General features: G+C 56.2%; 208 protein-coding genes, 12 tRNA genes, 1 pseudogene and 1 riboswitch (2 of these 222 cut by a window edge). Of the genes and pseudogenes, 108 read left to right on the top strand and 113 right to left on the bottom strand.

The window, feature by feature from the left end; translation table 11 throughout:
• On the top strand, positions 1–596 hold the 3' portion of the coding sequence (locus DBR02_RS16340) for an alpha/beta hydrolase-fold protein (RefSeq protein WP_107534855.1). It extends 973 nt beyond the left edge of the window; only the last 596 of its 1,569 coding nucleotides appear in the window; its start codon lies off the left edge, out of view; it ends in the stop codon at positions 594–596.
• On the opposite strand, the gene DBR02_RS16345 is transcribed toward DBR02_RS16340, so the two are convergent.
• The gene (locus DBR02_RS16345; RefSeq protein ID WP_063451549.1) at positions 582–830 is read right to left on the bottom strand and encodes a DUF1158 domain-containing protein; all 249 of its coding nucleotides are present in this window, start codon (positions 828–830) and stop codon (positions 582–584) included. The genes DBR02_RS16340 and DBR02_RS16345 overlap by 15 nt on opposite strands.
• A gap of 488 nt (positions 831–1,318) precedes the next feature.
• Between DBR02_RS16345 and DBR02_RS16350 the strand changes: the two genes are divergently transcribed.
• The 3 genes from DBR02_RS16350 (at position 1,319) to DBR02_RS16360 (ending at position 8,346) form a co-directional block, all read left to right on the top strand.
• On the top strand, positions 1,319–4,027 hold the full coding sequence (locus DBR02_RS16350) for a cation-transporting P-type ATPase (protein WP_107534856.1): 2,709 nt from the start codon (positions 1,319–1,321) through the stop codon (positions 4,025–4,027).
• 110 nt (positions 4,028–4,137) lie between these two features.
• Complete coding sequence (locus DBR02_RS16355; protein ID WP_107534857.1) at positions 4,138–5,202, top strand: efflux RND transporter periplasmic adaptor subunit; 1,065 nt, start codon at positions 4,138–4,140, stop codon at positions 5,200–5,202.
• Between the two features lie 9 nt (positions 5,203–5,211).
• Entirely contained in the window at positions 5,212–8,346 is a 3,135-nt protein-coding gene (locus DBR02_RS16360; RefSeq protein WP_107534858.1) for an efflux RND transporter permease subunit, read from the top strand.
• Here DBR02_RS16360 and DBR02_RS16365 read toward each other — a convergent pair.
• The 10 genes from DBR02_RS16365 to DBR02_RS16410 all read right to left on the bottom strand — a co-directional run bounded on the left by DBR02_RS16365 (position 8,297) and on the right by DBR02_RS16410 (position 21,559).
• The gene (locus tag DBR02_RS16365) at positions 8,297–9,418 is read right to left on the bottom strand and encodes a YbdK family carboxylate-amine ligase (RefSeq protein WP_063868913.1); all 1,122 of its coding nucleotides are present in this window, start codon (positions 9,416–9,418) and stop codon (positions 8,297–8,299) included. The two genes, DBR02_RS16360 and DBR02_RS16365, sit on opposite strands and share 50 nt — an antisense overlap.
• A gap of 280 nt (positions 9,419–9,698) precedes the next feature.
• On the bottom strand, positions 9,699–10,208 hold the full coding sequence (locus DBR02_RS16370; RefSeq protein ID WP_107534859.1) for a phenolic acid decarboxylase: 510 nt from the start codon (positions 10,206–10,208) through the stop codon (positions 9,699–9,701).
• Positions 10,209–10,393: 185 nt separating this feature from the next.
• Complete coding sequence (locus DBR02_RS16375; protein ID WP_107534860.1) at positions 10,394–10,756, bottom strand: hypothetical protein; 363 nt, start codon at positions 10,754–10,756, stop codon at positions 10,394–10,396.
• A gap of 186 nt (positions 10,757–10,942) precedes the next feature.
• A complete protein-coding gene (locus DBR02_RS16380) occupies positions 10,943–15,268 on the bottom strand; it encodes an inverse autotransporter beta domain-containing protein (RefSeq protein ID WP_157959558.1) in 4,326 nt (1,441 codons plus the stop codon).
• A gap of 201 nt (positions 15,269–15,469) precedes the next feature.
• Positions 15,470–16,444, bottom strand: a complete 975-nt coding sequence (locus DBR02_RS16385) for a fimbrial protein (protein WP_254058669.1) — start codon at positions 16,442–16,444, stop codon at positions 15,470–15,472.
• Between the two features lie 135 nt (positions 16,445–16,579).
• Positions 16,580–18,943 carry a fimbria/pilus outer membrane usher protein gene (locus DBR02_RS16390; protein WP_107535657.1) on the bottom strand — a complete coding sequence of 788 codons (2,364 nt, stop codon included), beginning with the start codon at positions 18,941–18,943 and terminating at the stop codon, positions 16,580–16,582.
• Between the two features lie 172 nt (positions 18,944–19,115).
• Positions 19,116–19,793: a fimbrial biogenesis chaperone gene (locus tag DBR02_RS16395; protein WP_107534862.1), complete on the bottom strand. Its 678-nt coding sequence runs from the start codon at positions 19,791–19,793 to the stop codon at positions 19,116–19,118.
• Between the two features lie 61 nt (positions 19,794–19,854).
• A complete protein-coding gene (locus DBR02_RS16400) occupies positions 19,855–20,397 on the bottom strand; it encodes a fimbrial protein (RefSeq protein ID WP_107534863.1) in 543 nt (180 codons plus the stop codon).
• Positions 20,398–20,552: 155 nt separating this feature from the next.
• On the bottom strand, positions 20,553–21,143 hold the full coding sequence (locus tag DBR02_RS16405) for a hypothetical protein (protein WP_254058670.1): 591 nt from the start codon (positions 21,141–21,143) through the stop codon (positions 20,553–20,555).
• Positions 21,140–21,559 (bottom strand): hypothetical protein, encoded by a 420-nt coding sequence (locus tag DBR02_RS16410; RefSeq protein WP_107534865.1) that lies wholly within the window; start codon positions 21,557–21,559, stop codon positions 21,140–21,142. Before DBR02_RS16410 ends, DBR02_RS16405 begins: the two co-directional genes overlap by 4 nt.
• A 1,310-nt stretch (positions 21,560–22,869) precedes the next feature.
• Between DBR02_RS16410 and DBR02_RS16415 the strand changes: the two genes are divergently transcribed.
• Positions 22,870–23,337, top strand: coding sequence for a DUF3237 domain-containing protein (locus DBR02_RS16415; RefSeq protein WP_107534866.1), 468 nt, complete (start codon positions 22,870–22,872; stop codon positions 23,335–23,337).
• Positions 23,338–23,485: 148 nt separating this feature from the next.
• On the opposite strand, the gene DBR02_RS16420 is transcribed toward DBR02_RS16415, so the two are convergent.
• The gene (locus tag DBR02_RS16420) at positions 23,486–23,941 is read right to left on the bottom strand and encodes a hypothetical protein (RefSeq protein WP_107534867.1); all 456 of its coding nucleotides are present in this window, start codon (positions 23,939–23,941) and stop codon (positions 23,486–23,488) included.
• Between the two features lie 104 nt (positions 23,942–24,045).
• On the opposite strand from DBR02_RS16420, the gene DBR02_RS16425 reads away from it, so the two are divergent.
• Positions 24,046–25,196 (top strand): IS3 family transposase gene (locus DBR02_RS16425; protein ID WP_087855188.1). Its coding sequence is split into 2 segments (ribosomal slippage): positions 24,046–24,304 and positions 24,304–25,196, totalling 1,152 coding nucleotides; the frame shifts between segments, so codons are not numbered across the junction.
• A gap of 282 nt (positions 25,197–25,478) precedes the next feature.
• On the opposite strand, the gene DBR02_RS16430 is transcribed toward DBR02_RS16425, so the two are convergent.
• On the bottom strand, positions 25,479–26,360 hold the full coding sequence (locus DBR02_RS16430; protein WP_107534868.1) for a LysR family transcriptional regulator: 882 nt from the start codon (positions 26,358–26,360) through the stop codon (positions 25,479–25,481).
• Between the two features lie 105 nt (positions 26,361–26,465).
• Here DBR02_RS16430 and budA point away from each other — a divergent pair, with 105 nt between their 5' ends.
• The 5 genes from budA (at position 26,466) to DBR02_RS16455 (ending at position 31,139) form a co-directional block, all read left to right on the top strand.
• Positions 26,466–27,245, top strand: coding sequence for an acetolactate decarboxylase (gene budA / locus DBR02_RS16435; protein ID WP_107534869.1), 780 nt, complete (start codon positions 26,466–26,468; stop codon positions 27,243–27,245).
• Entirely contained in the window at positions 27,217–28,938 is a 1,722-nt protein-coding gene (alsS, locus tag DBR02_RS16440) for an acetolactate synthase AlsS (protein ID WP_265177292.1), read from the top strand. The genes budA and alsS overlap by 29 nt, the downstream gene beginning before the upstream one ends.
• A gap of 20 nt (positions 28,939–28,958) precedes the next feature.
• On the top strand, positions 28,959–29,729 hold the full coding sequence (locus tag DBR02_RS16445) for a (S)-acetoin forming diacetyl reductase (RefSeq protein ID WP_107534871.1): 771 nt from the start codon (positions 28,959–28,961) through the stop codon (positions 29,727–29,729).
• A 133-nt stretch (positions 29,730–29,862) separates the two neighbouring features.
• Positions 29,863–30,336: a cold-shock protein gene (locus DBR02_RS16450; protein WP_045260739.1), complete on the top strand. Its 474-nt coding sequence runs from the start codon at positions 29,863–29,865 to the stop codon at positions 30,334–30,336.
• A 107-nt stretch (positions 30,337–30,443) separates the two neighbouring features.
• Positions 30,444–31,139 carry a GNAT family N-acetyltransferase gene (locus DBR02_RS16455; RefSeq protein ID WP_107534872.1) on the top strand — a complete coding sequence of 232 codons (696 nt, stop codon included), beginning with the start codon at positions 30,444–30,446 and terminating at the stop codon, positions 31,137–31,139.
• Positions 31,140–31,186: 47 nt separating this feature from the next.
• On the opposite strand, the gene DBR02_RS16460 is transcribed toward DBR02_RS16455, so the two are convergent.
• The 5 genes from DBR02_RS16460 to DBR02_RS16475 form a co-directional block, all read right to left on the bottom strand.
• Positions 31,187–31,405: a YgdI/YgdR family lipoprotein gene (locus DBR02_RS16460; protein WP_107534873.1), complete on the bottom strand. Its 219-nt coding sequence runs from the start codon at positions 31,403–31,405 to the stop codon at positions 31,187–31,189.
• A 454-nt stretch (positions 31,406–31,859) separates the two neighbouring features.
• Positions 31,860–32,663, bottom strand: a complete 804-nt coding sequence (locus DBR02_RS16465; protein WP_107534874.1) for a PhzF family phenazine biosynthesis protein — start codon at positions 32,661–32,663, stop codon at positions 31,860–31,862.
• Entirely contained in the window at positions 32,653–33,321 is a 669-nt protein-coding gene (locus DBR02_RS16470; RefSeq protein ID WP_107534875.1) for a helix-turn-helix transcriptional regulator, read from the bottom strand. The genes DBR02_RS16465 and DBR02_RS16470 overlap by 11 nt, the downstream gene beginning before the upstream one ends.
• A gap of 215 nt (positions 33,322–33,536) precedes the next feature.
• Positions 33,537–33,902 (bottom strand): hypothetical protein, encoded by a 366-nt coding sequence (locus DBR02_RS26610; protein ID WP_129741670.1) that lies wholly within the window; start codon positions 33,900–33,902, stop codon positions 33,537–33,539.
• A gap of 423 nt (positions 33,903–34,325) precedes the next feature.
• Positions 34,326–34,658 (bottom strand): SMR family transporter, encoded by a 333-nt coding sequence (locus tag DBR02_RS16475; RefSeq protein WP_107534876.1) that lies wholly within the window; start codon positions 34,656–34,658, stop codon positions 34,326–34,328.
• A 301-nt stretch (positions 34,659–34,959) separates the two neighbouring features.
• Here DBR02_RS16475 and DBR02_RS16480 point away from each other — a divergent pair, with 301 nt between their 5' ends.
• Entirely contained in the window at positions 34,960–35,412 is a 453-nt protein-coding gene (locus DBR02_RS16480) for an SgcJ/EcaC family oxidoreductase (RefSeq protein ID WP_063866013.1), read from the top strand.
• A 40-nt stretch (positions 35,413–35,452) separates the two neighbouring features.
• On the opposite strand, the gene betA is transcribed toward DBR02_RS16480, so the two are convergent.
• Genes betA through betI form a run of 3 tightly spaced genes read right to left on the bottom strand, consistent with a single transcriptional unit; the run spans position 35,453 to position 39,204 of the window.
• Entirely contained in the window at positions 35,453–37,117 is a 1,665-nt protein-coding gene (betA, locus tag DBR02_RS16485) for a choline dehydrogenase (RefSeq protein ID WP_107534877.1), read from the bottom strand.
• A gap of 13 nt (positions 37,118–37,130) precedes the next feature.
• Positions 37,131–38,603, bottom strand: coding sequence for a betaine-aldehyde dehydrogenase (gene betB, locus DBR02_RS16490; RefSeq protein ID WP_107534878.1), 1,473 nt, complete (start codon positions 38,601–38,603; stop codon positions 37,131–37,133).
• Between the two features lie 13 nt (positions 38,604–38,616).
• Positions 38,617–39,204, bottom strand: coding sequence for a transcriptional regulator BetI (gene betI / locus DBR02_RS16495; RefSeq protein WP_023334836.1), 588 nt, complete (start codon positions 39,202–39,204; stop codon positions 38,617–38,619).
• A 128-nt stretch (positions 39,205–39,332) separates the two neighbouring features.
• Here betI and betT point away from each other — a divergent pair.
• From betT to DBR02_RS16535, 7 genes and pseudogenes are all read left to right on the top strand, one after another.
• Positions 39,333–41,365, top strand: a pseudogene (betT, locus tag DBR02_RS16505) (choline BCCT transporter BetT).
• A gap of 138 nt (positions 41,366–41,503) precedes the next feature.
• The gene (locus tag DBR02_RS16510; protein WP_107535658.1) at positions 41,504–41,890 is read left to right on the top strand and encodes a type II toxin-antitoxin system RelE/ParE family toxin; all 387 of its coding nucleotides are present in this window, start codon (positions 41,504–41,506) and stop codon (positions 41,888–41,890) included.
• 2 nt (positions 41,891–41,892) lie between these two features.
• The gene (gene nadS, locus DBR02_RS16515; RefSeq protein WP_107534879.1) at positions 41,893–42,177 is read left to right on the top strand and encodes a NadS family protein; all 285 of its coding nucleotides are present in this window, start codon (positions 41,893–41,895) and stop codon (positions 42,175–42,177) included.
• Positions 42,178–42,388: 211 nt separating this feature from the next.
• Complete coding sequence (locus DBR02_RS16520; protein WP_063866021.1) at positions 42,389–43,300, top strand: metal ABC transporter substrate-binding protein; 912 nt, start codon at positions 42,389–42,391, stop codon at positions 43,298–43,300.
• A gap of 2 nt (positions 43,301–43,302) precedes the next feature.
• The gene (sitB, locus tag DBR02_RS16525; RefSeq protein ID WP_107534880.1) at positions 43,303–44,109 is read left to right on the top strand and encodes an iron/manganese ABC transporter ATP-binding protein SitB; all 807 of its coding nucleotides are present in this window, start codon (positions 43,303–43,305) and stop codon (positions 44,107–44,109) included.
• Positions 44,106–44,954 carry an iron/manganese ABC transporter permease subunit SitC gene (sitC, locus tag DBR02_RS16530; RefSeq protein WP_107534881.1) on the top strand — a complete coding sequence of 283 codons (849 nt, stop codon included), beginning with the start codon at positions 44,106–44,108 and terminating at the stop codon, positions 44,952–44,954. Before sitB ends, sitC begins: the two co-directional genes overlap by 4 nt.
• Entirely contained in the window at positions 44,951–45,790 is an 840-nt protein-coding gene (locus DBR02_RS16535) for a metal ABC transporter permease (RefSeq protein ID WP_107534882.1), read from the top strand. The genes sitC and DBR02_RS16535 overlap by 4 nt, the downstream gene beginning before the upstream one ends.
• On the opposite strand, the gene entD is transcribed toward DBR02_RS16535, so the two are convergent.
• Together entD and DBR02_RS16545 are read right to left on the bottom strand one after the other, a co-directional pair.
• A complete protein-coding gene (gene entD, locus DBR02_RS16540) occupies positions 45,726–46,418 on the bottom strand; it encodes an enterobactin synthase subunit EntD (protein WP_107534883.1) in 693 nt (230 codons plus the stop codon). The genes DBR02_RS16535 and entD overlap by 65 nt on opposite strands.
• Before the next feature lie 62 nt (positions 46,419–46,480).
• A complete protein-coding gene (locus DBR02_RS16545) occupies positions 46,481–48,721 on the bottom strand; it encodes a TonB-dependent siderophore receptor (protein ID WP_107534884.1) in 2,241 nt (746 codons plus the stop codon).
• Positions 48,722–48,866: 145 nt separating this feature from the next.
• On the opposite strand from DBR02_RS16545, the gene fes reads away from it, so the two are divergent.
• From fes to entF, 3 genes are read left to right on the top strand one after another with little or no spacing between them, the layout of a single operon-like run.
• Positions 48,867–50,066: an enterochelin esterase gene (fes, locus tag DBR02_RS16550; protein ID WP_107534885.1), complete on the top strand. Its 1,200-nt coding sequence runs from the start codon at positions 48,867–48,869 to the stop codon at positions 50,064–50,066.
• Positions 50,067–50,076: 10 nt separating this feature from the next.
• Positions 50,077–50,289 (top strand): MbtH family protein, encoded by a 213-nt coding sequence (locus tag DBR02_RS16555; protein ID WP_107534886.1) that lies wholly within the window; start codon positions 50,077–50,079, stop codon positions 50,287–50,289.
• Complete coding sequence (entF, locus tag DBR02_RS16560; RefSeq protein WP_107534887.1) at positions 50,286–54,143, top strand: enterobactin non-ribosomal peptide synthetase EntF; 3,858 nt, start codon at positions 50,286–50,288, stop codon at positions 54,141–54,143. Before DBR02_RS16555 ends, entF begins: the two co-directional genes overlap by 4 nt.
• Positions 54,144–54,214: 71 nt before the next feature.
• On the opposite strand, the gene fepC is transcribed toward entF, so the two are convergent.
• From fepC to fepD, 3 genes are read right to left on the bottom strand one after another with little or no spacing between them, the layout of a single operon-like run.
• Positions 54,215–55,009: an iron-enterobactin ABC transporter ATP-binding protein gene (gene fepC / locus DBR02_RS16565; protein WP_059357479.1), complete on the bottom strand. Its 795-nt coding sequence runs from the start codon at positions 55,007–55,009 to the stop codon at positions 54,215–54,217.
• Positions 55,006–55,995 carry an iron-enterobactin ABC transporter permease gene (gene fepG / locus DBR02_RS16570; RefSeq protein ID WP_107535659.1) on the bottom strand — a complete coding sequence of 330 codons (990 nt, stop codon included), beginning with the start codon at positions 55,993–55,995 and terminating at the stop codon, positions 55,006–55,008. Before fepG ends, fepC begins: the two co-directional genes overlap by 4 nt.
• Positions 55,995–56,999: a Fe(3+)-siderophore ABC transporter permease gene (gene fepD, locus DBR02_RS16575; protein ID WP_107534888.1), complete on the bottom strand. Its 1,005-nt coding sequence runs from the start codon at positions 56,997–56,999 to the stop codon at positions 55,995–55,997. The genes fepG and fepD overlap by 1 nt, the downstream gene beginning before the upstream one ends.
• A gap of 108 nt (positions 57,000–57,107) precedes the next feature.
• Here fepD and entS point away from each other — a divergent pair, with 108 nt between their 5' ends.
• The gene (gene entS, locus DBR02_RS16580) at positions 57,108–58,346 is read left to right on the top strand and encodes an enterobactin transporter EntS (RefSeq protein WP_107534889.1); all 1,239 of its coding nucleotides are present in this window, start codon (positions 57,108–57,110) and stop codon (positions 58,344–58,346) included.
• 61 nt (positions 58,347–58,407) lie between these two features.
• On the opposite strand, the gene fepB is transcribed toward entS, so the two are convergent.
• The gene (gene fepB, locus DBR02_RS16585; RefSeq protein ID WP_107534890.1) at positions 58,408–59,367 is read right to left on the bottom strand and encodes a Fe2+-enterobactin ABC transporter substrate-binding protein; all 960 of its coding nucleotides are present in this window, start codon (positions 59,365–59,367) and stop codon (positions 58,408–58,410) included.
• A 188-nt stretch (positions 59,368–59,555) separates the two neighbouring features.
• Between fepB and entC the strand changes: the two genes are divergently transcribed.
• The 7 genes from entC to DBR02_RS16620 all read left to right on the top strand — a co-directional run bounded on the left by entC (position 59,556) and on the right by DBR02_RS16620 (position 66,896).
• Positions 59,556–60,731 carry an isochorismate synthase EntC gene (gene entC, locus DBR02_RS16590; protein ID WP_107534891.1) on the top strand — a complete coding sequence of 392 codons (1,176 nt, stop codon included), beginning with the start codon at positions 59,556–59,558 and terminating at the stop codon, positions 60,729–60,731.
• Between the two features lie 9 nt (positions 60,732–60,740).
• Positions 60,741–62,351: a (2,3-dihydroxybenzoyl)adenylate synthase EntE gene (entE, locus tag DBR02_RS16595; RefSeq protein ID WP_107534892.1), complete on the top strand. Its 1,611-nt coding sequence runs from the start codon at positions 60,741–60,743 to the stop codon at positions 62,349–62,351.
• A gap of 10 nt (positions 62,352–62,361) precedes the next feature.
• Entirely contained in the window at positions 62,362–63,216 is an 855-nt protein-coding gene (locus DBR02_RS16600; protein ID WP_063154729.1) for an isochorismatase, read from the top strand.
• Positions 63,216–63,971 (top strand): 2,3-dihydro-2,3-dihydroxybenzoate dehydrogenase EntA, encoded by a 756-nt coding sequence (gene entA / locus DBR02_RS16605; protein WP_107534893.1) that lies wholly within the window; start codon positions 63,216–63,218, stop codon positions 63,969–63,971. The genes DBR02_RS16600 and entA overlap by 1 nt, the downstream gene beginning before the upstream one ends.
• A complete protein-coding gene (gene entH / locus DBR02_RS16610; RefSeq protein ID WP_063866045.1) occupies positions 63,971–64,384 on the top strand; it encodes a proofreading thioesterase EntH in 414 nt (137 codons plus the stop codon). The genes entA and entH overlap by 1 nt, the downstream gene beginning before the upstream one ends.
• Before the next feature lie 149 nt (positions 64,385–64,533).
• A complete protein-coding gene (gene cstA / locus DBR02_RS16615; protein ID WP_017694336.1) occupies positions 64,534–66,639 on the top strand; it encodes a pyruvate/proton symporter CstA in 2,106 nt (701 codons plus the stop codon).
• 59 nt (positions 66,640–66,698) lie between these two features.
• Positions 66,699–66,896 (top strand): YbdD/YjiX family protein, encoded by a 198-nt coding sequence (locus DBR02_RS16620; RefSeq protein WP_006809671.1) that lies wholly within the window; start codon positions 66,699–66,701, stop codon positions 66,894–66,896.
• Here the strand turns inward: DBR02_RS16620 and DBR02_RS16625 are convergent.
• The 4 genes from DBR02_RS16625 to DBR02_RS16640 form a co-directional block, all read right to left on the bottom strand.
• Positions 66,893–67,297: a helix-turn-helix domain-containing protein gene (locus DBR02_RS16625; RefSeq protein ID WP_107534894.1), complete on the bottom strand. Its 405-nt coding sequence runs from the start codon at positions 67,295–67,297 to the stop codon at positions 66,893–66,895. The two genes, DBR02_RS16620 and DBR02_RS16625, sit on opposite strands and share 4 nt — an antisense overlap.
• On the bottom strand, positions 67,278–67,574 hold the full coding sequence (locus tag DBR02_RS16630) for a type II toxin-antitoxin system RelE family toxin (protein ID WP_063866047.1): 297 nt from the start codon (positions 67,572–67,574) through the stop codon (positions 67,278–67,280). Before DBR02_RS16630 ends, DBR02_RS16625 begins: the two co-directional genes overlap by 20 nt.
• A 183-nt stretch (positions 67,575–67,757) precedes the next feature.
• On the bottom strand, positions 67,758–68,501 hold the full coding sequence (locus DBR02_RS16635; protein WP_107534895.1) for an SDR family NAD(P)-dependent oxidoreductase: 744 nt from the start codon (positions 68,499–68,501) through the stop codon (positions 67,758–67,760).
• Positions 68,502–68,558: 57 nt separating this feature from the next.
• Complete coding sequence (locus tag DBR02_RS16640) at positions 68,559–69,647, bottom strand: oxidoreductase (protein WP_107534896.1); 1,089 nt, start codon at positions 69,645–69,647, stop codon at positions 68,559–68,561.
• Between the two features lie 160 nt (positions 69,648–69,807).
• Between DBR02_RS16640 and DBR02_RS16645 the strand changes: the two genes are divergently transcribed.
• The 4 genes from DBR02_RS16645 to DBR02_RS16660 all read left to right on the top strand — a co-directional run bounded on the left by DBR02_RS16645 (position 69,808) and on the right by DBR02_RS16660 (position 74,719).
• Positions 69,808–71,310: a sugar ABC transporter ATP-binding protein gene (locus tag DBR02_RS16645; protein ID WP_107534897.1), complete on the top strand. Its 1,503-nt coding sequence runs from the start codon at positions 69,808–69,810 to the stop codon at positions 71,308–71,310.
• Positions 71,307–72,302, top strand: a complete 996-nt coding sequence (locus DBR02_RS16650; RefSeq protein ID WP_063866052.1) for an ABC transporter permease — start codon at positions 71,307–71,309, stop codon at positions 72,300–72,302. The genes DBR02_RS16645 and DBR02_RS16650 overlap by 4 nt, the downstream gene beginning before the upstream one ends.
• A gap of 19 nt (positions 72,303–72,321) precedes the next feature.
• A complete protein-coding gene (locus tag DBR02_RS16655) occupies positions 72,322–73,386 on the top strand; it encodes a sugar ABC transporter substrate-binding protein (protein ID WP_107534898.1) in 1,065 nt (354 codons plus the stop codon).
• A 91-nt stretch (positions 73,387–73,477) separates the two neighbouring features.
• Complete coding sequence (locus tag DBR02_RS16660) at positions 73,478–74,719, top strand: LVIVD repeat-containing protein (protein WP_173937198.1); 1,242 nt, start codon at positions 73,478–73,480, stop codon at positions 74,717–74,719.
• A gap of 65 nt (positions 74,720–74,784) precedes the next feature.
• Here the strand turns inward: DBR02_RS16660 and mtnK are convergent, their stop codons facing one another.
• Positions 74,785–75,984, bottom strand: a complete 1,200-nt coding sequence (gene mtnK / locus DBR02_RS16665; protein ID WP_107534900.1) for an S-methyl-5-thioribose kinase — start codon at positions 75,982–75,984, stop codon at positions 74,785–74,787.
• Between the two features lie 104 nt (positions 75,985–76,088).
• On the opposite strand from mtnK, the gene mtnA reads away from it, so the two are divergent.
• Positions 76,089–77,105 (top strand): S-methyl-5-thioribose-1-phosphate isomerase, encoded by a 1,017-nt coding sequence (gene mtnA, locus DBR02_RS16670; protein ID WP_107534901.1) that lies wholly within the window; start codon positions 76,089–76,091, stop codon positions 77,103–77,105.
• A gap of 42 nt (positions 77,106–77,147) precedes the next feature.
• A complete protein-coding gene (locus DBR02_RS16675; protein ID WP_107534902.1) occupies positions 77,148–77,618 on the top strand; it encodes an SRPBCC family protein in 471 nt (156 codons plus the stop codon).
• Positions 77,619–77,678: 60 nt separating this feature from the next.
• Here the strand turns inward: DBR02_RS16675 and DBR02_RS16680 are convergent, their stop codons facing one another.
• Positions 77,679–77,951: a helix-turn-helix domain-containing protein gene (locus DBR02_RS16680; RefSeq protein WP_107534903.1), complete on the bottom strand. Its 273-nt coding sequence runs from the start codon at positions 77,949–77,951 to the stop codon at positions 77,679–77,681.
• Positions 77,952–78,057: 106 nt separating this feature from the next.
• Here DBR02_RS16680 and DBR02_RS16685 point away from each other — a divergent pair, with 106 nt between their 5' ends.
• The 3 genes from DBR02_RS16685 to DBR02_RS16690 are packed head-to-tail and all read left to right on the top strand — an operon-like array spanning position 78,058 to position 81,393.
• Entirely contained in the window at positions 78,058–78,306 is a 249-nt protein-coding gene (locus tag DBR02_RS16685; RefSeq protein WP_107534904.1) for a helix-turn-helix domain-containing protein, read from the top strand.
• 50 nt (positions 78,307–78,356) lie between these two features.
• Positions 78,357–80,000, top strand: a complete 1,644-nt coding sequence (locus DBR02_RS26615; RefSeq protein WP_157959559.1) for a VPA1262 family N-terminal domain-containing protein — start codon at positions 78,357–78,359, stop codon at positions 79,998–80,000.
• On the top strand, positions 79,990–81,393 hold the full coding sequence (locus tag DBR02_RS16690) for a hypothetical protein (RefSeq protein WP_157959560.1): 1,404 nt from the start codon (positions 79,990–79,992) through the stop codon (positions 81,391–81,393). Before DBR02_RS26615 ends, DBR02_RS16690 begins: the two co-directional genes overlap by 11 nt.
• 66 nt (positions 81,394–81,459) lie before the next feature.
• Here DBR02_RS16690 and DBR02_RS16695 read toward each other — a convergent pair whose 3' ends face one another.
• The 3 genes from DBR02_RS16695 to DBR02_RS16705 are packed head-to-tail and all read right to left on the bottom strand — an operon-like array spanning position 81,460 to position 83,299.
• Positions 81,460–82,002 carry a 1,2-dihydroxy-3-keto-5-methylthiopentene dioxygenase gene (locus DBR02_RS16695; protein ID WP_107534906.1) on the bottom strand — a complete coding sequence of 181 codons (543 nt, stop codon included), beginning with the start codon at positions 82,000–82,002 and terminating at the stop codon, positions 81,460–81,462.
• The gene (mtnC, locus tag DBR02_RS16700) at positions 81,999–82,688 is read right to left on the bottom strand and encodes an acireductone synthase (protein ID WP_107534907.1); all 690 of its coding nucleotides are present in this window, start codon (positions 82,686–82,688) and stop codon (positions 81,999–82,001) included. The genes DBR02_RS16695 and mtnC overlap by 4 nt, the downstream gene beginning before the upstream one ends.
• Positions 82,685–83,299 (bottom strand): methylthioribulose 1-phosphate dehydratase, encoded by a 615-nt coding sequence (locus tag DBR02_RS16705; RefSeq protein ID WP_107534908.1) that lies wholly within the window; start codon positions 83,297–83,299, stop codon positions 82,685–82,687. Before DBR02_RS16705 ends, mtnC begins: the two co-directional genes overlap by 4 nt.
• A gap of 121 nt (positions 83,300–83,420) precedes the next feature.
• Between DBR02_RS16705 and DBR02_RS16710 the strand changes: the two genes are divergently transcribed.
• Positions 83,421–84,581: a pyridoxal phosphate-dependent aminotransferase gene (locus tag DBR02_RS16710; RefSeq protein ID WP_107534909.1), complete on the top strand. Its 1,161-nt coding sequence runs from the start codon at positions 83,421–83,423 to the stop codon at positions 84,579–84,581.
• On the opposite strand, the gene DBR02_RS16715 is transcribed toward DBR02_RS16710, so the two are convergent.
• The 3 genes from DBR02_RS16715 to citR all read right to left on the bottom strand — a co-directional run bounded on the left by DBR02_RS16715 (position 84,582) and on the right by citR (position 87,461).
• Positions 84,582–85,208: an IbrB-like domain-containing protein gene (locus DBR02_RS16715; RefSeq protein WP_107534910.1), complete on the bottom strand. Its 627-nt coding sequence runs from the start codon at positions 85,206–85,208 to the stop codon at positions 84,582–84,584.
• The gene (locus tag DBR02_RS16720; RefSeq protein ID WP_107534911.1) at positions 85,193–86,416 is read right to left on the bottom strand and encodes a phosphoadenosine phosphosulfate reductase; all 1,224 of its coding nucleotides are present in this window, start codon (positions 86,414–86,416) and stop codon (positions 85,193–85,195) included. The genes DBR02_RS16715 and DBR02_RS16720 overlap by 16 nt, the downstream gene beginning before the upstream one ends.
• A 139-nt stretch (positions 86,417–86,555) precedes the next feature.
• Positions 86,556–87,461, bottom strand: a complete 906-nt coding sequence (citR, locus tag DBR02_RS16725; RefSeq protein ID WP_107534912.1) for a DNA-binding transcriptional repressor CitR — start codon at positions 87,459–87,461, stop codon at positions 86,556–86,558.
• Between the two features lie 619 nt (positions 87,462–88,080).
• Between citR and ahpC the strand changes: the two genes are divergently transcribed.
• Both ahpC and ahpF read left to right on the top strand, forming a co-directional pair.
• The gene (gene ahpC / locus DBR02_RS16730) at positions 88,081–88,644 is read left to right on the top strand and encodes an alkyl hydroperoxide reductase subunit C (protein WP_008501015.1); all 564 of its coding nucleotides are present in this window, start codon (positions 88,081–88,083) and stop codon (positions 88,642–88,644) included.
• Positions 88,645–88,829: 185 nt separating this feature from the next.
• Positions 88,830–90,395: an alkyl hydroperoxide reductase subunit F gene (ahpF, locus tag DBR02_RS16735; RefSeq protein WP_107534913.1), complete on the top strand. Its 1,566-nt coding sequence runs from the start codon at positions 88,830–88,832 to the stop codon at positions 90,393–90,395.
• A 59-nt stretch (positions 90,396–90,454) separates the two neighbouring features.
• Here the strand turns inward: ahpF and uspG are convergent, their stop codons facing one another.
• Complete coding sequence (gene uspG, locus DBR02_RS16740) at positions 90,455–90,883, bottom strand: universal stress protein UspG (RefSeq protein WP_107534914.1); 429 nt, start codon at positions 90,881–90,883, stop codon at positions 90,455–90,457.
• A gap of 181 nt (positions 90,884–91,064) precedes the next feature.
• Here uspG and DBR02_RS16745 point away from each other — a divergent pair, with 181 nt between their 5' ends.
• Positions 91,065–92,303, top strand: coding sequence for a zinc-dependent alcohol dehydrogenase (locus DBR02_RS16745; RefSeq protein WP_015571156.1), 1,239 nt, complete (start codon positions 91,065–91,067; stop codon positions 92,301–92,303).
• An 89-nt stretch (positions 92,304–92,392) separates the two neighbouring features.
• Here DBR02_RS16745 and rnk read toward each other — a convergent pair whose 3' ends face one another.
• Entirely contained in the window at positions 92,393–92,803 is a 411-nt protein-coding gene (gene rnk, locus DBR02_RS16750) for a nucleoside diphosphate kinase regulator (protein ID WP_006809650.1), read from the bottom strand.
• Between the two features lie 260 nt (positions 92,804–93,063).
• Here rnk and DBR02_RS16755 point away from each other — a divergent pair, with 260 nt between their 5' ends.
• Positions 93,064–93,690, top strand: coding sequence for a flavin reductase family protein (locus DBR02_RS16755; protein ID WP_107534915.1), 627 nt, complete (start codon positions 93,064–93,066; stop codon positions 93,688–93,690).
• Here the strand turns inward: DBR02_RS16755 and rna are convergent.
• Positions 93,684–94,493, bottom strand: coding sequence for a ribonuclease I (gene rna / locus DBR02_RS16760; RefSeq protein ID WP_107534916.1), 810 nt, complete (start codon positions 94,491–94,493; stop codon positions 93,684–93,686). The two genes, DBR02_RS16755 and rna, sit on opposite strands and share 7 nt — an antisense overlap.
• Before the next feature lie 94 nt (positions 94,494–94,587).
• Positions 94,588–95,955, bottom strand: coding sequence for an anaerobic C4-dicarboxylate transporter DcuC (dcuC, locus tag DBR02_RS16765; RefSeq protein ID WP_064910849.1), 1,368 nt, complete (start codon positions 95,953–95,955; stop codon positions 94,588–94,590).
• A gap of 600 nt (positions 95,956–96,555) precedes the next feature.
• On the opposite strand from dcuC, the gene pagP reads away from it, so the two are divergent.
• Both pagP and cspE read left to right on the top strand, forming a co-directional pair.
• A complete protein-coding gene (pagP, locus tag DBR02_RS16770) occupies positions 96,556–97,098 on the top strand; it encodes a lipid IV(A) palmitoyltransferase PagP (RefSeq protein WP_226848011.1) in 543 nt (180 codons plus the stop codon).
• 190 nt (positions 97,099–97,288) lie between these two features.
• Positions 97,289–97,498, top strand: a complete 210-nt coding sequence (gene cspE / locus DBR02_RS16775) for a transcription antiterminator/RNA stability regulator CspE (protein WP_002439184.1) — start codon at positions 97,289–97,291, stop codon at positions 97,496–97,498.
• Between the two features lie 219 nt (positions 97,499–97,717).
• Here the strand turns inward: cspE and crcB are convergent, their stop codons facing one another.
• Positions 97,718–98,101, bottom strand: a complete 384-nt coding sequence (gene crcB / locus DBR02_RS16780) for a fluoride efflux transporter CrcB (protein WP_063449384.1) — start codon at positions 98,099–98,101, stop codon at positions 97,718–97,720.
• 67 nt (positions 98,102–98,168) lie between these two features.
• On the opposite strand from crcB, the gene DBR02_RS16785 reads away from it, so the two are divergent.
• Both DBR02_RS16785 and tatE read left to right on the top strand, forming a co-directional pair.
• Positions 98,169–98,957 carry a deaminated glutathione amidase gene (locus tag DBR02_RS16785; protein ID WP_107534917.1) on the top strand — a complete coding sequence of 263 codons (789 nt, stop codon included), beginning with the start codon at positions 98,169–98,171 and terminating at the stop codon, positions 98,955–98,957.
• A 128-nt stretch (positions 98,958–99,085) separates the two neighbouring features.
• The gene (gene tatE, locus DBR02_RS16790; protein WP_003858723.1) at positions 99,086–99,289 is read left to right on the top strand and encodes a twin-arginine translocase subunit TatE; all 204 of its coding nucleotides are present in this window, start codon (positions 99,086–99,088) and stop codon (positions 99,287–99,289) included.
• An 80-nt stretch (positions 99,290–99,369) separates the two neighbouring features.
• Here tatE and lipA read toward each other — a convergent pair whose 3' ends face one another.
• From lipA to leuS, 14 genes are all read right to left on the bottom strand, one after another.
• Entirely contained in the window at positions 99,370–100,335 is a 966-nt protein-coding gene (lipA, locus tag DBR02_RS16795) for a lipoyl synthase (RefSeq protein WP_006809637.1), read from the bottom strand.
• Between the two features lie 207 nt (positions 100,336–100,542).
• Positions 100,543–101,496 (bottom strand): YbeF family transcriptional regulator, encoded by a 954-nt coding sequence (locus DBR02_RS16800; protein ID WP_107534918.1) that lies wholly within the window; start codon positions 101,494–101,496, stop codon positions 100,543–100,545.
• A 291-nt stretch (positions 101,497–101,787) separates the two neighbouring features.
• Positions 101,788–102,429: a lipoyl(octanoyl) transferase LipB gene (lipB, locus tag DBR02_RS16805; protein WP_063866077.1), complete on the bottom strand. Its 642-nt coding sequence runs from the start codon at positions 102,427–102,429 to the stop codon at positions 101,788–101,790.
• A 94-nt stretch (positions 102,430–102,523) separates the two neighbouring features.
• Entirely contained in the window at positions 102,524–102,787 is a 264-nt protein-coding gene (gene ybeD / locus DBR02_RS16810; protein WP_003858718.1) for a DUF493 family protein YbeD, read from the bottom strand.
• 107 nt (positions 102,788–102,894) lie between these two features.
• A complete protein-coding gene (dacA, locus tag DBR02_RS16815) occupies positions 102,895–104,106 on the bottom strand; it encodes a D-alanyl-D-alanine carboxypeptidase DacA (RefSeq protein ID WP_063866078.1) in 1,212 nt (403 codons plus the stop codon).
• Between the two features lie 139 nt (positions 104,107–104,245).
• The gene (gene rlpA, locus DBR02_RS16820) at positions 104,246–105,352 is read right to left on the bottom strand and encodes an endolytic peptidoglycan transglycosylase RlpA (protein ID WP_107534919.1); all 1,107 of its coding nucleotides are present in this window, start codon (positions 105,350–105,352) and stop codon (positions 104,246–104,248) included.
• Between the two features lie 16 nt (positions 105,353–105,368).
• The gene (gene mrdB, locus DBR02_RS16825; protein WP_048966702.1) at positions 105,369–106,481 is read right to left on the bottom strand and encodes a peptidoglycan glycosyltransferase MrdB; all 1,113 of its coding nucleotides are present in this window, start codon (positions 106,479–106,481) and stop codon (positions 105,369–105,371) included.
• A 2-nt stretch (positions 106,482–106,483) separates the two neighbouring features.
• The gene (gene mrdA, locus DBR02_RS16830; RefSeq protein WP_063449377.1) at positions 106,484–108,385 is read right to left on the bottom strand and encodes a peptidoglycan DD-transpeptidase MrdA; all 1,902 of its coding nucleotides are present in this window, start codon (positions 108,383–108,385) and stop codon (positions 106,484–106,486) included.
• Positions 108,386–108,413: 28 nt separating this feature from the next.
• Complete coding sequence (gene rlmH, locus DBR02_RS16835) at positions 108,414–108,881, bottom strand: 23S rRNA (pseudouridine(1915)-N(3))-methyltransferase RlmH (RefSeq protein ID WP_003858701.1); 468 nt, start codon at positions 108,879–108,881, stop codon at positions 108,414–108,416.
• Positions 108,882–108,884: 3 nt separating this feature from the next.
• The gene (rsfS, locus tag DBR02_RS16840) at positions 108,885–109,202 is read right to left on the bottom strand and encodes a ribosome silencing factor (RefSeq protein WP_003858696.1); all 318 of its coding nucleotides are present in this window, start codon (positions 109,200–109,202) and stop codon (positions 108,885–108,887) included.
• A gap of 268 nt (positions 109,203–109,470) precedes the next feature.
• Complete coding sequence (gene nadD, locus DBR02_RS16845; RefSeq protein WP_139158013.1) at positions 109,471–110,136, bottom strand: nicotinate-nucleotide adenylyltransferase; 666 nt, start codon at positions 110,134–110,136, stop codon at positions 109,471–109,473.
• Positions 110,129–111,160, bottom strand: coding sequence for a DNA polymerase III subunit delta (holA, locus tag DBR02_RS16850; protein ID WP_107534920.1), 1,032 nt, complete (start codon positions 111,158–111,160; stop codon positions 110,129–110,131). The genes nadD and holA overlap by 8 nt, the downstream gene beginning before the upstream one ends.
• Positions 111,160–111,729, bottom strand: a complete 570-nt coding sequence (gene lptE, locus DBR02_RS16855; protein WP_107534921.1) for an LPS assembly lipoprotein LptE — start codon at positions 111,727–111,729, stop codon at positions 111,160–111,162. The genes holA and lptE overlap by 1 nt, the downstream gene beginning before the upstream one ends.
• Before the next feature lie 14 nt (positions 111,730–111,743).
• Positions 111,744–114,326 (bottom strand): leucine--tRNA ligase, encoded by a 2,583-nt coding sequence (gene leuS / locus DBR02_RS16860; protein ID WP_063449373.1) that lies wholly within the window; start codon positions 114,324–114,326, stop codon positions 111,744–111,746.
• Positions 114,327–114,540: 214 nt separating this feature from the next.
• On the opposite strand from leuS, the gene DBR02_RS16865 reads away from it, so the two are divergent.
• Positions 114,541–115,023: a zinc ribbon-containing protein gene (locus DBR02_RS16865; RefSeq protein WP_107535661.1), complete on the top strand. Its 483-nt coding sequence runs from the start codon at positions 114,541–114,543 to the stop codon at positions 115,021–115,023.
• A gap of 54 nt (positions 115,024–115,077) precedes the next feature.
• Here the strand turns inward: DBR02_RS16865 and rihA are convergent, their stop codons facing one another.
• The 10 genes from rihA to miaB all read right to left on the bottom strand — a co-directional run bounded on the left by rihA (position 115,078) and on the right by miaB (position 125,348).
• Entirely contained in the window at positions 115,078–116,019 is a 942-nt protein-coding gene (gene rihA / locus DBR02_RS16870) for a pyrimidine-specific ribonucleoside hydrolase RihA (protein WP_107534922.1), read from the bottom strand.
• A gap of 120 nt (positions 116,020–116,139) precedes the next feature.
• Positions 116,140–116,865, bottom strand: a complete 726-nt coding sequence (locus tag DBR02_RS16875) for an amino acid ABC transporter ATP-binding protein (RefSeq protein WP_006809622.1) — start codon at positions 116,863–116,865, stop codon at positions 116,140–116,142.
• A complete protein-coding gene (gene gltK, locus DBR02_RS16880) occupies positions 116,865–117,539 on the bottom strand; it encodes a glutamate/aspartate ABC transporter permease GltK (protein WP_022647437.1) in 675 nt (224 codons plus the stop codon). The genes DBR02_RS16875 and gltK overlap by 1 nt, the downstream gene beginning before the upstream one ends.
• Positions 117,539–118,279, bottom strand: a complete 741-nt coding sequence (gltJ, locus tag DBR02_RS16885; protein ID WP_015571133.1) for a glutamate/aspartate ABC transporter permease GltJ — start codon at positions 118,277–118,279, stop codon at positions 117,539–117,541. Before gltJ ends, gltK begins: the two co-directional genes overlap by 1 nt.
• A gap of 155 nt (positions 118,280–118,434) precedes the next feature.
• A complete protein-coding gene (locus DBR02_RS16890) occupies positions 118,435–119,340 on the bottom strand; it encodes an amino acid ABC transporter substrate-binding protein (protein ID WP_003858681.1) in 906 nt (301 codons plus the stop codon).
• Positions 119,341–119,742: 402 nt separating this feature from the next.
• Positions 119,743–121,281 carry an apolipoprotein N-acyltransferase gene (gene lnt, locus DBR02_RS16895; protein WP_107534923.1) on the bottom strand — a complete coding sequence of 513 codons (1,539 nt, stop codon included), beginning with the start codon at positions 121,279–121,281 and terminating at the stop codon, positions 119,743–119,745.
• Between the two features lie 5 nt (positions 121,282–121,286).
• Positions 121,287–122,165 (bottom strand): CNNM family magnesium/cobalt transport protein CorC, encoded by an 879-nt coding sequence (gene corC, locus DBR02_RS16900; RefSeq protein ID WP_003858679.1) that lies wholly within the window; start codon positions 122,163–122,165, stop codon positions 121,287–121,289.
• Between the two features lie 84 nt (positions 122,166–122,249).
• The gene (gene ybeY, locus DBR02_RS16905) at positions 122,250–122,717 is read right to left on the bottom strand and encodes an rRNA maturation RNase YbeY (RefSeq protein WP_107534924.1); all 468 of its coding nucleotides are present in this window, start codon (positions 122,715–122,717) and stop codon (positions 122,250–122,252) included.
• On the bottom strand, positions 122,714–123,760 hold the full coding sequence (locus tag DBR02_RS16910; RefSeq protein ID WP_022647440.1) for a PhoH family protein: 1,047 nt from the start codon (positions 123,758–123,760) through the stop codon (positions 122,714–122,716). Before DBR02_RS16910 ends, ybeY begins: the two co-directional genes overlap by 4 nt.
• 163 nt (positions 123,761–123,923) lie before the next feature.
• Positions 123,924–125,348: a tRNA (N6-isopentenyl adenosine(37)-C2)-methylthiotransferase MiaB gene (miaB, locus tag DBR02_RS16915; RefSeq protein ID WP_063449370.1), complete on the bottom strand. Its 1,425-nt coding sequence runs from the start codon at positions 125,346–125,348 to the stop codon at positions 123,924–123,926.
• A gap of 135 nt (positions 125,349–125,483) precedes the next feature.
• Here miaB and ubiF point away from each other — a divergent pair, with 135 nt between their 5' ends.
• A complete protein-coding gene (gene ubiF / locus DBR02_RS16920) occupies positions 125,484–126,659 on the top strand; it encodes a 3-demethoxyubiquinol 3-hydroxylase (RefSeq protein WP_107534925.1) in 1,176 nt (391 codons plus the stop codon).
• 108 nt (positions 126,660–126,767) lie between these two features.
• Here the strand turns inward: ubiF and DBR02_RS16925 are convergent.
• The 12 genes from DBR02_RS16925 to nagB all read right to left on the bottom strand — a co-directional run bounded on the left by DBR02_RS16925 (position 126,768) and on the right by nagB (position 133,633).
• Positions 126,768–126,842: transfer RNA gene (locus tag DBR02_RS16925), tRNA-Gln, on the bottom strand.
• A 34-nt stretch (positions 126,843–126,876) separates the two neighbouring features.
• Positions 126,877–126,951 (bottom strand) — tRNA-Gln (locus tag DBR02_RS16930).
• A gap of 41 nt (positions 126,952–126,992) precedes the next feature.
• Positions 126,993–127,069: transfer RNA gene (locus DBR02_RS16935), tRNA-Met, on the bottom strand.
• 17 nt (positions 127,070–127,086) lie between these two features.
• Positions 127,087–127,161 (bottom strand) — tRNA-Gln (locus tag DBR02_RS16940).
• Positions 127,162–127,193: 32 nt separating this feature from the next.
• Positions 127,194–127,268 (bottom strand) — tRNA-Gln (locus DBR02_RS16945).
• 23 nt (positions 127,269–127,291) lie between these two features.
• Positions 127,292–127,376, bottom strand: a tRNA-Leu gene (locus DBR02_RS16950).
• Positions 127,377–127,384: 8 nt separating this feature from the next.
• Positions 127,385–127,461, bottom strand: a tRNA-Met gene (locus DBR02_RS16955).
• Positions 127,462–127,686: 225 nt separating this feature from the next.
• Positions 127,687–129,351 carry an asparagine synthase B gene (asnB, locus tag DBR02_RS16960; protein ID WP_064910829.1) on the bottom strand — a complete coding sequence of 555 codons (1,665 nt, stop codon included), beginning with the start codon at positions 129,349–129,351 and terminating at the stop codon, positions 127,687–127,689.
• A 250-nt stretch (positions 129,352–129,601) separates the two neighbouring features.
• Positions 129,602–130,354: a ribonucleotide monophosphatase NagD gene (nagD, locus tag DBR02_RS16965; protein ID WP_063449367.1), complete on the bottom strand. Its 753-nt coding sequence runs from the start codon at positions 130,352–130,354 to the stop codon at positions 129,602–129,604.
• 45 nt (positions 130,355–130,399) lie between these two features.
• On the bottom strand, positions 130,400–131,620 hold the full coding sequence (gene nagC / locus DBR02_RS16970) for a DNA-binding transcriptional regulator NagC (protein ID WP_102750595.1): 1,221 nt from the start codon (positions 131,618–131,620) through the stop codon (positions 130,400–130,402).
• An 8-nt stretch (positions 131,621–131,628) separates the two neighbouring features.
• A complete protein-coding gene (gene nagA, locus DBR02_RS16975; protein WP_063449365.1) occupies positions 131,629–132,777 on the bottom strand; it encodes an N-acetylglucosamine-6-phosphate deacetylase in 1,149 nt (382 codons plus the stop codon).
• A 55-nt stretch (positions 132,778–132,832) separates the two neighbouring features.
• Positions 132,833–133,633 (bottom strand): glucosamine-6-phosphate deaminase, encoded by an 801-nt coding sequence (gene nagB, locus DBR02_RS16980; RefSeq protein ID WP_003858663.1) that lies wholly within the window; start codon positions 133,631–133,633, stop codon positions 132,833–132,835.
• Between the two features lie 325 nt (positions 133,634–133,958).
• On the opposite strand from nagB, the gene nagE reads away from it, so the two are divergent.
• The 4 genes from nagE (at position 133,959) to chiQ (ending at position 139,963) form a co-directional block, all read left to right on the top strand.
• A complete protein-coding gene (nagE, locus tag DBR02_RS16985; RefSeq protein WP_107534926.1) occupies positions 133,959–135,908 on the top strand; it encodes a PTS N-acetyl glucosamine transporter subunit IIABC in 1,950 nt (649 codons plus the stop codon).
• A 169-nt stretch (positions 135,909–136,077) separates the two neighbouring features.
• Positions 136,078–137,745 carry a glutamine--tRNA ligase gene (glnS, locus tag DBR02_RS16990; RefSeq protein WP_063866092.1) on the top strand — a complete coding sequence of 556 codons (1,668 nt, stop codon included), beginning with the start codon at positions 136,078–136,080 and terminating at the stop codon, positions 137,743–137,745.
• Between the two features lie 446 nt (positions 137,746–138,191).
• Positions 138,192–139,589: a chitoporin ChiP gene (chiP, locus tag DBR02_RS16995; RefSeq protein ID WP_107534927.1), complete on the top strand. Its 1,398-nt coding sequence runs from the start codon at positions 138,192–138,194 to the stop codon at positions 139,587–139,589.
• Between the two features lie 47 nt (positions 139,590–139,636).
• Entirely contained in the window at positions 139,637–139,963 is a 327-nt protein-coding gene (chiQ, locus tag DBR02_RS17000; RefSeq protein ID WP_107535662.1) for a ChiQ/YbfN family lipoprotein, read from the top strand.
• Positions 139,964–140,055: 92 nt separating this feature from the next.
• Here chiQ and fur read toward each other — a convergent pair whose 3' ends face one another.
• From fur to ybfF, 4 genes are all read right to left on the bottom strand, one after another.
• A complete protein-coding gene (fur, locus tag DBR02_RS17005; RefSeq protein WP_003858655.1) occupies positions 140,056–140,502 on the bottom strand; it encodes a ferric iron uptake transcriptional regulator in 447 nt (148 codons plus the stop codon).
• A gap of 291 nt (positions 140,503–140,793) precedes the next feature.
• Positions 140,794–141,324 carry a flavodoxin FldA gene (gene fldA / locus DBR02_RS17015; protein ID WP_107534928.1) on the bottom strand — a complete coding sequence of 177 codons (531 nt, stop codon included), beginning with the start codon at positions 141,322–141,324 and terminating at the stop codon, positions 140,794–140,796.
• A 155-nt stretch (positions 141,325–141,479) separates the two neighbouring features.
• On the bottom strand, positions 141,480–141,767 hold the full coding sequence (gene ybfE / locus DBR02_RS17020; protein ID WP_063866095.1) for a LexA regulated protein: 288 nt from the start codon (positions 141,765–141,767) through the stop codon (positions 141,480–141,482).
• Between the two features lie 128 nt (positions 141,768–141,895).
• The gene (gene ybfF / locus DBR02_RS17025; RefSeq protein WP_063866096.1) at positions 141,896–142,669 is read right to left on the bottom strand and encodes an esterase; all 774 of its coding nucleotides are present in this window, start codon (positions 142,667–142,669) and stop codon (positions 141,896–141,898) included.
• A 183-nt stretch (positions 142,670–142,852) separates the two neighbouring features.
• On the opposite strand from ybfF, the gene seqA reads away from it, so the two are divergent.
• On the top strand, positions 142,853–143,398 hold the full coding sequence (seqA, locus tag DBR02_RS17030; protein ID WP_063449359.1) for a replication initiation negative regulator SeqA: 546 nt from the start codon (positions 142,853–142,855) through the stop codon (positions 143,396–143,398).
• Between the two features lie 24 nt (positions 143,399–143,422).
• Positions 143,423–145,063 (top strand): phosphoglucomutase (alpha-D-glucose-1,6-bisphosphate-dependent), encoded by a 1,641-nt coding sequence (gene pgm / locus DBR02_RS17035; protein WP_063449358.1) that lies wholly within the window; start codon positions 143,423–143,425, stop codon positions 145,061–145,063.
• Positions 145,064–145,153: 90 nt separating this feature from the next.
• Here pgm and potE read toward each other — a convergent pair whose 3' ends face one another.
• The 9 genes from potE to kdpF form a co-directional block, all read right to left on the bottom strand.
• Positions 145,154–146,467: a putrescine-ornithine antiporter gene (gene potE / locus DBR02_RS17040; RefSeq protein WP_006809601.1), complete on the bottom strand. Its 1,314-nt coding sequence runs from the start codon at positions 146,465–146,467 to the stop codon at positions 145,154–145,156.
• Positions 146,464–148,662, bottom strand: coding sequence for an ornithine decarboxylase SpeF (gene speF / locus DBR02_RS17045; RefSeq protein ID WP_107534929.1), 2,199 nt, complete (start codon positions 148,660–148,662; stop codon positions 146,464–146,466). Before speF ends, potE begins: the two co-directional genes overlap by 4 nt.
• 254 nt (positions 148,663–148,916) lie before the next feature.
• On the bottom strand, positions 148,917–149,021 hold the full coding sequence (gene speFL / locus DBR02_RS17050) for a leader peptide SpeFL (protein WP_003858645.1): 105 nt from the start codon (positions 149,019–149,021) through the stop codon (positions 148,917–148,919).
• A gap of 278 nt (positions 149,022–149,299) precedes the next feature.
• Positions 149,300–149,977: a two-component system response regulator KdpE gene (gene kdpE, locus DBR02_RS17055; RefSeq protein WP_063866098.1), complete on the bottom strand. Its 678-nt coding sequence runs from the start codon at positions 149,975–149,977 to the stop codon at positions 149,300–149,302.
• Positions 149,974–152,661, bottom strand: a complete 2,688-nt coding sequence (gene kdpD, locus DBR02_RS17060) for a two-component system sensor histidine kinase KdpD (protein ID WP_107534930.1) — start codon at positions 152,659–152,661, stop codon at positions 149,974–149,976. Before kdpD ends, kdpE begins: the two co-directional genes overlap by 4 nt.
• Positions 152,662–153,237, bottom strand: a complete 576-nt coding sequence (gene kdpC / locus DBR02_RS17065; protein ID WP_064910823.1) for a potassium-transporting ATPase subunit KdpC — start codon at positions 153,235–153,237, stop codon at positions 152,662–152,664. It abuts the gene before it with no gap.
• Between the two features lie 11 nt (positions 153,238–153,248).
• On the bottom strand, positions 153,249–155,297 hold the full coding sequence (gene kdpB / locus DBR02_RS17070; RefSeq protein ID WP_107534931.1) for a potassium-transporting ATPase subunit KdpB: 2,049 nt from the start codon (positions 155,295–155,297) through the stop codon (positions 153,249–153,251).
• 18 nt (positions 155,298–155,315) lie between these two features.
• Positions 155,316–156,995: a potassium-transporting ATPase subunit KdpA gene (gene kdpA, locus DBR02_RS17075; RefSeq protein WP_107534932.1), complete on the bottom strand. Its 1,680-nt coding sequence runs from the start codon at positions 156,993–156,995 to the stop codon at positions 155,316–155,318.
• Complete coding sequence (gene kdpF / locus DBR02_RS17080; RefSeq protein ID WP_080473261.1) at positions 156,995–157,084, bottom strand: K(+)-transporting ATPase subunit F; 90 nt, start codon at positions 157,082–157,084, stop codon at positions 156,995–156,997. The genes kdpA and kdpF overlap by 1 nt, the downstream gene beginning before the upstream one ends.
• Positions 157,085–157,391: 307 nt before the next feature.
• Between kdpF and DBR02_RS17085 the strand changes: the two genes are divergently transcribed.
• The 7 genes from DBR02_RS17085 (at position 157,392) to nei (ending at position 163,291) form a co-directional block, all read left to right on the top strand.
• Entirely contained in the window at positions 157,392–157,598 is a 207-nt protein-coding gene (locus DBR02_RS17085) for a YbfA family protein (RefSeq protein ID WP_014069366.1), read from the top strand.
• 392 nt (positions 157,599–157,990) lie between these two features.
• Complete coding sequence (gene phrB, locus DBR02_RS17090; protein WP_107534933.1) at positions 157,991–159,403, top strand: deoxyribodipyrimidine photo-lyase; 1,413 nt, start codon at positions 157,991–157,993, stop codon at positions 159,401–159,403.
• A gap of 10 nt (positions 159,404–159,413) precedes the next feature.
• Positions 159,414–160,157: a type 2 GTP cyclohydrolase I gene (locus DBR02_RS17095; protein ID WP_107535663.1), complete on the top strand. Its 744-nt coding sequence runs from the start codon at positions 159,414–159,416 to the stop codon at positions 160,155–160,157.
• A gap of 14 nt (positions 160,158–160,171) precedes the next feature.
• Positions 160,172–160,828 carry a 5-oxoprolinase subunit PxpB gene (pxpB, locus tag DBR02_RS17100; RefSeq protein WP_064910817.1) on the top strand — a complete coding sequence of 219 codons (657 nt, stop codon included), beginning with the start codon at positions 160,172–160,174 and terminating at the stop codon, positions 160,826–160,828.
• Positions 160,822–161,754 carry a 5-oxoprolinase subunit PxpC gene (pxpC, locus tag DBR02_RS17105; protein WP_107534934.1) on the top strand — a complete coding sequence of 311 codons (933 nt, stop codon included), beginning with the start codon at positions 160,822–160,824 and terminating at the stop codon, positions 161,752–161,754. The genes pxpB and pxpC overlap by 7 nt, the downstream gene beginning before the upstream one ends.
• The gene (gene pxpA, locus DBR02_RS17110; protein ID WP_063866108.1) at positions 161,741–162,481 is read left to right on the top strand and encodes a 5-oxoprolinase subunit PxpA; all 741 of its coding nucleotides are present in this window, start codon (positions 161,741–161,743) and stop codon (positions 162,479–162,481) included. The genes pxpC and pxpA overlap by 14 nt, the downstream gene beginning before the upstream one ends.
• Before the next feature lie 18 nt (positions 162,482–162,499).
• Positions 162,500–163,291 (top strand): endonuclease VIII, encoded by a 792-nt coding sequence (gene nei, locus DBR02_RS17115; RefSeq protein WP_107534935.1) that lies wholly within the window; start codon positions 162,500–162,502, stop codon positions 163,289–163,291.
• 84 nt (positions 163,292–163,375) lie between these two features.
• Here nei and DBR02_RS17120 read toward each other — a convergent pair whose 3' ends face one another.
• On the bottom strand, positions 163,376–164,659 hold the full coding sequence (locus tag DBR02_RS17120; RefSeq protein ID WP_006809584.1) for a citrate synthase: 1,284 nt from the start codon (positions 164,657–164,659) through the stop codon (positions 163,376–163,378).
• A 639-nt stretch (positions 164,660–165,298) separates the two neighbouring features.
• Here DBR02_RS17120 and sdhC point away from each other — a divergent pair.
• The 8 genes from sdhC to sucD all read left to right on the top strand — a co-directional run bounded on the left by sdhC (position 165,299) and on the right by sucD (position 174,982).
• Complete coding sequence (gene sdhC / locus DBR02_RS17135; RefSeq protein WP_026080740.1) at positions 165,299–165,703, top strand: succinate dehydrogenase cytochrome b556 subunit; 405 nt, start codon at positions 165,299–165,301, stop codon at positions 165,701–165,703.
• Complete coding sequence (gene sdhD, locus DBR02_RS17140) at positions 165,697–166,044, top strand: succinate dehydrogenase membrane anchor subunit (RefSeq protein WP_003858621.1); 348 nt, start codon at positions 165,697–165,699, stop codon at positions 166,042–166,044. The genes sdhC and sdhD overlap by 7 nt, the downstream gene beginning before the upstream one ends.
• Positions 166,044–167,810: a succinate dehydrogenase flavoprotein subunit gene (gene sdhA, locus DBR02_RS17145; protein WP_003858619.1), complete on the top strand. Its 1,767-nt coding sequence runs from the start codon at positions 166,044–166,046 to the stop codon at positions 167,808–167,810. The genes sdhD and sdhA overlap by 1 nt, the downstream gene beginning before the upstream one ends.
• A 15-nt stretch (positions 167,811–167,825) precedes the next feature.
• A complete protein-coding gene (gene sdhB, locus DBR02_RS17150; protein ID WP_063866112.1) occupies positions 167,826–168,542 on the top strand; it encodes a succinate dehydrogenase iron-sulfur subunit SdhB in 717 nt (238 codons plus the stop codon).
• A gap of 238 nt (positions 168,543–168,780) precedes the next feature.
• A complete protein-coding gene (gene sucA / locus DBR02_RS17155; RefSeq protein WP_063449342.1) occupies positions 168,781–171,588 on the top strand; it encodes a 2-oxoglutarate dehydrogenase E1 component in 2,808 nt (935 codons plus the stop codon).
• Between the two features lie 14 nt (positions 171,589–171,602).
• Entirely contained in the window at positions 171,603–172,829 is a 1,227-nt protein-coding gene (gene odhB / locus DBR02_RS17160) for a 2-oxoglutarate dehydrogenase complex dihydrolipoyllysine-residue succinyltransferase (RefSeq protein ID WP_107534936.1), read from the top strand.
• 117 nt (positions 172,830–172,946) lie between these two features.
• Entirely contained in the window at positions 172,947–174,113 is a 1,167-nt protein-coding gene (gene sucC, locus DBR02_RS17165) for an ADP-forming succinate--CoA ligase subunit beta (RefSeq protein WP_017384968.1), read from the top strand.
• On the top strand, positions 174,113–174,982 hold the full coding sequence (gene sucD / locus DBR02_RS17170) for a succinate--CoA ligase subunit alpha (RefSeq protein ID WP_006809578.1): 870 nt from the start codon (positions 174,113–174,115) through the stop codon (positions 174,980–174,982). Before sucC ends, sucD begins: the two co-directional genes overlap by 1 nt.
• A gap of 85 nt (positions 174,983–175,067) precedes the next feature.
• On the opposite strand, the gene DBR02_RS17175 is transcribed toward sucD, so the two are convergent.
• The 4 genes from DBR02_RS17175 to DBR02_RS17190 all read right to left on the bottom strand — a co-directional run bounded on the left by DBR02_RS17175 (position 175,068) and on the right by DBR02_RS17190 (position 179,841).
• Positions 175,068–175,838: a hypothetical protein gene (locus DBR02_RS17175; protein WP_107534937.1), complete on the bottom strand. Its 771-nt coding sequence runs from the start codon at positions 175,836–175,838 to the stop codon at positions 175,068–175,070.
• 10 nt (positions 175,839–175,848) lie between these two features.
• Positions 175,849–176,772 (bottom strand): transporter, encoded by a 924-nt coding sequence (locus DBR02_RS17180; RefSeq protein WP_107534938.1) that lies wholly within the window; start codon positions 176,770–176,772, stop codon positions 175,849–175,851.
• Positions 176,773–176,835: 63 nt separating this feature from the next.
• Positions 176,836–178,788: an alkyl/aryl-sulfatase gene (locus tag DBR02_RS17185; RefSeq protein WP_107534939.1), complete on the bottom strand. Its 1,953-nt coding sequence runs from the start codon at positions 178,786–178,788 to the stop codon at positions 176,836–176,838.
• 336 nt (positions 178,789–179,124) lie between these two features.
• Positions 179,125–179,841 (bottom strand): GntR family transcriptional regulator, encoded by a 717-nt coding sequence (locus DBR02_RS17190; protein WP_063866117.1) that lies wholly within the window; start codon positions 179,839–179,841, stop codon positions 179,125–179,127.
• Between the two features lie 175 nt (positions 179,842–180,016).
• Between DBR02_RS17190 and mngA the strand changes: the two genes are divergently transcribed.
• From mngA to pnuC, 20 genes are all read left to right on the top strand, one after another.
• Positions 180,017–181,933 (top strand): PTS 2-O-a-mannosyl-D-glycerate transporter subunit IIABC, encoded by a 1,917-nt coding sequence (gene mngA, locus DBR02_RS17195; protein ID WP_107535664.1) that lies wholly within the window; start codon positions 180,017–180,019, stop codon positions 181,931–181,933.
• 23 nt (positions 181,934–181,956) lie between these two features.
• On the top strand, positions 181,957–184,593 hold the full coding sequence (gene mngB, locus DBR02_RS17200; protein WP_107534940.1) for a mannosylglycerate hydrolase: 2,637 nt from the start codon (positions 181,957–181,959) through the stop codon (positions 184,591–184,593).
• 680 nt (positions 184,594–185,273) lie between these two features.
• Entirely contained in the window at positions 185,274–186,842 is a 1,569-nt protein-coding gene (gene cydA, locus DBR02_RS17205) for a cytochrome ubiquinol oxidase subunit I (RefSeq protein ID WP_063449338.1), read from the top strand.
• A 15-nt stretch (positions 186,843–186,857) separates the two neighbouring features.
• Positions 186,858–187,997, top strand: coding sequence for a cytochrome d ubiquinol oxidase subunit II (gene cydB / locus DBR02_RS17210; protein ID WP_063449337.1), 1,140 nt, complete (start codon positions 186,858–186,860; stop codon positions 187,995–187,997).
• Between the two features lie 14 nt (positions 187,998–188,011).
• The gene (gene cydX, locus DBR02_RS17215; protein ID WP_006177208.1) at positions 188,012–188,125 is read left to right on the top strand and encodes a cytochrome bd-I oxidase subunit CydX; all 114 of its coding nucleotides are present in this window, start codon (positions 188,012–188,014) and stop codon (positions 188,123–188,125) included.
• Positions 188,125–188,415, top strand: coding sequence for a cyd operon protein YbgE (ybgE, locus tag DBR02_RS17220; protein WP_003858596.1), 291 nt, complete (start codon positions 188,125–188,127; stop codon positions 188,413–188,415). Before cydX ends, ybgE begins: the two co-directional genes overlap by 1 nt.
• 148 nt (positions 188,416–188,563) lie before the next feature.
• A complete protein-coding gene (gene ybgC, locus DBR02_RS17225) occupies positions 188,564–188,968 on the top strand; it encodes a tol-pal system-associated acyl-CoA thioesterase (RefSeq protein ID WP_003858593.1) in 405 nt (134 codons plus the stop codon).
• Positions 188,965–189,657 (top strand): Tol-Pal system protein TolQ, encoded by a 693-nt coding sequence (gene tolQ / locus DBR02_RS17230; protein ID WP_072201887.1) that lies wholly within the window; start codon positions 188,965–188,967, stop codon positions 189,655–189,657. The genes ybgC and tolQ overlap by 4 nt, the downstream gene beginning before the upstream one ends.
• Positions 189,658–189,660: 3 nt before the next feature.
• Entirely contained in the window at positions 189,661–190,089 is a 429-nt protein-coding gene (tolR, locus tag DBR02_RS17235; RefSeq protein ID WP_003858589.1) for a colicin uptake protein TolR, read from the top strand.
• Between the two features lie 28 nt (positions 190,090–190,117).
• A complete protein-coding gene (tolA, locus tag DBR02_RS17240) occupies positions 190,118–191,371 on the top strand; it encodes a cell envelope integrity protein TolA (RefSeq protein WP_107534941.1) in 1,254 nt (417 codons plus the stop codon).
• A gap of 129 nt (positions 191,372–191,500) precedes the next feature.
• Positions 191,501–192,793 carry a Tol-Pal system beta propeller repeat protein TolB gene (tolB, locus tag DBR02_RS17245; protein ID WP_063866121.1) on the top strand — a complete coding sequence of 431 codons (1,293 nt, stop codon included), beginning with the start codon at positions 191,501–191,503 and terminating at the stop codon, positions 192,791–192,793.
• Positions 192,794–192,827: 34 nt separating this feature from the next.
• Complete coding sequence (gene pal, locus DBR02_RS17250; RefSeq protein WP_003858578.1) at positions 192,828–193,349, top strand: peptidoglycan-associated lipoprotein Pal; 522 nt, start codon at positions 192,828–192,830, stop codon at positions 193,347–193,349.
• A 9-nt stretch (positions 193,350–193,358) separates the two neighbouring features.
• Entirely contained in the window at positions 193,359–194,147 is a 789-nt protein-coding gene (gene cpoB / locus DBR02_RS17255) for a cell division protein CpoB (RefSeq protein WP_107534942.1), read from the top strand.
• 161 nt (positions 194,148–194,308) lie between these two features.
• Positions 194,309–194,384: transfer RNA gene (locus DBR02_RS17260), tRNA-Lys, on the top strand.
• A 27-nt stretch (positions 194,385–194,411) separates the two neighbouring features.
• Positions 194,412–194,487 (top strand) — tRNA-Val (locus DBR02_RS17265).
• 3 nt (positions 194,488–194,490) lie between these two features.
• Positions 194,491–194,566, top strand: a tRNA-Lys gene (locus DBR02_RS17270).
• Positions 194,567–194,612: 46 nt separating this feature from the next.
• Positions 194,613–194,688, top strand: a tRNA-Lys gene (locus DBR02_RS17275).
• Positions 194,689–194,711: 23 nt separating this feature from the next.
• A tRNA-Lys gene (locus DBR02_RS17280) sits at positions 194,712–194,787 on the top strand.
• A 231-nt stretch (positions 194,788–195,018) separates the two neighbouring features.
• Positions 195,019–196,062 (top strand): quinolinate synthase NadA, encoded by a 1,044-nt coding sequence (gene nadA, locus DBR02_RS17285; RefSeq protein ID WP_107534943.1) that lies wholly within the window; start codon positions 195,019–195,021, stop codon positions 196,060–196,062.
• A gap of 22 nt (positions 196,063–196,084) precedes the next feature.
• Positions 196,085–196,804 (top strand): nicotinamide riboside transporter PnuC, encoded by a 720-nt coding sequence (gene pnuC, locus DBR02_RS17290; RefSeq protein WP_063449332.1) that lies wholly within the window; start codon positions 196,085–196,087, stop codon positions 196,802–196,804.
• Here pnuC and zitB read toward each other — a convergent pair.
• Positions 196,801–197,739, bottom strand: a complete 939-nt coding sequence (gene zitB / locus DBR02_RS17295) for a CDF family zinc transporter ZitB (RefSeq protein ID WP_102751474.1) — start codon at positions 197,737–197,739, stop codon at positions 196,801–196,803. The genes pnuC and zitB overlap by 4 nt on opposite strands.
• A gap of 99 nt (positions 197,740–197,838) precedes the next feature.
• Positions 197,839–198,198 (bottom strand): protein YbgS, encoded by a 360-nt coding sequence (locus DBR02_RS17300; protein WP_063449330.1) that lies wholly within the window; start codon positions 198,196–198,198, stop codon positions 197,839–197,841.
• Between the two features lie 304 nt (positions 198,199–198,502).
• On the opposite strand from DBR02_RS17300, the gene aroG reads away from it, so the two are divergent.
• A complete protein-coding gene (gene aroG / locus DBR02_RS17305) occupies positions 198,503–199,555 on the top strand; it encodes a 3-deoxy-7-phosphoheptulonate synthase AroG (protein ID WP_107534944.1) in 1,053 nt (350 codons plus the stop codon).
• A gap of 61 nt (positions 199,556–199,616) precedes the next feature.
• On the opposite strand, the gene gpmA is transcribed toward aroG, so the two are convergent.
• The 7 genes from gpmA to modE form a co-directional block, all read right to left on the bottom strand.
• Complete coding sequence (gene gpmA / locus DBR02_RS17310; protein WP_006809557.1) at positions 199,617–200,369, bottom strand: 2,3-diphosphoglycerate-dependent phosphoglycerate mutase; 753 nt, start codon at positions 200,367–200,369, stop codon at positions 199,617–199,619.
• Positions 200,370–200,642: 273 nt separating this feature from the next.
• On the bottom strand, positions 200,643–201,686 hold the full coding sequence (galM, locus tag DBR02_RS17315) for a galactose-1-epimerase (RefSeq protein WP_107534945.1): 1,044 nt from the start codon (positions 201,684–201,686) through the stop codon (positions 200,643–200,645).
• A complete protein-coding gene (galK, locus tag DBR02_RS17320; protein WP_107534946.1) occupies positions 201,680–202,828 on the bottom strand; it encodes a galactokinase in 1,149 nt (382 codons plus the stop codon). Before galK ends, galM begins: the two co-directional genes overlap by 7 nt.
• A 2-nt stretch (positions 202,829–202,830) precedes the next feature.
• Positions 202,831–203,877 (bottom strand): galactose-1-phosphate uridylyltransferase, encoded by a 1,047-nt coding sequence (gene galT / locus DBR02_RS17325; protein ID WP_107534947.1) that lies wholly within the window; start codon positions 203,875–203,877, stop codon positions 202,831–202,833.
• 9 nt (positions 203,878–203,886) lie between these two features.
• Positions 203,887–204,903, bottom strand: coding sequence for a UDP-glucose 4-epimerase GalE (gene galE, locus DBR02_RS17330; protein ID WP_063449325.1), 1,017 nt, complete (start codon positions 204,901–204,903; stop codon positions 203,887–203,889).
• A 201-nt stretch (positions 204,904–205,104) separates the two neighbouring features.
• Positions 205,105–206,577, bottom strand: coding sequence for a molybdate ABC transporter ATP-binding protein ModF (modF, locus tag DBR02_RS17335; RefSeq protein WP_107534948.1), 1,473 nt, complete (start codon positions 206,575–206,577; stop codon positions 205,105–205,107).
• A gap of 67 nt (positions 206,578–206,644) precedes the next feature.
• Positions 206,645–207,433, bottom strand: a complete 789-nt coding sequence (gene modE / locus DBR02_RS17340; RefSeq protein ID WP_107534949.1) for a molybdenum-dependent transcriptional regulator — start codon at positions 207,431–207,433, stop codon at positions 206,645–206,647.
• 127 nt (positions 207,434–207,560) lie between these two features.
• On the opposite strand from modE, the gene DBR02_RS17345 reads away from it, so the two are divergent.
• The 4 genes from DBR02_RS17345 (at position 207,561) to modC (ending at position 210,415) form a co-directional block, all read left to right on the top strand.
• Positions 207,561–207,713 carry an AcrZ family multidrug efflux pump-associated protein gene (locus DBR02_RS17345; RefSeq protein ID WP_003858549.1) on the top strand — a complete coding sequence of 51 codons (153 nt, stop codon included), beginning with the start codon at positions 207,561–207,563 and terminating at the stop codon, positions 207,711–207,713.
• A gap of 178 nt (positions 207,714–207,891) precedes the next feature.
• Positions 207,892–208,668 carry a molybdate ABC transporter substrate-binding protein gene (gene modA, locus DBR02_RS17350; protein WP_063866134.1) on the top strand — a complete coding sequence of 259 codons (777 nt, stop codon included), beginning with the start codon at positions 207,892–207,894 and terminating at the stop codon, positions 208,666–208,668.
• Positions 208,665–209,357, top strand: coding sequence for a molybdate ABC transporter permease subunit (modB, locus tag DBR02_RS17355; RefSeq protein ID WP_063866136.1), 693 nt, complete (start codon positions 208,665–208,667; stop codon positions 209,355–209,357). Before modA ends, modB begins: the two co-directional genes overlap by 4 nt.
• Positions 209,357–210,415 carry a molybdenum ABC transporter ATP-binding protein ModC gene (gene modC / locus DBR02_RS17360; RefSeq protein WP_107534950.1) on the top strand — a complete coding sequence of 353 codons (1,059 nt, stop codon included), beginning with the start codon at positions 209,357–209,359 and terminating at the stop codon, positions 210,413–210,415. The genes modB and modC overlap by 1 nt, the downstream gene beginning before the upstream one ends.
• Here modC and DBR02_RS17365 read toward each other — a convergent pair whose 3' ends face one another.
• A complete protein-coding gene (locus DBR02_RS17365; protein WP_107534951.1) occupies positions 210,416–211,234 on the bottom strand; it encodes a pyridoxal phosphatase in 819 nt (272 codons plus the stop codon). It abuts the gene before it with no gap.
• A 120-nt stretch (positions 211,235–211,354) separates the two neighbouring features.
• Between DBR02_RS17365 and pgl the strand changes: the two genes are divergently transcribed.
• On the top strand, positions 211,355–212,350 hold the full coding sequence (gene pgl / locus DBR02_RS17370) for a 6-phosphogluconolactonase (RefSeq protein WP_063449318.1): 996 nt from the start codon (positions 211,355–211,357) through the stop codon (positions 212,348–212,350).
• 90 nt (positions 212,351–212,440) lie between these two features.
• Here the strand turns inward: pgl and DBR02_RS17375 are convergent, their stop codons facing one another.
• Positions 212,441–213,724, bottom strand: a complete 1,284-nt coding sequence (locus tag DBR02_RS17375; protein ID WP_063449317.1) for a putative acyl-CoA thioester hydrolase — start codon at positions 213,722–213,724, stop codon at positions 212,441–212,443.
• A 223-nt stretch (positions 213,725–213,947) separates the two neighbouring features.
• Between DBR02_RS17375 and hutI the strand changes: the two genes are divergently transcribed.
• From hutI to hutH, 5 genes are all read left to right on the top strand, one after another.
• Positions 213,948–215,171 carry an imidazolonepropionase gene (gene hutI / locus DBR02_RS17380; protein ID WP_107534952.1) on the top strand — a complete coding sequence of 408 codons (1,224 nt, stop codon included), beginning with the start codon at positions 213,948–213,950 and terminating at the stop codon, positions 215,169–215,171.
• Positions 215,168–216,106 (top strand): formimidoylglutamase, encoded by a 939-nt coding sequence (gene hutG, locus DBR02_RS17385; RefSeq protein WP_107534953.1) that lies wholly within the window; start codon positions 215,168–215,170, stop codon positions 216,104–216,106. The genes hutI and hutG overlap by 4 nt, the downstream gene beginning before the upstream one ends.
• Positions 216,107–216,125: 19 nt before the next feature.
• Positions 216,126–216,860 (top strand): histidine utilization repressor, encoded by a 735-nt coding sequence (locus tag DBR02_RS17390; RefSeq protein ID WP_064910803.1) that lies wholly within the window; start codon positions 216,126–216,128, stop codon positions 216,858–216,860.
• 127 nt (positions 216,861–216,987) lie between these two features.
• Positions 216,988–218,676: a urocanate hydratase gene (gene hutU / locus DBR02_RS17395; protein ID WP_107534954.1), complete on the top strand. Its 1,689-nt coding sequence runs from the start codon at positions 216,988–216,990 to the stop codon at positions 218,674–218,676.
• A complete protein-coding gene (hutH, locus tag DBR02_RS17400; protein ID WP_107534955.1) occupies positions 218,673–220,193 on the top strand; it encodes a histidine ammonia-lyase in 1,521 nt (506 codons plus the stop codon). The genes hutU and hutH overlap by 4 nt, the downstream gene beginning before the upstream one ends.
• An 85-nt stretch (positions 220,194–220,278) precedes the next feature.
• On the opposite strand, the gene DBR02_RS17405 is transcribed toward hutH, so the two are convergent.
• Together DBR02_RS17405 and bioA are read right to left on the bottom strand one after the other, a co-directional pair.
• Positions 220,279–220,755: a kinase inhibitor gene (locus tag DBR02_RS17405; protein ID WP_063449311.1), complete on the bottom strand. Its 477-nt coding sequence runs from the start codon at positions 220,753–220,755 to the stop codon at positions 220,279–220,281.
• A 47-nt stretch (positions 220,756–220,802) separates the two neighbouring features.
• The gene (gene bioA / locus DBR02_RS17410) at positions 220,803–222,092 is read right to left on the bottom strand and encodes an adenosylmethionine--8-amino-7-oxononanoate transaminase (protein ID WP_410173387.1); all 1,290 of its coding nucleotides are present in this window, start codon (positions 222,090–222,092) and stop codon (positions 220,803–220,805) included.
• An 86-nt stretch (positions 222,093–222,178) separates the two neighbouring features.
• On the opposite strand from bioA, the gene bioB reads away from it, so the two are divergent.
• The 4 genes from bioB to bioD are packed head-to-tail and all read left to right on the top strand — an operon-like array spanning position 222,179 to position 225,806.
• Positions 222,179–223,219, top strand: a complete 1,041-nt coding sequence (gene bioB, locus DBR02_RS17415; protein ID WP_107534957.1) for a biotin synthase BioB — start codon at positions 222,179–222,181, stop codon at positions 223,217–223,219.
• Positions 223,216–224,373 (top strand): 8-amino-7-oxononanoate synthase, encoded by a 1,158-nt coding sequence (bioF, locus tag DBR02_RS17420; protein ID WP_107534958.1) that lies wholly within the window; start codon positions 223,216–223,218, stop codon positions 224,371–224,373. The genes bioB and bioF overlap by 4 nt, the downstream gene beginning before the upstream one ends.
• Complete coding sequence (gene bioC, locus DBR02_RS17425) at positions 224,357–225,112, top strand: malonyl-ACP O-methyltransferase BioC (RefSeq protein ID WP_107534959.1); 756 nt, start codon at positions 224,357–224,359, stop codon at positions 225,110–225,112. The genes bioF and bioC overlap by 17 nt, the downstream gene beginning before the upstream one ends.
• Complete coding sequence (bioD, locus tag DBR02_RS17430; protein ID WP_173937199.1) at positions 225,105–225,806, top strand: dethiobiotin synthase; 702 nt, start codon at positions 225,105–225,107, stop codon at positions 225,804–225,806. Before bioC ends, bioD begins: the two co-directional genes overlap by 8 nt.
• Here bioD and DBR02_RS17435 read toward each other — a convergent pair.
• On the bottom strand, positions 225,769–226,491 hold the full coding sequence (locus DBR02_RS17435) for an ABC transporter ATP-binding protein (protein ID WP_107534961.1): 723 nt from the start codon (positions 226,489–226,491) through the stop codon (positions 225,769–225,771). The genes bioD and DBR02_RS17435 overlap by 38 nt on opposite strands.
• A 748-nt stretch (positions 226,492–227,239) precedes the next feature.
• Between DBR02_RS17435 and uvrB the strand changes: the two genes are divergently transcribed.
• Positions 227,240–229,255, top strand: a complete 2,016-nt coding sequence (gene uvrB, locus DBR02_RS17445; protein WP_063449304.1) for an excinuclease ABC subunit UvrB — start codon at positions 227,240–227,242, stop codon at positions 229,253–229,255.
• A gap of 89 nt (positions 229,256–229,344) precedes the next feature.
• Here the strand turns inward: uvrB and yvcK are convergent, their stop codons facing one another.
• A complete protein-coding gene (gene yvcK / locus DBR02_RS17450) occupies positions 229,345–230,253 on the bottom strand; it encodes a uridine diphosphate-N-acetylglucosamine-binding protein YvcK (protein ID WP_063866505.1) in 909 nt (302 codons plus the stop codon).
• A 226-nt stretch (positions 230,254–230,479) separates the two neighbouring features.
• Positions 230,480–230,613, top strand: a riboswitch (molybdenum cofactor riboswitch).
• Here yvcK and moaA point away from each other — a divergent pair.
• Positions 230,601–230,686, top strand: the beginning of a protein-coding gene (moaA, locus tag DBR02_RS17455) for a GTP 3',8-cyclase MoaA (RefSeq protein WP_063866152.1). The gene runs 904 nt beyond the window's last position; 86 of the gene's 990 nt are visible here — the first part of the coding sequence; the start codon lies at positions 230,601–230,603; the stop codon falls past the right edge of the window. Its footprint overlaps the riboswitch before it by 13 nt.

A 230,686-nucleotide genomic window follows, 5' to 3' on the forward strand; every position in this document is an offset into this window, starting at 1 on the left:
ACGGACAGATTTATCAGGACGAGTACCGTTTTGCCAACGTGCTGGATGGCCTGATTGCCCGGCACCATCTGCCCCCCATTAACGTGGTGTTTATCGACAGCCTCGATCATGCCCGACGCGGCAACGAACTGCCGCCGAACCCGGATTTCGCCGATTTCATGGCGCACGAGCTGCTGCCGTGGCTTCGCGGACAGGGCATCGCGATGCAGCGGCAAAAAACGGTGCTGGCGGGGTCAAGCTACGGGGGAATCGCCTCTTCCTGGGTGGCGCTACGCTACCCGCGGCTGTTTGGCAACGTGCTGAGTCTTTCCGGTTCCTACTGGTGGGCGCCAAAAGGTGAAGCCCCCGGCTGGCTGACGCGCCAGTACCAGCAGTCTCCGCCGTATCCGGTGCGTTTCTGGTTACAGGCCGGGAAGTTTGAAACCGCGGGGCCGGGCGGTGGCATCTATCGCACCACGAAGGATTTTGAACAGGTGCTGAGGGAAAAAGGCTATAGCGTCAGTTTCCATCCGTGGTCCAGCGGCCACGACTACGCGGCCTGGTGCGAAGCGCTGATCCACGGGATGCGCGATTTCACCGGCCTACGACGCCAGTGAAAACCAGCGGCGCCAGACGAAACGCAGAATGAAGAATTCGATGGCGCCGAGCAGTAAAAACCACAGGCAGAACAGAATGGTGTAAAGCTGATTCAGATCGACCATATGAAAGGTCTGAACCAGCTTTTGCGCCAGCGCCAGCCCAAGCGACGGCGCAGGTAACAGCAGGCAGGAGAGCAGGGCCATCAGTAAAATGCCCCCCGCGGTAATCAGCGATTCTAACGGGTGTTTCATCGTAATGTTAATCGTCAGTTAAAAATGTCATTGTCCGGCATCCTGAAACGTAAAGCAATATCATCCCGGCTGGCAAAATTAAGACACAGCCCACCGTTATTCATCGAATAAATAGCCAAAAAAGAATATAAACGCCGATACGATTAAATTAATATCGCGTAATGTAAATAAACGTCTTCTTTACGAAAATAATTTTACAAAGCTATAGGTGCTATATCCAATTAACGTCGCAATAACAATGGCTGCGACAATGTATAACGCCAGGCGCCGTCCGCGATAAATACCAAACATGGTTCCTCCTCGTTTAGTGTTGGTTTAGAAATATTTTGTAAAAATCAGCGCATCGAAATAATTTAAATCAGTTTTGAATAACCTTGTCGTCATTATATTGCGGTAGATCAATTTAACCCGCAAGTCTTAAAAATGAATTAATTAAAGCCAGAAAGGAATTCCGGCTTCCGACCACCGGATATTGAAGGAAAAATACCATGACCAAAAAAAATTTCTCACAGAATATGCCACCCGCAGGCGGACAGGCGTACCAGCAGAACATAGAGCAGGTGCTTGCCCAGACCCAAAGCCAGGCCAGCGGCCTTGACCGCGCCGAGGCGCAGGCGCGTCTGCAAAAGCATGGCCCAAACGCGCTGCCGGAGAAAAAAGGCAAGCCGGGCTGGCTGCGTTTTCTCGCGCACTTTAACGACGTGCTGATTTACGTCCTGCTGGCGGCTGCCGTATTAACGGCGGTAATGGGCCACTGGGTTGATACGCTGGTTATTCTGGGCGTGGCGGTCATCAATGCGCTAATTGGCCACATTCAGGAAAGCAACGCGGAAAAATCGCTGAAAAGTATTCGCAATATGCTTTCCAGCGAGGCGCGCGTTATTCGTAACGGCAACCATGAAACTATCCCGACGACGGAAATCGTCCCGGGCGATATTATTGTATTGCGCGCAGGGGATCGTATTCCGGCGGATATGCGTTTAATCGAAGCGCATAATTTACGCGTGGAAGAGGCGATCCTGACCGGCGAATCCACGGTGGTGGATAAACACACGAACCCGCTTAACGGCGAATTACCGCTGGGCGACCGCACCAATATGGTCTTTTCCGGTACGACGGTAAGCGCGGGCGGCGGCGTGGGCGTGGTCATTGCCACCGGCCAGGAGACCGAGCTCGGCCACATCAACCAGATGATGGCGGGCATTGAAAAACACCGCACCCCGCTGCTGGTGCAGATGGACAAGCTGGGCAAAGCCATCTTCGCCATTATTCTGGCAATGATGGCTGCGCTGTTCGTCTTCAGCCTGGTGTTCCGCGAGATCCCGATGGGCGAGCTGCTGCTCTCCCTCATTAGCCTGGCGGTCGCCTCCGTACCTGAAGGCCTGCCGGCGATTATCTCCATCATCCTCTCCCTGGGCGTGCAGGCGATGGCGCGCAAGCGGGCGATTATCCGCAAGCTGCCGACGGTTGAAACCCTGGGCGCGATGACCGTGGTCTGCTCGGACAAAACCGGCACCCTGACCATGAACGAGATGACGGTCAAAGCCATCATCACTGCCGATACCTGCTACCGCGTGGACGGCAACAGCTACGAGCCGGTGGGCAATATCTACCTGGAAGGCAGCGATGAGCCGGTACAGATCCAGCCGGGCACCGTGCTCGAGCAGTACCTGCGCACCGTTGACCTGTGCAACGACAGCCAGCTGATTCAGGACGAGCGCGGCCTGTGGGGCATTACCGGTGGGCCGACCGAGGGCGCGCTGAAGGTGCTGGCGGCGAAAGCCCACCTCGCACCGGTGATGACCACCCTTATCAACAAGATCCCGTTCGACTCGCAGTACAAGTATATGAGCACCCACTACCAGATTGGCGGTGAGGAGCAGATTTTGATTACCGGCGCGCCGGACGTCATTTTCGCCCTGTGCGACCAGCAGCAGACGCGTAACGGCGCGGAAGCCTTCAACCGCGCGTACTGGGAAACGGAGATGGAGCGCTATGCGCGTCAGGGGCTGCGCATGGTTGCCGCGGCGTTCAAGCCGGCGAACGGCGAGCAGGCGTTAACGCACGACGACCTGAGCCACGGCCTGATTTTCCTCGGCATTGCCGGAATGATGGATCCGCCGCGCCCGGAAGCGATTGATGCAATTAACGCCTGTCAGCAGGCGGGGATCCGCGTCAAGATGATCACCGGCGATCACCCGCAGACGGCGATGAGCATCGGCCAGATGCTGGGGATCACCAACAGTGAGCAGGCGGTCACCGGCTATCAGCTGGAGAAAATGGACGATGCCGAGCTGGCGGAAGCGGCGGTGAAATACGACATCTTTGCCCGTACCAGCCCGGAGCATAAGCTGCGCCTGGTGAAAGCGTTGCAGGATAAAGGCGAAATCGTCGGCATGACCGGCGACGGCGTAAACGATGCCCCGGCGCTGCGCCAGGCGGACGTCGGCATCGCGATGGGCATCAAAGGCACGGAAGTCACCAAAGAGGCGGCAGACATGGTCCTGACGGACGATAACTTCGCCACCATCGCCAGCGCGGTGAAAGAGGGGCGTCGCGTTTACGACAACCTGAAGAAAACCATCCTGTTCATTATGCCGACCAACCTGGCGCAGGGGCTGCTGATTGTGATTGCGCTGCTGGCGGGGAATATCATTCCGCTGACGCCGGTGCTGATTCTGTGGATGAACATGGCGACCTCCGCCACGCTCTCCTTCGGCCTGGCCTTTGAGGCCGCCGAGCGCAACATTATGCGCCGCCCGCCGCGCCAGACCGGGCAGCACGTGATGGACGCCTACGCCGTGTGGCGCGTGGCTTTTGTCGGCACCATGATTGCCATCGCCGCCTTTGCGCTTGAAGCCTGGCTGGCCCCGCGCGGCCATAGCGCGGAGTTCATCCGCACCGTGCTGCTTCAGATGCTGGTCTGCGCCCAGTGGGTCTACATGATTAACTGCCGCAACACTGACGGGTTCTCCCTGAACCGCGGCCTGCTGGCGAACAAAGGGATCTGGCTGGTGACGGGCGTACTGTTCCTGCTCCAGGCGGCGATTATCTACCTGCCGTTTATGCAGATGCTGTTCGGCACCGAAGCGCTGCCGCTGCGCTACTGGTTCGTGACGCTGGCGGTGGCTGGGGTGATGTTCTTCGTCGTCGAAATCGAGAAGCGACTGACCCGCAGGTTCCGTAAGGCTGCATAACAAAGATCCCCCTCACCCTAACCCTCTCCCCACAGGGGAGAGGGAACTTGAACACCCTCGCCCCTTTGGGGAGAGGGCCGGGGTGAGGGGTACAAATTAGAGGTACTCCCATGAAATTCCCGCTCCTGTTCGCACTCCTCGCCTGCACGCTGCCACCCGCATTCGCCGCGGCTATTCCCGTTCGCGTCGCCACCGTGGAGCAGACCGCCCATGCCGCCGAGCGCCAGATCCCGGGCCGCATCGAAGCCATTCACACCGTTGAGCTGCGCGCGCGTACGGAAGGCGTGATAACGAAAATCCACTTCCGCGACGGGCAGTACGTGAAAAAAGGCGACGTGCTGTTTGAGCTGGACGACGCCGAGCCGCGTGCCGTCCTGCGTCTGGCGCAGGCCGAAGTGAGAAGCGCCGAAGCCACGCTGCGTCAGGCGCAGCAGCAGCTTTCCCGCTTCGAAAGTCTGGGCAGCAGCAACGCTATCAGTCGTCACGACGTGGACAACGCCCGCATGCAGCGCGACGTGGCGAGCGCCGCGCTGGAGCAGGCGAAAGCCCGGCTCGATACCCGCAGCGTCACCCTGGACTACACCCGCATCACCTCGCCGATTGACGGTCGCGTGGGGCACAGCCAGTTCCACGTGGGCAGCCTGGTGAATCCTGCCAGCGGCGTGCTGGTGGAGGTGGTGCAGCTCGATCCCATCCGCATCGCCTTTGCGCTGGAAGAGGGCGCATTTGCCACCAAAGCCGGACAGCACGCGGATATCAGCGCCATGAAGCAGGCCTGGCAGGCGCTGATCGACAGCAACGGCCAGCGCGTCGGCGGGCAACTGACGTCCGTGGACAACCGCATCGATCCGCGCACCGCCAGCGTAATGCTGCGCGCCGAGTTTGCGAACCCGCGCCACCAGCTGCTGCCCGGCGGCAACGTGAATGTCTATCTGCGTCCGGCGAGCGAGCAGCCGGTGCTGACGCTGCCTGCCGCCGCGGTCCAGCAGAACGGCGACGGGTTCTTCGCCTGGGTGGTTAACGCCGACGGCAAAGCCGAAAGGCGCCCGCTGAAAATTGCCGGGCAAATCGGCCAGCAGTTTCAGATTGCCTCCGGCGTGAATCCCGGTGAGCGAGCGATTACCGACGGCGCGCAGCGCGTGCACCCCGGCGCTGCCGTCCAGATACTCAATTAAGGAGCCATCATGCTGACGTTTTTCATCAAACGCCCGCGCTTCGCGATGGTGATTGCGCTGGTCATCACCTTGCTGGGGGCCATCGCGCTGAGGATCATTCCGGTAGAGCAGTACCCGCAGATCACCCCGCCGGTGGTGAATGTCTCTGCCAGCTGGCCGGGCGCCAGCTCGGCTGACGTGGCGGAGGCCATCGCCACGCCGCTGGAGACGCAGCTTAACGGGGTGGATCACATGCTCTATATGGAGTCCACCAGTTCGGATGAAGGCACCTACAGCCTGAACATCACCTTTGCGGCGGGTACCGATCCGGACCTCGCCGCCATTGACGTGCAGAACCGTGTGGCGCAGGCCGTGGCGCAGCTGCCGACCGAGGCACAGCAAAACGGCGTGCAGGTGCGCAAGCGCGCCACCAACCTGATGATGGGGGTAAGCCTTTACTCACCGAACAACACCCACACGCCGCTGTTTGTCAGCAACTACGCCAGCACGCAGGTGCGCGAGGCGCTGTCGCGTCTGCCGGGCGTGGGACAGGTGCAGATGTTTGGCGCGCGGGACTACAGCATGCGCATCTGGCTGCGTCCGGACCGCATGAACGCCCTGAACGTCACGACCGACGACGTGGCGCAGGCGCTGCGCGAGCAGAACGTGCAGGGGGCGGCGGGCCAGATCGGTACGCCACCGGTATTCAACGGCCAGCAGCAGACGCTGACCATCAACGGGCTGGGGCGCTTAAGCCAGGCCGAAGACTTTGCCGACATCATTATTCGCGCCGGGGAGATGGGCCAGCTGGTGCGCCTGAAGGACGTGGCCACCATTGAGCTCGGCTCGCGCAGCTACAGCTCGGGCGCCCAGCTGAACGGGCATGACTCTGCTTACCTTGGCATCTACCCGACGCCGTCCGCTAACGCCCTGCGCGTGGCCGACGCGGTGCGCGCGGAGCTGGAGCGTCTCTCGACGCGCTTCCCGGACGACCTGGTCTATGAAGTGAAATTCGACACCACCACCTTCGTTGCCGCCACCATTAAAGAGATTGGCGTCTCGCTGGCGCTGACCATGCTGGCGGTTGTAGTAGTCGTTTCCCTGTTCCTGCAAAGCTGGCGCGCGACGCTGATTGTCGCCCTCGCCATTCCGGTGTCGCTGGTGGGCACCTTTGCGGTGCTCTACGCGCTCGGCTACTCCGCCAACACGCTGAGCCTGTTCGCCATTATTCTGGCGCTGACCATGGTGGTGGATGATGCCATCGTGGTGGTTGAGAGCGTCGAAACCCTGATGGCGGAAGGGCAGAGCCGCACGGCGGCGACCGCGCTGGCGCTGCGCCAGATTGCCGGGCCGGTGATTGCCACCACGCTGGTGCTGCTGGCGGTGTTTGTGCCGGTGGCGCTCTTGCCGGGGATCGTCGGCGAGCTGTACCGCCAGTTCGCGGTGACGCTCTCCACCGCCGTCACGCTCTCAAGCCTGGTGGCGCTGACCCTGACGCCCGCGCTTTGTGCCATGCTGCTGCGCCCGCGTCCGGCGAAGCCTGCCGCCATTTTCCGTGGGTTCAACCGTGGGCTGGACGCCACGCGCACGCTTTACACCCGGATCGTGAGCGTATTCAACCGGCGTCCGTGGCTGGCGCTGCTGGCCACCGCAGGCGCGGCAGCGGTGGTGGCGTTCAGCTTTATGTCGATGCCAAAGGGCTTCCTGCCGCAGGAAGATCAGGGTTACTTCTTCGCCAGCGTCCAGCTGCCGGAGGCGGCCTCGCTGGAGCGCACCGAAGCGGTGATGACCTCCGCGCGCGAGCTGATCGCTAAAAATCCGGCGGTGGAAGACGTGATTCAGGTCTCCGGGTTTAACATCCTCAACGGCACCAGCGCGTCGAACGGCGGGTTTATCTCCATCATGCTGAAGGACTGGAGCGAGCGCCCGCCGCTGGATGAGGTGATGGGCACCCTTCAGCGCCAGCTGCTGGCCCTGCCGGAAGCGACCATCATGACCTTCGCGCCGCCGACGCTGCCGGGGCTGGGCAATGCCTCTGGCTTCGACCTGCGCATTCAGGCGCAGGCGGGGCAGAGCCCGGCGGAGCTGGAGCGCGTTACGCGTGAGGTACTGGCAAAAGCCAACCAGCATCCGCAGCTGAGCCGCGTGTTCACCACCTGGAGCAGCAACGTGCCGCAGCTGACGCTGACCGTTGACCGCGAGCGCGCGGCCCGGCTCGACGTGCCGGTGTCGCGCATCTTCAGCAGCCTGCAAACCGCCTTCGGCGGCACTCGTGCCGGGGATTTCAGCGTCAACAACCGCGTTTACCACGTGGTGATGCAGAACGAGATGCAGTGGCGCGAGCGCGCGGAGCAAATCAGCGAGCTGTTCGTGCGCAGCAACAGCGGCGAACGGGTGCGACTGAGCATCCTCGTCACCATTACGCCGACCGTCGGCGCGCCATTTGTTCAGCAGTACAACCAGTTCCCGTCGGTATCGGTAAGCGGTTCGGCAGCGGAAGGGGTAAGCAGCAGCACCGCGATGGCGGCGATGGGCGAAATTCTGGCGCAGAGCCTGCCTGCGGGGTACGACTACGCCTGGAGCGGCATGTCGTATCAGGAGCAGCAGACCGGCAACCAGGCGGTATGGATTGTGCTGGCGGCGGTGGTGATGGCGTGGCTGTTCCTCGTCGCCCAGTACGAGAGCTGGACGCTCCCGGCGAGCGTGATGCTCTCGGTGCTGTTCGCCATCGGCGGGGCGCTGGTCTGGCTATGGCTGGCGGGCTACGCCAACGACGTCTACGTGCAGATCGGTCTGGTCTTGCTGATCGCGTTAGCGGCGAAAAACGCGATTCTTATCGTGGAGTTCGCCCGCGCGCGGCGGATGGACGGGATGGCGATTGTCGATGCCGCGCGGGAAGGGGCATCGCGCCGCTTCCGCGCAGTGATGATGACCGCCGTGTCGTTCATCATCGGCGTCCTGCCGATGATGCTGGCGACCGGGGCGGGTGCCCAGAGCCGCCGCATCATTGGCACCACGGTGTTCAGCGGCATGCTGGTGGCAACCGTGGTAGGGATTGTGTTTATCCCCGCGCTGTTCGTGCTGTTCCAGCGCCTGCGCGAGTGGGGCCACGGCCTTACGGACTCGTCGCCCACAGCTCGCAGTGTTTCTGAACCAGAGAAATAAGCGAGCCGCCGTCGGCGATGAAGTCCCGCATGCGCTGCGCCTCGCTCTTGCCCTGCTTTAACAGCAGGGCAATTTCCTTGATGGCGCTCGTTGCGCCGAGCTTCTCGGCCGACGGCGCAACCTGCTCCAGCAGCCAGGCGATATCGTCCGCCACGGTTTTGTGCTCGCCGGTATGCACGTCCGTCAGAACCCCCTCCAGCCCGTAGCGACACGCCTGAAAACGGTTAAAGCGGTACAGCAGAAAATCCCGCTCCTGATGCTTATAGGGCCGCGTGGTCAGCAGCCAGTGAGACGTCGCCTGGATCAGCCCGGCGATATTAATCGCGTGGCCGAGCGTCAGCGGGGTATCCATCACCCGTACCTCCACGGTGCCGAAGTGCGGGCTGGGGCGGATGTCCCAGTGCAGATCCTTAATGCTGTCGATCATGCTGGTAGCGCTCAGGCGTCGGAACAGCCCCTCGAACTCCTGCCAGCTGTTGACCCACGGCATCTGGCCGTTATCCGGAAAGCCGGAGAAGATGTTGAGACGCGACGAGGAAAACCTAGTGTCCGTGCCCTGCATATAGGGAGAGGACGCGGCGAGGGCGATAAAGTGCGGCACGAAGCGCGACAGGCCGTGCAGCAGGTAAATGGCGTCGTCCCCGTTTCGGCATCCCACGTGCACGTGCTGGCCAAACACCGTCGCCTGTAAAATCAGATAGCCAAAGCGCTCCAGCGTGACGTTATAGCGTTCATCGGCGCACACTTCCTGCCGCTGCCACTTCTGGAACGGATGGGTCCCGCCGCCGCAGATCTGAATATGCTGCTCCGCCGCCGCGCGCAGGATGCTCTGCTGCATTACCGAGAACTGCGCTGCCGCCTGGTCGATGGTCTGGCACACGCCAGTGGCGATTTCGAGCATGCTTTCGGTGATGTCGTGTTTGACTTCACCGCCTTTGATGTCGTCTTTGACGGCAGCGATAAGCGCGGAAGAGTCCTGACTCAGGTCGTAGCCCGGCGGGTTCACCACCTGGAGTTCAAGCTCGATGCCGAGGGTGTAGGGTTCAGAGGATTTGAAATCAGGTAAAGGCATGGCGCACTCCGTTGTCTGTTGTGTGTTGAGTATAGACAATGGGTGTGGCGCGCTCGTCTCGTGGTGGTATAACGGATAGCAGGCTTTGCAACAGGGGAGTGACTTATGTCTGACTATCCATCGATTACAGAAGGATTTCCTGAATGACCAGGTAAGTTATTTCGGCGTACCGTATTGCGGGAGGGGGGTTGCAAGATTGATTTAATGCACAAAAAAACAGTGTGATGGAGGCTGCAATGAAGCAGCCTTTTTAATAAATCAGATTAACAATACGCGAGAGTTATTTTTTTAGATTCTCTGGAAAATTATCGGGTAACTGGTCAGGCGGGCAATTAATAACAGATTCATTATTTACACCGCTGTCATTGACATATGTAATGGTTGCAAACTCGTCAATGACTTCAGTCGGATAGGCAGGACCCGCGCTGCGATACTCTTCCATTTTGTCGAGATGATCGTTCTGGAAACAAACCGTTTTCTCTGGATTGTTCATAACCCAGCGAGGGAAGAATATGGTTCCATGGAAAAGCTTGTCTCCGAGATTGGCAATCAGACTGACATCAGTACCCGTTGGCTCGGTCCAGGATACCTTATAGATCTCCTTACCGACACGAACGATGTAGACATGCTGGTCTTTGACCCAGCGGCCACCGACCATACCGCTGTGAATTCGGTAATCGATCGTGTTTTCATTTTTAATGTAAAGCTCGTAGTTCCAGCCGTTGTCATAAGTATAGACAAGGTGTTTACCAGTGAAACCTGAGAGATCATCTTTATTAAAGTCTGTCATGTCACATCTCCTGAGTACTTAGATATTGCCCCGCAACGTGAAATAAAAGTATAGATGCTTTCATTGGACACAGCGTTTAGGTATGTAAGAGCATGTAAACCGTAGAGTGAAAATATGATCTCAAACTTACGCAGCTTAGGTTGGGCTCCGCGAAATTTGACTGGCATTTTTTAGGACAGGGGGCATCAATTGCGGAAATAAGGTATATCGACAGGGTAAGTATTTGTGAGCGTTATCAGGCGGCAGCGTACCAGTTTTTCACTGTCTGCATACCAGAAAGAAAATTGCCCGGTGGTCTGGTTAAAAATCATCTGGTCAAGATTAGCAAAGGGGAAGATAAGAAGCGAACCCTTGCGAAAGTGTCCCGCTCCTGTTTCAAACTGATTTCCCCCCCATGATTCCTGTGAGTGTTCGTAGCGGTGAAGGATGACCTCGATCTGACCGCGCATTGGGCAAAACAACCTGATAGCTGAATTTTCGAGGGATAAAGCATACGACGAAATTGAATAAAAAAAAGTTAATACAAATATTTTGACGTGTTTGATCATTGAAAATCCTTTGACAATCTCTCCGCTCTTTAGGGCGGGAATTTCTACGGCCGGACGGCAATGAGCCGCCGCAATAATAATACAGGGAATCTCCCTGTATTATTATTTTACTCAGCGCGTTATCGGCATTACCCATACTCACTACGAATCTGCATCCGTGTGGATGGGTATGTCACGTGTTCACGGTTAATTTACCGCTGCACAGTTAATGCTCTGGCTGTAACTTAACCAGTCAATAACGCACTGGTTGCTCCCTTTATTTAGATAGTTGAACTTAACACTGAATTTATTGGTTGCCAGTATTGATTCAACGGTAGGGACCCAGGTGCCATATTCTCCCGCGACGGCATACTGGGTTCCATTCTTCCAGGGCTGACTGAACCAGTTATCGGTCACGGTAATAGGCCCTCTTGAAGGCTGACCACGCACGCCAATTGAGGAGCGATTGCTGGTACCGTAGCGCCCATAATCAAACCAGTTTTGCGTGACTTCCATAAACGCACCGGCGCCTGCTGACTGATATCTGTGCATATCAAACTGATGATAAGCGCCGAGCTCGCCACCGTTAAGCACCAGGTTATGGTGCGCCGCGTAGCCTTCTCCAGCCATACCGCTTCCGGCAATTGAATGCCGGTTACTGTTGAACAGGTTACAGGCAACCTCTGCCGTGGCGTTACCGTTTTGCACAACCACGCCATACCCGAGCTCTTTTTTAATATTCTGATGGATATAGCTGTGATGAACCCGCACATTCGTTGATTTTTTCACGCTCACCGCAGCCCAGGGCCATCCCCATAGCTCCATATTGTCGACCTCAACATTATGGCTGCCTTCAACGGTCTGGATACCAATAGTGGTATTTTTCGTCAGGGTTCCTTTATAGGGGCCTTCATATCGGATACCCGAAATACGCGTATTGCTGTCCATCATGATAATCGGGAATTTATTTTCTTCTTCGCTCATGTAAGGAATACTCAGGCGCGCTCCTTCGCTGCCGTTTGCCCCACGATCGCTAAAAATAGTGGTTCCGCTTTTGATGAAGAGCGCGTTTTGCCGGACCGGTAATTCAATTTCAACATCGCCGGGAATATAGATATAGGGGGTGCCGGCATCGACCAGCGCCTTTAGTGTGGCATAGTCAGTAGCCTCCTGATAATTCACGCTGTCTTTATCTATCCGGCTCGCATAGCCTTCTCCGCCACCGACGACAGAGCACTGACCGTTTGCATCAAGTAGCTGGGTGGTGACGACGACGTTCAGCTCCAGCGGCGAGGATACCGTGCCTTTTCTGTCAACGGCGCGGATCGTAACGGGATAACGGTTTTCGCCGCCCACGATAAAGCCCGGCAAGGTCAGCATGAAGGTCCCTTCTTTCTCCGTAATGGTGCCGCCAGCGGATTTGAAGGCGGAAGCCTCAATCTGGTAATTTGCGACGCCGTACAGGCTCTGAACCTCGGGCGTCACCTCGGTTGTGCTGCCCTCAAAGCCCGTGACAGCCGTCTCCGCGGTGATGGTGAAGGGCGCCTGGCTGACGACAACCTCTATTTTCGTCGGCTCGCTGATATTGCCGTGCGGATCCTTTCCGGTAACCGTGATGCTGTAGTGGTTGCTTCCCGTTGCCTGCCATGCGGGCATGACAAAATGATAGTCAGGCAGTGTGCCGGTAATCTTACCGCCTGCGGCAAGGAAATCCTCCGCGCTGAACTGGACATCACTTACGGTGGTTCCTTCTGACACCACGTTTATGGTGGTATCCACCGTTTCCTGCTCGGTTCCGGTCAGCGTGTCGGGCGCCGAAACGGCAATGCTGACAGGCTGCACCTCTAACGTCAGGGTGACCGGTGTCGACGAGCGGCCAGACTTATCCCACGCGACAGCGCGCACGGAATAGCGGTTGGTTCCCTCTTTTTTCCATAAAGGCAGCGTGAACCGCCAGGCATTTGTGCCGTCCTGCGTAATTTTTCCGCCGGCGCTGAAAAATGCCTCACCCTGCCACTCGATGCGATCAATATTGGACTGGGCGCTGGCCTGCGGCTTAACGATGAGCTCCTCACCAGAATTACCCGTCAGATTTTCATCGAGAACAAGGTTAATGGCCGCTGAAGCCACAGAAACCGTGGCGGTAACCGGCGCGGAACGGTGGTTTTGGTCGTCACCTGCGGTAAGGGTAATTGCATACTGGTTGGAGCCCGAGTCCGACCATGCAGGCAGATCCAGCCAGACTTTATCTTTTTCGACGGTGACTTTACCCCCATGGGCAACAAACTCGGGCGCCTCCCAGTCGAGCCGGGTGACGGCGGTTTTTGCATCAATCGTCAGCGGCAGCGCAATACGCTCTCCCTCATTACCCTTCACCTCTGGCGGAACGGTGAGCACAATCGCGCCAGGCTCAACCACAATTGTCAGGGTGACCGGTGTCGATGAGTGGCCAGACTTATCCCACGCGACAGCGCGCACGGAATAGCGGTTGGCCCCCTCTTTTTTCCATAAGGGCAGGGTGAACCGCCAGGCATTTGTGCCGTCCTGCGTAATTTTTCCGCCAGCGCTGAAAAATGCCTCACCCTGCCACTCGATGCGATCGATGCCGGACTGGGCGCTGGCCTGTGGCGTAACGATGAGCTCCTCACCAGAATTACCCGTCAGATTTTCATCGAGAACAAGGTTAATGGCCGCTGAAGCCACAGAAACCGTGGCGGTAACCGGCGCGGAACGGTGGTTTTGGTCGTCACCTGCGGTAAGGGTAATTGCATACTGGTTGGAGCCCGAGTCCGACCATGCAGGCAGATCCAGCCAGACTTTATCTTTTTCGACGGTGACTTTACCCCCATGGGCAACAAACTCGGGCGCCTCCCAGTCGAGCCGGGTGACGGCGGTTTTTGCATCAATCGTCAGCGGCAGTGCAATACGCTCCCCCTCGTTACCTTCCACCTCTGGCGGAACGGTGAGCACAATAGAGCGCGGTTCAACCACGATCCGGGCTGAAGCGGTGTTAGAAACGTTCCCCTCGCTGTCACTCACCGTTACTTCTATGGGATAACTGTTTTCACCGCTAGCCTTATAGGGTGGCAGAACGACGCTATAGTTCAGGCTCAGATTGTCCGCTTCTGGAGCACGGGTCTGGATAAACTTGCCTCCGGCGGCAAGAAATTCCGGTGCCTTCCAGTCAACTTTACCGATGGTGCCGGTACTGCGAACATTAAGGCCGAGGGCCAGCGTTTGTCCCTCTTCACCCTTGAGGTCGCCAGCCAGCGAGATTTTGACATCCAATGGCAAAACATCCACCTCAACGCGGAACGGTGCTGATAAGTTGCCTTTTTCATCAATGGCACGCCCCTCCAGCAGATAGTGATTACTGCCGGTTGTTTGCCATTCGGGCAGAACGATGACATAGGCGCCGTTTACATTGGTGATATCGCCACCTGCGGCGAAGAAATCCTGACCCTGCCAGCCAATTCCGGCCACGGCATAGCGCGAAGAGATGTCCAGGTTTAACGCGAGTTGGCTGCTTTCAACGCCTGAAACCTTGTGATGCGGAGCCACGGAAAACAGGCGATCCTTTTTGTATTCCAGAACAATAACGTTGTTTCTGTCCACCAGATCATAGCGAGAGCCCGCCAGCGTGCGGTTAAAGCGAACACGCTCCGGATCAAGCTGCGTTTTGAGCGGCAAACCAAACTGCCAGGAGAGGTTCAACCCTATGGAAAATTCGTCACCGCCGCCACGCGTGTTAACCGTTTTTTGCAGTGAAATTCCCGCCAGGGGGACAGGGGTGTAATTCAGACCTAAGGTCAGTACCTGAGGATTTTTCTGAAGATCATCCGGGCCAAAAATACCGACTTGATCGCCATAATACCGAGCCCAGGTAATTTTTCCGCCAAGCTGAGGCAAACCCGGTAGCCAGGCTTCTGTCCGGATATCAAAGCCATTAGCGACGCGTTCGTGGTAGTCTGTGAGATCCCGCGAGCGCTTCCAGTCGCTGAGCCGGTAATAGCCATTGGCAGAAACGCGAAAGAAATCGCGTGCATACTCAAGACCTGTGCCCAGGCGCTTATGCTGGCGACTGACGTCGTAATCATAAAACATATTGGCACCGAACATGGCGGAGTCAGAAGGCCAGAATCGATACCCCATGCCGAGATTCGCCATGGTTCTGTCGTCGATCCGCCTAATCCCCGTCTGGGAAAAAAACAGATGGCTGCGGTTTTCGTATAGGGGCAGTAAAAAATCAAATTCACTGCCGTCAAGGTGCGCGCTGCTTAAATTCAGCTTCACTCTTGCCGTGCCAAATGAAGAAAGACTTTGCTGAACGGCCGAGCTGAATAATCCTGAGGCCATGCTGCCGCCGACGGCGCTGATGCGATCGGCGGAAGCGTCCTGCCCCAGCACCTGAGCCAGCTTAGCGCCTGCGCCAGCTCTTGCCCGGAAGAGGGTTTCTTCACGGCTGATTTCTTCCTCATGCAGCGCGCGATAGACACTCTCCCTGACCGTCATGGCGCGATCGTTCGTATTCATCTCACTTCCCGCAGCCAGTCCTGGCTGCATGAAAAGCACAATATATATCCCGTGCTTTCGCTTAAAATGGGATAGGCAGCTGACCACCATATTGATAATTACTCCCTTGCTTATACAGGCGCACTTTTGACATTGATAATTTATATAAGCGTGCGCGCTAAATTATATTAAAAGTCTTACCCACGTATTTAGACTCAAATATCATCGATAGGTCATCGTGAAGGATGCCGTAGCGTTTATTGTTCCGGGTTGAATGTTTTTGTCCGTCTGATAGTAGGCAGCCTTAAATGGAATATTCACGATTTCCCCATTGGAAGTCGTGATAGCGTGATTGATCATGCTGCCAAATTTCACAGGTGAATCTTGATGCAAAATCTGAATGCCAACCCCGCTGGCAGTGGATGCGCTGCTAAGGCCTAATACTCCGTTGGTGGCGTCTGCAAGTACCGAGACATTATCCAGCGTTACGTTCACAGATGTTTGTGCATCACAATTAAGCGATACATTGAAATTTACTGGGTTTTGGGTACTGCCAATGCCATTAAATTTAGAGGCAACGGCAAATCCCATATCAATATTTAAATTGCTATCCTGTACCAGACACGAAACGGTATTGGTATTGACGCCTGATATAAGGTATTTAAACAGAGGCTGTCGCTGTACGTTTTTACTTACTGGCGTGCTGTACTGAATCGCAATGACGAGTGGGGAAATTATGCCCGTCCTGGGCGTTGACGCCGTTTTGACCAGCTCAAAGGTATCATTGAAGGTTGCCCCTTTTTGCGATATGCCTCGCTGCCAGGTACTCAGGTTCAGCGAACCGTTAGTAACGGTGCCCGTAGCCCCGGTGGTACTGGAATAGTTTTTCCAGCGTAATCCAATTCCTTCAACGTTTGTGGCCCGTACGCCCGCTATCACCGAAGCACCATTGTCAATATTTGTTGGCGCCAGCTGAATTGCCCAGGACCCTTCCGCTGTGGTTTGACCTTTCGCATCGCAGTTGATGGGATGGTTAACCGTTACCGAACCCAGCACACTTCCGACGGGTACATCCCGCTGAATAAGAATATTTTGATCGAAGTTAACGTTGACATCCGATGCTGTACATAAAGCGTAAGTATTGACCGACATAAAACTGCCTGCAATGAGGCTAATAATTTTAAAAAATGTGCGCACAGCGAATTCCTTAATTATGTCTGGCAATGTTGCGGAAAATGCTTTTCCACAACATCACTGAAGCGATATTCATCTATAAAACCGCGTATTAAAGTTGTTAGCTATCCTCGCAATAATTCATTCTCTGACTTTTTATCACTGACATAGCGCGGTTATACGTTGAATAGCCCCGGGGCGGTTTTCATGTTTTATCGTTGTCTGGCAATTTATCTGACCCCAGGTCGCTGAAATACGATCGCCGTTATTCAGACCGCTCAGGTAAACCTCACCATCATTACCAACGATGCTCATCACGTCACGGCCCTCCAGCTTGACCATTGATCCAAAGGGTACGGGCCCATTTTTGTAGCGCAGTTTAATTAACGCGCGGTAGCCCGTTCTGGCATTGAACGTTGCGCGCACAACCGCGCCGCGGGTCGGTACCACGTTAACCACAGATTCTGCGATATCGGTATCAGGTCCGAGCGAACGGGTATCAATAGCGATACGGTTCTCCTGATAAGCGCTGGTATAGGGAACAATCGCGTAGCCGCGCCAGTCGGTTTTCACCCCCGGATTATTGCGCACCTTCAGGCCTGATGCCCCCTCGGCCTTCACCAGCGCAACGGTGTCGCCGAGCGGTTGCGAGAACGTTACGCCGTCTTCATGAGCGACAATACCGCCCTGCACACCAACGTTAAGCTGGCTGTTATCCCGGCTGTAGTTATAACCTGCGCTGACGGTGCCGTAGCCGCCTTTATAGGTGCCGCTGACCGAACTTCTGGACTGGCTCCCCGATGAGGTATACCCCTGTTGAAGCGAATAACTGAAATTGTTATCAGCAAGCGCTGTACCGCTCAGCCCCACCTGATGCGTTTCGCCGCCCTTTTTTTGGGCATTCACGCTGTAGCTGGCCCAGCTTTTCGGCAACCATTTACTGAGCGGCACCTGCAAGCTGAAGGCGAGGATCTGTTCCTTTTGCGACACGCCAGGGGTTTCGCTGTAGGTGTAGCTCAGCGAATAGCCGATCTCGTTGATGCTGGTGTTAATGCCCGTACTGATGCTGCGTTCATACCCTTCCCGTCGCCAGTAGTCCTGCTGGTAGGCGCTAATATAAAAGCTTCCCCAGTTCATCAAGGACTGATTAAGATTAAGCTGTAGTCGGCTTCGTTTGTTGTAGCGCTGGCTGGCGTAGTCGTTTACCTCCTGAAAAGTATAAAACCCCTCGGTGGAATATCGGTAGCTGGCCAGCGTTACCGTGGTATCAGTGGTCGTCACCGTTTTCGAATACTGCACCCGATAGGATTGTCCACGGCTTCGCCTGACTTCGTCCTGCTTAAGCTTGCTATCGGCCAGGGTAACATCCGCAGAAAGCGACCCGATCTCACCAAAACTTAAGCCCGCACCCAGTACGCCGGCAAGATAGTTATCTGCGCCCAGCATGCCGCCATAAAGAGTAAGCGTGTTTGACACGCCCCAGGCCAGGGTACCCTGACCAAATGAGGGCTTCTGCGCATTATCTTTGGTGGTACGGTATTCACCGCCGCTCAGCGAGTATTTTAACCGCCCCTCACGCAGCATGACGGGTACTGCCGAAAAAGGCTGGATAAATCGCTGCTGGCTGCCGTCGGCTTCGGCAACCGTAACCTCAAGATCGCCGCTGGTTGAAGTAGGATAAAGATCGCGTATCTCGAAGCTGCCCGGCGCGACATAGGTTTGATAAATCGTGTAGCCGTTTTGCTTAACGGTGACCATCGCATTGCTGCGGGCAATGCCACGGATCGTTGGCGCAAAACCGCGCATGCTCTCGGGCAGCATGGTGTCGTCTGAATAAATCTGTATGCCCCGAAACATAATGCTGTCGAAAATATCTCCCGGCGTGCTTGTTTCGCCAAGCTGTAGCTGTCCTTTCAAAAATTGTATATCGCGGCTCAGCGTCGTACTGACGGACGAAAAATCATGCTCTTTATTACTTTTAGTGGCGGTACTGTAATTACGTAGCCGCCAGGGCCCCAGATTCAGACCGCTCTGTAGGTTCAGATAAAGCTGATCCTGCGTCTTTCCCTGATTTACCCAATTGCGCGAGCCATTGGCACTGTAGTTGAGTAGCAGCGCCGGGATCCCCTGATCCCAACGGGAAGGGTCAATCGTGCCGCGTGCACGAATGTTAAGCGCTGACTGAGGAATGGATATATCCAGCCTTTGCTTATCAAAATTCAGGCGAGCGCTGGCATCAGGTATAAATGCGCCAGGGTTGGTTATAATCGTTCCTTCCGGCAGTGCCGCCAGCTTCGGAAAAAGCTGGGTCCGTACACCAAGCATCTCAAGCATGCCGCGGTTTAGCTCAGGCGCCAGCCCCACACCATTCAGGGCTACAAAAGAAATATTCTCCGTCCGAACATATTCATTGTTAAGCCAGATTTCTACCCTGTAGGTACCGGGCAACTGCTCTCCATGTTCAAAACGGCTTAGATCAATGTTTTTTGCCGATGTGTGCGTCTTTTCCAGCGCGTCAGACATAAAATATAATTCACCTGCCTTTGCAGGAAACAGACCGGAAATTAACAGGGCAATAGCAGACAGCCGGATAACTTTAAAAGCTTTCATTTCCGGTTTAATTAATTTTCGGCAATTAAAGTCAGTCTTCACTTTGCTTTCCTGCTCGGATGACATGGCTGAATCTATTTCTTAATTACGGCAATCTCTGACGCGCTTCTTCAGTAACGCCGCCGAAATCATTTATCGCTTTCCAGGTAACATCCCGTCCCGCAGCGGTGATATGTGCCGTACCGAACGGTGCTACCATCGGCGGGTGTTCAATAGCCTGACTGCCCACTTTTAAAGAAAACAACGACACGTAATAGGGGGTTGGATTAGAGATAACAATCCGATCTCCGCTACGCTCATAGTGCAGGTTTTTCCAGGCGTCATTTACCTTGTCGGTTGCTAATTTTGCCGGCCGATAGAAAAGCTTCATGCGCGTCTTAACGGCAATAAGCAGTTGGTTGTGATCCGATTTTTCCATAGATGGAATCGACTTTACGTTAAGCCAAAAGAGGGATTCACGATCTTGCGGCAGCATCTGTTCCCCGGTGTAAATAATACGAAGGGTATTTTCATGCTCTCCGTCCAGACGAAACAGCGGTGGTGTGACAATAAAAGGTACTTTAGCAGGTGAATTTTCTTCCAGTTCAATCCATGACTGAATGAGATAAGGAATTGAGTTCTTACTATTAATCACCGATATTGACGCTTCGTTTTCTTCACCATTGTAAATCAGCCGTGTGCCGCCAACAGTAATGCCAGCATTGACTGAAAGGGTGAATAAGCAAGCAGTGAGTAAAAGAATAGCGTGAAGGAGACGGCTCATATTACAACTCCATGATCCCATCGGGAAACAGGCGGGCGTGCAGCGGGCACGCCCGAACGTCTTACTGGTAGGTGATAGTAAAATCTGATGAGGCATTAGCCGTACCGGCTGTAACCGTAGCTTCGGTTGCCTTGTATTTGGCAACAAATGCCATCTGATTACTGTTTGAAGCCGTGGTATCAAGCGTCAGGCTTTTAGACAGCGTGGCGAGAGGGATGGGCGTAACGCCATCTTTTTCATACAGCGCGACGCCTACTCCTTTGGCCGTCTGACCTGAGCTAAGCGCAAGTATGCTGGTATCATTAGCATCAGCTGTGCCATCAAATTTAACTGATGCGGTTTTAACCGCCGTCGGGCAATTATCAAGCACGATAGTAAAGCGAGTTGCTGCCGCTACATCGCCTTTTGCGCTGAATGAGCTCTTGGGAATTTGTCCGAGGTCAACAGTCTGGGTAGCAGTACCTGTGTTAACCGTGCACGCCGAATCCAGAATAGTTCCGGTAAAATTAATCTTCCCATCGGCAGCATGAGCCGCAAAGGAAATACCGGTGACGACAGCAGCTGCCAGCACATTACGAACAAGACGGGGCATTTTATTTTGCATAGCTATATATCCTTATGATTGAACAAATATCTGCTGCGGACGTTATCCATAGCAGGATTGGCGGTTTAATACCGCCTTATAAAAATATTCAAGAAGATCAAAAGGAATACTTCTGACCAAAAAACACATTAATAGATAAGGTTGCTACTTATAATTTACATAAAAGCCCTTCTGGAAACCCCTTCAGAAGACAGCATTAAAATAAGTTGCTTTAACTCCAGGCTGCTACCTAAAAAAAGACGGCTCTTTACATACTGTAATCTATTGGTGTCAGATCTGTTTTTACGCAAATAAATTTTATTTGTTGGGTCGTAAATGTTTACCAGAAAATCAAAATAATCTTCTGATAAAGTATCTTTCAATCTTTGATGCAATACATTAACTAAACTACAGGATGACTCTACCAGGGTGAATTTTGCTGCACGGCTGCAAATCTTCTTTAGTTCTTTGATTGTCGTTATTAGCCCAAATGCTTTAAGGAAGCTATTTGCGGCAATGTTTTCTGGTACAATAAAATGGGTCTGCCTGGATAATCCCCTCGCAGCCAGGCGCGAGTGGAGCCAGCGAATATTCTCTCCCGTTTCATGAACCGTATCGATGATAATATAGGGTTTATCAAAAACCGTCGCGCAAACTAAAAATGCCAGACGATTATTAAAGAAGAAAATCTGTCTATTTTCAGGAGATAGTGCTATTATCGCCTGACGCATTGCAAAATTTCTGGTAAAAACAAGTACAGCTGTCACTGCTTCTGTCCTTTCGAGCTAATCTCATTTTTAATAAATGATTGTTTTTTGACAACATATACACGTTCCAGAGCATCCTGTTCTATTTTATATGCTTTACCGTCCAGCCTTGAGAATGGATACCTTTCAAAGCCAACGCTGTTAAATGCAAGCTGAATCTTCTTTACCATCGACAGTAAATATGATTTTGAACAGCGTAATCCATTATCATAAAATACATGAATGATAATATCTTCATCATACACAACACCCGTGTCCATTTCAGACAGCAAATATTCGAAAAGTCTGGCTTTAGTGGCTCCAAATCTTTTGATACGCCCATTTTTGATGTTGATTAACGTTCTGGTAGAAAGCCTGTACTCCAGATTTTGAAAAATATTATATCCATATAGAATAACGTCTGAGAAAAAGGGCACGGCCACTCCTTAGAGGTCTATCCATCTCATATCCATGACACTTTTTTTCATATCTTTACAATGAATTGTTGTTCACCAGGTACGAGAAAAATAGTATTTCATTAAAAAAAAGGTGGCAATGAGACAGGTTTATCAAAATAAAATACCAAAATAATAATATTCAACACATTTATAACTTTTAATGTTAAATTCTGGGCGATAAAAATCTATATGATAATAAAATGTTGCTTTCATTCTCTGTTTTTTAACAATATTTAAACGTCAGAACATTTATCTAATTAAAGTTTCTTTATGGATTTATATAAAAAACAACCAAAAATTATCTTAATTTTCAATGACTTGTTATTATCAATTAAAGGCGTTAAGCCATATCCTAACCAGGTGGATTTAGGAATAGTCAAAACAGCGCGTTAAATCCGCTTAAAACTCTGGCAACATAAATGAATCTAAATTAACAAATGGTAACCCCGAACAATATATTGCAACATGGTTAGGAAAATAATCTATTCAAATCAGCAGGTTACCTGCATGTGAGCGAGGTCATTATTTCCCCATATCGGTAACCCTCTAAAAATCTCCTGGATCAACATCCAGGACTGAACATATATAAAGGAAAAATGTCCATACCTGTGCCACAGCTGTCTGGCGTAGGCAACTATATAGTCAACAGTGTAAACATTTCACGGACTGATATCATTACGCCAGGGTATTAATAATATTTTAATAATCATCTTTAATTGAATGATGATTGAATGCGCGCGCGTAGGGTGAATAAGTGATTAGTTAATCGCTTTGGATTACGTATGGGCTCCCGTTGTATACCCGCCCTTTGTAAAAGGTTATCCGTGCGCTGCTTTACACAAAACAGTTCATTGCATTCAACAAAGTTTCTTTTACTAACATCAAAATAATTGGGGGAGCTTAGTTCTGTATAGGTGAGAACAGGGTGGTTGCCCAATTTAACAAGGGTAACAGTGCATTTTTCGCCATTTCACCCGTCATTATGCGCTGCACGCTGCTGCTTCAGCTAAGCGGAATTCTCGCATGCTTTTCGCCATGTTGCTGACCTGAACCCAGACGGTCTTATGATTTTCTGAGCATAACCGCGCTTTAAAGCATAGGCCGGATCGTAATAACCTTGTCCGCCCTGGATTTTTGAAAAAGGTTTAACACGGTTTCCCTGTGGGGTGTTGTGACTGTAGTTGTTTTTTCAACAACCTTAATGATTTAAATATGTGATGAAATCAATTCACATTTTGCGCTATTTTGTGTGTGGCTATTGCTATAGAGTGAAGTCTTAGGAGGATCTCATGGAGCCAAAACTCGAATTTTCTTTCAGTGTTGATATTGTTGTCGATCGGCCGATCGTTGTTTCTAACTCTCCTGTGACAGGAAAGCGTCAGTTAATACCTATTTTGAGTGGAAAAGTTTCCGGGGGACTAACGGGTGAGGTTCTGCCTGGTGGTGTTGATAGTCAGATCATAGAGCCTAATGGAGTCTGCCGACTTTCTGCAAGGTATGCTTTAAAGGTCTCAGAAGGGACAATTTATATTGAAAATAACGGTATACGCAAAGTGCCAGCAGAGTTTACACATTTGCTTTTTACCGAAGACATGAGTTTTTTCAATCACATTTTACCCTCTGACATTTATTTTAAAACGGTGCCTGTTTTTGAGGTCGATTCGCCTGAACTTGAATGGCTGAGGACATCAATTTTTATCTGTTCTGCAAGCCGTACATCTGATGGTGTAAAGCTAGATTTTTATCGTGTGAGCTGATTTCCGTCTCGTATATTTTTGACTGCTCCCCACCGTAACCTTCATAGCAGTGATGGGACTAAGAATTGACAGGCTCTCCGTGGGATAAACCTGCCCGCCCGGGAGTTTACATATTACCCAGTAGTATTACGTTCTCCCATCACCCGCCTCAGTGCGCCGTTATATAAGGCTCTTTCACAAACTCCGCCAGCAGCCAGACCATATCATGCAACAGCCCGGTGAGTTCTTTCGCCACGCTCGCAGGCAACGTCCCGCCCATCACCGCCAGCGTTAACGCCACGGCATAATCCACCTGTAGCGCCGTTTCTTGCCAACATTCCGGCACGCAGGAGGCGATCTTTTCCCCCGCAATGAGCCGTTCAACCAGATACGGCGGAAGTGCCGAGTCACAGCATTCGCGCAGCCGCTTCAGCGTAGCCAGTAGGAGCTCGCATAGCGTGGCAAATGTCACTGCGTCGTAAGTTTCCACCAGTACGCTTACGTAAGCGGCGCAGGCATCGGCCAGTTCGAAGAGATCCGCAGAATCGGAAATTGGGTGGTTGATGAGCTGATGAACAGCACTTTCATCAGAAAGCGCGTAGGAAAATTCAGGGGTAGTTGCCATTTAGCATCCTCTTTGTCTAAAAAATGTCATGTTATGCTAACTGATCTTACCCACGAATAGTGGACACACGACTAAGTGAGTAAACTCTTAACCAGAGGTGACTCATGACAAAACCAGCATCAACCAGTAAGAAGCCCCGCAAACAGTACACGCCTGAATTCCGCAACGAAGCCCTGAAGCTTGCGGAACGTATCGGTGTTGCTGCCGCTGCCCGGGAACTCAGCCTGTACGAATCCCAGCTCTACGCATGGCGCAGTAAGATTAACAATGCCCGCAGCTCTTCCGAACGTGAGCAGGAAATGTCCGTTGAAATTGCCCGTCTTAAGCGCCAACTGGCGGAACAGGCAGAGGAGCTGGCCATTCTCCAAAAGGCCGCGACATACTTCGCGAAGCGCCTGAAATGAAGTATGTCTTTATTGAAAAACATCGGGCTGAGTTCAGCGTCAAAGCCATATGCCGGGTACTGCGGGTCGCCCGTAGCGGCTGGTATGCGTGGCGTCTGCGTCGTCAGCAGATAACACCACGTCAGCAGTTCCGGCTCGTCTGTGATACTGCTGTCCGTCAGGCATTCACTGAGGCAAAACAGCGTTATGGTGCGCCTCGTCTCGCTGACGAACTGCCTGAGTACAACGTCAAAACCATTGCCGCCAGCCTGCGGCGTCAGGGGCTTCGCGCAAAAGCGGCCCGGAAGTTCAGCCCGGTCCGATACCGCGAACATGGCCTGCCGGTGTCTGAAAATCTGCTGAAACAGGATTTTTACGCGAGTGGCCCGAATCAGAAGTGGGCGGGTGACATCACGTACTTGCGCACGGACGAAGGCTGGTTGTACCTGGCGGTGGTCATTGACCTGTGGTCCCGTGCTGTCATCGGCTGGTCGATGTCGTCGCGGATGACAGCGCAGCTGGCCTGCGATGCGCTACAGATGGCACTCTGGCGACGTAAGCGCCCGGAAAATGTCATCGTGCATACGGACAGAGGCGGGCAGTACTGTTCGGCAGACTATCTGGCGTTACTGAAGCGGCATAATCTGCACGGTAGCATGAGTGCCAAAGGATGTTGTTACGACAATGCCTGCGCGGAAAGCTTCTTCCACTCGCTGAAGGTGGAATGTATCCACGGGGAACGCCTTATCAGCCGGGAAATCATGCGGATGACGGTGTTTAATTATATCGAGTGTGATTACAATCGGTGGCGCCGACACAGTGCCTGTGGCGGACTCAGTCCCGAACAATTTGAAAACCAGAACCTCGCTTAGGGCCGTGTCCACATTACGTGGGTAGGATCAAACGGGTTCCTACGCCCGGTTACGGATGTGTCGCAACGCAGGCACTTTACGGCGGTGAAAAAAGGAAGGAAAGGGGATAACCCTGAATTACACAAGGTTGCTTAAAAGTTTGCGAGGCGGCTTCCAGAAAGTCATTGCCGGGTGGCGGCTACGCCTTACCCGGCCTACAAAACCGCGAACAAGCCAACCAACCCGCGACACGAACCGTAGGCCCGCGCAAGCGCAGCGCCGCCGGGCACAGCCGCACCGTAGCTACCCCTCGCTCATCATCGCCAGAAACCGCTTCACCGTCCGCGAGCGTTCAAACCGCCGCCAGCAGAGCGCGATATCGGTATAAAGCTCTGGTGAGCGCAGTGCATGGTAGGTGACATTCGGCGGCGAAATGGCCGCCATGGATTTCGGTACCAGCGCGAACCCGCCGCCGGCGGAGACCATGCTCAGGGAAGAGGAAAGTTGTGAAGATTGCAGCATGTGCTGCATATCGATTCCGGCCCGCTCGCAGCTGCCGTAAACGCGGTCGTACAGCCCCGGTGCGACCTCCTGCGGGAACAGCACCACCGGCGTATCCCGAAGTTCCTCCAGCGCCAGATCGCCACACGTCGCCAGGGGATGATCGCGATGCAGCGCCACCACCATGGGCTCCCGGTCGAGGATTTTTAATTCGAACACCTTGCTGCTTTCGCACGGCAGGCGCACAAAGGCGATATCCAGCTCACCCTCCGCCAGCATCGTGGTCAGCGACGACATGTTGGCTTCCACCTGATGAACCTGCACCGCCATGTTCTGCACCTGAAACTGGCGGATCAGGGCGAAGATTTTGGGATGGAAAGCGTCGGAGCTGGTGATGCCAATCGACAGGCTGCCGTTCAGCCCGCGCGCGATGCCCCGGGCTTTCTCCAGCGCGGCGTCGCTCAGCGCCAGGATCTTACAGGCGTCCTCATAGAAGGCTTCTCCCGCTTCGGTCAGCTCCACGCCCCGCGTCAGGCGCCTGAACAGCGGCGTGCCCACTTCCTCCTCAAGCCGTTTGATCTGCTGGCTCAGAGGAGGCTGTGAAATACCCAGCGCGTTGGCCGCCCTGGTGAAGTGTCGCTCGCGTGCTACCGCGACAAAATAGCGCAGATAACGAAGTTCCATATCAAAAACGTCTCAAACCAGCATGGATTCTATATTGGAACTCTCTGCTGAATCGGGTCAACATTTATTTAACCTTTATAAATAAAGTTGAAGAGGACGAGCATGATGATGCATTCATCTGCATGCGACTGTGAGGCGAGTTTATGCGAGACCCTGCGCGGGTTCTCGGCTCAACATCCTGACAGCGTGATCTATCAGACATCGCTAATGAGCGCCCTGCTAAGCGGCGTGTACGAAGGAGAGACCACCATCGCCGACCTGCTGGCACACGGTGATTTTGGCCTCGGCACCTTTAACGAGCTGGACGGCGAAATGATTGCCTTCAGCAGCCAGGTGTACCAGCTGCGCGCCGACGGCAGCGCCCGCGCCGCGAAGCCGGAGCAGAAAACGCCGTTCGCGGTAATGACCTGGTTCCAGCCCCAGTACCGCAAAACCTTCGACGAGCCGGTCAGCCGTCAGCAGATCCACGACGTGATCGACCAGCAGATCCCCTCCGATAACCTGTTCTGCGCGCTGCGCATCGACGGCAACTTCCGCCATGCCCACACCCGCACCGTTCCGCGCCAGACGCCGCCGTACCGGGCGATGACCGACGTGCTGGACGACCAGCCGGTGTTCCGCTTTAACCAGCGCGAGGGCGTGCTGGTGGGGTTCCGTACCCCGCAGCATATGCAGGGGATAAACGTGGCGGGCTATCACGAACACTTCATCACCGACGACCGACAGGGCGGCGGCCATCTGCTCGATTACCAGCTGGAAAGCGGCGTACTCACCTTCGGTGAAATCCACAAGCTGATGATTGACCTGCCTGCCGACAGCGCGTTTTTACAGGCCAACCTGCACCCCAGCAACCTTGATGCGGCTATCCGCGCCGTCGAAAACTAACAGGAGAACTACCGTGAACAGTGAGAAACAGTCACGTCAGTGGGCGCACGGCGCCGATATGGTTGTCGGCCAGCTGGAAGCGCAGGGCGTGAAGCAGGTGTTCGGGATACCGGGGGCGAAAATCGATAAGGTTTTTGACTCCCTTCTGGACTCCTCCATCGAGATCATTCCCGTACGCCACGAGGCCAACGCGGCGTTTATGGCGGCGGCAGTGGGGCGGTTGACCGGTAAAGCCGGGGTGGCGCTGGTCACCTCCGGGCCGGGCTGTTCGAACCTGATCACCGGCATCGCCACCGCCAACAGCGAAGGCGACCCGGTGGTCGCGCTGGGCGGGGCGGTGAAGCGGGCGGATAAAGCCAAGCTGGTGCATCAGAGCATGGACACCGTCGCGATGTTCAGCCCGGTGACGAAATACGCCGTAGAAGTGAACTCCCCGGACGCGATTGCCGAGGTGGTGTCCAACGCGTTTCGCGCCGCCGAGCACGGCAGGCCGGGCGGGGCGTTTGTCAGCCTGCCGCAGGATATTGTCGACCAGCCCACTACGGGGGCGATCCTGCCCGCGAGCGGTCCCGCGCTGATGGGGCCGGCACCGGAATCCGCCATTAACGACGTGGCGAAGCTTATCGAAAACGCCAAAAACCCGGTCATCTTACTCGGTCTGATGGCCAGCCAGCCCGCGAACAGCGCCGCGCTGCGCAAGCTGCTGGAGAAAAGCCGTATCCCGGTCACCAGCACCTACCAGGCCGCCGGGGCGGTCAATCAGGAACACTTCACCCGTTTTGCCGGACGCGTCGGCCTGTTTAACAACCAGGCGGGCGACCGGCTGCTGCATCTGGCGGATCTGATTATCTGCATCGGCTACAGCCCGGTGGAGTACGAGCCTTCTATGTGGAACAGCGGCGACGCCACGCTGGTGCACATTGACGTGCTGCCCGCCTATGAGGAGCGCAAGTATGTTCCCGATCTGGAGCTGGTGGGGGATATCGCCGCCACGCTGAACCTGCTCGCCAGCCGGATCGATCGCAAGCTGGAGCTGAGCCAGCGCGCCTCGGAAATTCTGGTCGATCGCCAGCACCAGCGGGACCTCCTCGACCGCCGCGGCGCATCGCTTAACCAGTTTGCCCTGCACCCGCTGCGCATCGTGCGCGCCATGCAGGACATCGTGAACAGCGACGTGACGCTCACCGTCGATATGGGCAGCTTCCACATCTGGATCGCCCGCTACCTCTACAGCTTCCGCGCGCGTCAGGTGATGATCTCCAACGGTCAGCAGACCATGGGCGTGGCGCTGCCGTGGGCGATTGGCGCGTGGCTGGTCAACCCGGGGCGCAAGGTCGTGTCAGTCTCCGGGGACGGCGGCTTTTTGCAGTCAAGCATGGAGCTGGAAACCGCCGTACGCCTCAACGCCAACGTGCTGCACATCATCTGGGTGGATAACGCCTACAACATGGTGGCGATCCAGGAAGAGAAAAAATACCAGCGGCTTTCCGGCGTGGAGTTCGGCCCGGTCGACTTCAAAGCCTATGCCGACGCGTTCGGCGCAAAAGGTTTTGCCGTCGAGAGTGCCGACGCGCTTGAACCGACGCTGCGTGCGGCAATGGATGTCGATGGCCCGGCCGTGGTGGCCATTCCCGTCGACTACAGCGATAACCCGCTGCTGATGGGCCAGCTCCATCTCAGCCAGATTTTGTGAATCAACATAAGGACAGAGAAATGCAAAAAGTGGCTCTCGTAACCGGCTCCGGCCAGGGGATTGGCAAAGCGATCGCGCTTCGTCTGGTGAAGGATGGTTTTGCCGTCGCTATCGCCGATTACAACGAAGCGACGGCGAAAGCGGTTGCCGATGAAATCACCCGCAGCGGCGGGAAGGCCGTCGCCGTGAAGGTGGACGTCTCTGACCGCGACCAGGTGTTTGCGGCCGTGGAGAAAGCCCGCACCGAGCTGGGCGGCTTCAACGTCATCGTCAATAACGCCGGGGTTGCGCCGTCTACCCCCATCGAATCCATCACCCCGGAGATTGTCGACAAGGTCTACAACATCAACGTGAAAGGGGTGATCTGGGGCATTCAGGCCGCAATTGACGCGTTTCGCAAAGAGGGGCACGGCGGCAAAATCATCAACGCCTGCTCCCAGGCGGGGCATACCGGTAACCCGGAACTGGCGGTATACAGTTCAAGCAAGTTCGCGGTACGCGGCCTGACCCAGACGGCCGCGCGGGATCTCGCCCCGCTGGGGATCACCGTTAACGCCTACTGCCCGGGCATCGTTAAAACGCCGATGTGGGCGGAAATTGACCGTCAGGTCTCCGAGGCGGCGGGTAAACCGCTTGGCTATGGCACGGAAACCTTTGCCAAACGCATCACGCTTGGCCGTTTGTCCGAGCCGGAAGACGTGGCCGCGTGCGTCTCTTACCTTGCGGGGCCAGACTCCGACTACATGACCGGCCAGTCCCTGCTGATAGACGGCGGGATGGTGTTTAACTAAAAAATAACGATAAGCTCTGACATGAACTTTCCCCTGCTCCCGTGCAGGGGCTTTTTTTTGTCTCCTCAGCCATTGTGGATTACACTGCGCGCTGCAAAACTTTAGTCTTGAGATCTGACAGGCGGTAACAGCGATGAACGGTACAATCACAACGTGGTTTAAAGATAAAGGCTTTGGATTTATCAAAGATGAAAACGGCGACAACCGCTATTTTCATGTGATTAAGGTCGCCAACCCTGATCTGATTAAAAAAGATGCGGCGGTGACCTTCGAGCCAACCACCAATACCAAAGGCCTTTCCGCGTATGCGGTGAAGGTGATCCCAGAGAGCAAGCATCTTTATATCGCGGGCGAGCGCGTGAAGCTCACCTCGATCAAGTCCTTCGTGGTATTCAGCGAGGAAGAGCCCGTTGAGACCAAAATCGACAAAGAGAACGCGGTGCTCTCGGTGGGGCTGCTGATGAACAGCATCAAACCAAAATCCGACAAGAAGCCGGGCGAAATGCGTACGGTGAAGAAGCTGGCGATCACCACCTTCCAGAACACGACGATGATCTTTACCGAAGATGAAATCGACATCGACGCCACGGTAAAACTGCTGAAGTAATCTTATGCCGGGTGGCGGTTCCACGTTACCCGGCCTGCATTTCCTCTCTTTTCGTCCGCTTTTTAACCTGCTATAACACACTCCTTACCTTTCAGGGAGTCATCGCCGTGCCCGAAATCAATCAACATGGTCAAACCGTTAACGATATCGTCCCGGACTGGAAATGCGCCCGCGCGCTGGCCCGCACCGCGCTCGTTGGTCAGTATTGTCGTCTGGAGCCGCTCGATGCCGATCGCCATTCCGCGGATCTGTATGAAGCGTATGCCCTGGGCGACGACAGCGACTGGACGTGGCTTGCCAGCAGCCAGCCCATGAGCGTGGAAGCCACCGCGCACTGGGTGCTCGGCAAAGTGCTGGATGACGATCTGGTGCCCTATGCCGTGATTGATTTGCGCACCGAGCGCGCCGTGGGGCTGGTCTGCTACATGGCGATAGAGCGGTTCCAGGGCTCGGTGGAGATCGGTCATGTGACCTGGTCGCGCAGAATGAAAGGCACCCGCATTGGCACCGAAGCGGTGTGGCTGCTGCTGAAAAATGCCTTCGAGCATAAATACCGTCGGCTGGAGTGGAAGTGCGATTCGATGAACACCGCCTCACGCAACGCGGCGGAGCGGCTGGGGTTTGTCTGGGAAGGACGTCTGCGCCAGAAGCTGGTGCGTAAGGGGCGTAACCGCGACAGCGACATGCTCTCTATTATTGACGGCGAATGGCCGCAGAGGGACGCGGCGCTGCGCGCGTGGCTGGCAGCAGAGAATTTTGACGCGCAAGGGCATCAGATTAAGCGGCTTGAGGCATTTCGCTAGAACGGTATCGCGGGCAGACCGCAATGCGGCTGCTCTGCCCACGAACGTTATTTCTCGATCATCTGGATAATTTGGTCGCGGTTGATAGCATGTTCATTGCCCGCAACGTCCTCATAGGTAATTAAACCGTTGTCATCATCGACTTCCGGCTTTCCGTGGGTAATAATCATTTCGCCATTTTTCTTTTGTAATACGTAGTCGCTGGAGCACCCTGTAACCGTCAGGGTCATCAGTGCCAGACTCATTACTGCTGCTAAATTTTTCATTTTAATGCCTGTAATTAAAAAGACCACCGGGGCCGAATAAGGTTACTGACATTCACCTCATAAAAAAGGGAGATATCAGTAACACTGTATATATCAAAACCATAAACAGGAGCGTCACAATAACAACGCGACGTTCAAGGGGTGTAACGGCCGCTTTAGATCTTTCATCTGGTTTCGTTGACATGATTTTCTCTCATTTAGCCTGCGAGCGTTCTCTTAAGCCGTGGCCACGGCAGTAATAGCGTGCCAGTGACAAATAAACAGCAAAAAAGCAGTTCAGGAAAATATACCTGCGTAATGACAACGTTATTTATTTTTCCCGAGCGCCAGGTTAAGCGTAAGGCGACATGAACAGACCTCACGCTATTTAATAAAATATAAAGCGTTTATGATAATTCGCAGCAATAACCCGACTGAACCCTTTCACCCGGGTTTACGCAGCACGTCCGTGTGCTTACAGAATAAAGGTTCCTTCAATCATCAGGCACGCTTTGCCTGAGAGCTCTACGCGTCCGTTGTCCTTAACATGGCAAATCAGTTCGCCTTTACGGCTTCCGCCCTGTTGCGCGCGCAACGTCTTCTTCGACAGTTTTTCGCTCCACAACGGTGCCAGAAAGGTGTGGGCAGAACCCGTCACCGGATCTTCATTTACTCCCACCTGCGGGCCGAACCAGCGGGAGCGAAAATCGAAGGTGCGTGAGGCGGCAGTAACCACCACGCCGCGCGTGTTAAACCTTTCCAGCGCGGAAAAATCAGGCTTCAGCGCATCCAGCCTGTCTTCATCATCAATGACGACGATAAGATCGGACGCCTGCCAGGTTTCTCCGGCGTTTTCCTCCAGCCCTAGCGCCTTAAACAACCCTTCCGGAGCGGTAATGCGGGACGGGATCGCCTGCGGGAAATTCAGCGTGTATTGCTCACCCTCCGAGGTGACGGTCAGCTCGCCGCTACGGGTGAAAAAACGCACGCTTGCAGAGGCGTGGTCACGGCTTAAGAGAACGCTCGCAGCGGCAAGCGTCGCATGGCCGCAAAGATCCACTTCTACCGCAGGGGTGAACCAGCGAAGCGCGAAGCCGTCGTCCTGCTTAACCACAAACGCGGTCTCGGAAAGATTGTTTTCCGTCGCGATACGCTGGAGAACATGCGCGTCCGGCCAGGCATCCAGCAGGCAGACGGCCGCGGGATTGCCCGTAAAGGGACCGTCAGAGAAGGCGTCAACCTGGTAAAACGGAATGCGCCGGGGACTGTTATTTTTCACCCATCACCTCAAGATCGTTATAAACCGTATAGCGCGTCACGCCCAGGGCCTGCGCCGCGTGCTGGACGCCACCCCGCATTTTGAAAATGCCTTTCGCATGCATTTCAGCGACTATTTTAAGCCGCTGCGCTTTCTGAACCTTTTTGCCCGGGACCGAATGTTTATCGATGATTTCCTGGATTGACTGCTCGATGATGCCGCCCAGGTTCATATCCTGCGGGTCTGAATCGGCAAGCGGGCTGCCCGTTATCGCGTCCAGGCACTTGCGCATTTGCTCGTAAGGAGAGGTATCGATATTGATGCAAAAGGCCATCAACGGTACGCCTTCCTCGCTGTAGTAAATTGTCGAGGCGCTGCTCAGGATCCGTCCGGACGCCGTGACGGTTTTATAATTTTTTACCGTGACCGGGGTGCTGTCTTTGCTGTTTTTAAGCAGCAGGGCAAAGCCTTTGTCTTTTTCAGGGCCGGACAAAAGATTGTCACCCGCTTGTCTGCCGCTGACGTGCCCGTTGATGATTTTTACCACGGACTGATCTGGCATGGTGAGGTTGTGCAGGACTATCTCATGGTTCGCCGACAACGTACCTGCAAGCGCTTCCATCGCCGCTTCCAGCGGCCCGGAAATCAGTTCAATCTGTTTGGCGTAATCTGATTTCATCGTTGTTCCTTTATGTTTGGCATGGTCAGATGTCGTGCTTAAAACCTCACTGACCTTAAAGTATATTGATAGTGTTTAATTATCAACAAAAAGTTGATAAATGTATTGAGAGCACACAGATTTTATGCCGTGTCAGGCGGTCGCTGATCAATTAAGGTATTAATATTTAAGGTAAAAAAAAGCCTCTGATGAAAGAGGCTCAGGGAAACGTATTCTCAGCGGTTTTGAAGGGCATGACGCGTTTTGCCGTGAGGGCAGGATTTGAAAATGCAGCGGGTTGTGGTCGTACAATACGGATTTTCAGGTTCTCTGTCTCCCGGACAGCTGGACATATTGTGCATAACCCGCCAGAGCGTTGGGCTGTATTTATCAATCTGAATAATGTTCACCGAACGTAGTTGCCCGGAAATAACAAAGCCTTTGTTACTAACCTTAATGTTATCTCCCGGCTTGATAAGATAGTCGCCATTATACCAGAGCAGATATTTATGATTATGTTGTGTAACTATTTTAGTGAAAAACGTTCCAGTAATAGGGCTGACAATCGTCCCTAACGAAATCCATAATTTTGTTGTTTCCACTCATTTACCTTTTTAACAAATATTATATTCTTTGAAAGCAGTTTAGCTACCTCCGTAAAGAGTACATAATAGATATTGCCTATCCATCGGATTAATGCCGATATGCATCGACTAATTCTTCTGTCAAATATATCGGCAATAATTTACATTAATAAAACGTTACGTTGAAATTTTCACAAAAACGTCTTCACGGTGTTGATGCAGGCGAAGGATATAGGGAGAGTCTGATTAATGCTCATCCCAGAGAGACAGCACCTCCTCGACGCTTCTTACCCCATCGCGAAAAAAATTAACATGACGCTTTTCGATATAAAGAATTTCAAGCGTTAACGCCAGAAAGAGAAACACAACGAAGCAGATTAAAAGATTTTTGATCATAAAGTGTACCGGGCGACGTGATACCTGACGGGATAAAGCTGCCGCTCAGTGCCCTGTTGAATTCGAAAACAGATTTATCACCATCACGCCGGCAATAATAAGGCCTATTCCTGTCAGGGCCGCCATATCCAGCTTTTGACCATAAATAATCCATCCTGCCAGGCTAATCAGTACGATCCCGGCCCCTGACCACACCGCATAAATAATTCCCGTTGGGATTGTTCTCATGGGGATGGTTAATGACCAGAACGCAATGATATAAAAAATCACCGTGATGAGGGAGGGCCACAATCGGGTGAAGCTGTCGGATAGTTTTAATGCCGTCGTCGCAATGACTTCAGATACAATTGATAATAAAAGAAAAAGATAGGTATTCATTCAGCTGCCTGTTTTTTGATACTCCGGTTTCCCAGGTGGGGGGAAAAATATTATCAACAATAAGTTGCAAATTAAACTCATTGTTTAATTTGTGTGAGCCAGCGCACCTTCTCTGGCCTGAAGGAGGGCAGCCGGAGAATGGCTGAGGGGAGCAATCAGAGGACGGTCACTCGATTGGATATAATTTGACCTAATTTGTCGTTCTGTAAAAAACGTAATAATAAGTAATGGATATTGTCACGCATCGGGATAATCGGGATAGTGCGCTTCACAGGAAAAAACCACATAAGGAAAATGGTTTATGAAAACGTTCGTTTCTCTTACCGTACTTCTCGGTGTTGCCTCAACTTCTGCTTTTGCCGCGAGTGCGCCTGACTGCGTAAAAGCGGATAATCAGCAAATTGAAGCGCTTTTTGATAAATGGAATGCCTCACTCCAGACTGGGGATGCCCATAAGGTCGCGGAGAATTACCTGAGCGATGCGGTTTTGCTACCTACCATATCCAATCAGGTCCGGCTGACCGATCAGGAGCGCGTGGATTACTTCCAGGATTTTCTGAAGAAGAAGCCGTTTGGGAAAATTGATAGCCGCACCATTCGTCTCGGCTGCAATAAAGCGATTGATACAGGGACCTACACGTTTACCTTTGCCGATAAAACGTCCGTGACCGCACGTTATACCTTCACCTACGCGTGGGATGGAAAAGCGTGGAAAATTTCATCGCACCACTCTTCAGCGATGCCAGAAGGGTAAATCCTTTCCCCCTCGCCCTGGCGGGGAGAGGGGGAATGTCTTATCGGCGAACCGGCGCGCCATTCGCCACGTAATACGCCGCCGTGCTCTTCGCCAGCGGCTCGCGCCCGCGAATGGCATCAGCAATTTTCTCACCGATCATAATCGTGGTGGCGTTCAGGTTGCCGGTAATAATCTGCGGCATGATCGACGCATCCACCACGCGTAACCCTTCCAGCCCGTGAACGCGGCCTTCACCGTCAACCACCGCCATCTCGTCGTAGCCCATTTTGCAGGTGCCGCACGGATGGAAGGCGGTTTCAGCATGGTTACGCACGAACTCGTCCAGCTGTTCGTCGGTCTGGCACTCGACGCCCGGGCTGATTTCCCGACCGCGGTATTTGTCCAGCGCGGGCTGGTGCATGATCTCGCGGGTGATGCGGATCGCGTCACGGAACTCCTGCCAGTCCTGCTCGTGGGACATATAGTTGAACAGGATTGCCGGATGCTGGTGCGGATCGCGCGACTTGATGCGCACGTGCCCGCGGCTTGGCGATCGCATGGAGCCAACGTGGCACTGGAAGCCGTGTTCCTTCACCGCGTTGGAGCCGTTGTAGTTAATCGCCACCGGCAGGAAGTGATACTGAATGTTCGGCCACGCGAACTCCTCGCGGCTGCGGATAAACCCGCCCGCTTCGAAGTGGTTGCTCGCACCTACGCCGGTGCCGCCAAACAGCCACTCCGCGCCAATCTTCGGCTGGTTCCACCATTGCAGGGCAGGGTAGAGGGAAACCGGCTCTTTACATTCATACTGGAGATACATCTCCAGGTGATCCTGCAGGTTTTCCCCCACGCCGGGTAAATCATGCACCAGCGGGATATCGAACTGCTTCAGCAGCTCAGCGTTGCCCACGCCGGAACGCTGGAGGATCTGCGGAGACGCAATGGCGCCTGCGCACAGGAGGACTTCTTTATTCGCCGTCGCTTTTGACGGAATGGTGCTTTCGCCTTCCAGCCACTCAACGCCCGCCGCGCGCTTGCCGTCAAAAATAATGCGATCGGTCATGGCGTGGGTGCGGATGGTCAGGTTAGGACGCGGTTTTGCCTGGTCCAGATAGCCGCGCGCTGTGCTGGCGCGTCGGCCCTGCGGCGTAACCGTGCGGTCCATCGGGCCGAAGCCTTCCTGCTGGTAGCCGTTGAGATCGTCGGTGCGCGGATAGCCCGCCTGCACGCCTGCTTCCACCATTGCTTCAAACAGCGGGTTTACGCCCGGCTTAGAGGTGGTGACGCTCACCGGACCGTCGCCGCCGTGGTAATCGTTCGGCCCCACGTTGCGCGTCTCCGCCTTGCGGTAGTAGGGCAGGCAGTTGAGGTAGCTCCAGTGCTCCAGACCCGGTTCTTTCGCCCAGTTGTCCAGATCCATCGCGTTGCCGCGCACGTAGCACATGCCGTTGATCAGCGACGAGCCGCCCAGCCCTTTTCCGCGTCCGCACTCCATGCGGCGGTTGTTCATGAAAGGCTCTGGCTCGGTTTCATACGCCCAGTTGTAGCGCTTGCCCTGGAGCGGGAAGGCCAGCGCGGCGGGCATCTGGGTGCGGAAGTCAAAGCGGTAGTCCGGCCCGCCCGCCTCAAGCAGCAGGACGGTGGTGTTCGGATCTTCAGTCAGTCGTGTAGCCAGTACGTTGCCGGCAGAGCCGGCCCCGATAATGATGTAGTCAAATTGCAAATAAACCTCCCGGTTAAAATATGGACTGGAATTTACCCATCTCAACCTGGATGGACTTCACCTGGGTGTAGCTCTGAAGCGTCATCACGCCATTCTCACGGCCAATGCCGGAGTGCTTGTAGCCGCCAACTGGCATCTCCGCGGCGGATTCACCCCAGGTGTTGATCCAGCAGATGCCCGCTTCAAGCTGATGAATCGCGCCGTGCGCACGGTTCAGATCGGCAGTGACGATGCCCGCCGCCAGACCGTAGTCGGTGTCGTTGGCGCGGCGAATGGCTTCTTCATCGCTTTCATAGGTGAGGATGGACATCACCGGGCCGAAGATCTCTTCGCGCACGATGGTCATCTCGTCGGTGCAGTCGGTGAACACGGTCGGGGCTACCCACGCGCCGTTATCAAACCCGTCGCCCTTCAGCACGTCGCCGCCGCACAGCACGCGCGCGCCTTCTTCTTTACCTTTGGCGATGTAGCGCATCACGCTGTCGCGGTGCGGGAAGCTGACCATCGGGCCAAAGTTGGTGCTTTCATCGAACAGATCGCCCGCGCGGATGCGGCCCACGCGCTCGACGATTTTCTGCTCAAACGCGGCCTTATATTTTGCAGGCACGAACACGCGGGTGCCGTTGGTGCACACCTGTCCGGAACTGAAGAAGTTGGCCATCATGGCGATGTCTGCGGCGAGATCCAGATCCGCATCGTCAAACACTATCAGCGGAGATTTGCCGCCCAGCTCCATCGTCACCTCTTTAAGGGACGAGGCCGCGGAGTTAGCCATCACCTTTTTGCCGCTGGCGACGCCGCCGGTGAAGGAGACTTTGGCAATGCCCGGATGCTCGGTCAGGTACTGGCCGGTTTCCGCGCCCACGCCCGGCAGGACGTTAAACACGCCGTCCGGCAGGCCCGCCTCGGTGTAGATTTCCGCCAGTTTCAGGGCGGTGAGCGGGGTCACTTCGCTCGGCTTGAAGATCATCGCGTTGCCCGCCGCCAGCGCAGGGGCAGATTTCCACAGGGCGATCTGGATCGGGTAGTTCCACGCGCCGATGCCCGCCACCACGCCCAGCGGCTCGCGGCGCGTGTAGACGAATGAGGTGTCGCGCAGCGGGATCTGACTGCCTTCCAGCGACGGGATCAGCCCCGCGTAATACTCCAGCACGTCCGCGCCGGTGACGATGTCCACGGTTGAGGTCTCGGAATACGCCTTACCGGTGTCGAGGGTCTCCAGCTTCGCCAGCGCGTCGTTGCGCTCGCGCAGGATATCGACGGCGCGGCGCAGGATGCGCGAGCGCTCCATGGCGGTCATCGCCGCCCAGATTTTTTGCCCGCGCGTTGCGCTCGCTACGGCGCGGTCCACGTCTTCACGCCCGGCGGCCTGCACGCTCGCCAGAACTTCACCGTTGGCCGGGTTGATGGTCTCGAAGGTGCGACCGCTGGTGGCGGATGTATAACCACCATTTATATAAAGCTGCTGTTCTGCCATTCGGGACATGCTTCCTCCTCGGTTATTCGGTCGGTAAATGCTGGCTGATAAAGTGGCTGGTGAGCGATTGCGCGAGGGTTTTGTCCAGCGGTTTGCCGCTCAGCGCGGCGCGCAGCCACAGCCCGTCAATCAGCGCGGCGAGCCCGTAGCCCGCCTCTTCAGCCTGTTCACGCGGCAGCTCGCGGCGGAACTCGTACACCAGGTTTGAGAGCAACCGGCGGCTGCTGACCTGCTGCAAACGGTAGAGCATCGGCTGATGCATGCTGCTCGCCCAGAAGGCCAGCCAGGCCTTCATCGCCGCGCCGCTGACCTGGGTTTCATCAAAATTGCCGCCGACAATCGCCTGCAAACGCTGCTCCGCGCTGCCGTTCGGCAGGGCGCGTAAGCGGCTTAATACCGCGTCGCGCAACTGGCCGGTGATGTCGCGCATGGTCGCTTCCAGCAGGCCGTTTTTATCTTTGAAATAGTGGCTGATGATCCCCGTGGACACGCCCGCCCGACGGGCGATCTGCGCGATGGTTGCGTCATGCATTCCCACTTCATTAATTGCTTCCAGCGTGGCGTCGATAAGCTGCCTGCGCCGGATCGGCTGCATCCCCACTTTGGGCATTTTTGCCACTCCATTCATCAGCGTTGGTAATCTATTAAAGCGGTTTTTGATTGGACGTTCAATATAAAATGTGTCTTAATTGTTGCGATTTTGGATTTCAATAGTTACAAAAATAGTGGGGATACTGGATGACAGACCTTTCACAAGACAGAGAAAAAGACAAAATCAACCCGGTCGTTTTTTATACGTCCGCCGGGCTGATTTTGTTGTTTTCCCTGACGACCATTTTCTTTAGCGATTTTTCTGCCGAGTGGATTGGCCGCACCCTGAACTGGGTGTCGAAGACCTTCGGCTGGTACTACCTGCTGGCGGCGACGCTCTATATCGTCTTCGTGGTCTGCATTGCCTGCTCGCGCTTCGGCTCGGTGAAGCTTGGGCCAGAGCAGTCCAAGCCCGAGTTCAGCCTGCTGAGCTGGGCGGCAATGCTGTTTGCCGCGGGCATCGGCATCGACCTGATGTTCTTCTCGGTAGCCGAACCGGTCACGCAGTATATGCAGCCGCCGGAAGGGGCGGGGCAGACGATGGAGGCCGCGCGACAGGCGATGGTCTGGACGCTGTTCCACTACGGCCTGACAGGATGGTCGATGTATGCCCTGATGGGAATGGCGCTCGGATACTTTAGCTATCGTTATAATTTGCCCCTCACCATCCGCTCCGCGTTGTACCCGATTTTCGGGAAAAGAATTAACGGCCCGATTGGCCACAGCGTCGATATCGCGGCGGTCATTGGCACCATCTTCGGCATCGCGACGACGCTCGGCATTGGCGTGGTCCAGCTCAACTATGGGCTGAGCGTGCTGTTTGATATCCCGGATTCAATGGCGGCGAAAGCGGCACTGATTGCGCTCTCGGTGATTATCGCCACCATTTCGGTGACCTCCGGCGTGGATAAGGGCATCCGCGTGCTCTCTGAGCTAAACGTGGCGCTGGCGCTGGGCCTGATCCTGTTCGTGCTGTTTATGGGCGACACGTCATTCCTGCTCAACGCTCTGGTACTGAACGTGGGGGACTACGTGAACCGCTTCATGGGCATGACGCTGAACAGCTTCGCCTTTGACCGCCCGGTGGAGTGGATGAACAACTGGACCCTGTTCTTCTGGGCGTGGTGGGTCGCATGGTCGCCGTTTGTTGGCCTGTTCCTGGCGCGTATTTCGCGCGGGCGCACCATTCGTCAGTTTGTGATGGGCACCCTGATCATCCCGTTCACCTTTACACTGCTGTGGCTGTCGATTTTCGGCAACAGCGCGCTGCACGAGATCATCCACGGCAACGCAACCTTTGCCCAGGAAGCGATGGCGCACCCGGAGCGCGGCTTCTACAGCCTGCTGGCGCAGTATCCGGCGTTTACCTTTAGCGCCTCGGTAGCGACCATTACCGGCCTCCTGTTTTACGTCACCTCGGCGGATTCCGGCGCGCTGGTGCTGGGGAACTTCACCTCGAAGCTGAAGGACATCAACAGCGACGCGCCGAACTGGCTGCGCATCTTCTGGTCCGTCGCCATCGGCCTGCTGACGCTCGGCATGCTGATGACCAACGGCATTTCGGCGTTGCAGAACACCACGGTGATCATGGGCCTGCCGTTCAGCTTTGTGATCTTCTTCGTGATGGCCGGGCTGTATAAATCGCTCAAGGTAGAAGACTACCGCCGCGAAAGCGCCAGCCGCGACACCGCGCCGCGGCCGATGGGCGCCCAGGACCGGCTGAGCTGGAAGAAGCGCCTGTCGCGCCTGATGAACTACCCGGGCACGCGCTACACCAGCCAGATGATGGAAACCGTCTGCTTCCCGGCGATGGAAGAGGTAGCGCAGGAGCTGAAGCTGCGCGGTGCGTACGTGGAGCTGAAAAACCTGCCGCCGGAGGAGGGCGAAACCCTGGGGCACCTGGATCTGCTGGTGCACAGGGCGACGAGCAGAACTTTGTCTATCAGATCTGGCCGCAGCAGTACTCGGTGCCTGGGTTTACCTACCGGGCGCGCAGCGGGAAATCAACCTACTACCGGCTGGAGACGTTCCTGCTGGAAGGGAGCCAGGGGAATGATTTGATGGATTACAGCAAGGAGCAGGTGATTACGGACATTCTGGACCAGTATGAACGGCACCTGAACTTTATCCATCTGCACAGGGAAGCGCCGGGGAATAGCGTGATGTTCCCGGATGTTTAAATGGATTCTTAAAATACCTTTAAGCTGTATATAAATACAGTTATTTGGCGCAGCATTACTCAAGGAAGAGTAACCATGCAGCAAGAGCCTGATGCTGAAGCATTCGGGCTTTTGCTGCGTTTAGGGAAGGAACTATGGATGAGTCATGCGATAGAGTTTATCGAAACATCACTCTTTACCCGACAGATTAAAAGCATTGCTACGGATGATGAATTAAAGGATCTGCAAAAGGAACTTATTGCCTGGCCTGATAAAGGTGACCTGATCCAGCAGACGGGGGGTTTACGTAAAATAAGGATGGCGGCAGGCTCAAAGGGAAAGAGAGGGGGGATCAGAGTGATTTACTTTCTTGCCACGGAGGAGGTGATCTATTTCATTATGGCCTATCCAAAATGCATAAAGGACAGCCTGACAGAGGCAGAGAAAGCAGAACTTAAAAAGCTGACTTCCATTCTGAAAAATACTGCTTCCAGTGCCGTAAATGAGAGGTGTACTATGTACCCCAATCAGGCAGGTGGAGGCTGATAATGAGTATTTTTAATGAATTAAAATCTTCGCTTGAAGAGGCCGTTGAGATCCATAACGGAAGAAAAGCCGCTTCCCGAGTAACCCGCTATGAAGTTGCTGATGTGCGCGCCATCAGAGAGCAGCTCAATATCACGCAAAGCGAAATGGCGAAGGCGCTTGGCACGAGCGTCGATACGATAAAAAGTTGGGAGTCTAAACGCCGCAACCCAACCGGGCTGGCGGCGAAGATACTTAATGTGATTCGGGAGAATCCTGCATTTTATAAGGCACTTGCCGGGCAGTGAGTCGCCCTTATGCCGGGTGGCGCTGCGCTTACCCGGCCTACAAAACTCCAAAACTGCTTTTCCGTAGGCCTGATAAGCGAAGGGCCATCAGGCACGCTCTTCATTGACATAACTTTAATGATAACCATTTTCATTTAAATATAGCCTGTGCTATACCTTATAGCACGGGCTAATTTTGCTTTGAATTTAACCACCTCAGGAGACTTCTGCGATGCACCCACTGCAAGGATTAAAGCGTCTGTTGCTCGGCGCGCTGCTCACGGCTACGACCAGCACGGGCGCGCTGGCGGCTGAAAAGTTCCAGGTCATCACCACCTTTACCGTCATCGCGGATATGGCGAAAAACGTGGCGGGGGATGCCGCAGACGTCACCTCCATCACCAAACCGGGCGCTGAAATCCATGAGTACCAGCCGACGCCGGGCGATATCAAGCGCGCGCAAAAGGCGCAGCTGATTCTGGCGAACGGCATGAACCTGGAGCTGTGGTTCCAGCGTTTTTATCAGCATCTGAACGGCGTGCCGGAGGTGATTGTCACCCAGGGCATCACCCCGATGGGCATCAGCGAGGGGCCGTACGACGGCAAGCCCAACCCGCATGCGTGGATGTCGCCGGACAACGCGCTGATTTACGTCGATAACATCCGCGACGCGCTGGTGAAGTACGACCCGGCGAATGCGCAGACGTATCAGCGCAACGCTGACGCCTACAAGCAGAAGATCGTCGCGACCCTCGAACCGCTGCGCAAGCAGGTGGCGGCTATCCCGGAAGACAAGCGCTGGATGGTGACCAGCGAGGGCGCCTTCTCCTATCTGGCGCGGGATCTGGGCATGAAGGAACTTTACCTGTGGCCGATCAACGCCGATCGGCAGGGCACGCCGCAGCAGGTGCGCAAGGTGATCGATCTGGTGAAGAAACATCGCATCCCGGCGGTATTCAGCGAAAGCACGGTTTCCGATAAGCCGGCGCGTCAGGTGGCGCGGGAAACCGGCGCCCACTACGGCGGCGTGCTGTACGTCGACTCCCTGAGCGCGGAAAACGGCCCGGTGCCGACCTATATCGACCTGCTGAACGTGACCACCCGCACGCTGGTGCAGGGCATTCGCGACGGCATGAAGGAGTGACCATGCAAAAGGGGATTGTCGTTACGGACGTGACCGTGACCTACCGCAACGGCCACACGGCGCTGCGCAATGCGTCGTTCAGCGTGCCCGGCGGATCGATTGCCGCGCTGGTGGGGGTCAACGGCTCCGGCAAGTCCACGCTCTTTAAGGCGGTGATGGGTTTTGTGCGGGCGGCGAGCGGCAGCATCAGCCTCCATGGGCTGCCGCCTCACCGGGCGCTGCGCCAGAACCTGGTCGCCTACGTGCCGCAGTCGGAAGAGGTCGACTGGTCGTTTCCGGTGCTGGTCGAGGACGTGGTGATGATGGGCCGCTACGGGCATATGGGGTTTCTGCGGCGTCCTAAAGCGCAGGATCGGCAGATCGTAACCGACGCCCTGAAGCGCGTGGATATGCTCGAGCTGCGCCATCGGCAGATTGGCGAGCTCTCCGGCGGGCAAAAGAAGCGCGTCTTCCTGGCGCGGGCGATTGCCCAGCAGGGCGAGGTGATCCTGCTCGACGAACCGTTTACCGGCGTGGACGTCAAAACCGAAGCCAGAATCATCAGCCTGCTGCGCGAGTTGCGCGACGAGGGCAAAACCATGCTGGTCTCGACCCACAATTTAGGCTCGGTCACGGAGTTTTGCGATTACACGGTGATGGTCAAAGGCACCGTGCTGGCGAGCGGTCCGACGGAAACCACCTTCACCGCCGAAAACCTTGAGCGCGCCTTCAGCGGCGTGCTGCGCCACGTGTTGCTCAGCGGCTCGGAAGATCGCATCATTACCGACGATGAGCGGCCCTTCGTCACGCACCGGCAGGAGGCCAAATGAACGCGCTTCTCGAACCCTTCAGCTATGAGTACATGCTCAACGCGATGTGGGTCTCGGCGATGGTGGGCGGGCTGTGCGCGTTTCTCTCCTGCTACCTGATGCTCAAAGGCTGGTCGCTGATCGGCGATGCGCTCTCGCACTCCATCGTGCCGGGCGTGGCGGGGGCTTACATGCTCGGGCTGCCTTTCTCGCTGGGGGCGTTTTTATCGGGCGGGCTGGCGGCGGGCAGCATGCTGTTTCTCAACCAGCGCAGCCGCCTGAAGGAGGACGCCATCATCGGGCTGATCTTCTCCTCCTTTTTCGGGCTGGGGCTGTTTATGGTCTCGCTCAACCCGACCTCGGTGAATATTCAGACCATCGTGCTCGGCAATATTCTGGCTATCGCCCCGGAGGATATCGTCCAGCTGGCGATTATCGGCGTGGTGTCGATGGTTATCCTGCTGTTCAAATGGAAAGATCTGATGGTGACCTTTTTTGATGAGAACCACGCCCGCGCCATCGGCCTGCGCCCGGCGCGCCTGAAGGTTCTGTTCTTCACGCTGCTGGCGGTCTCTACCGTGGCGGCGCTGCAAACCGTCGGCGCGTTTCTGGTAATTTGCCTGGTGGTTACGCCCGGCGCAACCGCGTGGCTGCTCACCGACCGCTTCCCGCGCCTGCTGATGATTGCCGTCGCCATTGGCAGCCTCACCAGCTTCCTCGGCGCGTGGGCCAGCTATTACCTGGACGGCGCCACCGGCGGCATTATCGTTGTCGCCCAGACGCTGCTGTTCCTGCTGGCGTTCGTCTTTGCGCCGAAGCACGGGCTGCTCGCCAGCCGCCGTCGCGCGAATGAGGCACACCCATGATGGCGCTGCTCCTTGAACCCTTCCAGTTTGCGTTCATGAATAACGCGCTGCTGATTTCACTTCTGGTGGCCGTACCCTGCGCGCTGCTGTCGGTTTTTCTGGTGCTGAAAGGCTGGGCGCTGATGGGCGATGCCATGAGCCACGCGGTGTTTCCCGGCGTGGTGCTGGCGTGGGTGATGGGCCTGCCGCTGGCGGTGGGTGCATTCGTTGCCGGTCTGTTCTGCGCGATCGCCACCGGCTACCTGAAGGACAACAGCCGGATCAAGCAGGATACGGTGATGGGGATTGTCTTTTCCGGGATGTTCGGCGCCGGGCTGATCCTCTATATCGCCGTCAAGCCTGAGGTGCATCTCGACCACATTCTGTTCGGCGATATGCTGGGCATTAACGGGATGGACATTCTGCAAAGCGGCGTCGTGGCGGGGCTGATTGCGCTGGTGATTGGCCTGAAGTGGCGCGATTTCCTGCTGTTCTGCTTTGACTATCAGCAGGCGCAGGCGAGCGGACTGCGCGCCCGCTGGCTGCACTACGGCTTACTGTGCATGGTCTCGCTGACCATCGTGGCGACGCTGAAGGCGGTGGGGATCATTCTGTCGATTTCGCTGCTGATTGCCCCCGGCGCGGTGGCGGTGCTGATCGCCCGACGCTTTCACATGGCGCTGCTGGTGGCAGTGGCGGTATCAGTACTGGTGTCGGTCAGCGGCGTGTATGCCTCGTTTTATCTCGACAGCGCGCCCGCGCCGACCATCGTGGTGCTGTTCGCGGTGGTGTTTATCGTGACGTTTGTGGTGACCAGCGTGAAGGCGCGTCGGCAGGAACGTGTGACAGCAGGGTAATCGCCTGCTCGCCGTGCTGCTGCCAGTGCAGGGTGAAGGCGGTGCCTTCGTTAAAGCCTGCCAGTTGACGGGTCAATGCCAGCGTAAGCGTCTTATCGTCGAGCAGGGTAACGCGGGCGCTGTCAAAACCCATATATGTCTGCGCCTGGGGAAAGAGGGCCTTGAACAGGCTCTCTTTGGCGCTGAAAACCAGCGTCAGGGCGAGGGCGAACGGGTAACCCGAGCGGGAAAGCACGTGCTCTTCCTGGGCATCTATAATGCCGTCCTTAATATCTCTGGCTTCATTTTCGGGCAGAATGGTTTCGCAGTCGATGCCGATGAGCGCGTGTCGATCGCGAACCACTACCGCCATGGCCTGGGTGCCGCTGTGGGTGATGCTGCCGGAAACGCCGTCAGGCCAGAGCGGTTCCCCGCTGGGGCCGATGGCGGGAACGGTGTGGTCAGGCAAGGCGTGCGCGGCGGCGATGCGTCCTGCCAGATGGTCAGCCTTGCGTTTACGTCCGGCATCAGCGAGCTGCGCGTGATGGGGGAGCCAGAGGAGATCGGCGTCGGTGAAGGTGGCGGGGGCGAAGGTGATGCGGTGGAGGGTGAGGCCGGCGAGGGAAAATGTGCTGTGGGTGGTGTGCATGGTTTTTCCCCTCACCCTGACCCTCTCCCCGGAGGGGAGAGGGAAGGATTGACTTCAGTGCCTTAAAAACGCGTATTCACGCTCATATACCAGGTGCGACCCGGTTCATTATACGTGTAGGCACCCGCACCGTACATATACGCACCGGTGGTGGCATTTCCGGTCGTCTGGGCATTACCCGCGCGCCACTGGCGCTTGTCGAAGACGTTGTCCACGCCGCCGGTCAGGCTAACGTTTTTCGTCACGTCCCAAGTGGCGCTCAGGCCAACGATGCTGTACGGGCTGACTTCGTCTTTCTCAGACCCGGTCACCGGCTGACCTTTGTAGTTGTACTTCTTCGGCTGCTGCTTGCCGTACCAGGTGAAGGTCGACTGCAATGACACATCCTGATGCACCTGCCAGCTCAGGGTCGAGTTCAGCGTGTACTCCGGAATGATCGACAGGCGATCGCCGGTCTCCTTGTTCTTGCTTTGCAGCATATAGGTGATGTTGTTGGTCCAGTTGATGGTGTCGCTGACCGGCACGTTCAGGGAGCCTTCCAGACCTTCCACCACCGCCTTCGGCACGTTTTCCCACTGGTAGATATCGGTGGTGACTTTACCGGTGGAGGTCTGGCCAATCGGCGCGTAGCCCGCTTCAATCTTGTTGCGGTAGTCGTTGCGGAACCAGGTCACGCCAGCCAGCCAGCCGTCGCGTTTCCACTCCAGGCCAATCTCTTTGTTGATGCTGGTTTCCGCTTTCAGATCGTCGTTACCCATCATGTAGCAGCCCACGCCGTCAGAACTGGCGTAGCAACCCTGGCCTTTACTGTACAACAGGTAGTTCGGGTTGGTCTGGTACAGGCTTGGTGCTTTGTAGGCGCGCGCAATCCCCATCTTCAGGGTGAAGTCATCCCCCAGACCCTGCGACAGGTTCAGGGACGGGCTCCAGTTATTGCCCACGATGGTGTGGTGATCGAAGCGCAGGGCAGGGGTCAGCATGGTGCTGTCGGTCAGCTCCATGTTGTTCTCAGCGAACAGGGAGAAGATCTCCGCTGACGTGTACGGGCTACGGTCTTCGCTCATGCCCGGGATGGTGCCACCCTGCTGGGTTTGCGTGAAGGAGGTTGAATCCTTCATCCGTTGCTGGTTCCACTCGGTGCCGAGCGTCAGGTTCTGGTTCACAATGAAATCAATCGGCAGGTTGATTTCGCTGTGCAGCATCACGTCGGCCAGATCGGTATCGGTGAATTTATTGCTGTTGAACAGGCCTTCCAGACCGCCCGCCAGCCCTTCGCCCAGGCGTGAGTTGCGGGTGTGTTCGTACTGCGCCCAGTTGCTGGTGGTAATGCCGTTATCCCAGCCGCCGTTCCAGGTCACGGCGAAGTTCTGGCGATAAATACGGTTCGTCTCTTTACCGTAGTTTTTCTTCACCAGCGCGTTGTCGTTGTTGGTGTTCTGCGTGTCACCCGCATACAGGTTGTTCTGGCGGCTGTAGCCCGCTTCAAACTCCAGCGACTGCATCGGCGCGAAGTCCCAGCGCACCACGCCATTGATGTCTTTGTTCTCTACACCCTCGCGGCCCGCGGGCAGGGTGTTGGCGTAAGCGCCCGTGCGGTCAGACTGATGACCCTGGTTAATGTCCCACGCGTCGGCCTGGGTTTTGTCCAGATTACCGAACATGCGGAAGCTGAAGTCGCCGCCCAGCGGGCCGCTCAGGCTGAAGTTGGTGCGCTTGGTAGAACCTTCGTCTTTATGTTCTGGCGCGTTCAGGTAGGTGTTCCAGGAGCCGTGCCACTGGTCGTCGAATTTTTTGGTGATGATGTTCACCACGCCGCCCGCCGCGCCGTTACCGTAGCGCGCGGCGGCCGGACCGCGAATCACTTCGATACGCTCGATCATCTCCGGCGGCACCCAGCCGGTATCGCCGCGGGTATCACGCTCGCCGCGCCAGCCCAGGCGGATGGAGTTGCGGCTGGTGACGGGCTTGCCGTCGATCAGGATCAGGGTGTTTTCCGGGCCCATGCCGCGAATGTCGATCTGACGGTTGTTCCCGCGCTGGCCGCTGGTGGAGTTCCCGGTCAGGTTAACGCCCGGCATGGTGCGGATGATTTCCGCCACGTCCCGCGCGGGCGGGTTTTTGCGGATCTCATCGGCGGTGATGGTCGACACGCCAGGCGCCTGCAAATTCTGCTCGGCGGCGGTGATCACCATGGTGTCTTCGTGCTGCGCGGAGGCGGCGTTGTCGTCTGCCATGGCGGGCAGCGCGACGCCATAAATCCCTAAATTGACCAGCAAGGCCAGAGAGTGAATCTTCTTATTCATTGTACGTCCCGCTTTTATGGTTATTTATGAACGCGCTTCCCACAGCGCGGGCAATACGCTATTGCAAATGCAAATAGTTATCAATAATATTATCAATAAAATTTGCTCTGAAACAAAAAATATTGTTAAACATGGGGTTATAAGGGTGACGGCGTTAACAACCGGAAGTGAGGCGTGGTGGCAGTCGAAAAACGGGCCGGAATGGGAACGTCATGAGGAAAACTATCGCGTCACATTCTGGTGGCGGGACCCGGCAGGAACCCAGCAGAGCTCAACGGTCAAGCGCGTCTGGCTCTACGTTACCGGCGTGACCGACCACCATCAGAATGCTCGCCCGCAATCGCTTGAACGTATCCCGGATACCGACGTCTGGCACTGGCAGGGGGAGTTCAGCCCCGAATGGCGCGGCAGCTACTGTTTTATCCCCTCCGATAACGAAAACGATTTTGCCGATGCAGTGTTTGAAGGCGATCAGCCGGACCGCATGGCGCTGCGCGAAGGCTGGCGAAAACTGCTGCCGCACGCAATTTCTGACCCGCTGAATGTGCAGAGCTGGCGCGGCGGGCGCGGGCACGCCGTCTCGGCGCTGGAAATGCCTGCGGCCCCCGTTCAGCCAGGCTGGAACCATCCCGATACGCCTTATAAAAAGCCCGTTTGCATTACGTGGGACAGCGCGCGCCTGAAGAACCGTCGCCGCGTGTGGATTTTTACCACCGGCGATGATAACCCCGGTCGCCCGCTGGCGGTCTTCCTCGACGGGCAGTTCTGGGCCGAAAGCATGCCCGTCTGGCCCGCGCTGGCGTCGCTCACCCGTGAAGGCAAACTGCCGCCAGCGGTTTACGTGCTGATCGACGTGATAGACACCGCGCACCGCAGCCGCGAGCTGCCCTGCAACCCTGATTTCTGGCTGGCGGTGCAGGAAGAGCTTCTCCCGCAGGTGAAAAGCATTGCGCCCTTCAGCGATCGCGCCGATCGCACCGTGGTGGCGGGCCAGAGCTTCGGCGGGCTCTCTTCGCTCTATGCCGGCCTTAACTGGCCGCAGCGGTTTGGCTGCATCCTCAGCCAGTCCGGATCTTACTGGTGGCCGCACCGCGGTGCACAGCAGGACGGGCTGCTCATCGAACAACTTAAAGCGGGTGAAAAAACCGCTCGCGGGCTGCGCATCGTCCTTGAGGCCGGGCGCAATGAGCCGCTTATCTTGCGCGCAAACCAGGCGATTTACGCCGAACTACACGCACAGCAACCGGTATTCTGGCGTCAGGTTGACGGCGGACACGATGCGCTTTGCTGGCGCGGTGGGCTGACGCAGGGGCTGATGACCCTCTGGCAGCCGCTCATTCAATAACGGAGTCTGTATGGAATTCAGCAATCCTTTCGATAATCCGCAGGGACAGTTCGCCATTTTGCAAAATGACCAGGGGCAGTACAGCCTGTGGCCGCAGCAGTGCGAGTTGCCCGCGGGCTGGCGCGTGGTCTGCGAACCGCACTCTCAGGAGGCGTGCCAGCAGTGGCTGGCGCAACGCTGGCAGACGCTTGAGCCGTCCTGTTTTGCGGGGGAGTGCGCATGAACCGTCTTCCTCTCGTCGCCGCCCAGCCGGGTATCTGGATGGCAGAGCAGCTTTCCTCGCTGCCAAACGCCTGGAGCGTGGCGCACTACACCGAGCTGAAAGGCAATATCGACGCGCCATTGCTGGCAAAAGCCATAGCTGAAGGCATGATGCAGGCCGATACCCTGCGCACGCGTTTCGCTGAAGATAACGGCGAGGTCTGGCAGTGGGTCGATGAGACCCTGATCCTGCCGGAGCCGTCCATCGTTCGCGTTGATTCTCACGACGCTGCCGTGGCGCTGATGGAGGCCGATCTCAGTCAGGATCTGCGCGTGGACAGCGGTCAGCCGCTCGCTTTCCATCAGCTGATTCAGGTCGGAGACAACCGCTGGTACTGGTATCAGCGCTATCACCACCTGGTGGTGGATGGCTTCAGTTTCCCGGCGATTACCCGCCAGATCGCCGCAATTTACGCTGCATGGAAGAAAGGGGAACCCACCCCAGCCTCACCGTTTACCCCGTTCGCCGAGGTTGTTGACGAGTATCAGCGCTATCGCGACAGCGAGGCATGGCAGCGCGACGGTGCTTTCTGGGCCGGGCAGCGCAAACAGCTTCCTCCTCCGGTCTCGCTCTCCTCCGCGCCGCTGCCGGGACGCGCCGCCACTACCGACATCCTGCGCCTGAAAATTGCCATGGACGCTCGCGCCTTTAGCCAGCTGGCGCAGGCAGCCGGGCAGGCACAGCGCACCGATCTGGCGCTTGCGCTGGCGGCGCTGTGGCTCGGCCGCCTCACCGGACGGCTGGACTACGCCGCCGGGTTTATCTTTATGCGCCGCATGGGGTCCGCCGCGCTGACCGCAACCGGCCCGGTGCTTAACGTCCTGCCGCTGGCGGTGAATATTAATCCGCTTGAGAGCCTGCCGGAGCTGGCGCTGCGCCTGGCGAACCAGCTGAAAAAAATGCGCCGCCATCAGCGCTACGACGCCGAGCAGATCGTGCGCGACAGCGGGCGGGCCGCAGGGGACGAACCCTTGTTTGGGCCGGTGCTGAACGTGAAGGTGTTCGATTATCAGCTGGATATCGACGGCGTGGAGGCCATCACCCACACGCTGGCGACCGGCCCGGTGAACGATCTGGAGCTGGCGCTGTTCCCGGACGAGCAGGGCGGATTAAGCATTGAGATCCTCGCCAACAGGCAGCGTTACGACGACGCGACGCTGAGGCGCCACGTTTCGCGCCTGAACGCGATGCTGACGCAGTTTGCCGCGAACCCGGACCTGCGCTGTGGCGACGTGGAAACCGTATCCGAGCAGGAATACGCCCGGCTGGCGCGCATCAACGATACCGGCCTGGCGCTGCCTTCCACCACGCTGGCGGATCTGGTGGCGGAGCAGGCAAACAAAACGCCGGACGCCCCCGCGCTGGCGGATGCCCATATTGAGCTGAACTACCGCCAGATGCGCGAGCAGGTGGTCGCGCTGGCAACCCTGCTGCGCGCGCGCGGCGTGAAGCCCGGCGACAGCGTGGCGGTGGCGCTTCCGCGTTCGGTGTTCCTGACCCTGGCGCTGCACGGCATTGTTGAAGCAGGAGCCGCGTGGCTGCCGCTGGATACCGGCTACCCGGACGATCGTCTGCGGATGATGCTGGAGGACGCGAAACCGTCGCTTCTCATTACCACCGACGCGCAGCTTCCGCGCTTTAACGATCTGCCGATACCTTCGCTTAGTTACAACATGCTATTGCCGACCACGGACGCTGAACCTCTGCGGCTGGCGAAGCCGGAGCAGACCGCGTACATCATCTTTACCTCAGGTTCAACGGGACGCCCGAAAGGGGTGATGGTGGGGCATACCGCCATCGTTAACCGCCTGAAGTGGATGCAGGATCATTATCCACTGGCGGCGGATGACGTCGTGGCGCAGAAAACGCCGTGCAGCTTTGACGTGTCGGTGTGGGAGTTCTGGTGGCCGTTTATCGCCGGGGCTAAGCTGGTGATGGCCGAACCGGACGCACACCGCGATCCGCAGGCGATGCAGAGCTTCTTCGCAGAATATGGCGTAACCACCACCCACTTCGTGCCGTCGATGCTGGCGGCATTTGTCGCCTCGCTGACGCCGGAAAACGTCGACTGTTGCAGGACGCTGAAGCAGGTGTTCTGTAGCGGCGAGGCGCTGCCAACGGCGCTGTGCCGCGAGTGGGAGCAGCTCACTCATGTACCGCTGCACAACCTCTACGGCCCAACCGAAGCGGCGGTGGACGTGAGCTGGTATCCGGCGTACGGCCCGGAGCTGGCGGCGGTGGAAGGCAACAGCGTACCGATTGGCTTCCCGGTGTGGAATACGGGGCTGCGCATTCTGGATGCGATGATGCGCCCGGTGCCGTTCGGCGTGTCGGGCGATCTGTATCTCACCGGCATTCAGCTGGCTCAGGGGTATCTGGGACGCCCCGACCTCACCGCCAGCCGCTTTATTGCCGATCCGTTTGCCCCAGGCGAGCGGATGTATCGCACCGGAGACGTCGCCCGCTGGCTGGACAACGGGGCGGTGGAATATCTGGGCCGCAGCGATGACCAGCTGAAAATCCGCGGTCAGCGCATTGAGCTGGGCGAAATCGACCGGGCGATGCTGTCATTGCCTGACGTGGCCCAGGCCGTGGCGCATGCGTGCGTGTTCAACCAGGCAGCGGCAACGGGCGGCGATGCCCGCCAGCTGGTGGGGTATGTGGTGTCCGAATCCGGTTTGCCGCTGGATCGCGACGCGCTGCTGGACTCGCTCAGGGCACAGCTGCCGCCGCATATGGTGCCGGTGGTGCTGCTGCAAATCAGCGCGCTGCCGCTGAGCGCCAACGGCAAGCTGGATCGCAAGGCGCTGCCGCTGCCGGAGCTGACCAGCAAAACCTCCGGTCGCGCACCCGAGACGCAAACCGAAGCCGCCGTGGCGCAGGCGTTTTCCGCGCTGCTGGGCTGCGAAGTGAACGATATCGACGCCGACTTCTTTGCCCTTGGCGGCCACTCGCTGCTGGCGATGCGCCTCGCGGCTCAGCTTGGCCGTGCGTTCAGCCGCAAGGTCATGCCGGGGCAGATTATGGTCGCCTCGACGGTCGGCAAGCTCAGCGCGCTGCTGGACTCGCAACTGAGCGACGAACAGGCGCAGCGTCTGGGGTATGAAACCTTGCTGCCGCTGCGTGAAAGCAACGGCCCGACGCTGTTCTGCTTCCATCCGGCGTCCGGCTTTGCCTGGCAGTTCAGCGTCCTGGCGCGTTACCTCAGCCCGCGCTGGTCCATCGTCGGCATTCAGTCGCCGCGGCCAAACGGCCCGATGCAGCAGTGCGCGGATCTCGATGGCGTGATCGAACATCACCTGAAAACGCTGCGTAAGCAGCAGCCGCAGGGACCGTATTATCTGTTCGGCTATTCGCTTGGCGGCACGCTGGCGCAGGGCATTGCGGCGCGTCTGCGCGAGCAGGGCGAAGCGGTGGCGTTCCTTGGTCTGCTGGATACCTGGCCGCCGGAAACCCAGAACTGGGCGGAGAAAGAGGCCAACGGTCTAGACCCGGAAGTGCTGGCGGAGATCGAGCGCGAGCGTCAGGCGTTTATCGCCGCCCAGCAGGGGCAGGGCTCCAGCGAATTGTTTAACACCATTGAAGGCAACTACGCGGACGCGGTGCGGCTGCTCACCACCGCGCACAGCTCACGGTTCGACGGTAAAGCGACGCTGTTTGTTGCCGAACGTACGCGAACGATGGATCCGCATACGGCCTGGGCGCCGTGGGTGGGCGAGCTGGAGGTCTACAGCCAGGACTGCGCCCACGTGGATATCATTTCACCGCAGGCGTTCGAGAAGATAGGACCGGTGTTGAAGGAAATATTGGAGTAACGTCAACAGCGCCGGGTGGCGGCTACGCCTTACCCGGCCTACGGGAGCTGACTGTAGGCCGGGTCCGGCAATTACCGCCGACCTAACGGCACCACCAGCGGTGTACCCGCCACCGGATCGTCAATAATCATGCAGCGCATGCCGTAGATCCGCGCGATCAGCTCTGGCGTCACAATCTCCTTTGGCGCGCCCTGCGCCACAATCTCGCCGTCGCGCAGCGCAATCAGATGCGTCGCGTAGCGGCAGGCCTGATTTAAATCATGCAGCACCGCCGCCAGGGTATACCCCTGCGTGCGGTTCAGCTCGCTCAGCAGCTCCAGCAGGTCAATCTGATGGCTGATGTCCAGCCAGGTCGTCGGCTCGTCCAGCAGCATAATGGCGGTTTCCTGCGCCAGCACCATCGCGATCCACGCCCGCTGTCGCTGTCCGCCGGAGAGGGTATCCACGCTTTGCTGAGCCAGATCGGTGATGCCCGTTGCCTGCATCGCGCGCTTCACGGCCTCGTCGTCCTCTTTGCGCCAGCGGGTAAACAGCGGCTGGTGCGGGTAGCGCCCGCGCGAGACCAGCTCCTGCACCGTGATATCTCCCGGCGTGGTGGCGTTTTGCGCCAGCAGCCCGATGCGCCTGGCCACCTCTTTGCTGGCGAAGCGCTGGATCTGCTCTCCGTCGAGGAATACGCTGCCCTCTGTCGGCGACATCAGGCGGCTCAGGGTGCGCAGCAGGGTCGATTTGCCGCAGCCGTTCGGACCGATAATCGCGGTGAAGTGGCCGTCCGGAATGGCGACGGTTAAATCACGGGCAATGATTTTTTTGCCATAGCCGAGGGTCAAGTTTTCGCCGCGCAAGCGGGTTGTTGAATCTGTCATTTCTTGCGTGACTCCTGAACGAGCAAGACGATGAGGTAAATCCCGCCGAGGCTGACGGTCACCACGCCCACCGGAAGTTGATAAGGCATAAACAGCCGCTGGGCGCAGAGATCGGCGGCCAGCAGCAGCATCGCACCGCACAGGGCAGCCTGGGTCAAGCCCCAGCGTGCGGTGCCGCTAAGACGCCGCGCGATATGCGGCGCGACAAGGGCAATAAACGAGATCGGCCCGGCAATCGCGGTGGACGCTGCGGTCAGCAATACCGCCACCAGCATCAGCATCAGGCGCGAACGCTCAACGCTCACGCCCAGCGCGCAGGCGCTGTCGTCGCCCATCTCCAGCAGGCGCATCCGGCGTACCAGCAGCAGGGCGCCGATAAACATCAGTAAAATCAGCGGTGCGGCGGGCCAGGTTTTGCCCCACGTCAGGCCGTTAAGTGAACCGGCATACCACAGCCCGGCGGAGAGCGCGGTTTCCAGAGACGCCTGCAACAAAAGCCAGGTGTTAAACGCCATCAGCATCGCGCGGATGCCGATCCCGATAATGATCAGCCGGAAGGTGTCAATGCCGTTGCGCCAGGCCAGGGCCCAGATAAACAGCGAGGTCAGAATGCCGCCCGCCATCGCCGTAAAGGTAATGGCCGTCAGATGCTGCCCGAACAGCACCATCGCCACCAGCACGCCGCTCCACGCGCCGGTATTCAGGCCCATCACGTCCGGGCTGCCGAGGGGGTTACGCATCAGCGACTGGAAAATCGCGCCGCTGACGCCAAGCGCCGCGCCTACCAGAATCGCCATCGCCACGCGCGGCAGTCGCCATTCGGTGACCACCATGGTGATGTTACGCGGCGCGCTGCCGGTAAGGGCGTGAAAGACCTGCGCGAAATCAAGCGCTACGGCACCGCTTTGCAGGCTCCAGACCGCCAGCAGAGTAATGGCGATAGCCAGCAGGAAGACGCTGGTGAGTAAACGGCGGGACGGAGCCATCATGCGCCACCCCCGCATCTGCGACGTACCAGGAAGATCAGCACCGGCGCGCCGATAAACGCGCTCACCACCGAGACGCGCAGCTCGCCGGGCACCAGCAGGCGGCCCAGCACGTCGGCAAACAGTAGCAGGGCAGGGGTCGCCAGCAGCGTGACCGGCAGCGACCAGCGGTGGTCCGAGCCCACCAGCCAGCGCGCCATGTGCGGCATCATCAGGCCGATAAAGGCGATCGGACCGACCACGGCGGTTGCGCTACCGCTCAGCACGGTGATAGCGAGCAGGCCCGTCAGCTGCGTGCGCGCCACGCGGTTGCCGAGGGCGGTCGCGGTGTCGCTGCCGAGGCTCAGGCTGTTCAGCGACCGGCTTAAACACAGCGCCACGACGGCGGCGATAATGACCGGGATCGCCACCACGTTTAAGGTTTCAAGGGTCCGGATATCCAGCGAACCGGCCTGCCAGAAGCGCAGCTGGTCATACACGTCCGGGTTGAGCAGGGCGATACCGCTGGACAGACCTTCCAGCACTGCGGCGAGCGCCACGCCTGCCAGGGTTAAGCGTACCGGGCTGAGCTGGCCGCCGCCCTGACTGCCGGTAAACGCCACCACCAGCGAGGCCGCCAGCGCGCCGCAGAAAGCCATCACCAGCTGTTCAGAGGGCGACGTTAACCCGAACAGCGCTGCGCCGAGCACGATGGCAAAGCTTGCGCCTGAGTTCACGCCGAGAATACCGGGGTCCGCCAGCGGGTTACGGGTAAGGGTTTGCATCAGGGCACCCGCAAGGCCGAGCGCGCCGCCGGCCAGCAGTCCGGCAAGGGTACGGGGCAGGCGAGCGTCGAGCACGATGGTGCAGTCGGCGCTCTGACAGGTTCCGGAGAGCGCATCGACAATAACGGACGCGGGCAGCGGTTTAGCGCCGACCAGCAGGCTGAGTGCAATCGCAAGGATTAGCAGTAGCAATAATACGGGCACGGCAATGGCGCGCACCGCAGAAGAGGAAAACGACATAGCAACATCCATGATTTGATAATGATAGTGATTATCGTTATCTATCTTATTTGGCTATGTTAGCATGTGCGCCCATGGAATTGGTAGAAATAGACTCAAGGCCTTGTCATGAATCAAAAATCCTGGCTGCTTAACCTCAGCCTGTTGAAAACGCACCCGGCGTATCGCGCCGTTTTCATAGCTCGCTTTATCTCCATTTTGTCCCTCGGCCTGCTCGGCGTCGCCGTGCCCGTTCAGATCCAGACCATGACGCACTCCAGCTGGCTGGTGGGGTTATCCGTGACCTTTACCGGCGGGGCGATGTTTATCGGCCTGATGGTCGGCGGCGTGCTGGCGGATCGCTACGAGCGTAAGAAGCTGATCCTGCTGGCGCGCGGTACCTGCGGGGTGGGCTTTATCGGGCTGTGTCTGAACGCGATGCTGCCGGAGCCGTCGCTGGTGGCGATTTATGCCCTTGGCCTGTGGGACGGTTTTTTCGCCTCGCTCGGCGTGACGGCGCTGCTGGCAGCGACGCCCGCGCTGGTGGGGCGCGAGAACCTGATGCAGGCGGGGGCGATCACCATGCTCACCGTGCGCCTCGGCTCGGTGATTTCGCCGATGGTCGGCGGCCTGCTGCTGGCCACTGGCAGCGTGGCGTGGAACTACGGCCTTGCAGCGGCGGGAACCTTTATCACCACGCTGACGCTGCTGCGTCTGCCGCTGTTGCCACCGCCGCCGCAGCCGCGCGAGCACCCGCTGAAATCGCTGATGGCCGCGATTCGTTTTCTGTTCAGCAACCCGCTGATTGGCGGCATTGCACTGCTCGGCGGCCTGCTGACGATGGCGAGCGCCGTGCGCGTGCTTTACCCGGCGCTGGCGGGCGAGTGGCAGATGAGCGCCTCTGAGATTGGCGTGCTATACGCCGCCATTCCGCTCGGCGCGGCCTGCGGAGCGCTGACCAGCGGTAACCTGGCCCAAAGCGCGCGTCCGGGCTTGATTATGCTGGTAGCGACGCTGGCCTCGTTTATCGCCATCGGCTTCTTCAGCCTGATGCCGGTCTGGGCGCTGGGGGTAATGTGTCTGGTGATTTTCGGCTGGCTGAGCGCGGTCAGCTCACTTTTACAGTACACCCTGATCCAGACCCAGACGCCGGAAGGGATGCTGGGGCGTATTAACGGCCTGTGGACGGCGCAGAACGTGACGGGCGATGCGATTGGCGCGGCGATCCTCGGCGGGCTGGGAGCAATAATGACTCCGGTGGCGTCGGCGAGCAGCAGCGGGTTTGTGTTAGCAATGGTTGGCGCGATCTTACTGGTGACGCTGGTGGAATTGCGGCGGTTCAGCCCCTGTAGGTCGGGTGAGGCGTAGCCGCCACCCGACAAAACGCCCGGTGGCGCTGCGCTTACCGGGCCTACGGGGAATGTGCCACTTATTTAAAAATTGAATCTAAACGCTGTAACACCAGCATCGCGCTGTAATAATCCAGGCGGAACGTCTCCGTTCCCAGCGCCCAGACGCGCTTGTTTTTCACCGACGGTAAATGCGCCAGCAGCGGGTTGGCGTAAATCGCATTCACGTCTTTCTCGTCGCCGGCAAATACGAACAGCCCTTCGCCGTTCAGCCCTGTCGCCAGGTTTTCTCCACCCAGCTGAATAATGTCGTGACGCTTGCCCTGGCTTTTTGAGGTGTGCAGCCCATCGGGTAACGCCGCCAGCGTAAAGCCCAGCTGGTGTAACAGCTTGCCCTGCGCCGATTCTGTCGTCCACAGGTTCGCCGTGTGCGCAGCGGCGGTATAGACGATGGCGTTCACCGGCTGCGGCGGCAGTTTCATCTGCTGTTTTACCTGCGCGAGCTGTTTATCGAATGCGGCGATGCGTTCAGCGGCCTGTTTTTCATGCCCGGTCATCGTGCCCAGCTGGGTCAGCAGTTCCTGCCAGCTTTTGTCGTCGTAATTGATGATAAGCGTCGGGGCGATGGCGGAGAGCTGATCGTAGAGCGCCAGCGCGGAATCCCCGCCGGTGGCGCTGATTAAAATCAGGTCCGGCATCTGGGCGGCCACCGCTTCGGCGCTTGGCTCGCCGATATACAGCCGGGCAACCTTGCGCTGTTTCGCGATATCGCCCCACTGGCGCAGGAACCCCTGCGCATCCGCCACGCGGTTGTTGGGCGTGGTCGCACCGCTGGCGATGACCGGCGCGTCAATGGCCAGCAGGGAGCCGGTTAAGGTCACGCTGGTGGAGACAATGCGCGTCGGCTTGCTCTCAAGCGTGTGCACGCCGCGGCTGTCGGTGACCTGGCGCGGCCAGTCGTCGGCGGCGGCTGAGGTTAGTCCTAAAACAAAAAGTCCTGTCAGAAGAAGGGCATTGCGGCAAACGGCAGCGATTTTCACAGAGCGGCATCCTGTTTTTATTGAAGATAATGCTTCTCATTTTCATGGTTGCCGGGAAGGGATGCAAGCGTTTGTCGCACAAGTTAATGGCCCGACGGTTGACAGCGGCGCGCTGTGGGATTAGGTTAGCCGACGAAAATATAAATGATAATCATTATTGCTTCTTTTATCATTTTAAGGAGGATGATATGGACACGTCCCTGGCTGAGGAAGTTCAGCACACCGCGACCACGCTGCAATCAGACAGCTTTTTCTTTATGTCGCCTTACCGCAGTTTTACCACGTCCGGCTGTTTCGCCCGTTTTTCTGAACCCGCCGTTGGCGGTGACGATCCGGCGGGGGCCTTTCAGCAAAAACTGGCTCAGGCTTTCAGAAATGCGAAAAACAGCGGCATTGCCCATCCGGTAATGGTAGGGGCGATCCCCTTCGATACCCGCAAACCGTCGTCGCTGTTTATTCCGCAGCGTTGGCAGACCTTCTCTCGTCCTGCGCGTCAGCAGACCGCACGCTACGCCTCCGGCGCACAGACGCTGAACGTGCAACAACGCACCGAGATCCCACCGCAGCCGGTTTTCGAGGAGATGGTCGCCCGCGCCGCGTCGCTCACCGCCACGCCGCAGGTGAATAAGGTGGTGCTGTCGCGCCTGATTGATATCGCTACCGACAAAACCATCGATAGCGGTGCGCTGATGGAGCGTTTGATCGCCCAGAACCCGGCGAGCTTTAACTTCCACGTGCCGCTGGAAGATGGCGGCGTGCTGCTGGGCGCCAGCCCGGAGCTGCTGCTGCGCAAAGAGGGCGCGCACTTTAGCTCCCTGCCGCTGGCAGGCTCCGCGCGGCGTCAGCCGGACGATGTGTTGGATCGCGAGGCGGGCAATAAGCTGCTGGCCTCTGAAAAAGATCGTCACGAACACGACCTGGTCACTCAGGCGATGAAAACCATTCTGGAACCGCGCAGCCATCAACTGAGCATGCCGGCTTCCCCGCAGCTCATCACTACCCCGACGCTGTGGCACCTGGCGACGCCAGTAGAAGGCGAGGCGCGTGAAAACGAAAACGCCCTGACGCTCGCCTGCCTGCTGCACCCGACCCCGGCGCTGAGCGGTTTCCCGCATCAGGCGGCAAAAGAACTCATTGCCGAGCTGGAGCCCTTCGACCGCGAACTGTTTGGCGGCATCGTTGGCTGGTGCGACAGCGAAGGCAACGGCGAGTGGGTGGTGACCATCCGCTGTGCGCGGCTGCATCAAAATACCGTTCGCCTGTTTGCCGGCGCGGGCATTGTGCCTGCTTCCTCCCCGGTGGGCGAGTGGCGCGAGACGGGCGTGAAGCTCTCCACCATGCTTAACGTGTTTGGTTTGCACTAAGGAATACCCATGACCATCCCTTTTACCCGCTGGCCTGAGGATTTTGCCCGCCGCTACCGTGAAAAAGGTTACTGGCAGGATCTGCCCCTGACCCACATCCTGACGGACCATGCGCAAAGCGATGCGGTCGCGATTATCGACGGCGATCGCCACATCACCTACCGCGCGTTTAATGAGGCGGTGACGAATCTGGCGTCTGCCCTCCAGGCGCAGGGGCTGCATCGCGGTGAGACCGCGCTGGTGCAGCTCGGCAACGTGGCCGAGTTTTACATCACTTTCTTTGCGCTGCTGCAAATTGGCGTCGCGCCGGTCAACGCGCTCTTTAGCCATCAACGCAGCGAACTGAACGCCTACGCGGTGCAGATCAAACCCGCCGTGCTGATTGCCGATCGCGACCACGCCCTGTTCGCAGGCGACGAATTTCTTAATACGTTTATCGACGAACATCGCTCGGTGCGCGGGGTACTGCTGCGTGGCGATCGGGGCGATCGCGCGCTGGAAGCGGCGATTGCCCGTCCGGCGGATAATTTTATCCCTAACCCGACGCCCGCCGACGAAGTGGCGTTCTTCCAGCTCTCCGGCGGCAGCACCGGCACGCCGAAGCTGATCCCGCGTACGCATAACGACTACGACTACAGCATCCGTCGCAGCAACGAAATCTGCGGTATCACTGCGCAGACCCGCTATCTGAACGCGCTTCCCGCAGCGCACAACTACGCCATGAGTTCGCCAGGATCGTTAGGCGTGTTCACGGCGGGCGGCTGCGTGGTGCTGGCGAACGATCCGAGCGCCACGCTCTGCTTCCCGCTGATTGAACAGCATCAGGTTAACGTGACCTCGCTGGTACCGCCGGCGGTCAGCCTGTGGTTGCAGGCGATCGCTGAAGGGGCGGGCAACGCCCAGCTTGCGTCGCTGAAGCTGCTCCAGGTAGGCGGCGCACGGCTCTCCGCCACGCTCGCGGCGCGTATCCCGGCGGAAATCGGCTGCCAGCTGCAACAGGTGTTTGGCATGGCGGAAGGGCTGGTGAACTACACCGCCCTCGACGATGCGCCGGAACGCATCATCAACACTCAGGGCCGCCCAATGTGTCCGGACGACGAGGTATGGGTGGCGGACGAGGACGGCAACCCGCTCCCGCGCGGGGAAGTCGGACGTTTGATGACGCGCGGCCCGTACACCTTCCGCGGCTATTTCAACAGCCCGGAGCACAACGCCAGCGCCTTTGATGCCAACGGTTTTTACTGCTCCGGCGATCTGATCGCCATCGACGAGCAGGGCTACATCACCGTGCAGGGTCGCGAGAAAGATCAGATTAACCGCGGTGGCGAAAAGATTGCCGCCGAAGAGATCGAAAACCTGCTGCTGCGCCACGAAGCGGTGATCCACGCCGCGCTGGTGAGCATGGAGGACAGCCTGCTGGGCGAAAAAAGCTGTGCGTATCTGGTGGTGAAACAACCCCTGCGCGCGGTTGAGGTGCGCCGCTTCCTGCGCGAGCAGGGCGTTGCCGAATTTAAGCTGCCGGACCGCGTGGAGAGCGTGGATGCGCTTCCGCTCACGCCGGTCGGCAAAGTTGATAAGAAACAGTTGCGCCTGTGGCTTGCTGAACGCGCCCGGGGCTGAGGAACAGAGAATGGCCATTCCAAAATTAACCGCTTACGCGCTGCCAACCGCCGCAGAGCTGCCGACCAACAAGGTGAACTGGGCGTTTGAGCCGGAGCGCGCCGCACTGCTGATCCACGATATGCAGGAGTATTTCCTGAACTTCTGGGGCGAAAATAGCGACATGATGCAGCAGGTGGTGGCGAACATCGCTAAACTGCGCGCGTACTGCAAAGAACACAATATCCCGGTGTACTACACCGCGCAGCCGAAAGAGCAGAGCGATGAAGACCGTGCCCTGCTGAACGACATGTGGGGGCCGGGGCTGACCCGCTCGCCGGAGCAGCAGCGCATCGTGGCTGAACTGACGCCGGACGAAGCGGACACCGTGCTGGTGAAGTGGCGCTACAGCGCATTTCACCGCTCGCCGCTGGAGCAAATGCTGAAAGAGACCGGCCGCAACCAGCTGCTGATTACCGGCGTGTATGCCCACATCGGCTGCATGACCACCGCCACCGACGCCTTTATGCGCGATATCAAGCCGTTCTTTATCGCCGACGCGCTGGCGGACTTCACCCGTGACGAGCACCTGATGTCGCTGAAATACGTGGCCGGACGTTCGGGCCGCGTGGTGATGACCGACGAGCTGCTGCCGTCCGTTCCGGCAACGAAAGCCGCGCTGCGCGAGCTGATCCTGCCGCTGCTGGACGAGTCCGACGAGCCGATGGATGACGAAAACCTGATCGACTACGGTCTGGACTCGGTGCGCATGATGGCGCTGGCCGCGCGCTGGCGCAAGGTGCACGGCGACATCGACTTCGTGATGCTGGCGAAAAATCCGACCCTCGACGCCTGGTGGGCGCTGCTCTCCCGTGAGGTGAAGTGATGGCCGGGTTCGATTTTACCGGTAAAACGGTTTGGATAACGGGCGCGGGTAAAGGTATTGGCTATGCGACCGCGCTGGCCTTTGTGGAGGCGGGTGCGCGGGTGACCGGGTTCGATCTGGCCTTTCCGCAGGACGATTATCCGTTTGCCACCGAAACGCTGGACGTGGCGGACGCGGCGCAGGTGGGCGATGTCTGCGGGCGTTTACTCGGCACCCTTGAGCGCCTCGACGTGCTGGTTAACGCGGCGGGGATTCTGCGTATGGGCGCGACGGACGAGCTCTCGCTGGAGGACTGGCAGCAGACCTTCGCGGTTAACGTCGGCGGCGCGTTTAACCTGTTTCAGCAGACGATGGGCCAGTTCCGCCGTCAACAAGGCGGGGCGATAGTGACCGTGGCCTCCGATGCGGCGCACACTCCGCGCATCGGGATGAGCGCCTACGGCGCGTCGAAGGCGGCGCTGAAAAGCCTGGCGCTGACCGTCGGGCTGGAGCTGGCGGGCAGCGGCGTGCGCTGTAACCTGGTGTCGCCCGGCTCCACGGATACCGACATGCAGCGCACCCTGTGGAAAAGCGACGACGCGGAGCAGCAGCGCATTCGCGGCTTTGGCGAGCAGTTCAAGCTCGGCATTCCGCTGGGCAAAATCGCCCGTCCGCAGGAGATTGCCGCAACCGTGCTGTTCCTTGCGTCCGATGCCGCCAGCCATATTACCTTGCAGGATATCGTGGTGGACGGCGGCTCCACGCTGGGGGCGTGATGATCTGGAAACGTCATTTATCCCTCGACGAGCTGAACGCCACCAGCCAGAACACGATGGTGGCGCACCTGGGCATCGTCTATACCCGCCTCGGAGACGACACGCTGGAAGCGGAGATGCCGGTAGATGCGCGTACTCATCAGCCGTTTGGCCTGCTGCACGGCGGCGCTTCGGCGGCGCTGGCGGAAACGCTGGGCTCAATGGCCGGTTTTCTGATGACCCGCGACGGGCAGAACGTGGTGGGCACGGAGCTGAACGCCACGCACCACCGCGCGGTGTCGCAGGGCAAGGTACGCGGCGTGTGTCAGCCGCTGCATCTGGGGCGTTCCAGCCAGAGCTGGGAGATCGTGGTATTCGACGAGCAGGGGCGGCGGTGCTGTACCTGTCGGTTGAGCACGATGGTGCTGGGGTAAGTCATTCAGCTTAAAGTGATCGGCTTAACACTGTAGTGTAAATCTCTGGTTTGACCACGCATTATTGCGTTTCAAAGTTGTTAAATTTTATCCGTTGTTCTAGAAACAAAATGTAACATCTCACTGTTTCACAACAACGGATAACAGCTATGAACAACTCAGGGAAATACCTTACGTGGGCGGTGCTCTCCGTTGTGGGAGCCTTTGCCCTGGGCTATATCGCCCTCAACCGGGGGGAGCAGATCAATGCGCTCTGGATCGTCGTCGCCTCCGTCTGCATTTATCTCATCGCGTACCGTTTTTATGGCCGCTATATCGCAAAGACGGTACTGGGCGTAGACGGCACGCGCATGACGCCTGCCGTTCGCCACAACGATGGTCTGGACTACGTGCCGACCGATAAAAAAGTGCTGTTCGGTCACCATTTCGCGGCGATTGCCGGTGCAGGCCCGCTGGTGGGGCCGGTGCTGGCGGCGCAGATGGGCTATCTGCCGGGGATGATCTGGATCCTCGCGGGGGTGGTGCTGGCGGGCGCGGTGCAGGACTTTATGGTGCTGTTCGTCTCCACCCGTCGCGACGGTCGTTCGCTGGGCGAGCTGGTGAAAGAGGAGATGGGCGCGACCGCCGGGGTCATCGCGCTGGTGGCGACCTTTATGATCATGGTGATTATCCTCGCGGTGCTGGCGATGATCGTGGTGAAAGCGCTGACCCACAGCCCGTGGGGAACCTATACCGTCGCCTTTACCATTCCGCTGGCGCTATTCATGGGGATCTACATTCGCTACCTGCGCCCGGGCCGCATCGGGGAAGTCTCGGTCATTGGCCTGGTATTCCTGGTGTTCGCGATTATCTCCGGCGGCTGGGTGGCGGAAAGCCCGACCTGGGCACCGTTCTTCGACTTTACCGGCGTGCAGCTGACCTGGATGCTGGTGGGCTACGGCTTTGTGGCGGCGGTGCTGCCGGTGTGGCTGCTGCTGGCCCCGCGCGACTACCTCTCAACCTTCCTGAAAATCGGCACCATCGTCGGGCTGGCCATCGGCATTCTGATTATGCGCCCGACTCTGACCATGCCTGCGCTGACCAAATTCATTGACGGCACCGGCCCGGTCTGGACCGGCAACCTGTTCCCGTTCCTGTTTATCACCATCGCCTGCGGCGCGGTGTCCGGCTTCCACGCCCTGATTGCCTCCGGGACCACGCCGAAGATGCTGGCCAACGAGAATCAGGCCTGCCTGATTGGCTACGGCGGCATGCTGATGGAGTCCTTCGTGGCGATTATGGCGCTGGTCTCCGCCTGCATTATCGATCCGGGCGTGTACTTTGCGATGAACAGCCCGATGGCGGTGCTGGCCCCGGCCGGCACCGTTGACGTGGTCGCCTCTGCCGCGCAGGTGGTGAGCGGCTGGGGCTTTGCCATTACCCCGGAAACGCTGACGCATATCGCCAATGAGGTGGGCGAGCAGTCAATTATCTCCCGCGCGGGCGGGGCGCCGACGCTGGCGGTGGGCATGGCCTACATCCTGCACGGCGCGCTGGGCGGGCTGATGGACGTCTCCTTCTGGTATCACTTCGCCATTCTGTTCGAGGCGCTGTTTATCCTGACGGCGGTGGATGCCGGTACGCGTGCGGCGCGCTTTATGCTCCAGGATCTGCTGGGGGTGATCTCGCCAAACCTGAAGCGGACCGATTCGCTCCCGGCTAACCTGCTGGCGACGGCGCTGTGCGTGCTGGCGTGGGGCTACTTCCTGCATCAGGGCGTGGTCGATCCGCTGGGCGGGATCAACACCCTGTGGCCGCTGTTCGGTATCGCCAACCAGATGCTGGCGGGTATGGCGCTGATGCTCTGTGCGGTGGTGCTGTTCAAGATGAAGCGCCAGCGTTACGCATGGGTGGCGCTGGTGCCAACCGCGTGGCTGCTGATCTGTACCCTGACGGCGGGCTGGCAAAAAGCCTTCAGCCCGGACAACAAGGTGGGCTTCCTGGCCATCGCCAACAAGTTCCAGGCGATGATCGATAGCGGTAAGATCCCGGCGCAGTACACCGAATCGCAACTGTCGCAGCTGGTGTTCAACAACCGTCTGGATGCCGGGCTGACCATCTTCTTTATGGTGGTGGTTGTGGTGCTGGCGTTGTATTCTCTGAAAACCGCGCTGGCGGCGCTGAAGGTCGACACGCCGACGGCGAAAGAGACGCCGTACGAGCCCATGCCTGAAAACCTGGACGAGATTGTGACCCAGGCGAAAGGGGCGCATTAACCCGTGTGCCGGGTGGCGCTAGCGCTTACCCGGCCTACATTTCCAGTGAGACCAGAATTATGTTCGACACCCTCTCCAAAGCAGGTAAATACCTGGGCCAGGCCGCCAAAATGATGATTGGCGTGCCGGATTACGACAACTACGTCGAGCATATGCGCGTCAACCACCCGGACCAGACGCCAATGACGTACGAAGAGTTTTTCCGCGATCGCCAGGACGCCCGCTACGGCGGCAAGGGCGGGGCGAAGTGCTGTTAACCCTCTTTTGGTAAATAGAGGCTGATCTGCTCCTGTTTACAGCCGTAGATTGCCGCCAGCTTTTCGCGGGTGCGCTTTTGCGGGCGGGAGTCCAGCGCTTCCAGCTGTGACACGGCGGACTGGGTGATGCCAAGTTTCTCAGCGACCTCCTGCTGGGACATGCCGCGCAGAATGCGCCACGCGGCCTGTAGGCTGACGTTCTGCCAGGTCATGATGCTGCATACTTCTCCGGGCAATTCCACGTCATCATAGCAATCGTGTTCGACTTCGATATCCTCCAGATCCTCATCGGTTTCGTCGTCGATCTCTGCCATCTGTAAGCACATACGAAAGTATTCGTGATAGGGCATGACCACGAACTGTGTTTTTCCGTTATCGTCCTTAATTAGCTGAACAGCCATAGGTGGCTTTCTCCTCGTGCAGGTAAGTTGTTGATGTTCTGCGCTTGACGGCCAAAACATAACAATGGGTATTGGGATTGTCCCGAAGTGTAATCAGGATGCGGTATTCGCCAACGCGTAGCCGGAAATGATTTTCTGTCGCCGATATTTTTTTGATATCGGGCCGGGGAGCTGAACGATCGTCCAGTTCAGCAAGTTTTGCTTTGATTCTTCGCTGATATCGGCCATCAATTTTGGAAAGCTCTTTCTTTGCATTCTTTGACCACACAATCTTCATCCGTACCTCCACTGTACGCCCACACAAAACACAAGGAAATAATAAGACTATTAGATAAATTCCGAATTTCTTATGGGGTACTGTAGAGCGGAGAAAAACCGTGAGAAAGCGGCAAAACGCGAACCGTCGAGAGCGCTCGAGAAGGCCTCTGCCGGTAGACAGAGGCTTGCAGAAAATTTGCGATCAGGCGTTCAAACCGCCGTCGACGTCCAGACCGGTACCGGATATTTGCCCCGCAGCCGGGCTGGCGAGGAAGGTGACCGCCGCCGCGACGTCTTCCGGCTGGCCGTAGTGCCCCAAAGCAATAAGCTGACGCTGTGAGTCAGCCTGTTCCCCGTCTTCCGGGTTCATATCGCTGTTGGTCGGGCCGGGATGCACCAGGTTCACGGTAATGCCGCGTGGGCCAAGATCGCGAGCGAGTCCGCGGGTCAGGGAGTTGAGGGCAGATTTGGTCATTGAGTAGACCGCAATCCCCGGCTGTGCCACGCGGTTCGCCAGACAGCTGCCGATGTTGATGATGCGCCCGCCGTCAGACATATGCACCAGCGCTTCCTGAATAGCGATCACCACGCCGCGGATGTTGACGTTGATGAGGGCGTCGATGTCCGCCAGCGTCATGGACTCCAGCGGGCCGCCGCGCGCGATACCGGCGTTATTGACCAGGATGTCCAGCCCCCCGAGGGAACGCGCCGCATGGGTGACGGCATCCTGAATTGCCTGCGCGCTGGCGCTGTCCGCCTGAATGGCCTCGCCGTGCCGCCCCAGCGCCTTAATCTCATCGACGACCGCCTGGGCTTTATCGGCGGATTTTTCGTAGGTGATAACCACATCAGCACCGGCGCGCGCCAGCGACAGCGCAATCGCCCGGCCCAGCCCACGACTGGCACCGGTAACCAGCGCCTTTTTACCTGTTAAATCGATCTGCATGATGACCTCGTTACGAGAGTGGTGAGAATCATCATTAGGTATAGCCCGTCGGCGCGATTAACGGCTGAAGGATTCCACCTTCTCAAACGCGGCGCGCAGAACCTCAGGCGTTAACGTAATGGGTAAATAGTGAATCGACTCCACCGGGCGCAGGGTGTGGGCGATAACCCTATCCAGCTCGTCGCGGTTATTGATGTCGACGTCCAGCTCGCGAAGCCGGGTCGGCAGATTAAAACGCTGGTACGCCGCCACCAGCTGCGCCAGCACGTCGTCCTGGCCGAGCAGGGCATTCTGCACCAGAATGCCGTAGGCCACTTTTGTGCCGTGCAGGTATTTTTCCGTCTGCGGCAGCACGGTTAAGCCGTTATGCACCGCGTGCGCCGCCGCCACGCGGGTATAGCGCTCCCCCAAACCGCCAACCATACCGCCGCCGGCAATAATGGCATCCACCACGTCCCGGAACGCCTGCGTTTGTTCGCCGCGCTGCTGGTCCGCAAGCGCCTCTTCGCTGCGCTCCAGCAGCACGTCGCGGATCGCCAGCGCACCGTTGAGGCCGAGACGCACGGTGAGCGGCAGGATCTCAGGTTGAGGAGCGAGCACCGCCGCTTCGTACCACTTCGCCAGCGTATCGCCGATGCCCGCCAGCAAATATTCCGCCGGGGCGTTCAGAACGATCCGCGGCTCCACCAGCACCAGAAAGTTAGCGTCGTCAAAAATCTCAAACTGTAGCGCCTGACCGGCATCGTTGTACCAGACGGAGAGCGGCGTCCACGCTGCGCAGGTGGCGGCGATGGTGGGAATGCCGACGAACGGCACGCCCAGACGACGAGCCACGGCCTTGACGGTATCCATCACCGCGCCGCCGCCGATGCCAATCACCACGCTGGCTTCGCTTCCCGCTTCGTTCACCAGACGGGTGACGTCACGCTCGCTGCAATGGCCCTTAAACAGCAGCTGTTTTGCCCCCGGCGCGGTAAAACTCTGCGGCAGATAAGGGCGCGCGCCCTCAATCGCCCGCTCGCCGTAGATCCACACCGCTCGGGAAAGCTGTTCCGGGGTAAAGAAATCATCCAGGCGCGCAAGGCTTCCCGGGTGAGAAAAGTAGTTCGCCGGGCCGGGCACGACGCGAATATCGGTGTTGCTCATGAAGTTGTCCTTATTTTAGCAAGCGCTAACCCGATGTTATGTCTGGACATCCGGATGGCTAATAATATTTCGCTTTATCTTATGCCTTTTCCGTCGTTGTCAGTCAACCGGAGCTGTGAAAAATTCGCTAAATCAGAAGAGTAATGAAGGATTTACGCGGATGGTTTCCAGTCGCCTTGAGATGCGCGGTATCAGCCTGGCCTTTTCCGGCTTTCAGGCGCTGTCGCGCGTGGACTTTACCCTGAACGGCGGGTCGGTGCATGCGCTGACCGGGGCCAACGGCGCGGGGAAATCGACGCTGATGGCGGTACTGTGCGGGACGCACGATCGTTATGAAGGCGAAATCTGCATTAACAACCAGCCGGTATGTATCCGCGAGCCGCTGGACGCCAAACGGCTGGGCATCCACCTGGTGCAGCAGGAGGTGGACGTGGCGCTGATCCCCGGGCTGAGCATTGCGGAGAACATTATGCTCGACCAGCTGGCGCAGCCGGGACATCACTACAGCTGGCGCGCCGTTCGCCAGCAGGCGCGGCAGGCGCTGGCGCAGCTGGATGTTTCGCTGGACGTTCGCCGTTCCATCGACAGCTGCACCCTTGCCGAAAAGCAGCAGATTTTGCTGGCGCGGGCGCTGTCGCACCATTGCCGTTTTCTCATTCTTGATGAGCCCACCGCGCCGCTGGACGCGCACGAAAGCGAGCGTCTGTTTGCGGTGGTAAGACGTCTCCAACAGCAGGGCATTGGCGTGGTGTTTATCTCCCACCGTATTCACGAGCTGAAGGCCATCTGCGACACCTTAACGGTGCTGCGCGACGGCAAGCTGATTGAGTCCGGCCCGATGGCGGATCTCAGCGGAGAAGCGATCGTCGAGAAGATGCTGGGCCACGAGCTGAGCGATATCTACCCGCCCGCGCGACCGCCGCACGGCGAAGAGACGCTGCTGCGCGTCGACGGGCTTCACGACGATGTCCTGTTGAAAGACATCTCCCTGCACCTGCGCAAAGGCGAAATCCTCGGCATTGCCGGGCTGGCGGGGGCGGGCAAAACCGAACTCTGCAAGGCGCTGTTTGGCGCCAGCAAAAGCCGCGTGGCGCGCGGCGAGCTGAACCATCAGGCCTGGAAACCGCGCGATCCGGCAGACTCGGTGCTGCGCGGCCTGGCGCTGGTGCCGGAGGAGCGGCGCAAGGAGGGTATTTTTATCGACGAGACGGTAAGCATGAATCTTGCCGTGAGCGCCGATAACAGCTTCTCGCGCTGGAGTCTGTTTGGTCATCGTCAGGCGTGGCGCTGGGCGGAAGAGGTCATTGCCCGCATCGGCGTGCGCGCTCGGGGACCGGGGCAGGTGCTGCGCCGTCTGTCCGGCGGTAACCAGCAGAAGGTTGCCATTGGCAAATGGTTGCGTAATGACGCCAGCGTGTTGATTTTCGACGAGCCGACCAAAGGCGTGGACGTGAAGGCCAAAACCGATCTGTTCCAGCTGATTGACGGCCTGGCGCGCGAGGGCAAAGGGGTGATTTACGCCTCCGGCGAGTTCGCCGAGCTGGTGGGGCTGTGCGACCGCATCTGCGTGCTGTGGGACGGGCGCATCGTGGCGGAAATCGCCGGGGCCGAGGCTCGTGAAGAGACACTACTTTATTATTCAACCGGAGGAACGGCGTCGTGAGCAAGGCCCTTTCAGTGACCGCGGCGGCGTCTGGCCGTCAGCAACTTTTTGATTTTCTCTATAAATGGGGCATGTTGCTCACCGTCGTCGCGCTGGTGGCCGTCTTTGGCCTGGCGTCGGACAGCTTTCTCGACCCGAACAACATCATCAATATTCTGCGCTCGATTGCCATCGTGACGGTGATTGCCGTTGGCGTGTCGATTTCCCTGACCGTCGGCGGGTTCGATCTCTCCGTGGGCTCCACGGCGTCGCTGGCGAACGCGCTGGTGATTTCGCTTTTCGTCTGGCACGGCTTCGGCACTACCGAGTCGATTGTGATCACCCTTGCGCTCTGCACGCTGGTCGGCCTGTTTAACGCTTTCCTGATCGTCATCCTGCGCATTCCTGACATGCTCGCCACGCTCGCCAGCCTGTTTGTCATTCAGGGCGTGGCGATGACCTACAGCTACGGCGGGTCGATTACCGAGAACATGGTACTGCCGAGCGGCGACATGGCGGAAGGGACCATTCCGGCGGCGTTTGGCCTGCTGGGGCAGGTGCCGACCATTGTCATCATCATGCTGGCGGTGACGCTGCTGGCGCAGTTGGGGCTGTCGCTGACCACCCATGGACGCCGGATGTACGCCATTGGCGGCAACCCGGAAGCGGCGCGCCTCTCGGGCATTCGCACCACGCGCTACAAGGTGGCGGCCTACGTGATTGCCTCGCTGCTGGCGGGGCTGGGCGGCATTCTGCTGGCCTCCCGCATCGGATCGTCGCAGGTCAATGCGGGCGGCGGCTATCTGATGGATGCGGTGGCAGCGGCGTGGATCGGCTTCTCGCTGGCCGGGTCCGGCAAGCCGAACGCGCTGGGCACGCTGGTGGGAGCGGTGATCCTCGGTGTACTGTCGAACGGGCTGGTGATGCTCTCCGTGCCGTATTACGCCATGGACATAATAAAAGGGCTGGTGCTCGCGGTAGCGCTGGCGATTACCTACATACAAAAACGCTGACAACACAACGGGATAATAAATGAAAAAGATTGCGCTCTCTTTGGTGGCACTGGGGTTACTCACTTCTCTGCCGGGATTTGCGGCCACGCCCGCGCCGGTTCCGGCTTCCATTGCCAGTCATGACGGCCCGATCCGCATCGCGGTGATCCGTAACCTCGGCTCGGACGACAACACCACGCAGTTTGTTGCCGGGGCGATTCAGGAAGGGAAAAAGCTCGGCTTTAAGGTCAGCACCTTTTTGAGCAACGGGGATGACGCCAAATTCCAGGACTTTGTTAACCAGGCCATCAGCCAGAAATATGACGGGATCATCCTGTCGCAGGGCCGCGATCCGTACTCCACTGCGCTGGTGAAGAAGGCGGTGGATGCCGGGATCAAGGTCGCCGTATTTGATACCGCCGTTAACGGCGAGATCCCGGGCGTGACCGTCACCCAGCAGGACGATGCCTCCCTGACGAACCTCTCCTTCGGCCAGCTGGCGAAAGATTTCAACGGCAAGGCCAACATCGTCAAGCTGTGGGTGGCGGGCTTCCCGCCGATGGAGCGCCGTCAGGCGGCGTATAAAGAACTGCAAAAGCAGTACCCGGAGATTAAAGAGCTGGAGTCCATCGGCGCGGTCTCTTCTGACGTGCAGGGCGATACCGCCAACAAGGTGGGGGCGATCCTGGCGAAATACCCGAAAGGCAAAATCGACGCGATCTGGGGCACCTGGGACGCCTTCAGCCAGGGGGCGTATAAGGCGCTGAAGGAGAATGGCCGCACCGAGATCAAGCTCTACAGCATTGACATCTCCAACCAGGACTTACAGCTGATGCGCGAGCCGGGTAGCCCGTGGGCAGTGAGCGTGGCGGTGGATCCGAAGCTGATTGGCGCGACCAACGTGCGCCTGATCGCCAACAAGATTGCCGGGGAAGCCACGCCTGCCACCTACGACTTCAAAGCCGCCGCGATCCCGCAGGCGCTGCTGACCGCGCAGCCGGGGGCGGTGAACGTAGCGTCGCTGGGCAAAATCATTCCGGGCTGGGGCCAGACGGACGATTTTATCGCGCCGTGGTTTGCGACGCTTGCCGCTAAAAACAAGTAAACCAAGCCGGGTGGCGGCTGCGCCTTACCCGGCCTACATTTTGCACCCGTAGGCCCGGTAAGCGCAGCGCCACCGGGCATAAGGAGCTCAGGTGTCTCAATTACCCACCCCCGAATACAGCCGCAATATGCGGCTAATCGGCCATAGCGACCAGGGCGGTCGCCCGGACGGCGTTCAGCTGATGGTGCATCGCGGCTTCGCGTATATCGGTCATATGGTGTCGCAGGGCTTTTCGATTGTGGACGTGCGCGATCCAAAAAATCCGAAACCCGCGGGCTATATGCCTGCGCCGCCGGGCACCTGGAACGTGCACCTCCAGGCGCATGACGATCTGCTGCTGGTGATCAACGCCCGGGATCTGTTTGCCGATGCCCGCTTTGCCGACGAGAAGGTCTACTACACCCGTCAGGTGGGGGAGACCGTCAGCGACGTGCAGGATAAAGGCTGGAGCGCCGGGCTGCGGGTGTTTGATATCTCAACCCCCGACGCACCGCGCGAAATTGGCTTTCTGTCGCTGAGCGGTATCGGCATACACCGCATCTGGTACGTGGGTGGTCGCTGGGCGTACGTGTCAGCGCTGATCGACGGCTTTACCGACTACATTTTCCTGACCATTGACCTGGCGGACCCGCGTAAGCCCGAGGTGGCAGGGCGCTGGTGGCTGCCGGGGATGAACCAGGCCGCAGGCGAACAGCCCAACTGGCCGGAGGGCAAGCGCTACGCGCTGCACCACGCCATTATCACGGGCGATACGGCGTACGGCAGCTGGCGCGACGGCGGCTTAACGCTGCTGGACGTGAAGGACCGTACCCAGCCTAAGCTTATTAGCCACCGCAACTGGAGCCCGCCGTTTGGCGGCGGGACGCATACCGCGCTGCCGCTGCCGGACCGCTCCCTGCTGGTGGTGCTGGACGAAGCGGTGCTGGATAACCAGCAGGACGGTGAGAAGCTGATCTGGCTGTTTGATATTCGCGAGCCGTCGAACCCGGTGAGCATCTCCACCTTCCCGCAGCCGAATGAAACCGACTACGTGGCAAAAGGGGCGCATTTCGGCCCGCACAACCTGCATGAGAACCGGCCCGGAAGCTTCGTCAGCTCAACGCTGATTTTCGCGACGTATCAGAACGCGGGGGTACGCGCGTATGACATTTCCAACCCGTATCGGCCAGTGGAAACCGGGGCGCTGGTGCCCGCCGCGCCGGAGAGAATGATGGACACGCGGCCGAATCGCCCGCAGGTGATCCAGTCGTGCGACGTGTTTGTGGATGCGCAGGGGATTATTTACAGCACGGACTATAACGGCGGGCTGTCGGTGATTGAGTATCTGGGGTGAGTTTTTGCCGTGTGCGAAATGTAGGCCGGGTAAGGCGCAGCCGCCACCCGGCAAACAAACGGCACTCAACTGTACTGCCGCACCCTTGCCACCAGCGCTTCCGCGCTGTCGATGCGGTCGGCAATCAGAATCAGTGCTTTACCAAGCGTAATGGCGTGGCGCAGGCATTCGTGGCGCATCGCCTCGTCCTGAATGCTGTCGATATCCGCGACGTGGGAAAGCCCGACGCTGCGGCGAATGAGTTCGGTGCCGCAGAAGCCGATAGCATCGTGCCAGACTTTTTTCAGGAACGCGGAGGCATAGCCCGGCGCGCTGAGTGCGGCGTCGCGGGCTTTCTCGTTTGCCAGCGCCTGGAAACGTTCCGCGAAGCTGTTCCACAGTTCCTGAATATCGGTCAGGCGCTGCTCGCGCGCGGCGGCGGCATCACGAATGCCCAGATGCCCCGGCAGACCGCAGAAGTTGAGCAGCAGGTTGCCGATGGCGGTGCCGACGTCAAAGCCTATCGGGCCAAAGTAGCCGAACTCGGCGTCGATGGCCTTCAGGCTGCCGTCGGCCACAAAAATCGAGCCGCTGTGAATATCGCCGTGCAGCAGCGCTTCGGCCTGCGAGAAGAAGCGGTGCTTCAGGGAGGCCACGGCAATTTTTAGCGGGGCGTCGTCGCGCAGGGCGGCGACGTCATTTTCCAGCTCGGCAGGGTAGTTATTGCGCTCATGAACCTGGTACGGATCGTTGAAGAACAGATCTTCGGTGATCTCACACATCTCCGGGTTGATGAACTTCGCCACCTGCGCTTTTTTCTCGTGCGGATGCAGGTAGAAGTCGCTGGTGTGGAACAGGGTGTGAGCGAGATATTCACCCAGCTGCCGCGCCGCCTGCGGGTAGTAAACATTGTTGATCAGCTCGCCGCGCCAGATGCGATGGCTGGAGAGATCTTCCATCACCATCACCGCCAGTTCCGGGTCAAAGTGGTGGATTTTTACGGTGTGCTGCGGGCTATGCCTGTAATGCTCGACCAGGGTTTGCGCCTCGAGGCGGGCGCGATCCAGCGTCAGCGGCCAGGACTCCCCGACGCAGCGCACGTAGGGCAGCGCCTGTTTGACGATGATGCGGCTGACGCCCGCGCTGTCGAAAATTTTAAAAACCAGATTGAGGTTGCCGTCGCCCACTTCCTGCGCCTCTACCAGCGATGACGGATCGTCAAGCCCGCCAAACTGCCTGGCATACTCCACGGCGTCCTGAGCGGTAAAGGTACGGTATTGCGACATGGCCTGCTCCTCATGAGTTAACTAATTAAGACATGTAGACGTCTATACATCTGGATTTCATCCTGACACAATGTGCTACAACAACGCAACAGGGAATTAACGACATGCAGACATTACAGACGACCAGCCTGCGGGTGGCGGATAATCAGCTCTTTATTCTCGACCAGCAGGCGCTTCCGCAGGAGAAACGCTGGCTGGATGCCTCAACGGTGGAGGCGCTGGTCGGGCATATTCACGCTCTGCGGGTGCGCGGCGCGCCGCTGATTGGTCTCTCTGCAAGCCTGCTGCTGGCGCTGCTGGCTGAAAAAGGCAAAAGCCGCGACGCGCTGGCGGCGGCGCTGGACACGCTTCGCGCCGCACGCCCGACGGCGGTAAACCTGATGAATAACCTCGACCGCATGAAGCTTGCGCTGTGGGAGGAGGATTTCGTTCCGGCGCTGGTGGCTGAGGCGCTGCGCCTGATTGACGAAGACCGGCAGCTCTGCGATGCGATTGCAAAAGCGGGCAGCGCGCTGGTGAAACCCGGTAGCCGTCTGCTGACCCACTGCAACACCGGCGGGCTGGCAACCGCGGGCGTCGGTACGGCGCTGGGGGTGATTGCCCGCGCGCATCAGGAAGGTAAAGTCAGCAACGTCTGGGTGGATGAAACTCGTCCGTTGTTGCAGGGCGGCAGGCTGACTGCATGGGAGCTGGGCGAGCTGGGCGTGCCGTATCAGCTGATTACCGACTCCATGGCCGCCAGCCTGATGGCGAAAGGGCAGGTGGACGCCGTGTGGGTGGGAGCCGATCGCATCGCCGCCAACGGCGACGTGGCGAATAAAATCGGCACTTATTCGCTGGCGGTGCTGGCGAAATTCCACGGCATTCCGTTCTACGTCGCCGCCCCGCAAACGACGCTCGACCCGGCCTGCCCGAACGGGGATGCGATCCCCATCGAGCAGCGCGCCGCCAGCGAGGTGACGGGCGTCGTCGGAAGCTTTGGCGCGGTGCAGTGGGCGCCGGAAAACGCGGCGGTATATAACCCGGCGTTCGACGTCACCCCTGCCTCGCTGATTAGCGGCTGGGTGCTGGACACGGGTGTGGTCACGCCGGATGAGGTGGCGGCAGGGAAATTTGCCTGAGTCCGGCTATCCTTTAAGGGGTTCCCTTAAGAGGACAACATCGTGACGCTCGATCCTGAAACAGACTTAAAACTGGAGCGCGTGGTGGATGCACCGCGCGACCTGCTCTGGCTCTGCTGGACCACGCCAGAGCACATCAAAAACTTCTTCATTCCTGCTCCCCATAAGGTGACCGAATGCGACCTCGACCTGCGCGTGGGCGGGCGGTTCAACACCGTGTTTGAGGTGGACGGGCAGCGGATGGATAACCGCGGCGTATTTCTTGAAATCGATCCGGGGAACAAGCTCGTCTTTACCGACGGTTATACCGAAGGCTGGAAACCGGCCGAGAAGCCGTTTATGACGGCGATCCTGCTGCTGGAGGATATGGGCGAGGGCAAAACCCGCTATACGGCGATTGCGCGACACCCAACGAAGGAAATCCGCGAGCAGCACGAGCAGATGGGCTTCCACAAAGGATGGGGGATTGTGCTGGATCAGCTGGTGGGGTATGTGAAGGGGCTGAAACGATAGTGCTCATGGACCCCCTCTCCCTTGAGGGAGAGGGCTGGGGTGAGGGGGAGAATGCATGGATCATGTTGAAGAAAGATTTCTCCTTTTGGTATTCCTCATCTGACGAAATATTGGCTCTCCCTTTTCATCAAAGTATCTTTCCGGCCATATCACATCGGGCGAAATGTCTAGCGCCTGTGCGATAAGCAATTCACCTTTGGGCCACGGTCGGGTAAGTGCGTTTGCCAGTGTGGATGAGGAAAGGCCAGCCTTCCGGGACAACGCAGCCAGGCTTGTTCCATGTTTCTTTAGTGCAGCGATAATATCGGCCGGGTGCCAGTTCTGATGTTGCATTGTGTCCTCCTTACATGTGTTCGTTATGCGCCCAATTATCCTATTTTGGGATAAAAAGGCAACGGGAGGATATTCGATTTCAGGATATTTGTATGGAATCGGAACAATGGCTTCAGTTTACTCGGATGAATACCAGCGTGTTATCAATGCGTTGAAGAAAGCGCGTAAAGAGAAGGGGATGACTCAGGCGCAGCTTGCGGAGGCACTGGGAAAACCACAATCGTTTATTGCTAAAGTGGAAAACGGTGAGCGCAGGTTGGACGTGGTGGAGTTTGTGCATTTAGCATATTTGGTTGGGTTAGATACTGAAAAGATAATACGTGATATGGTTCTCATGAAGTCATGGAAGCAATAAAATAAGCATTACTTTTAGTTATTTGTAAAGAAAATATATGAGGTAAAAGTATGGATGAGCTAAATGATCTAATATTTGATATAGATAGATTAACTACGGAGGGGGTATTAGGTTTTTATAATTGTATAGAAGTTACTGAATTATTTGCATTAAATAAAAATAGCCGCGAAGTAATAAATGTTTTAACGCATCTCGTTTATGAAAATGTCACTAATCCTGAGTTTGAAAAGATAAGCTATTTGAATGGGAAAGATGATTTAAAAGTATCCTCTTTAAAGAGTTGGTATTTTGGAATTAAAAAATATTATATCACGCTTGAAACTATTTTATTGCTTATTAAAAAATTAATAAATGATAGAACATGGCTAAGTTGTGAAGATACATTGCCCGCTTGTCACTATAAAATTAATCCATATAAATTCATCCCAGCAGATAGTTACGATTCTAATGTAATAAATAAACTGTTAAAAAATAATTTTTTTGGTGGTTCTTTATTGATTGAATTAGAAAATGAAGAAAAAAATGAACTTCATTTCCTTTTAGATAATCCTCCAGTTCTTCAAGAATTATCTTCTAAAGTTAGTAAGTTGATTCCGTTTAGCATTGCATCAGTTTCTGATAAATTAGGCAGTGTATTAATACAAATTCCAGTAAATATTATTCGCGCGAGAGTTCGCACCTATCCAGATAATGAAAATTTACATTGCAAACTTGTTTGGCATCCCTCTGCTAAAAAAAGAGATGTGTATATTACTTTTAGGAGGATGGATCGTGATTCAAATATTGATTCATTTTACTCCACGGTGCTTAGCGCTGAGCAAAGTGAAATGATTTTCCCAAGTCAGTATGGCAGCCCTTACGAAATGACGATATGGGATCCTTTTCATAAAGTCCTTCTTTATGGAGTTCGGCCTTCGTCATTTATTAAAAGAATTGCATTGAATATGAGAGCAATTAATGGCAGTCCAAGAATTATTCCTTTAAAAAATGGTGGATTCGATAAAATACAACTTTATATTCCCCAAAACAGTATGATTGGAGAAAAAGATAGTCATGTTAAAAAATGGTCTTCGATTCGTATTTATCGTAGCGAACGAGAGCAACTCTTAAATGAAAAATATTTTGTCCAATATAACGCAAAGGGCAAATACAGAGAAAGTGAACGAACTCGAGCATTAAGTGATATCCGTTTTTTGATAAACAAATATGGGGAAAATGGTGTTTGTTTGTGGGATCCGTATCTTAATGGTGATGATTTGCTGGAAACATTATTCTACAATACATGTTTGAAATCGAAAATGAGAGCGATAACCTCCTCAAAATACTCTTCAAAAGTAACTGCTGATGCAATGTGTTCTAATGCTCAAGAAGATGCAAGTATGGACGAATATATTTCTGACTCATTTGTACGCTTGGCCACACTTCCACCACAAACATTGTTAGGATTAAATATTGAGGTAAGGAAACCCTGCGGTAACAAAGGGTGGAACTTTCATGATCGTTTTTTAATTTTTCCTTATACCGAAAATGAACCAATGGCTTGGTCAATAGGTACCTCGATAAATAGTGTAGGTAGAGAACATCATATTTTACAAAAAGTAAGTGATGCTCAACTGATAGCTGATGCATTTGAGGAATTGTGGGGTGTTATACAACATCCTGATTGCTTAGTTTGGAGTACATATGATAAATGATAATAAATTAGTAGAAGATCAATTGGCTCTTTATTTTTCTGAGGTTATTTGTGCTGTAAAAGAAGATTGTAATTGCATGGAACATTTATTGTTACGTGCAGAAAGCGTAGATGGATTGTCAGAATTTATCTTTATGAATAGAACTGGATGCACTGTTTATTCCAATAATGCATTGCTTTTTTTGAAATGGATTGAATGTATTATCTTCAATGGGGGTGTCAATGATAAATTTGAAGTTATTGCCATTTACTATATTATCGATATAACTATAGGTTCTGAGGTTTTTTGGGGTAATAATCGTCTCCATAGTGACCCAAAGTTATTTTTTTCAACGTCGATAGAGATGATAACTGCATCAAAGAGTTCTGTTGATTATGGTTGTGATACACATTTCCATAATATTGAAAAACAGAATTACATAAATGATATAATTGTAAAAAACGATTGGTATTCAATTTACAATGAATTTCATCGCGAGGCTCACGTTTACAAGTTATTTCTAAATCCTTTCATTAAGAATTCTGTTGATTTTCTTTTTTATAATTTCCGTGAAATGTTGATTGACGCTTTAAATAGACATAGGGATGTCCCAGTATTGTGGGGAGTGTTCGATTATTTGGGGGAAGATAAAGCACTGAAGTTGGCACTTTCAACAAATTCCGCATGCATCAATTTTTATACGATTGCTTCTATCTTTCCATTTAATGGAATTAGGAAAGAAAAAATCAATAAAGATCGTATTAGTGAATTGATTATGAATGTTTTTGCTAATTTAGAATTATCAAAGCATTTTATGAAGATATTTAATACATTTCCCTCTAGGTATCCGACTTTACAACAACCTTTAGGAAAAGCCTTGGCTTCTATAAATTCTGAGAGTTTAATGACGCTTTATTTTAATTCGATATCGTTACATCTTTACGGCCTGAATTCTGATAATAGAGGCCGAAAGGCTGTTTCTGAATGTATGTCTGAGTTTTCTTTGTATGCAGAAGAGTCGTTTAGAATGTCCACGTGGAAAATAGCTTATGAATTATGGAGGGAATGGTTTCAGATAAAAGAATTAAATTCTGAATTCATTAATGAAATAAGGGTTTGCGATATTGACTTTGCTATAACAATGTATTATTTAGAGTGTTGTACAAAAGAGGAAAGAGAATTAATAATGTTAGGAATTATTAATGAGATGAGGGGCTTTTCTTCACGGTGGTATAGTACATCATCTGCGATGACATCTTTCTGGTATACAAAATTGTGTGTTTTACAGCCCGTTTCGCATGCGGACAATATAGCATGCGATGTTCAACTGCCAATGGCAATGCTTGGTAGAACGTATATGCCTATTTGCTTTCAAGAAAATGAATATATATTTAGTACGCTAAAGGGGGGGTAAATTAAATGGAGCTAATGGTGTGGTTAAAAAGATATGAGGTCGTTTAGCATGGACCTCTTATCTTTATTAACTCAGCGTAGGATACTTTTGGGAGATGTTACTATCGGTAAACTGCGCCACCCATCCCTCCGGATTGTCGAAAATACGAATGGCGGTAAAGTTCGGCTCTGATCCCATATCAAACCAGTGCGGCGTGCCGGCGGGCACGGAAATCAGGTCGTTTTTCTCGCACAGTACCTGGTACACCTCATCGCCAATATGCAGGCAAAACAGCCCCGCACCTTCCACGAAGAAGCGCACTTCGTCTTCGCCGTGGGTGTGCTCGTTGAGAAACTTCGCGCGCAGCGCCTCTTTCTGCGGATTGTCGGCGCGCAGGCTGATGACATCCCAGCTCTGGTAGCCTTTCTCCGCCACCAGCTTGTCGATCGCATGTTGATACGCTTCGATCACGGCTTCGGGCGCAGGATCCTGCCCTAAATCACGGTCTGCCGCCCAGCGCTCAAAGCGCACGCCCTTAGCGTTCAGCTGTTGAGCGATCTCGGCGGCGTCGGTGCTGTGCCACAGGTGTTGACTTGCGTCTTTATCGGAATAAATGGTCAATGCGCTCATGAAGGGATCTGCTCCGGATTAATCTCGTCAAACTGGTGGATCTGATGGTGATGGCTCGCGCCGTCATCTTCACCGCGAATCAGTTGCAGGGTGCGAAAACCCGCCTGTTCAGCCGCGTCCAGCTCCTGATGAACATCCGACAGGAACAGGATCTGCGACGGGGCGATGCCCGTTTGCGCCGCTATGTTCTGGTAAGACTGTACTTCGCGCTTGGCGCCGATGTGGGTGTCAAAATAGCCGCTGAACAGATGAGTAATATCACCTTCGTCGCTGTAGCCAAATAACAGTTTCTGCGCAGCAACGGAGCCTGAGGAATATACATAGAGATCAATTCCTTGCGCCTTCCATTTTTCCAGCGCGGGCAGAACGTCAGGGTAGAGATGGCCGGTAAAGTCACCGTTGATGTAGCCCTCCTGCCAGATGATGCCTTGCAGGGCTTTAAGCACCGTTGATTTGCGGTCTTCATCCATAAAGCTAAACAGCACGTTGATAAGCTCGCTTACGCCGGCATGCGGATCGCTGATTTCATCGCGCAGGTTGTCCAGAATTGATTTGACCGGCTCGGCGTACTGCTGCGCGGTCACGAAGGCCGCCAGCCGCTCACGCGCATAGGGGAACAAAACATCATGGACAAAACGGATATCGCTGGTGGTCCCTTCAATATCCGTCACAATCGCGCGAATCATACTCTCTCCAGTTGTCGTAAACGCATTTCGCATTCAAATAGAAATTCTAATCCTTCCAGATGACGGCGGGCTTCGGCCACGTCACGTCCCCAGCAGGTTAAGCCATGACCGCGCAGAAGAAAACCATAATTAAGCGGACGCTCCTGGGCGTAATGGGCGATGCGCGAGGCGAGGGCGTCGATGTCCTGGTCGTTATCAAACACCGGGATGGCGACGGTATCCAGATGCGTGGTCTGTCCGGCGAGGGATTTTTGCATCTCGAAACCGCTGATATTCAGCTCGGCTTCTTTGACCAGACGCGACAGCACCGTGGCATTAACGGTGTGAACGTGCAGGACGACGTTAGCCTCCGGGAACAGGCGATAGATGAGGGTGTGCAGACCGGTCTCTGCCGAGGGTTTTCGGCCAGACGGCGCGCGGTTGGTGGCGATCTCAACCTGTAGAAAATCGTCGGTGGTCAGGCTGCCTTTGTCCCTGCCGGACTCGCTGAGCCAGCAGAGGTGCTCGTCCTGACGCACCGACATATTGCCGCCGGTGGCGGGTGCCCAGCCTTTGGCTCCTATCCAGCGGCAGGCGTCGACCAGGTGTGTGAGCAGCAGGTTGTCTGTCATTTCCTTTTACCCCTCGGCCAGGAATATTGATATGGTTTAGACGTCTAAGCGTCTTGATTGCCAAAGATTAACATCGTGTTATAGTGGCAGCAACATAAGTATTACAAGCAGGCACGACAACATGAGCAATAACGCATTGATCCCGCAGAGTAAACTTCCTAACCTCGGTACCACCATCTTTACGCAGATGAGCGCCCTGGCGCAGCAGCACAACGCCATTAACCTCTCGCAGGGGTTCCCCGATTTTGACGGTCCGGAATATCTACAGGAACGTCTGGCACACCACGTGGCGCAGGGGGCGAATCAGTATGCGCCGATGACCGGCGTGCAGGCGCTGCGGGAAGCCATTGCCGACAAAACGGCGGCGCTGTATGGCTATCAGCCCGATGCGAACAGCGATATCACGGTGACCGCAGGGGCGACCGAAGCGCTCTATGCGGCCATTACCGCGCTGGTGCGCGTTGGGGATGAAGTGATCTGCTTTGACCCGAGCTACGACAGCTATGCGCCTGCGGTTGAACTCTCCGGTGGCGTGGTGAAGCGCGTGGCGCTCCAGCCGCCGCACTTTCGTCCTGACTGGCAGGCGTTCGCCGCGCTGCTGAGTGATAAAACTCGTCTGGTGATCCTGAACACCCCGCATAATCCGTCGGCGACGGTGTGGCAACAGGCCGATTTTGCCGCGCTGTGGCAGGCCATCGCCGAGCGGGAAATTTACGTCCTGAGCGATGAAGTCTACGAACACATCTGCTTTGCGGCGGAAGGGCACGCCAGCGTGCTGGCCCATCCGCAGCTTCGCGAGCGCGCGGTTGCGGTGTCGTCATTCGGGAAGACTTACCATATGACCGGCTGGAAAGTGGGGTACTGCGTGGCCCCGGCGGCCATCAGCGCGGAGCTGCGTAAGGTGCACCAGTACCTGACCTTTGCGGTCAACACGCCCGCCCAGCTGGCGCTGGCGGACATGCTGCGCAGTGAACCGCAGCACTATCGCGAGCTGCCGGATTTTTACCGCGCGCGTCGGGATCTGTTCGTGGCCGCGCTCGGCAAAAGCCGCCTGGAAATCCTGCCCTGCGAAGGGACCTACTTCCTGCTGGCGGACTACAGCGCGATATCCGATCTGGACGACGTCAGTTTTTGCCGGTGGCTGACGAAGGAGGTGGGCGTGGCGGCCATTCCGCTGTCGGTGTTCTGCGCCGATCCCTTCCCGCACAAGCTGATTCGCCTGTGCTTTGCGAAGCAGGAATCGACGCTGCTGGCGGCGGCGGAGCGTCTGGCGACGCTCTGACTATTTCACCGTCCAGGCTTCGGAATAGCGACGGTCTGCAAACAGCTCCAGCAGGCCGTTGATCTGTTTGAGGCGCAGCACCTCGTCGCCGTCCATCCCCAGCTCCTTACCGATTTTTTCGTCGTTCCAGCCTAGCTGGGCCAGTTCCCGCACAATGTCGGACATGGCGTTAATCTGGTGGCGTCCCCGCGCGCGGTTATGGCGAATGGTGGCCGCCATCCGATCAAGCTTTTGCTGACGATCTTTGCGCAGGCAGGTGACGGGCAGATAGCCCCTGAGCTGGCGCTTCAGCGCGGCCCTGCTTTTGCCGATTTCGTGGCGATGGAATCCGTCCACGATTTCATAGTGCGCCGGCTCGCTTTCTGTCACCACGATGGGCTGGGTAAAGCCGTCCAGCTCCAGCGATTTGCTGAGCAGCCGTTTTTCCGGTGGCGCCACGTTGTTGGGGTTGTAGTCGTTGGCGCTGATGTCGTCCTGCCTGATCCACAGCACGCAGTCGACGGGCTGATCGCGAAACGGGCTGAGCTGATGGATGGCCTGGCGAAACGCATTGATAGCGTCAATTCTTTTCTCATCGCTTAACGTCTGAAGGTACGCTTCCATTTCGCTGATTATTCGTTGTTGCATAAAATTCCCCACTCCTTGCGTTTTGATTTCATTCGTTCGCTGTAGCGCTGATAGTGCCTGGGTTTGTTTGGGCTAAACGAGAGCGCCCGACACCAGTAATCGTTATTCAGCAGAACCTTGCATATCCGCCGCCATGAGGGGATATCCTTCGCGCCAATATCGCCCTCCTGCGTTTCGGGGATATCCGCCATCCCGCGCTTCTGATACCAGTGCAGGTACACCGCGACCTTATTGCGGTAATGTTCAGCGGTCGTTTGCGGCATGCTGTTGAGCAACAGCATGGCGTATTGGCGCCAGCTCAGGTGGTCGGGCTTGAGGATCTTCCTGTGGCCGTAAAAGTGGTTGTCGTGCCCGGCGTAGATCCCGCCGCTGCGCACGCCGCTTACGCGTTCGCACATGGCGGCCCAGCGATCGGGCTCCACGACGTGGTAGAGCCATAACCCCTGGCGCTGCTCGGGGCCAAAGGGCTCACAGATGCGCATATAGCGCGGCGGCACGCCGGCCTGGTACATCAGGTCGTAGAGTGTGTTATAGGGACAGCCGGATTTGGCAAACCAGGTCCAGATGTCGGCGGTTTTCCAGTCGTAAAGAGGATAGATATACCAGGCATGCCCGCCGGGCGCGACGGTTGTCCAGGGTTTGTCATCGGAAAAGCGCTGCTTGCGGGCGGAGGCGATAGCAAGAAAGCGGTTGTAAGATTCATCGGCGCGGATGCCCACCATCACTGCGGCGGGGCGCCTTCGCGCATACCATTCGGCAAAGTCCCGGACGAAGGCTTCGAAGGTCATTCCCTGCTGATAAAAAGCGAAGTACTGAGGGTCGGTAATGGCATCTTCAGGCGGCAGGCGAACCCAGCGGGTGCCCGGCTCCCAGCACTGCCATTCGGGCTGAAACTGGGACAGCGCATTTTGCGTGGTGATCGGCAGAGCCACCCACCAGAAGTGATGGATAACGTCCTGATACAGCACACGCATGTTTTCGATGTGCTCGATAGTGCTTGAAAACTGTGCTTCCCAATCCAGAAAAAGCACGTCGATTTTTCGCTTTAAGCGCCGCGCCTGCTGCGCGACAAGGTGGAGCATAACCGTTGAATCTTTTCCGCCAGAAAAAGAGACGCAGACCCGCGTCAGGTTCTGAAGCGTCCAGTTTATGCGTTCTGTAGACGCCTCCAGAACATTTTCCTGAAGCGGTAATTTATAGAGAGACATGATGAATCGCGTCCTGCGTATTGAAGACTTTTTACATTATTGAACGCCAATAATCGTATTATCTGTCTGTATTCACAAGTCATCATTGCTATATCGTGCGCCTGCTCACGGGCGGCGGTGGTTCATTATATTGATACGGTTAATGCGCCAGCTTATGCATTTTTTCAATGAATGTTGAAAAAACGGTGCTGTTCAGCGACGAGCGATTGTACAGCATATAAATAGGAATATCCGGTAATTCAAACGGAGGGATAAGCCGTTTTAACCCGAGCGATGATTTATACGTTTCAAAAATAGAAAGCGGGATATACCCTAACAGGTCCGACATGCTGACCATAGAGACAAACGAGCTCATGGAGTCCGTGCGAAAGGCGATATTTCTGTCAGGATAAATGTCCGATGCACGGCCCTGAAGCTCCTTAATACCCGGATTAGTGCTCTGGTAGAAGGTAAATTTCTCCTGCTTTAGCAGGTCCAGCGTGACCTCGCCGTCAAGGCGCGAATGATCCTGGCGACAAAACAGCACAGACGGAATCGTCACGAAGTGAGAGCACACCACGGCGCGGCTGTTGACCGGCGAAACGGTAAAGATCAGGTCGGCTTTGCGGTAGGCCAGTAAATCCTCCGCAGACTCTGCCGAAACGAGCATATCGCGTTGTTCTACCTCGTAATTTTCCTGAGACATCAGCAGCCGGATGGGTTCATAAAGGTAGCCCGGAGAGACCATCTGCGAGCAATAAATCACAAACTTCTTTTTGATGTCGGCATCGTGCATCAGGTTGATGGTCTGCTCTATCTGGTTGAGGTTTTTCTCAAGATGCTGGTGCAGATTGATGCCAACGGTCGTCGGGGTGATGCCTTTACCGGAACGAATAAACAGCGGATCGTTCAGTTGTCCACGCAGGCGCTGAAGCGACTGGCTTACCGCGGAAGGGGTGATATAAAGCATTTCCGCTGCTTTACTGATGCTAAGATGTTGATAAATGCATTCAAAAATAACTAACAGGTTAAGATCGAACTTTTTAAGATCGTAAAGGTTTGCCATGTTTCATCCTGACTGTGCCGTGTGTGCGGGTATGACATATTGTTGATAACTATAGATTAAAGCTAACCATTTACAATCCTTTTGGTTAACGACTTAAAAAGATATTTAAGTCATCTTAATATATCACGCTGTCGCATTAATGAAATAGAACTTCAGATGTGATTAAGATAATTTTATCTTTGAACAGAGCGATAATAAATTAAAGGGTAATTGACATTTATATATTGCCTCTTATTCATCACCCGTTATGATTTAGTCAGGTCGGATGACTGTTCGGTTAAACCTATCAGAGCCATAGACAGGAATGCCCCTGTTAAGGATTGCTCAATGCCTGTACGGGTGGTGTAATCAGGGTGCTGTTACCGCCTTGATACAAGGTAAGTAGAGCGCAACGTAACGCCAGCTTCGGCTGGCACTGAATGTACCTGCGGGGAATTCAGGTATCAGGGCCGCCCGTTGAGGCGGCCTTTTTACTTTCAGGCTTTCCTGTAAAGAGTTCACCTTGCTGTCTTGTTGCCGTTGTAAGGTTTGGCTGATTGATTTGATAAAGCATACGCATTAGCCCCGATGAGCAAAGTTGGTTACCTTACATCTCAACGAAAACACGGAGGAAGTACAGATGTCCTTGATTAACACCAAAATTAAACCATTCAAAAACCAGGCGTTCAAAAACGGTGAGTTCATTGAAGTTACCGAGAAAGATACTGAAGGTCGCTGGAGCGTCTTCTTCTTCTATCCGGCTGACTTCACCTTCGTTTGCCCGACTGAACTGGGCGACGTTGCTGACCATTACGACGAACTGCAAAAGCTGGGCGTAGACGTTTACTCAGTGTCTACCGATACCCACTTCACTCACAAAGCGTGGCACAGCAGCTCTGAAACTATCGCGAAAATCAAATACGCGATGATCGGCGACCCGACTGGCGCCCTGACCCGTAACTTCGACAACATGCGTGAAGATGAAGGCCTGGCAGACCGTGCAACCTTCGTTGTTGACCCGCAGGGTATTATCCAGGCTATCGAAGTTACCGCTGAAGGTATCGGCCGTGATGCATCTGACCTGCTGCGTAAAGTGAAAGCGGCTCAGTACGTAGCTTCTCACCCAGGTGAAGTGTGCCCGGCGAAATGGAAAGAAGGCGAAGCAACTCTGGCGCCATCTTTAGACCTGGTCGGCAAGATCTAAGTCTGTAAAGCCTGGCGGCGCTGTGCTTGCACAGGCCTACGGTATCGTAGGCCGGGTAAACGAAGTGCCTCCGGTAATCAATGGGCGCACCCGCGCCCATTTCATTCCAGCACCATGATGCAAGTTGCATTCAGGCCGCCCGCAAAGGCAGCTTGCATGATGACGTCTTAAGAGAGGGAAGAACCATGCTCGACACCAATATGAAAACCCAGCTCAAGGCCTACCTTGAGAAACTGACCAAACCCGTTGAGCTGATTGCCACGCTGGACGACAGCGCGAAATCGGCAGAAATCAAAGAGCTGCTGGCAGAGATCGCTGAGCTGTCGCCGAAAGTGACCTTCAAAGAAGACAATTCGCTTGCGGTTCGTAAACCTTCTTTCCTGATTACTAACCCGGGCTCGGACAAGGGACCGCGTTTTGCCGGCTCTCCGCTGGGACATGAATTTACCTCACTGGTGCTGGCGCTGCTGTGGACCGGTGGTCATCCGTCTAAAGAAGCGCAGACCCTGCTGGAGCAGATCCGCGATATCGACGGTGATTTTGAGTTTGAAACCTATTATTCGCTCTCCTGCCACAACTGTCCGGACGTGGTGCAGGCGCTCAACCTGATGTCGGTTCTGAACCCGCGCATCAAGCATACGGCGATTGACGGCGGCACGTTCCAGAATGAAATCACCGATCGCAACGTGATGGGCGTTCCGGCGGTGTATCTGAACGGTCAGGAGTTCGGTCAGGGCCGCATGACGCTGACGGAAATCGTCGCGAAAGTGGATACCGGCGCGGAAAAACGCGCGGCGGAAGAGCTGAACAAACGCGATGCGTACGATGTGTTGATTGTCGGTTCCGGCCCTGCGGGCGCGGCGGCAGCGGTTTACTCCGCACGTAAAGGGATCCGCACCGGCCTGATGGGCGAGCGTTTCGGTGGTCAGGTGCTCGATACGGTAGACATCGAAAACTACATTTCCGTGCCGAAAACCGAAGGTCAGAAGCTGGCCGGTGCGTTGAAGGCGCACGTCAGCGATTACGCTGTGGACGTCATCGACAGCCAGAGCGCCAGCAAACTGGTTCCGGCGGCGGTAGAAGGTGGCTTACACCAGATTGAAACCGCCTCTGGCGCGGTGCTGAAAGCGCGCAGCGTGATCATTGCCACCGGCGCGAAATGGCGCAACATGAACGTGCCGGGTGAAGATCAGTATCGCACCAAAGGCGTGACCTACTGCCCACACTGCGACGGCCCGCTGTTCAAAGGCAAACGCGTAGCGGTGATCGGCGGCGGTAACTCCGGCGTGGAAGCAGCTATCGATCTGGCGGGGATTGTTGAACACGTTACCCTGCTCGAATTCGCCCCAGAGATGAAAGCGGACCAGGTGTTGCAGGACAAAGTGCGTAGCCTGAATAACGTCGACATTGTGCTGAATGCCCAGACGACGGAAGTGAAAGGCGACGGCAGCAAGGTGACCGGTCTGGAATACCGCGACCGCGTGAGCGGCGATATCCACAGTGTACCGCTGGCGGGGATCTTCGTTCAGATTGGTCTGCTGCCAAACACCACCTGGCTGGAAGGCGCGATTGAGCGCAACCGCATGGGCGAGATCATCATTGATGCGAAATGCGAAACCAGCGTGAAAGGGGTATTTGCGGCGGGCGACTGCACCACCGTGCCGTACAAGCAGATCATCATCGCCACCGGCGAAGGTGCGAAAGCGTCGCTGAGCTCGTTTGATTACCTGATCCGCACCAAAACCGCATAACAAAAGAAAGCAAGACTATACCTGCAATGCAAGAGGCCACCAGAAGGTGGCCTCTTTTTTTATCTGACGACCATCACCGGAATGTGGGTGTGGCGGATCACGCTGGACGCGTTCGATCCCAGCAGGTGCGTGGTGATGGAAGGATTACGCGAACCGATCACCACTACGTCCGCATTCAGCTCCGCGGCCAGCTCGTTGACGGCGTCGCGAACGCTGCCGAAGCGAACGTGAGTTTTAATGCGGAAAGGATCGATGCTGAAATGCCCGACCATGGTTTGCAGGCGCGTTTCGGCTTCGTGCTGTAAATGCTCTTCAAAACGACGCACGTCGGCAGCAAAGCGGTGCAGGCTCAGGCTGGCAGAGCCCGGTAAGACATGCAGAAGATGAATAATTCCGTCCTGCTGCGCGAGAAATTCCGCGTGACGTACAGCTTTATCACTCAGTTCCATTTCGAAAACATCAACCGGCATAATGATTGTTTGATACATAACCGTTTCTCCTTGTTTATAAACGCTGAAATCATTCAACCACAAAATATAAATGGTTTCTGTAATCCCGACAGCACTTTTTCATTTCGCCAGGATAAATCTCAAAACAGCCGGATTCCGGGGCAGATCCCGTGGGGTAGCTACCCTTTTATAAGCTAACCCACACCCTTTCGGAGGTTGCATGAAAGCTCTCACCTATCACGGTCCACACCATGTTCGGGTTGATAACGTGCCTGACCCGGGCATTGAACAGCCAGACGATATCATCCTGCGCGTAACGGCCACGGCGATCTGTGGTTCTGATCTGCATCTTTATCGCGGAAAAATTCCCAAGGTCCAGCACGGCGATATCTTTGGTCATGAATTTATGGGCGAAGTGGTGGAGTGCGGAAGCGAGGTGAAAAACGTGCAGAAAGGCGACCGGGTGGTGATCCCGTTTGTGATCGCCTGCGGCGACTGCTTTTTTTGTCAGATGCAGCAGTACGCGGCCTGCGAAAACACGAACCGCGGGCAGGGCGCGGCGCTGAACAAAAAGCAAATTCCCGCTCCTGCGGCGCTGTTTGGCTACAGCCATCTCTACGGCGGCGTGCCGGGCGGACAGGCTGAGTACGTGCGCGTGCCGAAAGGTAACGTGGGGCCGTTTAAAGTGCCGCAGTTGTTGTCTGATGACAAAGCGCTTTTCCTGTCCGATATTCTGCCAACCGCCTGGCAGGCGGCGAAAAACGCCCAGATCCAGAAAGGCTCCAGCGTCGCCGTATTCGGGGCCGGACCGGTGGGGCTACTGACCATTGCCTGCGCGCGTCTGCTTGGCGCAGAGCAGATTTTCGTGGTTGACCATCACCCTTACCGGCTGCGGTTTGCTCAGGAGCGCTATGGCGCCATCCCGATTAACTTTGATGACGATAACGACGCGGCGGAGAAAATCATTGAGCAAACGGCCGGGCAGCGCGGGGTAGATGCGGTCATTGATGCCGTTGGGTTTGAGGCCAAAGGCAGCACGACGGAAACGATCCTCAGTAACCTGAAAATTGAAGGCAGCAGCGGCAAAGCCTTGCGCCAGTGCATTGCGGCGGTGCGACGCGGTGGCGTGGTCAGCGTGCCGGGCGTATATGCCGGGTTTATTCACGGCTTCCTGTTTGGCGATGCCTTCGATAAGGGGCTGAGCTTTAAGATGGGCCAGACGCACGTCCATGCCTGGCTGGGAGAGCTGCTGCCGCTCATCGAAAAGGGGCTGCTCACGCCGGAAGATATTGTGACCCATTACCTTCCGCTGGCCGACGCGGAGCGCGCCTATAAGATTTTCGAAAAACGCGAGGAGGAGTGCCGCAAGGTGATCCTTGTGCCTGGCGCAGATACCCCGGAGGCCGCACAGCAGAAGGTGAAAGGGCTGGTGAATGCTTTCCCCGGCGGCGTCGTGTGAGGCCTCTCACTGACACTCTCGGGTGATTTTGCGGAAAGAGGATGCAGACGCATCCTCTGTGCAAAGCGGGGTCGCTTGTTCAGAAGGGATTAACGCAGGTAATCGCCCGCGGCTTCGGGCTGGTAGAGCAGCTCAAGCACTTCCAGGTGGGCCGAGGCGCCGCCCGGGAGTTCCCAGTGGATGGTATCGCCCGTGCGCAGCCCAAGCAGCGCCGCGCCCACGGGGGCCAGCACCGAAAGCTGCGTGCTGCTGTCGGTCATCTGCGCCGGGTAGACCAGCGTGCGGGTCAGTTCTTCCCCGGTCGTCAGGTTGCGGAACTTCACCTGGCTGTTCATGGTGACCACATCATGCGGCATGGTTTCAGGCGTACACATCTGCGCCCGGTCCAGCTCCTCGTTCAGCGCATCCGCTACCGGCAGCGAGGCAAATTCTGGTTTTTCCAACAGGCGGTCAATACGTTCTGCGTCGAGTTCATTGATGATAATCGTAGGTCTGGACATTTTTACTCCATGTCGTTAATGCTGCGTGTAACGCAGAAACCAATCCAAAAGAAAACCCTCGCCGTCTGGCAGCGAGGGTTTAACTTATCTGATGATACTGTCTGAACCCGTAAGTTTGAAGTGATGAACGTCACAATCATGCGCCATATGAATTTTTGGCAATAAACCCGGCCCCCGATTCACGCTGAACGGAAATTTCGTTAGTCTGGGAAGACCGAACCCGGGCAATGCGCTTTGCAGCCCACCGTAGAGAGAGCGATATGTACTTTTACCAACCTTCTCAGGGGCACGGCCTGCCGCACGACCCGCTGAATGCCATTATCGGCCCGCGTCCGATTGGCTGGATCTCATCCAGTGATAAGGCCGGACAGCTGAACCTGGCCCCGTACAGCTTCTTTAACTGCTTTAACTATCGCCCCCCAATCATTGGTTTTTCCAGCAACGGCTGGAAAGACAGCGTGCGGAATATTACCGAAACGGGTGAGTTTGTCTGGAACCTCGCGACGCGCGATCTGGCCGAGGCGATGAATGAAACTTCCGTCACGCTGCCTCATGGTGAGGATGAATTTACCTTTGCCGGCCTGACGCCCGTAGCCAGCCAGCTTGTGGGCGCGCCGCGCGTGGCGGAAAGCCCGGTTAATTTCGAGTGTCGATTATCGCAGTGCATTCAGCTTACCGGCGCGGACGGGACGCCGATTGATACCTGGCTGGTGCTCGGCGAAGTGGTGGGCGTCCACATCGCCGAAAGTCTGCTGGAAGAGGGGATTTACCAGACCGCAAAAGCGCAGCCCATTCTGCGTGCGGGTGGACCGACGGCCTACTACGCCATCAGCGACAGCCATCGGTTCGATCTGGTACGCCCGGACGCTCGCAGGAACAATCAGTAACCGGCTTTATCGATGACGAACTGTTTACCGCAGTTGCCCGGATGCGGCTGCGGAGCAAAGGAGCCGGCAGAGAGCGGCTGGTTTATGGTGCTGGATTTCAGCAAGATCTGCATTTCGGTCAAATAGGCAGGATTGCCATGGCAGGTAAGCTTGAAGGCTTTTACATTCTGCTTCCCCCAGCTTTTGGCCACGGCGGCATCAAAGTCGCTGCGGCGTACGGTTTTGCCGTAGTTCTCCGCCAGAAATTCCCCTACCGCGCTACTCTTCACTTCCTGGTTCATGCGCACCATGGTGCCGAAGTAGGCGTCGGGATCAAAACCAAAGCAGACGCCGTGTTTCGCGTATTCATAACGTTCAAGGCAGGAGTTGCCGCCCGCGCCGGGCATCACGCTGTTTAGCTTTGCCGCGCCCGAGAGCGATAGTCCGGTTTCTGCGGCGGCACATTTGCGGCTGGCTTTTGCTTCCGGCATGTTCGGCACCGGACGCGTGGCGCAGCCGAAGCGCATCCAGCGGCGTTCATCCACGCCGCGAGCAGCGATCGATTTCGGCAGGCCGGGCCATAAGCCGTGGACGGTCAGAAAATCGGTTTTGTTGCTGCTCTCTTTTTGCAGCCGGCACTCGTCCGGTTCGTCGCGGTTACGTTCGACCATGCTTTGGCAAAATCCGGTTTGCCAGGAAAGCGCCAGAACGTAGCGATCGAAATCGCCGTACTGCGTGGCTTTAAGAGGGTCCGCCTGGAGTGAGAAGACACAGAGTACAAGCGCTACTGCGCCAGACGGGATAACGATATCCTTCCTGAACATTTGCTTTCCTGATTGGTTGGGCGCGATTAATTTCTGGGGGTTATTAAAGCACAAAAAGCGCCCGCAGGCGCTTTTTGGAAACCAGGAATTTCGCTTAGGCAGCGCCGGGAACCAGCACTTCGGTGGCAATAATGACGATAATCAGACCAACCAGCACCGGCACTGACGTGCGTTTTACCACTTCGAACGGAGAGATTTTTGCCATTCCCGCAACCGCAACCACCACGCCCGATACCGGAGAGATGGTACGACCCAGGTTAGAGGCCTGAAGCATTGGAATGGACAGGTAAGCCGGGTTGATGCCGGAGGTGTGTGCCAGCTTAGGGATCATCTCAACAAAGGCGTAGAAAGGCGCGTTACCGGAGCCGGTGGTCATCGCCGCCAGCATGGTCAGCACCACCAGCACCAGCATCAGGATAATGCTGGCCGAGCCGAACGAGGTGGCGATAGAGATCAGGCTCTGAATAAAGCCGATGGTGCTCAGCCCCTGGGCAAATACCCCTGCGGCAACCAGCAGCATTACCACGCCCGCGAAGGCGTCCGCCATACCGCGGAAGGCGACTTCCAGACCAGTGAACACTTTCTGGGTATTAAAGCCACGGACAAATTCGAGGATGGCCGCCAGCAGCATACAGATCACCAGGATAGTGATGATGTGCAGCTGCGGACCCCATTTGCCGTCAAAAATAAGCACGCCAATAATCGGGGTGAACGGCAGAATAGAATAAAACGCCGGGGCGGTAGTGGTGATTTCGCTGACGTCCATCATTTCATGGCTGACGTTCTCTTTCTTATCGAGATAGCGCTGCCAGAAGAAGTGCGCCACGCCCATACCGAGAATAGCGGTAATAGAGATCGGCAGCGTGGTTTTGAAGGCGAAGTCAATCAGCGACATTTCCGCCGCTTTTGCGGCCAGCACTACGTCACCGGAAGTAGGGGAGAGGATAATCGCCGCCGGAGAGGCGCAAATAGCCGCCGCTGCGCCACGGCTGATCCCGACGTTAACCATCACCGGGAATAACGTCGCCATCAACAGCACGCCGAGGCCTGTCGCTGAGGAAACGGCTAACGACATCAGGCAGGCCAGGAAATAGGCCGCGACCATCAGCAGGTAGGGGGAGTTAATATATTGCAGCGGCTTAGAGGCCAGCTTCACCACCATATCATTCGCGCCGATATGGGTCATGTAGGCGGCAAAACCGCAGAGCATCATGATCATCATGCCCAGATCGCCGCCGCGGCTCATCAGCAGAATTTTTATATATTCCACAATATCGGTGGCGGTATATCCCGTGCTGGCTTCACTGGCGGGTAATACCTGATGACCCATTAGCGCGCTAATGATGAGCAGCGCAAGGCCGCCGACAAATAACACGCCGGTGGCAGAGTATCCTTTAATGATGTAGCGTGCTACACCGACAATGACCACGACTCCAATGAGGAGTTCGAGAAAAGTAAGCATGATTTCCCCTGTATCCTTGCTGCCCGAGAGGACAAATAATCAATAAAAAAGCAGCCTGAAATGTGCCGAATAAATGGCCAGTCCTTGCTGATTAAAATCAAGAAAGCGACGACTAAAGGCAATGATGATGATATTTTTGCTCATCCTGCGTCATTTATCTTATGTCCTTATTGACCAGATGAATAGAGATTATATGTCATTAAATTGATATGTAATTGTTAATTTTTTGGGGTGTGGCGTGCTTTTGTCCCAGCATCTCGCTTCGAAAAGCGTTGAAGCACGCGAACGTGCCCTGGCCGCGGCCCGGCGCTGTACCGTCGCAGCGATGGCGGCAGGAAGATTACCGCACCACGGCTGAGGGTATCGGATATTCCTGCGCAGCATAAATTGTTACATCAGAGTTAAATATGCCATCTGCATGCGATTATTCAGTCAGGCAGATTTCCGGTACGCAGACTATTCTCAGCACCGGATTGTTAATTAAGAATTCCCCCCCATGCCGTTAAGCGTTCATTCAAGTATCCTGTGTTAAGGTTTGCACTGAATACGAAATAGGGTAATGGCACTGTGATTGTACGATTTAAATTCCCCCTTCTTTTATTGTTTATTATTGGGCAGTTATCGTTCGCGTCCGTTGTAAATGCAGAGGGTAATACAGCGGATAAAGGCTGGTTTACGACCTTCACGGATAACGTCGCGCAAACATGGAAGGAACCCGAGCATTACGATCTCTATATTCCGGCCATTACGTGGCACGCCCGTTTTGCCTACGATAAAGAAAAAACAGACCGTTATAACGAGCGTCCCTGGGGGGCTGGCTTCGGTCAGTCTCGCTGGGATGAAAAAGGCAACTGGCATGGCCTGTACCTGATGGCGTTTAAGGACTCCTACAACAAATGGGAGCCTATTGGCGGCTACGGCTGGGAAAAAACCTGGCGTCCGTTATCAGACGACAATTTCCATCTGGGTTTAGGCTATACGGCAGGGGTGACGGCGCGTGATAACTGGAAATACATTCCTGTCCCGGTGCTGTTGCCGCTTGCCTCTATCGGTTATGGCCCGGCGACGTTTCAGATGACCTACATACCGGGTACGTATAACAACGGTAACGTTTACTTTGCCTGGATGCGGTTCCAGTTTTAACTGATTTTGGGTGATGAATCGGCCAAAAAACGCACAGGCATTGAAATGTAAAGGATAAAAATCGGACAGCAAAAATTAACGCGACTTTTGTCACTTTTTATCAAAGATCCGCTGGACAAAACGCCTCACAATTGTTGTACTGATACCCGACACAGCATTTGTGTCGTTTTTTAATGTAAAGGTAATTTTGATGTCTAAGATTAAAGGTAACGTTAAGTGGTTTAATGAGTCCAAAGGATTCGGTTTCATTACTCCTGAAGATGGCAGCAAAGACGTGTTCGTACACTTCTCTGCAATCCAGTCTAATGGTTTCAAAACTCTGGCTGAAGGTCAGCGCGTAGAGTTCGAAATCACTAACGGTGCCAAAGGCCCTTCTGCTGCTAACGTAATCGCTCTGTAATTCAGACGCGTCAGCAAGAATTTCAAAACCCGCTCAATGAGCGGGTTTTTTTCGTTCTGAATCAACCCATAAGATAGATTTTTAGAAAGCTGGCGACGATCGCAACGCTTAGCAGTACCATGCCCGCGCTCAACAGATTCTCTTTCATGCTTTCACCCTCAGTCAGTATTGCGCCAAGAGTGACAGAGAAAAGTTAAGCCAACATTAAGGTTGCCGCGTTTACTGTCCGCTGGCGGAGGAAAATAACCAGAATGCGATCGCGGTCATCGCAAACGAGCCAAGCATGTTAACGGCGATATTCGTCAGCGCCCAGCCCATCCGTCCTTCCTGAAACAGAAATACCACTTCCGCAGAGAAGGTCGAAAACGTCGTTAAGCCGCCGCAGAAACCGGTCGTGATCAGCACCTTCCACATCGGGTCGATATGAGTCATGCGGTTGAACCACGCCAGCCCCATGCCAATAATAAATGCGCCAAGCAGATTTGCTGCCAGTGTGCCCATCGGAATGGCCTGATGCAGAGGGTTAAACCGCATGCTTAAGAGCCACCGCGCAACGCTACCCGTGCCCCCACCAATAAAAACGGCTATAAGTAGTTGTAACACTGTCATTACCTGCTGTTTGCTGTGTGAATGCGTCGAGTGTAACGCTGTTTTTAACCGGGAGACAATTATGTATGTAGCAGTAGGGCAGTTCGCGGTGACGCCGGACTGGAATGAAAATGCGCGCAAATGCGTCTCCCTGATGGACCAGGCAACGCAAAAAGGGGCGGCGCTGCTGGTGCTTCCGGAAGCGTTACTGGCGCGCGATGATAGCGATCCGGACCTGTCGGTCAAATCTGCGCAAATGCTGGAAGGGGCGTTTTTGAAACGACTTCTGGCCGAGAGCGCTGGCAACGCGCTCACCACCATTTTGACTATTCATGTTCCCTCCACGCCGGGACGTGCGGTGAACACGCTGGTGGCGATTCGTGAAGGTGCGATTGTCGCGAGTTACGCCAAGCTACATCTGTATGATGCGTTCAGCATTCAGGAGTCGCGGCTGGTCGATCCGGGAAGTAGTATTCCGCCGCTGATTGAGGTGGACGGTTTTAAGGTTGGCCTGATGACCTGCTACGATATCCGTTTTCCCGAGCTGGCGCTGAACCTGGCATTGCAGGGGGCAGAGGTGCTGGTGCTGCCCGCCGCGTGGGTCAGAGGCCCGCTTAAGGAGCATCACTGGGCCACGCTGCTGACCGCACGCGCGCTGGATACCACCTGTTATGTGGTTGCCGCAGGGGAATGTGGTAACAGGAATATCGGGCAGAGCAGGGTTGTTGATCCGCTGGGAGTGACCGTTGCGGCGGCGGCGGAGTCGCCTGCGCTACTGCTGACGGAGATAACATCAGACCGAATCGCGCTTGCGCGTCAGCAGTTACCTGTTCTGCGTAACCGCAGATTTGCGCCACCGCAATTAATATGATGTTTTTTTCAACAATGCTTGATTCACCTTGTTACAGATTGCTATTGTGTGCGCGCGCCTGATGACCGTTAATACGTTCAGGTTTCTTTGGCGCTGAATGCAGCCTGTTTCATGTAAAGAAGGTATTTATGGGTGAGATTAGTATTACCAAACTGCTGGTGGTTGCCGCACTGGTCGTCCTGCTGTTCGGTACCAAGAAGTTACGCACGCTGGGTGGAGACCTGGGTGCTGCCATTAAGGGCTTTAAGAAAGCAATGAACGATGACGACGCGGCAGCAAAGAAAAGTGCCGAAGATGACATCACCGCACAGAAGCTTTCGCACAAAGAGTAATGGCAATGCTGCAAGGCTTGCATAAAAAAACCGGCTCACGAGGCCGGTTTTTTGTTTTACTGTAAGCAAATTTTACAGGTTTATTTAACTTCTTCGCCTTTCGCCTGCATATCGGCGTGATAAGAGGAGCGAACAAACGGGCCGCAGGCCGCGTGGGTAAAGCCCATCGCCATCGCTTCGGCTTTCATTTCATCGAACTCATCCGGGCTCACGTAACGCTGTACGGGCAGGTGGTGACGGCTCGGCTGTAGGTACTGGCCCAGCGTCAGCATCGTCACGCCATGGCGGCGCAGATCGCGCATCACTTCAATAATTTCAGCGTTGGTTTCACCCAGACCCACCATCAGGCCAGACTTGGTAGGAATATGCGGATGGGCTTCTTTAAAGCGCTCCAGCAGCTTCAGAGACCAGTTGTAATCTGCACCAGGACGCACCTGGCGGTAGATACGCGGCACGTTCTCCAGGTTATGGTTGAACACGTCTGGAGGCGTCGCGGTCAGAATATCGAGCGCGCGGTCCATTCGGCCACGGAAGTCCGGCACCAGCGTCTCAATCTTAATGTTCGGGCTTTTTTCGCGGATGGCGGTAATGCAGTCAGCAAAATGCTGAGCACCGCCATCGCGCAGATCGTCACGGTCAACGGAGGTGATAACCACATAACGCAGCGCCATATCGGCAATGGTCTGCGCCAGTTTTTGCGGTTCGTTTGCGTCAGGCGCAACAGGACGGCCATGGGCAACGTCACAGAACGGACAGCGGCGGGTGCAGATGGCACCCAGAATCATAAACGTCGCGGTACCGTGATTGAAACATTCAGCAAGGTTAGGGCAGGAGGCCTCTTCACAGACAGAGTGGAGGCCATTTTTGCGCATCGCCGCTTTGATCCCCTGGATACGCGAAGAGTCAGCCGGAAGTTTAATTTTCATCCATTCCGGTTTTCTTAACAGCGCCTCGCGCTCTGTAGCCACGTTTTTAACCGGGATAAGGGCCATTTTATCGGCATCGCGGTATTTAACACCGCGTTCCATCACAATGGGTTTACTCATAGCGTGCGTGTTCCAGTTGCGAATATCGAAGGAAAGCGTTTCAATTCAAGGGAATGTTGTAATTATCAACTATTTTTGAACGAACGACAGGCAGTATATCATTTATAGGGGCGTGAAAGCAGCCTGCCAGGTCGCCAATTTGTAAAATAGTTGTTGTTTTGTGCCTTTTGCCCCGCATGCGGCAGGGGCTTGTGCTGAAAGGCAGGATCAGAAAGCCTGACGGATCACGTTAATGACGTTTTCCAGGACCGGATCGCGCAGGCTTAGCTTGTTGTAATGCAGTGAGATTTCAACAGATTCCGTAGCGAGCTGGCTCAGCGGAATGCTCTCCAGCGGCCAGCACTTTTGCAGCAGAGTGAAGAGACGCACGGGCATGATACAGAGCAAATCGCTGCTGCCAAGCAGGGCCGCGAGGGTAAACATATTGTAACTGCTGAAGCTGATCAGACGGTCCGGGAACAGTTCGTTAATACGCTGTCGCAGCGGATCTTGTCCCTGTCCCTCGGCCATAAACGTGGCATGTTCGTATTGACGCAGATTTTCTGGCGTCAATGGTGCGCTTAACGCAGGGTGAGCCTGACGGCAAACGAGCGCCAGCGAGTCGGAATAAAGAACGTTATGCCCTAATGCTCTGGCCGCGAAGGTATTGCTGTCGATGATCAGATCCGTCTGGAATTGCGCCAGCTGTGTTTCCGGATCGTTTACGGGCACGTTGCGGATCAGCAGCTGCGGCGCATGCTGTTTCACAGCCTGATAAATAGCCGGCATGACCAGAACGCCCACCGAGGGTGAAGTGCCTATGGTAATGGTTCTTTGCTTATCGTAACTGCCGGTGAGATCCAGCGCGCCCAGAATCGACTCCAGGCCCTGACTGATGTACTCATGCAGATGGGTGGCGTATGCGGTTGGGGTTACGCCCTGGCCTTTACGAATAAATAACGGATCGGGAAATATCGCGCGCAATTTTTGAATGGACTGGCTAATAGCAGAGGGCGTGAGATTAAGAATTTTCGCAGCATTAACGATACCTTTGTGGACATATACCGCCTCAAAAATAGTCAGTAAATTGAGATCAATATTACGTAAAGTCCGAAAAATTTGCGGCTTATCTTCGCCGCCAGTTTCATTCAGGCGTTTGGCTGGTAAATTAGTAGGCTCCACGCTCTTACTCCGTATCCATTCACAATATGAATGATAGTTGAATTTATTTATTATGCTTGCAGAGATCAGTAAAGTCTTTCGTAAGTTTCCATTGTTTATCGAAAACAAGCAGTTGGGTGATTGTCACGCACGTTACACGATACCCGGTAATGGTTCTATTAAGGTTCTAATTAATATGGGTCGCTAATATATGGGCGACTCGAAAATATAGAATATGCGGTTTATTGTAAAGCGTAAATGCGTTTATTAAGACGTGGCTCGTCAAATAATCGAGCCACTGACGGATGGGTGTTAAGCAGTAATATATTCGTAAGCAGGATTGTTAAGCAGCGCTAAAAAGTTCTTCAGAAGCACGGGGCGGATATTGTCAGGCGTGGCGGTATCAACCCACTGGCGCATTTGCGTCATTTCCATACCGGCATACCCACACGGGTTGATGCGCTGGAAGGGGGTCAGATCCATATTGATATTCAACGCCAGCCCATGGAACGAGCAGCCTTTACGAATACGCAGCCCCAGCGAACAGATCTTCATCTCTCCAACATAGACGCCCGGCGCATCGGCGCGAGGATGAGCGTCAATATCATACTCAGCCAGCGTGTTCACCACGGTCTGTTCCAGTAGGGTAACCAACTCCCGCACGCCCAGCTTTCTGCGTTTCAGGTTAAGCAAAACATACATCACCTGCTGGCCAGGGCCGTGGTACGTCACCTGCCCACCGCGATCGCTCTGGATCACCGGGATATCGCCCGTCATTAATAAATGTTCGGCTTTTCCTGCCTGGCCTTGAGTGAACACCGGCAGGTGTTCAACCAGCCAGATTTCGTCAGGCGTGGTGTCATCGCGCGTATCGGTAAAGTCATGCATAGCCTGAGAAACAGGCTCGTAAGGCTGTAGCCCAAGATGGCGGACAAGAATTTTATCCTGGTACAAAAGGATGTCTCCGAAGACAAGGGAGAATAGGTAACGGGGAGTATATCACAGCGGGGAAAGGGGTTACCCGGCAAACCGGGCAACCGCAGAGGGACTACAGTACCATACGAACAATTTCGATATTGCCGAGCTCTTCGTACAGCGTCTCTACCTGCTCAATGTGTGTTGCAGTAATGGTGATTGAGACCGAGTGGTAGTTACCTTTGCTGCTCGGTTTGACTGATGGAGAGTAGTCGCCCGGCGCATGGCGCTGTACCACTTCAACCACCTGATCAACCAGCTCAGGTTTCGCCAGACCCATTACTTTGTAAGTAAAAGGGGTAGGGAATTCAAGCAGTTCGTTAAGTTTGGTTTTCATGTCAGCTCCGGCGTGTGTATAAAAAATAATAACTCCCGCCACGGGGCGGGAGTTTTACTGATACGTAGTATATGGGGATCAAAATCACACTTTCAAGTGTTCAATTTTTAACCAAACCAGTGATGGAACATCAGCTTAATGTAATCAATGATTTTGCCGAAGAAATTGCCTTCAGGAATTTCTTCCAGCACCACCAGTGGGCGCTGATCGATGGTTTTGCCATCCAGCTGGAAGTTGATGGTACCCACAACCTGATTCTTTTGCAGCGGGGCGTGCAGTTCGGTGGTATTCAGCACGTAGCTGGCTTTCAGATCTTTCATGCGCCCGCGTGGGATTGTCAGATAGAGATCTTTGTCCACGCCCAGGGAAGCACGGTCGTTATCGCCAAACCAGACGGGCTCAGAAGCAAATTCTTTACCGGCCTTCAGCGGGTTCACGGTTTCGAAGAAGCGGAAGCCCCAGGTCAGCAGTTTTTTGCTTTCTGTTTCGCGTCCTTTAAACGTGCGTCCCCCCATCACGGCGGAGATCAGACGCATCTGGCCTTCAGTAGCGGAAGCCACCAGGTTATAGCCAGCTTTGTCGGTGTGACCGGTTTTAATGCCGTCGACGTTCAGGCTGTTATCCCACAGCAGGCCGTTACGGTTGGTCTGACGAATGCCGTTGAAGGTGAACTCTTTCTCTTTGTAGATAGAGTATTCGTTTGGCACATCGCGGATCAGCGCCTGACCAATCAGCGCCATGTCACGCGCGGAGCTGTACTGGCCTTCCGCATCCAGGCCGTGAACGGTCTGGAAGTGGGTATTTTTCAGGCCCAGCGCGGAGACGTAGCTGTTCATCAGACCCACAAACGCGTCCTGGCTGCCTGCGGCAAAGTCGGCCATTGCCACGCAGGCGTCGTTACCGGACTGCAAGTTAATACCGCGAATCAGCTGAGAGACGGGAACCTGCATGCCTGGCTTCAGGAACATCAGCGATGAACCTTTGAACACCGGGTTACCGGTTGCCCACGCGTCGTTACCGATAGTCACCAGGTCGGTTTCTTTGAATTTACCTGCCTTCATCGCCTGGCCGATAACGTAGCTGGTCATCATTTTAGTCAGGCTGGCCGGATCGCGGCGGACATCGGCGTTCTGTTCTGCCAGAACTTTGCCGGAGTTGTAATCAATCAGGATGTAGGATTCCGCGTCGATCTGCGGAACGCCAGGGATCATGGTCTTGATGTTCAGGTCATCAGCGTGAGCGGCGGAGAACGCAGCAGCGCAAAGGGCCGTGGTCAGCGCCATGCGCTGCACAAAACGAGCAGAAAAAGTGGTCTTCATGGTCAGAACTACGACATCCGTGATGGAATTAAAAAAAGTGCCTTACTATAGCAAATGCTATACGGGCAGGCATCCGACTTTCATCATGAGAGTGTTAACGTGGTTTACACAAACTGACATTTCGGATACCACCGATTAATTATTTCGTAACAGCGATAAACGACTGGAGTTGCGCCTCGCTCTGCAAACGCTGTTGCAGGGACGCGGCCTGTGCTTTGCTGGCAAACGGGCCCATCTGGATACGCCATACCGCACCGTTTTGCTCAACGCGCCCTGGCACGCCAAACTGCTGGCTTAAGCGCTGCTGATACTGCTCTGCACGCGTCCGATCGCTGACGGCGCCAACCTGAACCACGTAGCTGCCGCTCGCCGCCGCAGGCGCAGCAGTCTGCGTCGCAGCCGGCGCAGTTACCGGGGCGGGTTGTGCTGCGGGCGCAGTAACGACAGGCGCAGGCGCTGGAGCAGGTTCATTCGTTTCAATCACGCCCGACGCTAAGGTGGTGGGTGCGCCAAGGAAGCCGCTGCTTTTCACCGGGGCGCCTGTCGCATCTTCACTTTGCAGCGTATCGTTGCTGATGGCGCGCACTTCACCCTGCGGCTGTGCGGGCTCTGCCGGCGTTGACGCGCCCCCCATACCACCGCTCAGATCCGGGCGAGCGGGCAGGGCGTAGGTTTGCTTCGCCACCGTGGTACAGGCTGTGCCTGGTCCAGACAGCGAACCGTCCTGCGCCACGATAATCGGGTCGATACGCACTTTCGTATTATTGGAGGTGTTCAGACGATCGGCCGCCGCGCGCGACAGGGAAATCACGCGATCGTTGCCGTAAGGGCCACGATCGTTGATGCGCACCACGATCATTCGGCCGTTCGCCAGGTTAGTGATGCGCGCATAGCTCGGGATGGGCAGCGTCGGGTGTGCCGCCGTGATCTGCATCGGATCGAAAGTTTCACCTGAGGCGGTCAGGTTGCTGCCTGGCTCAGCATCATAGATGGCAGCAAATCCCGCCTGGCTGAAGCGGGAAGGATCCTGAACGATTTTATAGCTTTTACCGTCGCGCTGATAATCCTGATTCACGCTGGCGTTCAGCGGTTCATAAACGGGATCGGCACCGCTAATTTCAACAATCGGGCCATTACAGACCGCAGGCTGCGGCGGCGCGACGGTTGCCTGTTGCTGACCATCATCACTTGTACAGGCGGCAAGTAAACTTGCTGCGATGCAGATACCCAGCCACTGCTTACGCATTGCGATCCCCTTATTTTTATACGCTTTTGGACAACATTTTCCTGTGGGTATGGATCGACATCACGATACCAAACCCGGCCATCAACACGATCAGTGCCGAGCCCCCGTAACTCACCAGCGGCAGCGGTACGCCAACAACCGGCAGAATACCACTCACCATACCAATATTTACGAAGACATAAACGAATAAAATCAACATTAACCCACCCGCCATGACCCGGCCAAAGGTGGTCTGCGCACGCGCGGCAATGTAGAGCCCACGCATGATCAGCAACACGTAGAGTGCAAGCAGCACCAGGATGCCGACCAGCCCTAACTCCTCAGCCAAAACGGCAAAGATAAAGTCGGTGTGGCGTTCCGGTAAAAATTCGAGCTGCGACTGCGTACCGTGCAGCCAGCCTTTACCGCGCAGGCCGCCGGAGCCAATCGCAATCTTCGACTGAATAATATGATAGCCTGCGCCCAGCGGATCGGTCTCGGGATCGAGCAGCATCATCACGCGCTGGCGCTGGTAATCATGCATCAGGAAGAACCAGAGAATAGGGATGAAGGCAGCCAGCAGGACCACCGCGATGCCGATCAGTCGCCAGCTCAGGCCGGACAGGAACAGAACGAACAGGCCGGAGAGGGCGATAAGAATCGAGGTACCGAGGTCAGGCTGTGCGGCCACGAGCAGCGTCGGGAGGAAAATCAGCACCAGCGCAATGGCGGTATTCTTCAACGACGGCGGACAGACGTCGCGGTTAATGAAGCGCGCCACCATCAGCGGAACGGCGATTTTGGCAATTTCCGACGGCTGGAAGCGGACAATCCCCAGATCCAGCCAGCGTTGCGCCCCCTTCGAGATGGCACCGAACGCGTCTACCGCCACCAGCAAAATGATACAGAAAATATAGAGATAGGGCGCCCAGCCCTCATACACGCGCGGTGGGATTTGCGCCATCACCACCATAATGACCAGGCCCATGGCGATCTGGCCGATTTTACGCTCCATCATGCCGATATCCTGGCCGCTGGCGCTCCAGATAACGAGGGCGCTGTACACCAGCAGAGCCAGCAGGATCAGCAGCATGGCTGGGTCGATGTGGATCTTATCCCACAGCGATTTTTTATTCGGATTATCCGTCATGATTATTGGTCCTCCGCCGCAGCGGCTGCCGGGTTTTCAGCAGGCAGTTCGGTGTTGTTATCACCCAGCATGATGTGGTCGAGGATTTGACGCATGATGGTACCCACCGCCGGGCCTGCGCCGCCGTTTTCCAGAATCATCGCCACCGCAACCTGCGGGTTATCGTAAGGGGCAAACGCCGTCATGAGCTTGTGGTCACGCAGACGTTCGGCAATTTTGTGGGCGTTATAGGTTTCATTCGCTTTCAGACCGAAGACCTGTGCAGTACCCGATTTGGCGGCAACCTTATACGGTGCGCCAGCGAAATATTTGTGCGCCGTGCCGTTAGGGCGGTTGGCTACGCCGTACATACCGTCTTTCGCGATTTCCCAGAATCCGGAATGAATGTCACCCACCGGTGGCTCATGAGGCTGTATCCACGGCACTTTTTTGCCGTCTTCAACGGTGCTTTGCAGCAGGTGCGGCACTTTCACTACGCCATCGTTGATGAGGATCATCATCGCCTTGTTCATTTGCAGCGGCGTTGCCGTCCAGTAACCCTGGCCGATCCCCACCGGAATGGTGTCACCCTGATACCAGGGCTTTTTAAAGCGCTTCTGCTTCCATTCGCGGGTTGGCATGTTGCCGGAACGCTCTTCCGCCAAATCTATACCGGTGTAATGCCCGTAGCCGAATTTGCTCATCCATTCAGACAGACGGTCAATACCCATGTCGTAGGCGACCTGATAGAAGAAGGTATCCGCAGACTCCTCCAGTGATTTGGTCACGTTCAGATGGCCATGTCCCCATTTTTTCCAGTCGCGGTAGCGTTTCTCAGAGCCAGGCAACTGCCACCAGCCCGGGTCAAACAGGCTGGTATTGCGGGTAATGACGCCCGCGCTCAGCGCAGACACGGCGACATACGGTTTAACCGTTGAGGCTGGAGGATAAACCCCCTGCGTAGCGCGGTTCACCAGCGGGGTGTTTGGATCGTTGAGCAGGCCGGAGTAATCTTTGCTGGAGATACCGTCCACGAAGAGGTTCGGATCGTAGCTTGGCATGGAAACCATCGCCAGAATGCCGCCGGTACGCGGGTCGGTCACGATCACGGCGGCGCGGCTACCCGCCAGCAGCGTTTCGATATACTGCTGGAGCTTCAGGTCGAGCGTCAGATACACGTCATGTCCCGCCTGCGGGGGGACCTCTTTTAGCTGACGGATTACGCGACCACGGTTGTTGACTTCAACCTCTTCATAACCGGTCTGGCCGTGCAGGACATCTTCGTAATAACGTTCGATGCCCAGCTTGCCGATATCATGGGTTGCGGCGTAGTTAGCCAGCTTGCCGTCTTTATCAAGGCGTTCGACGTCTTTATCGTTGATTTTGGAGACGTAGCCAATCACGTGCGTCAGCGCGGAGCCGTAAGGATAGTAGCGGCGCTTATAGCCTTTGACTTCCACGCCGGGGAAACGGTACTGGTTAACGGCAAAACGGGCGACCTGCACTTCTGTCAGGTTGGTTTTTACCGGAATGGAGGTGAAGCGGTGAGAACGTGCGCGCTCTTTTTTGAACGCCGCGATGTCATCATCGTTCAGGTCGACAACGCTTCTCAGCGCGTTCAGCGTATCCTGCACGTTATCCACTTTCTCCGGCATCATCTCAATCTGATAGATGGTGCGGTTTAGCGCCAGCGGGGTGCCGTTACGATCGTAGATAATGCCGCGGCTGGGCGCGATGGGCACCAGCTTGATACGGTTTTCGTTTGAGCGGGTCTGGTAATCGGTATAGCGGACAATTTGCAGATTATAGAGGTTGGCGATCAGCACGCCGGTAAGCAGCAAAATCCCCGTAAAGGCGACCAGCGCCCGGCGCACAAACAGCGCGGACTCAGCCGTATAGTCGCGAAAAGAATTCTGTAGTTTCATCCGCTGCTTAAGTTACCCTGGTCAGTCATTACTCGCGGTGATAAGGGTGGTTGGTAGTGATGCTCCACGCGCGATACAAACTTTCTGCCACGAGAACCCGCACGAGCGGGTGGGGCAGCGTCAGCGCAGAGAGTGACCAACTTTGTTCTGCTGCCGCTTTGCAGGCGGGAGATAACCCCTCTGGTCCGCCAATCAACAGACTGACGTCACGACCGTCCTGCTTCCAGCGCTCCAGTTCGTGCGCCAGCTGCGGCGTATCCCAGGGCTTGCCCGGGATATCGAGGGTCACGATGCGGTTTTTGCCTGCGGCAGCCAGCATCAGCTCTCCCTCTTTATCGAGAATACGTTTGATATCTGCGTTCTTGCCGCGCTTTCCCGCTGGGATCTCCACCAGTTCGAACGGCATATCTTTTGGGAAACGACGCAGATACTCAGTAAAACCGGTTTGTACCCAGTCAGGCATTTTGGTGCCGACGGCGACCAGCTGCAACTTCACGCATTAACCCCAGAGTTTTTCCAGCTCATACAGGCGACGGCTCTCTTCCTGCATGACGTGGACAATCACATCGCCGAGATCGACAACCACCCAGTCAGCGGTCGCTTCACCTTCAACGCCCAGCGGAAGCAGCCCTGCCGCGCGCGATTCCTGAACAACATGGTCAGCAATCGAAACAACGTGACGAGTTGAGGTACCGGTGCAGATAATCATGCAGTCGGTGATGCTGGATTTACCCTTAACGTCGATAGCGATGATGTCCTGACCTTTCAGGTCATCAATTTTGTCGATAACAAAATCCTGGAGTGCTTTACCCTGCAAGTTTTCCCCCTGGGTGAATGAGATTGTACAACTGTGAATTCGTGGTCAGCCAGTATACCTGAACTGACGCCAGTCGCGGGACAAATGTCACCGCCCGGCTTTTGAAGGCGGGTATCATCCCACCCTCCGCCTGAGATTGCATCGCCATTTTTGTAAAACAATTTCTGTAAAGCAACGATCGGCGGGAAAGTCTGGCAGCGGAGGATATCAGTATGGCTTAGCCTGTCAAGGCAGGATAATCATTAACAGACAATTTCGCCGGCGATGTTCAGGCATCTGTACTTTTCTGATACAGACCGTGTGCGTGGATATAGGCCAGCACAGGTAAGGGCAGGAGATCGTCACAGTTCAAACCCTGCTGGAGACGCTCGCGAATGAGGGTTGCGGAAATATCAAACCACGGCGTCTCGGCGAGGTAAATTTTACCGGCGGGCAGGCTGTGAAGGTCTTCTATATTGTCCGTCAGATGCGCGTCAAGCCACTGCTGATGCTGCGCTTCACGCATGGTCAGCGGGTAGCCCGGACGGCGGCAGACCAGCAAGTGACTGTTTTCCAGAATGGTTTCATACTGGTACCAGCTGGGAAAGTTGAGCAAGGAATCCTGGCCGATGATAAACGCCAGCGGTTTCACTGGCCCCTGTTCAGCGCGCCACTCCCGCAGCGTTTGCGATGTCCAGGACGGCGTATCCCGGCGCAGTTCGCGCTCGTCAAGCGTGAAGAGAGGCTTATCGGCGATAGCCAGCGCGAGCATCGCTTTGCGCTGCTCGCTGGTTGCTTCTGGCTGAGGGCGGTGCGGCGGAACATTGTTGGGCATGATGATCACCCGCTGCAAGCCAATCAAATTCGCGAGGATTTCTACCGGCTTAAGATGCCCATAGTGCACCGGGTCGAAGGTCCCGCCATACATTGCCTGTAAAGAATGCATATCACCCATCGATAAATACGTCTGCCAGCGCCTTATGGCAGAGCAGTAAAGAGAGGCTCTCCAGCTCCGCCCAGACGGACTGGCCGTAATCCTGTTTCAGCGTCAGTTCGGCGCGCATCAGCAACTGCACGGCCTGACGCAGCTGCTCCTGGCTCAGGCGGTTTATCGCCTCTGTGGTCATCGCCCGACGGTTCTGCCACACGCGATGCTTGTCGAATAAGGCGCGCAGGGGCGTATGCGCCGACTGGCGCTTAAGGTTGTTCAGCAGCAGTAGTTCGCGCTGGAGCGTGCGGAGCAGAATGACCGGCTCACTGCCTTCCAGGCGCAGCTGTTGCAGTATGTGCAGGGCACGCTTACTTTTCGCCGACAGCAGCGCATCAACCCAGTGGAAGGGGGTAAAGTGCGCGGCATCGTTCACCGCCTGTTCGACGCGGGGCAGCGTCAGCTTGCCATCCGGCCACAGCAGGGAGAGCCTGTCCAGCGCCTGCGCCAGTGCCAGAAGATTGCCTTCATAGCAGTAGCAAAGGAGCTGGCTGGCGGCATCGTCCAGTTGCAGGTTGTGCTGCTTTGCTCGCGCGGCAACCCATTTTGGCAGATGTGCCTGTTCAGGCGTCTGGCAAGTAACCAGTACTGCACTGGTGGCCAGCCGGGTAAACCAGGCCGCGTTTTCCTGCGCTTTTGTGAGTTTGTTGCCGCGTACTATCAGCAGCAGATCGCTGTGTAACAAGCTGACCAGCATGGCCAGCTGTTCGTTGATGGCGGCGTTAGGGCCATTCTCTGGCAGCAGGATCTGGATTGTCTGACGTGAGGCAAACAGGCTCATGGCCTGACATAGCGAGAAGATAGCGTTCCAGTCGGTACTGTTATCAATCTGGAACGTATGATGCTCATCAAAGCCCTGCACGGCTGCCGCATGGCGAACAGCATCAAGGCTTTCCTGAAGTAACAGGGGGTCGTTACCAAGTAGCAGGTAGGCCGCGCGCAGCCCTTCGTTGAGCTGCGCGCGGAGTTGTTCAGGATACAACCTGATCATCAGTTACCCAGCGACGTTAGCATGTCCGGCGTGCTGGCATCCGGTGTTTCGATGACGTCAGCGCCTTTTTTCGACGATGCGGCAATGGCAGGCAGTCTACGGATCAGCTGCTCTGCGGCCTTATCATACATTTCCTTGATGATAATCTGCTGTTCAGCGTCTTTTGCCAGGGCCGTCTGCGGGTTATCGAAGAACGAACGGTAGACTTTGGTGTTGATAGGGTAAATATCTTTACCCGGCATTAAGACGGCCGCATCAACGGTAAGCACCATTTGATATTCCGCGGTTCGACCATCCTGGAAGATCGACGCCGTGTCTTGTGACAGCGTTGATTTCAGGACGCGAAGCGAAGGAACATCCTGACGCAGGGTTCCCTTCTCGATCAGCTTAACATCGTTCAAACGCAGCTGGTTACGAATGGCCCGGCTCAGCGGTCCGTTCGGATCGGATGAGTCAAAGATCATCGTTTTCATCTGCGCAGGCACTGCCGTGGTGTTGCGCAGGTGCCAGCCGCAGCCAGCGGTGACAAGCACCGCCAGAGATAAGAGTATTGTTGCCAGTTGTCGCACGTTTCCTCCCGCGCTTAGCCAACGACCAGATTCAGCAGTTTACCCGGTACGTAGATCACTTTACGTACGGTAACGCCCTCAAGGTATTTCGCGACCAGATGTTCCTGGCCTGCGCGCTCGCGAACCTGTTCTTCGGTTGCGTCGACCGCGACGGTGATTTTACCGCGCACTTTACCGTTAACCTGCACCACAACCAGCGTGGTGTTTTCCACCATAGCGGATTCATCAGCCACTGGCCACGGCGCGTTGTCGATATCGCCTTCGCCTTTCAGCTCTTGCCACAGCGTAAAGCTAACGTGCGGTGTGAACGGGTTCAGCATGCGAACGACCGCCAGCAGCGCTTCACGCATTAACGCGCGATCCTGCTCGCCGTCCTGCGGAGCTTTCGCCAGCTTGTTCATCAGTTCCATAATAGCCGCAATTGCGGTATTGAAGGTCTGACGACGACCAATATCGTCGGTGACTTTCGCAATGGTTTTATGAACATCACGACGCAGCGCCTGCTGATCTTCAGTCAGTGCAGCTACGTTCAGCGCTGGCGCATCGCCCTGAGAGGTGTGCTCGTAAACCAGTTTCCAGACGCGTTTCAGGAAGCGGTTGGCCCCTTCAACACCGGATTCCTGCCACTCCAGGGTCATGTCTGCCGGAGATGCGAACATCATGAACAGACGCACGGTGTCTGCACCGTAACGCTCAACCATCACCTGCGGGTCGATGCCGTTATTTTTAGACTTGGACATCTTGCTCATGCCGGTATAAACCAGTTCATGACCTTCAGCGTCTTTCGCCTTCACGATACGGCCTTTCTCGTCACGTTCGACAATCGCATCAACGGGAGAAACCCAGTTACGCTCGCCGTTCGCGCCAACGTAGTAGAACGCATCTGCCAGCACCATACCCTGACACAGCAGCTGTTTTGCTGGCTCGTTGGAATTGACCAGGCCTGCGTCACGCATCAGCTTGTGGAAGAAGCGGAAGTAGAGCAGGTGCATGATGGCGTGTTCAATGCCGCCGATGTAGATGTCTACCGGCAGCCAGTAGTTTGCCGCGTCGGAATCCAGCATGCCTTCTTTGTACTGCGGGCAGGTGTAGCGCGCGTAGTACCAGGAGGACTCCATGAAGGTGTCGAAGGTGTCGGTTTCACGCAGCGCTGGCTGACCGTTGACGGTGGTTTTGGCCCACTCAGGATCGGCTTTGATCGGGCTGGTGATACCGTCCATGACCACGTCTTCCGGCAGGATCACCGGCAGCTGATCTTCCGGGGTTGGCATGACGGTGCCGTCTTCCAGGGTCACCATAGGGATTGGCGCACCCCAGTAACGCTGACGGGAAACGCCCCAGTCGCGCAGACGGTAGTTCACTTTACGCTCGCCCACGCCCAGCGAGGCCAGTCTGTCGGCGATGGCGTTGAAGCCCTCTTCGAAGCTCAGGCCGCTAAACTCACCGGAGTTAAACAGGGTGCCTTTTTCGGTCAGCGCCTGCTCGGAGAGGTCAGGTTCAGAACCGTCAGCCGCCAGGATCACAGGCTTGATGTTCAGGCCGTATTTGGTAGCAAATTCGTAGTCACGCTGATCGTGGCCCGGCACGGCCATCACTGCGCCCGTACCGTATTCCATCAGCACGAAGTTCGCTGCCCAGACCGGGATGGCTTCGCCCGTCAGCGGGTGAATTGCTTTGAAGCCGGTATCAACGCCTTTTTTCTCCATCGTCGCCATGTCGGCTTCGGCCACTTTCGTGTTGCGGCATTCGTCGATGAAGGTTGCCAGCTCCGGATTGTTTTCCGCTGCTTTTTGTGCCAGCGGGTGACCCGCAGCCACGGCAAGGTAAGTCGCACCCATGAAGGTGTCCGGACGGGTGGTGTAGACAGTCAGGGTCTGGTCGTAGTTTTCTACGTTGAAGGTGATTTCAACGCCTTCGGAACGGCCAATCCAGTTGCGCTGCATGGTTTTAACGGTGTCAGGCCAGTGATCCAGAGTGTCCAGATCGTTCAGCAGCTCGTCAGCGTAGGCGGTGATTTTGATAAACCACTGCGGGATCTCTTTACGCTCAACTTTGGTGTCGCAGCGCCAGCAGCAGCCGTCGATAACCTGCTCGTTCGCCAGTACGGTCTGGTCATTCGGGCACCAGTTAACGGCGGACGTTTTCTTGTAGACCAGGCCTTTTTTATACAGCTCGGTGAAGAACTTCTGCTCCCAGCGATAATATTCTGGAGTACAGGTAGCCAGCTCGCGGCTCCAGTCGTAGCCAAAGCCCAGCATTTTCAGCTGATTTTTCATGTACGCGATGTTGTCGTACGTCCACGGAGCCGGTGCCGTGTTGTTTTTCACCGCCGCGCCTTCAGCAGGCAGGCCGAACGCATCCCAGCCGATAGGCTGAAGAACGTTTTTGCCCAGCATACGCTGGTAGCGTGCAATCACATCACCGATGGTGTAGTTACGCACATGGCCCATGTGTAGTCGACCAGAAGGATAGGGAAGCATCGACAGGCAGTAATACTTCTCTTTGCTCTCGTCTTCGGTTACTTCAAAGGTGCGCTTCTCGTCCCAGTGTTGCTGGACTTTTGATTCTATCTCTTCCGGGCGGTATTGCTCTTGCATGGCAGCCAGTGGTCCTGTGTTCAATACAGCTACAAATGTAGCCAATGGATGTGGTAATTCAGATCCGCATAGCATAGCCCAAACGCCCGCGTCAAAACAGCCTTTCACGCAAATGCACTTTGCAGGAATTTACCGGGTCTGTGCTTCACCTGACAAAGCGGTGACGAAATAAGGTCTATTATTAGAGACAGTTACTTACCCGGGAGGCAAAATGATGAACAAGGTTGCTCAATTTTACCGTGAACTGATGGCCACACTGACGGAACGGCTGCGTAACGGCGAGCGCGATATCGACGCGCTGGTCGAACAGGCACGCGCACGCGTGACGCAAACGGGTGAGTTAACGCGAACCGAAGTGGAAGAGGTGACGCGCGCCGTGCGCCGTGACCTGGAAGAGTTTGCGCGAAGCTACGAGGAGAGTCAGGACGAGATCGCCGACAGCGTTTTTATGCGAGTCATTAAAGAGAGCCTGTGGCAGGAGCTGGCGGATATTACCGATAAAACCCAGCTGGAGTGGCGCGAGGTGTTCCAGGATTTAAACCACCACGGTGTCTATCACAGCGGCGAAGTGGTGGGGCTGGGGAATCTGGTGTGTGAGAAGTGCCACCACCATATGGCCGTTTATACGCCGGAGGTGCTGTCGCTGTGTCCGAAATGCGGGCACGACCAGTTCCAGCGTCGCCCGTTTGAGCCTTAAGTAAAAGCGCAGGTTTATTCCCTCTCCCCGTGGGAGAGGGCCAGGATGAGGGCATCAGACCGCAGAATAGTAAGCCAGCCTCTCCGCCAGCAAATCCACAAACGCTTCCCGATCAATATCCACCATTAACGTCGTATTCGGTTTGTTTCCCGTCAATGAGTAATAGTCCACCACCGTCATTCCCTGGGTATATTTCCCCTGCGTCTCCACGCCAACCCAGCGGTTCACCGTGGTAAACATCTCCGGCTTCAGCAGCCAGGCAATCGTGCATGGGTCGTGCAGCGGCGCGCCGTGGAAGCCCCACTTCTCAGCTTTGTGATACTCCATAAAGAAGTCGAGCAGCTCGGCCACGGTCGTTGCAACCGGGTTGCCCACGGCGCGGAAGCGTTCAATATCGTCTGCCATAATCTGCGCCCGATGCGTCACGTCCAGCCCCGCCATCACAATCGGCAGGCCCGACTGGAAGACGATCTCCGCCGCTTCCGGGTCAACAAAGATGTTGAATTCGGCCGCAGGCGTCCAGTTTCCCAGCCCCATTGACCCGCCCATGATAACGATACGGGCGATGTTGCTTTGCAGTTCAGGATGGCTGTTCAGCAGAAGCGCAACGTTGGTCTGCGGACCGGTAGCCACCAGCGTCACGGGCTCTGCGCTTTCACGCAGTATCTTCGCCATTAGCTCGACGGCAGTGCAGTCTTGCGGTGCGAAACCTGGCTCCGGCAGCGCCGGGCCATCCAGCCCGCTTTCACCGTGAACGTTGTCCGCAATGATCAGTTCGCGCATCAGCGGCTTAATGGCGCCGCCTGCGACCGGAATATCGGTGCGTTTCAGCAGCGTCAGCATGCGCAACACGTTTCGCAAGGTTTTATCCGGTGTCTGGTTCCCGGCGGAGGAGGTGACAGCTTTGACGTCCAGTTCAGGGGAGGCAAGCGCGAGGACGAGCGCGATCGCGTCATCATGACCCGGATCGCAGTCGAGAATTATAGGGTGTGCCATAGCGTTCTCCATTCTTAGCATTATTTTGTGACAAGGTTAACGCTGCGATGTGACGCCGAATAGAAAAAGAGATCTAAAGCGTGAAGCAGTGCGCAATCCGCAGATTGCGCACTGAAAAGATTAATGCAGGATTTTAGCGAGGAAGTCTTTAGCGCGTTCGGATTTCGGATTCGCGAAGAACTCTTCTTTCGGCGAGTCTTCAACGATTTTCCCTTCATCCATGAAGATCACGCGGTTGGCCACTTTACGGGCGAAGCCCATTTCGTGCGTCACCACCATCATGGTCATCCCTTCGTGCGCCAGCTCCACCATCACGTCCAGCACTTCGTTGATCATTTCAGGATCGAGTGCAGAAGTCGGTTCATCGAACAGCATCGCCACCGGATCCATACACAGCGCCCGCGCAATTGCCACGCGCTGCTGCTGGCCGCCCGAAAGCTGTGCCGGAAACTTATCCGCATGCGCAGAGAGCCCGACGCGTTCCAGTAACTTCAGCCCCTTTTCGCGCGCCGCTTTTTTATCGCGCTTCAGCACTTTCACCTGTGCAAGCGTCAGGTTCTCAATGATCGACAGGTGCGGGAACAGCTCAAAATGCTGGAACACCATGCCCACGTGGGAGCGAAGCTGGGCAAGGTTGGTTTTACGGTCGTTCACTTTGGTGCCGTTAACGACAATTTCACCCTGCTGGACAGGTTCCAGACCATTAACGGTTTTGATAAGCGTAGACTTACCGGAACCGGACGGGCCGCAGACCACCACCACATCGCCTTTTTTCACTTCTGTTGAGCAGTCGGTCAGCACCTGAAAGTGCCCATACCATTTAGAAACATTTTTCAGGGAAATCATTATACGGTCCTTTTCTTCAGCCAGCTGACCAACAGCGATGCGCTTAAACTAATCACAAAATAGACCCCGCCCGCGAAGAGGATCATCTCAACCTGCGTTCCGTCACGTTCGCCAATGGTGGAGGCGGTACGGAAGAAGTCTGCCAGGCTCAGCACGTAGACCAGGGAGGTATCCTGGAACAGGACGATGCCTTGCGTCAGCAGCAGCGGAACCATGGCGCGAAACGCCTGCGGCAGAATAATCAGCTTCATGGACTGCCAGTGCGTCATACCGAGCGCCAGCGCAGCGCTGGACTGCCCGCGCGAGATACTCTGAATACCGGCGCGGATGATCTCGGAGTAGTAGGCGGCTTCAAACATGGAAAACGCCACCATGGCAGAGATCAGGCGGATATCGGTTTTCGGCGACAGACCCAGCACATTCTGTAAGAAGCCGGGAACAATCAGGTAAAACCACAGCAGCACCATGACCAGCGGGATGGAGCGGAACACGTTAACGTAAGCCGTGGCGAACCAGGCGAGCGGCTTAAAGCTCGACAGGCGCATCACCGCCAGCAGGGTGCCCCAGACAATACCGACAATAATAGCGATAACGGTGATCTTTAAGGTAATTGCCAGTCCATCCAGCAGATAGGGCATGGAGGGAACAATGGAACTCCAGTCAAATTCGTACATTATTTGCCCCCCAGATTGCCCGGCAGGCGTACTTTGCGTTCAACCAGGTTCATCACCAGCATGATGAAAGCGTTAATCAGAACATACGCGAGCGTGATCGCCGTGAAGGATTCCCACGCGTGAGCGGAGTAATCCAGCAGCTTACCCGCCTGCGCCGCCATATCGACCAGGCCAATGGTTGAGGCGATGGCCGAGTTTTTCACCAGGTTCATCATTTCGGAGGTCATTGGCGGAACGATGACGCGGTAAGCGTTAGGCAACAGGACGTAACGGTAGGCCTGTGGCAGGGTCAGGCCCATCGCCAGTGCCGCATTCTTTTGCCCGCGCGGCAGTGACTGTATGGCGGCACGCACCTGCTCGCAGACGCGCGCAGCGGTGAACAGCCCCAGACACAGCATGGAAGAGACAAAGAACTGTACGTTAGGATCCAGTTCTGCCTTGAACCACATGCCGAGATCTTCCGGCAGCAGTTCCGGGATCACCAGATACCAGGTAAAGAACTGCACGATCAGCGGAACGTTACGGAACAGTTCCACATAGAGCGTGCCAATTGAAGAGAGAAAACGGTTAGGGACGGTACGCAGAATACCGAACAGCGAACCGACAAGAAACGCGATAATCCACGCCGTTATCGATAGCGCAACGGTAACCTGAAAGCCGCTCCACAGCCAGCCGAGATAGGTGGTGTTGCCGAACGGGGCTTGTTGCAGAAAGATGCCCCAGTTCCAGTCAATTGACATAGTAAACTCCAGAAAAAAGAGGGTAGCAGCGCTACCCTCGAAGATTGGTGAGAAGCTCAATTTTTGCGCTGAGTGGGGAACGACCACTCAACGTATAGTCTGTCCATGCTTCCCGACAATCGAGAGGGCAGGAGATCCCGCCCCTGTCGTTCTAATTAGTTAAGAGCTTTGTCGTTTGGTGATTTGAACAGCGCTTTCATGTCGTCAGACAGTTCAAAGTTCATGTTCAGGTTTTTTGGTGGAATAGGGTTCTTAAACCACTTGTCGAACCATTTTGCCGCTTCGCCAGAGGTTTGCGCCTGAGCGATGGTGTCATCGATCAGCTTTTTGAAGTCTTCATCGCCTTTACGGAGCATACAGCCGTAAGCTTCTTTCGACTGCGCGGTTCCGACGATTTCCCAGTTGTCTGGTTTCTTCGCCTTCGCGCGTTCGCCAGCCAGCAGGGCGTCATCCATCATAAACGCGACAGCACGACCGCTTTCGAGGGTACGGAAGGAGTCGCCGTGGTCTTTCGCGCTGATGATGCGCATGTCCATTTTCTTCTCGTCGTTCAGCTTGTGCAGCAATACTTCGGATGTGGTACCGGAGGTCACGACAACCGCTTTGCCTTTCAGGTCAGCAAAGTCTTTGATATCGCCGCCTTTTTTCGTCAGCAGGCGAGTGCCCACAACGAAGATGGTATCGGAGAAAGCAGCCTGTTTCTGACGTTCAAGGTTGTTGGTGGTCGAGCCACACTCAAAATCAAACGTGCCGTTTTGCAGCAGAGGGATACGGTTCTGTGAAGTGATGGGGATCAGCTTCACTTGCAGGTCAGGTTTGTTCAGCTTTTTCTTCACGGCTTCAACGATGGCGTTGGAGTAATCCTGTGAATAGCCCACGACTTTTTGCGTGTTGTCGTAGTAAGAGAACGGGACAGAAGATTCACGGTGGCCGACCACGATCACGCCGTTTTTGGCAATCTTGTCGAGAGTGCTTCCTGCTGCCGGAGCGTCTTCAGCGTGGACGACGCCCGCAGACATTCCCATAACCAGCATTGCTGTGGCCAGTTTACGTAATTGCATACCCAACTCCTTTCTTATCAGCGCCAGTGACGCATAGATACCCATTGTGATGTTGTTATATCTCGCGCAATGCGAGTGCAGTGTTATGCAAGCTTGTTAACATTTAGTCTGGCTTAATGTAAAGATTTTGCTGCGTTATTGTTTATTTTTGCGAAGCGCGCCGCACCATTCCGAGGCAATAATCTCCCGTTGCACCGTTTCGGTGCCACCGGCGATCGATGCTGGTGCGACAGGGTTGCACGTTAAGCCAGACAGCGTTTGCGTGAAGAAATAAAGCAACAGGCGTGCCAGAATTGAAGGTTGGGAGGAAATTGTCGGGTAGCGGCGACGCCTTACCCGACCTGCGGGAGTAAAAATGGTGGCCGGGTAAGCGTCAGCGCCACCCGGCATCAGAAGGCAAGATTATTTACGACGCTGACGCAGGCTCATCAGTACGGCGCCAAAGCCGAACAGCGCGGTCAGGATCCACAGCGGCCAGTTGCCGGTGCGGGCGTACGGCGTCAGGCCCGAGGCTGGCGTGACTTTGGTTGTCAGCACTTCACGGGTGAACTGCGGGATAATGGCCTGGATTTCGCCCTGCGGGCCAATCACGGCGGTGATGCCGTTATTGGTGCTACGCAGCAGCGGACGCGCCAGCTCCAGAGAACGCATTCGCGCCATCTGGAAGTGCTGCCACGGGCCAATCGATTTACCGAACCAGGCGTCGTTTGAAATGGTCAGCAGATAGTCGGTGTCCGGGCGGAAGTTATCGCGCACCTGCTCGCCGAGGATAATCTCGTAGCAAATGGCGGCCGTCAGGGCAAAACCGTGCGCGTGAAGCTGCGGCTGAACGTACGGGCCGCGGCTGAACGAGGACATCGGCAAATCGAAGAACGGCGCCAGCGGGCGCAGAATCGACTCCAGCGGAACAAACTCGCCAAACGGTACAAGGTGATTTTTGTTGTAGCGATTGGTGGAGGTATAGCTGTATTCGCTGTCCTTACCGAGCGTAATGATCGCGTTGTAGGTGTCATAGCGGTTCTGCTGGTTCAGACGCGCATCCACAATGCCGGTAATCAGCGTACTGCCGCGGGCGCGCAGCAAATCGTCCATCATCTTCAGGAAGGGTTGCTGATTGATCTCCAGGTCCGGGATCGCAGACTCAGGCCAGATGATGAGCTGTGATTTGCCCATCACCTCTTCGGTGGCGTTGGCGTAGATTTTCAGCGTGTTCAGCAGCTGATTCTCATCCCATTTCAGTGACTGCGGGATATCGCCCTGCACCAGAGAAACCTGCGTGGCGCGCGCGGGCTCCAGCGTGTACCACTGGATATAGCGCAGCGGGAAGGGCAGGGCAAACAGGATCAGCGCGACAACCAGCGGCTTCCCGTTACGCGTCACCAGGGCCAGCACCAGCAGGCCGCTGACCGCCATTAACAGGAAGTTGATCGCCTCCACGCCCATGACGGGAGCCAGACCTTTCAGCGGGCCGTCTATCTGGCTATAGCCGAACTGCAACCACGGAAAGCCGGTCAGTACCCAGCCGCGCAGAAATTCGGTGATTTGCCAGACAACGGGAGCCGCTATCGCCACGCGCAGCCAGCTGGTTTTAGGCCAAAGACGAGAAAGGACACCCGCGAACAGGCCGGTGTAGAGCGACAGATACGCGGCGAGCAGCACAACCAGGAAGACGTTAACCGGCCCCGGCATTCCGCCAAATTGCGCGATACTGACGTAGACCCAGTTGATGCCAGAGCCGAACAGCCCCAGCCCCCAGAAGTAGCCGATGGCCGCGGCCTGTACCGGGCGACGGTTCAGGGTAAGACCCTGTAGCCCCATCAGGGAGAGAAGAGCGGCAGGCCAGATATCGTAAGGAGAAAAAGCCAGCGTACCGCTGGCTCCGAGTAACAGCGCCAGCAGCAAACGGACGCGCTGGCGTTCTAATAATGGGGCAAATGCCATTTACATTAATCTTCCAGTTTTGGCACCGGTGAGTCGTCCGGCATTCTGACGTGAACCTGAATAATACGTCGGCTGTCAGCCATTGCGACCTTGAACTGGTAACCATCGATGTCAACGGTTTCACCGCGGGCCGGAAGATGGCCGAAGGCCTGCATCACCAGACCGCCAATGGTGTCCACTTCTTCATCGCTGAAGCTGGTGCCGAAGGTGTCGTTGAAGTCTTCAATGGAGGCCAGCGCGCGCACGGTCCAGGTGTGGCGGCTCAGCTGACGGAAGTCGATATCCTCTTCTTCGTCATACTCATCTTCAATTTCGCCCACGATCAGCTCAAGGATGTCCTCGATTGTAACCAGACCGGAAACGCCGCCAAATTCATCAATAACAATCGCCATGTGGTAGCGCTGGGAGCGAAACTCCTTCAGCATCCGATCCACACGTTTACTTTCCGGCACAACGACGGCCGGACGTAACACTTTTTCCATACTGAAGGCTTCGGCATCGCTGCGCATAAACGGCAGCAGATCTTTCGCCATCAAAATCCCTTCGATGTGATCTTTATCTTCGCTGATGACCGGGAAGCGCGAGTGAGCCGATTCGATAATCACATCGAGGCACTCGTCCAGCGTCTGGTTGCGTTTCAGGGTAATCATCTGCGAGCGGGGGATCATGATGTCGCGGACGCGCTGGTCGGCGATGTCCATCACCCCTTCGAGCATTTCGCGCGTATCTTCATCGATAAGATCGTTTTGCCCGGAATCACGAATCAGCTCCAGCAGTTCATCACGGTTTTTGGGCTCGCCGTGGAAAAGCTGGTTCAGAATGAGGGAGAAAAATCCCTTTTTTGTGGTTGTCGTGTCGCTACTGTGTGAATTGTCGTCGCTCATGGCGTTTGTTAAGGGTTCTCTTGTTAGTTCAACGTTAACCGCCGCGCTATGTCCCTGCGCGGCGGAATGGTAGTCAGTGACTGACTATTCTTTCTCGGCAATGTACGGATCCTCATAGCCCAGAGCAAGCATTATCTCTGTCTCGAGGGATTCCATCTCTTCCGCTTCGTCATCTTCAATATGGTCGTAACCCAGAAGATGCAGGCTACCGTGCACCACCATGTGTGCCCAGTGTGCTTCCAGCGGCTTTTGCTGCTCTTTGGCTTCCTGCTCAACCACCTGACGGCAGATAATCAGATCGCCCAGCAGCGGCATCTCAATACCCGGAGGCGCTTCGAACGGGAAAGAGAGCACGTTAGTCGGCTTATCTTTCCCGCGGTAGGTCAGGTTGAGCTCATGGCTGTCCGCTTCATCCACCAGACGAATCGTGACTTCTGATTCTTCCTGAAACTGAGGGATAACGGCATCCAGCCATTTCTGAAACTGTGCCTCTTCTGGCATGCCGGAATTATCTTCACAGGCCAGCTGTAAATCGAGGATCACCTGACTCATTTCTGTTCATGCTCCTGCGCTTCGCGCTTACGTTCTGCGGCCAGTTCGGCCCTGCGCTTCTGATCGGCCTCTTCCCAGGCCTCATAAGCGTTAACGATACGCGCGACGACCGGATGGCGTACCACATCTTCACTGTGGAAGAAGTTAAAGCTGATTTCGTCTACTTCGGCCAGCACTTCGATGGCGTGACGCAGACCCGATTTGGTGTTGCGCGGCAGGTCAATCTGAGTGACGTCACCGGTGATAACCGCTTTCGAGTTAAAGCCGATACGCGTCAGGAACATCTTCATCTGTTCGATGGTGGTGTTCTGGCTCTCATCCAGAATGATGAACGCGTCGTTAAGCGTACGGCCACGCATGTAGGCCAGCGGGGCGACTTCAATCACGTTACGCTCAATGAGCTTTTCAACTTTCTCGAAGCCGAGCATTTCGAACAGCGCGTCGTACAGCGGGCGCAGATAGGGGTCCACTTTCTGACTCAAATCGCCCGGCAGGAAGCCGAGTTTCTCACCCGCTTCTACGGCAGGACGGGTCAGCAGGATACGGCGGATCTCCTGACGCTCGAGCGCATCTACCGCCGCAGCAACGGCCAGATAGGTTTTACCCGTCCCCGCCGGACCCACGCCGAAGGTGATGTCATGGTCAAGAATGTTGGCGATGTACTGCGCCTGGTTAGGCGTACGCGGCTTGATGACGCCGCGCTTGGTCTTGATATTGATGGCCTTACCGTAGTCCGGCACGCTCTCGGCGCTCTGCTCGAGCACGCGCGCCTCTTTGATGGCAAGGTGGATCTGTTCAGGCTCAATATCCTGAATTTCGCCACGCATCGGGGCGGTATCAACATACAGGCTGCGGAGAATATCTGCCGCGGCATTGACGCAGATTGGGCGTCCGGTGAGTTTGAAATGGTTATCGCGACGATTGATTTCGATACCCAGACGTCGCTCCAGTTGTTTGATGTTGTCATCAAACGGCCCGCACAGGCTCAGCAGGCGAGCGTTGTCTGCGGGCTCAAGGCTAATTTCACGCGTATCTATGTTCAAACTGTTCCTCTTTAATTGGTTAACTGACCTGTGGCCACACGCCGTAATAAAACGGTCATTACCGAAATTATTCACGCCATAGAATAAAGGCGCAAGCGTTGCGGTAGATATTGGGGGTGATGAGAGGAAATACAAGGCCTGCCAGGAGGGCAGGCCAGAAGGATTACGGCTGGTAAATACCTACGCCAGAATCGTTGACTTTGCGGGTGCGAGAGATGACGGATTCAGGCGTCTGTGCGATGCGCAGACCCATTTCATCCTCGGTGCGCACCAGCTTCCCGCGCAGGGAATTAGTCAGCACTTCGACAATCTCAACGTCCACAAATTTACCGATCATGTCCGGGGTGCCTTCAAAGTTCACCACGCGGTTATTTTCGGTTCGACCGGACAGTTCCATGATGCTCTTACGGGAAGTGCCTTCCACCAGAATACGCTGGACGGTGCCGAGCATGCGACGGCTCCACGCGTTGGCCTGCTGGTTGATACGCTCCTGCAAAATATACAGACGCTGTTTTTTCTCTTCTTCCGGCACGTCGTCAACCATATCGGCAGCAGGCGTGCCCGGGCGCGCGGAGAAGATGAAGCTGTAGCTGACGTCAAAATTCACGTCGCCGATAAGCTTCATGGTGCGCTCGAAGTCGTCAGCGGTTTCGCCAGGGAAGCCGACGATGAAGTCGGAGCTAATCTGGATATCCGGGCGCGCTTCACGCAGCTTGCGGATGGTGGATTTATACTCCAGCACCGTGTGTGGACGGCCCATCAGGTTCAGCACGCGATCAGAGCCGCACTGAATCGGCAGGTGCAGGAAGCTCACCAGCTCCGGCGTATCGCGGTAGACGTCGATGATGTCGTCGGTAAATTCCATCGGATGGCTGGTGGTAAAGCGAATGCGGTCGATGCCGTCAATCGCCGCCACCAGTCGCAGCAGTTCAGCAAAGCTGCCCGTGGTGCCGTCGTAGTTCTCACCGCGCCAGGCGTTAACGTTCTGGCCCAGCAGGTTCACTTCGCGTACGCCCTGGGCGGCAAGCTGAGCGATTTCAAACAGAATATCGTCCGCCGGGCGGCTCACTTCTTCACCGCGGGTATAAGGCACCACGCAGTAAGTACAGTATTTGTTACAGCCTTCCATGATGGAGACGAAAGCGGTCGGGCCATCCGCGCGCGGCTCTGGCAGACGGTCAAATTTCTCGATCTCCGGGAAGCTCACGTCAACCACCGGGCTGCGATTCCCGCGAACCTGATTGATCATCTCTGGCAGACGGTGCAGGGTCTGAGGGCCAAAGACGATATCCACATAGGGGGCTCTCTGGCGGATCAGCTTACCTTCCTGCGATGCCACGCAGCCACCCACGCCAATGATCAGGTCCGGATTTTTCCGTTTGAGAAGCTTCCAGCGGCCTAACACATGAAAGACTTTTTCCTGTGCTTTTTCACGAATTGAACAGGTGTTCAGCAGCAGCACATCGGCTTCTTTCGCATTTTCAGTCAGCTGGTATCCGTGGGTGGTATCCAGCAGATCGGCCATCTTGGATGAATCGTATTCGTTCATCTGACAGCCCCAGGTTTTTATATGGAGTTTTTTAGTCATCGACTTGCTCAGCTCAGGATTGCAAGCCGCGTATTGTAATGCTTTGGTGCGGTTGTGACCAGTATGAAGGTTGTCAACCTCAGGACCGCAAAAATCCGGTAAACTTAAGGCATTCTCCAATAAGGAATAGTGACCATGACACTCCTGAACACCGAAGTTGCCGTTGTCGGCGGCGGTATGGTCGGCGGCGCACTGGCGCTGGGGCTGGCGCAGCAGGGATTTGATGTAACCGTTATTGAACAGGCGGCTCCACCGGCATTCGATCCTGCCAGCAAGCCGGACGTGCGTATTTCCGCCATCAGCGCGGCGTCTGTTGATCTGCTTCGCGGGCTGGGCGTCTGGGAGGCGGTGCTGGCGATGCGCGCGCATCCCTACAGTCGTCTTGAAACCTGGGAGTGGGAAAATGCCCACGTGTTGTTTGACGCCGCCGAGCTGAAACTGCCGCGCCTGGGTTATATGGTGGAAAACAACGTGCTCCAGCAGGCGCTCTGGCAGGCGCTGGAGGCGCATCCGAAGGTGACGCTGCGCGTTCCGGCCTCGCTGAAAGCCCTGCATCGTCATGAAAGCGGATATCACCTGACGCTGGACAACGACGACGAGCTGGCCGTGAAGCTGGTGGTGGGGGCAGATGGCGCGAATTCACAGGTCAGGCAGATGGCAGGCATTGGGATCCATGCCTGGCAGTATCAGCAGTCCTGCATGCTGATCACCGTTCAGTCAGAAAACGCACCGGGCGAAAGCACCTGGCAGCATTTTACGCCGAACGGCCCGCATGCATTCTTGCCACTGTTTGATAACTGGGCTTCGCTGGTGTGGTACGACAAACCGGCGCGTATTCGGCAGTTGCAGGGGCTGTCAATGGCGCAGTTGCAGCGTGAAATCCAGCAGCATTTCCCGAGCCGTCTGGGGAACGTAACGCCGGTTGCTGCCGGTGCATTCCCGCTGATGCGACGCCACGCGTTGCAATATGCCCGTGAAGGGCTGGCGCTGGTGGGGGACGCGGCGCACACCATTCATCCGCTAGCGGGGCAGGGGGTTAACCTGGGATACCGTGACGTCGATGCGCTACTGGACGTGCTGGGCAACGCACGCGCTCACGCGGAAGTCTGGGCCAGCCATCAGGTACTCAAGCGCTACCAGACGCGCCGGATGGCGGATAACTTCGTTATGCAGTCGGGGATGGATCTGTTCTATGCCGGGTTCAGCAATGACGTGGGTCCGGTGCGAATATTGCGAAATATCGGACTGATGGCGGCGGAGCGCGCCGGTGGTCTGAAGCGTCAGGCCCTGAAATACGCCCTCGGACTCTAATCTTAATTCCCTCTCCCCGTGGGAGAGGGGTAGGGTGAGGGCATCAGGCCGCACTATTCTGAGCAACAAAAACAAAAAAGCCCGCAGAGCGGGCTTGTTTGTTTTAAGTGGCTGGGGTGCAGGGATTCGAACCCCGGAATGCTGGTATCAGAAACCAGAGCCTTACCGCTTGGCGACACCCCAATTGCGTTAAACAAACGGCTTAACGACTTTAAAGTGGCTGGGGTACGAGGATTCGAACCTCGGAATGCCGGAATCAGAATCCGGTGCCTTACCGCTTGGCGATACCCCAACAATGTTCAGTTTACCGAATGGTATTCGATAACGTAAATATGGTGGCTACGACGGGATTCGAACCTGTGACCCCATCATTATGAGTGATGTGCTCTAACCAACTGAGCTACGTAGCCAGTACTGCAATCTTCGATGGCTGGGGTACCTGGATTCGAACCAGGGAATGCCGGTATCAAAAACCGGTGCCTTACCGCTTGGCGATACCCCAATACCGCGGAGAACCGCATGATCGAAGAAATATGGCTGGGGTACCTGGATTCGAACCAGGGAATGCCGGTATCAAAAACCGGTGCCTTACCGCTTGGCGATACCCCATCCGTGCAACGCTTACCTGGGAATGGTGCGGGAGGCGAGACTTGAACTCGCACACCTTGCGGCGCCAGAACCTAAATCTGGTGCGTCTACCAATTTCGCCACTCCCGCAAAAAAGATGGTGGCTACGACGGGATTCGAACCTGTGACCCCATCATTATGAGTGATGTGCTCTAACCAACTGAGCTACGTAGCCATCTTTTTTTCGCGTTACCTTATCGGCGTTGCGGGGCGCATTATGCGTATAGACCCTTGCAGCGTCAACACCTTTTTCAATGAAAATAGCCGGAATGTGACTGTTTGGTTAGGTTGCGAACAGCGAGGCCGAATATTCGACAATTATTGGTTATTAATCGTTTTTAGGCAGGGAAAAGAGAGGCAAAAAATTCAGGCCCCGGAGGGCCTGATTATGGTCTGGACATTATTTATAAGCAGACTGGTGAACGCCTACCGCACGTCCTGATGGATCGTTCATGGATTTGAAAGATTCATCCCATTCAATGGCTTTGGCAGACGAGCAGGCGACCGATGGCCCCCCCGGTACGCACTCGGCTGCGCTGGGAACCGGGAACAGCTCTTCAAAGATCTCACGGTACAGATACGCCTCTTTCGAACCCGGCGTGTTGTACGGGAAGCGGAAGCTCGCGGTTTCCAGCTGTTGGTCAGAAACCTGCTTCGCCGCCACCTCTTTCAGGGTGTCGATCCAGCTGTAGCCTACGCCATCGGAGAACTGCTCTTTCTGACGCCACGCCACGCTCGCCGGCAAGTAGGATTCAAAACATTCGCGCAGGATATGTTTTTCCATTTTGCCGTTGCCGCACATTTTATCCTGCGGGTTGATGCGCATTGCCACGTCGAGGAATTTCTTATCGAGGAACGGCACGCGGGCTTCCACGCCCCAGGCGGACATGGCCTTGTTGGCGCGCGCGCAGTCAAACATGTGCAGCGCCTGTAGTTTACGCACCGTCTCTTCATGCAGCTCTTTGGCGTTTGGCGCTTTATGGAAATAGAGATAACCGCCAAACACTTCGTCAGAACCTTCGCCGGAGAGCACCATCTTGATGCCCATCGCCTTGATCTTACGCGACATCAGGTACATCGGCGTGGAGGCGCGAATGGTGGTCACATCATAGGTTTCAATGTGATAGATCACGTCGCGGATCGCGTCCAGGCCTTCCTGCACGGTGAAGTGAATTTCGTGGTGCACGGTGCCCAGATGGTTCGCCACTTCCTGGGCAGCCTTCAGGTCAGGTGCCCCTTCCAGACCCACGGCAAAGGAGTGCAGCTGCGGCCACCAGGCTTCGGAACGCTCCTGATCTTCCACGCGACGGGCGGCGAATTTTTTGGTGATCGCGGAGATCACGGAGGAGTCCAGGCCGCCGGAGAGCAGAACGCCGTACGGCACGTCAGACATCAGGTGGCTCTTCACGGACTCTTCCAGCGCCTGACGCAGTTCGGCTTTATCCGTCACGTTGTCTTTCACCGCGTCATAGTCAAACCAGTCGCGCTGGTAGTACGGACGGATTTCACCGTCTTTACTCCACAGGTAGCTGCCCGCCGGGAACTCTTTAATGGTGCGACAAACCGGTACCAGCGCTTTCATCTCTGAAGCAACGTAGAAGTTGCCGTGTTCATCGTGCCCCATGTACAGCGGGATAATACCGATATGGTCACGGCCAATCAGGTAAGCGTCTTTTTCGCTGTCGTACAGCGCGAAGGCAAACATGCCTTGCAGCTCGTCGAGGAACTCCGGGCCTTTCTCCTGATACAGCGCCAGGATCACTTCACAGTCAGAACCGGTCTGAAAGGCGTAGCGGTCACCGTACTCGGCGCGCAGCGCCTGATGGTTGTAAATTTCACCGTTAACAGCCAGCGCGTGCGTTTTTTTCTCGTTATACAGCGGCTGTGCACCGGCGTTGACGTCAACAATGGAGAGACGTTCGTGAGCCAGAATCGCTTTGTCGCTGGCGTAAACGCCTGACCAGTCCGGGCCGCGATGGCGCATCAGGCGGGACAATTCGAGTGCTTTTTTACGCAGTTCGCCCGCGTCAGTTTTAATATCCAGTACGCCAAAAATAGAACACATAACCTTCTCCGTTAACCCTGTTGCATTGTGATGTTGCTTGCTTATGAAAATGCCGCAAAAGGGGGAGGGCGCGCAAGCGTTTTACGGGTGAAAACGTAAATAGTGCAATGACGATTGCCGAATCTTAAAAATAGAGCATGCTGAAGGCGATTTTATTGATGATTATTCAGTAAAAGGCGAGTTTCGTTAGATGGCGGTATGTTTTACGACGCCAGAAATGAAAAACCACGCCCTGGGGCGTGGTTCTGAATCAAATAACGTCGATTTCGTCGACAGAAGGATAAATCCAGCTTGGCCGGAAGGGCATCGTATCAATGTCATCAAGCTGCGAGACGCCAGAAAGCACCAGAATGGTTTCAAGCCCCGCCTGGAAACCGGCCAGAATATCGGTGCGCAGGTTGTCGCCAACTATGACGGTATCTTCCGAGTGTGCCTGCATCGTATTCAGCGCGGCGCGAATGATCCACGGGCTTGGTTTGCCGACAACAAACGGCTTACGGCCAGAGATTTTTTCGATGCCGGCGCACAGCGCACCGCAGGCGGGATAAAAACCACGACCGTGCGTATCCGGGTTGGTGGCGATAAAACGCGCACCGTTGGCGACAAAGTAAGCTGCTTTATGCATCATCTCCCAGTTAAAGGAGCGCGTTTCACCCACGATAACAAAGTCCGGGTTCACGTCGGTGATGGTAAAGCCCGCTTTATACAGCTCGTGGATCAGCGCGCCTTCGCCGACCACGTAGGCTTTCTTGCCTTCCTGACGCTTCAGGAAATCCGCCGTTGCCATAGCGGAGGTATAAAATACGCTGTCCGGGACATTAACGCCCGCAGTCGCAAAGCGGTTTGCCAGATCCTGACCAGTCTGTGAAGGGTAGTTCGTGAGAAGAACCAGTGGCATTCCTTTGTCGATGATGCGGTGAAGAAACTCCGCAGCACCCGGCACGGCAACGTTGTCGTGCATCAGCACGCCGTCGATATCACAAATTACATTCTTAATGGTCATGGACAATCCGACATCAAAAAAAGAAGGCGTTACTATAAGGTCCGATCAGGATTCCAGCAAATGTTGCAGCAGGATCCCGTTGAGCATGGCACGTTTTACCAGGGCGAATGCGCCAATTGCCGAGCGGTGATCCAGCGTAGAGCGCACTACCGGCAGGTTCTGGCGAAATGCCTTCAGCGCCTGGGTATTGATGCAGCCCTCAATGGCAGGCAGTAACACTTTTTCGGCTTCCACGATCTCCCCGGCAATCACCACTTTTTGCGGATTAAACAGGTTGATGGCAATGGCGATGGTTTTACCCAGGTGCCGTCCTACCTGTTCGATCACTTCGCAGGCCAGCGCATCGCCTTTATTTGCCGCCTTGCAGATGGCGCCGATCTTACAATCGTCCAGCGTGACGCGGCTCTGGTAACCCTGCTCCAGCAGATGGCGAACGCGATGTTCAATGGCGGCATTCGCGGCAACGGTTTCAAGACAGCCAAAGTTACCGCAGTGGCAGCGTTCGCCAAGCGGTTCAACCTGGATATGACCAATCTCGCCCACGTTGCCGTTACGACCAATAAAAATACGGCCATTGGAGATAATGCCTGCGCCCGTACCGCGGTGTACGCGCACCAGAATAGAGTCTTCGCAGTCCTGGCTCGCACCAAAGTAGTGCTCCGCCAGCGCTAGGGAGCGAATATCGTGCCCGACAAAACAGGTCAGCTTAAAGCGCTTTTCCAGCGCTTCAACCAGCCCCCAGTTCTCCACGTTAATATGCGGCATGTAGCGAATAACGCCGCTCTCCGGGTCGACCAGACCGGGCAGAATGACCGAAATGGCAATCAGCTCGCGGATCTTGCGCTGACAGCTTTCAATAAAGTGCGCGATGGTATTCAGTAAGGCGTGTTCGAGCGTTTCCTGCGTGCGCTCGGGCAGCGGGTAGTGCTCTTCGGCAATGGCTTTGCTGCTCAGATCGTAGAGCGTAAGCGTGGTGTCATGACGGCCTAAGCGGACGCCAATCGCCTGAAAATTGCGGGTTTCAGTGACGATGGAAATCGCGCGGCGGCCTCCGGTGGAGGCCTGCTGATCCACTTCTTTGATCAGACCGCGCTCAATGAGCTGACGCGTGATTTTTGTCACGCTGGCGGGAGCAAGCTGGCTTTGTTCGGCTATCTGAATGCGTGAGATTGGCCCGTGCTGGTCAATCAGGCGATAAACTGCCGCGCTGTTAAGTTGTTTAACGAGATCGACATTACCGATTTGAGCTTGTCCGCCTGGTGTCATACTTTTACTTACTCAGTGACGACCTCGTTACCATTAACGATGGTCTTAATAATTTTATAATCGTGTGTGAACGCCGTCAGGTTTGCAACCATACCTGGCGCAATACCCCCGAGCTGTTTATCGACGCCAATGGCGCGCGCCGGATACAGCGTGGCCATGCGCAGCACTTCCTCAAGCGCAATGCCGCAATGCTCAACGAGGTTACGCACCCCTTCGATCATCGTCAGAGAAGAACCGCTCAGCGTGCCGTTCTCATCCACACACAGTCCATTCCGGTAGTATATTGTTTTACCAGCAAAAATGAACTGGTCAATATTTGCCCCTGCCGGAGCGGTAGCATCCGTTACCAGGCAGAGCTTGTCGCCCTTGAGACGCTTGGCGTTGCGGATGTTGGTGTAATCCACATGCAAGCCGTCGGCGATAATGCCGCAGTAGACGTCTGGTTCATCCAGAATGGCGCCGACCAGCCCGGGTTCGCGGCCAGTAATATACGGCATCGCGTTATAAAGGTGTGTGGCAAAGGTAATGCCTGCGCGGAAGCCGGCTTTCGCCTCTTTCAGCGTCGCGTTCGAATGGCCCGCAGACACCACAATCCCGGCAGCGGCCAGTTTGCTGATAACGTCCGTGCCGGTCATTTCCGGCGCCAGCGTCACTTTAGCGATCACGTCGGCATTGGCGCACATGTAGTCAACCAGCTCGGCATCCGGCTTGCGCACGTAGTTCGGGTTATGGGTGCCTTTTTTGACCATGTTCAGCCACGGTCCTTCCAGGTGCAGACCCAGCGCCTGGTTCGGGTGTTTGGCCAGATACTCGCGCATAACGCGGATACCCTGTTTCATCAGGTCATCGCTGCTGGTGATAAGCGTCGGCAGATAGCTGGTGCAGCCCGATTTCTCGTTGGCTTTCTGCATGATTTCCAGCGTTTCAACCGTCACCGCTTCTGCGGTATCGTTAAACTGGACACCGCCGCAGCCGTTAAGCTGTACGTCGATGAAACCGGGGGAGATTACTGCTCCATTGAGTGAGCGCTGTTCGATCTCCGGCGGCAGTTCTGCCAGCGGGCAAACACGTTCAATCAGGCCATTGGCGATAACAATCGCATGGTCATCCAGAATTTCATGGCCGGTATAAATCCGACCGTGGGTTAAAGCGTACATATCGACCCCCGGTTAAAAAAAGCGACCGCCTCTGACAGAAGAGGCGGTTATTCAATTACAGACCTTTGATGTTCTCAGCTTCTAACTCGTTGAAGTATTTCAGCGTTTTCACTTTCAGTTCCATGGTGGAAGGTTCGTCACACACGACAACCGCTTTTGGATGCAGCTGCAAGCAGCTGATAGTCCACATATGGTTCACGTTACCTTCAACGGCAGCCTGAAGCGCTTGCGCTTTCACGGCACCCAGCACCAGAATCATCACTTCTTCAGCGTCCAGCAGCGTACCTACGCCCACGGTCAGCGCGTATTTAGGCACCTGATTGACGTCGCCGTCAAAGAAGCGGGAGTTAGCCACACGCGTGTCATGAGTCAGCGTTTTAATACGGGTGCGGGAAGCCAGTGAAGATGCCGGTTCGTTGAACGCGATGTGGCCATCGTTGCCCACGCCGCCCATAAACAGGTGGATTTTACCGTAGGAACGGATTTTTTCTTCATACTGACGGCATTCTGCGTCAATATCAGGCGCGTTTCCATTCAGCAGGTTAATATTTTCAGCCGGAATATCAACGTGATCGAAGAAATTACGGTGCATAAAGCTGTGGTAACTTTCCGGATGTTCCTTTGGCAGGCCGACATATTCGTCCATATTGAAGGTCACAACGTGCTTGAAGCTAACCTGGCCCGCTTTATGCATTTCAACCAGCGCTTTATACGCGGTCAGTGGCGTGCCGCCGGTTGGAAGACCGAGAACGAAAGGACGATCGGCTGTTGGTTTGAACGCGTTGATGCGGTTAACGATATGACGAGCAGCCCATTTTCCGACTTGTTCAGCTGTTGCCAGGGGAATCAGTCTCATTATTCACCTCTAAAGTTTAAGTAAAAGTGGGCGGATGATTAGTGCAACCTGAACTAAGCGTAACCTGGAACCTTTCAGGCCGGATCAATCCGTCTTGATTTTTTGAATGATAAAATAAGTTTTCGTCGTTAGCCAGTGAAAGGGAGGGTTTAATACGATATTTGGTGACAATAATCACAAAAAATAGGTGTTTAATTTGCGATACGAATTAATTTTTCACACACTCACACTGCCAGTGAATCATCAACTGTATCTATCGTTCGTGACACAATAAAAACATAGTTTATGCGCGAGTCTTAACAATGGGTCTCGTAGGGGGAATAGGATGAATATTTTAGGTTTTTTCCAGCGCCTCGGTAGGGCTTTGCAGCTCCCTATCGCCGTGCTACCGGTTGCAGCGTTGCTGCTGCGATTCGGGCAACCCGATCTTCTTAACGTGCCGTTTATTGCCCAGGCAGGCGGCGCTATTTTTGACAACCTTGCGCTGATCTTCGCCATCGGCGTGGCGTCAAGCTGGTCAAAAGACAGCGCCGGTGCTGCGGCACTGGCAGGGGCGGTAGGTTACTTCATCCTCACGAAAGCGATGGTAACCATCAACCCGGAAATCAACATGGGTGTACTGGCGGGTATCATTACCGGTCTGGTCGGTGGCGCCGTGTACAACCGCTGGGCAGGTATCAAACTGCCTGACTTCCTGAGCTTCTTCGGCGGTAAACGTTTTGTGCCGATTGCGACGGGCTTTTTCTGTCTGATCCTGGCAGCCATCTTTGGCTACGTCTGGCCACCGGTGCAGCACGCTATCCATGCGGGCGGCGAGTGGATCGTCTCTGCGGGCGCAATGGGTGCGGGCATCTTCGGTTTCATTAACCGTCTGCTGATCCCAACCGGTCTGCATCAGGTACTGAACACCATCGCCTGGTTCCAGATTGGTGAGTTCACCAACGCGGCCGGCGCGGTATTCCACGGTGATATCAACCGCTTCTACGCAGGCGATGGCACTGCGGGCATGTTCATGTCCGGCTTCTTCCCAATCATGATGTTTGGTCTGCCTGGCGCTGCGCTGGCAATGTACCTGGCTGCGCCAAAAGCGCGTCGCCCGATGGTGGGCGGTATGCTGCTGTCCGTTGCAGTAACGGCTTTCCTGACCGGCGTGACCGAGCCGCTCGAATTCCTGTTCATGTTCCTGGCGCCGCTGCTGTACCTCATGCACGCCATCCTGACCGGCATCAGCCTGTTCGTTGCTACTCTTCTGGGCATCCATGCTGGCTTCTCCTTCTCCGCAGGCGCCATCGACTACGTGCTGATGTACAACCTGCCGGCGGCAAGCAGCAACGTCTGGATGCTGGTGGTGATGGGCCTGATCTTCTTCGTTATCTACTTCGTTCTGTTCAGCGCGGTTATTCGCATGTTTAACCTGAAAACGCCGGGCCGCGAAGACACGAAAGAAGATGTGGTAACCAGTGAAGCCAACAGTAATACCGAAGAAGGTTTAACCCAGCTGGCAACCAGCTACATTGCCGCTGTAGGCGGTACCGATAACCTGAAAGCGATTGATGCCTGTATTACCCGTCTGCGTCTGACCGTGGGCGACTCTGCGCGCGTAAGCGATGCAATGTGTAAACGCCTGGGCGCATCTGGCGTGGTGAAGCTGAACAAACAAACCATCCAGGTTATCGTGGGTGCGAAAGCCGAATCTATCGGCGATGAAATGAAAAAAGTGGTTGCCCGTGGCCCGGTTGCTGCCGCCTCAGCGGACAGCGCGCCAGTGGCCGACGCTCCGGCTGCGAAGCCGCAGGCTGTGCCAAATGCGGTGACCATCGCTGCGCTGGTTTCTCCGGTGACGGGTGACGTGGTTGCGCTTGAGCAGGTGCCTGACGAAGCGTTCGCCAGCAAAGCCGTAGGCGACGGCGTGGCCGTGAAGCCAACGGATAAAACCGTGGTCTCTCCGGCAGCCGGCACCATCGTGAAAATCTTCAACACCAACCACGCGTTCTGCCTGGAAACTGAGAAAGGCGCGGAGATCGTTGTCCATATGGGTATCGATACCGTTGCGCTGAACGGTCAGGGCTTTACTCGCCTGGTAGAAGAGGGTGCCGAAGTGGTGGCAGGTCAGCCGATCCTGGAAATGGATCTGGACTTCCTGAACGCCAACGCGCGCTCCATGATAAGCCCTGTGGTGTGCAGCAACATCGACGACTTTAGCGGTCTGGTACTCCAGGCGCAGGGTCAGGTAGTTGCGGGCCAGACGCCACTGTATGAGATTAAAGGCAAGTAATCGCTCCTGAGTAGAGTTATGCCTTTAGCGGCGGGGGAAATCCTCCGCCGCTTTTTTTTGCAGCAAATGCCCCCATTATTTTCTTCTGGAACGTTTTAAGGGTTGTCACTACGTCCGGCTTATAAGATCATATGCCGTTATACGTTGTTTACGCTTTGAGGAATCCACGATGAGTGAGGCAGAAGCCCGCCCGAGTAACTTTATTCGTCAGATCATCGATGAAGATCTGGCCAGTGGTAAGCACACCACGGTGCACACGCGTTTCCCGCCGGAGCCAAACGGCTACCTGCACATTGGTCACGCTAAATCGATCTGCCTGAACTTTGGTATCGCGCAAGACTACCAGGGGCAGTGCAACCTGCGTTTCGATGACACCAACCCGGTTAAAGAAGACATCGAATACGTTGAGTCGATTAAAAACGACGTACAATGGCTGGGCTTCAACTGGTCTGGCGATATCTGCTACTCCTCAGACTATTTCGATCAGCTGTATGCCTATGCGGTTGAACTGATCAACAAAGGTCTGGCTTACGTTGACGAGCTGTCTGCTGACGAAATCCGTGAATACCGCGGTACGCTGACTCAGCCCGGCAAAAACAGCCCGTTCCGCGATCGCAGCGTGGAAGAGAACCTGGCGCTGTTTGAAAAAATGCGTGCCGGCGGCTTCGAAGAAGGCAAAGCGTGCCTGCGTGCCAAAATCGACATGGCGTCTCCGTTCATCGTGATGCGCGACCCGGTGCTGTACCGCATTAAGTTCGCTGAACACCACCAGACCGGTAACAAGTGGTGCATCTACCCGATGTACGACTTCACCCACTGCATCAGCGATGCGCTGGAAGGTATTACGCACTCGCTGTGTACGCTGGAGTTCCAGGACAACCGTCGTCTGTACGACTGGGTGCTGGATAACATCACCATTCCTGTGCATCCGCGTCAGTACGAGTTCTCTCGTCTGAACCTGGAATACACCGTGATGTCCAAGCGTAAGCTCAACCTGCTGGTCACCGACAAGCACGTTGAAGGCTGGGACGACCCACGCATGCCGACCATTTCTGGCCTGCGTCGTCGTGGCTACACCTCCGCGTCCATTCGTGAGTTCTGCAAACGTATCGGCGTCACCAAGCAGGACAACACCATTGAGATGGCCTCACTGGAATCCTGCATCCGTGAAGATCTGAACGAAAACGCGCCGCGCGCGATGGCGGTGATCGACCCGGTTAAGCTGGTTATCGAAAACTATCCGCAGGGCGAAAGCGAGCTGGTCTCTATGCCTAACCATCCGAACAAACCGGAAATGGGCACCCGCGACGTGCCGTTCAGCGGTGAAATCTGGATCGATCGTGCTGACTTCCGTGAAGAAGCGAACAAGCAGTACAAGCGTCTGGTGATGGGTAAAGAAGTGCGTCTGCGTAACGCCTATGTCATCAAAGCCGAGCGCGTAGAAAAAGATGCGGAAGGTAACATCACGACCATCTTCTGTACGTACGACGCAGAGACGCTGAGCAAAGATCCGGCGGATGGCCGTAAAGTGAAAGGCGTAATCCACTGGGTGAGCGCCCAGCACGCGCTGCCTGTTGAGATCCGCCTGTACGATCGCCTGTTCAGCGTGCCGAATCCAGGTGCGGCGGAAGACTTCCTCGCAACCATCAACCCGGAATCGCTGGTCATTAAGCAAGGCTATGCTGAGCCGTCCCTGAAGGCCGCTGAGGCCGGCAAGGCGTTCCAGTTTGAGCGTGAAGGTTACTTCTGCCTGGACAGCCGCTACAGCACGGCAGAAAAACCGGTATTTAACCGTACCGTGGGTCTGCGTGATACCTGGACTAAGATCGGCGAATAATAACGCTGCTCTGGTCAATGAGAAACAAACGCCGCGTAATGCGGCGTTTTTTTATTTAACGATCATATCGTTAAGCGCAGGCGAAATTATTATAAGCCATCAGAACGGGTCAATGAGGTGCTACTTATTTTTCTAAAAAAAGTTTGTTTATTTACGAAAAACGGAAAGGGATAAAAATAGATAAATATTAATGGCGTTACTTACTGAAAATCCACCGGTTCCCCGCCAGCACTCGGCTCCTGCTAATTGTTACAAATCACTACGAAATATGTGCTCTTCGTCATAATCCTGACTTTTGCCTGATTAAAAGCATTGATAATTCGCGCCGCGAAAAATAACCTAAAGACGGTAGTTAATTCGAGGGTATTTCTGACTACCCCTGACCTTTTGGTCTTTTCTGTTTTTCGCCGTTTAAGGCGTTTTAATTCGTCAAAGAGGAATAATCTATGCGTACGTTCAGTGGCAAACGTAGTGCGCTGGCGCTGGCTATCGCCGGTGTGACAGCAATGTCGGGCCTGGTGATTGCGCCAGAGGCAAAAGCAGCAGGCTTCATTGAAGATTCCACCCTCACGGGCGGTATTTATTACTGGCAGCGTGAGCGTGACCGTAAAGACGTCACTGAAAATAAATACAAAACCAACCTTTCTCACTCGACCTGGAACGCCAACCTGGATTTCCAGTCGGGATATGCCGCCGATATGTTCGGGATTGATATTGCTGCTTTCACCGCAATTGAAATGGCCGAAAATGGCGACAGCGGCCACCCGAACGAAATTGCGTTCTCCTCCAGCAATAAAGCCTACGACGAAGACTGGTCCGGCGATAAAAGCGGTATCAGCCTCTATAAAGCGGCGGCAAAATTCAAATATGGTCCGGTCTGGGCGCGCGGGGGGTATATCCAGCCAACAGGACAAACGCTGTTAGCGCCGCACTGGAGCTTTATGCCAGGTACCTATCAGGGGGCGGAAGCCGGCGCTAATTTTGACTACGGCGATGCGGGGGCGTTGAGCTTCTCCTATATGTGGACCAACGAGTACAAAGCGCCGTGGCACATTGAGATGGACAAGTTCTACCAGAACGATAAAAAAACCAAAGTCGAGTATCTCCACTCTCTTGGCGCGAAGTATGACTTTAAAAACGATCTGGTGCTGGAAGCGGCGTTCGGTCAGGCTGAAGGCTATATCGATCAGTACTTTGCTAAGGCCAGCTATAAATTTGATATCGCAGGTAGCCCGCTGAGTACCAGCTATCAGTTCTACGGCACGCGCGATAAGGTCAGCGATGGCAGCGTAAATGATATCTATGACGGTACCGCATGGTTGCAGGCGCTGACCTTCGGCTACAAGGTCGGCCAGGTTGATTTACGCCTGGAAGGGACGTGGGTTAAGGCCGAAGGGCAGCAGGGTTACTTCCTGCAACGTATGACGCCTACCTACGCCTCCTCTAACGGTCGTCTGGATATCTGGTGGGATAACCGCTCTGACTTTAACGCCGACGGCGAAAAGGCGGTCTTCTTCGGCGCAATGTATGACCTGAAAAACTGGAACCTGCCCGGATGGGCAGTGGGAGCATCCTACGCGTACGCCTGGGATGCGAAGCCCGGGGATATGGCAACGCCAGACGCGTACTACGATCCAAACTACCGTCTGAAAGAGTCTTCATACAGCCTGGATGCGATTTACACCCTTCAGGAGGGCCGTGCGAAAGGCACGATGTTCAAACTGCACTTCACCCAGTATGACAACCACTCCGATATCCCGAGCTACGCGGGCGGCTACGGCAACATCTTCCAGGATGAACGTGACGTGAAATTCATGGTCATTGCGCCATTTACCATCTTCTGATGAATGCTGCGGCGGGCGGTGTCCCGCCGTTATGGAGACTGAACATGATGAATAAAAGGGTAATCGTTGCGTTGCTGGCCTTCGGGCTGGTGGCATGCGTGCAGGATCAGGCGCCGAAAGAGGACTCCCGTCTGAAAGAGGCCTACAGCGCGTGCATCAATACCGCACAGGGTTCTCCTGAGAAGATTGAGGCCTGTCAAAGCGTGCTGAACGTGCTGAAAAAAGACAAAGCCCATGAGCAATTCGCCACGCAGGAAAACGTTCGCGTGATGGATTACCAGGCCTGCATTCAGGCGCGTAAAACCGGTAACGATCAGGAAGTGGCGAAGCGTTGCGATAAGATCTGGAACGAGATACGCAATAACAATAAATAAGTTGCTTTACGCCCGGTGGCGCAGTGTCACCGGGCTTTTTTCAGGCAAAAAAAAAGCCAACCTCACGGCTGGCTCAGAGTATGAACACTCACTTATTTTGCGTCGTGCGCATGTTCATTTTCGCGGCAATCCCCTTCAGCGCAGTGACCATACAGGTACAGGCTGTGGTTAGTCAGGCGGATGCCATGACGGGCGGCGATTTCACGCTGGCGTGATTCAATGGAATCATCGCTAAATTCAATGACCTTGCCACAGTCGAGGCAGATCAGGTGATCGTGGTGGTGCTGCTGAGTCAGTTCGAACACGGACTTGCCGCCTTCGAAATTATGACGAGTAACAATGCCCGCGTCGTCAAACTGGTTCAGCACACGATAGACGGTTGCCAGCCCAATCTCTTCACCCATATCGATAAGACGCTTGTAAAGGTCTTCCGCACTGACATGGTGATTGTCTGGCCCCTGAAGCACTTCAAGGATTTTTAACCGAGGAAGCGTTACTTTCAGGCCAGCTTTCTTTAATGCGGTATTGTTGTCAGTCATGCGGAATCTGTCCTGTTGCTAAACGATTCACTTCAAAAGAAGAAGTGACAGAAAATGCACTTGGGATAATGCGTCTCATTATAGAACTGCCATGCCTAAATGAAAACTGCAAGTCTCAAGCAAAGTATGCTTATAAAAACGTGGTATCACCAATAAACTTGTTCGATGGCACCCACTTTTTACCAGGGGGATATTGTACAGGTCTGAGCGAAAAAGTTAAAAGTTTGTAGCAATTAATTTAATCGGTTTTACCTGGAAAACGGGCGCAACCGGAGCTGCGCCGCAGGGATATCAGGCGTTAAGGATATCGTCCAAGTTCAACTCTTCGCGAACCTGCTTAACCCATTTCTCTACGCGCTCAGCGGTCAGCTCTGGCTGGCGGTCTTCGTCAATGGCCAGGCCAACGAAGTGCTCGTCATCTGCCAGACCTTTAGAAGCCTCGAAGTGATAGCCCGCCGTTGGCCAGTGACCGACGATCGCCGCGCCGCGTGGCTCAATGATGTCGCGAATGGTGCCCAGCGCATCACAGAAATACTCCGCATAATCTTCCTGATCGCCGCAGCCGAACAGGGCAACCAGCTTGCCGTTGAAGTCAACTTCTTCCAGCGTCGGGAAGAAATCGTCCCAGTCACACTGGGCTTCACCGTAGTACCAGGTCGGGATGCCCAGCAGCAGGATGTCATAGCCCTCGAGATCTTCTTTGCTGCTCTTGGCGATGTCATGCACATCAGCAACGTCTTTACCGAGCTGTTTTTGAATGTTTTTTGCGATATTTTCAGTATTGCCGGTATCACTGCCAAAGAAAATGCCGATGATTGCCATGAGTAAAATAACCTCTTGAAACTTAATGGTATGGTGGCGCAAATTGTCCACGGATAAGGGCAATAATAGCAGAACAGACAACCCTGCGGAAACAGCTATCACGCAGGACTGCACTCTGTGCTACATGAAAAAGGTAATATTGAGGATTTTCTGACTCACGCCTTGCCGCGTAACGTCTCAAGCTGGGCGATCAGCATCTCTTCGATCAGTTCGCTGCGGCTTATGTTGCGCGCGTCAGCTAACGCGTTAAGCGCATCGACGGCATCGGCATTCAGCTTCAGTTCGACACGCTTAAGCCCACGATTTTTATCGCGTTTAAGCTGGTTGCGTTTATTGATACGCAGCTGTTCATCGCGCGAAAGCGGATTCGTTTTCGGTCGTCCCGGTCGACGCTCATTCGCGAACAGATCTAGTGTCGTACGGTCCGTTTGTTCTTTGGCCATGATTCTGAGACTTCGGGGGATACACGCCGCCCTGCTAATGCCCGGGCGATAAGCGCGCCATCATACATCACCCAAATCCACACGCCAACGACTGGAAGCCCGTCGTCTTCCGGTCGCTGGCTTTTTAATCAATTCGCGGTATCAGTGAGATAGCGGCGAATGGCGCGCAGGACGGCGTCAGGTTTTTCTGCATGTACCCAGTGCCCGGCACCGGCAATGACGTGAGCGCGTGCCTGCGGGAATTGCGCCAGCAGCGCGTCACGGTACGCATCAGTAACGTAAGGAGAGTTGCCGCCACGAATGAAGAGGGTAGGGTGCGGCCAGGCGGGGACGGTTTCCCAGCCCACAATATGCGAATACTGATCCCACAGGACCGGAACGTTAAAGCGCCATTGTCCGTCGACAAATGATTTCAGCAGAAACTGCACCACGCCTTCTTCATCGAGATGCTCGCGCATAACGGCAGCCGCCTGCTGGCGTGTGGAGACGCCTGACGCCGTCACGGCGTTGATGGCAGCGAAAATCTCATCGTGACGGCGAACGTCGTAATTGACGGGCGCAACGTCAATGACCACCAGCCCGGAAATCCGCTCGGGGGCCAGCGCGGTGAGCGCCATCACCGCTTTACCGCCCATTGAATGCCCGATGAGCGTCGCTTTCTGAATATTATTCGCATCGAGTGTATCAAGCAGATCCTGCGCCATGGCCGCGTAGGTCATCGTTTCCGAGCGCCCGGAAAGACCGTGATTTCGCATGTCAACCTGAAGGATCTCATGATCGGTCACTAAATCGCGCGCCAGCACGCCCAGGTTATCCAGGCTACCAAACAGGCCGTGAACCAGTACGATGGGAGAATTATTGTTCGGCGATTGTGCAGTTTGCGCTCGGGTATTCAATTTCATGGCAAAGTTCTTTTTTTAGGTTTGTCAGGTTAGGGTATCATGTTGACCATTCTGCCGCCCGGGGGCAAGGATCCAGTTTAATCTGACTTTTGCCGCCAACCTGGTTTGACGCTATCCGCTGTTGGGATTTGAACCTATAATCTCAACGACTTGTATTCAGATAAGATATCGCACTGGATTAAGATGAAAACAATCGAAGTTGATGACGAACTCTATCAGTATATTGCCAGCCAGACGCGGCATATTGGGGAGAGCGCGTCCGACATTTTACGGCGCATGCTTAAAATTTCCGCCGCCTCACAGCCCACTCCCGTCACTAAAGATGTCGTGTCTCAGCCGAGCGTTGTTGCACAGGTAAAACCTGCCGTCATGCCGGCAAAAGACAAAGTGCGCGCGATGCGTGAACTGCTGCTGTCCGACGAATATGCCGAGCAGAAAAAGGCGGTTAACCGCTTTATGCTGGTGCTGTCTACACTTTACTCACTGGATCACAATGCCTTTGCTGAAGCGACAGAGTCGCTGCACGGCCGCACCCGCGTTTACTTCGCAGGTGACGAGCAGACGCTGCTGCAAAATGGCAATCAAACCAAGCCCAAACATGTTCCCGGTACGCCATACTGGGTGATCACGAATACCAATACGGGCCGCAAGTGCAGCATGATCGAACATATCATGCAATCCATGCAGTTCCCGGCGGAATTGATCGAAAAGGTTTGCGGTACAATTTAACCCTTGCATCAGAAGGACCAGGCAATGGCAAATCACAGCCGTGCAGGACAACCTGCACAACAACGCGATTTGATTAACGTCGCTCAACTGACCGCGCAGTACTACGTGCTGAAGCCGGTCGTGGGCAACGCAGAACACGCAGTGAAGTTTGGTACATCTGGCCACCGCGGCAGCGCGGCGCGCCACAGCTTTAACGAACCGCACATTCTGGCCATTGCTCAGGCCATCGCGGAAGAGCGAGCGAAAAATGGCGTCACCGGTCCGTGCTATGTTGGGAAAGATACTCACGCCCTGTCTGAACCTGCTTTTATCTCCGTGCTGGAAGTGCTGGCGGCAAACGGCGTAGACGTGATTGTTCAGGAGAACAACGGTTTCACGCCAACGCCTGCGGTGTCTAACGCTATTCTGGTACACAACAAAAAAGGGGGCGCGCAGGCTGACGGCATTGTGATCACCCCGTCCCACAACCCACCGGAAGATGGTGGCATCAAGTACAACCCACCTAACGGTGGCCCGGCAGATACCAACGTCACGAAAGTGGTGGAAGATCGCGCCAACGCATTGCTGGCAAATGGCCTGAACGGCGTGAAGCGTATCTCGCTGGATGAAGCCATGGCCTCCGGTCATGTGAAAGAGCAGGATCTGGTGCAGCCGTTTGTGGAAGGGCTGGCGGATATCGTCGATATGGCCGCGATCCAGAAAGCTGGCCTGAAGCTGGGCGTGGATCCGCTGGGCGGTTCCGGTATCGAATACTGGAAACGCATTGCCGAGCATTACAAGCTGGATCTGACCATCGTGAACGATCACGTCGATCAGACGTTCCGCTTTATGCACCTGGATAAAGACGGCGCGATCCGCATGGACTGCTCCTCCGAATGCGCAATGGCTGGCCTGCTGGCGCTGCGTGACAAGTTCGACCTGGCCTTTGCCAACGACCCGGACTATGACCGTCACGGTATCGTTACCCCGGCAGGGCTGATGAACCCGAACCACTATCTGGCCGTTGCTATCAACTACCTGTTCCAGCACCGTCCGCAGTGGGGCAAAGAGGTGGCGGTTGGTAAAACGCTGGTCTCTTCCGCCATGATTGACCGCGTGGTCGACGCACTGGGCCGTAAGCTGGTGGAAGTGCCGGTGGGCTTCAAGTGGTTTGTTGACGGCCTGCACGACGGCAGCTTTGGCTTTGGCGGTGAAGAGAGCGCGGGTGCGTCCTTCCTGCGCTTTGACGGTACCCCATGGTCAACCGATAAAGACGGCATCATCATGTGTTTGCTGGCGGCGGAAATCACCGCGGTTACCGGTAAGAACCCGCAGGAACATTACAACGAGCTGGCGGAACGTTTTGGCGCGCCGAGCTATAACCGTATTCAGGCGGGCGCCACGTCTGCGCAAAAAGCAGCCCTGTCAAAACTGTCTCCGGAAATGGTCAGCGCCAGCACGCTGGCAGGTGACCCGATCACCGCGCGTCTGACGGCGGCTCCGGGCAACGGTGCGGCCATCGGCGGCCTGAAGGTGATGACCGAAAACGGCTGGTTCGCGGCGCGTCCATCCGGTACGGAAGATGCGTACAAAATCTATTGCGAAAGCTTCCTCGGCGCTGAGCACCGTCAGCAGATTGAGAAAGAAGCGGTAGAGATTGTCAGCGAAGTGCTGAAAAACGCGTAAGTGCGGTTTGTGTGCCGGGCGGCACTGCGTTTGCCCGGCCTACAACAGCGATCGTAGGCCCGGTAAGCGCTAGCGCCACCGGGCTTTTTTTTAACTATGCTTGTTCTTCAGTTCAAACCGTGGTGAGACCAGACCGTACAGCGTCCAGCCCATAAAGGTCACCATCGCGCCATACAGCATTGCTTCCTGGCCGGACGAGTAGAGCGCATAGAAGCTATAAATTGCGCCAATCAGCGCCACGATATTGGCCGCCCGGGCTTTGCGCGGATCCACCTTCGCCACCTTCTGAATAATCACCAGCGCCGCCATCGACAGAATGTACGGAATGATGTTCGTCACCACCGCCAGGTTGACCAGCACGTTAAACTGGCTGTTCAGCGACGGGCTGATGGTCATGAGCGACAAACCGCTCTGGAAAATCACAATCGCCAGCATGCCCTGTACCGGCGCATCCGCTTTGGTGACGCGGGAGAAGATTTTCGGGAAATACCCTTCGTCAGCTGAAGATTTAAACACCTGAGCGATGGTGAACTGCCAGCCCAGCAGCGAGCCGCAGCAGGACATCACCATCAGCCCCATAATGACTTTCCCCACCTCCGGCGTAAACATCTGCGCAAACGCCAGTCCGAACGGTGCCGTGGAGTTAGCCAGATCCATGTTGGGCACAATCCCCGCAATCACGTTGGTCGAAATGATGTAGATCACCGCCGCGCCCAGCGTTCCGCCGAGAACCGCGATGGGTACGTTCTTCTCCGGGTTTTCCACCACTTCAGCATTCGCACAGGCCGATTCCAGACCGAGGAAAGCCCACAGCGTCATGGCGATGGACGAGCCCACGGCGGTGAAGAACGGCACGTGGTGCGGGTTCCAGGAGTTGGCGTACAACGTCGGGCTAAACCAGAACCAGCCGATGATGCACAGACCGACCACCGGGATGATCACGCCCCAGACGGTAATGCTGCTGAGTTGTCCGGTGATGCGCGCGCCGCCAAAGTTGGCGACGGTACAGATCCACAGCACGCCGATGGTTGCCAGCCCAATCTGCACCGGGGTCAGCGTCGCGCCAAACAGCTCCGTGCCGTAACCGACAGCGGAAATGGCAATCGCCACGTTAGCGATCAGCAGCGACACGCCGTAGGTGTAGTTCGCCATAAAGTTACCGGACTTACCGAACGCATATTCGGCATAGCCCCCCATCCCGCCTGACTTGCGGCTGAACATTCCGCACTTGGCAAACGCCCACGCCAGCGCCATCGAGCCCACGGCGGTCACGAGCCAGGAGATAATCGAAATGGTCCCCACCTCAGCAAGCTTGGTAGGCAGCATGATGATCCCGGAACCCATCATGTTCACCATGGTGAGAATAGTGAGTTGCACTACGCCCATCTTGTTGGCCTTACTCATAATTTTTCTCCTTTCAGCAGCGCTGGCTGAGCGGCAGGTTGTTTGATGACGTAGCAGCGCACCTCTTTGCGCCCGTCACGCTCCTCGATGTAAACCCCCTGTAACTCCGGCGCAAAGCCCGGCAGCAGGTTGATCCCGTCTTCCAGCGCGGCAAAGTAGCGCAGCACGGAACCGCCCCAGACTTCACCCGGCACCACGCACAGCACCCCCGGTGGGTAAGGCAGCGCACCTTCGGCGGCGATACGGCCTTGTGCATCGCGCAGGGAGACCAGTTCGACCTCACCGCGCAGGTACGCGTAGTTCGCCTCCTGCGGGTTCATCATGACGCGCGGGAAGTGAGACTTACGGAACATCTCTTTTTGCAGTTGTTTCACATTGTGGCGGGCATAAAGTTCATGCATCTCCTGACAAATCTGGCGCAGGGTGTAATTCGCGTAACGATCCGGATGTTGTTTACAGAGAGAGGGCAGAACCTCTTTTAGCGGCGCATCGCTCTGGAGCAGTTTTTCGAAGCGCACCAGCTGGGCGACGAGCTGCTGCAATTTGCCCATGTCCTCCGCCGGGGTGAGCAGGAAGAGAATGGAGTTGAGGTCGCATTTTTCCGGCACGATGCCGTTTTCACGCAGGAAGTTGGCAAGGATGGTGGCGGGCACGCCAAAATCATCGTACTCACCGGTACGGGCGTTGATGCCCGGCGTGGTCAGCAGCAGCTTGCACGGATCGATAAAATACTGATGCTCGGCATATCCCTCGAATGCGTGCCAGCGTTCGCCCGGGACGAAATGGAAGAAGCGCAGATCGGTGGCGATTTCCGCCGTATCCCAGCTTTCCCACGGACGGCCGTCCACCGTCTCCGGCACAAATGGGCGAATAAACTGACAGTTCTGAAGGATCAGTTTTCGCGCGTCGATACCCGTCACGACGCAGTCCATCCACATGTTGCGCCCACTTTGCCCCTCGTGCATGCGGGCGTTGATATCCAGGGCGGCAAACAGCGGATAAAACGGGCTGGTGGAGGCGTGCATCATGAAGGCGTTGTTGAGTCGCTTATGCGGGACATAGCGCGGCTGGCCTTTGATATGGCTGTCCTTCTTATGGATTTGCGAGGTTTGCGAGAAACCCGCCTGCTGCTTATGCACCGACTGGGTAACCAGTATGCCCGGATCGTTTTCGTTCAGCTCCAGCAGCAGCGGCGAGCAGTCGGCCATCATGGGGATAAACTGCTCGTAACCGACCCAGGCGGAGTCAAACAGAATGTAGTCACAGAGGTGACCAATCTTATCCACCACCTGACGGGCGTTATAGATGGTGCCGTCGTAGGTGCCCAGCTGGATCACCGCCAGGCGAAACGGACGTTCATCCCGCGCGCGGCCAGGCGCGACCTCTGACACCAGCTCCCGCAGGTAGCTCTCTTCAAAACAGTGCGCGTCAATACCGCCGATAAACCCGTACGGGTTGCGCGCCGTTTCGAGATAAACCGGCGTCGCTCCTGCCTGTAACAGCCCGCCGTGGTGATTAGATTTATGGTTATTGCGATCGAACAGCACCAGATCGCCCGGCGTGAGCAGCGCATTGAGCACCACCTTGTTGGATGAGGAGGTGCCGTTCAGCACGAAGTAGGTTTTATCGGCATTAAAGACCTTTGCCGCATGCTGCTGGGCGATGCAGGGCGCGCCCTCGTGGATCAGCAGATCGCCCATTGCCACGTCGGCGTTGCACAGATCGGCGCGGAATAGCGTTTCGCCAAAGAAATCGACAAACTGATTCCCCGCCGGATGGCGACGGAAGAACTGGCCTCCCTGGTGCCCCGGGCAGTCAAACGCGCTGTTACCCTGCTGGACGTAATCGACCAGCGCGCGGAAGAACGGCGGGCGAAGCTGGGTTTCGTACTTCTGCGCCGCCGCCTCAAGCTGGCGTCCGTAGAATTCATTGCTGGTGTCAGAGTACTCAAAAACGCCGTGAATACGGGACAAATATTCAGCCGGAACCCTTTCTTCTTTATGGGTGGCAATAAACACCGGAATACCAAATCCTGTGGCGTCTATTTCTTCTATGGCGCCGGTGAAAATATCGCTGACGGCCAGCACCACGGCTGCCACATCAATATAGTCCGATGCGCTGACATCCACAATTTCACGCGACGTGGTAAAGCATTCAGGACAGGCACGGCTGACGGCAATTTTTAACGTTTTCATCTTTTTCTCTTTATTTCAGGCAATATGGGGCCCTCGACTTCTTGCAATAAAGAAATCGATTATTTCCGGAAAAAAAAGCAAAGCGTGGCCGCTGATACGAAATCAGTTAATTGCTTTTTGCTGAGTAGAATTCAGTCCGCCCGGTTGCGGAGAATCTGAATGGCAGAAAGTAAGCGCAGGTGTTCACAGGCAAGCGCCTGTAAAATAGCAAGTTTCAGGAAGACCTGTAAGCAGATGCGCCAGAAGTCGAAGGACTACCGGGCGTTGAAGAGATGAAAGTCAAAACAGTTACGGTGGGCAAACATCATGATATGTGTTGTCCGCCTTATATGGGGCATTAAACGATTATTGTTTTCCATGTTCAGTTTCCTTTCAGTAATTGAAAGCACGGTCATTTTATCCAGGGAAAAGGGATTAACTGTGAATCAGATCACCATTAACCGATCATTTCAGAAATAATTAGTCGTTTTTTATGAATAATGCAGATCAAAATGCTGTTTTGTTGGCTTGTTGTTAAATTGGTGTTTGAATTGTGTTTGGGAAGGACGAATATAGCCATGAAAATAACCTCTGCATTATTTTCATGGCATATTCAGGGGGATGGCTTTCTTTATTTAAGGTCGATTTGAATACTTATTCAGATCATAAACCGATAGCCAATACCGGTTTCTGTTAATAAATGACGCGGACGCGCGGGATCGGCTTCAAGTTTCTGGCGAAGGTGTCCCATATAAATGCGTAAATAGTGACTATGCTCAACAGCATTCGGTCCCCAGACCTGGCTTAAGAGCTGTCGCTGCGTTAGCACTTTTCCATGGTTGTTGAGCAGCACGGCCAACAGACGAAATTCGATGGGCGTGAGGTGAACCTCTTCTTCTCCCCGCACAATGCGGCGGGCAGCAAGATCGACGCGGATATCGCCAAAGGCGTACACCGGATCAGAAGGGGTTGTGGCACTGTGACGACGCAGCGCCACACGAAGCCGGGCCTGTAGCTCGCCAATGCCAAACGGTTTAATCAGATAATCATCCGCTCCGGCATCCAGCGCGGCGATTTTATCCGCCTCTTCGGTGCGGGCAGAAAGGACCAGAATCGGCATCTGGCTCCACTGACGCACTTCGCGAATAAAATCAATGCCGTCGCCATCCGGGAGCCCCAGATCCAGAATCACCAGGTCCGGCTTGCGGGTCGCGGCTTCGATTAACCCCCGTTGAAGCGTACCGGCTTCATGAACGCGCAAACCGTCGCCTTCCAGCGCGGTACGCAGAAATCGGCTGATAGCGAGCTCATCTTCAACAATCAGAACGTTAATCACATATCCTCTGGTAAATCATCAAGTTCTGGTGGAGTTTCAAGAGGAAGTGTAACACAAAAGCGTGCGCCACCTTCCGGGCGGTTCTCGGCTGAAATGGTGCCGCCATGCACGTCGACAATCGCCTGGCAGATCGCGAGCCCCAGCCCAACGCCCGGAATGGCGGATTCCTTATTGCCGCGCGCAAATTTTTCGAAAATGGCGCGCTCCTGACCCGCCGGAATACCCGGCCCGGTATCCCAGATCTCAAGCCGCAGCGTCTGCGTATCTACCCCGGCGGCGATCCCAATCTGCGCTTTTGCTCCGGCGTATTTAGCCGCGTTTTCCAGAAGATTAATCAGGACGCGCTCAAACAGCGGGCCATCAACATGTATGAGCGTCAGGGGTTCCGGCATGTTCAGCGCAATATGGCGTCCACCCAGACCCGGCTCCAGCATCTTCAGCGCGCTGCCGACAACCTCTTCAAGCGTAAGCCACTCTTTTTTGAGGTTAAAACCGCCGGACTGAATGCGCGCCATGTCCAGCAGGTTATTCACCAGGCGCGTGGTATTCAGCACGTGCTGGCGAATTTCGCTGGCCTGTACCGCATGCTTCGACCCTTCCGCCGCCAGATCCAGCGTGAGAATTTCGGACTGACCAAACAGCACGGTGAGCGGGGTGCGCAGGTCGTGGGAAAGCGCCGCCAGCAGCGAGTTGCGGATGCTTTCACGCTCGCTTGCCAGCCGCGCCTGCTCTTCGCTGGCGGTAAGCGCCAGCCGCTCAAGGGCGCTGGCGACCAGCAGGGTGAAGGTTTCCAGCAGGCGCTGCTGCTCGGGGATCATCAGCTGGCGTTGGTTAGACGGCTCCACGATGACCAGCCCGTGGTTTTTATCCGCGCTGCGCAGCGGCAGGATCTGGTAAGGCACGCCGGGCAGGGTGTCGGTTCCGGCACCGGCGGGTAACCCTTTGTCGAAGCTCCAGCGGGCAATCGCTTCATCCCACGGCGTCATGCCCGAAGGCGAGGTAAGCGGGCGAAGATGTCCGTGCTCGTCGGGGAGTAAAATCAGGTTGCTGGCATGAAACGTTGAGCGGATAAACTGCTCGCTGGTCTGAACGATATCCTGCTGCGTGCGGCCGACCGCCAGCGATTTTGACATTTCGTAAAGATGTCGCGTGCGCTGCTCGCGGTAGCGGGCAATGCGCGCCTGGTAGCGCACGCCCGCCGTCAGGTTCCCGATCACCAGCCCGACGGTAAGCATCACGGCAAAAGTCAGAATGTACTGCACGTCCGAGACGGCAAGCGTCCCGCGTGGCGCAATAAAGAACAGATCGAAGCTGACGACGTTGATCACCGTTGCCAGCACCGACGGCCAGCGGCCGTAAAAGAGGGCGACCACGACGACGCCCAGCAGATAAATCATGACCAGATTGGCGGCGTCGAAGGCGATCAGCCACTGGCTGGCAATCACCGTAATCAGGGCGCAGAGCACCACGGCCACCAGACAGCCGCGGATCTGCATGCGCCACTTATCGCCAAAGGCGCGGGCGTCCGGCGCGCGGTTGGGCAGGGGAGCGGGCCTGTCATCCAGCGCGACGATGACTAAATCGAGATCCGGCGCGCGGCGGGCCAGCCTGTCGGCGAAAGATTCCCGGCTAAACCAGCGGCGATGCTGGCGACGCCCAATGACAATCTTGCCCAGGTTGTGCTCGCGCGCGTAGCGAAGAATGGCTTTATCTTCCTGCGGATCGGAAAGGGTTGCGGTTTCCGCGCCCAGCTCCTGAGCCAGCCGCAGCGCGCTCAGAATGGCGCGGCGCTGATTCTCCGGCAGGGCGTGAAGCTGCGGCGTTTCGACGTATACCGCGTGCCACACGCTGCCAAACTTCGCCGCAAGCCGGGCGGCGGTGCGGACCAGCTTTTCATTACCGCTGCCGTGGCCAATGCATAACAGAATGGCGTCCCGCGTGTGCCAGACGCGCTCTCGCCCCTGAAGGTCTCGCCAGGCGCGCATCTGATCATCAACGCGATCGGCAGTGCGGCGCAGGGCCAGCTCGCGCAGGGCAATCAGGTTTCCCTTGCGGAAGAAATGTTCGATGGCGCGTTCGGCCTGGCCGGCAATATACACCTTGCCTTCGTGCAGGCGCTGGCGCAGATCGTCCGGCGGCAGGTCAACCAGAACAACCTCATCGGCAGAATCAAAAAACGGATCGGGGACGGTCTCCCGCACCTGAATGCCGGTGACGCCGCTCACCACGTCGTTCAGGCTTTCCAGATGCTGAACATTCACCGTGGTGAAGACGTCGATACCGGCTTCAAGCAGCTCCTCAACATCCTGCCAGCGCTTCGGATGACGCGAGCCCGGCGCGTTGCTGTGCGCCAGTTCGTCCATCAGAATGAGCGCAGGTCGGCGGGCGAGGGCGGCATCCAGATCGAACTCCGTGACCAGCCGCCCGCGATGGTTAATGCGCTGGGGCGGCTGCGTCGCCAGCCCCGTCAGCAGCGCCGCCGTCTCTTTGCGACCGTGGGTTTCGACCACGCCGATGAGAATATCAAGCCCCTGCGCCCGCAGCCGCTGGGCTTCCGTCAGCATGGCGAAGGTTTTCCCGACGCCCGCACAGGCACCGAAAAAAATTTTCAGCTTGCCGCGATGGGCTTCCGCCGTCTGTTCAAGCAGCCTGTCCGGATCCGGGCGCATGGGCTCGTCGGTCATTTAGTTTTTCCTTAGCGCGTCCAGCGCCAGATTCAGCTCAACAATGTTCACTACCGGCATGCCGATGAAGCTGACCAGCGGCTTTTGCGTGTGCTCTGCGACCAGCTTGCTCACCTGTTCGATGGGCAGCTGGCGGGCGGCGGCCACGCGCGGAATTTGCCATGCCGCCGCGTCCGGCGTCAGGCTGTAGTCCAGCCCGCTGGCCGACGCGGTGACCAGCTCAACCGGCACCTCACGGCTGGCCTGCGGATTGGCGGCGCGCAGGGCGGCAACGCGTTCAGCGATGGCTTTATCCAGTGCGGGATTGCTGCCTGCCAGATTGCTGCCGCCGGACGCCATTGGATTATACGGGCTTTCCGCAGTGGCGGAAGGGCGTCCCTGGAAGTAGCCTGCGCCCGTGAAGTTCTGCCCAATCAGGCGCGAGCCCCGGTTTTCACCGTTCTGGATAATCAGCGAGCCGTTGGCCTGGTCCTTAAACCACCACTGGCCGAGCGCCGTGGTCACCAGCGGGTAAAGCCCGCCGGTAATCAGAGACAGCAGAATAAACAACAGTATAGCGGGACGTAACATCGTCATTTGATTCACCTTTAAACCAGCCCAAACAGCGTTAATAGCACGTCGATAACCTTGATCCCGATAAAGGGCACCACCAGCCCACCCAGGCCGTAAATCCACAGGTTGCGGCGCAGCATGGCGGCGGCGGTCAGCGGCTTATAGCTCACCCCTTTCAGCGCCAGCGGGATGAGGAAGACAATGATCAGGGCGTTGAAAATCACCGCGCTCATGATGGCCGACGCCGGGGAGTGCAGGTGCATCACGTTCAGGGCGTTCAGCTGCGGATAGGTCGCCGCAAACGCCGCCGGGATAATGGCGAAATACTTCGCCACGTCGTTGGCGATGCTGAATGTGGTCAGCGAGCCGCGCGTCATCAGCATCTGTTTGCCGATGTGCACCACTTCGATCAGCTTAGTCGGGTTCGAATCGAGGTCGACCATGTTGCCCGCCTCTTTTGCTGCCTGCGTGCCGGAGTTCATCGCCACCGCCACGTCGGCCTGCGCCAGCGCCGGGGCGTCGTTAGTGCCGTCGCCCGTCATCGCCACCAGACGGCCTTCCGCCTGATACTGACGAATCAACGCCAGTTTCGCTTCCGGTGTGGCTTCGGAAAGGAAATCATCCACGCCCGCTTCGGCGGCAATGGCGGCCGCGGTGAGGCGGTTATCCCCGGTGATCATCACCGTTTTGATGCCCATCTTGCGCATCTGGGCGAAACGCTCTTTGATACCGCCTTTAACGATATCCTTCAGGGCTATCACGCCCAGCACGCTTGCTCCTTCCGCCACCACCAGAGGTGTCGCCCCCTGACGCGCCACGTTTTCAACCAGCTTGTCCACCTCAGGCGGGAAGTGGCCATTGTTTGCCTCAATATGGCGTCGAATGGCGTCAACCGACCCTTTACGGATCATCCGGTCCTGAATGTTGATCCCACTCATCCGGGTTTGCGCGGTGAACGGTACGAAGGTGGCGTGCAGGCTCTGCACGTCGCGCTGGCGCAGGTTGAAGCGCTGCTTGGCCAGGATCACGATGCTGCGGCCTTCTGGCGTTTCATCGGCCAGAGAGGAGAGTTGCGCCGCGTCGGCCAGCGTTTTTTCATCCACGCCGGGGGCGGGTAAAAATTCAGATGCCTGACGATTCCCCAGGGTGATGGTCCCGGTTTTATCCAGCAGCAGCACGCCTACGTCGCCCGCCGCTTCCACGGCGCGTCCGCTGGTGGCGATAACGTTCGCGCCCAGCATGCGGCTCATCCCCGCCACGCCAATTGCGGAAAGCAGGCCGCCGATCGTCGTGGGGATAAGGCACACCAGCAGGGCCACCAGCACGGTAACGCTGACCGCCGTACCGCCGTAGGCGGAGAACGGCCACAGGGTCGCCGTTGCCAGCAGGAAGACGAGGGTAAGCGCCACCAGCAGGATGGTCAGGGCAATTTCGTTCGGCGTTTTACGACGCTGTGCGCCTTCGACCATGGCGATCATCCGGTCGAGGAAAGTTTCGCCCGGGTTAACGCTGCACTGGATCACCAGCCAGTCGGAAAGAATGCGGGTCCCGCCCGTTACGGAGGCGAAGTCGCCGCCGGACTCGCGGATCACCGGGGCGGATTCCCCGGTGATGGCGCTTTCGTCCACCGATGCACCGCCTTCAATGACCTCCCCGTCGCAGGGGATGATGTCGCCGGCTTCCACCAGCACCACGTCACCTTTACGCAGTTCATCCGCCGGCACGTGATCCATTTCCGCGCCATATTTCGGTTCACGTAATTTGCGCGCGAAAGCGGTCTTTTTTACCCCTTTCAGGCTGTTGGCCTGCGCTTTACTGCGGCCTTCTGCCAGCGCTTCGGCGAAGTTGGCGAACAGCACGGTAAACCACAGCCACAGGCTGATGGCGCCGGTAAAGGCTGCATTGCCCGCCAGGTGGCCCGTTCCCATGGCAATCGTCAGCGCGGTAGTGAGTAAGCTCCCCATCCAGACGATAAACATCACCGGGTTGTGCCACTGCACGCGAGGGCTCAGTTTTTTTACCGCATCCATGAGGGCCTGACGAACTAAGGACGGTTCGAGCAGGGCCAGTTGTTTACGACTCATGACAAATTCTCCGCAAAATCAGCGTAAAGAGAGAGTTTCCGCAACCGGGCCTAACGCGAGGGCGGGGATAAAGGTCAGGGCGCCCACCAGCAGGACGGTGCCAATCAGCAGGCCGACGAACAGCGCGCCGTGAGTCGGTAACGTACCGGCGGTGGTCGGCTGGATTTTCTTATTCACCAGTGCTCCAGCGATTGCCATGACGGGAATAATCACGCCGAAACGACCAACGAACATGCAGAACGCCAGCAGACAGTTCCAGAACGGCGAGTTGGCGCTTAGCCCGGCAAAGGCGCTGCCGTTGTTGTTGGCGGCGGACGACACGGCATACAGTACTTCGCTAAAGCCGTGGATGCCCGGGTTAAAGATGCCGCTGCGGCCTGCCTCGGTCATCAGCGCCAGGGCGGTGCCGAGCAGCACAAGGGCGGGGGTGACCAGGATCGCCAGCGCGGTTAACTTCATCTCGCGAACGTCGATTTTTTTACCGAGATACTCCGGCGTGCGGCCAATCATCAGCCCGGCGATAAACACCGCCAGCAGAACGAACAGCAGCATGCCGTACAGCCCCGAGCCGACCCCACCGAAGACCACTTCGCCAATCTGCATCAGCCACATCGGAATCATGCCGCCGAGCGCGGTGAAAGAGTCGTGCATGGCGTTCACCGCCCCGCAGGAGGCCGCCGTGGTGACCACCGCATAAAGGCTGCTGGCAAGAACGCCGAAGCGGCTCTCTTTGCCTTCCAGGTTAATATTGCTGTTGGCCCCCAGCGGCATGAAGTGGCTGTTGCCGTTCCATTCGGCCCACATCACCAGGGCTACGCAGACCACGAAGATGAGCGTCATCGCCCACAGCAGCGTGCGGCCCTGGCGGCGATCGTTAACCACATCACCAAAGGCGAAACAGAGCGCGGTGGGGATCAGGAAGATCGCCAGCATCTGCACAAAATTGGTCAATGCCGTTGGGTTTTCAAACGGATGGGATGAATTGGCGTTGAAGAAGCCGCCGCCGTTGGTCCCCAGCATCTTGATCGCTTCCTGCGATGCAACTGGCCCCATCGGCAGAAGTCCCCCGGTTCCTTCAAGCGAGGTGTAAGGGGTATAAGGCAGCAGGTTTTGCAAGGTGCCTTGCTGAATAAAGAACAGGGCAATAAGCAGCGCAACAGGAACCAGGACCCAAAGGGTAATGCGCGTGACATCAACCCACGCGTTGCCGAGCGTGCTGACATTCTGGCGGGCAAAGGCGCGCGTCAGGGCGAAGATCACCGCGATACCGCTGGCCGCAGACAGAAAGTTTTGCACGGTTAACCCTACCATCTGGCTGAAGTAGCTGAGCGTTGTTTCACCGGCGTAAGACTGCCAGTTAGTGTTGGTCACAAAACTGACCGCCGTGTTCAGCGCCAGGTGCCAGGATAAACCGGGTAGCCGTTGCGGGTTTAACGGCAGGCTCCCCTGGAGCATGAGCATCGCAAAAAGGGCAATAAGCCCCACGATATTCAGCAGCAGTATCGCCATCAGATACTGACGCCAGTTCATTTCCTCCTCGTTTATACCTGAAACGCGCCAGAGCACATTTTCAATCGTTCTCGTGCCCGGCAATGGCGCGTTGCCGATCAGCCGCGCCAGCGCGGTTCCCAGCGGCCTGGAGAGCACAAACAGCACCAGTAAAAAGCTGGCAATAAGCAAAAACGCCTGAGCAGCCATCAGAATGCCTCCGCATTAATCAGGGCATAAATCAGATAAGCCATTAACAGGAACACCAGCACGATGCCGGCAATCAGACCTGCACTCACACTCCACCTCCGGGTGACATTTGTAATGGTGCTAACGGTAGGATTTACGGCGCAAAGATTTCGCAAAAATCGGGGGGAGGGGTGTAAAAAAAGTATAAAAATGGAAAGCCCACAATTTAACTATTGATAAGTAAATCGTTAACTTTTTTGTAACTTAATTACGGCGTGAGTGTAAATATTCACTAAATGGATGAAAATAAGTGGTCGGATGAGTAGTAAAATTACACGCAAAGCGATATTATTTTATCCAGCTCACAAATTTTGAATTTTCCGGATGACGTTTCCGGCCAACTATAGGGGAGAAAATATGGATCTTTATAAAGAGTATCCGGCTCATATCGTGTTCATGCGTCGCACTTTCGCCGTAGTGGCTGGCGTGCTGGCCCTGCCGGTGATGCTGTTCTGGAAAGATCGCGCGCGTTTTTACAGCTACCTGCACCGCGTCTGGGCGAAAACCAGCGAAAAGCCGGTGTGGATGGATCAGGCCGAGAAAGCAACCTGCGATTTCTACTGATACGACGCGACATCGTAGCCATAAAAAAACCGCCAACAGCAATGTGGCGGTTTTTTTGTCCCTCGGGATTCGCGGTCCGTTGGGGGCTTCAGGCCCTCGTCAGAGGTTACAGGCATCTATTTAGCCCTCCCACTTGCCGGGTGACGCTGCGCTTACCCGGCCTACACAGTGCAAAGATATCAATGCATTGCATGTTTCACTGTAGGCCCGTGCAAGCGTAGCGCCGCCGGGCGAAACGCACAACAAGCACTTTGTTAGCAGTCTGTAAGGCCGCCTCGGGCGGCCTTTTTTATTTCATCCCGTCTACACTTCATGGCAAAGTAGTTCAATGCATGCCTTTTTCCTTTTACGGCATGCCCTTACGGACATAATGGACAATTGCCAGGAGTTTTATGCCCACCCATCTGGTTTGGTTTCGCGCGGATTTACGCATTCACGACAACATCGCTCTCGCGGCGGCCTGCCGCGCCAAAGACGCGAATGTGCTGGCCCTGTTTATCGCCACGCCAGAGCAGTGGCAGCAGCATGATATGGCGCCCCGGCAAGCGTCTTTGCTCAGCGCGTATTTGAATGACCTGCAACATTCACTGGCCGAAAAAGGCATCCCGCTTATCTATGAAGAGGTGAACGATTTTGCCGCACAGCTTCAGACGGTGCAGGCAATCTGTAAGCAGCACGCGGTAACGCGTCTTTTTTACAACTACCAGTACGAATTTAACGAGCAGCAGCGCGACCGTCAGCTGGAGAAAACCCTTACGGGCGTGGTTTGTGAAGGCTTTGATGACAGCGTGATGCTCGCGCCGGGCAGCGTGATGACCGGCAATCACGAGATGTATAAAGTTTTCACGCCGTTTAAAAATGCGTTTATCAAGCGCCTGAAAGAGGGGCTACCCGAGTGCGTTTCCGCGCCAGCCGTGAGAGGGGATACGATAACAGGTCTGCCTGAAATCACAGTGAATTATCCTCAGCAGTCGTTCGATGAAGCGTTATTCCCCGCCAGCGAGAAAGCGGCTATTGCCCAGTTGCGTCAGTTCTGCAAGCAGGGGGCGGCACAATACGAGGCGCGTCGGGATTTTCCAGCGATTGAAGGCACCAGCCGCCTGTCGGCCTGTTTAGCGCTGGGCGTGCTCTCTCCGCGCCAGTGTTTGCATCGGCTGCTGGCGGAACAGCCTCAGGCGCTTGACGGGGGCGCGGGTGCTGTGTGGCTGAACGAACTGATTTGGCGTGAGTTTTACCGTCACCTGATGACGTATCATCCTGATTTATGTAAACATCGTCCCTTCATTCGTTGGACCGAACAGGTACAGTGGCAGTCGAATGATAAGCTGCTTCAGGCATGGCAGCGTGGACTCACCGGCTTCCCGATTGTTGATGCGGCTATGCGGCAGCTCAATGAAACCGGGTGGATGCATAACCGTCTGCGAATGATTACCGCCAGCTTCCTGGTGAAGGATCTGCTTATCGACTGGCGAACCGGAGAGCGTTATTTTATGTCTCAGCTGATCGATGGCGATCTGGCGGCGAATAACGGCGGCTGGCAGTGGGCGGCCTCCACCGGTACGGATGCGGCTCCCTATTTTCGGATCTTCAATCCGACCACGCAGGGACAACGATTTGATGCTGACGGCGAGTTTATCCGTCGCTGGCTACCTGAGCTTAAGGATGTCCCCGCCAAAGCCATTCATGAACCCTGGACATGGGCGGATAAACAGCGCGTTAACCTGAACTATCCCCGTCCGATTGTCGACCATAAACAGGCGCGCGTCGCCACGCTGGCGGCGTACGAAGCCGCCCGAAAAGCTTGAGAGAGTGATGATGAAAAACAGTGAACTGGAACGCCTGATTAACGAAAAACTTAACACCACCTCGTTTAGCGACTACGGCCCGAATGGCTTGCAGGTAGAGGGACGCGACACGGTGCAAAAAATCATCACCGGCGTGACGGCAAGCCAGGCGCTGCTGGATGAGGCGGTGCGTCAGGAAGCCGATGCAGTGATCGTCCATCACGGTTACTTCTGGAAAAACGAATCGCCGATTATTCGCGGCATGAAGCGCAACCGCCTCAAAACGCTGCTGGCGAATGACATCAACCTGTACGGGTACCACCTGCCGCTCGACGCGCATCCTGAACTGGGTAATAACGTCCAGCTTGCGCAGCTGTTGGGGATTACCGTGATGGGGGAAATTGAACCCCTGGTGCCGTGGGGCGAGCTGTCGATGCCGGTACCGGGGCTGGAGCTGGCCTCGTGGATCGAAGCGCGCCTGGGGCGTCGTCCGCTGTGGTGCGGCGACACCGGGCCGGATACCGTGAAGCGCGTGGCATGGTGCACCGGCGGCGGTCAGGGCTTTATTGACAGTGCGGCACGCTTCGGTGTCGATGCGTTCATTACCGGCGAAGTCTCCGAGCAGACCATTCATTCCGCGCGTGAACAAGGCCTGCATTTTTACGCGGCAGGCCATCATGCCACCGAGCGCGGCGGCATCCGCGCCCTCAGCGAGTGGCTGACGGAAAATACCGATCTGGATGTGACGTTTATTGATATCCCTAATCCGGCCTGATGAGAGGTAGTTAAGTGCAGCGAGCGCGTTGTTATCTTCTGGGTGAAACCGCGGTAGTTCTGGAGCTTGAGCCTCCGGTGACGCTTGCCACGCAAAAGCGTATCTGGCGCCTGGCTCAGCGACTGCCCGAGCTACCCGGCGTGGTTGAAGCTATTCCGGGTATGAATAATATCACCGTGGTGCTACGCGATCCGCACACCGGGGCGCTGGATGCCATTGAGCGTCTGCAACGCTGGTGGGAGGAGAGCGAGGCGCTGGAGCCGGAATCGCGGGCGATTGAGATCCCGGTTGTCTATGGCGGCAAAAGTGGCCCTGACCTTGGCGTGGTGGCGGAACACTGTGGATTAACGGAAAAGCAGGTCGTCGAGCTGCACAGCTCAGTCGACTATGTTGTCTGGTTTTTAGGTTTCCAGCCGGGCTTCCCCTATCTTGGCGGGTTATCGCCCCAGCTGCACACCCCGCGCCGGGCTGAGCCGCGCCTGAGCGTACCGGCGGGCAGCGTGGCGATTGGTGGCGAACAAACGGGAATTTACCCGCTCGCTTCGCCGGGCGGCTGGCAGCTTATCGGGCACACGTCCACGCCGTTATTCGAACCCGGCCATGACGCGCCCATACTCCTGCGTCCCGGTGACACCCTGCGCTTTATCCCGCAGAAGGAGGGGGTATGTTAACGCTTATTCGTGCAGGGCTCTACACCTCGGTACAGGATGCTGGCCGTTTTGGCCTGCGTCAGTCCGGCGTGAGCTACTGCGGCGCGCTCGATCGTCCTTCGCTGGAGATTGCCAACCTGCTGGTAGGCAACGCGGGCAGCACGGCGGCGTTAGAAATTACGCTGGGCCAGTGCGTTATTGAGTTTGGTGAGGAAACCTGGTTTGCCTTAACCGGCGCGGGCTGTGACGCAACGCTGGACGGCAAAGCGGTGTGGACCGGCTGGCGATTGCGGGCAAAAGCCGGGCAGCGTCTGACGCTTAAGCGTCCTCTGCACGGCGTGCGTAGCTATCTTGCCGTGGCGGGGGGCATCGACGTGCCGGAGGTGTTGGGCTCATCCAGCACTGACCAGAAAGCGGGAATGGGCGGTCATGAAGGACGGCTACTGCGCGATGGCGATCGTCTGGCGATTAAGCCCTCAGCGCGCCATTTCACCACCACGCAGGGCGTCAAGCAGTTGCTGTGGGGGAACGTGATCCGCGCCTTGCCGGGACCGGAATATCAGGAGTTTGATGAAGCCTCAAAAGAGTCTTTCTGGCGCTCGCCGTGGAAGATCAGCCCGCAGAGTAACCGTATGGGTTACCGGCTTCAGGGGCAGCCGCTGACCCGCACGACTGACCGGGAGCTACTGTCCCACGGGCTGCTGCCGGGGGTGATTCAGGTGCCGGGCAACGGGCAGCCCATCGTTCTGATGAACGACGCGCAAACTACCGGCGGCTATCCGCGTATTGCCTGCATTATCGAAGCGGATCGCTACCATCTGGCGCAAATCCCTCTCGGTCAGCCGATTCATTTTGTGCAGTGTACGCTGGAAGAGGCGCTAAAGGCCCGGCAGGATCGGCAGCGCTATCTCGAACAGCTGGCGTGGAGGCTTGATGGTAAAGATTGATTTAAACGCCGATCTGGGGGAGGGCAGCAGCGCCGATGCGGAACTGATGACGCTGGTCTCCTCGGTCAACATCGCCTGCGGTTTTCATGCCGGCGATGCGCAGACCATGCTGGAAAGCGTACGCAATGCTATGAAAAACGGCGTGGCGATTGGCGCTCATCCCAGCTTTCCCGACCGGGAGAACTTTGGCCGCACGGCGATGGATCTTCCGCCAGAGACGGTCTACGCTCAGGTGCTCTACCAGATCGGCGCGCTGGAGGCGATAGTGCGCGCTGAGCATGGCGTGCTGCGTCACGTCAAGCCGCACGGCATGCTCTATAACCAGGCAGCGAAAGATCCGGCGCTGGCGGAGGCGATAGCCCGCGCGGTGCGGGACTGCAATCCGCAGCTGATTCTGGTTGGCCTGGCGGGTAGCGAGCTTATTCGTGCCGGAGAGCGGCTGGGGCTGTCGACGCGGCAGGAAGTCTTTGCCGATCGGGGATACATGCCGGACGGCAGCCTGGTGCCGCGCACGCAGGCCGGTGCGCTGATTACCGACGAAAATAAAGCGCTGGCGCAGACGCTGGAGATGGTGCGCGCCGGGCGGGTGACCGCCGTGGATGGAACATCCGCAAATGTTCAGGCCGATACGGTGTGTTTACACGGCGACGGGGAGCATGCGCTCCAGTTTGCGAGACGCCTGCGGGCGGCGTTCTCTGAAGAGGGCATTCTCGTCAGCGCAGATTGATGATAAAAGGACAATAACATGCCTGAAGGTCCGGAGATCCGCCGCGCGGCGGATAGCCTGGAGGCGGCGATAAAGGGTAAACCTCTGACCGATGTCTGGTTTGCCTTTCCTCAACTAAAACCGTTTGAAACAGAGCTTGTGGGACAGACGGTGACCCACATTGAAACGCGCGGCAAAGCGTTGCTCACGCACTTTTCCCATAACCTGACGTTATATAGCCATAATCAGCTTTACGGCGTCTGGCGCGTGGTGGAGGCGGACGAGCAGCCGCAAACGACGCGCGTGCTGCGCGTCCGGTTACAAACGGCGGATAAGGCGATCCTGCTCTACAGCGCCTCTGATATCGAAATGTTAACGCCGGAGCAACTGCTGACGCATCCGTTCTTACAGCGCGTCGGGCCGGACGTATTGGACATGCGCCTGACGGCGAGCGATGTTAAAGCCCGGCTATTGTCTCCCCAGTTCCGCAACCGCCAGTTTTCCGGGCTGTTGCTCGATCAGGCGTTTCTTGCCGGGCTGGGAAACTACCTGCGGGTGGAGATCCTCTGGGAAGTGGGGCTGGCGCCGCAGCGCAAGGCGTCGCAGCTGAGCGATGAAAAGCTGGAGGCGCTGTCGCACGCGCTGCTGGACATTCCGCGGCTGTCGTACAATACGCGCGGCATCGTAGATGAAAACAAGCATCACGGGGCGCTGTTCCGCTTTAAGGTGTTCCATCGGGCGGGGAAAAAGTGCGAGCGGTGCGGCGGAGTGATTGAGAAGGCTACGATCTCTTCCAGACCGTTTTACTGGTGTCCCCGGTGCCAGATGTAAAAAAGCCGGGTGGCGGCTACGCCTTACCCGGCCTACATCTCGCACTTGTAGGCCCGGCAAGCGAAGCGCCGCCGGGCGTGTTTATTAGCGCTTAATGTCAGACTTAAAATCACGCTGCTCGTAGCCGGTGTACAGCTGACGAGGACGGGCGATTTTCATGCCTTCGCTGTGCATTTCGTTCCAGTGCGCAATCCAGCCCACGGTACGCGCCATGGCGAAGATCACGGTGAACATGGAGGACGGAATGCCCATCGCTTTCAGAATAATGCCAGAGTAGAAATCGACGTTCGGGTAGAGTTTCTTCTCGATGAAGTACGGGTCGTTCAGTGCGATGTGTTCCAGCTCCATCGCCACTTCCAGCAGATCGTCTTTGGTGCCCAGCTCTTTCAGCACTTCGTGGCAGGTCTCACGCATAACGGTCGCGCGCGGGTCGTAGTTTTTGTAAACACGGTGACCGAAGCCCATCAGACGGAAGGAGTCATTCTTGTCTTTCGCACGACGTACGAACTCTGGAATGTGCTCCACAGAGCTGATCTCTTCCAGCATCTTCAGCGCCGCTTCGTTCGCGCCGCCGTGCGCCGGTCCCCACAGGGAGGCGATGCCCGCAGCGATACAGGCGAACGGGTTCGCGCCTGAAGAGCCTGCGGTACGAACGGTAGACGTTGACGCGTTCTGCTCGTGGTCAGCGTGCAGGATCAGAATACGGTCCATCGCGCGTTCCAGCACCGGGTTCACTTCATACTCTTCGCACGGCGTGGAGAACATCATGCGCAGGAAGTTGCCGGCGTAGGAGAGGTCGTTACGCGGATACACAAACGGCTGGCCGATGGAGTATTTGTAACACATCGCCGCCATCGTAGGCATTTTGGAGAGCAGACGGAACGCCGCGATATCACGATGACGTGGGTTATTCACGTCCAGAGAATCGTGGTAGAACGCCGCCAGCGCACCGGTGATACCGCACATGACCGCCATCGGGTGAGAGTCACGACGGAACGCATGGAACAGACGGGTAATCTGCTCATGGATCATGGTGTGACGGGTCACGGTGGTTTTGAATTCATCGTACTGCGCCTGCGTCGGTTTTTCGCCGTTCAGCAGGATGTAGCACACTTCCAGATAGTTGGATTCGGTGGCTAACTGATCGATGGGGAAGCCGCGATGGAGCAGGATACCTTCGTCACCGTCAATGTAGGTGATTTTGGATTCGCAAGATGCGGTGGAGGTGAATCCAGGGTCAAAGGTGAATACCCCTTTGGAACCCAGCGTACGGATATCAATAACATCCTGACCGAGCGTGCCTTTTAGCACATCCAGTTCAATAGCATCATCACCATTCAGGGTGAGTTTTGCCTTTGTATCAGCCATTTACGGTCTCCTTAGCGCCTTATGCTTAAGACTGCTTTTCACCGGATTTGCCTTCAGCTGTTAATCACCGTTACCAGATTGTTATTTGGCTTACCGCTCAGCTCACGAGGAGAAACCAGGGTACAGAGCTATGGCGCCTTGCAGGTAAACGAATGAAATATCAGTGAAACAACAGCAAATCAGCGTTTTTGCAGTCCGAATTATTCAAACCTGTATATCACTAATAACTGTCCTGATAACTTCGGTCAATACCATCACACTGTTACATAACTATTTGTCAGGTGAAAGAGAGACCTCATAACTTTTGCGCATTATATGCCTTTTCTGATGACGTTTGTAACAATATTGTTTAACATTTGTCAAATCAGATGATTAAAATTTAAAAAGATGTTGTTATCGTGACCCCGATCACTGTTCCAGAGAAAACCCAACAAACTGTATGTAGGTTAATTGTAATGATTTTGTGAACGGCCTATACTGCCGCCAGGTCTCCGGAACACCCTGCAATCCCGAGCCACCCAGCGTTGTAACGTGTCGTTTTAGCATTTGGAAGCAATGTTTTGCATGACGCGCAGTTATAGAAAAGGAACGCTGTCTGACCCGCATCGCAGTCCGGAGGAAGGAAACAATAAGAACAGCATGTGGGCGTTATTCATGATAAGAAATGTGAAAAAACAAAGACCTGTCAATCTGGATCTGAAAACGATCCGATTCCCTGTAACAGCAATAGCGTCCATTCTGCACCGCGTTTCTGGTGTGATTACGTTTGTGGCGGTCGGTATTTTGTTGTGGTTACTGGGAACCAGCCTCTCCTCTCCTGAAGGATTCCTCCAGGCCTCGGCCATCATGAACAGCTTCTTCGTGAAATTTATCATGTGGGGCATTCTGACCGCGCTGGCCTATCACGTTGTTGGCGGCGTACGCCACATGCTGATGGACTTTGGCTATCTGGAAGAGACGTTCGAGGCCGGGAAACGTACCGCGAACATTTCATTTGTGATCACTGTCGTGCTTTCACTTCTCGCAGGAGTTCTCGTATGGTAAGCAACGCCTCCGCATTAGGACGCAACGGCGTACATGACTTCATTCTGGTCCGCGCTACCGCCATCGTCCTCACGCTTTACATCATCTATATGATCGGTTTCTTCGCGACCAGCGGGACGCTGACGTGGGAAATCTGGAGTGGTTTCTTCGGATCGGCCTTCACCAAAGTGTTCACCCTGCTGGCCCTGTTCTCCATCCTTATTCATGCCTGGATCGGCATGTGGCAGGTGTTGACCGATTACGTTAAACCGCTGGCGATTCGCCTTCCGCTGCAACTGATTATTGTTGTTGCTCTGCTGGTTTACGTCATTTATGGATTTGTTGTGGTGTGGGGTGTGTAATGAAACTGCCAGTCAGAGAATTTGATGCTGTTGTGATTGGTGCGGGTGGCGCAGGTATGCGCGCCGCACTGCAAATTTCCCAGAGCGGCCAGACCTGTGCGCTGCTCTCTAAAGTGTTCCCGACCCGTTCCCACACTGTGTCTGCGCAGGGCGGTATCACCGTAGCGCTGGGTAACTCCCATGAAGATAACTGGGAATGGCACATGTACGACACGGTAAAAGGTTCCGATTACATCGGCGACCAGGATGCCATCGAATATATGTGTAAAACCGGCCCGGAAGCGATTCTGGAGCTGGACCATATGGGTCTGCCGTTCTCCCGTCTGGAAAACGGTACCATCTATCAGCGTCCGTTTGGCGGCCAGTCGAAAAACTTCGGCGGCGAGCAGGCGGCACGCACCGCGGCGGCGGCTGACCGTACCGGTCACGCGCTGCTGCACACGCTGTACCAGCAGAACCTGAAAAACCATACCACCATCTTCTCCGAGTGGTATGCGCTGGATCTGGTGAAAAACGCCGATGGCGCCGTGGTGGGGTGTACCGCACTGTGCATCGAAACCGGTGAAGTGGTTTACTTCAAAGCCCGCGCGACCGTGCTGGCGACCGGCGGCGCAGGCCGTATTTATCAGTCCACCACTAACGCCCACATCAACACCGGTGACGGCGTCGGTATGGCTATTCGCGCCGGCGTGCCGGTGCAGGACATGGAGATGTGGCAGTTCCACCCAACCGGTATTGCCGGCGCGGGCGTGCTGGTCACCGAAGGTTGCCGCGGTGAAGGTGGCTACCTGCTGAACAAACACGGCGAGCGCTTCATGGAGCGTTATGCGCCAAACGCGAAGGACCTGGCGGGTCGCGACGTGGTGGCGCGTTCCATCATGATCGAAATCCGTGAAGGCCGCGGCTGCGATGGCCCATGGGGTCCACACGCGAAGCTGAAGCTCGACCATCTGGGTAAAGAGGTGCTGGAATCCCGTCTGCCGGGCATCCTGGAGCTGTCCCGCACCTTCGCCCACGTCGATCCGGTGAAAGAGCCGATTCCGGTTATCCCAACCTGCCACTACATGATGGGCGGTATCCCGACCAAAGTGACCGGTCAGGCGCTGACCGTGAACGAGCAGGGCGAAGACGTGGTCATTCCTGGCCTGTTCGCGGTAGGCGAAATTGCCTGCGTATCCGTTCACGGCGCAAACCGTCTGGGCGGCAACTCCCTGCTGGACCTGGTGGTATTTGGTCGTGCGGTGGGTCTGCATCTTCAGGAGTCCATCGCCGAGCAGGGCGCGCTGCGTGATGCAACCGACGACGAAATCGACGCCTCTCTTGAACGCCTCAACCGCTGGAACGGCAACCGTAACGGCGAAGATCCGGTGGAAATCCGTAAGGCGTTGCAGGAATGTATGCAGCACAACTTCTCGGTATTCCGTGAAGGTGACGCAATGGCCAAAGGGCTTGAGCAGCTGAAAGCGATTCGCGAGCGTCTGAAGAATGCCCGTCTGGACGACACCTCCAGCGAGTTCAACACCCAGCGCGTCGAATGCCTGGAGCTGGATAACCTGATGGAAACCGCCTTCGCGACCGCCATGTCGGCAAACTTCCGTACCGAAAGCCGTGGCGCGCATAGCCGCTTCGACTTCCCGGATCGTGATGACGAAAACTGGCTGTGCCATTCCCTGTATCTGCCAGAGTCGGAAACCATGACGCGCCGTAGCGTTAACATGGAACCGAAACTGCGTCCGGCGTTCCCGCCGAAGATTCGTACTTACTAATGCGGAGACAGGATAATGAAACTCGAATTCTCAGTTTATCGTTATAACCCGGATGTAGACGATGCTCCGCGTATGCAGGATTACACCCTCGAAGCGGAAGAAGGTCGTGACATGATGCTGCTGGATGCGTTAATCCAGCTGAAAGAACAAGATCCTACGCTGTCGTTCCGCCGCTCCTGCCGTGAAGGGGTATGTGGCTCTGACGGTGTGAACATGAACGGCAAAAACGGGCTGGCCTGCATTACGCCAATTTCAGCGCTAAACCGCCCTGGCCAGAAAATTGTTATCCGTCCTCTGCCTGGCCTGCCGGTCGTGCGTGATTTGGTGGTGGACATGGGACAATTCTATGCACAATATGAGAAGATTAAGCCTTACTTATTGAATAATGGGCAAAATCCACCCGCTCGTGAGCATTTACAGTCTCCTGAGCAGCGTGAAAAACTCGATGGATTGTACGAGTGTATTCTCTGTGCATGTTGTTCAACGTCGTGTCCGTCATTCTGGTGGAACCCGGACAAATTTATCGGCCCTGCGGGTCTGCTGGCTGCCTATCGCTTCCTGATCGACAGCCGCGATACCGAAACCGAGAACCGTCTGGAAGGATTAAGTGACGCTTTCAGCGTATTCCGCTGCCATAGCATCATGAACTGCGTCAGTGTGTGTCCTAAGGGGCTGAACCCGACGCGCGCCATCGGCCATATTAAGTCGATGCTGTTGCAACGCAGTGCGTAAGTAACAACGCCGGATGGCGCTGCGCTTATCCGGCCTACGAGACGGTAGGCCCGGTAAGTGCAGCGCCAGCGGACAGATTGCAGAAACCTTTAAAAACTGCCCTGAAGTTTAGACAGTTTCTAAAGGTTCCTTCGCGGGCCAAATGAAAAGAGCTCGCAGGTGAACCCCGGCACGTACACGGTGTGTACGTGGTAGTTTCTACGGCGAAAGTAAGCATAAAAATGCTTAAGGGATCACGATGCAGAACGGCGCAATGAAAGCCTGGCTGGACTCTTCTTACCTCTCTGGTTCAAACCAGAGCTGGATAGAACAGCTCTATGAAGACTTCTTAACCGATCCTGACTCAGTGGACGCAAACTGGCGTTCCATGTTCCAGCAGTTGCCTGGTACAGGGGTCAAACCGGATCAATTCCATTCAAAAACACGTGATTATTTCCGTCGTCTGGCGAAGGATGCCTCACGTTACTCTTCTGCGATTTCCGACCCTGACACCAATGCGAAGCAGGTTAAAGTCCTGCAACTTATCAACGCTTATCGCTTCCGTGGTCACCAGCATGCGAATCTCGATCCGCTGGGACTGTGGCAGCAGGAACGTGTGGCCGATCTCGATCCGGCCTATCACGATCTGACCGAGGCCGATTTCCAGGAAAGCTTTAACGTAGGTTCTTTTGCTATCGGCAAAGACACGATGAAGCTGGGCGATCTGATTGACGCGCTCAAGCAAACCTACTGCGGCTCCATCGGCGCGGAATATATGCACATTACCTCCACCGAAGAGAAACGCTGGATCCAGCAGCGTATCGAATCCGTGGCAGGCCACGCGAATTTCTCAGCAGATGAGAAAAAACGTTTCCTGAACGAACTGACCGCAGCGGAAGGCCTTGAGCGCTATCTGGGCGCGAAATTCCCGGGCGCGAAACGCTTCTCACTGGAAGGCGGCGATGCGTTAGTCCCGATGCTGAAAGAGCTGATTCGTCATGCCGGCAAGAGCGGCACGCGCGAAGTGGTGCTGGGCATGGCGCACCGTGGTCGTCTGAACGTGCTGGTGAACGTGCTGGGTAAAAAACCGCAGGATCTGTTCGACGAATTTGCGGGTAAACACAAAGAGCACCTCGGCACCGGTGACGTGAAGTACCACATGGGCTTCTCCTCGGATATCGAAACCGAGGGCGGTCAGGTTCACCTGGCGCTGGCGTTTAACCCGTCGCACCTGGAAATCGTCAGCCCGGTGGTTATCGGTTCCGTGCGCGCGCGTCTGGATCGTCTGGACGAGCCGAGCAGCAATAAAGTCCTGCCAATCACCATTCACGGTGATGCGGCGGTCACAGGGCAGGGCGTGGTTCAGGAAACCCTGAACATGTCGAAAGCGCGTGGTTATGAAGTGGGCGGTACCGTTCGCATCGTGATCAACAACCAGGTGGGCTTCACCACCTCTAACCCGCTGGATGCGCGTTCTACCCCGTACTGCACCGACATCGGTAAAATGGTTCAGGCGCCCATCTTCCACGTTAACGCGGATGACCCGGAAGCCGTTGCTTTCGTTACCCGTCTGGCGCTGGACTTCCGTAACACCTTCAAGCGCGATGTGTTCATTGACCTCTTCTGCTACCGCCGTCACGGCCACAACGAAGCGGATGAGCCAAGTGCAACCCAGCCGCTGATGTACCAGAAAATCAAAAAACACCCGACGCCGCGTAAAATCTACGCTGACAAGCTGGAAAGCGAAAAAGTGGCGACGCTGGAAGATGCGACCGAGATGGTCAACCTCTACCGCGACGCGCTGGATGCGGGTGAATGCGTAGTGAAAGAGCTGCGCCCAATGAACATGCACTCCTTCACCTGGTCGCCGTACCTCAACCACGAGTGGGATGAGAGCTACCCGAACAAGGTCGAAATGAAGCGTTTGCAGGAGCTGGCTAAACGCATCAGCACCGTACCGGAAGCGATCGAGATGCAGTCTCGCGTGGCCAAAATTTACGGCGACCGCCAGGCAATGGCGGCGGGCGAGAAGCTGTTCGACTGGGGCGGCGCGGAAACGCTGGCTTATGCGACGCTGGTAGACGAAGGTATTCCGGTTCGCCTGTCCGGTGAAGATGCGGGCCGCGGCACCTTCTTCCACCGTCACGCGGTGGTGCACAATCAGTCTAACGGTTCAACCTATACCCCGCTTCAGCACGTGCATAACGGTCAGGGCCAGTTCAAGGTCTGGGACTCCGTGCTGTCAGAAGAAGCGGTTCTGGCCTTTGAATACGGCTATGCCACCGCAGAACCGCGCACCCTGACCATCTGGGAAGCGCAGTTCGGTGACTTCGCCAACGGCGCGCAGGTGGTTATCGACCAGTTCATCTCCTCCGGCGAGCAGAAGTGGGGCCGTATGTGCGGCCTGGTGATGCTGCTGCCGCACGGTTACGAAGGACAAGGACCGGAGCACTCCTCCGCGCGTCTGGAGCGTTATCTGCAACTCTGCGCCGAGCAGAACATGCAGGTTTGCGTGCCGTCCACCCCGGCTCAGGTCTACCACATGCTGCGTCGTCAGGCGCTGCGCGGTATGCGCCGTCCGCTGGTGGTCATGTCACCAAAATCACTGCTGCGCCATCCGCTGGCGGTCTCCAGCCTGGAAGAGCTGGCAAACGGCACCTTCCTGCCGGCCATCGGTGAAATTGACGAGCTGGATCCGCAGGCCGTTAAGCGTGTCGTAATGTGTTCTGGTAAGGTTTATTACGACCTGCTGGAACAGCGCCGTAAGAACGATCAGAAAGATGTCGCCATTGTGCGTATCGAACAGCTTTATCCGTTCCCGCATCAGGCGATGCAGGAAGTGCTGAAACAGTACGCTCACGTTCATGATTTTGTCTGGTGCCAGGAAGAGCCGCTTAACCAGGGCGCATGGTATTGCAGCCAGCATCATTTCCGTGAAGTGATTCCATTTGGGTCTGCTCTGCGTTATGCAGGTCGCCCGGCCTCCGCCTCTCCGGCGGTAGGGTATATGTCCGTTCACCAGAAGCAGCAACAAGATCTGGTCAATGACGCGCTGAACGTCGATTAATTAAAGGATACATAATGAGTAGCGTAGATATTCTTGTTCCCGACCTGCCTGAGTCCGTAGCAGATGCAACCGTCGCCACCTGGCACAAAAAACCAGGCGACGCGGTAACCCGCGACGAAGTGCTGGTAGAAATCGAAACTGACAAAGTGGTACTGGAAGTACCGGCTTCAGCGGATGGCATTCTGGATGCAGTCCTGGAAGATGAAGGTACGACCGTCACCTCTCGTCAGATCCTGGGTCGCCTGCGTGAAGGCAATAGCGCAGGTAAAGCGTCCAGCGCTAAATCTGAAGAGAAAGCGTCTACCCCGGCCCAGCGCCAGCAGGCGTCTCTCGAAGAGCAGACCAACGACGCGCTCAGCCCAGCGATCCGTCGTCTGCTGGCTGAACACAGCCTTGACCCGGCTGCCATCAAAGGCACCGGTGTGGGCGGTCGTCTGACGCGTGAAGACATCGACAAGCATCTGGCTAAAGCGCCTTCTGAGGCGAAAGCCGAAGCGAAAGCGCCTGCGGCAGCGCCAGCGGCACAGCCTCAGCTTGGCGCACGTAGCGAAAAACGCGTGCCGATGACCCGTCTGCGCAAGCGCGTGGCCGAGCGTCTGCTGGAAGCGAAAAACTCCACCGCGATGCTGACCACCTTCAACGAAGTCAACATGAAACCTATCATGGACCTGCGCAAGCAGTACGGTGACGCGTTTGAAAAACGTCACGGTATCCGTCTGGGCTTCATGTCCTTCTACGTGAAGGCGGTGGTTGAAGCGCTGAAACGCTACCCGGAAGTGAACGCGTCTATCGATGGCGATGACGTGGTTTACCACAACTACTTCGACGTCAGCATGGCGGTTTCTACCCCGCGCGGCCTGGTAACGCCAGTTCTGCGTGATGTGGATACCCTGGGCATGGCTGACATCGAGAAGAAAATCAAAGAGCTGGCTGTGAAAGGCCGCGACGGCAAGCTGACCGTAGAAGACCTGACCGGCGGTAACTTCACCATTACCAACGGCGGCGTATTCGGCTCGCTGATGTCTACCCCGATCATCAACCCGCCGCAGAGCGCGATCCTGGGTATGCACGCCATTAAAGATCGCCCGATGGCAGTAGACGGTAAAGTGGAGATCCTGCCGATGATGTACCTGGCACTCTCTTACGATCACCGCCTGATCGACGGCCGCGAGTCCGTGGGCTTCCTGGTCGCGATTAAAGAGCTGCTGGAAGATCCAACGCGTCTGCTGCTGGACGTTTAGTGACTATTTAGCATCACCTGCCCTGTAGGCCGGATAAGCGTAGCGTCAGCCGGCGCACAGACCGCGCCGGTCTACAGGTTTGAAGATAACGATTACCCTGAAGGATGGATAGAACACATGAACTTACATGAATATCAGGCCAAACAGCTGTTTGCCCGGTATGGCTTACCGGCTCCGGTGGGTTATGCCTGTACTACCCCGCGTGAAGCAGAAGAAGCCGCGTCTAAAATCGGTTCCGGCCCGTGGGTAGTTAAATGTCAGGTTCACGCTGGTGGCCGTGGTAAAGCGGGCGGTGTGAAGGTCGTTAAGAGCAAAGAAGAGATCCGTGCGTTTGCTGAACATTGGCTCGGCAAGCGTCTGGTAACCTACCAGACAGACGCGAACGGCCAGCCGGTTAACCAGATCCTGGTGGAAGCAGCGACCGATATCGCGAAAGAGCTGTACCTGGGCGCAGTCGTAGACCGTAGCTCCCGTCGCGTGGTGTTCATGGCGTCTACCGAAGGCGGCGTGGAAATTGAAAAAGTGGCGGAAGAAACCCCGCACCTGATCCATAAAGTGGCTATCGATCCGCTGGCGGGCCCAATGCCTTACCAGGGTCGCGAGCTGGCGTTCAAACTGGGTCTGGAAGGTAAGCTGGTTCAGCAGTTCACCAAGATCTTCATGGGTCTGGCAACCATCTTCCTGGAGCGCGATCTGGCGCTGATCGAGATCAACCCGCTGGTGATCACCACCCAGGGCGACCTGATCTGCCTCGACGGCAAGCTGGGCGCTGACGGCAACGCGCTGTTCCGCCAGTCCGATCTGCGTGAAATGCGCGACCAGTCTCAGGAAGACCCGCGTGAAGCGCAGGCTGCACAGTGGGAACTGAACTACGTGGCGCTGGATGGCAACATCGGCTGCATGGTTAACGGTGCGGGCCTGGCGATGGGCACCATGGACATCGTTAAGCTGCACGGCGGCGAGCCGGCGAACTTCCTCGACGTGGGCGGTGGCGCAACCAAAGAGCGCGTAACCGAAGCGTTCAAAATTATTCTCTCTGACAGCAACGTTAAAGCCGTTCTGGTTAACATCTTCGGCGGTATCGTCCGTTGCGACCTGATCGCCGACGGTATCATCGGTGCGGTAGAAGAAGTGGGCGTTAACGTTCCGGTTGTTGTCCGTCTGGAAGGAAACAACGCTGAACTCGGCGCGAAAAAACTGGCTGACAGCGGCCTGAATATTATTGCAGCGAAAAGTCTGACGGATGCAGCTCAGCAGGTTGTTGCCGCAGTGGAGGGGAAATAATGTCCGTTTTAATTAATAAAGATACCAAGGTTATCTGCCAGGGCTTCACCGGTAGCCAGGGGACTTTCCACTCCGAACAGGCGATTGCCTACGGCACGCAGATGGTTGGCGGCGTAACGCCAGGTAAAGGCGGCACCACGCACCTGGGCCTGCCGGTGTTCAACACCGTGCGTGAAGCCGTAGAAGCGACCGGCGCAACCGCGACCGTGATCTACGTTCCGGCGCCATTCTGCAAAGACTCCATTCTGGAAGCGATCGACGCAGGCATCAAACTGATCATCACCATTACCGAAGGTATCCCGACGCTGGATATGCTGACCGTGAAGGTGAAGCTGGATGAAGCGGGCGTGCGCATGATCGGCCCGAACTGCCCAGGCGTGATCACCCCGGGCGAATGCAAAATCGGCATCATGCCGGGCCACATTCACAAGCCGGGTAAAGTGGGCATCGTGTCCCGTTCCGGTACCCTGACCTATGAAGCGGTTAAGCAGACCACCGACTACGGTTTCGGCCAGTCTACCTGTGTAGGCATCGGCGGTGACCCGATCCCGGGCTCTAACTTCATCGACATCCTGAAGCTGTTCCAGGAAGATCCGCAGACCGAAGCGATCGTGATGATCGGCGAGATCGGCGGTAGCGCCGAAGAAGAAGCGGCGGCTTACATCAAAGATCACGTCACCAAGCCGGTAGTGGGTTACATCGCGGGTGTGACCGCGCCGAAAGGCAAGCGTATGGGTCACGCGGGCGCGATCATCGCTGGCGGTAAAGGTACGGCGGATGAGAAGTTTGCCGCGCTGGAAGCCGCAGGCGTGAAGACCGTTCGCAGCCTGGCGGATATCGGCGAAGCGCTGAAATCCATCATTAAGTAAATCCTCTCTGCTCCCCGGATGGGGAGCGTTAAAGTATAAAAATGTCCGTTTCGACATGGTTGGCCGCTGAATAGCGGCCTTTTTTTTACATGACGACGCTGAAACCGGCAAAGAGGGTAAATTTCGGCAGATTGTCCCCGTCGTGCGCAACCGTCCATTGCGGCTCGACAAAGGCGCTGACCACTTTTCCTCCCACTCCCCAGGCGCGCCCGCCGCCAATGCCAACCGGAATGTAATAATCATCCGACTCCCGATCCCAGGTCCAGATGCCCGAGCTGCGCAAATACCAGCCGCCCTGAAACTTATAGATAAAGATCGGCTGGAACGTCGCGGTCTCTACGTCGTCGCGCGCGTCGTCTCCGGCAAAGCTTTTCTGCCATTGCACCAGCGTGCCCGCCATCCAGCCGGGGGTGGATTTGATCGCAACGGCAGAGAGTCCGCCCTGCCATTTGCCGCTGCCCAGCGCGTCGTCGCTGGCGGAGTCTGCCGTGATGAGCGGCCCCACGCCAATTTTTACCCCCTCCTGTTTGAGCAGGAAAATATCAAATACGTTGATATCGCCAGGCCCGGTCTTATAGCCCTGCGGCTGTGGGCGGGTTGCCATCGGAACGGTTAAGCGAAGGATCTGCGGCACGGGTACCCAGCTGTTAGCGGCTAACGGAACGGTTGCGCGAAAGAGCGTATCGTTGAGATGCCGATCGCTGTTGTAAAGCTCAGGCGTGTAGTAATCCTGAAGCGCAACGGAGGTCGAAAGGTGTAACGGGTTGGTGGCTTTTTCAATGGCATCCTCTACCGCGGCGTGGCCGAGAGCCGGCATCAGCATCATCAGGCCGGGTAACAGTAAACGGTTTCGCATGTTGTCCTCCTTACCATAGATATTGCAGACGGAATGACCAGGTGGTGACGTCCGGCGAGCCATCCCGCTGATGCGTGGTGTCGGTGTAGGCGATCATCCCCCCAAAACGCGGGCTCAGCATGAAGCCCAGAGAGCCCCCAAGCAGCACGTTCTCCTGCTCGTCGTCCTGCAACGTTCCGTCAACGCGGGTTTCGCCGCCTTTCGTCCAGCTGGAGTCCAGCGAGAGCCAGAGCGCGGGCGAGAGGGTATAGCTCCAGTGGCCCTCGAGGGTGTAGAGCGGGCGCTGTTCCAGGCGGCTGTTTTGCTGGTAGTCGTTATTGTCGGTGAAGAAACTGACCCAGCTGTTGAGCTCCAGCCAGGTCGGACCGAGCGGCACGCCGAACGCCAGCTCGGGCTTAAAGGCCCAGCGGTTCGCGCCGATGTTGATCGCGTTATCGCTGTCATAGTCTCCCGTGGGAAGGGTGAGCCAGAGCGCGCCCGTCAGGAACATCTCCGGCTGCCAGCGCTTAAATTCCTCCACGCTGAGCGCCGGGCCGCCGAACAGGTTATGGGCAAACACCACCTGGGTATCGCCGAGATTTTCATGATTGAGCGAACCGGTAAGGTAGTTGGCATTATCCAGCGAGGCCGTCACGCTGGCGTAGGGCTGGATGACCTGTATCGCTGAAACGCGTCCGTCGATATCGAACGAATGCGCGTAGCGTAAAACGTACACGTCTGCGTCCACGCTGGCGCCATCGGCGGGAAGGTTTCCGTCGAGCGAGGTATTGGTATGAACATTGTTGTAATAGCCGAAGATGAGATTGGTGTCCTTCGGCAGGTTTTGCCAGTCGCGGGCGTTATCGGCCCGCACGTACAGCGGCAACAAAACCAGCAGCAGGCCTGCGATCAGAACGATAATGGCCACCACGAGATGACGTTCAGATTTTTGCATAACATTGTCCCGTTATGTTTTTGCAATAAACGCCCCGACCGCGCGGGCAGGGGCGGGCAAGGGTCAGGGGGTGACGATGTTGAACATCTGCGGGAAGGTATCCAGCAGGTCCAGCAGCTCCTTCAGCTTCTGGGTGCTGCCGTCGACGCTGAGCTCGCCATCAGCGATACTCTTGTCCATCGGCTTCTGGTGGTTTATCAAATGGGACATCCCGGCCACGCTGGTCTTCACGCTGAAGTCAGGGTCGCTGAAGGGGAGATCCTTGTGGTACATGATGACGCTGTTGTTAAGCGCGATCCCCCACTTGTCGCCGTCAGGCAGCGTCCAGTTGAAGCGCAGCTGTTTGCCGTTAGCCTTCGGCCCGTTAAGCGCCACGCCCATATAATCAAGCAGGGCTTCAGGGGCAATGCTGGCGGTGAGATCGCTGTCCATTGTCGACCCGGCCGGGATAACCGGAACGCCTTCACGCAGCTCTTTCGCGCCGCTCAGGTACTCATTGCGCCAGAGCGCGTTCTCGCTCTGCCAGCCGAGCTGGGAGAAGACGTCCGCCTGTAGCGCCTTAGCCTGCTTGTTCTCCGGGTTGGCGAAAATCAGATGGTTAAGAAGCTGTGCGGCCCAGCGATAGTCTCCGCTGTTCACCGCCTGCTGTGCCTGCTGGTAGACCTGCTTCTCGCCGCCCATCAGGTGAATATATTTAGGCGCGGCCTCTTTTTCGGGGAGAGGATTCAGGTTAGCGGGGTTACTGTCGTACCAGCCCATGTAATACATGTACATGCCTTTGGCATTGTGGCTGACCGTGCCGTAGTATCCCTGGTTGGCCCAGTTTTTCGCGAGGCTGTCCGGCAGGCGGATGGTCTCGGCGATTTCATCCATGGTATAGCCCTTGTTGATCAGATTAAGCACCTGATCGTTCAGGTATTTATACATGTCGCGCTGGTCGCCCATGTACTTCCTGATGCGGGCGTTGTCCCACATAGGCCAGAGGTGCTGGCTGATGGTGATTTGCGCTTTATCGCCGTAGGTGACGAGCGCTTTGTCCAGCGCTTTCCACCAGTTCACCGCGCTACGCGCCTTGGCGCCCCGCAGGGTATAGAGGTTGTGCATGCTGGGGTTCAGCAGCTCCGTGGTGTCCAGCACGTTGAACTGCGGGAACCACATCATCATCTCGGACGGCGCCTCCGTACCGGGAACCAGCAGGAACTCTATATCAATACCGTCTATGTTCACCCGGTCGCCGGATTTGTTCACGATATACGTCGGAGCGATTAAGCTGTTTTTGCCGGTTGCCAGCGATTTGCCCATGCCGTTATCCACGTGGCCTTCTGGCCCGGGTTTCAGCATCATGCCGTACATATAGAGCGCCCGGCGGCTCATCGCGTTTCCCGCCAGCAGGTTTTCGCTGGTGGCTTCCTCCATGAATCCATCCGGCGCGTAGATTTTCACCTTGCCGCTCTTCACGTCGCTCTCGGAAACGACGCCCTTCACGCCGCCGAAATGATCGACATGGCTATGCGTATATATGACGGCAACAACAGGCTTTTTCGGACGGTGCTGATAATAAAGCTCAAGCGCCGCACGGGCGGTATCGGTCGCCACCAGCGGATCGATAATAATAATGCCGCTGTCGCCTTCAACAATGGTCATGTTGGAAATATCCAGCCCGCGCACCTGATACATTTTATCGGTGACTTTAAATAACCCCGAAATATTGTTGAGCTGGGCGTGGCGCCATAAAGAAGGGTTAACCGTTGCCGGGGCATCTCCCTTGAGGAAAGACCAGCCGTCAATATTCATTACGGTTTTGCCGCCGTCGGTTTTAATTACCGGCGCGGTGAGCGTGGCGATAAATCCGCGTTTCGCGTCAGCGATACCCTGCTGGTCGGTGAAGTCCAGCGTTTTATAGACGGCGGCATTGCGCTCTTTCGTATAGGCAGAAGGGCTGGGGGCGCTGTCGTTTGCGCTGGCCTGAAAAGCGAACAGCGTGAAAAGACTAACTGCAATCAGAGTCGGTTTCATATCCTGCATCCTTAGGTGATAAATCTCACGCTAAGAGTGCGGCAAAGCAGATTCGGAAAAGACAAATTATATCCGCAGCTACTATAAATCGGCGGAAATAAAAACAAAAGTGGCGGTAATTATTGATTATTTGTATGAGACTGGCGAAACAGCCACCACAAGGGATGCGCGCGCTGATGGTGTCGCGCGTCGAAAAATAAATGTGATGCTCTGCACAGAATTCTATTCATGAAATAAATAGCCGGAAAATGCATTTTTACAATAAACCACGAAATGCAATGGCAAATAATTAAATGTCAGCGATATCCTAACGCGAAGCTATTAGGATATCGCCTCTTAATGATGGCGCCGGGCAATTAAGGTGAAGCGATAGTCGTCGCTTTTAAAGCTGTTGCGGCTGTACTCAAACAGCGTCCCGTCATTAAGAAAGCCGCGGGAGATTTTTTCAAGAATCGGGCGGGAAGGATCGATTCCCAGTGCCTCGATGGTTTCTGGCGTAGGGTTTACCGCGACGATCTCCTGCTCGCTCCGGTCAATGACCATCTTCTTTATCTGCTCAATGTAGTGGTACTTAGAGTTTTCCATCACTTCCCAGGTGAGATCGGGGAAAAGCGCCAGCGGCATCCACGTCTCTTCCAGCGTAACCGGCTTTTGCTTGATAAAGCGGACGCGCTTAACGTGCCAGACCTTATCGCCTTCGGCGAGCGCCATCGTTGCCGCCAGCGCCGCATCGGCTTTAATCACTTCGAACACCCGCACGTCGCTGTGGGTTTCCACGCGTCTGTCCGCCAGCTTTTCGTAAAAGCTGGTGAGCTGGTAGATGTCGTAATTAACCCGTTCCTCTTTAACGTAGGTGCCGCTGCCCTGAACGCTCTCCACGATGCCCTGCTCGGTCAACAGCTTCAGGGCCTGCCGAACGGTTACGCGGCTCACGCCGTAGGTGGCCTGGAGCGCGGATTCGGTCGGCAGCGCGTCCCCGGCGGCCAGCACGCCCTGCTGGATCTGATCCCGCAGGGTATCCGCGATCTGACGATATTTCGGTTTTCCGCTCATGCACGCCCGTTGTCTTGTTTCGTTAATACCATTGATGACGATTATGCCTCGGCGGATGAAATTGTAAATAATACAAATTAAATACAAATAATCGCTAAACATGAAAATGATCACATAATCGTCTTATTTGCTCTGCGATACTCTCGCCAGTCTGTTTACGGGAGTAACCATAATGATGAACCTGACGGCGTTAACGCATCCAGATGCGCTCTGCCTGAACGCGCGATTCCGCAGTCGCGATGAGGCCATAGACGCGCTGGCCGGCAGGCTGGCCCGGTGTGGCGCAGTCTCCGATCTGGCGCTTTTTTTGCGTGATGTCCACCAGCGTGAGGCCCAGGGGCCGACGGCGCTGGGGGAGGGGCTTGCCGTTCCGCACGGGAAATCGGTGGCCGTGAGCAGGGCTGCGTTTGCCGTGGCGACGCTCGCCGATCCGCTGGAGTGGGAGGGGGTGGATGGCCCCGAACGCGTGGAGCTGATTTTTCTGCTCGCCATCCCGCCAGCCGAAGCGGGATCGACGCATATGCAGCTATTAACCACGCTCACCACCCGTCTGGCGGACGATGCGCTTCGCGCGCGCGTCATGAGCGCCACCACCGCGGACGTGCTGCTTGCTGCCCTGGACGATGCGCCGCAGCCAGAGGAAAGCGCGCGTTTGGCCGACGCCCCGACGGTTGTCTGCGTAACCGCCTGTCCGGCCGGGATCGCCCATACCTATATGGCCGCAGAATATCTCGAAAAAGCGGGACGTAAGCTCGGCGTCAATGTGGTGGTCGAGAAGCAGGGGGCGAACGGCGTTGAGGGGCGCATTACCGCTCAGCAGCTGCGGGAAGCCAAAGCGTGTATCTTCGCGGCGGAAGTGGCGATCAAAGAGAGCGAACGCTTTCAGGGGATCCCCACCATTTCTGTACCCGTAGCTGAACCCTTGCGCCATGCGGAAGCGCTCATTGAGCGCTCGCTGGCGCTAGAGCCAGAATCCGATGCGCGCCCTGCGCATGTCGACACAGACACCAAAAAGCGCGTTAAAACCGAACTTAAGCAGGCGCTTCTTAGCGGCATCTCCTTTGCGGTGCCGCTGATTGTCGCTGGCGGCACGGTGCTGGCCGTGTCGGTACTGCTGGCGCAAATCCTGGGCTTGCAGCATCTGTTCGATCAGGAAAACTCGTGGCTGTGGATGTACCGCAAACTGGGCGGCGGGATGCTCGGTATTCTGATGGTTCCTGTTCTCGCGGCCTATACCGCTTACTCGCTGGCGGATAAACCTGCGCTTACGCCAGGTTTTGCTGCGGGTCTGGCCGCCAATATGATTGGTTCCGGTTTTCTGGGGGCCATCGTCGGCGGGCTGATTGCGGGTTACCTGATGCGCTGGGTGAAAAACCACATCCGGCTGAGCAGCCGCTACAACGGCTTTCTGACCTTTTATCTCTATCCGGTGATGGGCGTGCTGGGTGCAGGCAGCCTGATGCTGTTTGTAATTGGCGAACCGGTGGCCTGGATCAATAACGCCCTGACTGCCTGGCTTAACGGGCTGTCCGGCGCGAACGCGCTGCTTCTGGGTGCGATTCTGGGCTTTATGTGCTCGTTCGATCTGGGCGGCCCGGTCAACAAAGCCTCTTACGCGTTCTGCCTGGGGGCGATGGCCAACGGCGTCTACGGTCCTTATGCGATCTTTGCCTCCGTCAAAATGGTATCGGCCTTTACCGTGACGGCGTCAACGATGCTGGCCCCGAGCCTGTTTAAACAGTTCGAAATTGAGACCGGCAAATCCACCTGGCTGCTGGGGCTGGCGGGCATCACCGAGGGGGCAATTCCGATGGCTATCGAGGATCCGCTGCGGGTCATCGGCTCATTCGTTCTGGGATCAATGGCGACCGGCGCGATTGTCGGGGCGATGGGCATTGGGCTTTCCACGCCGGGAGCGGGCATTTTCTCGCTCTTCTTACTGCATGATGCCGGGCTGGGTGGCGTGATGGCCGCTGCGGGCTGGTTTGGCGCCGCGCTGGTTGGCGCCGCCATCTCTACGCTCATGTTACTGCTCTGGCGACGTCACGCCGTGAAGCGCGGCACCTACGTGACTGAAGACATTACATCCTAAACACGCACCGACAGGAAACGAAGATGAAAGCTGTATCTCGCGTTCATATCACGCCACATATGCACTGGGACCGTGAGTGGTACTTCACCACCGAAGCGTCACGTATTCTTCTGGTCAATAATATGGAAGAGATCCTCACCCGTCTTGAACAGGATGCAGAGTACAAATACTACGTCCTCGACGGCCAGACGGCGGTGCTGGAAGATTATTTTGCCGTGAAGCCGGAAAGCAGGCCACGCGTGAAAGCGCTGGTGGAGGCCGGGAAGCTGATCGTGGGTCCGTGGTATACCCAGACGGATACCACCCTTGTCTCCGGCGAGTCGATTGTCCGCAATCTGATGTACGGCATGCGCGACTGCATGGCCTTTGGCGAGCCGATGAAAATTGGCTATCTGCCGGACTCCTTCGGCATGTCTTCCCAGCTGCCGCACATTTATAACGGTTTTGGCATCACGCGCACCATGTTCTGGCGCGGGTGCTCCGAGCGGCACGGTACCGATAAAACCGAATTTCTCTGGCAAAGCCAGGACGGCAGCGAAGTGACGGCACAGGTGCTGCCCTTGGGCTACGCGATTGGTAAGTACTTACCGGAGGATGAAGACGGGCTGCGGAAACGGCTCGACGCCTGGTTAGAGGTGCTCGAAAAAGCCTCCGTGACGAAAGAAATTTTGCTGCCTAACGGCCACGACCAGATGCCGCTCCAGCAGAACATTTTTGCGGTGATGGATAAGCTTCGCGAAATCTATCCGCAGCGTCAGTTTGTGATGAGCCGCTTCGAGGAGGTATTTGACCACATCGACGCGCACCGCGATGAACTGGCAACCCTGAAAGGGGAGTTTATTGACGGTAAATACATGCGGGTGCACCGGACCATCGGCTCCACGCGGATGGACATCAAAATCGCCCACGCCCGGATAGAAAACAAAATCGTCAACGTTCTTGAGCCGCTGGCCACGCTTGCCTGGACGCTGGGCTTTGAGTATCACCACGGCCTGCTGGAAAAAATGTGGAAAGAGATCCTCAAGAATCACGCCCACGACAGTATCGGCTGCTGCTGTAGTGACAAAGTGCATCGCGAGGTGATGTCCCGCTTCGAGCTGGCGGAAGACATGGCCGATAACCTGACGTGCTTCTATATGCGCAAGATTGTCGACAACATGCCGCAAAGCGATGAAGACAAACTGGTGATGTTTAACCTGACGCCCTGGCCGCGCGAGGAAGTGATTAACACCACGATACGTCTGCGCGCCAGCCAGTTCCGCCTGCTGGACGATAAGGGGAATGACATTCCTTATTACCTCCGCAGCGCGCGCGAGATCGACCCCGGGCTGATTGACCGGCAGATTGTGCATTACGGCAACTATGAGCCCTTTATGGAGTTAGACATCCAGCTCAACCAGATCCTGCCATCAATGGGCTACCGCACGCTGTTTATCGAGCCGCACGTGGCCGGCAAGCTGCTGGCGCCAGTAAATGCGTCGGCGGCGCTGCTGGAAAATGCGTTCTGGGAAATAACGTTAAATGAAGACGGGTCGCTGCGCCTGCGCGACAAAGAGTCCGGGCTGATTTATGACCGCGCGCTGGAAATAGAAGAGAGCTCGGATGATGGCGACGAGTACGACTACTCGCCCTCTCGGGAAGAGTGGCGGCTCACTTCCGCGCAGGGCGAGCACGACGTTGAGGTGATCCACGAGGCCTGGCAGAGCAGGGCGGTGATCCGCCATCGCATGGCCGTGCCGGCGAATCTCGCCGAACGTTCTGCGCGTCAGCAGACGGGGATGCTTGAGGCAGAACTGACGGTCACGCTCGGCCATAACAGCCGGCGTATCGACGTTGAGGCGCGCCTCGGCAATCACGCGGATGACCATCGCGTGCGGGTGCTGATCCCGACGCCGTTCACCACGGAGGCGGTATTAGCCGATACCCAGTTCGGTTCGCTGACGCGCCCCGTACGGGATGAAGCGATGGCGAACTGGCAGGAGGAGGGATGGAAGGAAGCGCCGCTGCCGGTGTGGAACCTGCTCAACTACGCGGTGCTCCAGGAACGGCGTAACGGGATGGCGCTGTTCACCGAAGGGTTGCGCGAATTTGAGGTGACCGGCGAGCATCAAAAAACATTTGCCCTGACGTTGCTTCGCGGCGTGGGGCTGCTTGGAAAAGAGGATTTACTTTTGCGCCCGGGCAGGCCGTCCGGGATCAAAATGCCGGTGCCGGATTCGCAGGTACGGGGCCAGCTACGCTGTCGCTTCAGCCTGTTCACGTTTACCGGCACGCCCGTGAGTGCCGGCGTTGCGCAGCAGGCGAAGTCGTGGCTAACGCCGGTGCACTGCTATAACAAAATCCCCTGGGACGCAATGAAGCTTAACCGCACCGCCTTCACCACGCCCGGCAGCTACAGTCTGCTAACGCTTTCGCCAAACGGATGCGTGCTCAGCGCGCTGAAGAAAGCAGAAGATCGTGACGAGATGATAGTGCGTCTCTACAACCCGTCCGAAACGCAATCCTGCGACGTCGCCCTGTCAGTGAACCGCGTGGTGCTGGCCTGTTGCGAAACGAACATGAATGAGTTGCCCGACGCGGCAGGGGAGGAGAGTGCGGGCATTTCTGGTCCGTTCCGTCCGTGCCAGTCCCGAACCTTTAGCGTCAGGATAGAGAGGTAATACCTGGCTTAACAAAAGGCCGCAGGGGGTGCGGCCTTTTTTTTCATTAAAAAGTCACACAGGGGTGTTAATTTTAATGCTGCTAAAGGTGAATAAAATGTAATCATTTATTCTGATGGCAAAGTAATAAAAAAATACTGTGAAGCGGATAACAGAATATGTTTCGTCGTCCATAAAATACGATTTTCCTGTCGCGTTAATAAAAATCACAACTGTTTATATTCTCTTCTGCCTTTTATAACGCTGCGCGCCTAAAAATATACATGTCATTAACAAGGTCTTTACTATGCATACCACAAAGAAACATCGTTAACAGATGCCGGCGTTTTTGATTTAAATCAATGTTTAATGCTTGGAAAAAGGCTCCAAAAGGCGTTAAATTGTTCCCGATCAAAATGGCCGAAAAGTGGTAATTTTGCTATAAATTGATCGCCGTCGAAAAACGTAAATCTGTTCGAATAAAAACCTGTTTATTGTAAGGGTTTTGCAGCGTATTATATTTACGGGATCAATTTGGTTTTTTCTTAACGTATTTGTAACCTTTCATCGTTGCTTTTTCCCCCTCCGGAGAATAAGCAACGAAGAAGGGACGCAGATAACTTTGTATTGGGGCATGCGTGTGGATCCTTATCTAACGGGGTTCACTCTCGGAGTCTTCATGCGATGAGCAAGGAGTCATAATGTTAGACGTAGTCGAACTGTCGCGCTTACAGTTTGCCTTGACCGCGATGTACCACTTCCTGTTTGTGCCGCTGACGCTGGGTATGGCGTTCCTGCTGGCGATCATGGAAACGGTTTACGTCCTCTCCGGCAAACAGATTTATAAAGATATGACCAAGTTCTGGGGCAAGTTGTTTGGCATCAACTTTGCGCTGGGCGTGGCAACCGGTCTGACCATGGAGTTCCAGTTCGGGACTAACTGGTCTTACTATTCCCACTACGTTGGGGATATTTTTGGTGCGCCGCTGGCCATTGAAGGTCTGATGGCCTTCTTCCTCGAATCCACCTTTGTAGGTCTGTTCTTCTTCGGTTGGGACCGTCTGGGTAAAGTCCAGCATATGGCGGTAACCTGGCTGGTGGCATTAGGCTCCAACCTGTCCGCGCTGTGGATCCTGGTGGCGAACGGCTGGATGCAAAACCCCATCGCGTCTGATTTCAACTTCGAAACCATGCGTATGGAGATGGTCAGCTTCGCTGAACTCGTCCTGAACCCGGTTGCTCAGGTGAAATTCGTCCACACCGTGGCGTCTGGCTACGTCTGCGGCGCGATGTTCGTGCTGGGAATCAGCTCCTACTATATGCTGCGCGGTCGTGACTTCGCGTTTGCGAAACGCTCCTTTGCTATCGCAGCAAGCTTCGGCATGGCGGCGATTCTGTCCGTTATTGTTCTGGGTGATGAATCCGGTTACGAAATGGGCGACGTGCAGAAAACCAAGCTGGCCGCGATTGAAGCGGAATGGGAAACCCAGCCGGCGCCTGCCGCGTTTACCCTGTTCGGCGTGCCTGACCAGGATGCGCAGGAAAACCGCTTCGCCATTCAAATTCCTTACGCTCTGGGTATTATCGCCACGCGCTCCGTCGACAAACAGGTCACTGGCCTGAAAGATCTGATGGTGCAGCATGAAGAGCGTATCCGTAACGGGATGAAAGCCTACTCGCTGCTGGAACAGCTGCGCGCCGGTTCTACCGACCAGGCCGTTCGCGATCGCTTTAACGACGTGAAAAAAGACCTGGGCTACGGCCTGCTGCTGAAACGCTATACCCCGAACGTCTCCGACGCGACGGAAGAGCAGATTCAGATGGCAACCAAAGACTCCATTCCACGCGTTGCGCCGCTGTACTTTGCGTTCCGCATCATGGTCGGTTGCGGCATTATTATGCTGCTGATCATCGCGGCCTCGTTCTGGTCCGTCATTCGTAACCGCATCGGCGAGAAAAAATGGCTGCTGCGCACCGCGCTGTACGGTATTCCACTGCCGTGGATCGCAATCGAGTCCGGCTGGTTTGTTGCGGAGTATGGCCGTCAGCCGTGGGCGATCGGTGAGGTGCTGCCAACCGCGGTAGCGAACTCCTCCCTGACCGCAGGCGACCTGATTTTCTCCATGCTGCTCATTTGCGGTCTGTACACCCTGTTCCTGGTGGCTGAACTGTTCCTGATGTTCAAGTTCGCGCGCCTTGGCCCAAGCAGCCTGAAAACCGGTCGCTACCACTACGAGCAGTCTGCTGTGACTACTCAGCCGGCACGCTAAGACAGGAGTCATCAAATGATCGATTATGAAGTATTGCGTTTTGTCTGGTGGCTGCTGATCGGCGTTCTGCTGATTGGATTTGCGGTCACCGATGGTTTCGACATGGGCGTGGGCATGCTCACCCGTTTCCTCGGTCGTAATGACACCGAACGTCGAATCATGATTAACTCCATCGCCCCGCACTGGGACGGTAACCAGGTGTGGCTGATCACCGCAGGCGGCGCGCTGTTCGCTGCCTGGCCGATGGTCTACGCGGCTGCGTTCTCCGGCTTCTATGTGGCGATGATTCTGGTGCTGGCCTCTTTATTCTTCCGTCCGGTGGGTTTTGACTACCGTTCCAAGATTGAAGACACCCGCTGGCGTAACATGTGGGACTGGGGCATCTTCATTGGTAGCTTCGTTCCACCGCTGGTCATTGGTGTGGCGTTCGGTAACCTGTTGCAGGGCGTACCGTTCCACGTCGACGAATATATGCGTCTGTTCTACACCGGTAACTTCTTCCAGCTGCTGAATCCGTTTGGTCTGCTGGCGGGCGTGGTGAGCGTGGCGATGATTATCACCCAGGGCGCAACCTACCTTCAGATGCGTACCGTGGGTGAACTGCACCTGCGTTCCCGCGCAACCGCTCAGGTTGCAGCGCTGGTGACGCTGGTCTGCTTCGCTCTGGCAGGCGTATGGGTGGTTTACGGTATTGATGGTTACGTGGTGACCTCCGCGATCAACCATACTGCACCGTCTAACCCGCTGACCAAAGAAGTGGCGCGTCAGGCCGGTGCATGGCTGGTGAACTTCAACACTACCCCTGCGCTGTGGGCTATCCCGGCTCTGGGTGTGCTGCTGCCGCTGCTGACCGTGCTGACGTCTCGTCTGGAGAAAGGCGCTCTGGCGTTCGTGTTCTCCTCCCTGACGCTGGCGTGCATCATCCTGACCGCGGGTATTGCGATGTTCCCATTCGTGATGCCGTCCAGCACCATGATGAATGCTAGCCTGACCATGTGGGATGCAACCTCCAGCCAGCTGACGCTGAACCTGATGACGTATGTTGCTTGCGTATTCGTACCGATTATCCTGCTCTACACCAGCTGGTGTTACTGGAAAATGTTCGGTCGTATTACCAAAGAACATATTGAAAGCAACACCCACTCTATGTACTAAGTAAGGAGCTGAATATGTGGTATTTCGCATGGATTTTAGGGACGCTTCTTGCCTGTGCATTTGGTGTCATCACTGCCCTGGCGCTTGAGCATGTTGAAGCGTCCAAAGCAGGTGAAGAAAAGCACTAATGAACATTATCGCAACGTTATATGCGGTAATGGATAAGCGCCCCCTGAGGGCGCTTTCCCTCATTATGGCATTACTGCTGGCGGGCTGTATTTTCTGGGACCCGTCGCGCTTCGCGGCAAAAACCAGCGAGCTTGAGATCTGGCACGGCTTCCTGATTATGTGGGCGGTGTGTGCAGGGGTCATTCACGGCGTTGGCTTTCGTCCGAAAGCGCTTCACTGGCAGGGCATCTTCTGCCCGCTGATTGCCGATCTGGTACTCCTCGCCGGTTTGATTTTCTTCTTCTTCTGAATAAGAAATGTCCGTTAACGATATGGGCTTACCCGAGCCCATAAAAATTTACTCTCCGTTTACTTTCCCCCATTCCAAACCATCATTCCCGCGCGTATAGTAGCGAAGTTTGAAAGCTCCAACTTTTCTTGTATTACCGGGATGTAAAGTGAATACAACGCTGTTTCGATGGCCGGTACGTGTCTACTACGAAGATACCGATGCCGGTGGTGTGGTCTACCACGCCAGCTACGTTGCTTTTTATGAACGGGCACGCACAGAGATGCTGCGCCATCATCACTTTAGTCAACAGGTGCTGTTGGCTGAGCGAGTTGCCTTCGTGGTACGCAAGATGACGCTTGAGTATTTTGCGCCTGCCAGACTCGACGATATGCTCGAAGTCCAAACAGAAATTACATCAATGCGCGGAACTTCACTGGTTTTCACGCAGCGGATAGTCAATGCAGAGAACACGGTACTGAACTCAGCTGAAGTCCTGATTGTCTGTGTTGATCCAACCATAATGAAGCCTCGTGCGCTTCCTAAGTCTATTGTCGCGGAGTTTAAGCAGTGACTGACATGAATATCCTTGATTTGTTCCTGAAGGCAAGCCTTCTGGTTAAACTTATCATGTTGATTTTGATTGGTTTTTCAATCGCATCCTGGGCCATCATCATCCAGAGAACGCGTATCCTCAATGCCGCTGGCCGCGAAGCCGAAGCGTTTGAAGATAAGTTCTGGTCGGGTATCGAGCTTTCTCGTCTGTATCAGGAAAGCCAGGGACGCCGTGATAGCCTTTCAGGCTCCGAACAAATTTTCTATAGTGGTTTCAAAGAGTTCGCTCGCTTACACCGTGCTAACAGCCATGCGCCGGAAGCCGTAGTAGAAGGTGCGTCGCGTGCGATGCGCATCTCCATGAACCGCGAACTGGAAAATCTTGAAACGCATATCCCGTTCCTCGGCACCGTGGGTTCCATCAGCCCGTATATCGGCCTGTTTGGTACGGTGTGGGGGATCATGCACGCCTTTATCGCGCTGGGCGCGGTAAAGCAGGCGACGTTGCAGATGGTTGCACCGGGTATCGCAGAAGCACTGATCGCGACCGCAATCGGTCTGTTCGCCGCAATTCCGGCGGTGATGGCGTACAACCGTCTGAACCAGCGCGTGAACAAACTGGAACTGAACTACGACAACTTTATGGAAGAGTTCACCGCGATTCTGCATCGTCAGGCGTTTACCAGCACCGAGAGCAACAAGGGGTAAACCATGGCCAGATCGCGTGGACGAGGTCGTCGCGAGCTCAAGTCCGAAATCAATATCGTTCCGTTACTGGACGTGCTGCTGGTGCTGCTGCTGATCTTTATGGCGACAGCGCCCATCATCACCCAGAGCGTGGAAGTTGATCTGCCGGATGCGACAGAATCACAGGCGGTAAGCACCAATGACGATCCTCCGGTCATCATTGAGGTTTCCGGCGTAGGGCAGTACAGCGTGGTGGTGGAGAAAGATCGTATGGATCAGCTCCCGCCAGAGCAGGTTATTGCTGAAGCGCAACGACGCCTGGAGTCAAATCCGAAGACGGTCTTCTTAATCGGTGGTGCGAAAGACGTACCATATGATGAAATTATCAAAGCGCTGAACTTGCTACATAGCGCGGGCGTTAAGTCAGTTGGCTTAATGACTCAGCCTATTTGATCATCTGCGTAGTTTTTGGGAACCGATAGTGTCAAAGGCAACCGAACAGAACGACAAGCTTAAGCGAGCGATAATCGTCTCCGCAGTGCTGCACGTGATTCTTTTTGCAGCGCTGATCTGGAGTTCGTTCGATGAGCACATTGATGCATCGGGCGGTGGTGGAGGCTCATCCATCGACGCCGTCATGGTAGATCCCGGTGCGGTAGTGCAGAACTATAATCGTCAGCAACAGCAGCAGGCGAGCGCAAAGCGCGCGGAAGAACAGCGTGAAAAACAGGCGCAACAGCAGGCGGAAGAGCTGCGTGAAAAGCAGGCCGCCGAGCAGGAACGTCTGAAGCAGCTTGAGAAAGAACGTTTGCAGGCGCAGGAAGCGGCGAAAGAGCAGGCGGAGCAGCAGAAACAGGCTGAAGCCGCAGCGAAGCAAGCCCAGGAACAGCAGAAGCAGGCGGAAGAGGCGGCAGCCAAAGCCGCAGCAGACGCGAAGGCGAAGGCAGATGCTCAGGCTAAGTTAGCCGCAGACGCGGCGAAGAAAGCGGCTGCTGATGCTCAGAAGAAAGCGGAAGCGGAAGCGGTGAAGAAAGCGGCTGCTGACGCGAAGAAGAAAGCGGAAGCGGAAGCGGCGAAAAAAGCGGCTGCCGACGCACAGAAGAAAGCCGAAGCGGAAGCCGCGAAGAAAGCTGCGCAGGAAGCCGAGAAGAAAGCGGCTGCTGATGCTGCGAAAAAAGCGGCCGCCGCCGAGAAAGCTGCGGCAGAAAAAGCCGCCGCTGCGGAAAAAGCTGCCGCTGACAAAAAAGCAGCCGCTGAGAAAGCCGCTGCCGATAAAAAAGCGGCTGCCGAAAAAGCCGCGGCTAAAAAGGCCGCAGCCGCTGAGAAAGCTGCCGCTGCCGCCGGTGTAGACGACCTGTTGGGTGACCTGAGCTCCGGTAAGAATGCACCGAAAACGGGCGGTGGGGCCAAAGGAAATGGACAGCCGTCAAAAGACAGCGGTACCTCCGGAGCCAACGGTGGGGCAACAGGTGCAGATATCAGCGCTTATGCCAAGCAGATCCAGGTTGCGATTCAGAGCCGACTCTTTGATGCAGGCCTGTATCAGGGCAAGCAGTGCGTACTGCACATCAATCTTGCGCCAGACGGCAGGTTGAAAAGCGTGACGTCTGAAGGGGGCGATCCTGCGCTCTGTCAGGCTGCACTGGCCGCAGCCAGATCGGCGAACATTCCTAAACCGCCTAGCGAGGCTGTTTATGAAAAGATAAAAGATGCCAAACTGGACTTTAAGCTGTAATCAACTCTTCTAACGGAAGTCTGAAAAACAGTCTATGGTCGTAAACAGGATAAGTAGTTTTGTCTATTTGGGTTTGTTAACATTCTGCTAAATTATCGTGGGTAAGGTTACCCAGATAAGGGAGATATGATGAAGCAGGCATTACGTGTAGCAGTTAGTTTTTTAATGCTGTGGGCAGCTGTACTGCACGCAGAAGTACGCATTGAGATCACCCAGGGGGTGGACTCAGCGCGTCCAATCGGTGTCGTTCCGTTCCAGTGGGCAGGCCCGGGCGCTGCGCCTGAAGATATTGGCGGCATTGTTGCAGCTGACCTGCGTAACAGCGGTAAATTTAACCCGTTAGATCGTTCTCGTCTGCCGCAGCAGCCGGGTACTGCGCAGGACGTTCAGCCTGCTGCGTGGTCTGCGCTGGGTATTGATGCGGTAGTTGTCGGCCAGGTTACGCCTGCACCAGACGGCGGCTATAACGTTGCGTATCAGCTGGTGGATACCGGCGGTGCACCGGGCACCGTTCTGGCTCAAAACACCTATAAAGTGAACAAGCAGTGGCTGCGTTATGCAGGCCACACGGCGAGTGACGAAGTGTTTGAGAAGCTGACCGGGATTAAAGGTGCGTTCCGTACCCGTATCGCGTACGTTGTGCAGACCAACGGCGGCCAGTTCCCTTATGAGCTGCGCGTCTCTGACTACGATGGTTACAACCAGTTCACCGTACACCGTTCTCCGCAGCCGCTGATGTCTCCGGCATGGTCTCCAGACGGCTCCAAGCTGGCGTACGTGACCTTCGAGAGCGGCCGTTCCGCGCTGGTTATCCAGACGCTGTCTAATGGTGCCGTGCGTCAGGTTGCGTCATTCCCGCGTCACAACGGTGCGCCTGCGTTCTCTCCGGACGGGACTAAACTGGCGTTTGCCCTGTCTAAAACCGGTAGCCTGAACCTGTACGTCATGGACATTGGCTCTGGCCAGATCCGCCAGGTAACCGATGGTCGTAGCAACAACACGGAGCCAACCTGGTTCCCGGACAGCCAGAATCTGGCCTTTACGTCTGACCAGGCCGGTCGTCCACAAGTTTATAAAATGAATATCAACGGCGGAGCAGCGCAGCGCATTACCTGGGAAGGTTCTCAGAACCAGGATGCTGACGTCAGTGCCGATGGTAAAACAATGGTAATGGTCAGCACTGCGGGTGGTCAGCAGCACATTGCCAAACAAGATCTGGTAACGGGAGGCGTACAAATACTGTCGTCAACGTTCCTGGATGAAACGCCAAGTCTGGCACCTAACGGCACCATGGTAATCTACAGCTCTTCTCAGGGGATGGGATCCGTGCTGAATCTGGTTTCTACAGATGGGCGTTTCAAAGCGCGTCTTCCGGCAACTGATGGACAGGTAAAATCACCTGCCTGGTCGCCGTATCTGTAATAATAATTAATTGATTACTAAAGGAATCTTAGAAATGCAACTGAACAAAGTGCTGAAGGGGCTGATGATCGCTCTGCCTGTAATGGCAATCGCAGCGTGTTCTTCTAACAAGAACGCAAGCAATGACCAGAGCGGCGAAGGCATGATGGGTGCCGGCACCGGTATGGACGCTAACGGCAATGGCAATATGTCTTCTGAAGAGCAAGCGCGTCTTCAGATGCAGCAGTTACAGCAGAACAACATCGTTTACTTCGATCTGGATAAATACGACATCCGTTCTGACTTCGCTGCAATGCTGGATGCGCACGCAAACTTCCTGCGTAGCAACCCGTCTTACAAAGTCACCGTAGAAGGTCATGCGGACGAACGTGGTACCCCAGAGTACAACATCTCCCTGGGTGAACGTCGTGCAAACGCTGTTAAAATGTACCTCCAGGGTAAAGGCGTTTCTGCTGACCAGATCTCCATCGTTTCTTACGGTAAAGAAAAACCAGCAGTACTGGGTCACGACGAAGCGGCTTACTCCAAAAACCGTCGTGCCGTACTCGTTTACTAAGAGAATTGCATGAGCAGTAACTTCAGACATCATCTGATGAGTCTGTCGTTACTGGTTGGAATAGCGGCCCCCTGGGCCGCTTTTGCTCAGGCACCAATCAGTAGTGTCGGCTCAGGCTCGGTAGAAGACCGGGTCACTCAGCTCGAGCGTATTTCTAACGCTCACAGTCAGCTTTTAACTCAACTCCAGCAGCAACTTTCCGACAACCAGAACGATATCGATTCCCTTCGTGGTCAGATCCAGGAGAGTCAGTATCAGCTTAATCAGGTTGTGGAGCGCCAGAAGCAAATTTTGTCGCAGATGGATAGCCTGAGCAGCGGCGGTGCGGCTGCACAGCCCGCAGCAGGCGATCAAAGCGGTGCGGCGACGCCTGCACCTGCGGAAGATGCCTCAGCGTCGTCTGGAGCGCCTGTACAGAGCGGTGACGCGAATACGGACTATAACGCGGCCATTGCCCTGGTGCAGGACAAATCGCGCCAGGACGATGCTATCGTTGCGTTTCAGAACTTCGTGAAGAAGTACCCTGATTCCACTTACCAGCCCAATGCGAACTACTGGCTGGGTCAGTTGAATTACAACAAGGGTAAAAAGGATGATGCGGCGTTTTATTTTGCCTCTGTGGTGAAAAATTACCCGAAATCACCGAAAGCGCCGGATGCGATGTTTAAAGTTGGCGTGATCATGCAGGACAAAGGCGACACGGCTAAAGCCAAAGCGGTTTATCAGCAGGTGGTTGCTAAATTCCCGGGCACCGACGGCGCTAAACAAGCGCAAAAACGTTTAAGTTCGATGGGTTGATTACCGCATGACCAGAAATCGCGTTATTTCTGGTCGTGCAGCATGATTCCTAAGCAGTTAAGTGATCTTCATCGAAATTTTTGTTGCGCAGAATTCTTAAATCAGTAATATATGCCGCCGTTGCCACGGGATATCAAACAACGTGAAAGCAGCGCAAAAGTGGGTCGTTAGCTCAGTTGGTAGAGCAGTTGACTTTTAATCAATTGGTCGCAGGTTCGAATCCTGCACGACCCACCACTTAAAGCAGTTCCGGCAGTACAGAGTGGGTGATTAGCTCAGTTGGTAGAGCATCTCCTTTACACGGAGGGGGTCGGCGGTTCGAGCCCGTCATCACCCACCACTCGGGTCGTTAGCTCAGTTGGTAGAGCAGTTGACTTTTAATCAATTGGTCGCAGGTTCGAATCCTGCACGACCCACCACTTTCTAGTGGTACCGAGTAAAAATCTTCGAAGTCAGCACCCGAATGGGTCGTTAGCTCAGTTGGTAGAGCAGTTGACTTTTAATCAATTGGTCGCAGGTTCGAATCCTGCACGACCCACCACTTCGAAGAAAAAATCCCGTAAGGGGTCGTTAGCTCAGTTGGTAGAGCAGTTGACTTTTAATCAATTGGTCGCAGGTTCGAATCCTGCACGACCCACCAATGTAAAAAGGCGCCCTAAAGGCGCCTTTTTGCTATCTGTCGTTCCCCAGTGCTTTGTAGGTCGGGTAAGGCGAAGCCGCCACCCGACAAATGCTGCCGGCACCAATTCCCGATGACATTCCACCTGATATTCGCTATCTTGTTTAGTATATAAAACACCATTGCCGTCATTTTTGCTACCTACCGCAAAACAAAGGCAATATTGTTAAGCCAGTAAAACGAGAAGCCATAATGAGTGTGATGTTTGATCCCGAAGCCGCAATTTATCCCTTCCCGCCGAAGCCAGCGCCGCTAAGCCGGGATGAGAAGCAGTTCTATCGTGAGAAAATTAAGCGCCTTCTTAAAGCGCGTGATGCGGTGATGGTGGCGCATTACTACACTGACCCGGAAATTCAGCAGCTGGCAGAAGAGACGGGCGGCTGTATCTCAGACTCGCTGGAGATGGCGCGTTTCGGCGCTAAACATCCTGCCTCTACGCTTCTCGTTGCGGGCGTTCGTTTTATGGGCGAAACGGCAAAAATCCTCAGCCCGGAAAAAACGATTCTGATGCCGACGCTGAATGCCGAATGCTCCCTCGATCTCGGCTGCCCGATTGATGAGTTCACCGCCTTCTGTGATGCTCACCCTGACCGTACCGTCGTGGTCTACGCCAACACCTCCGCTGCCGTCAAAGCCCGGGCAGACTGGGTAGTGACGTCCAGTATCGCCGTTGAGCTGATTGAACATCTGGACAGCATGGGTGAAAAAATCATCTGGGCGCCCGATCGCCATCTGGGAAACTACGTGCAAAAACAGACCGGTGCGGATGTGCTGTGCTGGCAGGGTGCCTGTATCGTCCACGATGAGTTCAAGACCCAGGCGCTGACCCGGATGAAAGCCTTATACCCGCAGGCCGCGATTCTGGTGCACCCGGAATCCCCGCAGTCGATCGTCGACATGGCGGACGCCGTCGGCTCAACCAGCCAGTTAATTAACGCGGCAAAAACGCTGCCACACAAGCAGCTCATCGTGGCGACCGATCGCGGTATCTTCTACAAAATGCAGCAGGCCGTGCCGGAAAAAGAGCTGCTTGAAGCGCCAACCGCTGGAGAAGGGGCGACCTGCCGTAGCTGCGCGCACTGCCCGTGGATGGCGATGAATGGCCTCAAAGCCATTGCGGAGGGGCTGGAGAACGGTGGCGCTGCGCATGAGATCCACCTGGATGCTGCCCTGCGTGAAGGCGCGTTAATTCCGCTTAACCGCATGCTGGATTTTGCGGCTACACTACGTACTTAACTTATTACGCCCCGGAGAAAAAATGGATTTTTTTAGTACACAGAACATCCTGGTTCACATCCCCATCGGTGCGGGCGGCTATGACTTGTCGTGGATTGAAGCGGTAGGTACGCTGGCCGGTTTACTCTGTATCTGGCTGGCCAGCCTTGAGAAGATCAGCAACTATGCGTTCGGGCTGATTAACGTTACGCTGTTTGCGATCATCTTCTTCCAGATCCAGCTCTACGCCAGCCTGCTTCTACAGCTGTTCTTCTTCGCGGCCAACATCTACGGTTGGTATGCCTGGTCACGGCAAAACAGCCAGCAGGAGGCGGAGCTGCAAATCCGCTGGCTGCCGTTGCCAAAAGCCCTCGCCTGGCTCGCGGCCTGCGTGGTGGCTATCGGCCTGATGACCGTCTTTATCGATCCGGTATTTGCCTTCCTGACGCGCGTGGCGGTCTCGGTGATGTCGGGGCTGGGATTGAACGTCACCCTGCCAGAGCTTCAGCCGGACGCCTTCCCGTTCTGGGATTCCTGCATGATGGTACTGTCGATTGCGGCGATGATCCTGATGACGCGTAAATACGTTGAGAACTGGCTGTTGTGGGTGGTGATTAACGTGATTAGCGTGGTGATTTTTGCCCTTCAGGGCGTTTATGCTATGTCGCTGGAGTACATGCTGCTGACCTTCATTGCTCTCAACGGCAGCCGCATGTGGATTAACAGCGCGCGTGAGCGTGGCTCTCGCGCGCTTTCCCGTTAATGGTGATGTGCGTGTGAGTGGCCGGACTGCGCCTCGTTAAGGTGGCAGTCTGGCCCGCTGCAAGGCTGGTACTCCATCTGGATGGTGGAGTGCGCAATCTCATAGTGATGCTCAAGGAAATGCTGAATACGTTCAAGCAGCGCGTCGTGATCGTGGGGCGGAACAACCTGAACGTGCAGCGTCATAAGCGGTTTTTCGCCAACCAGCCAGACGTGAACGTGATGGACGTTACGAACCTCAGGAATGGAGCGACTCAGGTTGCGCTTCAGTTCGCCAATATCCAGTGACGTGGGCGCGCCTTCCAGCAGCTCATTTACGCTCTCCTTCAACAGCCGCCAGGCGCTGCGCAATACCAGGCACGATACCAGCACGGAAAGAATCGGGTCGATAGGGGTCCAGCCCGTGCCCATAATGATCAGCGCGGCCACAATCGCACCAACAGAACCCAGCAAATCACCGAGCACGTGGAGCGCCGCGGCCCGCACGTTCAGATTTTTTTCGCTGCTGCCGCGGTGCAATATCCAGAACGCCAGAATATTGGCAACCAGGCCGGCAATGGCAATCACCATCATCGTTGTCCCGGCTACCGGTTGAGGATGCCGAAAGCGCTGAAAAGCCTCCCAGACGATGAGTATGGTAATCACCACTAAGGCAATCGCATTCACAAAGGCGGCAAGCGTGGTCAGCCTGAGCCAGCCAAACGTGTGGCGGGCATTGGGCGGGCGACGGGCAAACTGCACGGCCAGCAGCGCGAAAAGCAGCGCCGCGGCATCGGTAAGCATGTGTCCGGCATCGGCCAGCAGCGCCAGCGAGCCGGAAATAAGACCACCGATGACCTCAATAACCATAAACGTGGCGGTGACCGCAAATGCCAGCAGAAGCCGTTTGGCGTTTTCATCGCCGGAAGAGGGAGAATGGGAGTGGGAATGCGCCATGATATCTTTCCTGATTTATTATTATTTTTAGTGTAGCGTTTTTAAGTGCTTAAATAAAAAAGGAGAGCATGCGCTCTCCTTATTTCTTCTTAGACAGGCTTACTGAGTGGTGCCGTCCGTTTTGGTATTGGCATCGCTACCCACTTTGTCATTGGGGTCCGGACATTTACCGTCTTTACACATCGAGTTTTTATGAACCTCATCGTTGGTCATGCCGTCGTGGTTCATGGTGCCGGTATTCGTACCGCCGGTGTTAGTATTGCCCGTGTTGATATTGCTGTTATCAACATTATTTGGCGCAATATTCTGTTTTGCATCCGGTGCAACCTGGCCTGCTTCGGCGGCAGCATTCGCGTCACCGTTGCTGCCGGATGAACCTGCATCGGCTGCCAGCACGCTGCCGCTTGCCAGGGTAAGGGTTGCCGTCAGGAAAAGCGTAGTCAGTTTCGTCATTTTCATCATGGTGCTCCTGTTCTTATCGTTACGCTGGATAACATTCTCCAACAGTGCATCTTGTTCAGTGGCGAAAGATCCCGGATTTCTGCGTGAGGGCAGAATGGAATCGCGTATAAATATTTAAATTCAGCTGTTACAAGTAAAAAGTTTAGGCCAGATCTCATTTTTCGCTATTTTGTGGTGAATTTTAGGCGAATTCCAGGAATTATCTGCGTGAAGTGTAAAAGCCCGTTTACACTTCAAGGCCGACAAGTTAGATTGAAAGCATTGCTTTCATTACTAAAGATATGGCAGAGCCGGAAAGAAGATGAATTATCAGAACGACGATTTACGCATTAAAGAGATCAATGAGTTATTACCCCCCGTAGCGCTCCTTGAAAAATTCCCCGCCACTGAAAATGCCGCCAACACGGTGTCTCATGCCCGCAAGGCGATCCACAAGATCCTCAAAGGTAGCGACGATCGTCTTCTGGTGGTGATCGGGCCGTGCTCTATTCACGATCCTGCTGCGGCCAAAGAGTATGCGTCACGACTGCTCACCCTGCGTGAAGAGCTGAAGGACGAACTGGAAATCGTGATGCGCGTCTATTTCGAAAAACCGCGTACCACCGTGGGCTGGAAAGGGCTGATCAACGATCCGCACATGGACAACAGCTTCCAGATCAACGATGGTCTGCGCATTGCGCGTAAGCTGCTGCTGGAAATTAACGACAGCGGGCTCCCGGCGGCCGGAGAATTCCTGGATATGATCACGCCGCAGTATCTGGCTGACCTGATGAGCTGGGGCGCCATCGGCGCGCGCACCACGGAATCTCAGGTTCACCGCGAGCTGGCGTCTGGCCTCTCATGCCCGGTGGGCTTCAAAAACGGCACGGATGGCACCATCAAGGTCGCGATTGATGCCATCAATGCGGCTGGCGCGCCGCACTGCTTCCTGTCGGTGACCAAGTGGGGCCACTCGGCGATTGTGAATACCAGCGGTAACGGCGACTGCCATATCATTCTGCGCGGCGGTAAAGAGCCTAACTACAGCGCAAAACACGTGGCGGAAGTGAAGGCGGGTCTGGAGAAAGCGGGACTGGCGCCGCAGGTGATGATCGATTTCAGCCATGCGAACTCCAGCAAACAGTTCAAAAAGCAGATGGAAGTCGGGGCAGATGTTTGTCAGCAAATCGCCAACGGTGAACGCGCGGTGATTGGGGTAATGATCGAGAGCCATCTGGTGGAAGGCAACCAGAATCTTGAGGGCAGCGAACCGCTGGTCTACGGTAAGAGCGTGACGGATGCCTGCATTGGCTGGGAAGATACCGATGCGATCCTGCGCCAGCTGGCGGATGCGGTAAAAGCGCGTCGCGGCTGAGTCTGTCGCGGGCAATAAAAAAGCGTGGATTGCTCCACGCTTTTTTTATGTCCGGCGAAAATTATTTCGCTTTACCCTGGTTCGCCACTGCCGCCGCTTTTGCAGCGATTTCGTCGGCGTTACCCAGATAGTAATGTTTAACAGGTTTGAAGTTCTCGTCGAACTCGTACACCAGCGGTACGCCGGTAGGGATGTTCAGCTCGAGGATCTCATCTTCACCCATGTTGTCCAGGTATTTCACCAGCGCGCGCAGGGAGTTACCGTGAGCAGCGATAATAACGCGCTCGCCGCTTTTCAGGCGCGGCAGAATGGTTTCGTTCCAGTAAGGCACCACGCGGTCGATGGTCAGCGCCAGGCTTTCGGTCTGTGGCAGTTCAGCCTCAGTCAGCTTCGCGTAGCGCGGATCGTGGCCCGGGTAGCGCTCGTCATCTTTGCTCAGCTCTGGAGGCGTTACCGCGAAACCGCGACGCCACTGCTTAACCTGCTCGTCACCGTATTTCTCTGCGGTTTCCGCTTTGTTCAGACCTTGCAGCGCACCGTAGTGACGTTCGTTCAGTTTCCAGGATTTCTCAACCGGCAGCCAGGCCTGATCCAGCTCGTCCAGAACGTTCCACAGGGTATGGATGGCACGTTTCAGCACAGAGGTGTAAGCAAAGTCAAAGGTGAAGCCTTCTTCTTTCAGCAGTTTACCTGCCGCTTTTGCTTCGCTCACGCCTTTCTCGGACAGATCAACATCATACCAGCCGGTGAAGCGGTTTTCATTGTTCCACTGGCTTTCGCCGTGGCGCACCAGGACAAGCTTAGTATTAGCCATTTCTTACTCCTCAAGCATTTTGAATGATAACAATTCTCATTATATTGCCGTGACTGTGCCAGCAGCAACGCTTAACCCTAACCATAGCGAAAATAGTTCGAGAGTGTAAGATGCATGTGAATCCAGGGTTATGATTTTGTCTGCGATCGCCGCTATTTTCAGCAAGCGGAGATAAAAAAGCCCTCGCGGTGAGGGCCTGGCTTTTTTGCCGGACGGCGCTTCGCTTATCCGGCCTACATTCATAGGCCCGTGCAGGCGCAGCGCCGCCGGGCGTTAAGCGCGCGGAATGAAATGATACTCGGTAACGCTCGTGTACTCTTCACCCGGACGCAGTACGCAGTCCGGCTGCGGCCATTCTGGATGGTTAGGGCTGTCCGGCAGGAATTCGCTCTCCAGCGCCAGACCTTGCCAGGCGGCGTAGTCGTTATGTTCACGCGCCGTGGTGCCCTCCAGGTAGTTGCCGGAGTAGAACTGAAGGGCAGGGGCGGTGGTGTAGACCGTCATCTGTAACTTCTCATCCGCAGACCAGACCTGTGCGGCAGGTTGAGAAAGATCGCCTTTCGCCTGCAACAGGAAAGCGTGGTCGTAGCCTTTCACCTTGCGCTGATCGTCATCACTCAGAAAATCCTGGGCGATGGTTTTCGGCTGACGGAAATCAAAGCTATTGCCGCTTACCGGTTTCATCCCCTGATACGGGATACCCATCTCATCGACCGGCAGATACGCGTCCGCCAGGATCTGGAGTTTGTGGTTACGGACATCGGTCTGGTTGCCGTCAAGGTTGAAGTAAGCGTGGTTAGTCAGGTTGACCGGGCACGGCTTGTCGACCGTCGCGCGGTACTCAATGGCGATGCGATTATCCCCGGTCAGGGTGAAGCGCGCGGTTGCGGTCAGATTGCCCGGGAAGCCCTGGTCACCGTCGAGGGAGTCCAGAGAGAACCAGACCTCACCGTCATTTTGCTGCACAATCTTCCAGCGGCGTTTATCAAACCCTTCCGGACCGCCGTGCAGCTGATTTTCACCCTGGCTTGAAAGCAGGGAATATTCTACGCCGTCCAGCTCAAACCGGCTTCTGGCGATGCGGTTGGCGTAGCGGCCTATGGACGCGCCAAGAAAAGCGTCCTGCTCAATATACTGCTCGGGGGATGCGCAGCCGAGCAGGGTTTCGCGCACGCTGCCGTCAGGCATGGGGACGCGGGCAGAAAGTAGGGTTGCGCCCCAGTCCATCAGCGTAACCACCATCCCGGCGCTGTTGCGCAGGGTTAACAGGCGATACGGCAGACCATCCGGTGCGAGTGTAGGTATTTCGTTTAGCACTGTCCGGCTCCTTGTGATGCTTTGCAGACATAGAAAGTTTCTTTGATGCCCGTTTTGGCTTCGTACTGTTTCGCCACGGCGTCCTGAACGGCAGGGACCAGCTCTTCCGGCACCAGGGCGACGACGCAGCCGCCAAACCCACCGCCGGTCATACGCACGCCGCCTTTGTCGCCAATCGTGGCTTTTACAATTTCAACCAGCGTGTCGATTTGCGGCACGGTGATTTCGAAATCGTCGCGCATGGAGGCATGCGATTCTGCCATCAGTTCGCCCATGCGCTTCAGGTCACCTTTCGCCAGCGCGGAGGCGGCTTCTACGGTACGGGCATTTTCCGTCAGCACGTGACGTACGCGCTTCGTTACGACCGGATCCAGCTCGTGGGCAACCTTGTTAAATTCATCGAGAGAAACATCACGTAGGGCCGGCTGCTGGAAGAAGCGCGCGCCGGTTTCACACTGCTCGCGGCGGGTGTTGTACTCGCTGCCCACCAGGGTGCGTTTGAAGTTACTGTTGATGATCACCACCGCCGCACCTTTTGGCAGCGGAACCGCTTTGGTGCCGAGCGAGCGGCAGTCAATCAGTAACGCATGCTCTTTCTTGCCCAGCGCGGAAATAAGCTGATCCATAATGCCGCAGTTGCAGCCCACGAACTGGTTTTCCGCTTCCTGACCGTTGAGGGCGATCTGCGCGCCGTCCAGCGGCAGATGATAAAGCTGCTGGAAAACGGTGCCGACCGCCACTTCCAGCGATGCAGAAGAGCTCAATCCTGCTCCCTGCGGCACGTTGCCGCTGATAACCATGTCGGCCCCGCCGAAATCCTTGTTACGCTTCAGAAGATGCTTCACCACGCCGCGCACATAGTTCGACCACTGCTGGCTGTCGTGGGTCACGATCGGCGCGTCGAGGGAAAATTCGTCCATTTCGTTGCCGTAATCCGCGGCGATCACCCGCACCATACGATCTGAACGTTTCGCGCAGCCGATCACCGTCTGGTAGTCAATGGCACAGGGCAGCACAAAACCGTCGTTATAGTCGGTGTGCTCGCCAATTAAATTAACGCGGCCTGGCGCCTGAATAACGTGGGTGGCAGGGTAGCCAAATTTTTCAGCAAACAGGGATTGTGTTTTATCTTTCAGATTCATTTTTAGACTCCTGATTCGCGGTAATGGACGTCGCTAACGGCACGCAGACGTTCTGCCGCCTGTTCCGCCGTCAGGTCGCGCTGGGTTTCCGCCAGCATTTCATAGCCCACCATGAATTTACGTACCGTTGCTGAGCGCAGCAGCGGCGGGTAGAAATGCGCATGCAGCTGCCAGTGTTGATTCTCTTCGCCGTTGAACGGCGCGCCGTGCCAGCCCATGGAGTAGGGGAAGGAGCACTGGAAGAGGTTATCGTAACGGCTGGTCAGTTTTTTCAGCGCCAGGGCAAGGTCGTCTTTCTGCGCGTCGCTGAGGTCGGTAATGCGCAGGACGTGGGCTTTTGGCAGCAGCAGCGTTTCAAACGGCCACGCCGCCCAGTACGGCACCACGGCAAGCCAGTGCTCGGTTTCCACCACGGTGCGGCTGCCGTCCGCCAGCTCACGCTGCGTGTAATCCACCAGCATCGGCGACCCGTTCTCTGCGAAATAGGCTTTTTGCAGCCGGTCTTCACGTTCGGCTTCGTTCGGCAGGAAGCTGTTCGCCCAGATCTGGCCGTGCGGGTGCGGATTAGAGCAGCCCATCGCCGCGCCTTTGTTTTCAAACACCTGCACCCACGGATAGGTCTGGCCCAGCTCCGCCGTTTGCGCTTGCCAGGTGCTGACAACCTCTTTCAGCGCCTCAACGCTCAGCTCCGGCAGCGTTTTGCTGTGGTCGGGAGAGAAGCAGATCACGCGGCTGGTGCCGCGGGCGCTTTCGCAGCGCATCAGCGGGTCGTGGTTTTCCGGCGCGTCCGGCGTGTCGGTCATCAGCGCCGCGAAATCGTTTGTGAAAACGAAGGTGCCCTTGTAGTCCGGGTTTTTATCGCCCGTCACGCGCGTGTTGCCCGGACAGAGGAAGCAGTCCGGATCGTGCTGTGGCAGCGTCTGTTTTGCAGGCGTCTCTTGCGCCCCCTGCCAGGGGCGCTTGGCGCGATGCGGTGAAACTAAAATCCATTGCCCGCTGAGCGGGTTAAAACGACGATGCGGGTGATCGACGGGATTAAATTGCGTCATGACAAATCCTTAGTCCGGATAGCCCTGCGGATGGCGTGACTGCCAGTGCCAGGTATCCTGTGCCATTTCATCGAGCGTGCGGGTGACACGCCAGTTAAGCTCTTTATCCGCTTTGGAGGCATCGGCCCAGTAAGCCGGAAGATCGCCATCGCGGCGCGGCGCGAAGTGGTAGTTCACCGGCTTGCCGCAGGCTTTGCTGAAGGCATTCACCACATCCAGCACGCTGCTGCCGACGCCGGCGCCGAGGTTGTAAATATGCACGCCCGGTTTATCTGCCAGTTGCTGCATCGCCGCCACGTGGCCGTCGGCCAGATCCATCACGTGAATGTAATCGCGCACGCCAGTGCCGTCTTCGGTGGGATAATCGTTACCAAAAATCGCCAGGGAGTCGCGACGCCCTACGGCAACCTGCGCGATATACGGCATCAGGTTATTAGGAATGCCCTGCGGATCTTCGCCCATGTCGCCTGACGGATGCGCGCCAACCGGGTTAAAGTAGCGCAGCAGCGCAATGCTCCACTCAGGCTGGGCTTTTTGCAGGTCGGTCAGGATCTGCTCCACCATCAGCTTGCTTTTGCCATACGGGCTTTGCGGCGTACCGGTCGGGAAGCTTTCAACGTAAGGAATTTTTGGCTGGTCGCCGTAGACGGTCGCGGAGGAGCTGAAGATAAAGTTTTTTACGTTTGCCGCACGCATGGCGGAGATCAGACGCAGGGTACCGTTGACGTTGTTGTCATAGTACTCAAGCGGTTTTGCTACCGATTCGCCCACCGCTTTCAGGCCTGCGAAGTGGATAACGGTTTCAATCGCGTGATCGTGAAGGATTTCAGTCATCAATGCTTCATTGCGAATATCGCCTTCCACGAAAGTCGGCTGTTTTCCCGCAAGGCGTTCAATGACCGGCAGCACGCTGCGCTTACTGTTGCACAGGTTATCAAGAATGACGACGTCGTGACCGCTTTGCAGCAGTTGCACACAGGTATGACTACCTATGTAACCGCTACCACCTGTTACCAGAACTCGCATATTTCGCTCCATTAGGCTTATGGTATGTATTAACCATAGCATATCAGAGACGCGAAAAGTGTGACATGGGATAAAATAGTGGTATCGTTTACACAGGGTTTCACACGCGCTTTTTCACAGACTTCGTGCATTTTAGATCAAAGAGATAGAGAAGTATTGTTGCGGGTTGTCTGAAAAGCGGAGGGCGGCGCCCTCCACGGGTTAATCGATTTTGCTCAGCAGGTAGCGGTAATGCTCGCCGTCAGGCACAAATTCCAGCCGATGGGTCATGCAGGACGGGGCGTCTTCAGCATGGTGGGAGACAAACAGCAGCTGGGTTTCACCTTCGCTAATCAGTACATCCACAAAGCGTCGGATCAGCTGTCGGTTAAGCGGATCCAGTCCCTGCAACGGTTCGTCCAGGATCAGCAGCGTAGGGTGTTTGACCAGCGCGCGGACGATCAATGCCAGCCGCTGCTGCCCCCACGACAGGCTGTGGAAGGGCGCATCGGCTACCCGATGGTCCATGCCCAGAATATTCAGCCACTCCTGCGCCAGCTTGTGCTGCTTGTCCGATACCGCCTGATAAATACCGATAGAATCAAAGAAACCGGACAGGATCACGTTGCGCACCGTGGTGCTCACGCGGTAGTCCAGATGCAGGCTGCTGCTGACATAGCCGATATGCTTTTTGATATCCCAGATGGTTTCCCCGCTGCCGCGGCGGCGACCGAAGAGGGTCAGATCGTTGCTGTATCCCTGCGGATGATCCCCGGTGATCAGGCTCAGCAGCGTGGATTTACCCGCCCCGTTGGGACCGACGATCTGCCAGTGCTCACCGGGATTAACCGTCCAGCTGAGGTGATTAAGAACAGGGCGATCGTCATAGGCAACCACGCCATCGCGCAGCACGATGCGCGGCTGATCGGGATCAAGCCCGTGTCGCGCCGATGGCGCATCCGGCTCCGGAAGGGCGATACCGTCCAGCTTTTCGCTGTGCGCCAGCTGCGCAATCAGCGCCTGCCGGAGCAGTCCGGCTTTCTCGCCGGTTTCGGTCAGGCTACAGTCAGCCAGCACGCCCGCATAATGGATGAAATCAGGGATCTCATCAAAGCGGTTAAGGACCAGCACAAGCGTGTATCCCTGGTGGTTAAGCGTTGCCAGCAACGCGGCCAGCTGCGCGCGGGATGGCACATCCAGCCCGTCAAACGGTTCATCCAGAATCAGGAGTTCCGGCTCGCTCATCAGCGCCTGGCACAGCAGCGTTTTGCGCGTCTCGCCGGTAGAAAGGTATTTGAAACGGCGGTTAAGCAGGGCGGTAATGCCAAATTGCTCCGCGAGATGCTGACAGCGGGCAGGGTCTTTAATCTCGTCCTGGATAATCTCCGCCGTCGTGCGGCCGGTATCTTCTTCACCGGGGCTGAGCAAATCGGTATTGTTACGCTGCCACTCATCGCTGACCAGCTTTTGCAGCTGTTCGAAGGAAAGGCGCGTCAGCCGGGTAAACGTGCACCGACGCTCACCCTCCAGCTGGGTTAATTCACCCGCCAGAGCGCGGGCCAGCGCCGATTTTCCGCTGCCGTTCGTGCCCACAAACGCCCAGCTTTCTCCGGCGCGCAAGGTTAACTCTGGCAGCGATAAGGTACGGGTATCGCTAAGACGAAACGTGCCTTGCGAAATATGCAATGATGACATGTGTTATCCCATTTTTTGCAGCAACAGATGTCAGGGATACCCAGAGTCGTCAGGGTTGTCAATGCGCTTAGCATAATGTGGCGATAATTACCCGGTCGGCATTGAAATATGCGGTCACCACAGCACCTTCGACTAATTCAGCCGCGTCGTTCACCGGAACGGTGGCGCAGAGCGACTGTCCATCCGGCAGGGTCATCAGCACTTCACACTGTTCTGCGCCGCGTTCAATGTGGCTGATTTCACCGCATAGCTGATTGTCGGCCTCTACGGCCTGCTCAGGGTTCAGCGCGATGCCGATCCAGGGCGCTTTAAGTAATACCAGCACCTCCTGACCTTCATTCAGCCCGAGGCGCTGGCCGCTTTGCGCGGTGATGGCGGCTTTAAGGCGCGTCGTACCGTCCGCCAGCAGGATCTCAATATGCTCCTGCACCTGCGAATGGTCGCGTCCCGTTACCGTACCAAACCACTGGTTGCGGGCGCTGGTCTGTAATGAGAAACGGGAGATGGCGCCCAGCAGACTGTCCAGCGGCAGATTGCCGTCATCGCTTAACACATCAAAGGCTTTTTGCTGGATCTGCGCCAGTAAATCGTAGAGCTGGATCAGACGTTGCCCGTAACGCGTCAACACGGCGCCGCCGCCGCCTTTTCCGCCTGTGGCGCGGTCAACCAGCGTTTGTTCGCTCAGGGTGTTCATGTCGTTAATCGCATCCCAGGCGCTTTTATAGCTGATGCCGGCGTTTTTGGCACCCTGGCTAATCGAGCCAGTTTGTTCTATTTGTTTTAACAGGGCGATGCGTCGCGGATCGGCGAAAAGCTTCTGCTGAAGGCGTAGGGTGAGGAGAATTTCAGCCTGCATAACGGGGTCCCGGCAAAAAGGCTATTGTGACCCAAATGCCCTGATGCGAAAAGCGCACCGCACAAAAGGGGATGTTTTTCTTACTTTTCAGGGTAGAATAAGCCGTTCACAAGATCTGGAGAAAACCATGTTAGAGTTGTTGAAAAGTCTGGTATTCGCGGTAATCATGGTGCCAGTAGTGATGGCTATCATACTCGGTGCCATCTACGGCCTGGGTGAAGTGTTCAACGTCTTTTCGAACATTGGTCATCGTCGTGACCAGCCTAAAAAGCAGCAATGATTTCCTCCAAAACGCCCGGTCACTCCGGGCGTTTTGCTCTCAAGTTTATTTCTCTCCCGCCGATATCTTTTACAACGTTCCTTGAGTTTACGCACTAATGGGTACGATTTAACGCTATGAACGCCTGTGATATATCGTTATATTTATTTGTATATAACGAAACGCACAGGAGCTTCAAATGGCACGTTCATGGGTACGCCTTTTCGCAGGGGCAACGCTGACACTCTCACTCACCGGCCACGCGCTGGCGGATGAAGGAAAAATCACGGTCTTTGCGGCGGCGTCGCTGACTAACGCGATGCAGGATATTGCTGCGGAATACAAAAAAGAGAAAAACGTCGAGGTTGTCTCGTCATTTGCCTCCTCTTCCACGCTGGCCCGCCAGATCGAAGCGGGGGCGCCTGCGGATCTGTTCATCTCTGCCGATCAGAAATGGATGGATTACGCGGTGGAGAAAAAGTCTGTTGAAACGGCTACCCGCGAAACGCTGCTGGGCAATAGCCTGGTGGTGGTCGCGCCCGCAAACAGCAAGCAGGGCGACATTGCCATTAACAAACAGACGGACTGGACCCGTCTGTTGAACGGTGGCCGTCTGGCGGTGGGCGATCCGGAGCATGTTCCTGCCGGAATTTATGCGAAGGAAGCGCTGCAAAAGCTGGGCGCATGGGAGACCTTATCGCCGAAGCTGGCACCCGCAGAAGATGTGCGTGGCGCGCTGGCGCTGGTGGAGCGTAACGAAGCCCCACTCGGGATTGTTTACGGCTCCGATGCCGTCGCCAGTAAAGGCGTGAAGGTAGTGGGTACCTTCCCGGAAGACTCGCATAAGAAAGTGGAATATCCTGTTGCGATAGTTGATGGACATAAAAATGCGACCGTGACGGCCTTCGTTGACTACCTGAAGGGGCCGGAAGCGTCCGCTATCTTTAAACGTTACGGATTTACGACTCACGAATGATATTGACCGAACCTGAATGGCAGGCCGTGCTGCTGAGCCTGAAAGTCTCTTCCCTGGCGGTTGCGCTGAGTTTGCCCTTTGGGGTGTTCTTTGCCTGGTTACTGGTTCGCGTGAAGTTTCCAGGCAAAGCCCTGCTCGACAGTGTTCTTCATCTTCCGCTCGTCTTGCCGCCTGTGGTGGTCGGTTATCTGCTGCTGATCTCCATGGGGCGACGCGGCGTTATCGGCGAGTGGCTGTACGACTGGTTTGGCCTGACCTTTGCTTTCAGCTGGCGCGGCGCGGTGCTTGCCGCGGCGGTGATGTCCTTCCCGCTGATGGTGCGCGCAATCCGTCTGGCACTGGAAGCGGTGGATATCCGGCTGGAACAGGCCGCCCGCACGCTGGGCGCAGGCCGCTGGCGGGTATTTCTGACCATCACCCTGCCGCTCACGTTACCGGGCATTATCGTCGGTACGGTGCTGGCCTTCGCCCGCTCGCTGGGCGAGTTTGGTGCGACTATTACTTTTGTATCAAACATTCCGGGCGAGACGCGGACCATTCCGTCGGCGATGTATACCCTGATTCAGACGCCGGGCGGCGAAGGTGCGGCGGCCCGTCTGTGTATTATTTCGATTGTGCTCGCCCTGGTCTCGCTGCTGGTGTCGGAGTGGCTGGCGCGCCTCAGCCGTGAACGGATGGGGAAACCGTGATGCTGGAACTCAACTTTACGCAAACCCTGGGCAACCACACCCTGACGCTGAACGAAACGCTGCCTGCCAGCGGTATCACCGCGATTTTTGGCGTTTCCGGGGCGGGAAAAACGTCGCTGATAAATGCGATTAGCGGCCTGACGCGCCCCCAGTCTGGCCGCATTGTGCTAAATAACCGCGTCTTAAACGACACGGAAAAGAAGGTATGCCTGTCACCGGACAAGCGCCGCATCGGCTATGTATTTCAGGATGCGCGCCTGTTTCCACACTACAGCGTGCGCGGTAACCTGCGCTACGGCATGGCAAAAAGCATGGCCGGACAGTTCGATAAGCTGGTGGCGCTGCTGGGTATCGAATCGCTGCTGGATCGTCTGCCGTCTTCGCTGTCGGGGGGCGAAAAACAGCGCGTGGCGATTGGCCGCGCCCTGTTAACCGCGCCGGAACTGCTGCTGCTGGATGAGCCGCTGGCCTCGCTGGATATTCCGCGCAAGCGCGAGCTGCTGCCGTACCTGCAACGTCTGGCGCGGGAAATCAACGTGCCCATGCTGTACGTCAGCCATTCGCTGGATGAGATCTTACATCTGGCCGATAAAGTGCTGGTGCTGGAAGCGGGGAGGGTGAAGGCCTTCGGTAATCTCGAAGAGGTGTGGGGCAGCAGCGTTATGCACCCGTGGCTGCCAAAGGAGCAGCAGAGCAGCATTCTGAAGGTGAGCGTACTGGAGCACCATCCGCACTATGCAATGACCGCCCTGGCGCTGGGGGATCAGCATCTGTGGGTTAACAAAATCGACACGCCGATTCAGTCGACGTTACGCATCCGCATTCAGGCGTCAGATGTCTCACTGGTCCTGCAACCGCCGCTGCAAACCAGTATCCGCAATGTGTTGCGCGCAAAAGTGGCGCAGTGTTTTGATGATAACGGCCAGGTAGAAGTGCAGCTGGAAGTGGGCAGCAGAACGCTGTGGGCGCGCATCAGCCCGTGGGCCAGGGATGAGTTAGGCATCAGGCCTGGCCTGTGGCTTTACGCGCAAATCAAGAGCGTCTCCATCACCGCCTGATTACAGCAGGTGGGTGTAGATAAACTGCGCGATGCTGTCGGTGGTGTTATCGCCAATTACTACGTCAGCACGCGCTTTCACCGCGTCATCGGCGTTGCCCATCGCCACGCCCGTGCCGGCGGCTTCCAGCATGCTGATGTCGTTATAGTTATCGCCAAAGGCAATCACGTCGCGCATCGATCCGCCCTGAGATTCAACGAACTGGGTCAGACGTTTGCCTTTGCTGTTGCCTTTGCGGGCGATATCCACCTGATCGTGCCAGGACCATTCACATTCCAGACCCAGCGTATGTTCGACATGCTTCGCGAAGGTATTGAGTTTGCTGGTGTCCTCATCGGTCAGGGCAAATTTCCAGATGGCCTCAACCTCTTCCGCCGCCCGGCGCAGGGAGGCAACCTGCGTGAACACCGGACGCTGCGCTTCCGGCAGGGACAGAGCCCAGTTGCTGGTGCGGATCACATGACCGGTAGGGCGTTCATACAGCATGGCGTTATCCACATACATCAGGCCATGAATTGCGTGCTCATCCAGTAAATCAATTAATTGCAGCGCATGAGAAACAGGAAGCGGATCGGAGGTTAAAACCTTTTTTGCCTGATAATCATACAAATAGGTGCCATTACAGCAAATTGCAGGTGTATCTAAGCCCAGTGCCTGATAAAAAGGATGAATGGCAACGTGATGTCGACCCGTTACGATGAGGAGTTGATACCCCGCTTCCTGGGCTCGTTTGAGGGCTTCAAGGGAAGAGGGGAGCAGGGTTTTCTGCGGGGTAAGCAGTGTTCCGTCTAAATCCAGTGCAATCACTCGCGAGGTCATTTTTTCTTCCGGGTTAACGTTGAATTTAAGGTCTGTCGGGATGGTACACCGAGAGCGGAACCCTGCAAAATCCCGGACTACAATTCAGCATTCACCGTTAAAAAATAATCAGGAGTATTCATGAAACAAACCGTTTATACCGCCAGTCCTGAAAGTCAGCAGATCCATGTCTGGCGTTTGAATACAGAAGGTTCGCTTACGCTGGTTCAGGTTGTTGATGTGCCAGGCCAGGTTCAGCCGATGGTCGTCAGCCCGGATAAACGTTTTCTTTATGTCGGCGTGCGCCCGGAATTCCGCGTGCTGGCCTACCGCATCTCCCCGGATGATGGCGCCCTGACCTATACCGCAGAAGCCCCGCTGCCGGGCAGCCCGACCCATATTTCTACCGACCACAAAGGCAACTTTATCTTCAGCGGCTCCTACAATGCAGGCTGCGTGAGCGTTACCCGCCTGGAAGACGGTATTCCCGTTGAAACCGTCGACGTGGTCGAAGGGCTCGAAGGATGCCACTCCGCCAACATCTCGCCGGATAACCGTACGCTGTGGGTGCCCGCGCTGAAGCAGGATCGCATCTGCCTGTTTACACTGAGCGATGACGGCCATCTGGTCGCGCAAAGCCCGGCGGAAGTCACTACCGTGGAAGGTGCAGGCCCGCGCCACATGGTCTTCCACCCGAATCAGCAGTATGCCTATGTCGTTAACGAGCTGAACAGCTCGGTAGACGTGTGGGAACTGAAAGATCCTAACGGGCAGATCGAGTGCGTACAGACGCTGGATATGATGCCATCTGACTTCTCCGACACGCGTTGGGCGGCAGACATTCATATCACGCCGGATGGCCGTCACCTGTATGCCTGCGACCGTACCTCCAGCCTGATCACCGTGTTCAGCGTTTCAGAAGACGGCAGCGTCCTGGCAGTTGAAGGCTTCCAGCCAACAGAAACCCAGCCGCGCGGCTTTAACGTCGACCACAGCGGCAAATACCTGATTGCGGCGGGGCAGAAATCCCACCACATCGCGCTGTATGAAATCACAGGCGTGCAGGGGCTGCTGGAAGAGAAAGGCCGTTATGCGGTCGGACAAGGTCCAATGTGGGTTGTGATTAACGCGCACTGATCCGCAGACGAAAAAAAACCTCGCCCATGCGAGGTTTTTTTATGTCTGGAGTAGGCCGGGTAAGGCGAAGCCGCCACCCGGCAAAACAGCTTACTGCTTCGGCTCAGCAACCACTTTACTGCCCAGACCGCGGTTGTTGTATTCCCACATGCGGTTGAAGTTAGCGTCGTTCAGGTTGCGCTGCACGTTCTCTTTATCATCCACCGTGCCCGTGTTGCCGGAGAATGGACGTTTCGAGATCGCCGCATCCGCCCACGGTTTCGCCATGTTAAAGCCTTCATTAATCACGCTGTCGCGGATCACGACCTGGCCATTGGTGGCAGAGTCTACGTCCAGAGAGCGACCAAGCTGGGCAACGCCATCGCCAGCCGCAGTAAAGCGGCTATTCACGGCCAGGAAACCATAGAACAGGTTGGACTGCGTGGCCGGTGCGAACACGTAACCTTCCTGCTGAGTGCGAGAATTCACCACGCGGAAATCGGTGTTCTCAAACACCACCGCACCGCGGCCAGAGACCATATCCACGTCGCCTTCAACGTAGCTGTTGGTCACCAGAGTACGCGTCAGACGGTTGTTCTGAAGGGTGTTCTGCACGCCGCTGTTGGTCACGAAGAAGGTGTTCTGGCGGCCCAGAATATTGACGTTGTTAATCTGTACCTTGTCGCCATCGCTGCGCAGCGCCACGGCCTGGTGATTACCCGCGTCAACGCTGTCCCCCAGGGTGTTCTGAATGGTCAGATTCTGCAATTGCAGGCCGTTGTTCTGTGACCAGAATACCGCAGAGCACATCACGCCAATGGTGGCGGCACGCTTGCTCTGGCAGTTATCAAACATATACCACGCCGGTTTACCTGGCATGTATTTACCGGCCGGGTTCACCAGATGACGCCAGGTGGTGCTGTCGATTTCGGAATCAATCGCCAGGCCAATTTTCACGTCGACCGCTTTTTCACCCAGGCCGTAAAGCGTAATGCTTCCCGGCGCGGCAGGAACGTAAACGGTTCCTTCGTATTCACCCGGCAGGATGGCAATGTACTGACGAGATGCGCTGTGTTTGGTGATGGCGGCATCAACGGCTGCCTGAATGGAGGTGTGCGTCACGCCCTGCGCCCCGGCCGGACCCACGACGAAGTCTGGCTGTTTCGGCAGATTAATAGAAGAAGGCGTCCACGGGGCTGCATTAGGATCCATCGCCGAGAAGTAGTGCGCACGGGTGAAGTTCTTCGCTTCATCCGCTGACAGGATCGGACGGGAAGCGGTGCCCGGAGCAACCTGCTCAGAAGGTTGCTGATCCGGTGGAGTTGAACTGCAAGCGGATAAAGTCACGCCAAAGGCAAGTGCCAACGCCAGACGGGAAATCCTGGATATAGTCAAGGTAATGCTCCTGGGTATGCAAGTCTTATCTGGATAGACGAAATAGCCTGCTTTTTTATACTAAGTTGAGCGAAACGGGAAGATAAAAAGGGCAAAAGTTGCATTTTTGCCCTGAGGTGACGGGAAAGTCATCACAAATAAATAACATTTTCCCACAAGGCGGTTGACAGCAGGCGACAGATGAAAATAAATGTCTATACAACCCATGACAAGTGGAGGGCACATGCAGCAGCTTCATCCCGACGATGTGATATGGCGAAATGCGCGACTGGCAACCCTGGCCGCAGGCGAGCCAGAACCCTATGGCCTGAAGGCGCATCATGCCCTCGTCGTGCGCGGCCAGACGATCCTGGCCGTTATCCCTGATTCAGAGGTTCCCTCCGGGCATTCCCAGTGTGTCGATCTCCATGGACGTCTGGTGACACCCGGCCTGATTGACTGCCACACCCATCTGGTGTTCGGCGGCGATCGTGCAGCGGAATGGGAGCAACGGCTTAACGGCGTGTCGTATCAGCGTATCAGCGAGCAGGGCGGCGGCATTAACGCCACGGTCACGGCCACCCGCAACAGTTCGCCGGAAACGCTGCTGACCGTGGCACAGCAGCGGCTCCAGCGGCTGATGAATGAAGGCGTAACGACCGTTGAAATCAAATCGGGATACGGACTGAATGCCGAAGCCGAAGAGAAAATGCTGCGGGTTGCCCGCCAGCTCAGCCTGAACAATCAGGTCGATATCAGCCCGACGCTGCTGGCCGCGCACGCCGTCCCTGCGGAGTACCGACAGGATCCGGATGCGTATCTGACGCTGGTCTGTGAGCAGATCGTGCCCGCGCTGTGGCAAAAAGAGTTGTTTGAAGCGGTGGACGTGTTTTGTGAAAACGTTGGCTTTACGCCGGCGCAAACCGAGCGCCTGTTCCGGGCCGCCACCGCGCTCGGTATTCCGGTAAAAGGGCATGTGGAGCAACTGTCGAATCTGGGCGGTGCGGCGCTGGTCAGCCAGTATAAAGGGCTGTCGGCCGATCATATTGAGTATCTCGATGACGTGGGTATTCAGGCAATGGCGCAAAGCGGTACGGTGGCGGTATTGCTCCCCGGCGCGTTCTATTTTCTTCAGGAGCGCCAGCGTCCACCGGTGGCGCAGCTCAGAAAGCAGGGCGTGCCGATGGCCGTCGCCACCGACTACAACCCGGGCACCAGTCCGTTTGCCAGCCTGCATCTTGCGATGAACATGGCCTGCGTCCAGTTTGGCCTCACGCCGGAAGAGGCCTGGGCTGGCGTGACGCGTCATGCGGCGCAGGCGTTAGGACGTGGTGAGACGCACGGGCAGTTAAGGGCGGGTTATGTGGCTGATTTCGTCGTCTGGGAGGCGGACCATCCGGTTGAGATGGTTTATGAGCCGGGGCGGAATCCTTTATATCAACGCGTGTTTCGGGGGCAGGTAGCATGAAATTGTGGCATCCCGTTTCCCCGCAGGTGTGGCAGGGACGTGACGACAGCGCCGAGTCCAGCACCGCAAAACGTCTCTTCCAGACCATACAGCAGCGCGAACGCTTTTCACCCGTACCGTCGGGCATCGCCCTGATGGGCTTTGAATGTGATGAAGGGGTAAAGCGTAACCAGGGCAGGCCCGGCGCTGCACGGGCGCCCGATGCGTTGCGCGGTGCGCTGGCGAATATGGCAAGCCATCAGGGACATGCGCGTCTCGTGGATATGGGCTCCATTTACGTTGAGGGCAATGATCTGGAGGCGGCGCAGCAGGCGCTGAGCGAGGCTATAACCGCGTGCCAGCAATCCGGGATGCGTACTCTTGTTTTCGGCGGTGGACATGAAACCGCCTGGGCGCACGGGCGCGGCGTACTGGACGCTTTTCCACAGGATCGCGTTGCGGTGATTAACCTGGATGCGCACCTCGATTTGCGCAAGGCCGAGCGGGCCACCTCCGGCACGCCGTTCCGCCAGCTGGCGCAGTACTGCGCGTCGCAGTCGCGGGACTTTCTCTACGCCTGCCTGGGGGTCAGCCGCGCGGCGAATACTCAGGCGCTGTGGGAGGAAGCCGGGCGGCTGAACGTTACGCTGGTCGAAGATCTTGATTTTCGCCGCGACGCGTTATCCGCGCTGGATAGCGTGCTTGCGCAGGCAGATCGGGTTTATCTTACCGTTGACCTCGATGTGCTGCCCGCCGCAGAAATGCCCGCCGTGTCGGCCCCTGCGGCGTTGGGGATCCCGGCGCTGGATCTGTTACCGGTGATTGAGCGTATCTGCCGAAGCGGTAAACTACAGGCGGCGGATCTGGTGGAATATAATCCGCACTACGACCGGGACGGTCAGGGGGCGAAGCTTGCTGCCCGACTGGCCTGGCAAATTGCTCACTGGTGGGCATAACCACATTACAGGAGTCAGCATGTTTTCACGCTCACCGCAGCAACCCTCCAGCCCACCCGCACCTTTTTATGAGAAGGTGAAAAAGGCGATCAGCGAAAAAATTGCTGCCGGCGTCTGGCGTCCGCACGATCGTATTCCCTCCGAAGCCGAACTGGTCGCACAGTTTGGCTTTAGCCGGATGACCATCAACCGGGCGCTGCGGGAACTTACCGATGAGGGATTGCTGGTGCGTTTGCAGGGCGTCGGGACCTTCGTGGCCGAGCCCAAAGGGCAGTCGGCGCTGTTTGAAATCCGCAGCATTGCCGATGAGATTGCCGCCCGCAACCATCAGCACCACTGCGAGGTGCTGGTGCTTGAAGAGACGCAGGCCAGCGCCGAGCAGGCCATCGAGCTGAACGTTAAAGAGGGCACGCGAATTTTTCATTCGGTGATGGTGCATTATGAGAACGACATTCCGGTCCAGATTGAGGATCGCTGCGTCAACGCGGAGCGGATACCGGACTACCTGAACCAGGATTACACCCAAACCACGCCGCACGCGTATCTCTCGCTCGTCGCTCCGCTGACGGAAGGGGAGCATATCGTGGAGGCCGTGCGCGCGACCCCGCAGGAGTGCGAGCTGTTGCGCATTAAAGAGCACGATCCCTGCCTGCTGATCCGCCGTCGAACCTGGTCGTCCACGCACATTGTGTCGCATGCGAAGCTGCTGTTCCCGGGGGATCGCTACCGGTTACAGGGCCATTTTATGTCATAAGTTTTATAAGCGTGATCGCTAACGCAATATAGCAAAATTGTATCTTTTTTGTTAAATCCGGCCTTGTGTGTGCTTGTCTATACAAGTATATCTAAATGCATCACCTGTCCCTTATGAGGAACACACAATGTCGTCAGATAAATACCGCAAGCAGGATGTCCGCGCCCCGCGCGGCACCACGCTCACCGCAAAAAGCTGGCTCACCGAAGCACCGCTGCGCATGTTGATGAACAACCTCGATCCTGAGGTGGCTGAAAATCCCCACGAGCTGGTGGTCTACGGCGGTATTGGCCGCGCCGCGCGCAACTGGGCGTGCTATGACGCCATTGTCGACTCTTTGACGAATCTCGAAAACGACGAAACGCTGCTGGTGCAGTCCGGCAAGCCGGTCGGCGTATTCAAAACCCATAAAAATGCGCCACGGGTGCTGATTGCCAACTCCAACCTGGTGCCGCACTGGGCGACATGGGAGCACTTTAACGAGCTGGACGCGAAAGGGCTGGCCATGTACGGCCAGATGACCGCCGGCAGCTGGATCTACATCGGCAGCCAGGGGATTGTGCAGGGCACCTATGAAACCTTCGTGGAAGCGGGTCGCCAGCACTACAGCGGCTCGCTGAAAGGCCGCTGGGTGCTTACCGCCGGACTGGGCGGCATGGGCGGTGCCCAGCCGCTGGCCGCGACGCTGGCGGGCGCGTGCTCGCTAAATATTGAGTGCCAGCAGAGCCGTATCGATTTCCGCCTGCGCACCCGCTACGTGGACGAGCAGGCAACCGATCTTGACGACGCGCTGGCGCGCATCAAACGCTACACCGCCGAAGGAAAAGCGGTGTCGGTTGCCCTGTGCGGCAACGCGGCGGATATCCTTCCTGAACTGGTCGCGCGCGGCGTGCGTCCAGACCTGGTTACGGACCAGACCAGCGCCCACGATCCGCTCCACGGCTATCTGCCAAAAGGCTGGACGTGGGAAGACTACCAGCAAAAAGCAGAAACCGACCCTGAAGGTACGGTGCTGGCGGCGAAGCGTTCGATGGCGGAACACGTCTCCGCGATGCTGGCCTTCAGCCAGATGGGTATTCCAACCTTTGATTACGGGAATAACATCCGCCAGATGGCGAAAGAGATGGGTGTGAATAACGCCTTTGACTTCCCCGGCTTCGTGCCCGCCTATATTCGTCCGCTGTTCTGTCGCGGCATCGGGCCGTTCCGCTGGGTTGCCCTGTCCGGCGACCCGGAAGATATCTACAAAACCGATGCCAAAGTGAAGGAAATTGTTGCCGACGACGAACACTTGCACCGCTGGCTGGATATGGCGCGCAAGCGCATTAATTTCCAGGGCTTACCGGCGCGTATCTGCTGGGTCGGGCTGGAGTGGCGGCAAAAACTCGGCCTGGCCTTTAACGAAATGGTGCGCAGCGGTGAAGTCTCCGCGCCGATTGTTATTGGTCGCGATCACCTGGACTCCGGCTCCGTCGCCAGTCCGAACCGTGAAACCGAAGCCATGCGCGACGGCTCGGATGCGGTTTCCGACTGGCCGCTGCTGAATGCTTTACTGAATACCGCCAGCGGTGCGACCTGGGTGTCGCTGCACCACGGCGGCGGCGTCGGGATGGGCTTCTCCCAGCACTCGGGGATGGTTATTGTCTGTGACGGTACCGACGAAGCGGCGGCGCGTATTGCCCGCGTACTGCATAACGACCCGGCAACCGGCGTGATGCGCCATGCGGATGCGGGTTACGAGATTGCCATTGATTGTGCCAAAGAGCAGGGTCTGAACCTGCCGATGATCCACGCCACACAAGGAAAGCCTGCATGAACGCCTTAACACTCACTCCCGGCTCTCTGACGCTCAAACAGCTGCGTAACGTCTGGCGTAAGCCGGTCACGCTCTCCCTTGACGAAAGCGCCCACCGTGCCATTAACGACAGCGTGGCCTGCGTAGAGGCGATTGTGGCAGAGGGACGCACTGCCTACGGGATTAACACCGGATTTGGCCTGCTGGCGCAGACCCGTATCGCTACGCACGATCTGGAGAATCTACAGCGCTCGCTGGTGCTGTCGCACGCGGCGGGGGTTGGCCAGCCGCTGGATGATGAGATTGTCCGCCTGATGATAGTATTGAAAATCAATAGCCTGGCGCGCGGTTTTTCCGGCATTCGCCTGAGTGTGATCCAGGCGCTGATGGCGCTGGTCAATGCGGAAGTTTACCCGTGGATCCCGGCGAAAGGTTCCGTTGGGGCCTCCGGCGATCTGGCGCCGCTGGCGCATATGTCGCTGCTGCTGCTGGGTGAAGGCAAAGCGCGCTGGCAGGGCGAGTGGCTGCCTGCGAAAGAGGCGCTGGCAAAAGCCGGCTTAACCCCAATCACCCTCGCGGCAAAAGAGGGGCTGGCGCTGCTTAACGGCACGCAGGCGTCGACGGCCTTTGCGCTGCGCGGCCTGTTTGAAGCGGAAGATCTGTTCGCCTCCGCGGTGGTCTGCGGTGCGCTGACCACCGAAGCCGTGCTCGGCTCGCGTCGTCCGTTTGACGCGCGTATTCACGCGGTGCGCGGCCAGCGCGGGCAGATTGACGCCGCGGCCATGTACCGTCACCTGCTCACCGACACCAGCGACATTGCCGATTCGCATCACAACTGTGAGAAGGTGCAGGATCCGTATTCTCTGCGCTGTCAGCCGCAGGTGATGGGCGCATGCCTGACGCAGCTGCGCCAGGCGGCAGAGGTGCTGCTGGTGGAGGCCAATGCGGTCTCCGACAACCCGCTGGTGTTTGCCCAGGAAAACGAGGTGGTTTCCGGCGGCAACTTCCACGCCGAGCCGGTGGCAATGGCGGCGGATAATATCGCGCTGGCGATTGCCGAAGTGGGCGCGTTGTCCGAACGTCGCATCGCGCTGATGATGGATAAACATATGTCCCAGCTGCCGCCGTTCCTGGTGCGCAACGGTGGGGTGAACTCGGGCTTTATGATCGCCCAGGTGACCGCCGCGGCGCTGGCAAGCGAGAACAAAGCGCTGTCGCATCCGCACAGCGTGGATAGCCTGCCAACCTCCGCGAACCAGGAAGATCACGTGTCGATGGCCCCGGCTGCCGGGCGTCGACTGTGGGAGATGGCCTCCAACACCCGTGGCGTGCTGGCAGTAGAATGGCTGGCGGCGTGTCAGGGTATCGATCTGCGCGATGGGCTTAAATCCAGCCCGCTGCTGGAGCAGGCGCGTCATACGCTGCGCGAGCACGTTACGCACTACGATGATGACCGCTTCTTTGCGCCGGATATTGATAAGGCGATGCAGCTTCTGGAAGAAGGAACCCTTGCAGGACTGCTACCTTCCGTGCTGTGATTTTTTGCCCGGTGGCGCTGCGCTTACCGGGCCTGCGAATGCGAAATGTAAGCCGGGTAAGGCGTAGCCGCCACCCGGCTTTTTTTTATGAATACATCGCCGTGATCGACGCGCTGCCCAGCGTATGGAAATGGACGTTGAAACCGACCATCGCGCCGCTTGCCTCTTCGTCGACCTCAATCTTGTCCACGTCCAGCGCGTGAACCGTGAAGATATAGCGGTGGGTTTCCCCTTTTGGCGGCGCCGCGCCGCCGTAGCCCGCTTTACCAAAGTCCGTGCGCGTCTGTATCGCGCCGTCCGGCAGGGCGACCAGGTCGGAGCCCGACCCCTGCGGCAGCACGCGCGTATCCGCAGGCAGGTTTGCCACCACCCAGTGCCACCAGCCGGAGCCGGTCGGAGCATCCGGATCGTAGCAGGTCACCACAAAGCTTTTGGTTCCCGGCGGCACGTCGTCCCACGCCAGATGGGGAGAGATGTTATCCCCCTGATAGCCCATCCCGTTAAACACGTGACGTTCCGGCAGCTTTTCACCGTCGCGCAAATCTTTACTGATGATTTTCATCCGATTTCCCTCGTTACTGACTCATTCAGAAAGTGTAACGCATGGGGCTAAATCGTGAAATGCGCTGGCATGTGAACGGCTTTGACCACTGCGTCGGTCAGTTTGCGTAACTGCTCCGGAGAAATGGTGTACGGCGGCATGAGGTAAATCAGCTTGCCGAAGGGCCGCACCCACACGCCCTGGTCAACGAAGAAGCGCTGCAATGCGGCCATGTTTACCGGATGCGTTGTCTCGATCACGCCGATGGCGCCCAGCACGCGGACGTCCGCAACGTATTCCGCTTCCGCCGCCGCGCTCAGCTGCTGATCCAGCTGCGCCTCAATCGCCGCCACCTGCGCCTGCCACTCGCCGCTTTCCAGAATGGCGAGGCTTTCGCTTGCCACGGCGCAGGCCAGCGGGTTGCCCATAAACGTCGGGCCGTGCATAAAGCAGCCCGCGTCGCCGTCGCTGATGGTGTCGGCAACATGCCGGGTGGTGAGCGTGGCGGAGAGCGTCATGGTGCCGCCGGTCAACGCTTTACCCAGGCACAAAATATCCGGTGCGATCCCCGCATGTTCGCAGGCGAAAAGCTTCCCGGTGCGGCCAAAGCCGGTGGCAATCTCATCGGCAATCAGCAGAATACCTTCGCGGTCGCACATCTTGCGAATGCGCTTCAGCCATTCAGGATGGTACATCCGCATTCCGCCCGCGCCCTGCACAATCGGTTCGAGAATAACGGCGGCAATTTCATGGCGATGGGCCGCCATCAGCCGCGCGAAGCCCACCATGTCCCTCTCGTCCCATTCGCCGTCAAAGCGGCTTTGCGGAGCCGGTGCAAACAGGTTTTCCGGCAGATAGCCTTTCCACAGGCTGTGCATGGAGTTGTCCGGATCGCACACGGACATCGCCCCGAAGGTGTCGCCGTGATAGCCGTTGCGGAAGGTGAGAAACCGCTGGCGCGTTTCGCCCTTCGCATGCCAGTACTGCAACGCCATTTTCATCGCCACCTCCACCGCCACCGAGCCGGAATCGGCAAGGAACACGCACTCCAGCGCGTCGGGGGTCATTGCGACCAGGCGGCGACACAGATCGACCGCAGGCTGATGGGTGATCCCGCCAAACATCACGTGTGACATCCGGTCAATCTGCGCCTTCATCGCCGCGTTCAGCCGCGGGTGGTTGTAGCCATGGATCGCCGCCCACCAGGAGGACATTCCGTCAACCAGCCGCTCGCCGCTGGCGAGATGCAGCTCGCAGCCGTGGGCAGAGGCCACCGGATAGACGGGAAGGGGGCGGGTCGTGGAGGTGTAAGGGTGCCAGATATGCTGCTTGTCGAAGGCGAGATCGTCCTGGGTCATAATCGACTTGTAAACCATTTTGAAAAGTTTTAGGTTTACAAGTATAAACCGAACCGACAATTAACAAAACCCTTTGGAGAAGCCCGATGGCTCACCACGCACGCTGGACGATGTCGCAAGTCACTGAATTATTCAATAAACCTTTTCTGGAGCTGATGTTTGAAGCGCAACAGGTGCACCGCCAGCACTTCGATCCTCGGCATGTGCAGGTCAGCACGCTGCTGTCGATCAAAACCGGGGCCTGCCCGGAAGACTGCAAATATTGCCCGCAAAGCGCACGCTACAAAACCGGTCTCGAATCCGAACGCCTGATGGAAGTCGAGCAGGTGCTCGACTCCGCGCGTAAGGCCAAAAACGCCGGCTCGACCCGCTTCTGCATGGGCGCCGCGTGGAAGAATCCAAATGACCGCGACATGCCCTATCTGGAGCAGATGGTGAAGGGCGTGAAGGAGATGGGGCTTGAGGCCTGCATGACCCTCGGCACGCTGAACGAGGAGCAGGCGCAGCGCCTCTCCGCGGCGGGGCTGGATTACTACAACCACAACCTTGATACCTCGCCAGAATTTTACGGCAATATCATCACCACGCGCACCTATCAGGAGCGTCTGGACACGCTGGATAAAGTGCGCGATGCGGGGATCAAGGTCTGTTCCGGCGGCATCGTGGGGCTGGGCGAGACGGTAAAAGATCGTGCCGGCCTGCTGTTACAGCTGGCGAACCTGCCTACCCCGCCGGAAAGCGTGCCCATCAACATGCTGGTGAAGGTAAAAGGCACGCCGCTGGCGGATAACGAGGACGTGGATGCCTTCGATTTTATCCGCACCATCGCGGTGGCGCGCATCATGATGCCGACCTCCTACGTGCGCCTCTCTGCCGGTCGCGAGCAGATGAGCGAGCAGACCCAGGCGATGTGCTTTATGGCCGGGGCCAACTCTATTTTCTACGGCTGCAAGCTCCTGACCACGCCGAACCCGGAAGAGGACAAAGACGTCCAGCTGTTCCGCAAGCTGGGGCTGAACCCGCACCAGACAGAGGTGCTGGCGGGGGATAACGAGCAACAGCAGGAGCTGGAGCAGCAGATTATCAACGCCGACACCGACCAGTTCTACAACGCGGCAGCCGTATGACCTGGCAGGCACGTATCAATTCCGCGCTCGACGAGCGTCGGGCAGCGGATGCGTTTCGGGTACGCGGGGTAGTGGAAAACGGCGCAGGCCGTTTTCTCACCCGGGAAGGCCGGCGGTTCTGTAATTTCTCCAGCAATGATTATCTTGGCCTGAGCCAGCACCCGCAGATCGTTCGCGCCTGGCAGCAGGGCGCGGAACGATACGGCGTGGGCAGTGGTGGCTCCGGGCACGTCAGCGGCTACACCACGGCGCATCAGGCGCTGGAGGAGGCGCTGGCCGACTGGCTGGGTTACCCGCGAGCGCTGCTGTTTATCTCCGGTTTTGCCGCGAATCAGGCGGTCATTGCCGCCCTGATGGGCAAAGACGACCGCATTGTCGCGGACCGCCTGAGCCATGCGTCCCTGCTTGAAGCGGCACACCTCAGCCCGGCACAGCTGCGGCGTTTTGCCCATAACGATGCCGCTCATCTGAACGTCCTGCTGGGGAAACCCTGCACAGGACTTCAGCTGGCGGTAACGGAAGGGATCTTCAGCATGGATGGCGACAGCGCGCCCCTTGCCGCGCTGCACGACGCCGCAAAGCAGCAGAACGCCTGGCTGCTGGTTGACGATGCCCACGGCATTGGCGTTACCGGCGAGGAGGGACGCGGAAGCGCTTATCAGCAGGGCGTCAGGCCGGAACTGCTGGTGGTCACCTTTGGAAAAGGCTTTGGCGTCAGCGGCGCCGCGGTGTTATGCAGCGAGCCGGTGGCCGACTACCTGATGCAGTTCGCCCGACACCTGATCTACAGCACCAGCATGCCCCCGGCGCAGGCCGTGGCGCTGTCTGCCTCGCTGGACGTGATCCGCGGCGAGGATGGCGCTGAACGCCGCGCGCGCCTGGCTGAACATATTCAGCGTTTTCGTCGGGGAGTCAGCGAGCTTTCTTTCCGGCTAACCGACTCCCGCAGCGCCATTCAGCCCGTAATGGTGGGTGAAAACCCGCGCGCGCTGGCGCTGGCACAGATGCTGCGAGAACGCGGGCAGTGGGTAACGGCGATCCGTCCGCCCACCGTGCCGCCGGGTACGGCGCGTTTGCGTCTGACGCTCACGGCAGCGCACGAGCCGCAGGATATCGATACGCTTCTGGAGGCTCTGCATGTCTCCTGTCAATAAACAGGCCGTTGCCGCCGCGTTTGGCCGGGCAGCGCAAAGCTATTCCCGGCACGATGAACTGCAACGCCTGAGCGCGCGCGGGCTGCTGGCCGCGCTCGGTGAGAGCCGGTTTGCGCAGGTGCTGGATGCCGGCTGCGGGCCAGGAGGCAACAGCCGCTACTGGCGCGCAGCCGGCAGCCACGTGACGGCGCTGGATTTATCCGCGCAGATGCTGGATGAAGCCCGCCAGCAGCAGTCAGCAGACCGCTATCTGGTGGCCGACATTGAGGCCATTCCGCTGGAGGATGCCCAGTTTGACCTCGTCTGGAGCCATCTGGCGGTGCAGTGGTGCGCCAGCCTGCCGCAGGCGCTACGCGAGCTTTACCGCATGGCGCGTCCCGGCGGAACGGTGGCCTTTACCACCCTGCTGGAAAGTTCGTTGCCGGAGCTGAATCAGGCGTGGAAGGCGGTGGACGAGCAGCCGCACGCCAACCGGTTTCTCGCTCACGAGCAGGTCATTCAGGCGCTGGCAGGCTGGCGCTATCGCAGCGTGGTCCAGACCGTCACCCTCGAATTTAGCGATGCGTTAAGCGCCATGCGCTCTCTTAAGGGCATAGGCGCTACGCACCTGCACGCCGGGCGGGCGAAGAAACCCCTTACCCGCGGGCAGCTCCAGCGTCTGGAGCTGGCGTGGCCGCAGGAACGGGGCCAGTTCCCGCTCTCTTATCATCTTTTTCATGGGATTATTGAACGTGACTGAACGTTATTTTGTTACCGGCACGGACACCGAAGTCGGTAAAACCGTTGCCAGCGCCGCGCTGTTGCAGGCGGCGCGTCTGCTGGGTAAAACGACGGCGGGCTATAAGCCCGTGGCCTCCGGCAGCGAGATGACGCCGGAAGGCTTACGCAATACCGATGCGCTGGCGCTACAGCGTAACAGCAGCCTTGCGCTGGCCTATTCTGCGGTAAACCCCTATACCTTTGCTGAACCCACCTCGCCGCACATCGTCAGCGCTGATGAAGATCGGCCGATTGATTTTTCGGTTCTCTCTTCCGGGTTACGCGCTCTGGAAACGCAGGCCAGCTGGGTGCTGGTGGAAGGGGCCGGTGGTTGGTTCACCCCGCTGTCTGACGAGCAGACGTTTGCTGACTGGGTGCAGGCCGAACAGCTTCCGGTGATTCTGGTGGTGGGCGTGAAGCTTGGCTGCATCAACCACGCCATGCTGACCGCGCAGGCGGTGCAGCAGGCCGGGTTGCGTCTGGCTGGGTGGATTGCCAACGACGTGGTTGCGCCGGGCAAACGTCATGCTGAGTATCTGGCGACGCTGAAGCGAATGCTGCCTGCGCCGTTCCTCGGGGAGATCCCGTGGCTTGCCGACGGCGCAGAGCAGGCGGAAACCGGACGCTATCTTGACCTCAGCGCCTTATGCCCCGCCCCATCCAGTGGGCAATAAGATCGTCATCCAACTCGTTAACGTGGCCCTGCGCCACGTTACGCCCGCGATAAAGCATGCAGAAACGATCCGCGACCCGGCGGATGAACGACAGCTGTTGCTCCGCTAACAGCACCGTCATGCCCAGCTCCCGATTTAGCCGCACCAGCAGTTGCCCGAGCCTGCGGGCAAAACGTTGACCTGCGCCATGCATAGGCTCGTCCAGGATCAGCACGCGCGGGCGATTAACCAGCGCGCTGGCGAGGGCGAGCTGATACTGGTCGTCAGGGGACAGCGTAGAGGCCCGGATCTGTCGCAGCGTATAAAGCTCCGGAAACAGGGCGTATACCTCATTTTTTAATGCCGGATCGGGTTTCCCCGTCGCCCGCATGGCGATATGCAAATTTTCATCGACGGTCAGTTGGGAAAATATCCGCCGGTCCTGCGGGACGTAGCCTATCGTTGGCGTCGCAGGACATTCTGAGGCAGGGCTGAGCAAATTTCGCGGCGGTGCACCGGCCTCGTGCCAGATGATGGTGCCGCTCTCGACGGGCACTTTCCCGGTAATGCAGTTCATGAGCGTGGACTTACCCATACCCGGCAGGCCAACGATGCCTGTACAGATGCCTTGCGGGAAATCGATGTTCACGTTCCATAGCGTATGTTGGCTTCCGTAAAACTGATTTACAGCACGCAGACTCAACATCTTTCTCTCCTTAAAAATGTGTGGGGTGATGCTCAGATTGATATCTGCAAAACGCCTGCCAGGAACTTCATAATGATTAAAAAAAGGCCGTTTTTAGGAATAACTCACTGCTAAAAGCGCAACGTTTGTTCGAAATGCACGCTTCCGGTGCCGTGCATGTCGGGTTGTGGTGCAGTGAAAATGACGGAAATGTGATTAAGATCTCGCCAGACGCTTATGAAAAAATGAACGTTTTCCAGGCAAAAAAGAGTGATAAAAATATTTTATTGCCGCTTCGTGGGAAAAACCGGGAATTTGCGGGAGTGCATGCTGTACGGGCTGGAGGCAGTTATCCACTATTCCTGTGGATAACCTTGTGCATTAGAGTTAGAAAACACGCGATAAGCGAGAGAATACGCGGGTTACGCCCAAATTGATGCGAAACGCGGCTTTAGGAAATAGTCTATATTTTTTAACGAATTAGATAAAATCAATTCCCTCAACCCCGGCGAGACCTGTTGCCATAAAACTTTCATAACCGCCCTTGACAAATGTTAAAAAAGTAATAGTTCTGGGGATAACCCCCTGAGGCTGGTGTTTTATAGGGTCACAGTCGAAATTTGGCTCGCGAACGCACTAATCGTCTCAGTGCTACGCTAAATATCCTGACACGCTACTGGTTTTTCATCCAGTGTTTTTTACTGGCAATCCTGGCCACAACGAGTAAAATTACTCACCTGCCGCTTATTCTGTCATCAGGTCGTCGCCAATGAGTAAACCGTTCAAACTGAATTCTGCTTTCCGTCCTTCCGGGGATCAGCCCGAGGCCATTCGTCGCCTGGAAGAGGGGCTGGAAGACGGGCTGGCGCACCAGACCCTGCTGGGGGTAACCGGTTCGGGTAAAACCTTCACCATTGCCAACGTCATTGCCGATCTCCAGCGTCCGACGATGGTCCTCGCGCCGAACAAAACGCTGGCGGCGCAGCTGTATGGTGAGATGAAAGAGTTCTTCCCGGAGAACGCGGTGGAATATTTCGTCTCTTACTACGATTACTACCAGCCGGAAGCCTACGTTCCCAGCTCTGACACGTTTATCGAGAAAGATGCCTCGGTGAACGAACATATTGAGCAGATGCGTTTGTCTGCGACCAAGGCGCTGCTTGAGCGTCGCGATGTGGTGGTGGTGGCCTCGGTGTCGGCGATTTACGGCCTGGGCGATCCGGATCTCTATCTCAAGATGATGCTGCACCTGACGCAGGGGATGATTATCGATCAGCGGGCGATTTTGCGCCGTCTGGCGGAGTTGCAGTACACCCGTAACGATCAGGCATTCCAGCGCGGGACCTTCCGCGTGCGCGGTGAGGTGATTGATATCTTCCCGGCGGAATCGGACGACATGGCGCTGCGCGTCGAACTGTTCGACGAAGAGGTTGAACGCCTGTCGCTGTTCGATCCGCTGACCGGTCACGTCGAGTCGGTGATCCAGCGCTTCACCATCTACCCCAAAACGCACTACGTGACGCCACGCGAGCGTATCGTGCAGGCGATGGAAGAGATCAAAGGCGAGCTGGCGGACCGCCGCAAGGTGCTGCTGGCGAACAATAAGCTGCTGGAAGAGCAACGCCTGAGCCAGCGTACCCAGTTCGATCTGGAGATGATGAACGAGCTGGGCTACTGCTCCGGTATTGAAAACTACTCGCGCTACCTCTCCGGGCGCGGGCCAGGTGAAGCGCCGCCAACGCTGTTCGACTATCTTCCGGCGGACGGCCTGCTGGTGATCGACGAATCTCACGTTACGATCCCGCAGATCGGCGGGATGTATCGTGGTGACCGGGCGCGTAAAGAGACGCTCGTGGAGTACGGCTTCCGTCTGCCGTCGGCGCTGGACAACCGTCCGATGAAGTTTGAAGAATTTGAGGCGCTCGCCCCGCAGACCATCTACGTATCGGCAACGCCGGGCAACTACGAACTGGAAAAATCCGGTGATGACGTGGTGGACCAGGTGGTGCGTCCGACCGGGCTGCTGGATCCGATTATCGAGGTGCGGCCCGTGGCGACGCAGGTGGACGATCTGCTCTCGGAAATCCGTGCCCGTTCCGCCATCAACGAGCGCGTGCTGGTGACCACGCTCACCAAACGTATGGCGGAAGATTTGACGGAGTATCTGGAAGAACACGGCGAGAAGGTGCGGTATCTGCACTCGGATATCGATACCGTGGAGCGTATGGAGATCATCCGCGACCTGCGCCTGGGCGAGTTCGACGTGCTGGTGGGTATCAACCTTCTGCGAGAAGGTCTGGATATGCCGGAAGTGTCGCTGGTGGCGATTCTGGACGCGGACAAAGAGGGCTTCCTGCGTTCTGAGCGCTCGCTGATCCAGACCATTGGCCGCGCCGCGCGTAACGTCAACGGGAAGGCGATTCTGTACGGGGATAAAATTACCCCGTCGATGGCCAAAGCCATTGGCGAAACGGAGCGCCGTCGCGAGAAACAGCAGCGCTACAACGAAGAGCACGGCATCACGCCGCAAGGGCTGAACAAGAAGGTGGTGGATATCCTGGCGCTGGGTCAGAACATAGCGAAGACCAAAGCGAAAGGCCGCGGCAAGGCCCGTTCAGTGGTGGAAGAGGATACCGTTGCGCTGACGCCGAAAGCGTTGCAGCAGAAGATCCACGAGCTGGAAGGGCAGATGATGCAGCACGCGCAGAACCTGGAGTTCGAAGAGGCTGCGCAAATCCGCGATCAGCTGCATCAGCTGCGGGATCTGTTTATTGCGGCATCGTGAGTTTTTTGCCCGGTGGCGCTGCGCTTACCGGGCCTACAGGTTTCGCGTCTCTTGTAGCCCCGGTAAGCGCAGCGCCACCGGGGTTTTTGTTAACCCAATTCCTGAATCGCTTTCTCCAGCGCCTCGCGCAGCAGGTGGCGGTCGTGACGATATTTAATATCGCTGGCTTCCAGCGGCTCCTGCACCACCACGCGATCGCCAATCCCTGACACATCCACTTTCGGCCCAACCACGACACCGTCGATAATTTTCTTACCGACGTACTGTTCCATCAGGTTCAGCTTGTCCGCCAGCGACAGGCTCGCCGCCGCCGGGCTAAGTTCGCGGCCTAAATTACCGATATAGACCATGGGGGCAGGCGTTCTGCGCAGCGCCTGCGCTAGCTCTTTGACCAGCAGGAGCGGCATCAGGCTGGTGTAGAAACTCCCCGGCCCAATCAGGATCAGATCGGCCTCGCCAATCGCTTCAACCGCTTCCCGCGTCGCGGGTACGCTGGGGTAGGTCATCAGCTCTTTTGGCGGCAGGAGAAGCTGGTCGATATTCACTTCACCATACACTTCGTGATCGTCGGCATCGATCGCCATCAAATCCACCGGCTGTTCGGACATCGGGATCAGAAACGCATCCACCTTAAGCAGGTTACGAATTAAATTGATCGCTTCCAGAGGGCGCACGCTCAGGTGGTCCAGGGCCTTTAACATCAGGTTTCCAAGGTTATGGCCGGAAAGTTCGCCATTACCGCCAAAACGGTACTCAAACATCGCTGAAGCCACGCTGGGCTCCGTAATGAGCTGGTTAAGGCAGTTGCGCATGTCACCCCAGGCGATCCCGCCTTCAGCACGTCGGATCCGCCCGGTCGAGCCGCCGTTATCCGTTGTTGTCACAATGCCCGTCAGGCGTGAGCCCAGTGACGATAACGACGACATGACCCGTCCCAGACCGTGACCCCCGCCAAGAGCGACCACGCGGTCCAGATCCGCAAAAGTGCGATTGCGCATACCCATTCCTTATCCTGTTTAGCTTGCGTCACAGTAACGCAACTACTCCTAAAAGACGATGCCTCTCACAATCCATAATGACGTATATCAATGCGAAAGCGCGGTTTTTGCGTATTCTGTAGTGAAAATGCACGATAACATCGTTATGTATAAGATTATATAGCGAAAAGCGACAATGGCGAAGTGGCGATTTCCACGCTACTATCGCCATAACCACGTTTTCAAAAATGAAAACATACACTCTAGCCCTGGCGCCTGTGTCGAGAGATATGGCGTCCTGGCCGTGGCGGATTTGCCACCAGGGTACAGAAAGAAATGACTGTGCCTCCCGATCTGGAAAGGTGTACATGGCTTCACAACTTACTGATGCTTTCGCGCGTAAGTTTTTCTACTTACGTTTGTCGATTACCGACGTGTGCAACTTCCGTTGCAC

Source organism: Enterobacter cloacae complex sp., assembly GCF_900322725.1.
GTDB classification, from domain to species: domain Bacteria; phylum Pseudomonadota; class Gammaproteobacteria; order Enterobacterales; family Enterobacteriaceae; genus Enterobacter; species Enterobacter quasihormaechei.

Coding starts and splice junctions, on each gene's coding strand:
- DBR02_RS16345 (WP_063451549.1), bottom strand. CDS start 830: ATGAAACACCCGTTAGAATCGCTGATTACCGCGGGGGGCATTTTACTG.
- DBR02_RS16350 (WP_107534856.1), top strand. CDS start 1,319: ATGACCAAAAAAAATTTCTCACAGAATATGCCACCCGCAGGCGGACAG.
- DBR02_RS16355 (WP_107534857.1), top strand. CDS start 4,138: ATGAAATTCCCGCTCCTGTTCGCACTCCTCGCCTGCACGCTGCCACCC.
- DBR02_RS16360 (WP_107534858.1), top strand. CDS start 5,212: ATGCTGACGTTTTTCATCAAACGCCCGCGCTTCGCGATGGTGATTGCG.
- DBR02_RS16365 (WP_063868913.1), bottom strand. CDS start 9,418: ATGCCTTTACCTGATTTCAAATCCTCTGAACCCTACACCCTCGGCATC.
- DBR02_RS16370 (WP_107534859.1), bottom strand. CDS start 10,208: ATGACAGACTTTAATAAAGATGATCTCTCAGGTTTCACTGGTAAACAC.
- DBR02_RS16375 (WP_107534860.1), bottom strand. CDS start 10,756: ATGATCAAACACGTCAAAATATTTGTATTAACTTTTTTTTATTCAATT.
- DBR02_RS16380 (WP_157959558.1), bottom strand. CDS start 15,268: ATGAATACGAACGATCGCGCCATGACGGTCAGGGAGAGTGTCTATCGC.
- DBR02_RS16390 (WP_107535657.1), bottom strand. CDS start 18,943: ATGTCTGACGCGCTGGAAAAGACGCACACATCGGCAAAAAACATTGAT.
- DBR02_RS16395 (WP_107534862.1), bottom strand. CDS start 19,793: ATGAGCCGTCTCCTTCACGCTATTCTTTTACTCACTGCTTGCTTATTC.
- DBR02_RS16400 (WP_107534863.1), bottom strand. CDS start 20,397: ATGCAAAATAAAATGCCCCGTCTTGTTCGTAATGTGCTGGCAGCTGCT.
- DBR02_RS16415 (WP_107534866.1), top strand. CDS start 22,870: ATGGAGCCAAAACTCGAATTTTCTTTCAGTGTTGATATTGTTGTCGAT.
- DBR02_RS16420 (WP_107534867.1), bottom strand. CDS start 23,941: ATGGCAACTACCCCTGAATTTTCCTACGCGCTTTCTGATGAAAGTGCT.
- DBR02_RS16430 (WP_107534868.1), bottom strand. CDS start 26,360: ATGGAACTTCGTTATCTGCGCTATTTTGTCGCGGTAGCACGCGAGCGA.
- budA (WP_107534869.1), top strand. CDS start 26,466: ATGATGCATTCATCTGCATGCGACTGTGAGGCGAGTTTATGCGAGACC.
- alsS (WP_265177292.1), top strand. CDS start 27,217: ATGCGGCTATCCGCGCCGTCGAAAACTAACAGGAGAACTACCGTGAAC.
- DBR02_RS16445 (WP_107534871.1), top strand. CDS start 28,959: ATGCAAAAAGTGGCTCTCGTAACCGGCTCCGGCCAGGGGATTGGCAAA.
- DBR02_RS16450 (WP_045260739.1), top strand. CDS start 29,863: ATGAACGGTACAATCACAACGTGGTTTAAAGATAAAGGCTTTGGATTT.
- DBR02_RS16460 (WP_107534873.1), bottom strand. CDS start 31,405: ATGAAAAATTTAGCAGCAGTAATGAGTCTGGCACTGATGACCCTGACG.
- DBR02_RS16470 (WP_107534875.1), bottom strand. CDS start 33,321: ATGAAATCAGATTACGCCAAACAGATTGAACTGATTTCCGGGCCGCTG.
- DBR02_RS16475 (WP_107534876.1), bottom strand. CDS start 34,658: ATGAATACCTATCTTTTTCTTTTATTATCAATTGTATCTGAAGTCATT.
- DBR02_RS16480 (WP_063866013.1), top strand. CDS start 34,960: ATGAAAACGTTCGTTTCTCTTACCGTACTTCTCGGTGTTGCCTCAACT.
- betB (WP_107534878.1), bottom strand. CDS start 38,603: ATGTCCCGAATGGCAGAACAGCAGCTTTATATAAATGGTGGTTATACA.
- betI (WP_023334836.1), bottom strand. CDS start 39,204: ATGCCCAAAGTGGGGATGCAGCCGATCCGGCGCAGGCAGCTTATCGAC.
- DBR02_RS16510 (WP_107535658.1), top strand. CDS start 41,504: ATGAGTCATGCGATAGAGTTTATCGAAACATCACTCTTTACCCGACAG.
- nadS (WP_107534879.1), top strand. CDS start 41,893: ATGAGTATTTTTAATGAATTAAAATCTTCGCTTGAAGAGGCCGTTGAG.
- DBR02_RS16520 (WP_063866021.1), top strand. CDS start 42,389: ATGCACCCACTGCAAGGATTAAAGCGTCTGTTGCTCGGCGCGCTGCTC.
- sitB (WP_107534880.1), top strand. CDS start 43,303: ATGCAAAAGGGGATTGTCGTTACGGACGTGACCGTGACCTACCGCAAC.
- sitC (WP_107534881.1), top strand. CDS start 44,106: ATGAACGCGCTTCTCGAACCCTTCAGCTATGAGTACATGCTCAACGCG.
- DBR02_RS16535 (WP_107534882.1), top strand. CDS start 44,951: ATGATGGCGCTGCTCCTTGAACCCTTCCAGTTTGCGTTCATGAATAAC.
- entD (WP_107534883.1), bottom strand. CDS start 46,418: ATGCACACCACCCACAGCACATTTTCCCTCGCCGGCCTCACCCTCCAC.
- DBR02_RS16545 (WP_107534884.1), bottom strand. CDS start 48,721: ATGAATAAGAAGATTCACTCTCTGGCCTTGCTGGTCAATTTAGGGATT.
- DBR02_RS16555 (WP_107534886.1), top strand. CDS start 50,077: ATGGAATTCAGCAATCCTTTCGATAATCCGCAGGGACAGTTCGCCATT.
- entF (WP_107534887.1), top strand. CDS start 50,286: ATGAACCGTCTTCCTCTCGTCGCCGCCCAGCCGGGTATCTGGATGGCA.
- fepC (WP_059357479.1), bottom strand. CDS start 55,009: ATGACAGATTCAACAACCCGCTTGCGCGGCGAAAACTTGACCCTCGGC.
- fepG (WP_107535659.1), bottom strand. CDS start 55,995: ATGGCTCCGTCCCGCCGTTTACTCACCAGCGTCTTCCTGCTGGCTATC.
- fepD (WP_107534888.1), bottom strand. CDS start 56,999: ATGTCGTTTTCCTCTTCTGCGGTGCGCGCCATTGCCGTGCCCGTATTA.
- entS (WP_107534889.1), top strand. CDS start 57,108: ATGAATCAAAAATCCTGGCTGCTTAACCTCAGCCTGTTGAAAACGCAC.
- entC (WP_107534891.1), top strand. CDS start 59,556: ATGGACACGTCCCTGGCTGAGGAAGTTCAGCACACCGCGACCACGCTG.
- entE (WP_107534892.1), top strand. CDS start 60,741: ATGACCATCCCTTTTACCCGCTGGCCTGAGGATTTTGCCCGCCGCTAC.
- DBR02_RS16600 (WP_063154729.1), top strand. CDS start 62,362: ATGGCCATTCCAAAATTAACCGCTTACGCGCTGCCAACCGCCGCAGAG.
- entA (WP_107534893.1), top strand. CDS start 63,216: ATGGCCGGGTTCGATTTTACCGGTAAAACGGTTTGGATAACGGGCGCG.
- entH (WP_063866045.1), top strand. CDS start 63,971: ATGATCTGGAAACGTCATTTATCCCTCGACGAGCTGAACGCCACCAGC.
- cstA (WP_017694336.1), top strand. CDS start 64,534: ATGAACAACTCAGGGAAATACCTTACGTGGGCGGTGCTCTCCGTTGTG.
- DBR02_RS16620 (WP_006809671.1), top strand. CDS start 66,699: ATGTTCGACACCCTCTCCAAAGCAGGTAAATACCTGGGCCAGGCCGCC.
- DBR02_RS16625 (WP_107534894.1), bottom strand. CDS start 67,297: ATGGCTGTTCAGCTAATTAAGGACGATAACGGAAAAACACAGTTCGTG.
- DBR02_RS16630 (WP_063866047.1), bottom strand. CDS start 67,574: ATGAAGATTGTGTGGTCAAAGAATGCAAAGAAAGAGCTTTCCAAAATT.
- DBR02_RS16635 (WP_107534895.1), bottom strand. CDS start 68,501: ATGCAGATCGATTTAACAGGTAAAAAGGCGCTGGTTACCGGTGCCAGT.
- DBR02_RS16640 (WP_107534896.1), bottom strand. CDS start 69,647: ATGAGCAACACCGATATTCGCGTCGTGCCCGGCCCGGCGAACTACTTT.
- DBR02_RS16645 (WP_107534897.1), top strand. CDS start 69,808: ATGGTTTCCAGTCGCCTTGAGATGCGCGGTATCAGCCTGGCCTTTTCC.
- DBR02_RS16655 (WP_107534898.1), top strand. CDS start 72,322: ATGAAAAAGATTGCGCTCTCTTTGGTGGCACTGGGGTTACTCACTTCT.
- mtnK (WP_107534900.1), bottom strand. CDS start 75,984: ATGTCGCAATACCGTACCTTTACCGCTCAGGACGCCGTGGAGTATGCC.
- mtnA (WP_107534901.1), top strand. CDS start 76,089: ATGCAGACATTACAGACGACCAGCCTGCGGGTGGCGGATAATCAGCTC.
- DBR02_RS16680 (WP_107534903.1), bottom strand. CDS start 77,951: ATGCAACATCAGAACTGGCACCCGGCCGATATTATCGCTGCACTAAAG.
- DBR02_RS16685 (WP_107534904.1), top strand. CDS start 78,058: ATGGCTTCAGTTTACTCGGATGAATACCAGCGTGTTATCAATGCGTTG.
- DBR02_RS26615 (WP_157959559.1), top strand. CDS start 78,357: ATGGATGAGCTAAATGATCTAATATTTGATATAGATAGATTAACTACG.
- DBR02_RS16690 (WP_157959560.1), top strand. CDS start 79,990: ATGATAAATGATAATAAATTAGTAGAAGATCAATTGGCTCTTTATTTT.
- DBR02_RS16695 (WP_107534906.1), bottom strand. CDS start 82,002: ATGAGCGCATTGACCATTTATTCCGATAAAGACGCAAGTCAACACCTG.
- mtnC (WP_107534907.1), bottom strand. CDS start 82,688: ATGATTCGCGCGATTGTGACGGATATTGAAGGGACCACCAGCGATATC.
- DBR02_RS16705 (WP_107534908.1), bottom strand. CDS start 83,299: ATGACAGACAACCTGCTGCTCACACACCTGGTCGACGCCTGCCGCTGG.
- DBR02_RS16710 (WP_107534909.1), top strand. CDS start 83,421: ATGAGCAATAACGCATTGATCCCGCAGAGTAAACTTCCTAACCTCGGT.
- DBR02_RS16715 (WP_107534910.1), bottom strand. CDS start 85,208: ATGCAACAACGAATAATCAGCGAAATGGAAGCGTACCTTCAGACGTTA.
- DBR02_RS16720 (WP_107534911.1), bottom strand. CDS start 86,416: ATGTCTCTCTATAAATTACCGCTTCAGGAAAATGTTCTGGAGGCGTCT.
- citR (WP_107534912.1), bottom strand. CDS start 87,461: ATGGCAAACCTTTACGATCTTAAAAAGTTCGATCTTAACCTGTTAGTT.
- ahpC (WP_008501015.1), top strand. CDS start 88,081: ATGTCCTTGATTAACACCAAAATTAAACCATTCAAAAACCAGGCGTTC.
- ahpF (WP_107534913.1), top strand. CDS start 88,830: ATGCTCGACACCAATATGAAAACCCAGCTCAAGGCCTACCTTGAGAAA.
- uspG (WP_107534914.1), bottom strand. CDS start 90,883: ATGTATCAAACAATCATTATGCCGGTTGATGTTTTCGAAATGGAACTG.
- DBR02_RS16745 (WP_015571156.1), top strand. CDS start 91,065: ATGAAAGCTCTCACCTATCACGGTCCACACCATGTTCGGGTTGATAAC.
- rnk (WP_006809650.1), bottom strand. CDS start 92,803: ATGTCCAGACCTACGATTATCATCAATGAACTCGACGCAGAACGTATT.
- DBR02_RS16755 (WP_107534915.1), top strand. CDS start 93,064: ATGTACTTTTACCAACCTTCTCAGGGGCACGGCCTGCCGCACGACCCG.
- rna (WP_107534916.1), bottom strand. CDS start 94,493: ATGTTCAGGAAGGATATCGTTATCCCGTCTGGCGCAGTAGCGCTTGTA.
- dcuC (WP_064910849.1), bottom strand. CDS start 95,955: ATGCTTACTTTTCTCGAACTCCTCATTGGAGTCGTGGTCATTGTCGGT.
- cspE (WP_002439184.1), top strand. CDS start 97,289: ATGTCTAAGATTAAAGGTAACGTTAAGTGGTTTAATGAGTCCAAAGGA.
- DBR02_RS16785 (WP_107534917.1), top strand. CDS start 98,169: ATGTATGTAGCAGTAGGGCAGTTCGCGGTGACGCCGGACTGGAATGAA.
- tatE (WP_003858723.1), top strand. CDS start 99,086: ATGGGTGAGATTAGTATTACCAAACTGCTGGTGGTTGCCGCACTGGTC.
- lipA (WP_006809637.1), bottom strand. CDS start 100,335: ATGAGTAAACCCATTGTGATGGAACGCGGTGTTAAATACCGCGATGCC.
- ybeD (WP_003858718.1), bottom strand. CDS start 102,787: ATGAAAACCAAACTTAACGAACTGCTTGAATTCCCTACCCCTTTTACT.
- dacA (WP_063866078.1), bottom strand. CDS start 104,106: ATGAAGACCACTTTTTCTGCTCGTTTTGTGCAGCGCATGGCGCTGACC.
- rlpA (WP_107534919.1), bottom strand. CDS start 105,352: ATGCGTAAGCAGTGGCTGGGTATCTGCATCGCAGCAAGTTTACTTGCC.
- mrdB (WP_048966702.1), bottom strand. CDS start 106,481: ATGACGGATAATCCGAATAAAAAATCGCTGTGGGATAAGATCCACATC.
- mrdA (WP_063449377.1), bottom strand. CDS start 108,385: ATGAAACTACAGAATTCTTTTCGCGACTATACGGCTGAGTCCGCGCTG.
- nadD (WP_139158013.1), bottom strand. CDS start 110,136: ATGGGTGATATGCATTCTTTACAGGCAATGTATGGCGGGACCTTCGAC.
- holA (WP_107534920.1), bottom strand. CDS start 111,160: ATGATCAGGTTGTATCCTGAACAACTCCGCGCGCAGCTCAACGAAGGG.
- leuS (WP_063449373.1), bottom strand. CDS start 114,326: ATGCAAGAGCAATACCGCCCGGAAGAGATAGAATCAAAAGTCCAGCAA.
- DBR02_RS16865 (WP_107535661.1), top strand. CDS start 114,541: ATGAACAAGGTTGCTCAATTTTACCGTGAACTGATGGCCACACTGACG.
- rihA (WP_107534922.1), bottom strand. CDS start 116,019: ATGGCACACCCTATAATTCTCGACTGCGATCCGGGTCATGATGACGCG.
- DBR02_RS16875 (WP_006809622.1), bottom strand. CDS start 116,865: ATGATTTCCCTGAAAAATGTTTCTAAATGGTATGGGCACTTTCAGGTG.
- gltK (WP_022647437.1), bottom strand. CDS start 117,539: ATGTACGAATTTGACTGGAGTTCCATTGTTCCCTCCATGCCCTATCTG.
- gltJ (WP_015571133.1), bottom strand. CDS start 118,279: ATGTCAATTGACTGGAACTGGGGCATCTTTCTGCAACAAGCCCCGTTC.
- DBR02_RS16890 (WP_003858681.1), bottom strand. CDS start 119,340: ATGCAATTACGTAAACTGGCCACAGCAATGCTGGTTATGGGAATGTCT.
- lnt (WP_107534923.1), bottom strand. CDS start 121,281: ATGGCATTTGCCCCATTATTAGAACGCCAGCGCGTCCGTTTGCTGCTG.
- corC (WP_003858679.1), bottom strand. CDS start 122,165: ATGAGCGACGACAATTCACACAGTAGCGACACGACAACCACAAAAAAG.
- ybeY (WP_107534924.1), bottom strand. CDS start 122,717: ATGAGTCAGGTGATCCTCGATTTACAGCTGGCCTGTGAAGATAATTCC.
- miaB (WP_063449370.1), bottom strand. CDS start 125,348: ATGACTAAAAAACTCCATATAAAAACCTGGGGCTGTCAGATGAACGAA.
- ubiF (WP_107534925.1), top strand. CDS start 125,484: ATGACACTCCTGAACACCGAAGTTGCCGTTGTCGGCGGCGGTATGGTC.
- asnB (WP_064910829.1), bottom strand. CDS start 129,351: ATGTGTTCTATTTTTGGCGTACTGGATATTAAAACTGACGCGGGCGAA.
- nagD (WP_063449367.1), bottom strand. CDS start 130,354: ATGACCATTAAGAATGTAATTTGTGATATCGACGGCGTGCTGATGCAC.
- nagC (WP_102750595.1), bottom strand. CDS start 131,620: ATGACACCAGGCGGACAAGCTCAAATCGGTAATGTCGATCTCGTTAAA.
- nagA (WP_063449365.1), bottom strand. CDS start 132,777: ATGTACGCTTTAACCCACGGTCGGATTTATACCGGCCATGAAATTCTG.
- nagB (WP_003858663.1), bottom strand. CDS start 133,633: ATGAGACTGATTCCCCTGGCAACAGCTGAACAAGTCGGAAAATGGGCT.
- nagE (WP_107534926.1), top strand. CDS start 133,959: ATGAATATTTTAGGTTTTTTCCAGCGCCTCGGTAGGGCTTTGCAGCTC.
- glnS (WP_063866092.1), top strand. CDS start 136,078: ATGAGTGAGGCAGAAGCCCGCCCGAGTAACTTTATTCGTCAGATCATC.
- chiP (WP_107534927.1), top strand. CDS start 138,192: ATGCGTACGTTCAGTGGCAAACGTAGTGCGCTGGCGCTGGCTATCGCC.
- chiQ (WP_107535662.1), top strand. CDS start 139,637: ATGAATAAAAGGGTAATCGTTGCGTTGCTGGCCTTCGGGCTGGTGGCA.
- fur (WP_003858655.1), bottom strand. CDS start 140,502: ATGACTGACAACAATACCGCATTAAAGAAAGCTGGCCTGAAAGTAACG.
- fldA (WP_107534928.1), bottom strand. CDS start 141,324: ATGGCAATCATCGGCATTTTCTTTGGCAGTGATACCGGCAATACTGAA.
- ybfE (WP_063866095.1), bottom strand. CDS start 141,767: ATGGCCAAAGAACAAACGGACCGTACGACACTAGATCTGTTCGCGAAT.
- ybfF (WP_063866096.1), bottom strand. CDS start 142,669: ATGAAATTGAATACCCGAGCGCAAACTGCACAATCGCCGAACAATAAT.
- seqA (WP_063449359.1), top strand. CDS start 142,853: ATGAAAACAATCGAAGTTGATGACGAACTCTATCAGTATATTGCCAGC.
- pgm (WP_063449358.1), top strand. CDS start 143,423: ATGGCAAATCACAGCCGTGCAGGACAACCTGCACAACAACGCGATTTG.
- potE (WP_006809601.1), bottom strand. CDS start 146,467: ATGAGTAAGGCCAACAAGATGGGCGTAGTGCAACTCACTATTCTCACC.
- speF (WP_107534929.1), bottom strand. CDS start 148,662: ATGAAAACGTTAAAAATTGCCGTCAGCCGTGCCTGTCCTGAATGCTTT.
- speFL (WP_003858645.1), bottom strand. CDS start 149,021: ATGGAAAACAATAATCGTTTAATGCCCCATATAAGGCGGACAACACAT.
- kdpD (WP_107534930.1), bottom strand. CDS start 152,661: ATGACCGACGAGCCCATGCGCCCGGATCCGGACAGGCTGCTTGAACAG.
- kdpC (WP_064910823.1), bottom strand. CDS start 153,237: ATGACGATGTTACGTCCCGCTATACTGTTGTTTATTCTGCTGTCTCTG.
- kdpB (WP_107534931.1), bottom strand. CDS start 155,297: ATGAGTCGTAAACAACTGGCCCTGCTCGAACCGTCCTTAGTTCGTCAG.
- kdpA (WP_107534932.1), bottom strand. CDS start 156,995: ATGGCTGCTCAGGCGTTTTTGCTTATTGCCAGCTTTTTACTGGTGCTG.
- DBR02_RS17085 (WP_014069366.1), top strand. CDS start 157,392: ATGGATCTTTATAAAGAGTATCCGGCTCATATCGTGTTCATGCGTCGC.
- phrB (WP_107534933.1), top strand. CDS start 157,991: ATGCCCACCCATCTGGTTTGGTTTCGCGCGGATTTACGCATTCACGAC.
- DBR02_RS17095 (WP_107535663.1), top strand. CDS start 159,414: ATGAAAAACAGTGAACTGGAACGCCTGATTAACGAAAAACTTAACACC.
- pxpC (WP_107534934.1), top strand. CDS start 160,822: ATGTTAACGCTTATTCGTGCAGGGCTCTACACCTCGGTACAGGATGCT.
- pxpA (WP_063866108.1), top strand. CDS start 161,741: ATGGTAAAGATTGATTTAAACGCCGATCTGGGGGAGGGCAGCAGCGCC.
- nei (WP_107534935.1), top strand. CDS start 162,500: ATGCCTGAAGGTCCGGAGATCCGCCGCGCGGCGGATAGCCTGGAGGCG.
- DBR02_RS17120 (WP_006809584.1), bottom strand. CDS start 164,659: ATGGCTGATACAAAGGCAAAACTCACCCTGAATGGTGATGATGCTATT.
- sdhC (WP_026080740.1), top strand. CDS start 165,299: ATGTGGGCGTTATTCATGATAAGAAATGTGAAAAAACAAAGACCTGTC.
- sdhD (WP_003858621.1), top strand. CDS start 165,697: ATGGTAAGCAACGCCTCCGCATTAGGACGCAACGGCGTACATGACTTC.
- sdhA (WP_003858619.1), top strand. CDS start 166,044: ATGAAACTGCCAGTCAGAGAATTTGATGCTGTTGTGATTGGTGCGGGT.
- sdhB (WP_063866112.1), top strand. CDS start 167,826: ATGAAACTCGAATTCTCAGTTTATCGTTATAACCCGGATGTAGACGAT.
- sucA (WP_063449342.1), top strand. CDS start 168,781: ATGCAGAACGGCGCAATGAAAGCCTGGCTGGACTCTTCTTACCTCTCT.
- odhB (WP_107534936.1), top strand. CDS start 171,603: ATGAGTAGCGTAGATATTCTTGTTCCCGACCTGCCTGAGTCCGTAGCA.
- sucC (WP_017384968.1), top strand. CDS start 172,947: ATGAACTTACATGAATATCAGGCCAAACAGCTGTTTGCCCGGTATGGC.
- sucD (WP_006809578.1), top strand. CDS start 174,113: ATGTCCGTTTTAATTAATAAAGATACCAAGGTTATCTGCCAGGGCTTC.
- DBR02_RS17175 (WP_107534937.1), bottom strand. CDS start 175,838: ATGCGAAACCGTTTACTGTTACCCGGCCTGATGATGCTGATGCCGGCT.
- DBR02_RS17180 (WP_107534938.1), bottom strand. CDS start 176,772: ATGCAAAAATCTGAACGTCATCTCGTGGTGGCCATTATCGTTCTGATC.
- DBR02_RS17185 (WP_107534939.1), bottom strand. CDS start 178,788: ATGAAACCGACTCTGATTGCAGTTAGTCTTTTCACGCTGTTCGCTTTT.
- DBR02_RS17190 (WP_063866117.1), bottom strand. CDS start 179,841: ATGAGCGGAAAACCGAAATATCGTCAGATCGCGGATACCCTGCGGGAT.
- mngA (WP_107535664.1), top strand. CDS start 180,017: ATGAACCTGACGGCGTTAACGCATCCAGATGCGCTCTGCCTGAACGCG.
- mngB (WP_107534940.1), top strand. CDS start 181,957: ATGAAAGCTGTATCTCGCGTTCATATCACGCCACATATGCACTGGGAC.
- cydA (WP_063449338.1), top strand. CDS start 185,274: ATGTTAGACGTAGTCGAACTGTCGCGCTTACAGTTTGCCTTGACCGCG.
- cydB (WP_063449337.1), top strand. CDS start 186,858: ATGATCGATTATGAAGTATTGCGTTTTGTCTGGTGGCTGCTGATCGGC.
- cydX (WP_006177208.1), top strand. CDS start 188,012: ATGTGGTATTTCGCATGGATTTTAGGGACGCTTCTTGCCTGTGCATTT.
- ybgE (WP_003858596.1), top strand. CDS start 188,125: ATGAACATTATCGCAACGTTATATGCGGTAATGGATAAGCGCCCCCTG.
- tolR (WP_003858589.1), top strand. CDS start 189,661: ATGGCCAGATCGCGTGGACGAGGTCGTCGCGAGCTCAAGTCCGAAATC.
- tolB (WP_063866121.1), top strand. CDS start 191,501: ATGAAGCAGGCATTACGTGTAGCAGTTAGTTTTTTAATGCTGTGGGCA.
- pal (WP_003858578.1), top strand. CDS start 192,828: ATGCAACTGAACAAAGTGCTGAAGGGGCTGATGATCGCTCTGCCTGTA.
- cpoB (WP_107534942.1), top strand. CDS start 193,359: ATGAGCAGTAACTTCAGACATCATCTGATGAGTCTGTCGTTACTGGTT.
- nadA (WP_107534943.1), top strand. CDS start 195,019: ATGAGTGTGATGTTTGATCCCGAAGCCGCAATTTATCCCTTCCCGCCG.
- pnuC (WP_063449332.1), top strand. CDS start 196,085: ATGGATTTTTTTAGTACACAGAACATCCTGGTTCACATCCCCATCGGT.
- zitB (WP_102751474.1), bottom strand. CDS start 197,739: ATGGCGCATTCCCACTCCCATTCTCCCTCTTCCGGCGATGAAAACGCC.
- DBR02_RS17300 (WP_063449330.1), bottom strand. CDS start 198,198: ATGAAAATGACGAAACTGACTACGCTTTTCCTGACGGCAACCCTTACC.
- aroG (WP_107534944.1), top strand. CDS start 198,503: ATGAATTATCAGAACGACGATTTACGCATTAAAGAGATCAATGAGTTA.
- gpmA (WP_006809557.1), bottom strand. CDS start 200,369: ATGGCTAATACTAAGCTTGTCCTGGTGCGCCACGGCGAAAGCCAGTGG.
- galK (WP_107534946.1), bottom strand. CDS start 202,828: ATGAATCTGAAAGATAAAACACAATCCCTGTTTGCTGAAAAATTTGGC.
- galT (WP_107534947.1), bottom strand. CDS start 203,877: ATGACGCAATTTAATCCCGTCGATCACCCGCATCGTCGTTTTAACCCG.
- galE (WP_063449325.1), bottom strand. CDS start 204,903: ATGCGAGTTCTGGTAACAGGTGGTAGCGGTTACATAGGTAGTCATACC.
- modF (WP_107534948.1), bottom strand. CDS start 206,577: ATGTCATCATTGCATATTTCGCAAGGCACGTTTCGTCTTAGCGATACC.
- modE (WP_107534949.1), bottom strand. CDS start 207,433: ATGCAGGCTGAAATTCTCCTCACCCTACGCCTTCAGCAGAAGCTTTTC.
- DBR02_RS17345 (WP_003858549.1), top strand. CDS start 207,561: ATGTTAGAGTTGTTGAAAAGTCTGGTATTCGCGGTAATCATGGTGCCA.
- modA (WP_063866134.1), top strand. CDS start 207,892: ATGGCACGTTCATGGGTACGCCTTTTCGCAGGGGCAACGCTGACACTC.
- modB (WP_063866136.1), top strand. CDS start 208,665: ATGATATTGACCGAACCTGAATGGCAGGCCGTGCTGCTGAGCCTGAAA.
- modC (WP_107534950.1), top strand. CDS start 209,357: ATGCTGGAACTCAACTTTACGCAAACCCTGGGCAACCACACCCTGACG.
- DBR02_RS17365 (WP_107534951.1), bottom strand. CDS start 211,234: ATGACCTCGCGAGTGATTGCACTGGATTTAGACGGAACACTGCTTACC.
- pgl (WP_063449318.1), top strand. CDS start 211,355: ATGAAACAAACCGTTTATACCGCCAGTCCTGAAAGTCAGCAGATCCAT.
- hutI (WP_107534952.1), top strand. CDS start 213,948: ATGCAGCAGCTTCATCCCGACGATGTGATATGGCGAAATGCGCGACTG.
- hutG (WP_107534953.1), top strand. CDS start 215,168: ATGAAATTGTGGCATCCCGTTTCCCCGCAGGTGTGGCAGGGACGTGAC.
- DBR02_RS17390 (WP_064910803.1), top strand. CDS start 216,126: ATGTTTTCACGCTCACCGCAGCAACCCTCCAGCCCACCCGCACCTTTT.
- hutU (WP_107534954.1), top strand. CDS start 216,988: ATGTCGTCAGATAAATACCGCAAGCAGGATGTCCGCGCCCCGCGCGGC.
- hutH (WP_107534955.1), top strand. CDS start 218,673: ATGAACGCCTTAACACTCACTCCCGGCTCTCTGACGCTCAAACAGCTG.
- DBR02_RS17405 (WP_063449311.1), bottom strand. CDS start 220,755: ATGAAAATCATCAGTAAAGATTTGCGCGACGGTGAAAAGCTGCCGGAA.
- bioA (WP_410173387.1), bottom strand. CDS start 222,092: ATGACCCAGGACGATCTCGCCTTCGACAAGCAGCATATCTGGCACCCT.
- bioB (WP_107534957.1), top strand. CDS start 222,179: ATGGCTCACCACGCACGCTGGACGATGTCGCAAGTCACTGAATTATTC.
- bioF (WP_107534958.1), top strand. CDS start 223,216: ATGACCTGGCAGGCACGTATCAATTCCGCGCTCGACGAGCGTCGGGCA.
- bioC (WP_107534959.1), top strand. CDS start 224,357: ATGTCTCCTGTCAATAAACAGGCCGTTGCCGCCGCGTTTGGCCGGGCA.
- DBR02_RS17435 (WP_107534961.1), bottom strand. CDS start 226,491: ATGTTGAGTCTGCGTGCTGTAAATCAGTTTTACGGAAGCCAACATACG.
- uvrB (WP_063449304.1), top strand. CDS start 227,240: ATGAGTAAACCGTTCAAACTGAATTCTGCTTTCCGTCCTTCCGGGGAT.
- yvcK (WP_063866505.1), bottom strand. CDS start 230,253: ATGCGCAATCGCACTTTTGCGGATCTGGACCGCGTGGTCGCTCTTGGC.